General features: G+C 63.3%; 218 protein-coding genes, 6 tRNA genes, 3 pseudogenes and 1 CRISPR repeat array (1 of these 228 cut by a window edge). Of the genes and pseudogenes, 125 read left to right on the top strand and 102 right to left on the bottom strand.

The annotated features are described in order from the left end of the window. Together cas1e and cas2e are read left to right on the top strand one after the other, a co-directional pair. Positions 1-861, top strand: partial view of a type I-E CRISPR-associated endonuclease Cas1e gene (cas1e, locus tag OVA12_RS11545; protein ID WP_268137453.1) — the 3' portion only. 90 nt of this gene lie to the left of the window's left edge; 861 of the gene's 951 nt are visible here — the last part of the coding sequence; its start codon lies beyond the left edge, outside the window; its stop codon occupies positions 859-861. Then, on the top strand, positions 858-1160 hold the full coding sequence (gene cas2e / locus OVA12_RS11540; RefSeq protein WP_161677442.1) for a type I-E CRISPR-associated endoribonuclease Cas2e: 303 nt from the start codon (positions 858-860) through the stop codon (positions 1158-1160). The genes cas1e and cas2e overlap by 4 nt, the downstream gene beginning before the upstream one ends. A gap of 75 nt (positions 1161-1235) precedes the next feature. Next, positions 1236-2545: direct repeats of the CRISPR family, unit length 29 nt; unit sequence GTGTTCCCCGCACACGCGGGGATGAACCG. An 80-nt stretch (positions 2546-2625) separates the two neighbouring features. Here cas2e and OVA12_RS11535 read toward each other — a convergent pair. The 8 genes from OVA12_RS11535 to OVA12_RS11500 form a co-directional block, all read right to left on the bottom strand. Further along, the gene (locus tag OVA12_RS11535; protein WP_268137451.1) at positions 2626-3570 is read right to left on the bottom strand and encodes a helix-turn-helix transcriptional regulator; all 945 of its coding nucleotides are present in this window, start codon (positions 3568-3570) and stop codon (positions 2626-2628) included. A 136-nt stretch (positions 3571-3706) separates the two neighbouring features. Next, complete coding sequence (locus tag OVA12_RS11530) at positions 3707-4669, bottom strand: helix-turn-helix domain-containing protein (RefSeq protein ID WP_268137449.1); 963 nt, start codon at positions 4667-4669, stop codon at positions 3707-3709. Between the two features lie 139 nt (positions 4670-4808). Next, positions 4809-5687 (bottom strand): hypothetical protein, encoded by an 879-nt coding sequence (locus OVA12_RS11525; RefSeq protein ID WP_268137447.1) that lies wholly within the window; start codon positions 5685-5687, stop codon positions 4809-4811. Positions 5688-5718: 31 nt separating this feature from the next. Continuing rightward, a complete protein-coding gene (locus tag OVA12_RS11520; protein ID WP_268137445.1) occupies positions 5719-6147 on the bottom strand; it encodes a hypothetical protein in 429 nt (142 codons plus the stop codon). After that, positions 6144-7550: a hypothetical protein gene (locus tag OVA12_RS11515; RefSeq protein WP_268137443.1), complete on the bottom strand. Its 1407-nt coding sequence runs from the start codon at positions 7548-7550 to the stop codon at positions 6144-6146. Before OVA12_RS11515 ends, OVA12_RS11520 begins: the two co-directional genes overlap by 4 nt. Before the next feature lie 41 nt (positions 7551-7591). Then, positions 7592-9664, bottom strand: a complete 2073-nt coding sequence (locus OVA12_RS11510) for a VWA domain-containing protein (protein ID WP_268137441.1) — start codon at positions 9662-9664, stop codon at positions 7592-7594. Further along, entirely contained in the window at positions 9661-10149 is a 489-nt protein-coding gene (locus OVA12_RS11505; RefSeq protein ID WP_268137439.1) for a hypothetical protein, read from the bottom strand. Before OVA12_RS11505 ends, OVA12_RS11510 begins: the two co-directional genes overlap by 4 nt. Positions 10150-10549: 400 nt before the next feature. Next, positions 10550-11425, bottom strand: coding sequence for a LysR substrate-binding domain-containing protein (locus OVA12_RS11500; RefSeq protein WP_268137437.1), 876 nt, complete (start codon positions 11423-11425; stop codon positions 10550-10552). 96 nt (positions 11426-11521) lie between these two features. Between OVA12_RS11500 and OVA12_RS11495 the strand changes: the two genes are divergently transcribed. The 14 genes from OVA12_RS11495 to OVA12_RS11430 all read left to right on the top strand — a co-directional run bounded on the left by OVA12_RS11495 (position 11522) and on the right by OVA12_RS11430 (position 30089). Then, positions 11522-13180 (top strand): Na/Pi cotransporter family protein, encoded by a 1659-nt coding sequence (locus OVA12_RS11495; RefSeq protein WP_268137435.1) that lies wholly within the window; start codon positions 11522-11524, stop codon positions 13178-13180. Positions 13181-13283: 103 nt separating this feature from the next. Next, the gene (locus OVA12_RS11490; protein WP_268137433.1) at positions 13284-14471 is read left to right on the top strand and encodes a 2-aminoethylphosphonate--pyruvate transaminase; all 1188 of its coding nucleotides are present in this window, start codon (positions 13284-13286) and stop codon (positions 14469-14471) included. Between the two features lie 29 nt (positions 14472-14500). Beyond that, positions 14501-15757, top strand: a complete 1257-nt coding sequence (gene phnA, locus OVA12_RS11485) for a phosphonoacetate hydrolase (RefSeq protein WP_161707424.1) — start codon at positions 14501-14503, stop codon at positions 15755-15757. Beyond that, positions 15751-17208 carry a phosphonoacetaldehyde dehydrogenase gene (phnY, locus tag OVA12_RS11480; protein WP_268137430.1) on the top strand — a complete coding sequence of 486 codons (1458 nt, stop codon included), beginning with the start codon at positions 15751-15753 and terminating at the stop codon, positions 17206-17208. Before phnA ends, phnY begins: the two co-directional genes overlap by 7 nt. A 106-nt stretch (positions 17209-17314) precedes the next feature. Beyond that, a complete protein-coding gene (locus OVA12_RS11475; protein WP_268137428.1) occupies positions 17315-18145 on the top strand; it encodes an EamA family transporter in 831 nt (276 codons plus the stop codon). Between the two features lie 212 nt (positions 18146-18357). Beyond that, positions 18358-19374 carry a putative 2-aminoethylphosphonate ABC transporter substrate-binding protein gene (locus OVA12_RS11470; RefSeq protein ID WP_268137426.1) on the top strand — a complete coding sequence of 339 codons (1017 nt, stop codon included), beginning with the start codon at positions 18358-18360 and terminating at the stop codon, positions 19372-19374. A 74-nt stretch (positions 19375-19448) separates the two neighbouring features. Then, complete coding sequence (locus OVA12_RS11465; protein WP_268137424.1) at positions 19449-20570, top strand: putative 2-aminoethylphosphonate ABC transporter ATP-binding protein; 1122 nt, start codon at positions 19449-19451, stop codon at positions 20568-20570. After that, on the top strand, positions 20570-22582 hold the full coding sequence (locus OVA12_RS11460; protein WP_442793877.1) for a putative 2-aminoethylphosphonate ABC transporter permease subunit: 2013 nt from the start codon (positions 20570-20572) through the stop codon (positions 22580-22582). The genes OVA12_RS11465 and OVA12_RS11460 overlap by 1 nt, the downstream gene beginning before the upstream one ends. Positions 22583-22751: 169 nt before the next feature. Beyond that, positions 22752-24230, top strand: coding sequence for an MFS transporter (locus tag OVA12_RS11455; protein WP_442793859.1), 1479 nt, complete (start codon positions 22752-22754; stop codon positions 24228-24230). A 37-nt stretch (positions 24231-24267) separates the two neighbouring features. Further along, positions 24268-25050 carry a class I SAM-dependent methyltransferase gene (locus OVA12_RS11450; protein WP_268137420.1) on the top strand — a complete coding sequence of 261 codons (783 nt, stop codon included), beginning with the start codon at positions 24268-24270 and terminating at the stop codon, positions 25048-25050. Positions 25051-25140: 90 nt separating this feature from the next. Continuing rightward, entirely contained in the window at positions 25141-25728 is a 588-nt protein-coding gene (locus tag OVA12_RS11445; RefSeq protein WP_268137418.1) for a flavoprotein, read from the top strand. Between the two features lie 16 nt (positions 25729-25744). After that, positions 25745-26431 (top strand): gamma-glutamylcyclotransferase, encoded by a 687-nt coding sequence (locus OVA12_RS11440; RefSeq protein ID WP_268137416.1) that lies wholly within the window; start codon positions 25745-25747, stop codon positions 26429-26431. Positions 26432-26488: 57 nt separating this feature from the next. After that, complete coding sequence (locus OVA12_RS11435; protein ID WP_268137414.1) at positions 26489-27907, top strand: vanadium-dependent haloperoxidase; 1419 nt, start codon at positions 26489-26491, stop codon at positions 27905-27907. A gap of 289 nt (positions 27908-28196) precedes the next feature. After that, positions 28197-30089, top strand: a complete 1893-nt coding sequence (locus OVA12_RS11430) for an aldehyde dehydrogenase family protein (protein WP_268137412.1) — start codon at positions 28197-28199, stop codon at positions 30087-30089. 21 nt (positions 30090-30110) lie between these two features. On the opposite strand, the gene OVA12_RS11425 is transcribed toward OVA12_RS11430, so the two are convergent. Beyond that, complete coding sequence (locus OVA12_RS11425) at positions 30111-31001, bottom strand: LysR family transcriptional regulator (RefSeq protein ID WP_268137409.1); 891 nt, start codon at positions 30999-31001, stop codon at positions 30111-30113. A gap of 456 nt (positions 31002-31457) precedes the next feature. Between OVA12_RS11425 and OVA12_RS11420 the strand changes: the two genes are divergently transcribed. The 5 genes from OVA12_RS11420 to OVA12_RS11400 all read left to right on the top strand — a co-directional run bounded on the left by OVA12_RS11420 (position 31458) and on the right by OVA12_RS11400 (position 36033). After that, positions 31458-32126, top strand: coding sequence for a prephenate dehydratase (locus tag OVA12_RS11420; RefSeq protein WP_268137407.1), 669 nt, complete (start codon positions 31458-31460; stop codon positions 32124-32126). 9 nt (positions 32127-32135) lie between these two features. Then, on the top strand, positions 32136-32552 hold the full coding sequence (locus tag OVA12_RS11415) for an acyl-CoA thioesterase (RefSeq protein WP_268137405.1): 417 nt from the start codon (positions 32136-32138) through the stop codon (positions 32550-32552). A gap of 35 nt (positions 32553-32587) precedes the next feature. Next, the gene (locus OVA12_RS11410; protein WP_268137403.1) at positions 32588-33817 is read left to right on the top strand and encodes an acyl-CoA dehydrogenase family protein; all 1230 of its coding nucleotides are present in this window, start codon (positions 32588-32590) and stop codon (positions 33815-33817) included. A gap of 92 nt (positions 33818-33909) precedes the next feature. Beyond that, on the top strand, positions 33910-34614 hold the full coding sequence (locus tag OVA12_RS11405; RefSeq protein ID WP_268137401.1) for a glutathione S-transferase N-terminal domain-containing protein: 705 nt from the start codon (positions 33910-33912) through the stop codon (positions 34612-34614). Between the two features lie 45 nt (positions 34615-34659). Further along, positions 34660-36033: a glutamate--cysteine ligase gene (locus OVA12_RS11400; protein ID WP_268137399.1), complete on the top strand. Its 1374-nt coding sequence runs from the start codon at positions 34660-34662 to the stop codon at positions 36031-36033. A 167-nt stretch (positions 36034-36200) separates the two neighbouring features. On the opposite strand, the gene OVA12_RS11395 is transcribed toward OVA12_RS11400, so the two are convergent. Genes OVA12_RS11395 through OVA12_RS11380 form a run of 4 tightly spaced genes read right to left on the bottom strand, consistent with a single transcriptional unit; the run spans position 36201 to position 40998 of the window. Beyond that, complete coding sequence (locus OVA12_RS11395) at positions 36201-37715, bottom strand: ABC transporter ATP-binding protein (RefSeq protein WP_268137397.1); 1515 nt, start codon at positions 37713-37715, stop codon at positions 36201-36203. Further along, entirely contained in the window at positions 37712-38524 is an 813-nt protein-coding gene (locus OVA12_RS11390; RefSeq protein ID WP_268137395.1) for an ABC transporter permease, read from the bottom strand. Before OVA12_RS11390 ends, OVA12_RS11395 begins: the two co-directional genes overlap by 4 nt. 3 nt (positions 38525-38527) lie before the next feature. Further along, the gene (locus tag OVA12_RS11385) at positions 38528-39508 is read right to left on the bottom strand and encodes an ABC transporter permease (protein WP_268137393.1); all 981 of its coding nucleotides are present in this window, start codon (positions 39506-39508) and stop codon (positions 38528-38530) included. A gap of 29 nt (positions 39509-39537) precedes the next feature. Next, complete coding sequence (locus OVA12_RS11380; protein ID WP_268137391.1) at positions 39538-40998, bottom strand: ABC transporter substrate-binding protein; 1461 nt, start codon at positions 40996-40998, stop codon at positions 39538-39540. 471 nt (positions 40999-41469) lie between these two features. Between OVA12_RS11380 and OVA12_RS11375 the strand changes: the two genes are divergently transcribed. From OVA12_RS11375 to OVA12_RS11365, 3 genes are all read left to right on the top strand, one after another. After that, positions 41470-42393, top strand: a complete 924-nt coding sequence (locus OVA12_RS11375; protein WP_268137390.1) for a LysR family transcriptional regulator — start codon at positions 41470-41472, stop codon at positions 42391-42393. Positions 42394-42504: 111 nt separating this feature from the next. Continuing rightward, entirely contained in the window at positions 42505-44517 is a 2013-nt protein-coding gene (locus tag OVA12_RS11370; protein ID WP_268137389.1) for a TonB-dependent receptor domain-containing protein, read from the top strand. A gap of 88 nt (positions 44518-44605) precedes the next feature. Then, positions 44606-44693, top strand: a tRNA-Thr gene (locus tag OVA12_RS11365). 164 nt (positions 44694-44857) lie between these two features. Here OVA12_RS11365 and OVA12_RS23985 read toward each other — a convergent pair. After that, positions 44858-44998, bottom strand: a pseudogene (locus tag OVA12_RS23985) (Lrp/AsnC family transcriptional regulator); the annotation flags it as partial. Positions 44999-45128: 130 nt separating this feature from the next. Between OVA12_RS23985 and OVA12_RS11360 the strand changes: the two are divergent. Further along, the gene (locus OVA12_RS11360; protein ID WP_268137388.1) at positions 45129-46334 is read left to right on the top strand and encodes a methionine gamma-lyase; all 1206 of its coding nucleotides are present in this window, start codon (positions 45129-45131) and stop codon (positions 46332-46334) included. 178 nt (positions 46335-46512) lie between these two features. After that, a pseudogene (locus OVA12_RS11355) lies at positions 46513-48880 on the top strand (1-deoxy-D-xylulose-5-phosphate synthase N-terminal domain-containing protein). Between the two features lie 31 nt (positions 48881-48911). On the opposite strand, the gene OVA12_RS11350 reads toward OVA12_RS11355, so the two are convergent. From OVA12_RS11350 to OVA12_RS11340, 3 genes are all read right to left on the bottom strand, one after another. Further along, positions 48912-49775, bottom strand: coding sequence for a sterol desaturase family protein (locus tag OVA12_RS11350; protein WP_268137387.1), 864 nt, complete (start codon positions 49773-49775; stop codon positions 48912-48914). A gap of 113 nt (positions 49776-49888) precedes the next feature. Next, positions 49889-52264: a methyl-accepting chemotaxis protein gene (locus tag OVA12_RS11345; RefSeq protein WP_268137385.1), complete on the bottom strand. Its 2376-nt coding sequence runs from the start codon at positions 52262-52264 to the stop codon at positions 49889-49891. A 41-nt stretch (positions 52265-52305) separates the two neighbouring features. Continuing rightward, positions 52306-52878: a PDC sensor domain-containing protein gene (locus OVA12_RS11340; protein ID WP_268137383.1), complete on the bottom strand. Its 573-nt coding sequence runs from the start codon at positions 52876-52878 to the stop codon at positions 52306-52308. A 443-nt stretch (positions 52879-53321) separates the two neighbouring features. Between OVA12_RS11340 and purU the strand changes: the two genes are divergently transcribed. Further along, positions 53322-54173 (top strand): formyltetrahydrofolate deformylase, encoded by an 852-nt coding sequence (gene purU / locus OVA12_RS11335; protein WP_442793858.1) that lies wholly within the window; start codon positions 53322-53324, stop codon positions 54171-54173. A 57-nt stretch (positions 54174-54230) separates the two neighbouring features. On the opposite strand, the gene OVA12_RS11330 is transcribed toward purU, so the two are convergent. Continuing rightward, on the bottom strand, positions 54231-55910 hold the full coding sequence (locus OVA12_RS11330; RefSeq protein ID WP_268137378.1) for a methyl-accepting chemotaxis protein: 1680 nt from the start codon (positions 55908-55910) through the stop codon (positions 54231-54233). Between the two features lie 164 nt (positions 55911-56074). Beyond that, positions 56075-56869: an alpha/beta hydrolase gene (locus tag OVA12_RS11325; RefSeq protein WP_268137376.1), complete on the bottom strand. Its 795-nt coding sequence runs from the start codon at positions 56867-56869 to the stop codon at positions 56075-56077. A gap of 87 nt (positions 56870-56956) precedes the next feature. On the opposite strand from OVA12_RS11325, the gene OVA12_RS11320 reads away from it, so the two are divergent. From OVA12_RS11320 to OVA12_RS11300, 5 genes are all read left to right on the top strand, one after another. Next, entirely contained in the window at positions 56957-58150 is a 1194-nt protein-coding gene (locus OVA12_RS11320; protein WP_268137374.1) for a glycosyltransferase family 4 protein, read from the top strand. 170 nt (positions 58151-58320) lie between these two features. Next, a complete protein-coding gene (gene infC, locus OVA12_RS11315) occupies positions 58321-58863 on the top strand; it encodes a translation initiation factor IF-3 (protein ID WP_268138682.1) in 543 nt (180 codons plus the stop codon). Between the two features lie 327 nt (positions 58864-59190). Further along, entirely contained in the window at positions 59191-59388 is a 198-nt protein-coding gene (rpmI, locus tag OVA12_RS11310) for a 50S ribosomal protein L35 (protein WP_106753636.1), read from the top strand. A 26-nt stretch (positions 59389-59414) separates the two neighbouring features. Continuing rightward, positions 59415-59774, top strand: a complete 360-nt coding sequence (gene rplT, locus OVA12_RS11305; protein WP_268137371.1) for a 50S ribosomal protein L20 — start codon at positions 59415-59417, stop codon at positions 59772-59774. 276 nt (positions 59775-60050) lie between these two features. Then, on the top strand, positions 60051-60416 hold the full coding sequence (locus OVA12_RS11300; protein WP_268137369.1) for a hypothetical protein: 366 nt from the start codon (positions 60051-60053) through the stop codon (positions 60414-60416). 69 nt (positions 60417-60485) lie between these two features. On the opposite strand, the gene ggt is transcribed toward OVA12_RS11300, so the two are convergent. Next, the gene (ggt, locus tag OVA12_RS11295; protein WP_268137367.1) at positions 60486-62081 is read right to left on the bottom strand and encodes a gamma-glutamyltransferase; all 1596 of its coding nucleotides are present in this window, start codon (positions 62079-62081) and stop codon (positions 60486-60488) included. Positions 62082-62211: 130 nt separating this feature from the next. On the opposite strand from ggt, the gene OVA12_RS11290 reads away from it, so the two are divergent. After that, positions 62212-62643, top strand: a complete 432-nt coding sequence (locus OVA12_RS11290) for a GlcG/HbpS family heme-binding protein (protein ID WP_268137365.1) — start codon at positions 62212-62214, stop codon at positions 62641-62643. 54 nt (positions 62644-62697) lie between these two features. Here OVA12_RS11290 and phaR read toward each other — a convergent pair whose 3' ends face one another. Next, the gene (gene phaR / locus OVA12_RS11285; protein WP_268137363.1) at positions 62698-63300 is read right to left on the bottom strand and encodes a polyhydroxyalkanoate synthesis repressor PhaR; all 603 of its coding nucleotides are present in this window, start codon (positions 63298-63300) and stop codon (positions 62698-62700) included. Between the two features lie 323 nt (positions 63301-63623). Between phaR and OVA12_RS11280 the strand changes: the two genes are divergently transcribed. The 3 genes from OVA12_RS11280 to OVA12_RS11270 all read left to right on the top strand — a co-directional run bounded on the left by OVA12_RS11280 (position 63624) and on the right by OVA12_RS11270 (position 66603). Then, positions 63624-64808 (top strand): acetyl-CoA C-acetyltransferase, encoded by a 1185-nt coding sequence (locus OVA12_RS11280; RefSeq protein WP_268137361.1) that lies wholly within the window; start codon positions 63624-63626, stop codon positions 64806-64808. 219 nt (positions 64809-65027) lie between these two features. Next, positions 65028-65756: an acetoacetyl-CoA reductase gene (gene phbB, locus OVA12_RS11275; RefSeq protein WP_268137359.1), complete on the top strand. Its 729-nt coding sequence runs from the start codon at positions 65028-65030 to the stop codon at positions 65754-65756. A 172-nt stretch (positions 65757-65928) separates the two neighbouring features. Next, positions 65929-66603: a septation protein A gene (locus OVA12_RS11270; RefSeq protein ID WP_268137357.1), complete on the top strand. Its 675-nt coding sequence runs from the start codon at positions 65929-65931 to the stop codon at positions 66601-66603. Between the two features lie 42 nt (positions 66604-66645). Here OVA12_RS11270 and OVA12_RS11265 read toward each other — a convergent pair whose 3' ends face one another. From OVA12_RS11265 to mtgA, 3 genes are all read right to left on the bottom strand, one after another. Continuing rightward, entirely contained in the window at positions 66646-67068 is a 423-nt protein-coding gene (locus OVA12_RS11265; RefSeq protein ID WP_268137355.1) for a hypothetical protein, read from the bottom strand. A 188-nt stretch (positions 67069-67256) separates the two neighbouring features. After that, the gene (gene rpmF, locus OVA12_RS11260) at positions 67257-67442 is read right to left on the bottom strand and encodes a 50S ribosomal protein L32 (RefSeq protein ID WP_161677813.1); all 186 of its coding nucleotides are present in this window, start codon (positions 67440-67442) and stop codon (positions 67257-67259) included. Positions 67443-67587: 145 nt separating this feature from the next. Then, on the bottom strand, positions 67588-68370 hold the full coding sequence (gene mtgA / locus OVA12_RS11255) for a monofunctional biosynthetic peptidoglycan transglycosylase (protein ID WP_442793857.1): 783 nt from the start codon (positions 68368-68370) through the stop codon (positions 67588-67590). A gap of 226 nt (positions 68371-68596) precedes the next feature. Between mtgA and OVA12_RS11250 the strand changes: the two genes are divergently transcribed. Then, positions 68597-69517 carry a polyprenyl synthetase family protein gene (locus OVA12_RS11250; RefSeq protein ID WP_442793876.1) on the top strand — a complete coding sequence of 307 codons (921 nt, stop codon included), beginning with the start codon at positions 68597-68599 and terminating at the stop codon, positions 69515-69517. Positions 69518-69550: 33 nt separating this feature from the next. Here the strand turns inward: OVA12_RS11250 and OVA12_RS11245 are convergent, their stop codons facing one another. The 4 genes from OVA12_RS11245 to pheA all read right to left on the bottom strand — a co-directional run bounded on the left by OVA12_RS11245 (position 69551) and on the right by pheA (position 74710). After that, positions 69551-71554, bottom strand: coding sequence for a putative bifunctional diguanylate cyclase/phosphodiesterase (locus OVA12_RS11245; RefSeq protein ID WP_268137352.1), 2004 nt, complete (start codon positions 71552-71554; stop codon positions 69551-69553). 102 nt (positions 71555-71656) lie between these two features. Further along, complete coding sequence (locus OVA12_RS11240) at positions 71657-72574, bottom strand: prephenate/arogenate dehydrogenase family protein (RefSeq protein ID WP_268137350.1); 918 nt, start codon at positions 72572-72574, stop codon at positions 71657-71659. Positions 72575-72670: 96 nt separating this feature from the next. Further along, positions 72671-73777 (bottom strand): histidinol-phosphate transaminase, encoded by a 1107-nt coding sequence (hisC, locus tag OVA12_RS11235; RefSeq protein ID WP_268137348.1) that lies wholly within the window; start codon positions 73775-73777, stop codon positions 72671-72673. Positions 73778-73843: 66 nt separating this feature from the next. Continuing rightward, on the bottom strand, positions 73844-74710 hold the full coding sequence (gene pheA, locus OVA12_RS11230) for a chorismate mutase (RefSeq protein WP_268137346.1): 867 nt from the start codon (positions 74708-74710) through the stop codon (positions 73844-73846). Between the two features lie 319 nt (positions 74711-75029). On the opposite strand from pheA, the gene metX reads away from it, so the two are divergent. After that, positions 75030-76154, top strand: a complete 1125-nt coding sequence (gene metX / locus OVA12_RS11225) for a homoserine O-acetyltransferase MetX (RefSeq protein ID WP_268138676.1) — start codon at positions 75030-75032, stop codon at positions 76152-76154. Next, entirely contained in the window at positions 76154-76786 is a 633-nt protein-coding gene (metW, locus tag OVA12_RS11220) for a methionine biosynthesis protein MetW (RefSeq protein ID WP_268137344.1), read from the top strand. The genes metX and metW overlap by 1 nt, the downstream gene beginning before the upstream one ends. Positions 76787-76789: 3 nt before the next feature. Here the strand turns inward: metW and OVA12_RS11215 are convergent, their stop codons facing one another. Next, the gene (locus OVA12_RS11215) at positions 76790-77587 is read right to left on the bottom strand and encodes a class I SAM-dependent methyltransferase (RefSeq protein WP_268137342.1); all 798 of its coding nucleotides are present in this window, start codon (positions 77585-77587) and stop codon (positions 76790-76792) included. Between the two features lie 137 nt (positions 77588-77724). On the opposite strand from OVA12_RS11215, the gene gloB reads away from it, so the two are divergent. Together gloB and OVA12_RS11205 are read left to right on the top strand one after the other, a co-directional pair. Next, positions 77725-78498, top strand: coding sequence for a hydroxyacylglutathione hydrolase (gene gloB / locus OVA12_RS11210; protein WP_268137340.1), 774 nt, complete (start codon positions 77725-77727; stop codon positions 78496-78498). Positions 78499-78501: 3 nt separating this feature from the next. Further along, positions 78502-78945 carry a cupin domain-containing protein gene (locus OVA12_RS11205; protein WP_268137339.1) on the top strand — a complete coding sequence of 148 codons (444 nt, stop codon included), beginning with the start codon at positions 78502-78504 and terminating at the stop codon, positions 78943-78945. A gap of 135 nt (positions 78946-79080) precedes the next feature. Here the strand turns inward: OVA12_RS11205 and typA are convergent, their stop codons facing one another. Next, entirely contained in the window at positions 79081-80901 is a 1821-nt protein-coding gene (gene typA / locus OVA12_RS11200; RefSeq protein ID WP_268137337.1) for a translational GTPase TypA, read from the bottom strand. 244 nt (positions 80902-81145) lie between these two features. Here typA and OVA12_RS11195 point away from each other — a divergent pair, with 244 nt between their 5' ends. The 4 genes from OVA12_RS11195 (at position 81146) to folK (ending at position 84324) form a co-directional block, all read left to right on the top strand. Further along, the gene (locus tag OVA12_RS11195; RefSeq protein WP_268137334.1) at positions 81146-81604 is read left to right on the top strand and encodes a MarR family winged helix-turn-helix transcriptional regulator; all 459 of its coding nucleotides are present in this window, start codon (positions 81146-81148) and stop codon (positions 81602-81604) included. Positions 81605-81617: 13 nt separating this feature from the next. Further along, entirely contained in the window at positions 81618-82820 is a 1203-nt protein-coding gene (locus OVA12_RS11190; protein WP_268137332.1) for a multidrug effflux MFS transporter, read from the top strand. Between the two features lie 185 nt (positions 82821-83005). Next, positions 83006-83806: a dihydropteroate synthase gene (folP, locus tag OVA12_RS11185; RefSeq protein ID WP_442793875.1), complete on the top strand. Its 801-nt coding sequence runs from the start codon at positions 83006-83008 to the stop codon at positions 83804-83806. Continuing rightward, on the top strand, positions 83806-84324 hold the full coding sequence (gene folK, locus OVA12_RS11180) for a 2-amino-4-hydroxy-6-hydroxymethyldihydropteridine diphosphokinase (protein WP_268137328.1): 519 nt from the start codon (positions 83806-83808) through the stop codon (positions 84322-84324). The genes folP and folK overlap by 1 nt, the downstream gene beginning before the upstream one ends. Positions 84325-84470: 146 nt before the next feature. On the opposite strand, the gene OVA12_RS11175 is transcribed toward folK, so the two are convergent. After that, positions 84471-85205, bottom strand: a complete 735-nt coding sequence (locus tag OVA12_RS11175; RefSeq protein WP_268137326.1) for a glycoside hydrolase family 25 protein — start codon at positions 85203-85205, stop codon at positions 84471-84473. A 168-nt stretch (positions 85206-85373) separates the two neighbouring features. Here OVA12_RS11175 and OVA12_RS11170 point away from each other — a divergent pair, with 168 nt between their 5' ends. After that, positions 85374-85985 (top strand): glutathione S-transferase family protein, encoded by a 612-nt coding sequence (locus OVA12_RS11170; RefSeq protein WP_268137324.1) that lies wholly within the window; start codon positions 85374-85376, stop codon positions 85983-85985. Positions 85986-86103: 118 nt separating this feature from the next. After that, positions 86104-86913, top strand: a complete 810-nt coding sequence (gene xth, locus OVA12_RS11165; protein ID WP_268137322.1) for an exodeoxyribonuclease III — start codon at positions 86104-86106, stop codon at positions 86911-86913. 45 nt (positions 86914-86958) lie between these two features. Here the strand turns inward: xth and OVA12_RS11160 are convergent, their stop codons facing one another. Continuing rightward, entirely contained in the window at positions 86959-87933 is a 975-nt protein-coding gene (locus OVA12_RS11160) for an NADPH:quinone oxidoreductase family protein (protein WP_268137320.1), read from the bottom strand. Between the two features lie 204 nt (positions 87934-88137). Here OVA12_RS11160 and OVA12_RS11155 point away from each other — a divergent pair, with 204 nt between their 5' ends. Further along, a complete protein-coding gene (locus tag OVA12_RS11155; RefSeq protein WP_268138674.1) occupies positions 88138-88725 on the top strand; it encodes an RNA methyltransferase in 588 nt (195 codons plus the stop codon). Positions 88726-88749: 24 nt separating this feature from the next. Here the strand turns inward: OVA12_RS11155 and OVA12_RS11150 are convergent, their stop codons facing one another. Then, positions 88750-89478 carry a sigma-70 family RNA polymerase sigma factor gene (locus OVA12_RS11150; protein ID WP_326493908.1) on the bottom strand — a complete coding sequence of 243 codons (729 nt, stop codon included), beginning with the start codon at positions 89476-89478 and terminating at the stop codon, positions 88750-88752. Positions 89479-89581: 103 nt separating this feature from the next. Here OVA12_RS11150 and OVA12_RS11145 point away from each other — a divergent pair, with 103 nt between their 5' ends. Next, positions 89582-90094, top strand: coding sequence for an invasion associated locus B family protein (locus tag OVA12_RS11145; protein WP_326493907.1), 513 nt, complete (start codon positions 89582-89584; stop codon positions 90092-90094). A 248-nt stretch (positions 90095-90342) separates the two neighbouring features. Beyond that, positions 90343-91572: a 23S rRNA (adenine(2503)-C(2))-methyltransferase RlmN gene (gene rlmN, locus OVA12_RS11140; RefSeq protein WP_268137318.1), complete on the top strand. Its 1230-nt coding sequence runs from the start codon at positions 90343-90345 to the stop codon at positions 91570-91572. A 74-nt stretch (positions 91573-91646) separates the two neighbouring features. Here the strand turns inward: rlmN and OVA12_RS11135 are convergent, their stop codons facing one another. The 3 genes from OVA12_RS11135 to OVA12_RS11125 all read right to left on the bottom strand — a co-directional run bounded on the left by OVA12_RS11135 (position 91647) and on the right by OVA12_RS11125 (position 96817). Continuing rightward, complete coding sequence (locus OVA12_RS11135) at positions 91647-93725, bottom strand: methyl-accepting chemotaxis protein (RefSeq protein WP_268137316.1); 2079 nt, start codon at positions 93723-93725, stop codon at positions 91647-91649. A 438-nt stretch (positions 93726-94163) separates the two neighbouring features. After that, entirely contained in the window at positions 94164-96353 is a 2190-nt protein-coding gene (locus OVA12_RS11130) for a xanthine dehydrogenase family protein molybdopterin-binding subunit (protein ID WP_268137314.1), read from the bottom strand. A gap of 2 nt (positions 96354-96355) precedes the next feature. Further along, complete coding sequence (locus OVA12_RS11125) at positions 96356-96817, bottom strand: (2Fe-2S)-binding protein (protein ID WP_268137312.1); 462 nt, start codon at positions 96815-96817, stop codon at positions 96356-96358. 124 nt (positions 96818-96941) lie between these two features. On the opposite strand from OVA12_RS11125, the gene OVA12_RS11120 reads away from it, so the two are divergent. Then, positions 96942-97547 carry a TetR/AcrR family transcriptional regulator gene (locus OVA12_RS11120; RefSeq protein ID WP_268137310.1) on the top strand — a complete coding sequence of 202 codons (606 nt, stop codon included), beginning with the start codon at positions 96942-96944 and terminating at the stop codon, positions 97545-97547. A gap of 281 nt (positions 97548-97828) precedes the next feature. On the opposite strand, the gene OVA12_RS11115 is transcribed toward OVA12_RS11120, so the two are convergent. After that, positions 97829-99385: a glucan biosynthesis protein gene (locus OVA12_RS11115; RefSeq protein WP_268137308.1), complete on the bottom strand. Its 1557-nt coding sequence runs from the start codon at positions 99383-99385 to the stop codon at positions 97829-97831. A 270-nt stretch (positions 99386-99655) separates the two neighbouring features. On the opposite strand from OVA12_RS11115, the gene OVA12_RS11110 reads away from it, so the two are divergent. The 3 genes from OVA12_RS11110 to OVA12_RS11100 all read left to right on the top strand — a co-directional run bounded on the left by OVA12_RS11110 (position 99656) and on the right by OVA12_RS11100 (position 102171). Next, entirely contained in the window at positions 99656-100876 is a 1221-nt protein-coding gene (locus OVA12_RS11110; protein WP_268137306.1) for an argininosuccinate synthase, read from the top strand. 136 nt (positions 100877-101012) lie between these two features. Further along, positions 101013-101666: a trimeric intracellular cation channel family protein gene (locus OVA12_RS11105; RefSeq protein WP_268137304.1), complete on the top strand. Its 654-nt coding sequence runs from the start codon at positions 101013-101015 to the stop codon at positions 101664-101666. Positions 101667-101775: 109 nt separating this feature from the next. Then, positions 101776-102171: a VOC family protein gene (locus tag OVA12_RS11100; RefSeq protein WP_268137302.1), complete on the top strand. Its 396-nt coding sequence runs from the start codon at positions 101776-101778 to the stop codon at positions 102169-102171. Positions 102172-102205: 34 nt separating this feature from the next. Here the strand turns inward: OVA12_RS11100 and OVA12_RS11095 are convergent, their stop codons facing one another. From OVA12_RS11095 to OVA12_RS11080, 4 genes are all read right to left on the bottom strand, one after another. Continuing rightward, positions 102206-102571 carry a LapA family protein gene (locus OVA12_RS11095; RefSeq protein ID WP_268137300.1) on the bottom strand — a complete coding sequence of 122 codons (366 nt, stop codon included), beginning with the start codon at positions 102569-102571 and terminating at the stop codon, positions 102206-102208. 32 nt (positions 102572-102603) lie between these two features. Then, complete coding sequence (locus OVA12_RS11090) at positions 102604-102912, bottom strand: integration host factor subunit beta (protein WP_106753672.1); 309 nt, start codon at positions 102910-102912, stop codon at positions 102604-102606. Beyond that, complete coding sequence (gene sppA / locus OVA12_RS11085) at positions 102909-103913, bottom strand: signal peptide peptidase SppA (RefSeq protein WP_268137296.1); 1005 nt, start codon at positions 103911-103913, stop codon at positions 102909-102911. Before sppA ends, OVA12_RS11090 begins: the two co-directional genes overlap by 4 nt. A gap of 168 nt (positions 103914-104081) precedes the next feature. After that, positions 104082-104384 carry a hypothetical protein gene (locus OVA12_RS11080; RefSeq protein WP_268137294.1) on the bottom strand — a complete coding sequence of 101 codons (303 nt, stop codon included), beginning with the start codon at positions 104382-104384 and terminating at the stop codon, positions 104082-104084. A 247-nt stretch (positions 104385-104631) separates the two neighbouring features. On the opposite strand from OVA12_RS11080, the gene OVA12_RS11075 reads away from it, so the two are divergent. The 3 genes from OVA12_RS11075 (at position 104632) to OVA12_RS11065 (ending at position 107768) form a co-directional block, all read left to right on the top strand. After that, a complete protein-coding gene (locus tag OVA12_RS11075) occupies positions 104632-105459 on the top strand; it encodes a lytic murein transglycosylase (RefSeq protein WP_268137292.1) in 828 nt (275 codons plus the stop codon). Positions 105460-105572: 113 nt separating this feature from the next. After that, positions 105573-106031, top strand: coding sequence for a TspO/MBR family protein (locus OVA12_RS11070; protein WP_268137291.1), 459 nt, complete (start codon positions 105573-105575; stop codon positions 106029-106031). A gap of 99 nt (positions 106032-106130) precedes the next feature. Next, positions 106131-107768 (top strand): AMP-binding protein, encoded by a 1638-nt coding sequence (locus OVA12_RS11065; RefSeq protein WP_268137289.1) that lies wholly within the window; start codon positions 106131-106133, stop codon positions 107766-107768. On the opposite strand, the gene OVA12_RS11060 is transcribed toward OVA12_RS11065, so the two are convergent. The 5 genes and pseudogenes from OVA12_RS11060 to OVA12_RS11040 form a co-directional block, all read right to left on the bottom strand. Next, entirely contained in the window at positions 107765-108871 is a 1107-nt protein-coding gene (locus OVA12_RS11060; RefSeq protein ID WP_268137287.1) for a GNAT family N-acetyltransferase, read from the bottom strand. The two genes, OVA12_RS11065 and OVA12_RS11060, sit on opposite strands and share 4 nt — an antisense overlap. Continuing rightward, complete coding sequence (locus OVA12_RS11055) at positions 108868-110289, bottom strand: lipopolysaccharide biosynthesis protein (protein WP_268137286.1); 1422 nt, start codon at positions 110287-110289, stop codon at positions 108868-108870. The genes OVA12_RS11060 and OVA12_RS11055 overlap by 4 nt, the downstream gene beginning before the upstream one ends. Before the next feature lie 103 nt (positions 110290-110392). Further along, on the bottom strand, positions 110393-110749 hold the full coding sequence (locus OVA12_RS11050) for a YchJ family protein (protein ID WP_268138668.1): 357 nt from the start codon (positions 110747-110749) through the stop codon (positions 110393-110395). Further along, positions 110735-110785 (bottom strand): annotated as a pseudogene (locus OVA12_RS11045) (SEC-C metal-binding domain-containing protein); the annotation flags it as partial. The gene OVA12_RS11050 and the pseudogene OVA12_RS11045, both read right to left, overlap by 15 nt. 117 nt (positions 110786-110902) lie before the next feature. Then, positions 110903-110978 (bottom strand) — tRNA-Ala (locus OVA12_RS11040). 140 nt (positions 110979-111118) lie between these two features. On the opposite strand from OVA12_RS11040, the gene OVA12_RS11035 reads away from it, so the two are divergent. Both OVA12_RS11035 and OVA12_RS11030 read left to right on the top strand, forming a co-directional pair. After that, complete coding sequence (locus OVA12_RS11035) at positions 111119-111409, top strand: YggT family protein (protein ID WP_268137283.1); 291 nt, start codon at positions 111119-111121, stop codon at positions 111407-111409. Positions 111410-111419: 10 nt separating this feature from the next. After that, on the top strand, positions 111420-111788 hold the full coding sequence (locus OVA12_RS11030; RefSeq protein ID WP_268137281.1) for a DUF167 family protein: 369 nt from the start codon (positions 111420-111422) through the stop codon (positions 111786-111788). A gap of 5 nt (positions 111789-111793) precedes the next feature. Here the strand turns inward: OVA12_RS11030 and OVA12_RS11025 are convergent, their stop codons facing one another. The 4 genes from OVA12_RS11025 to OVA12_RS11010 all read right to left on the bottom strand — a co-directional run bounded on the left by OVA12_RS11025 (position 111794) and on the right by OVA12_RS11010 (position 114365). Further along, on the bottom strand, positions 111794-111997 hold the full coding sequence (locus tag OVA12_RS11025; RefSeq protein ID WP_268137279.1) for a Trm112 family protein: 204 nt from the start codon (positions 111995-111997) through the stop codon (positions 111794-111796). Between the two features lie 17 nt (positions 111998-112014). Next, positions 112015-112692: an LON peptidase substrate-binding domain-containing protein gene (locus tag OVA12_RS11020; RefSeq protein ID WP_268137277.1), complete on the bottom strand. Its 678-nt coding sequence runs from the start codon at positions 112690-112692 to the stop codon at positions 112015-112017. Positions 112693-112753: 61 nt separating this feature from the next. Then, positions 112754-113728 (bottom strand): thioredoxin, encoded by a 975-nt coding sequence (gene trxA / locus OVA12_RS11015; protein ID WP_268137275.1) that lies wholly within the window; start codon positions 113726-113728, stop codon positions 112754-112756. 118 nt (positions 113729-113846) lie between these two features. Continuing rightward, positions 113847-114365, bottom strand: a complete 519-nt coding sequence (locus OVA12_RS11010; protein WP_268137273.1) for a prolyl-tRNA synthetase associated domain-containing protein — start codon at positions 114363-114365, stop codon at positions 113847-113849. Between the two features lie 293 nt (positions 114366-114658). On the opposite strand from OVA12_RS11010, the gene OVA12_RS11005 reads away from it, so the two are divergent. Both OVA12_RS11005 and OVA12_RS11000 read left to right on the top strand, forming a co-directional pair. Further along, positions 114659-114733 (top strand) — tRNA-Gly (locus OVA12_RS11005). A gap of 90 nt (positions 114734-114823) precedes the next feature. Next, positions 114824-114898: transfer RNA gene (locus OVA12_RS11000), tRNA-Gly, on the top strand. 82 nt (positions 114899-114980) lie between these two features. Here the strand turns inward: OVA12_RS11000 and OVA12_RS10995 are convergent. After that, a complete protein-coding gene (locus tag OVA12_RS10995) occupies positions 114981-115598 on the bottom strand; it encodes a DUF2306 domain-containing protein (RefSeq protein WP_268137271.1) in 618 nt (205 codons plus the stop codon). 84 nt (positions 115599-115682) lie between these two features. Here OVA12_RS10995 and OVA12_RS10990 point away from each other — a divergent pair, with 84 nt between their 5' ends. The 3 genes from OVA12_RS10990 to OVA12_RS10980 all read left to right on the top strand — a co-directional run bounded on the left by OVA12_RS10990 (position 115683) and on the right by OVA12_RS10980 (position 117716). After that, a complete protein-coding gene (locus OVA12_RS10990) occupies positions 115683-116327 on the top strand; it encodes a TetR/AcrR family transcriptional regulator (RefSeq protein WP_268137269.1) in 645 nt (214 codons plus the stop codon). Positions 116328-116439: 112 nt separating this feature from the next. After that, a complete protein-coding gene (locus OVA12_RS10985; RefSeq protein ID WP_268137267.1) occupies positions 116440-116760 on the top strand; it encodes a c-type cytochrome in 321 nt (106 codons plus the stop codon). Positions 116761-116930: 170 nt separating this feature from the next. Further along, positions 116931-117716, top strand: coding sequence for a MipA/OmpV family protein (locus OVA12_RS10980; RefSeq protein WP_268137265.1), 786 nt, complete (start codon positions 116931-116933; stop codon positions 117714-117716). Positions 117717-117773: 57 nt separating this feature from the next. Here the strand turns inward: OVA12_RS10980 and OVA12_RS10975 are convergent, their stop codons facing one another. From OVA12_RS10975 to OVA12_RS10955, 5 genes are all read right to left on the bottom strand, one after another. Beyond that, the gene (locus tag OVA12_RS10975) at positions 117774-118619 is read right to left on the bottom strand and encodes a pentapeptide repeat-containing protein (RefSeq protein ID WP_268137263.1); all 846 of its coding nucleotides are present in this window, start codon (positions 118617-118619) and stop codon (positions 117774-117776) included. Between the two features lie 383 nt (positions 118620-119002). Continuing rightward, the gene (locus tag OVA12_RS10970; protein WP_268137261.1) at positions 119003-120055 is read right to left on the bottom strand and encodes a patatin-like phospholipase family protein; all 1053 of its coding nucleotides are present in this window, start codon (positions 120053-120055) and stop codon (positions 119003-119005) included. Positions 120056-120058: 3 nt separating this feature from the next. After that, the gene (locus OVA12_RS10965; protein WP_268137259.1) at positions 120059-120841 is read right to left on the bottom strand and encodes a 3-hydroxybutyrate dehydrogenase; all 783 of its coding nucleotides are present in this window, start codon (positions 120839-120841) and stop codon (positions 120059-120061) included. 106 nt (positions 120842-120947) lie between these two features. Continuing rightward, positions 120948-121817: a 4-hydroxy-3-methylbut-2-en-1-yl diphosphate synthase gene (locus OVA12_RS10960; protein WP_268137257.1), complete on the bottom strand. Its 870-nt coding sequence runs from the start codon at positions 121815-121817 to the stop codon at positions 120948-120950. A 42-nt stretch (positions 121818-121859) separates the two neighbouring features. Further along, positions 121860-122648 (bottom strand): hypothetical protein, encoded by a 789-nt coding sequence (locus OVA12_RS10955; protein WP_268137255.1) that lies wholly within the window; start codon positions 122646-122648, stop codon positions 121860-121862. 225 nt (positions 122649-122873) lie between these two features. On the opposite strand from OVA12_RS10955, the gene ispG reads away from it, so the two are divergent. From ispG to OVA12_RS10940, 3 genes are read left to right on the top strand one after another with little or no spacing between them, the layout of a single operon-like run. Further along, the gene (ispG, locus tag OVA12_RS10950; RefSeq protein WP_268137253.1) at positions 122874-124145 is read left to right on the top strand and encodes a flavodoxin-dependent (E)-4-hydroxy-3-methylbut-2-enyl-diphosphate synthase; all 1272 of its coding nucleotides are present in this window, start codon (positions 122874-122876) and stop codon (positions 124143-124145) included. A 20-nt stretch (positions 124146-124165) separates the two neighbouring features. Next, positions 124166-125053 (top strand): pyridoxal kinase, encoded by an 888-nt coding sequence (gene pdxY, locus OVA12_RS10945; RefSeq protein WP_268137251.1) that lies wholly within the window; start codon positions 124166-124168, stop codon positions 125051-125053. Between the two features lie 2 nt (positions 125054-125055). After that, positions 125056-125790, top strand: coding sequence for a DUF429 domain-containing protein (locus OVA12_RS10940; RefSeq protein ID WP_442793856.1), 735 nt, complete (start codon positions 125056-125058; stop codon positions 125788-125790). Between the two features lie 119 nt (positions 125791-125909). On the opposite strand, the gene OVA12_RS10935 is transcribed toward OVA12_RS10940, so the two are convergent. From OVA12_RS10935 to OVA12_RS10925, 3 genes are all read right to left on the bottom strand, one after another. Beyond that, the gene (locus OVA12_RS10935; RefSeq protein WP_268138664.1) at positions 125910-127388 is read right to left on the bottom strand and encodes a L,D-transpeptidase family protein; all 1479 of its coding nucleotides are present in this window, start codon (positions 127386-127388) and stop codon (positions 125910-125912) included. 471 nt (positions 127389-127859) lie between these two features. Beyond that, complete coding sequence (locus tag OVA12_RS10930; protein WP_268137249.1) at positions 127860-128813, bottom strand: acetyl-CoA carboxylase carboxyltransferase subunit alpha; 954 nt, start codon at positions 128811-128813, stop codon at positions 127860-127862. Positions 128814-129035: 222 nt separating this feature from the next. Further along, on the bottom strand, positions 129036-129848 hold the full coding sequence (locus OVA12_RS10925; protein WP_268137247.1) for a DUF3108 domain-containing protein: 813 nt from the start codon (positions 129846-129848) through the stop codon (positions 129036-129038). A 424-nt stretch (positions 129849-130272) separates the two neighbouring features. Between OVA12_RS10925 and rpmB the strand changes: the two genes are divergently transcribed. Together rpmB and OVA12_RS10915 are read left to right on the top strand one after the other, a co-directional pair. Beyond that, entirely contained in the window at positions 130273-130563 is a 291-nt protein-coding gene (gene rpmB, locus OVA12_RS10920; RefSeq protein ID WP_268137245.1) for a 50S ribosomal protein L28, read from the top strand. A 23-nt stretch (positions 130564-130586) separates the two neighbouring features. After that, a complete protein-coding gene (locus tag OVA12_RS10915; RefSeq protein WP_268138662.1) occupies positions 130587-131228 on the top strand; it encodes a queuosine precursor transporter in 642 nt (213 codons plus the stop codon). 316 nt (positions 131229-131544) lie between these two features. Here OVA12_RS10915 and OVA12_RS10910 read toward each other — a convergent pair whose 3' ends face one another. From OVA12_RS10910 to OVA12_RS10895, 4 genes are all read right to left on the bottom strand, one after another. Beyond that, entirely contained in the window at positions 131545-132591 is a 1047-nt protein-coding gene (locus OVA12_RS10910; RefSeq protein ID WP_268137243.1) for an esterase-like activity of phytase family protein, read from the bottom strand. Next, positions 132588-134504 carry a cobaltochelatase subunit CobT gene (gene cobT / locus OVA12_RS10905; protein ID WP_268137242.1) on the bottom strand — a complete coding sequence of 639 codons (1917 nt, stop codon included), beginning with the start codon at positions 134502-134504 and terminating at the stop codon, positions 132588-132590. Before cobT ends, OVA12_RS10910 begins: the two co-directional genes overlap by 4 nt. A gap of 5 nt (positions 134505-134509) precedes the next feature. After that, positions 134510-135496: a cobaltochelatase subunit CobS gene (gene cobS, locus OVA12_RS10900; protein WP_268137240.1), complete on the bottom strand. Its 987-nt coding sequence runs from the start codon at positions 135494-135496 to the stop codon at positions 134510-134512. A gap of 68 nt (positions 135497-135564) precedes the next feature. Further along, positions 135565-136155 carry a J domain-containing protein gene (locus OVA12_RS10895; RefSeq protein ID WP_268137238.1) on the bottom strand — a complete coding sequence of 197 codons (591 nt, stop codon included), beginning with the start codon at positions 136153-136155 and terminating at the stop codon, positions 135565-135567. A 130-nt stretch (positions 136156-136285) separates the two neighbouring features. Between OVA12_RS10895 and OVA12_RS10890 the strand changes: the two genes are divergently transcribed. After that, positions 136286-136588, top strand: a complete 303-nt coding sequence (locus OVA12_RS10890; RefSeq protein ID WP_268137236.1) for a BolA family protein — start codon at positions 136286-136288, stop codon at positions 136586-136588. A gap of 234 nt (positions 136589-136822) precedes the next feature. Here OVA12_RS10890 and OVA12_RS10885 read toward each other — a convergent pair whose 3' ends face one another. The 3 genes from OVA12_RS10885 to OVA12_RS10875 are packed head-to-tail and all read right to left on the bottom strand — an operon-like array spanning position 136823 to position 139904. After that, entirely contained in the window at positions 136823-138169 is a 1347-nt protein-coding gene (locus OVA12_RS10885; protein ID WP_268137234.1) for an HlyC/CorC family transporter, read from the bottom strand. Then, positions 138166-139296: a 3-dehydroquinate synthase gene (aroB, locus tag OVA12_RS10880; RefSeq protein ID WP_268138660.1), complete on the bottom strand. Its 1131-nt coding sequence runs from the start codon at positions 139294-139296 to the stop codon at positions 138166-138168. Before aroB ends, OVA12_RS10885 begins: the two co-directional genes overlap by 4 nt. A 2-nt stretch (positions 139297-139298) precedes the next feature. Continuing rightward, on the bottom strand, positions 139299-139904 hold the full coding sequence (locus OVA12_RS10875; RefSeq protein ID WP_268137232.1) for a shikimate kinase: 606 nt from the start codon (positions 139902-139904) through the stop codon (positions 139299-139301). 76 nt (positions 139905-139980) lie between these two features. Here OVA12_RS10875 and OVA12_RS10870 point away from each other — a divergent pair, with 76 nt between their 5' ends. Together OVA12_RS10870 and xerD are read left to right on the top strand one after the other, a co-directional pair. Then, positions 139981-140145 carry a hypothetical protein gene (locus tag OVA12_RS10870; protein WP_268138741.1) on the top strand — a complete coding sequence of 55 codons (165 nt, stop codon included), beginning with the start codon at positions 139981-139983 and terminating at the stop codon, positions 140143-140145. 24 nt (positions 140146-140169) lie between these two features. Further along, complete coding sequence (gene xerD / locus OVA12_RS10865) at positions 140170-141093, top strand: site-specific tyrosine recombinase XerD (protein WP_268137231.1); 924 nt, start codon at positions 140170-140172, stop codon at positions 141091-141093. Between the two features lie 3 nt (positions 141094-141096). On the opposite strand, the gene OVA12_RS10860 is transcribed toward xerD, so the two are convergent. The 3 genes from OVA12_RS10860 to OVA12_RS10855 all read right to left on the bottom strand — a co-directional run bounded on the left by OVA12_RS10860 (position 141097) and on the right by OVA12_RS10855 (position 143714). Next, complete coding sequence (locus tag OVA12_RS10860; protein ID WP_326493906.1) at positions 141097-142098, bottom strand: amidase family protein; 1002 nt, start codon at positions 142096-142098, stop codon at positions 141097-141099. Next, a complete protein-coding gene (locus OVA12_RS23905) occupies positions 142004-142510 on the bottom strand; it encodes an amidase family protein (RefSeq protein WP_326493905.1) in 507 nt (168 codons plus the stop codon). The genes OVA12_RS10860 and OVA12_RS23905 overlap by 95 nt, the downstream gene beginning before the upstream one ends. A gap of 151 nt (positions 142511-142661) precedes the next feature. Next, entirely contained in the window at positions 142662-143714 is a 1053-nt protein-coding gene (locus tag OVA12_RS10855) for a MaoC family dehydratase (protein WP_268137230.1), read from the bottom strand. A gap of 204 nt (positions 143715-143918) precedes the next feature. Here OVA12_RS10855 and OVA12_RS10850 point away from each other — a divergent pair, with 204 nt between their 5' ends. From OVA12_RS10850 to OVA12_RS10840, 3 genes are all read left to right on the top strand, one after another. Then, entirely contained in the window at positions 143919-144917 is a 999-nt protein-coding gene (locus tag OVA12_RS10850; RefSeq protein WP_268137228.1) for a sodium-dependent bicarbonate transport family permease, read from the top strand. A gap of 4 nt (positions 144918-144921) precedes the next feature. Beyond that, a complete protein-coding gene (locus OVA12_RS10845) occupies positions 144922-145233 on the top strand; it encodes a P-II family nitrogen regulator (protein WP_106753717.1) in 312 nt (103 codons plus the stop codon). A gap of 150 nt (positions 145234-145383) precedes the next feature. Next, positions 145384-146058: a carbonic anhydrase gene (locus OVA12_RS10840; protein ID WP_268137226.1), complete on the top strand. Its 675-nt coding sequence runs from the start codon at positions 145384-145386 to the stop codon at positions 146056-146058. 206 nt (positions 146059-146264) lie between these two features. Here OVA12_RS10840 and OVA12_RS10835 read toward each other — a convergent pair whose 3' ends face one another. Further along, positions 146265-146813: a CAP domain-containing protein gene (locus tag OVA12_RS10835; RefSeq protein WP_268137224.1), complete on the bottom strand. Its 549-nt coding sequence runs from the start codon at positions 146811-146813 to the stop codon at positions 146265-146267. 243 nt (positions 146814-147056) lie between these two features. Here OVA12_RS10835 and OVA12_RS10830 point away from each other — a divergent pair, with 243 nt between their 5' ends. Further along, complete coding sequence (locus OVA12_RS10830) at positions 147057-147860, top strand: response regulator (RefSeq protein ID WP_326493904.1); 804 nt, start codon at positions 147057-147059, stop codon at positions 147858-147860. Positions 147861-147923: 63 nt separating this feature from the next. On the opposite strand, the gene secD is transcribed toward OVA12_RS10830, so the two are convergent. The 3 genes from secD to ccrA form a co-directional block, all read right to left on the bottom strand. After that, positions 147924-150476: a protein translocase subunit SecD gene (secD, locus tag OVA12_RS10825; RefSeq protein ID WP_268137222.1), complete on the bottom strand. Its 2553-nt coding sequence runs from the start codon at positions 150474-150476 to the stop codon at positions 147924-147926. Positions 150477-150578: 102 nt separating this feature from the next. Then, complete coding sequence (locus OVA12_RS10820; protein WP_268137220.1) at positions 150579-151019, bottom strand: hypothetical protein; 441 nt, start codon at positions 151017-151019, stop codon at positions 150579-150581. 207 nt (positions 151020-151226) lie between these two features. Beyond that, complete coding sequence (gene ccrA / locus OVA12_RS10815) at positions 151227-152522, bottom strand: crotonyl-CoA carboxylase/reductase (RefSeq protein WP_268137218.1); 1296 nt, start codon at positions 152520-152522, stop codon at positions 151227-151229. A gap of 318 nt (positions 152523-152840) precedes the next feature. Between ccrA and OVA12_RS10810 the strand changes: the two genes are divergently transcribed. Continuing rightward, positions 152841-154853 (top strand): protein meaA, encoded by a 2013-nt coding sequence (locus OVA12_RS10810; protein ID WP_268137216.1) that lies wholly within the window; start codon positions 152841-152843, stop codon positions 154851-154853. Between the two features lie 243 nt (positions 154854-155096). Here the strand turns inward: OVA12_RS10810 and vapC are convergent, their stop codons facing one another. From vapC to OVA12_RS10765, 9 genes are all read right to left on the bottom strand, one after another. Further along, positions 155097-155489, bottom strand: coding sequence for a type II toxin-antitoxin system VapC family toxin (gene vapC, locus OVA12_RS10805; RefSeq protein WP_268137214.1), 393 nt, complete (start codon positions 155487-155489; stop codon positions 155097-155099). Continuing rightward, positions 155486-155740 (bottom strand): type II toxin-antitoxin system VapB family antitoxin, encoded by a 255-nt coding sequence (locus tag OVA12_RS10800; protein ID WP_268137212.1) that lies wholly within the window; start codon positions 155738-155740, stop codon positions 155486-155488. Before OVA12_RS10800 ends, vapC begins: the two co-directional genes overlap by 4 nt. Before the next feature lie 77 nt (positions 155741-155817). Further along, positions 155818-156234, bottom strand: coding sequence for a hypothetical protein (locus OVA12_RS10795; RefSeq protein ID WP_106753725.1), 417 nt, complete (start codon positions 156232-156234; stop codon positions 155818-155820). Positions 156235-156348: 114 nt separating this feature from the next. Then, on the bottom strand, positions 156349-157461 hold the full coding sequence (gene leuB, locus OVA12_RS10790; protein ID WP_268137209.1) for a 3-isopropylmalate dehydrogenase: 1113 nt from the start codon (positions 157459-157461) through the stop codon (positions 156349-156351). A 110-nt stretch (positions 157462-157571) separates the two neighbouring features. Then, complete coding sequence (locus tag OVA12_RS10785; RefSeq protein WP_268137207.1) at positions 157572-158525, bottom strand: threonine/serine dehydratase; 954 nt, start codon at positions 158523-158525, stop codon at positions 157572-157574. A 26-nt stretch (positions 158526-158551) separates the two neighbouring features. Continuing rightward, positions 158552-159322, bottom strand: a complete 771-nt coding sequence (locus OVA12_RS10780) for a sulfite exporter TauE/SafE family protein (RefSeq protein WP_268137205.1) — start codon at positions 159320-159322, stop codon at positions 158552-158554. Between the two features lie 105 nt (positions 159323-159427). Then, on the bottom strand, positions 159428-160321 hold the full coding sequence (locus OVA12_RS10775; RefSeq protein WP_268137203.1) for a DMT family transporter: 894 nt from the start codon (positions 160319-160321) through the stop codon (positions 159428-159430). A 68-nt stretch (positions 160322-160389) separates the two neighbouring features. After that, on the bottom strand, positions 160390-161106 hold the full coding sequence (locus OVA12_RS10770) for a TenA family protein (protein WP_268137201.1): 717 nt from the start codon (positions 161104-161106) through the stop codon (positions 160390-160392). A gap of 29 nt (positions 161107-161135) precedes the next feature. Beyond that, complete coding sequence (locus OVA12_RS10765) at positions 161136-161498, bottom strand: winged helix-turn-helix transcriptional regulator (RefSeq protein WP_268137198.1); 363 nt, start codon at positions 161496-161498, stop codon at positions 161136-161138. A 92-nt stretch (positions 161499-161590) separates the two neighbouring features. Here OVA12_RS10765 and OVA12_RS10760 point away from each other — a divergent pair, with 92 nt between their 5' ends. Further along, on the top strand, positions 161591-161911 hold the full coding sequence (locus OVA12_RS10760) for a YdhR family protein (RefSeq protein ID WP_268137196.1): 321 nt from the start codon (positions 161591-161593) through the stop codon (positions 161909-161911). 142 nt (positions 161912-162053) lie between these two features. Here the strand turns inward: OVA12_RS10760 and OVA12_RS10755 are convergent, their stop codons facing one another. Together OVA12_RS10755 and OVA12_RS10750 are read right to left on the bottom strand one after the other, a co-directional pair. Next, complete coding sequence (locus OVA12_RS10755; RefSeq protein ID WP_106753731.1) at positions 162054-163088, bottom strand: aspartate-semialdehyde dehydrogenase; 1035 nt, start codon at positions 163086-163088, stop codon at positions 162054-162056. A 107-nt stretch (positions 163089-163195) separates the two neighbouring features. Further along, positions 163196-163321: a hypothetical protein gene (locus OVA12_RS10750; RefSeq protein WP_268137194.1), complete on the bottom strand. Its 126-nt coding sequence runs from the start codon at positions 163319-163321 to the stop codon at positions 163196-163198. Between the two features lie 402 nt (positions 163322-163723). On the opposite strand from OVA12_RS10750, the gene OVA12_RS10745 reads away from it, so the two are divergent. After that, positions 163724-165703 carry a methyl-accepting chemotaxis protein gene (locus OVA12_RS10745; RefSeq protein WP_268137192.1) on the top strand — a complete coding sequence of 660 codons (1980 nt, stop codon included), beginning with the start codon at positions 163724-163726 and terminating at the stop codon, positions 165701-165703. A 244-nt stretch (positions 165704-165947) separates the two neighbouring features. Further along, positions 165948-167921, top strand: a complete 1974-nt coding sequence (locus OVA12_RS10740) for a methyl-accepting chemotaxis protein (protein WP_268137190.1) — start codon at positions 165948-165950, stop codon at positions 167919-167921. A gap of 56 nt (positions 167922-167977) precedes the next feature. Here OVA12_RS10740 and OVA12_RS10735 read toward each other — a convergent pair whose 3' ends face one another. Further along, positions 167978-169177 (bottom strand): multidrug effflux MFS transporter, encoded by a 1200-nt coding sequence (locus tag OVA12_RS10735; protein ID WP_268137188.1) that lies wholly within the window; start codon positions 169175-169177, stop codon positions 167978-167980. A gap of 5 nt (positions 169178-169182) precedes the next feature. Between OVA12_RS10735 and OVA12_RS10730 the strand changes: the two genes are divergently transcribed. From OVA12_RS10730 to OVA12_RS10720, 3 genes are all read left to right on the top strand, one after another. Further along, positions 169183-169365 (top strand): hypothetical protein, encoded by a 183-nt coding sequence (locus OVA12_RS10730; protein WP_268137186.1) that lies wholly within the window; start codon positions 169183-169185, stop codon positions 169363-169365. 165 nt (positions 169366-169530) lie between these two features. Then, a complete protein-coding gene (locus OVA12_RS10725; protein WP_268137184.1) occupies positions 169531-171513 on the top strand; it encodes a methyl-accepting chemotaxis protein in 1983 nt (660 codons plus the stop codon). Positions 171514-171694: 181 nt separating this feature from the next. Then, positions 171695-173911, top strand: coding sequence for an esterase-like activity of phytase family protein (locus OVA12_RS10720; RefSeq protein WP_268137182.1), 2217 nt, complete (start codon positions 171695-171697; stop codon positions 173909-173911). Positions 173912-174030: 119 nt separating this feature from the next. On the opposite strand, the gene OVA12_RS10715 is transcribed toward OVA12_RS10720, so the two are convergent. From OVA12_RS10715 to tsaD, 8 genes are all read right to left on the bottom strand, one after another. Further along, positions 174031-175203: a M20 aminoacylase family protein gene (locus tag OVA12_RS10715; RefSeq protein ID WP_268137180.1), complete on the bottom strand. Its 1173-nt coding sequence runs from the start codon at positions 175201-175203 to the stop codon at positions 174031-174033. A 119-nt stretch (positions 175204-175322) separates the two neighbouring features. Continuing rightward, positions 175323-176003 carry a class I SAM-dependent methyltransferase gene (locus OVA12_RS10710; RefSeq protein ID WP_268137178.1) on the bottom strand — a complete coding sequence of 227 codons (681 nt, stop codon included), beginning with the start codon at positions 176001-176003 and terminating at the stop codon, positions 175323-175325. 76 nt (positions 176004-176079) lie between these two features. Beyond that, positions 176080-176505 carry an EVE domain-containing protein gene (locus OVA12_RS10705; protein WP_268137176.1) on the bottom strand — a complete coding sequence of 142 codons (426 nt, stop codon included), beginning with the start codon at positions 176503-176505 and terminating at the stop codon, positions 176080-176082. A gap of 1 nt (position 176506) precedes the next feature. Next, positions 176507-176797, bottom strand: coding sequence for a YciI-like protein (locus OVA12_RS10700; RefSeq protein WP_268137174.1), 291 nt, complete (start codon positions 176795-176797; stop codon positions 176507-176509). Positions 176798-176853: 56 nt separating this feature from the next. Next, positions 176854-177861 (bottom strand): NAD(P)H-dependent glycerol-3-phosphate dehydrogenase, encoded by a 1008-nt coding sequence (locus tag OVA12_RS10695; protein WP_268137172.1) that lies wholly within the window; start codon positions 177859-177861, stop codon positions 176854-176856. A 2-nt stretch (positions 177862-177863) separates the two neighbouring features. After that, a complete protein-coding gene (locus tag OVA12_RS10690) occupies positions 177864-178313 on the bottom strand; it encodes an NUDIX hydrolase (protein WP_268137169.1) in 450 nt (149 codons plus the stop codon). Between the two features lie 153 nt (positions 178314-178466). After that, positions 178467-178709 (bottom strand): hypothetical protein, encoded by a 243-nt coding sequence (locus OVA12_RS10685; protein WP_268137167.1) that lies wholly within the window; start codon positions 178707-178709, stop codon positions 178467-178469. 248 nt (positions 178710-178957) lie between these two features. Then, a complete protein-coding gene (tsaD, locus tag OVA12_RS10680) occupies positions 178958-180076 on the bottom strand; it encodes a tRNA (adenosine(37)-N6)-threonylcarbamoyltransferase complex transferase subunit TsaD (RefSeq protein ID WP_268137165.1) in 1119 nt (372 codons plus the stop codon). Positions 180077-180258: 182 nt separating this feature from the next. On the opposite strand from tsaD, the gene hemC reads away from it, so the two are divergent. Beyond that, positions 180259-181182 carry a hydroxymethylbilane synthase gene (gene hemC, locus OVA12_RS10675; RefSeq protein WP_268137163.1) on the top strand — a complete coding sequence of 308 codons (924 nt, stop codon included), beginning with the start codon at positions 180259-180261 and terminating at the stop codon, positions 181180-181182. Between the two features lie 12 nt (positions 181183-181194). Further along, positions 181195-181893 (top strand): uroporphyrinogen-III synthase, encoded by a 699-nt coding sequence (locus OVA12_RS10670; protein WP_106753743.1) that lies wholly within the window; start codon positions 181195-181197, stop codon positions 181891-181893. Between the two features lie 467 nt (positions 181894-182360). Here OVA12_RS10670 and OVA12_RS10665 read toward each other — a convergent pair whose 3' ends face one another. Further along, positions 182361-182540: a hypothetical protein gene (locus OVA12_RS10665; RefSeq protein ID WP_268137161.1), complete on the bottom strand. Its 180-nt coding sequence runs from the start codon at positions 182538-182540 to the stop codon at positions 182361-182363. Between OVA12_RS10665 and OVA12_RS10660 the strand changes: the two genes are divergently transcribed. The 15 genes from OVA12_RS10660 to OVA12_RS10590 all read left to right on the top strand — a co-directional run bounded on the left by OVA12_RS10660 (position 182531) and on the right by OVA12_RS10590 (position 199851). Continuing rightward, positions 182531-183838, top strand: coding sequence for a COG4223 family protein (locus OVA12_RS10660; protein ID WP_268137159.1), 1308 nt, complete (start codon positions 182531-182533; stop codon positions 183836-183838). The genes OVA12_RS10665 and OVA12_RS10660 overlap by 10 nt on opposite strands. A gap of 22 nt (positions 183839-183860) precedes the next feature. Continuing rightward, positions 183861-185618: a heme biosynthesis protein HemY gene (locus OVA12_RS10655; RefSeq protein WP_268137157.1), complete on the top strand. Its 1758-nt coding sequence runs from the start codon at positions 183861-183863 to the stop codon at positions 185616-185618. Between the two features lie 212 nt (positions 185619-185830). Then, positions 185831-185906: transfer RNA gene (locus OVA12_RS10650), tRNA-Thr, on the top strand. A 139-nt stretch (positions 185907-186045) separates the two neighbouring features. Continuing rightward, a complete protein-coding gene (locus tag OVA12_RS10645) occupies positions 186046-186828 on the top strand; it encodes a hypothetical protein (protein WP_268137155.1) in 783 nt (260 codons plus the stop codon). A gap of 192 nt (positions 186829-187020) precedes the next feature. Further along, complete coding sequence (locus tag OVA12_RS10640; protein WP_268137153.1) at positions 187021-188796, top strand: SLC13 family permease; 1776 nt, start codon at positions 187021-187023, stop codon at positions 188794-188796. Positions 188797-188922: 126 nt separating this feature from the next. After that, on the top strand, positions 188923-189519 hold the full coding sequence (locus tag OVA12_RS10635; protein ID WP_268137151.1) for a TetR/AcrR family transcriptional regulator: 597 nt from the start codon (positions 188923-188925) through the stop codon (positions 189517-189519). A 23-nt stretch (positions 189520-189542) separates the two neighbouring features. Then, positions 189543-191150, top strand: a complete 1608-nt coding sequence (locus tag OVA12_RS10630; protein WP_268137149.1) for a carboxyl transferase domain-containing protein — start codon at positions 189543-189545, stop codon at positions 191148-191150. 4 nt (positions 191151-191154) lie between these two features. Then, a complete protein-coding gene (locus tag OVA12_RS10625; RefSeq protein WP_268137147.1) occupies positions 191155-191583 on the top strand; it encodes an ASCH domain-containing protein in 429 nt (142 codons plus the stop codon). Continuing rightward, positions 191583-193577 (top strand): acetyl-CoA carboxylase biotin carboxylase subunit, encoded by a 1995-nt coding sequence (locus OVA12_RS10620; protein ID WP_268137145.1) that lies wholly within the window; start codon positions 191583-191585, stop codon positions 193575-193577. The genes OVA12_RS10625 and OVA12_RS10620 overlap by 1 nt, the downstream gene beginning before the upstream one ends. Continuing rightward, the gene (locus tag OVA12_RS10615) at positions 193567-195225 is read left to right on the top strand and encodes an acyl-CoA synthetase (RefSeq protein ID WP_268137143.1); all 1659 of its coding nucleotides are present in this window, start codon (positions 193567-193569) and stop codon (positions 195223-195225) included. Before OVA12_RS10620 ends, OVA12_RS10615 begins: the two co-directional genes overlap by 11 nt. Next, complete coding sequence (locus tag OVA12_RS10610; RefSeq protein ID WP_268137141.1) at positions 195222-196079, top strand: hydroxymethylglutaryl-CoA lyase; 858 nt, start codon at positions 195222-195224, stop codon at positions 196077-196079. The genes OVA12_RS10615 and OVA12_RS10610 overlap by 4 nt, the downstream gene beginning before the upstream one ends. 1 nt (position 196080) lies before the next feature. Continuing rightward, positions 196081-196860 (top strand): crotonase/enoyl-CoA hydratase family protein, encoded by a 780-nt coding sequence (locus tag OVA12_RS10605; protein WP_268137140.1) that lies wholly within the window; start codon positions 196081-196083, stop codon positions 196858-196860. A 142-nt stretch (positions 196861-197002) separates the two neighbouring features. Then, on the top strand, positions 197003-197938 hold the full coding sequence (gene ppk2 / locus OVA12_RS10600) for a polyphosphate kinase 2 (RefSeq protein WP_268137139.1): 936 nt from the start codon (positions 197003-197005) through the stop codon (positions 197936-197938). Between the two features lie 179 nt (positions 197939-198117). Next, positions 198118-198675, top strand: coding sequence for a glyoxalase superfamily protein (locus OVA12_RS10595; RefSeq protein WP_268137137.1), 558 nt, complete (start codon positions 198118-198120; stop codon positions 198673-198675). 156 nt (positions 198676-198831) lie between these two features. Further along, positions 198832-199851 (top strand): Gfo/Idh/MocA family protein, encoded by a 1020-nt coding sequence (locus OVA12_RS10590; protein ID WP_268137135.1) that lies wholly within the window; start codon positions 198832-198834, stop codon positions 199849-199851. Between the two features lie 81 nt (positions 199852-199932). On the opposite strand, the gene OVA12_RS10585 is transcribed toward OVA12_RS10590, so the two are convergent. Then, positions 199933-201459, bottom strand: a complete 1527-nt coding sequence (locus OVA12_RS10585; RefSeq protein ID WP_268137133.1) for a DUF4214 domain-containing protein — start codon at positions 201457-201459, stop codon at positions 199933-199935. A 145-nt stretch (positions 201460-201604) separates the two neighbouring features. Next, complete coding sequence (locus OVA12_RS10580; protein ID WP_268137131.1) at positions 201605-202108, bottom strand: TetR/AcrR family transcriptional regulator; 504 nt, start codon at positions 202106-202108, stop codon at positions 201605-201607. Positions 202109-202215: 107 nt separating this feature from the next. Between OVA12_RS10580 and OVA12_RS10575 the strand changes: the two genes are divergently transcribed. From OVA12_RS10575 to OVA12_RS10565, 3 genes are all read left to right on the top strand, one after another. Further along, the gene (locus OVA12_RS10575; protein ID WP_268137129.1) at positions 202216-202983 is read left to right on the top strand and encodes an SDR family NAD(P)-dependent oxidoreductase; all 768 of its coding nucleotides are present in this window, start codon (positions 202216-202218) and stop codon (positions 202981-202983) included. Positions 202984-203202: 219 nt separating this feature from the next. Beyond that, on the top strand, positions 203203-203700 hold the full coding sequence (locus tag OVA12_RS10570; protein WP_268137127.1) for a hypothetical protein: 498 nt from the start codon (positions 203203-203205) through the stop codon (positions 203698-203700). An 80-nt stretch (positions 203701-203780) separates the two neighbouring features. Continuing rightward, entirely contained in the window at positions 203781-204053 is a 273-nt protein-coding gene (locus OVA12_RS10565; protein WP_161709686.1) for a hypothetical protein, read from the top strand. A gap of 70 nt (positions 204054-204123) precedes the next feature. Here OVA12_RS10565 and OVA12_RS10560 read toward each other — a convergent pair whose 3' ends face one another. Then, positions 204124-204681, bottom strand: a complete 558-nt coding sequence (locus tag OVA12_RS10560; protein ID WP_268137122.1) for an RNA 2'-phosphotransferase — start codon at positions 204679-204681, stop codon at positions 204124-204126. Positions 204682-204937: 256 nt separating this feature from the next. On the opposite strand from OVA12_RS10560, the gene OVA12_RS10555 reads away from it, so the two are divergent. Next, positions 204938-205888: a DUF4279 domain-containing protein gene (locus OVA12_RS10555; RefSeq protein ID WP_268137120.1), complete on the top strand. Its 951-nt coding sequence runs from the start codon at positions 204938-204940 to the stop codon at positions 205886-205888. 87 nt (positions 205889-205975) lie between these two features. Here OVA12_RS10555 and OVA12_RS10550 read toward each other — a convergent pair. Then, positions 205976-206052, bottom strand: a tRNA-Arg gene (locus OVA12_RS10550). A gap of 632 nt (positions 206053-206684) precedes the next feature. Further along, positions 206685-207212 carry a helix-turn-helix domain-containing protein gene (locus tag OVA12_RS10545; protein WP_268138656.1) on the bottom strand — a complete coding sequence of 176 codons (528 nt, stop codon included), beginning with the start codon at positions 207210-207212 and terminating at the stop codon, positions 206685-206687. A gap of 145 nt (positions 207213-207357) precedes the next feature. On the opposite strand from OVA12_RS10545, the gene OVA12_RS10540 reads away from it, so the two are divergent. After that, positions 207358-207672, top strand: a complete 315-nt coding sequence (locus OVA12_RS10540) for a helix-turn-helix domain-containing protein (protein WP_268137118.1) — start codon at positions 207358-207360, stop codon at positions 207670-207672. Beyond that, positions 207669-208001, top strand: coding sequence for a hypothetical protein (locus OVA12_RS10535; protein WP_268133601.1), 333 nt, complete (start codon positions 207669-207671; stop codon positions 207999-208001). The genes OVA12_RS10540 and OVA12_RS10535 overlap by 4 nt, the downstream gene beginning before the upstream one ends. Before the next feature lie 299 nt (positions 208002-208300). On the opposite strand, the gene OVA12_RS10530 is transcribed toward OVA12_RS10535, so the two are convergent. After that, the gene (locus tag OVA12_RS10530; protein WP_268133602.1) at positions 208301-208618 is read right to left on the bottom strand and encodes a hypothetical protein; all 318 of its coding nucleotides are present in this window, start codon (positions 208616-208618) and stop codon (positions 208301-208303) included. A gap of 160 nt (positions 208619-208778) precedes the next feature. Between OVA12_RS10530 and OVA12_RS10525 the strand changes: the two genes are divergently transcribed. Then, the gene (locus OVA12_RS10525; protein ID WP_268133603.1) at positions 208779-209237 is read left to right on the top strand and encodes a hypothetical protein; all 459 of its coding nucleotides are present in this window, start codon (positions 208779-208781) and stop codon (positions 209235-209237) included. A 3-nt stretch (positions 209238-209240) separates the two neighbouring features. On the opposite strand, the gene OVA12_RS10520 is transcribed toward OVA12_RS10525, so the two are convergent. Further along, positions 209241-209681, bottom strand: a complete 441-nt coding sequence (locus tag OVA12_RS10520; protein WP_268133604.1) for a hypothetical protein — start codon at positions 209679-209681, stop codon at positions 209241-209243. 103 nt (positions 209682-209784) lie between these two features. Between OVA12_RS10520 and OVA12_RS10515 the strand changes: the two genes are divergently transcribed. The 18 genes from OVA12_RS10515 to OVA12_RS10430 all read left to right on the top strand — a co-directional run bounded on the left by OVA12_RS10515 (position 209785) and on the right by OVA12_RS10430 (position 224237). Beyond that, the gene (locus tag OVA12_RS10515; RefSeq protein ID WP_268137116.1) at positions 209785-212007 is read left to right on the top strand and encodes a Mu transposase C-terminal domain-containing protein; all 2223 of its coding nucleotides are present in this window, start codon (positions 209785-209787) and stop codon (positions 212005-212007) included. 38 nt (positions 212008-212045) lie between these two features. Further along, positions 212046-212759, top strand: coding sequence for an AAA family ATPase (locus OVA12_RS10510; protein WP_268137114.1), 714 nt, complete (start codon positions 212046-212048; stop codon positions 212757-212759). 52 nt (positions 212760-212811) lie between these two features. After that, entirely contained in the window at positions 212812-213402 is a 591-nt protein-coding gene (locus OVA12_RS10505) for a hypothetical protein (protein ID WP_268137112.1), read from the top strand. Then, positions 213399-213746 (top strand): hypothetical protein, encoded by a 348-nt coding sequence (locus OVA12_RS10500; RefSeq protein ID WP_268133610.1) that lies wholly within the window; start codon positions 213399-213401, stop codon positions 213744-213746. Before OVA12_RS10505 ends, OVA12_RS10500 begins: the two co-directional genes overlap by 4 nt. After that, complete coding sequence (locus OVA12_RS10495; protein ID WP_268133611.1) at positions 213740-214012, top strand: hypothetical protein; 273 nt, start codon at positions 213740-213742, stop codon at positions 214010-214012. Before OVA12_RS10500 ends, OVA12_RS10495 begins: the two co-directional genes overlap by 7 nt. Then, positions 214009-214437: a hypothetical protein gene (locus OVA12_RS10490; RefSeq protein ID WP_268137110.1), complete on the top strand. Its 429-nt coding sequence runs from the start codon at positions 214009-214011 to the stop codon at positions 214435-214437. Before OVA12_RS10495 ends, OVA12_RS10490 begins: the two co-directional genes overlap by 4 nt. Next, a complete protein-coding gene (locus OVA12_RS10485; protein ID WP_268133613.1) occupies positions 214427-215047 on the top strand; it encodes a DUF3164 family protein in 621 nt (206 codons plus the stop codon). Before OVA12_RS10490 ends, OVA12_RS10485 begins: the two co-directional genes overlap by 11 nt. 9 nt (positions 215048-215056) lie before the next feature. Then, positions 215057-215290, top strand: coding sequence for a hypothetical protein (locus OVA12_RS10480; protein ID WP_268133614.1), 234 nt, complete (start codon positions 215057-215059; stop codon positions 215288-215290). 203 nt (positions 215291-215493) lie between these two features. Continuing rightward, a complete protein-coding gene (locus OVA12_RS10475) occupies positions 215494-215787 on the top strand; it encodes a hypothetical protein (protein WP_268133615.1) in 294 nt (97 codons plus the stop codon). Next, complete coding sequence (locus tag OVA12_RS10470) at positions 215784-216182, top strand: gp16 family protein (protein ID WP_268137108.1); 399 nt, start codon at positions 215784-215786, stop codon at positions 216180-216182. The genes OVA12_RS10475 and OVA12_RS10470 overlap by 4 nt, the downstream gene beginning before the upstream one ends. A gap of 44 nt (positions 216183-216226) precedes the next feature. After that, a complete protein-coding gene (locus tag OVA12_RS10465; protein WP_268133617.1) occupies positions 216227-216490 on the top strand; it encodes a hypothetical protein in 264 nt (87 codons plus the stop codon). Further along, positions 216483-216920: a hypothetical protein gene (locus OVA12_RS10460; RefSeq protein WP_268133618.1), complete on the top strand. Its 438-nt coding sequence runs from the start codon at positions 216483-216485 to the stop codon at positions 216918-216920. Before OVA12_RS10465 ends, OVA12_RS10460 begins: the two co-directional genes overlap by 8 nt. A 136-nt stretch (positions 216921-217056) precedes the next feature. Next, positions 217057-218274: an N-acetylmuramidase domain-containing protein gene (locus OVA12_RS10455; protein ID WP_268133619.1), complete on the top strand. Its 1218-nt coding sequence runs from the start codon at positions 217057-217059 to the stop codon at positions 218272-218274. After that, positions 218271-218696 carry a hypothetical protein gene (locus tag OVA12_RS10450; RefSeq protein WP_268137106.1) on the top strand — a complete coding sequence of 142 codons (426 nt, stop codon included), beginning with the start codon at positions 218271-218273 and terminating at the stop codon, positions 218694-218696. Before OVA12_RS10455 ends, OVA12_RS10450 begins: the two co-directional genes overlap by 4 nt. Positions 218697-218762: 66 nt before the next feature. Continuing rightward, positions 218763-218969 (top strand): hypothetical protein, encoded by a 207-nt coding sequence (locus OVA12_RS10445; RefSeq protein ID WP_268133621.1) that lies wholly within the window; start codon positions 218763-218765, stop codon positions 218967-218969. Between the two features lie 29 nt (positions 218970-218998). After that, a complete protein-coding gene (locus OVA12_RS10440; protein WP_268136932.1) occupies positions 218999-219499 on the top strand; it encodes a DUF1804 family protein in 501 nt (166 codons plus the stop codon). Continuing rightward, positions 219496-221193, top strand: a complete 1698-nt coding sequence (gene terL / locus OVA12_RS10435) for a phage terminase large subunit (RefSeq protein ID WP_268136930.1) — start codon at positions 219496-219498, stop codon at positions 221191-221193. Before OVA12_RS10440 ends, terL begins: the two co-directional genes overlap by 4 nt. A gap of 71 nt (positions 221194-221264) precedes the next feature. Continuing rightward, positions 221265-224237, top strand: a complete 2973-nt coding sequence (locus OVA12_RS10430; protein WP_268137104.1) for a phage portal protein family protein — start codon at positions 221265-221267, stop codon at positions 224235-224237. A 434-nt stretch (positions 224238-224671) separates the two neighbouring features. Here OVA12_RS10430 and OVA12_RS10425 read toward each other — a convergent pair. Beyond that, positions 224672-224854: hypothetical protein (locus OVA12_RS10425; RefSeq protein ID WP_268137103.1), on the bottom strand; the 183-nt coding region annotated here is incomplete at its 5' end.

Genomic DNA, 224854 nt, shown 5'->3' with positions numbered 1-224854 from the left:
CAGCTGGATGTCATCGACGGCGCCTTCGTGCTGGTCGATGCCAACGGAATCCGCATGCATATTCCGGTCGGCGGGCTGGCGGCGATCATGCTTGAACCAGGTGTGCGCATCAGCCATGCCGCCGTCTCCCTGGCCGCCCGGGCGGGGACCTTGCTGGTCTGGGTGGGCGAGGCAGGCGTTCGGGTTTATGCCTCGGGCCAGCCCGGCGGCGCCCGCTCCGACCGGCTGTTGTGGCAATGCCGGCTCGCCATGGACGAAGCGGCCCGGCTCAGGATTGTCCGGCGCATGTTCGAGCTGCGGTTCTCCGAGCCGGCCCCTGAGAAGCGGTCGGTGGACCAGTTGCGCGGCATCGAAGGCGCGCGCGTCCGGGCCCTGTATGAGGGCTTTGCCCGGCAGTTCGGCGTCTCCTGGACGCGGCGCAACTACAGTCCCGACAACTGGGACATATCCGACACGCCCAACCGCGCCCTGTCTGCGGCCACATCCTGCCTGTATGGCCTAACGGAAGCGGCGATCCTCGCCGCCGGCTATGCCCCGGCCGTCGGTTTTCTTCACACGGGCAAGCCTCTCTCCTTTGTCTATGACATCGCTGACATCTTCAAGTTCGAGACGGTTGTTCCCGAAGCCTTCCGCATTGCCGGACAGCACGCAAAGGGCAAGTTGTCCGGCCCGGTTGATCGTGAGGTGCGGCAAGCGTGCCGCGATGTGTTCCGGCGCAGCAATCTGCTGGGGCGCCTCATCCCGGCGATCGAGGACATCCTTCTCGCCGGCGATCTGCCGCCACCTGAACCGCCCGCTGATGCAGTCGGGCCGGCCTTCCCGGACCCCGCCGCGTCGGGCGATGCAGGACATCGATCATGATGGTGGTTGTGACCAATAACGCCCCGCCGCGCCTGCGCGGCCGGCTTGCGGTGTGGCTGCTGGAAGTCCGGGCCGGCGTCTACATCGGCACCTATTCCGCCCGCACTCGCGAGATGATCGCCGAACAGGTCACCCTGATGATCGAAGACGGTGATGCGGTCATCGCCTGGGCCGCACCGAATGACGCCGGCTTCGACTTCCAGACATGCGGCCGGAACCGCCGGATGCCAGTTGATTTCGACGGCCTGAAGCTAGTAGCGTTTCATCCGCCGGGCGAAAATGGATCCCGCTCGACCTGACCTGAAACACGCCAAAAAATCGGTAGCATTCTGCTCTTTGAAATTCTGCAGCATATTCAACGCTCTCCAGGAAGAGTGTTCCCCGCACACGCGGGGATGAACCGGCGTCACGGCTTCACATACTCCGGATTGCGTTGTGTTCCCCGCACACGCGGGGATGAACCGCTCGTTGGAGGCCGCTCCTGAAGCCGCCATCGGTGTTCCCCGCACACGCGGGGATGAACCGCCAATCGGCCGCGTGCGTCATAGGCAAGAACCGTGTTCCCCGCACACGCGGGGATGAACCGGTTCAGGACCGGATCGCCGTTCCCGACGCCATGTGTTCCCCGCACACGCGGGGATGAACCGCCCGGCCCATCGATGATGCAATTCGGCCTATCGTGTTCCCCGCACACGCGGGGATGAACCGGTTTCCACCCTGCTTTACAATCTGGCGTCCGGGTGTTCCCCGCACACGCGGGGATGAACCGGCGAGGGCTACGCCATCGGGGCGGTCGATACCGTGTTCCCCGCACACGCGGGGATGAACCGATGTCTATGAGCTGTGGCTTGAGGAGTTCCTGGTGTTCCCCGCACACGCGGGGATGAACCGTTGCACCGGTTGCCCGTCAGCTCAACATCCCTGTGTTCCCCGCACACGCGGGGATGAACCGGCGGTTGTCTGGGACGTACCCGCGCAAGAGTGGTGTTCCCCGCACACGCGGGGATGAACCGCTGGAAAACAAGGCTTATCGCATCGAGACAGCGTGTTCCCCGCACACGCGGGGATGAACCGTGACCGATCCGGAGCCGGATTTGTTGCCAAAGGTGTTCCCCGCACACGCGGGGATGAACCGCCATGACGCCGCAGAACGCTGGTGGCCATGCCGTGTTCCCCGCACACGCGGGGATGAACCGCTGGCCATCTGCGCGTCTCCGTGGTCTGCGCTGTGTTCCCCGCACACGCGGGGATGAACCGGCGGTGATGCGCCTCCGCGAGCTGCGTTCAAAGTGTTCCCCGCACACGCGGGGATGAACCGCACTTTCGCATATCCGGCAAAGGCAGCGACGGGTGTTCCCCGCACACGCGGGGATGAACCGCTTGGGCTTGGCCCGGCTGGCGGCGGCGCTGTGTGTTCCCCGCACACGCGGGGATGAACCGATCTGAACCGGATCGGCGAATATCAGCGGCAGGTGTTCCCCGCACACGCGGGGATGAACCGACCGCGCTTGAGATCGCCAACGAGATCGGCGGGTGTTCCCCGCACACGCGGGGATGAACCGGTCTTGCCGACGTTGCTTTCCCCGTACAGCACGTGTTCCCCGCACACGCGGGGATGAGCCGAGGCCAAACTCCTCGACATATTCAGCTGTGGTGTGTTCCCCGCACACGCGGGGATGAACCGGCGAGGCGGGCCTTGGTGCCCGGGCCATGCGTGTGCTCCCCGCAAACGCGGGGACAAAACCCAAAGGTATCGCTCAACAATCAATTCCGTACGGCCATGCGATAGGCGCGCAGTTCCTCCGGATGGTGGCGGACATAGCGGAGGATATGGCCGCGCTTTTCCGGGCCGCGGACACCGGTGACGCCGCTGATCGTGCCGCAGTCTTCAAACAGGTCCGGCAAGGCTTCGGCACACCGGGAAAATACCAGCCGCCAAAGACGCTTGAGCGTATGTGGCGACAGCGACAGCTCGGCTGCGATCTCGCCATCCGAAAGTCCGTCCAGCGCCAGCTCCAGCACACGCCGCTCCGAGGCAGAAAAGCCGATTAGCGGTGGCAGGAACTGGAACAGCATTGCAGCCGGGGAATGCGGGAAGAGCGGGGACGTATCTGACCGCTCCATCAGCGTTGCCACGCGTGATCCGTCCGCCGTCGTGAAACTGCCGATGCTGCGCATGCCCGAGCGCACAAACATTTCTGCGACCGGGGCAGGGTCCTCACGCATCAGCCGCTTCAGGTAGTAGCCCCGATGGCAGGATACAAAATGCTCGATCGCCCGCGTCAGCAGCGGCGGAACCAGCGGCGAACCCGGTGCAAAGGCACAGGCAAACCCAAGGACGAATAGATTGAGCCCGCCACCCGCATTGGCGCATCCGATGGCCGGCGGTGCCAGAAGGATAGATGATCCGGCGGCCTCCAGATCGAGAAGCTGTGCCGCGAAATGCGGCGAGGGCGCCTCTGCCCAGGCAGCAGCTTCGGCTTCGCCGATGAAGGCCGAAACCCCCGCCGCGCCCAGTGCCCAGCCGCCACCGGGCTGATGCAGTTCGATGCAGCCCGCCATGATCTTTCCGGCCTTGATCAGCCCGGCGAAGACACCCGGATTGCGCAAGGCATGGCCGCCAAGCGCGGCATCGGCTGTTGCCAGCAGGGACAGGATGGCGTCTGCGTCCTCTGGCTTGCCCATGCGCGCGCGGATGTGCACCTGCATGGCAGGATCTTTGCGGTTCAGTCCCAACTGGCCACCTCGTGCTGCTGCCCGCGTGCACTGTCGCGCGGCGGCATCGCAATGGCGTCCGGATTCCGTCAAGGACCTGTCCGTTATCTGACAATTTTGCTGAATAAGGTCAGAGGGAACCGCGAATATCCTTCGGGCTGCAGCCGTAGACGGCGCGGAAGCCGGCGTAGAACGCGGACATGCTGTTAAAGCCGCAGTCGGCAGCAATATCGACGATGCGCCGGTCATGGCCGTCCGCCCCGCTCAGCATTGCATGCGCGCGTGCCAGGCGCGCCTCGCGGATGAAACTGGCGACAGACAGCCCCCGCCGGGCGAAGACCTGACGGACGGTGCTGGGCGACACCAGCAAGGCACGGGCGATATGGGCTTCGTTCAGCTCTGGTTCCGAAAGGTGCCGCTTGATGATCTGCTCTGCCTGATGAAAGCGCGCGTCGGGCAAGGCCGTGCCTTCACGCAGGACGTCCTGCCCGTGCCGGCTGGCGCCGATAGCCAGCGCCAGCAGCTCCGCAAGCTGATCGCCGATCCGGTCTGCCAGGCGAAAGTCCGGGTCGTTCTCAAGCGTCAGCAATGAACTTGCGTAGGAGCGAAACAGCCGGAATGCGGGATTTTCGGCCGCAATACGGCCAATGGGACCACAGTCATCGAGCCGGGCCAGAGCGGCGAGCTTTCGACGGGGCAGGGCGACCGCCAGAATGCCTGCGACACGCTGCGTGTGCGAAATCAGCCGCTCGGAGGTGGCATGAAAGATGGCGTCGCCATTGCGCGCCACCACCGCCGAGCCGCGCTGTTCATAGATCAGCTCGGAGCCGCATTCGGGCATCGACACGATCACCAGATCAAGACCGTTCTGGTTGTCCGACATCGAGAACCGGGACAGGCCCTGATTGAAGGACGTGGCGCAGGCCTCGGGCAGGGAGATGTTCGAAAAACGGCGGACCTTGCCCTCGTCCTCCGCTGCGAGATCGGAATACCGGTGCCCGATCATCCGGCCATAGACATCGCACAGCTCGTGAAACCCGACACCGGTCTGTCCGGCATCCAGCGCTGTCTTGGCACGAAAGGGAAGAACCATGCCCCGTCTCCCGGCGGCGCGCTTATGCGGCACCGCCGGTCACTATAATTTGGCCATCTTGCATTGCAATGGGCTCAGAACGCTGGGTCAGCGCCAAAGCTTCAGACCTCCGGCGGCCCGGCCAGGCGGGCAGAGGGCATCAGTTTTCCATCACCAGCGCCCGGAACCGGCGCCGGTCCTCGTCTGAAAGCAACACATCATCGGCGCAGCGGTTGGCCTTGACGGCAGTCCAGACGCCATTCCGGCGCTCCAGCAAGGCTTCAAGCACAGCGTCCTCGGGCTCCTGTTCACAGGCGCCCCAATCCGCCGCGCTCACCGGCCCGCCGCCGTCGCGCAGGCGAACCTTGCCACGGAAATAGGCGTTGGTGCCGTCGGCGCGCAGGATATCGACGACGAAGACGATGGGTACGCGGTCATTGAGATCGGCGTTGGCGGCGCGCACCGCATCCAGGATCGCCCGGCGCTCCGGTCCGCGCGCGACCTCGTAGACCCGTCCGCGCTCGGCTGGCGGAAGGCTCGCGAAGCGCGGCTTGCGGATCAGGTCGGCGATCTCCTGATCGCTCCAGAGGATCTGCGTCTGGCACAGTGTCGCCGGATCCATGCTGCCGCGGCTGTCGAGGTCAAGCCAGCGCTGCTCGACGTCATCATAGACGAACTGCACCTGCATGTCGGCAGCCGCCGCCGGTTGCGGGCAGATCCGGCCATCCGGACCATAGCCCTGGCCGTTGGGCGCAATCAGACGGAATTCGACGATTGCCTGGTAGGACCCGTCATGGCTGCTCGTGAAGAGATGAGACCCGACGATTTCGAATTCATGTCCGAGGGGCGGGGTCTGGCGGGTAAAAAAGTTGAACAGCAGAGCGCTGGGGCAGGGACGCTCCTCGCGCAAGGGTTCGGGCGCAGCCGGGGGATACGCCGCCATGCGCGGCAGGCATTCCATGGCAGCCTTGGCTTGCGGCATTGGCAGTGCGACGGGCCCTGCAAGGCAGGCGGCGAGCAGAACCAGACTGATGCGCATCCCGATCTCCATATAAAAAAAGGGGCGGCCCTCAGGAGGCCGCCAGCCGGTGCCAGGCCAGCACGAGGACCAGGCAAAGGCTGGCGCTTGCCGACGTGACCAGCGGCAGCATCAGGGGATCGGCGCCATGGATCAGCCCGGCGCCATAAAGCGGCAGCAGCACCGCAAGTCCTGCGGCCGCGCCGGCGATTGCAACGCTGACCAGCCGTCGAAGGGCCGTAAAGCCGCCCCGCGCCAGTCGTTGATCCAGCACGCCAACCAGCAGGGCCGGTACCAGACCGATGGCATAGGCTGGCGGCAGCCCGGCCAGTAGCAGCGGCAGGGTCAATGGTCCCGCACCGAGCGCCCACAGCACCAGAATCTCGCCGAAAAGCGGGCCGGCCAGCACAAAGACCCAGAGGCTCGCATGGCCTTCCCGGCGCGATCTGACCGGTTCCCCACCGGGCTGATCCTCGCTCACTTGCCGACACCCATTCCGGGCATTCCGAGCCCCAGGCAGAAGGTGTTGCTGCGCTTGGCGCGCCAGACGCAGGCCTCGCCGCCGCCATCTTCGGCGGCAAAGCCGGCGGCAAAGATCCCTTCGCCGGCGGGGTTGCGGGCCACGACAGTGCCGCCTTCGCTCTTGTCGCTCTTGGAGATGGTTGCCACAGGGGCGCCGGCTGCATTGAAGGCGACGGCCGCCCGGTCAGCCCCGACAAGGCCGGCACCAACGGTGCCATCAGGCGCAAACGCATACACGAGGCCGCCCTGGGCCGTGTCAACGGCAAGCGCGGCCTTGTTGCTGGTCCCGTCGCCCACATACAGGATCCCGGTTCCGGCCCCGCCGGGGTTCTCGCCGCCGGCAACAATGGGCTGACCGGCGCTGTTGAAGATCCGCAGCGCCACGCCCTTGCCAGCGGAGGCACCAAGGCCGGCCGCGTTCTGTCCGCTCTTGCGGATCATCAGGCCGAGATCCTCTGCCTTGGAGGACAGGGTCAGCCCGCCGTCCTGGCCAGCCTGCAGCTGCATGAGAGCGGCGTTGCTGGGGTCTGCGTTGATGATGGCGTTCGAGGTGCCGCCGGCGACGCGCAGGAAGGCGTTGTCCCCCTGCCCGGCGTACAGCTTGACCACCGCGTCCGCGCCGTCGTTGAGTTGCAGGATCGAGGCATCGCCGCTGTCCGCGCCCAGCAGAATTTTCTTGGCGCCCGACGACAGCTGGATGAAGGCGCTGTCCGCGCCCGAGGCTTTCATTGCAATCGATGCGCCGGATTCGCTGCCGACGACGGTGCGCCCGTCGGCTGCGACGCTGAACAACACCGCGCCGCTGGCATTGACGACCTTGAACGGAGCCTTGAACACCCCGCGCTCGGCCTCCAGCTTTGCCACTCTGGCTTCCAGTTCGGTCAAACGCTTGTTGTGCGCCTCAAGGAGTTCCGTCAGCGCGGCGGTCGTCGAGACGAGCTTCTGGTCGAGGGCCGCCAGACTGGCCTTCGAATGCTCGATCTCGATCATCTTCTCCGTGTTTTCCTTTTCCAGGCGGTCAAGCCGGGCGCGCAGTTCCTGGCCGCTGCCCAGGATTTCGGCCATCACCCCGCCGAACTTGTCGAAGGCAGTGCCAACCGCATCAGCAATGATCTTGCCGTCGGCGACGTTGGCCAGTGTCTTGCCCAGTGTCGCGGCGGTGTCTGCGAGGGGGGCCAGTTCAGGTGGCAGGGCCTGCTTGGCCAGATCTGCAGCCTTGTCGGCGGCCTGATCGGGCAGGTTCTTGACCGCATCGATCACCTCTTTCGCCTGCCCGGGCGTTGGCGCTGTCTGGGCGGCGGCGGTCTGCAGCGAGAGCCCCAGCAGCAGGGCGGTGACCGGCAGGCGAAGCAACGGGTGCATCATCGGTTCCTTGTGCGTCGGGCGCAGGCGCTGCGCCGGTATCATTGCAGGACAAGCTTGAGTTCGAGGCTCTGGCCGCTGGCGAGGTCGACGGGGACTTCCGCCGCCCGGCCGGTCTCATCCAGCGCGGTCACGCGGTAACGGCCGGCTGGCAGGACCGAGCCGAAATCCCGCCGCGTGCCACCTTGCGCCAGGGGCTTTTCGTCGAAGCCGCCGTCGCCGGTGCCGGCGAAGATCGAAACGAGCACATTCATCGGCAGCGCCTGGCCAGCGTTTGGCTCAGCGATCACCGTCAGCCGTCCGGCGGACAGGTCCAGCCGCTCGGTGACCTTCGCCCCCGGTGCGATGTCGATGTCGCGCGTGGCCTTGGCCTGGCCGGAGCTGAGCGAAACGATCCAGGTGCCGGGCGTCAGCGTCAGAACCGGCCGGGCGACGAGGTTGTTTTCCAGCGCCGCCCCGGCCGCGATACCGCCGATGAGGGATTTCGGCACAACGCTCCAGATCGCGTCGCGCCAATCGTCAAAGGCGGGCGTGTTGGGGCTGAGTGCCGCTTCCAGGGTCAAGGTGGCGGAGGGCAGAGGCAGGCGGGCGGTGACGGTCTTTCCGGCCACCACTTCGACCGGTTGGTTGATCCGTGCCCCGGAAACCTGCAGGCTCGCGGTGTAGGGTCCGGCAGGTGCCAGGATGGTCGGCCGGGCCGTGGCCTTGGCCTCCAGGCGCAGGTCGGTGGCGGTGCCTGCGGCCTCGGGTTCAAGGCTCCAGTCGAGGCCCGACCCGCTTGCAACGGGCTCTTTCGCTCCCTCGACAGCGGCCTCCAGGGTGATGCGGCCGAGGCCGAGATCGATGACTTCCTCGCTCTGCTTGCCGGCTGCGACGGTGATGTCGCGGCTGGCGGCAAAAGACCCGAATGATCCGGTGATCCGGTAGCGGCCCGGCTTCAGCAGAGCCTCTGCCTTGTCCGCGTCGGCAACGGTTGCCGGTGGTTGCCCGTCCAGCGGCTCGATGCGATAGACCGGTACACCCTTGATATCCGCGGCCGAGATTTCTTCACTGTTCGAGGCGACCATCGAAAGCTGGATCAGACCAGCCTCGATCGGCACGCGGATTTCGGCCGGCTTTCCGTCCGTGGACGGCTTCACCACGATGTCTGCCGATCCCGTGGCATTGGAGCCAGCGATGGCGGCCCGGTACTGGCCGGGGTTCAGGTCCAGATCGACGGCACGGCTCTCGCCTTCGTACACTTCGGTTCCGTCCGCGGTGGTGAGCTGCCATCGCACGGCACCTGGTACAGGCTCATCGCCCACGACAGCGACGAGATGAACCGCTGCAGCAACAATCGGGGCAGGTGGCGTGGTTGGCGGCACCTCCTCGGTGGGCGCTGGCTCAGCGGCGGCAGGTTCGATCTTGATTTCAGTAGCAACTGGCTCTGCCGCGATCTGCTCACCAGCCTTTGACAGTGCCTCCGACAGCGTCTGCCGGTCGCCGGTCCCGATCGAAAGACCGCTCGAACCAGCGATGCAGGCGAGCGACTGCATGTCCTGTTCGGACAGGCCGAAGCCGATCACATGAATCACCAGGCCCGCCTTGGCCTTGCGCAGATCCTCGGCAACAGCGCAGGGGTCCTCGTTGCAGGTCTCCAGCCCGTCGCTGACCAGCAAGATGCTGCCGCCTTCAGGAGGCAACAGGCCAGCCGCCTGTCGCAGGGACGCCGAGAGCGGGGTCTTGCCACGCGCGCGCAGGCTGTCCAGCCCCTGTTTGACGGCACTCAGATTCACCGGACCAAGCGGGATAAGCGTCTCGATGTCACGGCAGTCGCGGGCTTTGCGGTGGCCGTAGGCGATCAGGCCGAGTTCACGGCCCTCCGGCCAGTTCTCCACTTCCTTGCGGATCACGGCCCTTGCTGCATCCAGTCGCGTCTCGGTGCCTTGCCGTTCGGACATGCTGCCGGAAGAATCGATGATCAGCACTGCCGCATCGCCTGCCGCAGCCACAGCTGGCAGCAACAGGAAGGTCGCGATCAGGACTGCGACACTGGCCAGCTGCCGAAAGCCGGCAACCGCGCTGAAGACCAGCTGCGGCACAAGCCGCAGTGCGGGATTCTGGCGTCCTGTCATGGTGTTGGGGCTGTCACATTGTCATAGAAGATCCGGACGTCCGTTTTGGGCTGTTCGGTGGTCATGCGCAGGGGCAATCCATTGCTGATCCAGACCCGTTGCAGGACAAGAACGCCAGCTCCAGCCATCGGCGGGGGGATATAGTCGAACATCACCGCGTCCACCCCATCAAGGGTGTCGGGGCCGACCTTGGTGCAATCCTTCAGGCTGTCCGCGCCGGGGATCGCCTGCTTCTGCATGGCGGCGCGTCCGCCGGGTCCAAGATCCATCGCACTCCAGCTGTCGCCATCCTTGCGGTACAGCTTGTCGCCAACTGCAATCGCCTCCAGCACCACCGCTCCGTTCAGCGATACTGTCTGGCGATAGGCTGCAACCTTGCCAAGCGCATCATAGGCATCAGCAACAGTCTGGCAGTCATTTGCCTGAGCTGCAGCCGTCAGTCCGAGGAAGAGGCCTGCGGCGGCGACAATCGGGATGCGGGACATGCGTTCGTCTCCACTGGAGGGGTCGAACGAAGCCTAGGGAGCGCCAAAAATGCCCGCAACACCTCTAAAAGAGGTCTAGACGCCCATAGTCGGGTCGAGAAACGCGCCGGGATGCTGCCCTGCAGCAATCAGCGCGGTTCCGCATCGCGCCAGATGCAGATCTTGCTGTCTTGATGCAGGGTCAAAAGATCCTGCGCTGGCTGGCCCAAGCAAGTTTATTTTCGCGCACTGAAGTTCCAGTTGGGTTCGGATGGATCAACGTTTCAGACCATCAGAAGGACACGGCAGCCGTGCGGATCAAATCCAGCAGGAAATCATGTGACCTTGTGCGCCCTGGTCAAATCTTGTGCCACCCAGCGTGGCCCATCGGGCCTGCAACCAAGATATGCAGCCTTGCGGTTCAATTGGCGTTGGCGCTCATCCGGGCGATATCGAAAAAGGCGCTGACCAGTTTTGCCTGGCGCCGTTCCTGCAGACAGATCAGTGCCTCGTCCATCATCATTTCTTCCTGCGGATACAGGGGGATGCGGACCAGGCGCTGGTCTTCGCCAAATTCGGCGAGCGAGACGAAGCCGACTCCGGCACCGGAAGCGACGATCTCGCGCACGGCCTCGCGGCCCTCCGCCTCGATCACCGGCTTCAGCTCGACCCCGGCCGCGCGGGCCGCGACCTCCAGCTTCATGCGGGTCTTCGAGCCTCTTTCGCGAAACACCAGCGGCAGTTTCGCCAGTTCGGCGAAGGTCACCTGCTTCGCGCCGGAAAGCGGATGATCCTTGGCGACAAACGCGATGATCGGTGAGGAACTGAGCAATTCGCAGTCGAAGTTCTTCAGCGTCGGCCGCTCGCCCAGAACGCCGATGTCGGCTTCATAGTTATGCAGGGAGGTGACGACCGTTTCGGTGTTGCCCGCGCGTACCGAGATATGCACGCCGGGATAGCGCTGCCGGAACGCGGCCAGGATATGCAGGAGGTGATGCGCGCTGTCGGCGACAATCCGCAGGTTGCCCGACTGCAGCGCCCGGCTTTCCGACAGGAATTCCAGTGCCTGCTGCTCGCAGTCGAACAGGCGCCGGGTGACCTGAAGCAGCTGTTCTCCGGCGGCCGTCAACGTCACCTGCTTGCGCATCCGGTTGAACAGCAGCACGTCATATTCCTCTTCAAGCTTTCGCACCTGATCGGAAATCGCCGGCTGTGTCAGAAGCAGTTCCTCGGCAGCCCGCGAGAACCCGCCGCAGATCGCGACATAATGAAACGCGCGCAGCTGAACGTAGCGCATCAAGCCCCCTCAAAACTGATGACAGCATCAAATCTAACGATTTGATTTATGGATGGCAACGGCGCTTGTTGAGAGATCATCATCTGGAGCGCCGCCATGCATCCCTTCCTCATCCTGTTGCATCTCGCCGCTGCCGTCATGCTGCTGCTCTGGGCGGTCAGGATGGTGCGCACGGGCATCGAGCGCGCCTATGGGCCCGCGCTACGCAATGCAATGCGCCATGCAAGGGGCGGCACCCCTGGTATGGCTGCGGCTGGCGTCGTTCTGGCCATCGTGCTGCAGAGCGCGACGGCCGTCGGCGTTCTGGCGGTCGGTTTCTGCGCCTCCAGCATCATCGGTGTCGGCACCGGAATTGCGGCGCTCCTGGGGGCCGATCTTGGCTCCGCCCTGGTCGTCAAGCTTCTGTCGTTCGACCTCAGTGAACTGATCCCGGGTCTGATGCTGGTCGGCGCCACCCTGTTCCTGAAGTTCGAAAGCCGGCAGGTGCGGCAGATCGGGCGCATCACGCTGGGCATTGCCTTCATCCTCCTGTCGCTGCAGCTGGTGGGGCAGGCAACCGCGCCGGCGAGGCAGAGCGAGGTGCTGCCTCAGATTGCCGGCTATCTGGCGGGAGACCCGCTGATGGCGTTGGCCGTTTCCGCCCTCATTGCCTGGGGTCTGCATTCATCGGTGGCAACACTGATCCTGTTTGCCAGCTTTGCGGCAAACGGGGTTCTGCCCGTTGAGGCCGCCGCGCCAATGGTGCTCGGCGCGAACGTCGGCGGCGGTCTCGTTGCGGTCTGGCTTACGCGCGGTGCAGCGCTGCCCGCCCGGCGGATCCCGCTTGGCAACCTCATCTTCCGCTGTGTCGCGGCGGCTATCGCATTGGTCGCGTTGCAGCTGTTTCCAGCGCTGCTTGGCGGGCTGGGGGGCAGTCCGGCCGTGCAACTGGTGAATTTCCATGTTGCATTCAACCTGTGCCTTGTGGTGGCCGCGCTGCCGTTCATCCGGCCCATGGAACGGCTGACGGCCCGCCTCTGGCCGGTTCCGGCCCAGGAGATGCAAGAAACGGCCACCTATCGCAGTGCTCTGGACCGCTCGACAACGGCCCGGCCCGTTCTGGCTCTGGCCAGCGCCCAGCGGGAGCTGTTGCGCATGGGGGAGGCCGTCGAAGCCATGCTGCGGCCGGTCCTCGACATGCTCGACGCCGGCGATCCGCTCCAGATCGGCCGCCTCAGGGCCATGGATCAGGAGGTCAACCGCCGGCATACGGACATCAAGCTGTTCATCGCTGATGTGAACCGGGGCAGCCTCAGTGCTGACGAGGCCCGCCGTAGCCTGGAGCTTGCAAGCCTTGCCATCGATTTCGAGGCGATGGGAGACATCATCGCCAAGAACCTCCTGACCCAGGCCGAGGAAATGTCCCGTCTGCGGCTGCGGTTCTCGCGGGAAGGCTGGGGTGAGATCCAGGCTCTGCATGCGCGCGTGCTGGTCAACATGCACATGGCGCTGAATGTCCTCGTGTCCTCCGACCTTGAGAGCGCGCGGCAACTGGCTGCGGAAAAATCCGTTCTGCGCCGGATGGAGCGGGAAAGCCATGACCGGCATCTGGCACGCCTGCGCGCCGGCGCTGCGGAAACGCTCGACACCAGCGACATCCACCTCGAGGTGGTGCGTGCCTTGAAGGAAGTGAACTCGCTGCTGGTGAAGGTCGCCTATCCCATCCTGTCGGAGCAGGGATACCTGCGTGACACGCGTCTGGTCGAGCACGTCTGATACATCGATTTTATCGATTATCTGATCTTAAATAACGATTTTACAGATGAATTGCTGCGTGTGACGATCAGTCATCGAAGGCCAATCCACAGGGAGGAACGCCATGACCAAAGCCGAAAACGCATTTCCGGATCCCCAGATGGGAGAGCCGTTCCTGCTCACGCCGGGCCCGCTGACGACCGCCTACAGCGTCAAGGAAGCCATGCTTCGCGACTGGGGCTCCTGGGATGGTGACTTCCGCGCCATGACAAAGTCGCTGTGCGATCAGCTGGTCGAAATGGCCGGGGATACGGCTGGCGACTATGCCTGCGTCCCCATGCAGGGCTCGGGCTCCTTCTCGGTCGAGGCGATGCTGGGCACGCTGGTACCGCGCGACGGCAAGGTGCTTGTTCTTGCCAACGGCGCCTATGGCCTGCGTGCCGCCGAAACGCTCCGCGTCATGGGCCGTGCCTTCACCCTGATCAACAAGGGCGACTACCTGCCGCCGCGCGGCGACGAGGTGGCTATGGCTCTTGATGCCGATCCGGCCATCACCCACGTCATCGCCATCCACTGCGAGACATCGTCAGGCATTCTCAACCCGGTTGCCGAAATCGCCGCTGCCGTCATCTCGCGGGGCCGCAAGCTGCTGATCGACTCCATGAGCGCCTTTGGCGCGGTCGAGCTCGATGTCCGCCAGATCCCTTACGAGGCGATGGTGTCCTCGGCCAACAAGTGCGTTGAAGGCGTGCCGGGCTTCGGGTTCGTCATCGCCCGCAAGTCGGCGCTGGAAGCTGCCAAGGGCAACGCCCACTCGCTCAGCCTCGATGTGGCGGCGCAGTGGACGGCGATGGTCAAGACCGGCCAGTGGCGCTTCACCCCGCCGACCCATGTGGTCGCCGCGTTCCTCGAGGCGCTGCGCCTGCATCGTCTGGAGGGCGGCGTCGCCGGCCGTGGCGCGCGCTACACCCGCAACCGCGACGTAATGGTCGCCGGCATGCGTGCGCTCGGCTTCGAGACCCTGCTCGCCGACCGCTGGCTGTCGCCGATTATCGTCACCTTCTTCAATCCGGCCCATCCGAACTTCGTCTTCGACCGGTTCTACGAGCTGATGAAGGCCAGGGGCTTCATCATCTACCCGGGCAAGCTCACCGCGGTCGACAGCTTCCGCATCGGCTGCATTGGCCGGATGGACGAACACGTCATGCGCCGTGTCGTTGCCGCCGCCGCCGAGGCGCTCACCGAAATGGGCGTCGACAGCGCCGCTCCGCCCGCCGCCGCCATTGCCGAGCGCGCCAAGCTCGCCGCCTGATCCTGATCCTGCCAATCGAAAGACCTGCCATGAACGCTCACGCCCGCACGCCCATCGTCGCCAACGACCGCACCTATCCCTGGCCGAAGGTGCCAGCCATCGCCATTTGCCTGGACGGCTGCGAACCGGCCTATCTGGATGTTGCCATCGCCAAGGGGCTGATGCCGACGCTGAAGCGGATGCGCGAGACCGGCACCGACCGTCTCGCCCATTCGGTGATCCCGTCCTTCACCAATCCGAACAACCTGTCCATCGCCACCGGTCGCCCGCCCATCGTCCATGGCATCTGCGGCAACTACCTCTACGAGCCGGAGACCGGCAAGGAAGTGATGATGAACGACGTGCGCTTCCTGCGTGCGCCGACCATCTTCAGCCAGTTCTATGCTGCCGGTGCCCGCGTCGCCGTGGTCACGGCCAAGGACAAGCTGCGCGCGCTGCTGGGCGCCGGTCTGAAGTTCGATGAAGGCCGGGCCATCTGCTTCTCGTCCGAGAAGTCCGATGCGACGACCATGGCCGAAAATGGCATCAACAACGCCAGCGCCTGGCTCGGGCGTCCGGTTCCGGAAGTCTATTCCGCGGACCTGTCCGAGTTCGTCTTTGCTGCCGGTGTGCGCCTGCTGAAGGAGTGGAAGCCGGACGTGATGTATCTCACCACGACCGACTACGTGCAGCACAAGTATGCCCCGGAAGATGCTGACGCGCAGAGCTTCTACAAGATGTTCGACCGCTACCTCACGGAGCTTGACGCGCTGGGCGCCGCGATCGTCGTCACGGCCGACCATGGCATGAAGCCGAAGCATCTGGCCGATGGCTCACCGGCCGTGATCTACGTGCAGGATCTCCTCGACGGCTGGCTCGGCAAGGATGCGGCCCGCGTGATCCTGCCGATCACCGACCCTTACGTCGTGCACCACGGCGCGCTGGGCTCGTTTGCAACTGCCTACCTGCCGGCCGGGGCCGACCGCGCCGATATCATTAGCCGGCTCAAGGCCGTGCCGGACATGCTGCTGGTGGTGGACAAGGATGAGGCCATCCGCCGCTTCGAGCTGCCGGGTGACCGCATCGGTGATCTCGTCATGATCTCCGGCGAGAACATGACCCTCGGCACCAGCGCCCACCGCCATGACCTTGCCGCCCTCAACGAGCCGCTGCGCAGCCATGGCGGCCTGACCGAGCAGGAAGTTCCCTTCATCGTCAACCGCGTGATTGATCTGCCGGCCGCCCCCGTGCTGCGCAACTTCGACGCCTTCTTCTATGCCTGCACGGCGGCGGTGCAACCATGCTGAAGAAAGCTCCTCCGATCGCGATGCGGCACGAGGCGATGCGGATCGCCGGCCGCAAGGTGGATACGGTGGACCGGGTTCCGGTCCACTATCCCTGGACCAACGAGGTCATCGGTTCGGTGCCGGCCGGCACCGCCGAACACGCCCGCGAGGCCTTTGCCATCGCCGCCGCCTACGAGCCGCGTCTCACCCGCTACGAGCGCCAGACGATCCTGCTCAACACCGCCCGGATCATTTCCGAGCGCAAGGCCGAACTGGCGCCGATCATCACGGCGGAGCTTGGCATCTCGCTGGCCGATGCGATGTATGAATGCGGCCGGGCCTATGATGTCTACACGCTCGCCGGCCAGATGTGCATTCATGACGACGGCGAGATCTTCTCCTGCGACCTGACCCCGCATGGTAAGGCGCGCAAGATCTTCACCACGCGGGAACCGCTGCGCGCCATCTCTGCCATCACCCCGTTCAACCATCCGCTGAACATGGTGAGCCACAAGATCGCGCCGGCCATCGCCACCAACAACTGCATCGTGGTGAAGCCGACCGAGCTGACGCCCCTGACGGCGCTGTGGCTGGCCGATGCGCTCTACGAGGCCGGGCTCCCGCCGCAGATGCTGTCGGTGGTCACCGGCTGGCCGAAGGACATCGGCGACGAGATGATCACGAACCCGGACTTCGACCTGATCACCTTCACCGGCGGCGTGCCGGTGGGCAAGATGATCGCGGCGAAGGCGGCCTACAAGCGCCAAGTTCTGGAGCTTGGCGGCAATGATCCGCTGATCATCTGCAATGATCTCAGTGATGCGGACCTGGCCAGGGCCGCCGACCTCGCCGTTGCTGGCGCCACCAAGAACTCCGGCCAGCGCTGCACGGCGGTGAAGCGCATTCTGGTCCAGGAAAGTGTGGCCGACCGGTTCGTGCCGATGGTTCTGGAGCGCGCCAGGGCCCTGCGCTTCGGCGATCCGATGGATCCGGCCACGGAACTGGGCTGCGTCGTGCATGAACGCGCTGCCGAGGTCTTCGAGGAGCGTGTCTTCAAGGCCGAGGCCCAGGGCGCGAAGATCCTCTATCACCCCGGCCGCCAGGGCGCGCTGCTGCCGCCCATCGTGGTCGACCATGTCCCGCATGAAAGCGAACTGGTGATGGAGGAGACCTTTGGCCCCGTGGTTCCCATCGTCCGGGTGCCGGACAGCGACGTGGAGACCATGCGGATCTCCAACTCGACGCCCTTCGGTCTCTCCTCCGGTGTCTGCACCAACGATTACCGGCGCATGCAGTCCTATATCCGTGGCCTTGTGGTTGGCACGGTCAACGTCTGGGAGGTTCCCGGATACCGGATCGAGATGTCCCCGTTCGGCGGCATCAAGGACAGCGGCAACGGCTACAAGGAAGGCGTGATCGAGGCCATGAAAAGCTTCACCAACGTCAAGACCTTCTCCTTGCCATGGGCATGAGGCCTCCCCTGACCCATCGCTGAACTGGAGGCGGGCTGCTGCAGCTCGCCTCTCTTTTTTCCGGGGCTTGGCTGCTTCCGGATCGCAGGATCAAGGAATTCGGTCGATGGGCCTTGGCGCGTTGGGTCTTGTACTCCTGGCAGCCCTGCTGCACGCGGGCTGGAATGCGCTGATCAAGGCTGTCGATGACAGGGCCGGGGTGCTTGCGGCAGTATCTGCCGCACATGCGGTGCTGGGGCTTTGCCTCGTGCTGGTCTCTCCCGTGCCGGCATCGGCAAGCTGGCCGGCCATCGCCACCTCGGCCCTGTTGCATTACGTCTACTACGCCTTGCTGTTCCGGGCTTACCGGCTTGGAGACCTCAGCCAGGTCTATCCGATCTCGCGCGGGCTCGCGCCGGCCGCCGTCGCGCTGGCTGCGGCGGCTCTTATCGGCGAGCAGCTGCCGCCGGCCGGCTGGGTCGGGCTTGCCTGTGTCTGTGCCGGGATTGGCCTTCTGGCCGTACGGCGCAACCCGTCATCGCCCGGGGCTATCGGCTTTGCTGTTGCCCTGGGTCTGCTCATCGCCGCCTATTCGGTTGCCGATGGTCTTGGGGTGCGGCAGTCGCAGTCCGTGTTCGGATACATGGGCTGGCTGTTCCTGCTCGAGTTTCCCGTGCCGCTCGTCATCGCGCTGAACCGGCGCCTGCGGGGCGGACATTTCAGGCCAAGGGTCATCCTGCTGGGCAGCCTTGGCGGCGTCTCTGCCGTCACGGCGTATGGAATTGTCTTGTACGTCAAGACGATAGCCCCGCTTGGCGCGGTCTCGGCCGTGCGCGAGTCCAGCGTCATCTTTGCGGCCCTCATCGGTATTGTCGCCTTTCGGGAACGCCCGATCCTGTCTCGCCTCTTTGCCTCGGCCGTCGTTGCGGCCGGCGTTGCAGCATTGGCTATGACATAGCGCAGGTTGATCCCAGTAAAATCTATGATTGGATAAAATTAATAGATTTTACTTATTCAACGCTCGTTCCCAAAGTCAGTCTTACGGTGAGCCGATCAGAACCCGACACAGGGTCATAAAGAAATCGGCCCCGCTTCCAGCACGTCCTGCGCGATCAAGGGAAATCGCGGCCAGGCACAGTCGAACGTAGTTTTGACCAACGGGGAACCAACATGTTCGGAAAGACCCTTCTCTTTTCTGCCGCTCTGCTGGCAGCCGGCTCAATGTCCGCTGCAGCAGAAACGGAACTGACCGTCTACACCGCTTTTGAAGCCGAGTTTCTTGACCGCTATGCTGCGGCCTTCAACAAGGATCACCCGGACATCAAGATCAACTGGGTGCGGGACTCCACCGGCGTTGTTACAGCCAAACTGCTGGCAGAAAAGAACAACCCCAAGGCGGATGTTGTCTGGAGCCTCGCAGCATCGTCGCTGCTGATGCTCAAGGCCGAAGGCATGCTCGAGCCCTACGCGCCCAAGGGCATCGAGGCGCTTGATCCGCGCTACGTCGACAGCGACACACCGCCAACCTGGGTCGGTCTGGACGCCTGGCTGGGCGCCATCTGCTACAACACCGTGGAAGGCAAGAAGCGCGGTGTGCCGCAGCCCACGAGCTGGGCTGACCTGACCAAGCCGGAATATGCCGGCCAAATCGTCATGCCAAACCCTGCCTCGTCCGGTACCGGTTTCCTGGACGTTTCAGCCTGGCTGCAGATGTTCGGCGGTGATGGCTGGGACTACATGGACAAGCTCCATGCCAACATTGCCTCTTACACCCATTCGGGTTCCAAACCCTGCAAGATGGCAGCAGCCGGCGAGACCGTTGTCGGCATTTCCTTTGCGTTCCGCGGCGCAAAATCCAAGACCGATGGCGCGCCGATCGAAGTGATCATTCCCTCGGAGGGCACCGGCTGGGATCTGGAAGCCGCTGCAATCATTGCAGGAACGCCAAATCTTGATGCTGCCAAGACGCTGATGGATTGGTCGATTAGCCTTGCAGCGATGGAACAATACAACGTTGGCTATGCGGTCCTCGCAATACCGGGCGTTGCCAAGCCGGTGCCGAACTATCCGGCCGATGCTGAAGCCAAGATGATCCGCAATGACTTCGAATGGGCCGCGACGAACCGCAAGTCCATCCTCGAGGAATGGTCGAAGCGCTACGACACCAAGAGCGAACCGAAGTCTTGATCTGATCTCCCGAGGGGTGCTGCCGCGCCCCTCGGTCTGCCGCCAGCCGACATCAGCAGTCCGGAGTGAGCGCCATGAACGCCATCATCCCCAACTCTCTGCAACCTGCCGCCCTCCGGACCAGCTATCTCGAGATCGAGAATGTCTGGAAGGCCTATGGCAATTTTGTCGCCTTGCGCGACATCTCGCTCTCCATTCAACAGGGTGAGTTCATCTGTTTTCTCGGGCCATCGGGATGCGGCAAGACGACCTTGCTGCGCGCGATTGCCGGGCTCGATCCGCAAAGCCGCGGCTCCATTCGTCAGGCTGGCCGCGACATCTCGAACCTTCCGGCCTCGCAGCGTGATTATGGCATTGTCTTCCAGTCCTACGCGCTGTTTCCCAATCTGACGGTCGCCGCCAACATCGCTTTTGGCCTTGAAAACACCGGCCGTCCCTGGGACGAGATCAAGTCCAGGGTCAAGGAACTGCTTGAGCTGGTTGGTCTGCCGGACAAGGCGTTAAGCTATCCGTCCCAGTTGTCGGGTGGGCAGCAGCAGCGCATTGCGCTTGCCCGTGCGATTGCCATCAATCCGGGCTTGCTGCTCCTTGATGAGCCGCTGTCTGCGCTCGACGCAAAGGTCCGCGTCCATCTGCGGCACGAGATCAAGGAACTTCAGCGCAAGCTTCAGGTCACTACCATCATGGTGACCCATGACCAGGAAGAAGCCCTGGCGATGGCAGACCGGATCGTCGTGATGAACCACGGCGTGATCGAGCAGGTCGGCACGCCAATTGACGTCTATCGCCATCCTGCCTCGCTGTTTGTCGCCAACTTCATCGGCGAGACAAACCGGATCAAGGCTCATTTCTCCAGGGGCATCGTGACGATTGGCCGAACTCTCCTGGAAACCACTGTGACCGGCTTTGCCGATGAGGCGGATGTCACCGTCGCCGTGCGCCCGGAAGATATCCTGCCGCATGCCCGAGGGCACGAGCAGCTGGCCCAGCCCAATCATCTGCCGGTGACAATCACCGCGATGGAGTTTCTCGGGTCCTTCTGGCGCGTGCATCTGCGCAGCACGGAACTGGGCGGAACGCCGTTGGTTGCCAATTTCTCGATGAATGCCGTGCGCCGGTTCTCGCTTGCGGAGGGGGAAGACCTGACCGTCGAACTGCCCGCTGACCGTGTTCTCGTCTTTCCGGCAGCGAGGTGATCATGGCTGTCACTGAATGGATCCCGAGCGGGCGTGAAACACGTCTGCGGATGGATGGCGACGGACTGATCAAGCGTGGCTTCATGCTGGTCATCGCGCTCTATCTCATCGTCACCCTTGCGCTGCCGCTCTACACGATGCTGTCGAAGTCATTCGTGACCTACAGTTTCGATCTCTCCGAATTCGAACTGCAGGTCAGCGATGCCACCGGCACGAACTTCGGTCCTGCTATCAGTCTCGTTGACCTCAATGCCCGGTCTGGCCGCTATACGCCGCAGGACATGAAGACGAACTCCGATGGCCGTCTGGCCGTTGCCGAGCTGCTGCCGGATTTCAGTTTCCGCAGCCCTGTGCGCTACCGGATTCGCGCCGTGGATGATCGCGGCACCTGGCTCGTCGGGCTTGACAGGGTGAGCAGCCGCGACTGGCTGGAATACGACAGCAACACGCTGCGCCGGATCACACTGCGTCCCGTTCCGTCCTACGGCATCCAGAACTACGTCTCGTATTTCTCCAATCCGGCGCTGTTCCAGTCGATCTGGAACTCCCTGTTCATTGCCGTGGTCAGCACCGCCTTGACGGTGCCCTTCGCCTTCGGCTTTGCCTATGCCCTGCACCGCAGCTGCATGCCGTTCAAGGGGGCGATGAAGCTGATCGCGACCATGCCGATCCTCGTGCCATCCCTGCTTCCGGGCATCGCGCTGATCTATCTGTTCGGCAATCAGGGCCTGCTCAAGGATCTGCTGATGGGGCAGTCGATCTATGGTCCGCTCGGGATCGTCATCGGCTCCGTGTTCTTCACCTTCCCCCACGCCCTCATCATCATCTCGACGGCGCTGGCCATCGCGGACCAGCGCCACTACGAGGCGGCCGAGAGCTTGCGTGCGTCGCGCTGGCGCACTTTCTGGACCGTGACGGTTCCCGGTGCGCGGTATGGTCTGATCTCCGCGATGTTCGTGACCTTCACCCTGGTCGTCACCGATTTTGGCTTGCCCAAGGTGATCGGTGGCCAGTTCAGTGTTTTGGCGATCGACATCTACAAGCAGGTGATTGGCCAGCAGAATTTCGAGATGGGTGCGGTGGTGTCCGTCGTGCTTCTGGTTCCGGCGATCCTCGCCTTCTTTGTCGACCGCCAGGTGCAGAGAAAGCAGGTGTCGTTGCTGTCGGCCCGCGCCGTGCCGTTCGAGCCGAAGCCCAACCGCCGGTTCGATGCGCTGTGCCTTGCCTGGTGCGGTCTCATTGCCGCGTTCATCCTGACGATGATGGGTGTCTGCCAGCTGGCGGCCGTGGTGAAGTTCTGGCCCTATGACATGAGCCTGACCCTTGGCAACTTCGCCTTCAACAAGATGGATGGCGGCGGATGGGCGGCCTACTGGAATTCGATCTGGCTGTCGGCTCTGACGGCAGTGGCCGGAACCGCCATCGTCTTCTGTGGTGCCTATATGGTCGAGAAGACCGACGGCTTCCGCCTCGGCCGCGGCCTGTTCCAGTTCCTGGCGATGCTGCCGATGGCGATCCCCGGCATGGTGCTGGGCCTGGCCTACATCTTCTTCTTCAACAATCCGGACAACCCGCTGCACGGGCTTTACGGGACGATGGCAATCCTCGTCATCTCCACGGTCACCCACTTCTACACCGTCGGGCACCTGACGGCACTGACCGCGTTGAAGCAGATCGATGCCGAGTTCGAGCCGGTTGCCGCGTCGATGCGTCAGCCGTTCTACCGGCTGTTTGCCCGGGTGACGGTGCCGATCTGCCTGCCCTCGATCCTCGACATCATGATCTATCTGTTCGTGAATGCGATGACGACGGTCTCGGCGGTGGTGTTCCTGTACTCGACCCACACCGCGCTCGCGTCCATCGCCGTGCTCAACATGGACGATGCGGGCGACATCGCGCCGGCTGCGGCGATGGGGATGATGATCTTCTACACCAACGTCGCCGCCCGCCTGCTTCATGCGCTTGTGTCGCGGCACCTCTTGGCGTCGACCCAGGCCTGGCGCACGCGCTAGCACAAGTCCGGCAGGCAAGCCTTCGACCCGGCCGTGCCTGCCCGATAGCGTTCGCCTGCCTGCGCCAGGCGTGCAGGAGGCGGTTGGCTCAGATGCATCCGACGCGCCTTCTGCCGCAGGGGGGCTGAGACTAGGCTGCAACCGATCGTTCCTCAGATGGACCAAGGTTGTGACCCAAGCCGCCGAAACGCCCGCCGCCCCCAGCACGTCCCCGGACGGCGAGGCATCCGTTCGGGATGCCGCAACCACCGGATTTGTCCTGCCACTGACTGCCTTGGCGTTGTCGATGCTGCTGTCGTCGCTCGGCATCAGCAGCCCGAACGTCGCCCTGCCAGAGCTGGCGACAGCCTTTTCCGCGCCGCTCCAGGCGGTTCAATGGGTCATCATCGCCTATCTTCTCGCGGTCACCGTGCTGATCGTCAGCGCCGGGCGGCTGGGCGATGTTTATGGTCACCGCCGGGTGCTGATTGGCGGTCTGGTGGTGCTTTCCCTGGCCTCGCTCCTCTGCGGCCTTGCTCCGAACCTTCCCGTCCTCATCGGGGCGCGGGCGCTGCAGGGGGCCGGAGCGTCCGTCCTGATGGCGCTGACCGTCGCGATGGTGCGCGACACCGTGCCAAAGGAAAAGACGGGCAGCGCCATGGGGCTGCTCGGCACCATGTCGGCCATCGGCACGGCGCTTGGCCCCTCGCTGGGTGGCCTGCTGGTCGCCGGTCCCGGCTGGCCTTCGATCTTCTACCTCATGGTGCCGCTGGGCGCGCTCGCGGCGCTGCTGGCATTGCGGTTCCTTCCCGCCGATCGTCCGCGCGGGGCAAGTGAGGGCTTTGATCCGCTTGGCACGCTGCTCCTCGCCCTGGCTCTGGGGGCCTATGCGCTGGCGGTGACGGGCGGCGGCGGTGAGCTGACCGGGCTGACGCCGGCGTTGATCCTCGCCGCCTTGATCGGCTTCGGCCTGTTTCTCTTTGCCGAAACGGCCGTGCGTTCGCCGCTGGTGTCGCTGCCGGCGCTGCGGGATCCGCGCCTCTCTGCCAGCCTGGTCATGAACATCCTCGTCTCCACCGTGATGATGGCAACGCTGGTCGTCGGTCCCTTCTTTCTCGCCATCGGCCTTGGCCTGTCGGTTACGGCAGTCGGGCTGGTGCTCGCCGTTGGTCCGCTCGTCTCGACGCTGAGCGGCATTCCCGCGGGGCGGATCGTCGACCGGTTCGGTGCAGGCGCCATCGTGGCCGCCGGTCTCCTCCAGATGATGGTCGGTGCGCTGGCCCTCGCCTTTGCTCCGGTCGCCTTCGGACTGCCTGGCTATGTCGTCGCCATCGCGCTGCTGACGCCGGGCTACCAGCTGTTCCAGGCCGCGAACAACACGGCCGTGATGATGGACGTTGACGCGGGCCGGCGCGGCGTCATCTCCGGCCTGCTCAGCCTGTCGCGGAACCTTGGCCTCATCACGGGGGCGGCCCTGATGGGCGCGATATTTGCCCGTGTGTCCGGGCCGCTGGACACGGCCGACGCGGCGCAGGCCGCCGGCTTTGGCCTCACCGTCACCTTCTGCATCGCCGCCGCGCTCGCCCTGCTTGCGCTTCTGGTCGCCTTTGCCAGCGGCATCGCGGCGCGTGCGAAACGTCCCCCCGCCAGCACCGGCGCAGAGGGATGAAGCCTACCTCCGATCTCACACAAAGCGGGAGCCAAGCATGACGAAACTGGTCCTTTCGGAAAAGCAGGGGCTGCATGAGCAGTTCGGCGAAGACGCAGAAATTGGCGGTGATCACTACCGGGCCTGGGTTGGCCCCCCGAACTACTACGACCTGATCGGCGTCACCCAGTTCAACCTTCTGACGCTGATGGGCATGCGCGAGACCAACACGCTGCTGGATATCGGCTGCGGCTCGCTGCGTGGCGGCCGTTTCGCGATCATGTACCTGCGCCCCGGCAAGTACTTCGGTATCGATCCGGAGGACTGGGCGGTTCAGGATGGCCTGCAGAGCCATTTCGGCGAGGAATTTGCCAATCGCAAGCGCCCGACCTTCATCAAGAACAGCGACTTCGAGTTCACCCGGTTCGAGCGCAAGTTCGACTTCCTGATGGCCCATTCCATCTTCACCCACGCGCCAACCTGGCAGATCAAGCTCTGCTTTGAGGAGGCGGCGAAGGTGATGGTGCCGCAGTCGATCTTCCTCGCCACGTTCTTCGAAAGCCTGGATGGAACCGACTACACCGGCAACGACTGGCTTTATCCGGATATCGTTCGCTACCGAAAGGAAACGATCAGCGCAATTGCTGATGAGGCGGGCGTCGAATGCCAGCATTTCGACTGGCCGCATCCGTTCAACCAGAAATGGATCGCGGTGACACAGAAGGGAAGCCGCCCGGATATCGCCAAGCTGCTCGGCGGCTGGATCTATTCCTACGAGGCAACGCTGGAACGCCGCGCAACCAACACGACCTGGCCGACCTCCGCCACCGACAAGGCCTGACCTTGTATTCGCGGGGCCGGCGGCTTGTCCTGCCGGCTCCCGTCCCCCCGATACCGCCCACTGCCATCTGCGACCCGAGGATCTGTCGTCATGGACAAGCTGAAACCTGCTGAACCTGCAAAGCCGCGCATTCTTGTCGGCGTCACCGGATCGGTCGATGCAATGCTGCTGCCGCATTACATCCGGCGTATCCGCCAGTTGATGGATTGCAGCATGAGCGTGATCCTGACCCCGGAAGCGCTCACCTTCGTCAACGCCGACAGCATCGGCCTGATCGTCGAGCGGGTAATCTGCGGTGAGGACCCGAAGGACTGGAACACGGACCGTCCGGGCAAGATCGCTGCCGATCATGATCTGATGATCGTTCTTCCGGCCACCGCCAACACATTGGCGGCAGCGGCACACGGCACGGCGCAGAACCGTCTCACCATGATGTTTCTGGTTGCGACGTTCCCGATCCTGTTCTTCCCGGTCATGGGGCCGACCATCTGGACCAAGCCGGTTGTTCGCCGCAACGTCGAGATGGTGCGCGCCGACGGCCATACGGTCATCGAGCCGGCCTGGAAGGAACAGTACGAGCCGGACTACGGTCGCATGTACGGCCACTACACGCTGCCGGAACCCGAAGACGTCGTTTCGGCCATTCGTGAACATCTGGCTTTGCGTCTGGCAGCCTGAACCGGCGGAGGTTGTCATGATCACCCGGGAACGGTTGCTGGATGGCTCGCTGCTCGCCGAGTGGAGGGCCGCTGCGCTGCCGGGAGCGCCCCTTCGCAGCGATGCCGAAATCGAGGCATCGCTTGCAGATGCGCTATCCCGGCGTCCTGGAAACCGCGGAGCGGATGTCTGGGTCTTCGGATATGGCTCGCTGATCTGGAACCCGACATTTCTTTTCGACGAGCAGCAAGCCGCCGTCACGAAGGGCTGGCATCGCCGGTTCTGCATCTGGACGCGGACCGGCCGGGGAACACCGGACCGGCCGGGTCTGACACTCGCGCTGGACCGGGGCGGCGCATGTCGCGGTGTCGCCTTCCGCATCCCGGCTGAACAGACCGGGCAGGAGTTGCTGCTCTTGTGGCGGCGGGAGATGGCAAGCGGCGTGTATGACGCGCGCTGGGCGAGTCTGCGCCTTGCCGATGGCCGGCGAACCGATGGACTGACATTCGTTGCCAATCGCTCGCACGAGCGATACGTCCGTGACCTGACCACGGCGCAGATCGCAAGCTGCCTTGCGACGGCCCGGGGACCGCTGGGCACTTGCGCCGAATATTTCCACAACACCGTCGAGCATCTCGACCACCTCGGTCTCCCCGACAACGGTCTTCACAGGATCCGGCGCGAGATGGGTGCACTGACCGCACAACCGACAGTCGCCGCCTGAACTTGAGCTTTTCCGTTCCGTCAGCCGTCTCCCGGCGCCGTCCCCCCGTGGGTGCGGTTGGGGCTTGCTCTTCAATCCTGGTTGCCCATCCGCAATCGTGAGGGCAGTCATCTGGAAAATCGAATTGTTTGGATTGAGTTTCTTTGCGTAAATTATCTCCAGTTGATAGGGGGTTTTGCGATGAAGCGTAATAGTTATTCTCTTTTTATCTGTCTTAAAACAACGGTTTGCGCCGCAGTTTTGATGAGTTTATTTTCATCTGATCCGGCCAAGGCTGATGTGGCAGCTGACTGGCAAGTTTTAGCGCTCAAGACCTTGAAGGAAGCAAAGTGGACCAATCAACGGCAGCAGCGCGGATTGACAATTCTGCATGTTGCGATGTTTGACGCTGCAAACGCTGTCACGGGGACTTATGCGCCCTACGCATTGGGCAATGTCGAGCCATCCAGCGCTTCAGAACGCGCTGCCGCCTCACAGGCTGCCTATCAGGTGCTGGTCACCTTCGTTCCCGAGAAGGAACCGGATCTGCGCAAGGCGAACGCCGAAGTTCTTGCCGGTATTTCCGATGCTGCTGCCCGCGATGCCGGGGTCGCTCTTGGGGACCGCGCGGCCAAGGCCATCCTCGCGCTGCGAGACAATGACGGCGCAGATTTTACACCGGATTACACTCAGGCCGCGGCTGGGCCGGGCGTTTATCAGCCCACTTCCGATGCACCGATGGTCAGCCCGCGCATGAAAAACCTGAAGCCATTTTCGCTGGCCTCTGCCGGGCAGTTCCAGGTTCCGCCACCCCCGCCTGTCGGCAGCGCGCAGCACCTGCGCGATATCGAGGAAACCAGGCTTCAGGGTGGTGTTCTGACCCAGACCGACCCGGAAAAGCTCGCCATCGCGAAATCGCATGCGGGCAACGGTCTTTTCCCGTGGAACAAGGTTGCCCGTCAGCGGCTGGCGGACTGCCAGGCTACGACGCTGGAGGAGGCAAGGGTGCTTGCCCTGCTCAATGTCGCCCTTCAGGACTCGGTGATTGCCGGGTTCAAGGCGAAGTATGACTACGCCTTCTGGCGCCCGTACACGGTGATCCGCGCCGGTGGGTCGGGCTTCGGTCAGCCGGAGCTTGCGGCAGATCCGCAATGGACGTCTGTCCTGCAGGCGCCGATGCATCCCGAGTATCCCTGCCAGCATTGCAGCAATGGCGCGGCAGCGCAGGCCGTTCTGGAAGCAGAGCTTGGATCTGGCCTGTACGCCTTCACGATCGAGAACGAACCCGGCAAGCCGCGCAGTTACGACAGCTTCCGTGCATATGCCGAGGAAGAGGCGCTCTCGCGCATCTATGCCGGAGTGCATTTCCGCTGGTCAAACATCACCGGCCAGGCGCTCGGGCGGCAGGTGGCTGCGCACACCCTGAGCACGGCGATGATGCCGCGGATTGCCCAGGCTGAAGCTGGAACGTCGCTGGCAGATCGTTGCGCGGACTGACCATGATTGAAAACCTGAGGGTGGGCCGGTGTTCCGGTCCACCTGCGGATTGCTGACAGGCAACGTCGTCCGGCGCGCCCATGACCCTCCAGAACCGGGAAGCAGATCGATGCAGGACAGGTTTCTGAGCAGCTCGCCTCCAAGCTATCTTGCCGGGGTCTGGCGTCCCGGTGAGGGCTTTCGATCCGGATCTGATCCCCAGGCTGTTCCTCAGGCTGGCCAGCACATCGCCATGGATGCCCGGTCATGCGCCCGCGATGTTCGGGGCCGCCATGAACTGCAATCTTCAGTGTTCGCTGATGCCATCCTGCCAGATGCCTTTAGCCAACCGGTGCCGGCAGACATCCAGACGGCTCTGACGCTGGCGCGGGGTGCCGGCGGGGCGGCGCTGCGGCGGCAGCCGTTCCATGCGCGTGCAGCGCTGCTGCAATCCCTGGCCGACCGGCTGGAGGAACGCCAGACCGCATATCTGTCCGTTGGCGTGCATCCCGCTCGCACGGTGTCCGCGCGCCGGCTGGATCTTGAGACAGCCGTCGCCACATTGCGGGCCATGGCGCGGGCCGCCCTGTCGGTCCTCCCCAATACCACGCATCTGGCAGACGGCGAGCCGGAACTGCTTGCAGCGGACGGAACGTTCCTTGGTCAGCATGTTCTGGTTTCACGGCGTGGCGTCGCCGTTCTTCTCTCCGGGCCAGATCTGCAGCTCTTTGATCTGCCACTTGCTGATTTGGCAGAGCGGATTGGCGCGTCGCTGCTTGCCGGTCTTCCGGTGCTGGTCCTGCCCGGGTTGCCAGGCGCAGCGCTTGCTGCGCGCTTTGTCCGTGATGCCCTCGCGACCGGCCTCTTGCCGGATGCGGTGCTGCAACTTTTCAGCGGTCCGCGTGAAAGCGTCTTCTGCCATCTCGGCAGTCAGGATGTCGTTGCCTTCCGAGGCTCGGCAGCGCAGGGACGCGCCCTGCGGGCCGATCCGCTCCTGGCTGCTGCCTCTATTCGTCTACTTGTCGAGGATTGCGGCACCAGCACGTTCGTTCTCGCGCAGGATATCTGCGCGACGGATCCCTTGTTTGCTGCCTGCGCGGATCGTTTGCGGCAGGTCCAGGTGTCCTCGGACCGGCAGGGGGTGATCTGTCAGGTTCTGGTGCCGGCAGAGCGAGTGGCTGTGCTGTGCGAGCACCTCATGAAGCCGCTTCCCGCCAGCGCGTCGGATCATCCGAGGTCGCGGGTGATTTGCCTTGAAACGGCTGTCGATGCATCCGTTCTGACCAGGATTGAAGCCGATGGGCCAGTCATCGCCCTGATGGCCTATGGGTCCCAGGTCAGCTTTGCCGACCGTCTGGCGAGCCTAGCGCCAGCACCGGTGGCACATGTCTTTGCTGGGGAAGTCGCGCTTGCTGACCGTCTGTGCCGGAGCTTGGCTCCAAGGCACCGCCGTGTGCTTTGTCACGACGCGTCCGGTGCCGGCATCCATCTGTTGCAACCGGCAGTGCGACTGCAGCCGACGTTGGCCTCGCAAGGCCCTGACTGCCTGCGCGATACCTCGCATCTTCGGCAGGATTCGTCTGTTCGGGCCGCACCGTTGCCGGACTATGCCCATGGAGACACCCTCGTGTCGCTGATGCGCGACTACATGCAACGGTCTGCTCTCCAGGGATCCCCGGAGATGTTGGCCTCGGTGCTCGGGCGATGGGTGCCCGGAGCAATGCGCCGTGACGCCCAGCCTCATGCGCTTGCCGGGGCTGGCTCCGGCATTCAACCGGGTGATACGATCGTGACACCAGCGCGCCGGATCACGGTGGCTGACATCGAGAACTTCGCCGCGCGCACAGGCGACCGGTTCTATGCGCACATGGACGAGGTTGCGGCCCGCTCCAATCCGTTCTTTGACGGCCGCGTGGCGCACGGGTTTCTTGTGCTCAGCATTTCGGCCGGCGTTCTTCTGGCAACGCGTCAGGAAGCCCGTCTGGAACGGTTCGAGGTCCAGTCACTCCGGTTCTCGTGTCCAGTGTATCCGGGCGATGACTTGCATGTCGTTCTGACGGCGCGCCAGGTGTCGCGCACAGTCGACGGAGCGCCCGACCAGGTCTGGTGGGACTGCGCCATCGTCCGGGGCGAGGGGGAGGTTGTCGCCCGCTATGACCTTCGCACGGCATGGGCAATCTCACCGGCTGATTGTCCGGAATGAGCGCAGCTCGCCGCGCTGTTCTTAGGTCGCGGCGCCGTTTGCGCACTCCTGAAGCAGCAGTCGCAGGGCTGCGATCACCGGGTCCTGCCTGCGGCTGCCAAGGGAAGCAAACAGCACGCGCACGGTCGACTGTACCTCGGCGATCAGCTCGACTTCGCCGCGCTCCTGAGCCTCCAGCGCGGTCGTCGCATGCAGCAGGCCAAGGCCGATACCGCCCGTGACAAGGGTCAGCGTGATACTCTCCCGATCGATGCTGATGATCCGGCGCGGCCGGAACTGGTAACGCCTGAACAGGTTCTCGGCAGCCACCCCGCAGCAGGTGCCTCCGGCAGGAAAGATCCAGGGAAGCTCCCCCAACGCTTGCCAGTCCGTCTTGTCACACTCAGGCACCAGATTGGGAGCGGCTGCCAGATAGATGCTGAACTCGGCGACGTCGTGGCAGTCGAGGTCCCCTTCGGGTTCGCCGGCCTCGTTGTAAAAGCCGGCATCCAGCGCCCCGCTGCGCAATCCCGCAAGGATTTCCGGCGACGTGCCATGCTGCAACGTCACCTCGACATCCGGAAAGCGCCGCGACAGGTTCATCAGCAGCTGGCCAACGGCTTCCATGCCCATGCTGCTGCCTGCGCCGATGCGCAGCCTTCCGGAGAGTTTTCCCTTGATGCGGGATGCCTCGTCGATGAGATCCCGATGGGCGACGAGCGTCTGTTCAGCCTTGAGCAGCAGTTTCTGTCCGTCGCTGGTCAGGGACATTCCGCGCGACGTCCGGTCGAACAGGGTCAGTCCGAACGTGTCCTCAATGGCCTTGATATGCGCGCTGACGGCGGGCTGGCTCAGATAGAGCCGCTCCGAAGCGCGCGTGATGCTGCCCTCGCGGGCAACGGCGACAAATGTCCTCAGCTGATGAAAATCCATCTTGACTTCCCGCTACGTCAGGTGTCGCGCCCGGTCAACCTTTGGCGCATCAAGCCAGCCCTGTCCACCACCCTCTTATGCAATCATGAGATGCGCCGCATGGCGTCACGGCAGCAAAACGCCCGGAAACCCTGCCGGTTCGTGCTGCATCGCAGCGAACGATATTTTGACGATGCAATTTCTTTGTGCAGTTTAGGACAGGTCTTTTTCAGCTGCTGCCTCATCTCAATCCGGAACTCTCGTTTTGCGTGTATCGTTATAATGCATGCCTCACATGTTCTGATGCCAGCGATCACGAAATGCGATTTGCAGGACGGTTCGGACGATGCGTAAGCTCATCGCGCATTGATCAAGAGGGGCTCGCGAGGAGCCTCGATAGCCGACGTTTTTTCACAGATTTCTAGGCTGGCGCCAAGTGCCGCGCGCTGTCGCCTAAACGATTCAAGGAGAACGGCGATGAGCAGCAGCTGGCCCGAACCTGCGGAGCCTTCCTATCCGGGCAGCGAGCGCCCGCCGTATGTTCCACAACTTGAAGATGTTATTTCGTCCTTCTCCTGGGTCCGTCAGGTCCATACGCTTGGCCCGAGCGGCACCAATTGCGAGCGCGCTGGCCAGCACTGGCTGCGCCGGAAATGCCCCGCCGCCGAGATTTGCCTGCATCTCTCCATTGAGGCGGCAGCCGAATGCGTTGCACTGCGGGAGGATGCGGTTTTCGTCGGCGTCGCTGCATATCCGCATCTGCATTCCGTCATCTACGGCCATATCCAGTTGCTGCGGATTCTCGATGTGTTCATCGCCAACACCGACGAAATGGTGCTGGCCTCGCGAACCGGAGCGATGCCCGAGATCTGCGCCACCCATCCGGCGCCGGAACGGCTGCTGCCGCCCGGCATGGCCCGGCATTTTTCATCCAGCAATGTTTCGGCGGCAGAGGACTGCATCAAGGGTCTTGCCGATGGATGCATCACCACCCGCCGCGCGGTCGACCGCTTCGACCTGAAGATCGTGCGCAGTTTCGGCTCCGTCCCGATGGCCTTCACCATCCACGGCCCCCATTCCGCCGCGGATGCGGACCGCGCAACCTGTGCCGCAGGCCAGGCTCTTTCGTGCAATCGCAGTGTATGAGGAAAGAACATGACCCGTCAGTCCTTTGAAACCGCCGTTGAGATCCGTTATCGCGACACCGATTCCATGGGTCACGTCAGCAGCCCGGTCTATTACGACTATCTGCAGTCGGCCTATCTCGAATACATGCACGAGATCCTTCAGACGCCGAAGCGTGAAAAGCTTCCGCACATCATGGTGAAGACAGCCTGCGAGTATGTCGCCCAGGCGAAATACGGCGAGAAGATCGTCATCTGCAGCCACATCACCAAGTTCGGCACCAAGAGCTTCGAGATGGAACACGTCATGCACCTCGATGACGAGGACCGGCCGGTCGTTGCCCGTGGCAGCTCCGTGCATGTCATGTTCGACTACGCCAAACAGGCCACCTATCCGGTTCCGGACGAGTTCAAGGACAAGATCCTGACCTTCCAGGGCTCGCTCTGACCGGTTTTCCCGAAAGATCCTCAGGGGAGGTGACGATGCAACTGCAATGGACGCCGGACCAGCTGCGCCTGCGTGGCCTGTACCGGGAGATCGGACGCGAGATGTCTGTCCGTCCGCGGGCAACCGACGCCTTTGACCAGTCGGCCTGGGACGCTGTCCGCGCGGCTGGCCTCTGGCGGCTGATCGTCCCGGCCGAGCTCGGCGGTGATGGCCGTGACTGGTGGGGCTTCACGTCTGCACTGGAGGGGCTTGCCTCCTCCCTGCGCGCGCCGGGCATCCTTCTGTCCATCATCGCCCAGGCCGGCATGGTGCGGGCGCTCGACCGTTTCGGCACCGAGGCGCAGAAGAAACACTATCTTCCGCGCATTCTCGCCGGGGAACTGACAGCCACGGCCATCGCCGATCCCGACACGGGCACCGATGTGCGCGCGACCTCGTCGATCCTGACGCCGCAGGCCAACGAAACCTTCGCGCTCAACGGGTCCAAGTACAACATCGCCCATGCTCCGGTGGCGGGCTTTATCCTCGTGATCTGCAAGCTCGATGATCACGAGCGCAGCGGCATCTCCCTGGCGCTGGTCGATGCTTCGATGCCCGGTGTCCATGCCGGCCCGCGGGATGACAAGCTCGGCAACCGGGATCTGCCCACCGGCTCCTTGCGTTTTGAAGATGTCCGGCTCGATTACGGCCATATGCTCGGCGTTCCGGGCGAAGGGCTGCGCAATCTGGTCGACATCGTCTCGCTCGGCCGGCTCTATTACGGCCTCGTTGCGGCAGCGATGCTGGAGCCGATGCTGGCGGAGGCGCTGGCCTATGCCCAGCAGCGCGAAACCTTTGGTGTTCCGATCCTTGAGCATCAGCATGTGCAGCGCCGCCTGACGGATATCTGCATCGGCATGGAGAGCGGCAAATGGGTCGCCTATGGCGCGCTCAGCCGGTTGCTCGCGGGCACGCCAGACTCGGTGATGCTCTGCTCCATCGCCAAGCTCGTCGGGGCGGATGCCGTGGTCGACAGCGCGCTGGATCTGCTGCGTCTTTACGGCAGCAAGGGCTACCATGAGGGCCCTGTCACTGATTTCCTGCGCAACGCGCTCGCCTTCTGCGCAGTTGGCGGCACTGACGAGATGCATCGGCGCAACATCATGAACCAGATGATCCGGCTGGCACCGAAAGCCGGCGCCGTGTCTGATCGTGCCGTGAAGCCGGCGCATCCTGATCGGGAGGCGAAGCCGTCCCCGGTGCCAGTTCAGGCCGCAGTCGCCTGAACGCAGCCCGCTCCGGCCTGAGATTGGCGTCCTGGCCGGGGCGGGAATAGCCAAGAAATCCACCGTTCGACCCGTCCATCAGGAGGTTCGCCATGCCGCGACGTCTCTACAGTCTTGCTTGCGCCGAACGCACCCGGCATTTCTCGCCGCATGTCTGGAAGATCATCCTCGCGCTTCGGCACAAGGGTCTCGATTTCGAGCTGGTTCCGCTGTCCTTTGGCGATATTCCCCGGATCGAGGACGGTTCATTCACCAGCGTGCCGGTGCTCAACGACAACGGCCATCTGGAAGGCGATAGTTTCAAGATCGCGGTCTACCTCGACGAGGCCTATCCCGATGCGCCGTCTCTCTTCGGCGGGACTGGAGGGATTGCCATGGCGCGCTTCTTCGAAGCCTATTGCCACACTGTTCTGCATCCGCCGGTCTCCACCGCGGCGGTGCGCAACATGCATGCAATGATGTCACCGGCGGATCAGGTGCATTTCACGGCCGTTCGCCAGAAGCGCTTCGGCAAGAGCATCGAGGAAATCTACGCCGGCCGCGATGCGGCGATGGCGGACTTCGAGGCGCGGCTTGCCCCGCTCAATCACGTTCTGGGCGAGCAGCCGTGGTTTGGCGGAGCTTCCCCCCTGTTTTGCGATCATGTGGTCTTCGGGGCCTTCCAGTGGGCCAGGGTTTGCCTTGAAACACCCGTCCTGCCGCAGGGCAGCCGGGTTGCAGACTGGTTCGAGCGTTGCCTCGACCTTTACGACGGCGCTGGTCGCAGCGCCGTGCCGGCCCGGCCGGTGGCGGCATGAGCGCATTTTGTCAGTGCAGCGTTTCAGCAGAAGGTCAGATCATCCATGGCTCGTGACACCACCAACGCCGCGCCGCTGGAGGATTTCGGCACGCTCGTCGCCTATCTGGCGGAGGGCTGCAAGCCCGCTGCCGCCTTTCGCATCGGTACGGAGCACGAGAAGTTCGCCTTCTTTGCCGAAGGCAATCGCCCCGTGCCCTACCATGGCCCGGCCAGCATCTCCGCACTTCTGGAGGGCATGCAGCAGCGGCTTGGCTGGGAACCGATCCTTGACGAAGGTCATGTGATTGGCCTTGCGTCAACCGACGGGCAGGGGGCGATTTCGATTGAACCTGGCGGACAGTTTGAGCTGTCCGGCGCGCCGCTGGAGGATCTGCATCAGACCTGCCGCGAGTCCCGCTTGCATCTCGTCCATCTCCAGGCCATCGCCGAACCGCTCGGGATCCGTTTTCTCGGCGCTGGCGGCAGCCCGGTGTGGCGCATCGACGAGACGCCGCGCATGCCGAAGTCGCGCTATGACATCATGACCCGCTACATGCCCAAGGTCGGACGCCAGGGGCTCGACATGATGTATCGCACCTGCACCATTCAGGTGAATCTCGACTTCTCCAGCGAGGCCGACATGCGCCGCAAGATGCAGGTCTCTATGAAACTGCAGCCCCTGGCGACAGCCCTGTTCGCCGCCTCGCCGTTCACCGAAGGCCGGCCCAATGGCCTGAAATCCTGGCGCGGCGATATCTGGCGGGACACCGACAATGCCCGCGCCGGGCTTCTGCCCTTCGTGTTCAGCGATACTTTCGGCTTTGCCGATTACGCCGAATGGGCCGTCGACATCCCGATGTATTTCGTCATCCGCGAGGGTCGGTACCATGATTGCACGCACCTGACCTTCCGCCAGTTCATGGCCGGGGGACTGAAAGGTCAGCTGCCCGACTGGCAGCCAACCGTGGGTGACTGGATCAACCACCTGTCGACGCTGTTTCCCGATGTGCGCCTGAAGCGGTTTCTGGAAATGCGCGGCGCAGACGCCGGCCCCTGGCGGCGCATCTGTGCACTGCCGGCCTTCTGGGTCGGGCTTCTTTATGATGACGAGGCGCTGGCGGCGGCGCATGACGCCACCGCTGACTGGACCGTCGCCGAGGTCGAATCCTTGCGAAACGCTGTGCCCGCACACGCGCTGCAGGCCTCATTCCGCGGCCGGCCACTGCTGGAGACAGCCCGGGAGATCATGGCCATTTCCCGCCTTGGCCTGAAGAACCGCGCCCGTCTCAATGATGATGATCGGGACGAGCGCATGTTCCTGGCTCCGCTGGATGACATGCTCGAGCGCGGTGCGACCCTCGCAGACGACATGCTCGCCCAGTTCCATGGCCCGTGGAATGGTACGGTTCAACCCCTGTTCCGTGACTACCAGTGCTGAGCCCTTGCTTGTCAGCCTAGGAACAGCGCCAGACCCACACTCCGGGTCATCCCCGCACTAGGCGGGGATGATCCAGAAGAAGGGGGCCAGCGGCTTGCAAGGCTGTGGGCCGGAACATCTGCAATTGTTTCACCCGAGGCAGTGTCCGCTGCTCACAGGCAGTTCCGTCAAACCTCCGCTACCAGCCGTCCGCCGGCAAGGCGATAGGTTCTGTCAGCCAGTCCTTCGGCCACCGACCGGTCATGGGTGAACAGGACCAGCGTCAGGCGCCGGTCAGCCTTGAGCCGGTTGAGCAGTGCGATGATCTGGGTCCGGGCTGACAGGTCCAGGGCGGAGGTCGGCTCATCGGCGACCAGGCAGCGCGATTGCATGGCCAGCCCTCGCGCAATGACGAGGCGCTGGGCCTCGCCACCCGACAGCATGGCCGTCTTGCGCCGCAGGAATGTTTCGTCAGCCGGAAGACCGACGTCAGACAGCAGTGCCGCGACCTGTTCCGTTTGATCGCCTTCCGCGCGCCAGACCCTCGGCCATCGTTGCGGGCGTGCCAGCAGCAGAGGTTCCATCAGGACGTCCCTGACGCTGAAATGCCGGGCCAGCGCGCGGTGCGGATGCTGCGAGATCAGGGACGGCGGATGCGCCAATGGCGTCCGCGTCCCCTCATGACCCCAGACCAGCTTCCCATGCTGCAGAGGTTCAAAACCGGCGAGAATTCGGGCCAATGTCGATTTTCCGCAGCCGCTCGGTCCCAGGATTGCAGCACAGGTTCCTTCGGCGACCCGCAGGCAAAGTCCATCCAGGATCTGGCAGGCGCCGAAGCCGTGGCTTAACTCAATGGCTTGCAAACCGGTGACGGCTGTCGCGCCTGCGGTATCCGGCCGGCCCTGTGGGTCGCCTTTGGCTGCAAACGCGGCAATGCCGGACGGCGAGGCCTTGTCGGTCGCTCCTGTGCTGCAGCCGATCAACAGTCGCCCGACAGGATGAACCGGCCGGGACAGGAGTTGTTCCGCCTGACCTGTTTCCACCAGCGTGCCGCCATCAAGAAAACCCGCTCGGTTGGCCAGGGCTCTGGCAAGGGCCAGATCATGCGTGATGAGCAGTTGTGCCCGCTCGCCTGCTCCGTTCTTGAACGCGGCCAGCGCCAGCGCGCGGCTTTCCGCATCCAGCGCCGCCGTCGGTTCATCCAGCACCAGATGATCTGGCCGGCCAGCAAGGGCTAGGGCGGTCAGCACGCGCTGGATCTCGCCGCCGCTCAGAAAGGCTGGCCGGCGATGATGCAGCCGGGCGGGTACGTTGAAGTCGAGATAGATCTGTTCTGCAGTCCCGGCGTCGGCCCCGCGCACCCGCAGCAGTTCCCGCATGTGGTCGAGCACGCTCATCTGCGGGTTCAGCGCGTCGGCCAGTGCCTGCATGATGAGGCCAATGCGATGACCGCGCAGGCGCCGCATTGTGCTTTCGGGAGCCGCGAGGATGTCGAAGCCGGCAACCTCAACCGTGCCGGCTGCGCGGAACGCCCTGCCTTTTCCAGGGCGGATCAAGCCGGTCAGCAGCCGGGCGAGGCTGGTCTTGCCGCTGCCCGATGCTCCAATGAGGGCGAAGGTCTCTCCGGGCCTGATTTCCAGCGAGAGATCAGCGAGGATTGTCTGGTCGCCGACCCACAGGCTGAGCTTGTCGATCCGGATCATGCCAGCCCCGTTGTCAGGGTCTGGCCACTGCGTTCCAGCCGTCCACCGGCCCGCAGCACGCCATGCAGGAACAGGGTCAGGCAGGCAGCAGGTGGCAACAGCAGCCAGATCCAGGCGCTCGTGTGCAGATGGTCCAGCGCGTCCTGCATCATGCTGCCCCAGGTCACAAGCCGTGGATCGGTGAGCCCAAGAAAGCCAAGTCCGGCCGTCTTCAGCGCCGCCTGGCGGACATGCTGCAGGAACAGCCCGAGGAGCACGGGTCCCATCGCCGGCAGCACATGCCGTCCGATGCAATAGGTCCAGGAGCCACCAAGCTGGCGCGCGACTGCAACGTTTTCCCGCGCGATTTCGCGGCGGAATGCAGTCCTGAGCACGCGGACATCGTCTGGCCAGATCGTCAGCGCCAGCAGCAGCGCGATCCCACCGAGGCCCGGCTGGACCCAGGCGGCAATGAGCAGGATGACCAGGACAGAGGGAACGATCTGCAACACATCGACCACGCGCATCAGCGTTCTTTGCAGCCAGCGAGGGCTGGTCACTGTCAGGCTGGCAAAGGGGATCGACAACGCCAGCGCCGCTGCGGCCGCCAGCAGAGCGATCAGCACCGTGTTGGGGGCCGCCCGCAGCAGGCCGGTCAGCACGTCCTGGCCTATGTCGTTGGTGCCGAGCCAATGCTCTGGTCCCGGCGGCTGCAGGACGTCCCGCGTTGTGACATAGGGTGGGAGCAGCTCCGGCAGCATGAGGCACAGGGCCAAGACGGCGGCTGTTGCAGTCGCGGCTCGAGAGGGATGCCAGGACAGGAGTCGCATCACTTACCCTCTGGCTGCAAGGTTGGCACTTGCCGCGTCCAGCACCCAGTTCACGGTCAGGAACAGGGCAGAAATCGTCAGGACGATGCCTTGCAGCAGCACATGGTCACGGCTCAGGATTGCCTCGTAGAGCAGAAGTCCGATGCCCGGGTAGGCAAAGACGATTTCGATGTAGATCACCGCGCCGAACAGGGCCGCCACCGAGTCGGTCATGCGCGCCAGCAGGGTGGCGAGGAGGTTGCGGCCAAAGTAGTTCACGCGCTCCCGCCAGCCTCCGATACCCCTCGCCCTGGCGTTGAGCACGAAGGGCCGGCCGGACAGACCGACGGCTTCGCCCCGGGTCAGGAAGTAGAAGCGGACAATCTCGTGCAGCGACAAGGCCAGCACAGGCAGGACCGCATGGCGCGCAATGGCAAGGCTGCGACTGAGTGGATCGGGCGAGGGAAACAGGGGTTCGGCGCCGCTCGCCGGAAACAGGGGCCATAGCACAGCGAAGCCGAGCAGCAGGAAGACCGCAGCCGAATAGGGCGGCACGCTGGCAAGCAGCGTCATCACCCCTGTGAACGCCCTGTCGGTCTTGCCGTGGGGCTCCCGCCCGGCCTCTATGCCGATCACGACGCTGATGCCGAGATAGACCGGAAGCGCGGCGAGGACGAGCAGGAGCGTCCAGGGCAGGGCGCGTCCAATGAGGTCGGAGACGAAAGCGGCATGCTGGATCGACCGGCCGAGATCGCCCTGCGCCAGATTGGTCACATAGGTCAGGAATTGGGTGGAAATTGTCGCATCAAGACCCATGCTTTGGCGCAAATTGTCGGTTTCGGCGCGGCTCATCGAGCGGGCCATGTCGGAGCTGAGCATCAGGTCCAGCGCATCCCCCGGCATGAGCCGCGGCAACACGAATGTCAGCACGACGAGCAGCAGGAAAACGACTATCCGGTCCAGCAGCCCCAAGCACATGTGCCGGGTGATCGATTGTCCAGTCATGCAAGGAATACCTCAGCCGATGCAGCAGGTTAGGGCAGAAGCACCGCCTTGTGCATCGCCATCGGAATGCCGATTGCCACGCCGTCGGGAAGGAATGTCGGGGTGACGCGGTCGTTGTGCGCGGTCGCCCAGATCGGGTTGACCAGCAGCAGCGAGGGCAACTCCTCCGCATAGATCGCCTGGACCTTCTCCAGGATGCGAAGCCGTTCGGTCGCGTCGGTCGATACAGCCTGCTTTATCAACAAGTTGCGAAGTTCGGCGTGATCCGGAAACCGGTCGCTGTTGAAGGCCGGACCAAAGACTTTCCGCATCAGGGATCCAGGATCACCCATGGTGCTGGAGGAGAACAGGGCCAGTTCGTATGCGCCGGATTCGATCTGCTCCTGTAGCTGCGCGGGCTCCATCAGCCGGAGTTCGATTGCCAGTCCGAATGCCTCCAGCTGATCCGTCAACGCTGTGGCGACCGCCTTTGCCTGCGGTGCTGCGACAAGGCGCAAGGTGACGGATTGCCCGCTCCGTGACCAGCGGCCCGCTTCGCCCTGGGACCAGCCCAAGCCTGTCAGAAGCGATTTTGCCTTTGCAATATCAGTTGGATAGCCGTCCAAAACCGTCGGGGCGCGCCATGGAGAGCCTTTCTGGAAGAACCCTGGCTCCGCTACGACAGCTGCACCGCGATAGGCCACATCGACGAGCCCCTGGCGATCGATCGCGTGGGCGAGCGCGTGACGTGCTGCCTTTGCACCAAAGGGACCTGCATGGTTGAACGTCAAGCGCATCGGATGATTGCTTGGCGCCTCGACGACCTTCAAGCCTGCTGACCGGATGATGTCAGCCCGGTCCAGCGGGACATCGGTGATGACATCAACTTCGCTGTTCTTCAGCGCAACGATGGCAGCATCGGTCGGCATCTTGACGATAGCTATGGACGGGAACTTCGGGGCGCCTCGATAGTAGGCATCATTGCGGCGCAGCAGGTAACGACCTTGCGCCTTGTCCTGGGTGTCGAGGATGTACGGCCCGCTGCCCGTCGCTGCGGCCTTTTGGGTGAATGTCTCGGGATCCGAAATAGTGCCGTAAATGTGCTGAGGCAGAATCGGCAGAGATGCCAAAGTGCCCGACACAAAGCCGGCATCACTCTGTTTCAATTGCAGTTTCAGGTGTGTAGCTGAAACAGCCTCGGCTCCCGCTATGCCGGCGGTGCTGGCAAAGACATATGGATGCTCCGCCATGTAGGAGACCGTGAAGGCAACATCCCCGGCCGTGACTGGCGTACCGTCGTGCCAGCGGGCCCGTTGGTCCAGTTCAATTCCCCAGCTCAGTCCATCCGCGCTTCTGCTCCATGACTTCGCGAGCGCAGGGACCAGATTTCCTTGAGCGTCCTGAGCGACCAGCGTGTCGAAAACATAGCTCGTGTAAAGATACGCGGGGCCGTTCTTCATATGGGCAAACGGGGCAAGAAGGCCGTAGTCGCCGCGACTGTCGGCGATCACCAGCGGGCGCGTATCCGCAGCAGTCTGTGCCCTCGTAGGAACTGCGTACAGAGCTGAATTCAAAAGCAAAATTGCGACCGAAATTCGGTTGAGGACGGAGCAGGACATGGGATCGATCCACAGCAGGACGAGCCAAATCAGTCAGCGAAGGGCTGTTGTTTGGGTGTCAGGTTCATGCGTCCCGCAACGCTAGGGCGATCCTGAAGCATCCTGCAAATCGTGATTCCTGAGGTGAGATCTCAAGAATTGCGAAGGGACATTTTCTAGGTGCAGTGCATAAAATCGATGGGCTCGGGGTTTGCCCGGGCACTGGTCCAGCTGCGCACGAAGATCGGTCATTGCTTCAGCTTGCCAAGCCTCATCTTCGAGCAACTTGACTGTACCGGGTGTCAACCAAGTCCGGAATGCGCGTTCCATGCAATCAGTCCTTGCATGTGGTGAGTGCGCCCGGCCAAGGCAGAAAGGAACGGCATGAGCTCGCCCGATTTCAATCTTCTGGTCGCACTGGATGTTCTGCTTGATGAGGCCAATGTCGCGCGTGCTGCTGACCGGCTCAACCTCAGTCCGTCCGCCATGAGCCGTGCGCTTTCCCGCCTGCGGTCAACGACAGGCGATCCGTTGCTGGTGCGGGCAGGGCGCGAGCTGGTGCCCACACCGCGAGCGCTGGAACTGCGCCAGCGGGTGGGAAACCTTGTACTTGAGGCGGAATCCATCCTGCGTCCCATGGACGTTCCAAACCTCGACAGCATAACGCGTTGCTTTACGCTGCAGACAAGTGACGGGTTTTTCGAGAATTTTGTGCCGCCGCTTCTGGACCGCATTGCCGAAGAGGCACCCGGCATTCAGTTGCGCTGTGTCCAGAAGCCCGATCGTGACGCGGGAGCCCTGAGAGATGGAACGGCCGACATCGAGATCGGCGTCATTCGAAAGTCGACCGGACCCGAATTGCGGGCACAGGCGCTGTTCAGGGACCGATTTGTTGGTGTCGTTCGGTCTGGTCACCCCTTGGCAGAAGGCGAGATTACTCTCGACCGATACCTCGGCGCACGCCATGTGCTTGTCACGCGGCGAGGGCAGGACAGGGGCCCGATTGACGAGGCGCTTGCCGGCCTTGGGTTCGAACGCCAGCCTGGCGTCATCGTCAGCAGCTTCACAACAGCCGTCTCCCTGGCGCGCACGACAGATCTCGTTGCTACCGTTCCCGAGCGCCATACCGGGTACCTGCGGGCAGGGCTTTTCAGCTTTGACCTGCCTCTGCCGCCACAGGAGCTGACTGTTTCGCTGCTTTGGCATCCAAGGCAGGATGCCGACCCGATCCACCGCTGGCTGCGCGCCTGCATTCGTGAGGTTTGCGGATCTGCACCAGCCCGCCATAGCGACCCGCGTCTGTCTTGAATGCTCATTTCGTAAAAGCTGAGTATAGATCTCAGATATTTCGATTGGTCCCGCTGCCCGGTCGCGGCCTATACCTGCCCCGCTCAATTTCTGACTGGCAAGTCATTGAAATTGGAACAGTTCTTGACTGTGTCGGGGGTGAAAATGGTCGGGTTTCGTTGTGTGTCCAGCCAGGGGTTGGCTTGGGTTTTGTTGCTGCTGCCTGTTGCAGTGCCATCTGTGTCGCGCGCGGATGACAAGCCGGTCACCACTCTGGAAAAGATCGTCGTTTCTTCTGGGAAGCAGAAGGGAACGACGGATGCCATCAACGCGGCGCAGATCAGGCAATTGCAACCCGTGACGCTCGGCGAATTATTTGCCGCGACGCCGGATGTTTTCGTTGCCGGCGGCAACCGGACGGCAGCCCAGAAAGTCTACGTCCGGGGTATTGAGGAGACCAACCTGAATGTGACCCTTGATGGGGCGAAGCAGGCCGGCAACCTTTATGCGCACATGGGCAACATGCTGATCGACCCGGGGATCCTGAAGCGGGTGGACATCGGAGCCGGGACCGGTGCAGCACTGGCCGGTCCTGGTGCCCTTGGCGGAACGATCCGCTATGAGACGAAGGACGCCGAGGATCTGCTGCTGCCGGATCGCAGGTTCGGCTCGATGGTCAAGATCTCCGCTGGCACCAATGGATCAAGGGTCCAGCCCTCCGTTGCCACCTATGGCATGCCGAATGAGTACTTCAGCTATCTGTTCTATGGCTCGAAGACTTGGGCGCGCGACTACAAGGATGGAGCAGGACGGGATGTCAGCGATTCCGACAACGAACCCCTGAACGGCCTAGCCAAGCTGACGGTTCGCCCGGCGGATGGGCATCAGATCAAGGTCATCGCCGACCATCAGGAAGACAACGGTTTTCGCGCCTATCGCTCGAACTTCGGCGTGCCGCCGAGCCATGTGGATTTCATTGCGGAGGATCAGGAGATGTCCCGCAGGACCACAAGTCTCCGCTACAGCTTCGATCCTTCGGACAATCCGCTGATCAACTTTGGACTGTTCGTCTATGACAACAAGAGCTCGTTGACCCGCCTGATCGCCGACCGGCAGACATCTTCTTGGCTGACACGCGGGGTTGATATTCGCAACCGGTCTGAGTTCGGCAGCCTCGCGCTGACTTACGGCTATGACTACACTTGGGAGCAGTCACGCGGCGAGCTGGCGTCAGGCCGCAAGGGGACCGAAACCGGCCAGACGCATGGGCTGTATGTCCAGGCCGACTACGCGGTAACCGACTACCTCTCGCTGCAGGGCGGGCTTCGGTATGACCGGGCGCATTTGACAGATCTGGCCGGCAATCACTATGGCAACGGACGCCTCAATCCGAGCGCCCGGATCGACTTCGAACCGATCGACGGTTTGACGTTCTTTGCGTCGTGGGCCGAGGCGTTTCGAGGCGTGCGGCCGATCGAGGGGCTGACACTGATCCATCGCCCGGGCATCGACCGGGTGAAGACGGATCGGACGCTCAAAGGCGAAGTTGCCCGCACGGCCGAAGCTGGTGTCGAGTTCGAGCGGGACGGTTGGCGCGCAGGCTTTACCGGCTACAAAACCTTGCTTGAGAACACGATCCTCAACTGGCAGGGTCGCAGCCTGCCCTTTGCCCGGCGCAATGCCGGAGATGTCGACGTCACTGGCTTCACCGCCCGCCTCGGCCGGGATTGGAACAACTGGTCGGCAGACCTCAGCTATGCCCATTCGGATGTGAAGCAGAACGGGCAATGGGTGAGCCCGAGTGACTGGTTGCGCAGTGTGGCGGTGCAAGGCGACAAGATTGTTGGACATCTTGGCTATACTTTCATAGACCAGAACCTGAGGGTCGACTGGACCAGCACAGTGGTCCTGCCAGAAAAGGACCTGCCCGCCAGCTTTACCGCCGGAAAACTGCCTGGTTACGACGTACATGATCTCGCGCTGGTCTGGACCCCGACGCCCGCACAGGAGTTCGGTCTCGCGATCACCAATATCTTCGATGAAACCTACCTCGATCATGCCACACCCTATTATGTCTCGGGTGGTACCTCGACACTGAATGAAATGGGGCGGAGCATCAGGCTCAGCGGCAGTCTGAAATTTTGAGGTGCCAGCTGCGGTTCGGTGGTCAAGGGAACACACTGGTTTCCTTGACCACGCCATAGACAAGGCTCGTGTTGATCGACGCGATGCCGGGGATGTGGTGCAGCTGGTCGCGCACGAAGGCCTCGTAGGCCTTGAGGTCTGCGACGACGACGCGCAGCAAGTAGTCGGCTTCACCAGTCATCAGATAGCAGGCGAGGATTTCCGGGATGCGGCGGATGCGGGCCTCGAAGTCCGAGACATTCGCGCCTTCGTGCCGCTGCAGGGAAATGCGGATGAAAGCCGTGATCTCCAGCCCGCAGGCCGCCGGATCAACCTTGGCCGCATAGCCGGTGATGACCCCGCGCTCCTCCAGCAAGCGGACCCGGCGCAGGCAGGGGGAGGGCGAAAGGTTCACCTTCTCGGCGAGGTCCTGGTTCGTGAGGCGGCCGTCCTCCTGCAAGGCACGGATGATCTGGCGATCCTTGGTATCCAGTTGTGGCATCAATGGTCGTGGCTCTGGCTGACTCTGGCAGTATCTGCTAATATGGTTCGCCAGCGTGGCATATCTTGAAAGCACATGCCAGCCCGTCAGCAGTACTCTCCTTGCATCATCTGATCTGGAGGAGTTGCCCATGACCCTGAAGTCCAACGCCGGCTTTGCAACGCGCGCCATCCATCACGGCTATGACCCGATGGAGAACGAGGGCGCGCTGACGCCGCCGATGCATCTCACCTCCACCTTTGCCTTCGATAGCGCCGAGCAGGGTGCTGCGATCTTCGCCGGCCGTGAGGGCGGCTATTTCTACTCGCGCATTTCCAACCCGACGCTCGACCTGCTGGAGCGGCGCTGCGCCGTGCTCGAGGGGGCGGAAGCTGGCCTTGCGCTGGCCTCCGGCATGGGCGCGATCACCTCGGTGCTGTGGACGTTCCTCTCGCCGGGCGATGAGGTCATCACCGACAAGACGCTCTATGGTTGCACCTTTGCCTTCCTGCGCCACGGCCTTGCCCGCTTCGGCATCACCATCACCCATGTGGACCTGACGAGCCCGTCCGATCTGGAAGCGGCGATCAGCGACAAGACGAAGATCGTCTATTTCGAGACGCCGGCGAACCCGAACATGCGGCTCGTCGACATCGCTGCCATCTCCGCCATTGCCCGCAAGGCGGGTGCGCGCACCGTAGTCGACAACACCTATGCAACGCCGGTGCTGACCCGCCCGATCGAGCTGGGTGCCGACATCGTCGTGCATTCGGCGACCAAGTACATGGGCGGCCATGGCGATCTGATCGGCGGCATTGCGGTGGGTCCGGGGGCCGACATCCAGCAGATCCGTCTGGTCGGGATGAAGGACATGACGGGGGCCGTGATGGCGCCGTTCAATGCCCATCTGGTGCTGCGTGGCCTCAAGACGCTGAAGCTGAGGATGGAACGCCACTGTGCGTCCGCGATGGAGGTGGCACGGTTCCTGGAGGCGCATCCGTCGGTGGCCAAGGTTTACTATCCGGGCCTCGAAAGCTTCGCGCAGCATGATCTGGCCCGCCGCCAGATGCCGGGCTTCGGCGGCATGATCGCCTTTGAACTGAAAGGTGGCTTTGCCGCCGGCTCCGCCCTCATGAACCGCCTGATGATGATCCGGCGTGCGGTGTCGCTCGGTGACTGCGAAAGCCTGATCCAGCATCCGGCCTCGATGACCCATTCCACCTACACGCCGGAAGAGCGGGCCGCGCATGGCATTGCGGAAGGTCTGATCCGCCTGTCTGTCGGACTTGAGGACGTCGCCGACATCCTCGGCGATCTGGACAGCGCTCTGGCGGCCCGGGACGCAGCGGCAGCCTGATTTCCTTGCCCCTCGCTGCAAGCGGTGAAGAAAAACCTCTCGGCAGCAGAATTGCGAAATGGTGTTCCGGTTCGGGCGTTGAAGAGCGCGCGATCCGGTAACATCTTGCTGTGAAATGCTGGCATGACTTGGGCTTGGAAGCGGTACCGAACGGTACGGTTCGTGGCGAGGAGACAGGATGATGGACCAGTTGAAGGTGATCGAGCAGCGGCTCTTGTGGCTGGCCTGCTGGATGGTGCACAACGCCAACCACCTGCGCGACAAGGGCGACGGCGATGTGAAGGTCGGCGGCCATCAGGCCAGCTCCGCCTCCATGGTGTCGCTGATGACCGCGCTGTATTTCCATGCGCTGAAGCCGGAAGACCGGGGGGCGGTGAAGCCGCATGCCTCGCCGGTGTTGCATGCGATCCAGTATCTCATGGGCAACCAGACGCTGGAGAAGCTGCAGGATTTCCGCGCCTATGGCGGGGCGCAGAGCTATCCCTCGCGCACCAAGGACGTGGATGACGTCGATTTCTCCACCGGCTCGGTCGGCCTCGGTGTGGCGTTGCCGATCTTCGCCTCGATGACGCAGGATTATCTCGAAGGCCACGGCTGGCTGAAGCAGCCGAAGGGCCGCATGGTGGCGCTGATCGGCGACGCCGAGCTGGATGAAGGCAACATCTACGAGGCGCTGCAGGAAGGCTGGAAGCACGAGGTCCGCAATGTCTGGTGGATCATCGACTACAACCGCCAGAGCCTTGACGGCGTCGTCCGCGAGGGCCTGTGGGCTCACATGGAGCAGATCTTCGACGCCTTCGGCTGGCGCGTGCTGCGCCTGAAGCACGGCGCGCTGCAGCGGGCCGCCTTCGCCGAGCCTGGCGGCGACAAGCTGCGTGCCTGGATCGACGCCTGCCCGAATGCGCTCTACTCCGCGCTGACCTTCCGCGGCGGGGCTGCCTGGCGCGAGCGGCTGATGGCGGATCTCGGCGATCAGGGGGTTGTCTCCGCGCTCATCGACCGCCGCTCGGATGCAGAGCTTGCCGCCTTGATGGAAAACCTCGGCGGCCACTGCCTCGACACGCTGAAGGACGCCTTCGACAGTGCGCAGGACGAGCGGCCGACCGTGTTCCTTGCCTACACGATCAAGGGCTGGGGCACGCCGCTGGCTGGGCACAAGGACAACCACGCCGGCCTGATGACGCCGACGCAGATGGAAGAATTCCGCGGCCGCATGGGCGTGCCGCACGGCGCGGAGTGGGAGCCCTTTGCCGCCGTCGAGGATGTAGCCGGGCTGAAGGCCTTCCTCGGCACGGTGCCGTTCTTTGCCCGGGGCCGCCGGCGTTACACCGCCGAGACCCTGCCGGCCCCGGGAGTCGTGGCGCTGTCCGACAAGATGCTGTCCACGCAAGCCGGCTTCGGCAAGATCATGGACGAGATCGCGCGCGCGGGTGGCCCGCTCGCCGACCGCATCGTCACCACCTCGCCGGACGTGACCGTCTCGACCAATCTCGGCGGCTGGGTCAACCGGCGCGGGCTGTTCGCCCGTGATCCACGTGGCGACACGTTCCGCGACGAGCGCATTCCGTCAGCGCAGAAGTGGGCCTTCTCGCCGCAGGGCCAGCACATCGAACTCGGCATTGCCGAGATGAACCTGATGCTGATGCTGGGGGCGGCGGGGCTGTCGCACAGTCTGTTCGGCGAGCGCCTGATCCCGGTTGGCACCGTCTACGATCCCTTCGTCGTGCGTGGTCTCGATGCCCTGAATTATGCCTGTTACCAGGATGCCCGCTTCCTGCTGGTCGGCACGCCGTCCGGTGTCACGCTGGCACCGGAGGGCGGGGCGCACCAGTCCATCGGCACACCGCTGATCGGCATGTCGCAGGATGGCCTTGCCAGTTTCGAGCCGGCCTATCTGGACGAACTTGCGATCATCATGGACTGGGCCTTCGACTACATGCAGCGCGAAGGCAAGGGCGATCTGGACGAGCGCACCTGGCTGCGCGAGGAGACCGGCGGTTCAGTCTACCTACGCCTGTCGACGCGTCCGGTCGAGCAGGTGCTGCGCCGGCCGGATCCGGGGTTCAAGCAGGGCGTCATCGACGGCGCCTACTGGCTGCGCGAGCCGGGCCCGAATGCCGAAGTCGTCATTGCCTATCAGGGCACGGTGGCAACCGAGGCCATCGAGGCGGCCGGCCGCATGATGGGCGCGCGGCGTGACATCGGCGTGCTGGCGGTCACCTCCGCCGACCGGCTCAACGCCCGGCTGGACGGCGGCGCGGCGGGCGCGGGCCCGGGGCCATGAGACGGCGACGAGCCTTGCCGAACGGCTGATGGGCCAGCTGCCGCCGCATTGCACGCTGATCACCGTGATCGACGGCCATCCGGCGACGCTGTCCTGGCTCGGCGCGGTGGCTGGTCACCGGACCATCCCGCTCGGGGTCGAGCATTTCGGCCAGACCGGCACGATTGCCGATCTCTACCGGCATTTCGGCATCGATGCGGATGCCATCGTGGCTGCTGCCGCACGGATCACGCAGGGGCGACCGATCCAGCTTCGCGCGTGATTTCCCGCTGATTGAAACCCGACCGGAGGCCTCAGGCCTCCGGTTTTGTCCTGGCCGTGCCCGTGTCGTCGGTGCCGCGGGGGGAGCCATAGGCGGGGCCACGCAGGGGCTGCCACAGCATCCGGTCCAGCCAGAGATCGCGGCGGGTGCGGAACTGCGGGATGCCGATGCGCATGCCCTCATGTCCCTCAGCCGGCTGCGCGATATAGGTGCCGAGCAACCGGTCCCACCACGACAGGGAGAAGCCGAAGTTCGAGTTCGTCTCGCGCGGGATCACGGAATGGTGGACCCGGTGCATGTCCGGCGTGACCAGGAACAGCCGCAGGACGCGATCGACGCTTGCGGGCAGCCGGATGTTCGAGTGGTTGAACATCGCGCAGGCGTTGAGCAGCACCTCGAACACCAGAACGGCTGCGGCAGGCGCTCCGAGCGCTGCCACGGCACCAAGTTTCAAGACCATCGACAACAGGATCTCGACCGGATGGAACCGCAGGCCAGTGGTCACATCAATGTCGAGGTCCGCATGATGCACCCGGTGCAGACGCCACAGGCCTGGCACGAAGTGAAACAGCACGTGCTGCAGATAGATCACCAGATCCAGCAACACGACGCTGAGGACAAAAGCAATCCAGCCCGGCACGTCGAGCGCGTTGAACAGGCCCCATCCGCCAGCCTCCGCCTTCAGGGCGAGACCAACTGCGAGAACCGGGAAAGCCAAGCGGACAATCACCGTGTCCAGACCGACGAGCAACAGGTTGTTGGACCAGCGCAGCACGCGAGGAGCCTCGAGCCGGCGGCGGGGGGACGCGAGCTCCCACAGTGCCATCGCGATCAGGACGCCCAGAAAGGCGGAGAGCCGCAAGGTCTGTTCGTGACCCAGCACCAGTTCCTGCATGTTCCAAGTCCTTTCGATCCCAGAACGGGATCGAATGACAAGACGAAACCGGCGGCCCGTCGTCAATGCGACAGGCCGCCCTTGGCGCGAAAGTGATCAGGGATTGCTCTTGCTCAGGCCAGATCAGCGAGATCGGAAATTCCGACGCCCTTGTCCGATGACCAGGCCACACGTCCCGTTTGCCGCCGCCCCGAAGCCCGGCGAATGGTGACTGTAAGCCCGGGAACCAGACCGGGAGCAGGGTAGAGACCAAGCCCGACGGGCGATTCATCGCGCACTTCGGCTTCGAACGTACCGCGCTGGCTGTCCACCGTCACCGTTTCCTCGCCGGCCTGCACCCGAAGCGCCTTGCGGCGTTCGGCCACGTCCTTCTGCATCTCGGTCAGGAAGTCATCGACGGCCTGCATAAGGTCGTTGGACACGTCCTTGACCTCGCCGCTGACCTTGTCGACGGATCCGGCCTCGCGAAGGGTCACCTGGATGGCTTCGGAAACCTGAGCCACGTTGGTGACCACTTCGCTTGACCCGCTTGCCGCGAGCGCAATGCTCTGGGTGATTTCCTGCGTCGCCTTGCGTTGCTCTCCCACGGCTGAGGTGATGGCTCCGGTGACCACGTGCACATTTTCGATTTGTTCCGAGATGCGGCGAATGGAGCCGATCGCGTTTTTTGTCAGGCGCTGCACACCGGTAATCTGCAGCGCAATCTGTTCCGTCGCTCGCGCGGTCTGATCCGACAGCGCCTTCACTTCCGCGGCGACGACGGCGAAGCCCTTTCCGGCCGATCCGGCCCGAGCGGCCTCGATGGTGGCATTGAGTGCCAGGAGATTGGTCTGTTCCGCGATCTCGCGGATCATGCCGACCACGGCGCCGATCTTCTCGGCGGCTTCGTCCAAGCTGGCGACTTCCTGGTTGGTGTCTTTCGCGACAGTGGTTGTCGTCGACACAATGTCCCCCGCGCGGGCGGACTGGTTGAGGATTTCGGAGATGGCCGTTGTCAGTTCCTCCGCTGCCGCTGCAACGGTCTGAACGTTCTCGGAAGAATGGGCGGACGCGTGGCTGGCTGAGTTCGCCTGCTGCGCGGCGTCCAGTGCAACGCGGTTCATGTTGCCTGCACTGATGGTCAGGCTTCCGGTCCGGCTCTCGACCTTGCGAACCATCTCGCCGATCAGTTCCCTGAATTTCAGGATGATCGATTCCACATGCGCCTGACGGTGCCGTTCCTTTTCCCGCTCCACCTTTGCGCCTTCTTCCAGCTCGGCGCGGCGGATCAGGTTGTCCTTGAAGACGATGACTGAACGGGTCATGTCGTCGATTTCGTCCGAGCGGCGATCCTCGGGCAATGTCACGTCCACCTTGCCGGAGGCGAGATCGGCCATGGAACTGGACAAACGGCGGATCCTGCGCGCCAGTCGGCCGGAGAACAGGACAGCGACGGCTGCCGTTGACAGGCCACCGATGACGCAGATGAGTATCGCCCAATTGCGCAGACCGACCAGCGGATGAAGCAACTCGTCGACATTCTGGACGATCATGATCGCGTAGCGTTTTCCGGCGATCTCGACTGGTTCGATGACCGCGTCACGGTCACCGTTTTCAGGATCCGAGATCTGATGCAGGGTCTCGCCGCCCGACAATGACTCGTTGATGTGCTCCGGGCTGATGACCGCGGTCATCCGCTCGCTTGCCGAAGGCGTGCGATTGCTGTCGTTCTGTGCCTCGCCCTTGTCGTTGACGAGGAAGATGTTGCCGGTGTCGCCCAGACCGTCGTAGTGCCCCAGCATGGCGTCCAGGCGGCCGAATGGCATTTCGACCGCCATCACGCCGATTGACTTGCGCCCGATCGAAATCGGCGTGGCGATGTACCCGGTCGGGTTCTGGCCCCGCGCCGGGTGAAGGGCTGCATCTTCGATAAAGGCTTCATCCGGCTTTCCCGCTGCTGCCAGTTCGAAGGCTCGGGCGAGCGGCGAAGCAGACCATGCGGGCGACCGCAAGTCAGCGGTAAAATCATCCCGTTTCTTGAGCGAATAGATGACCTTGCCCTCGGGCGAGATCAGGAAGATGTCGCCGAACCCTGAATTCTGCGCCAACCGGCGGAAAACAGGATGGAATGTCTTGTGGGCGATGTCGTAAGGCTTGTGCCCTGCTTTCACCAGCGCATCGCGCGCTTCGGCGGCATGGGGATTGGCGGCGACATATTTCGCTTGCAGCACGGATGGTGCCTCGGATCCGTATTTGGACCAGCCATCCCGCATGCCGCGGAAGGCGGCCAGAGCGGTGGAGCTGTCAGCAAACGCCGTCACCTCGGACGTGACACTGCTGTAGAACGCCTCGACTTCGGATGCCTCACCCTCAGCAAGGGCAGATAGCCGTTCCTCGCCTTCGGTCAGCATCATACTGGCAGCCGAGAAGTAACTGGCGACGCCGACGCCGGCCGAGCAGAGCAGGCCAAGCGCGATCATCATCGCTGGAAGCTTTCTGGAAATCCGCATGTGTTCCACCTTCCTGGAGGATCACGCCGGGCTGTGCCCGGTCAAAGTCGCTCGATGTTCACGCCAACCGTGACGGCCCCGATCGGCTTGCCTGTTCCCGGATCGATAACAGGCATGCTGATCTGGCTTTGTACGACCTGGGTCGATTCATCCTGAACGATGTCGCTGATGTGCAGGGAGCCCGGGCCTTTGGCGAAGGTCTCGGTCCATTTGTCTTCATCCCCCTGCCACAGGTCGGTTGTCAGTTCGCTCTGGCCGACATTCAGCCCTCTTGCGTCCATGACGATGATTTCCGTGAACAGACCGCCGCTGGCGTCTTGCTGGGCGATAAGAAATCTCGACAGCGGATTATCCATGACCGCGTCGATTGTCGGTTGATCGATCGAGGCGACTTCGGATCTCCAAGCCTTGTCCAGCTTGTCGATCCCGTCCTGGTCCAGGCCTGCATGTGCCTGGTTGTGCTCGATCAGGGCCGAAATGACCTCAGGCGCTGCAGCGAGCGAAAGGACGCGGCTGTTCGCCAGTGCTTCAAGTTCTGACTGAAACTCGTTTGCAGACAGGAATTTGGGGTACGCAATGCACAGGACAACGAAAGCGAAGGTCAGATACCTCATGGCGAATCGACTCCGTAATGCACTTAATAAGTGTTCCTCAAATGGTTAACGAAATCTTTCTGACGTTGCAGGATGCGGTAAATCGTCAGTTAACTTGCGCTATTCTGAGTGTTAATGAAGCAACTCGGAGTTAGCTTTTGCTTTGTTCGAAATAATCGGCGACGTCATGCAGGCGAATATCGAAAATTTGACTGGTGATGTTTTTAACAGGGGGGTGCGGCCGGCGAGGCAGACGCTCCACTCTGGTTGGCCATGTCGCAAATCAGGGGAACGGTGGCGGATTCCCTTGGGCGAGGAGGGATGGCCAAAGGCAAGACTATGTCTGGAAGCCATGACGCTCCTGGATTGGGCTGCGGCGCTCCGCCGCCAGACTTCGGCTTTTATCCGGTTGCCGCTGTGCTAAAAGACACGCCCCCACGAACCGAAAGGGACCCGCCTTGTCGATGAAATCCTTTGTATTCACCCTGTCCTGTGAGGATCGGCCGGGCATCGTTGCGGCGGTGACCACGGAGCTTGCCGACATGGGGGCCAACATTGCCGAGAGCGATCAGTTCTGGGATCAGGTCACCAACCGCTTCTTCATGCGCATTGCCTTTTTGGCGCCTGATACGCTGACGAAGGACGCGATCTCCAAGGCTCTGGCACCGGCCATCGCCCGGTTCGACATGAAGACCGAGCTGACGGACCAGTCGCAACGCAAGAAAATCATCATCATGGTGTCGAAGTTCGACCATGCCATGCTGCATATTCTCTACCAGATGCGCGTGGGCTGGATGGATGCAGACGTCGTTGCGATTGTTTCCAACCATGAAGACAGCCGCCGGACTGCCGATATCGAGGGCATTCCCTTCCACTACTGGCCGGTGAACAAGGAAAACAAGGCGCAGCAGGAAGAGAAGCTGCTGGCGCTGGTCAAGGAAACGGGAGCGGATCTTGTCGTTCTGGCCCGCTACATGCAGGTCCTGTCCGACAGCCTGTCAAAGCGCCTCTTCGGCAAGGTCATCAACATCCATCACTCGTTCCTGCCGAGCTTCAAGGGCGCGCGGCCCTATCACCAGGCACATGAGCGTGGGGTGAAGATGATTGGTGCGACAGCGCATTACGTCACCGCCGACCTCGACGAGGGTCCGATCATCGAGCAGGATGCCGAGCGCGTGAATCATTCGCTCTCAGCCAATGATTTCGTGGCGCGTGGCCGCGATATCGAGGCCCGCGTGCTGGCAAGGGCGGTCAAGTATCACCTGGAAAACCGGGTGATGATCGTTGGCAACAAGACCATCGTCTTCGCCCGCTGAAACGAAAAAGGCCGTGCCCATTGGGCACGGCCTTCCATGTTGCCTGGGGCCTTTGCCTCAGCCGTTGCGCAGGCTGTGAGCGAAGCCGCGAACTTCCTCGCGAAGGGCCGTGGACTGCGACGACAGGTTTCCTGACAGGCTCATCAGTTGTGTCGCCGCTTCGCCGGTCATTTCGGCTGCTGTGCCAACGCTGGCAATATTGCGGCTGACATCGCCCGCACCCATCGCAGCGCGCTGGGTGTTGATTGCGATCTCCGATGTGGCCGCCGTCTGCTGCTCGACAGCGCCCGCGATGCTTGAAGTCAGGGCACGGATATCTTCGATCGTCGCAACCATGCGGCGGATTGCGTCGACCGAGCCGGACGTCGCCGTCTGGATCTCGCCGATCTTGCGGCTGATCTCTTCCGTGGCGCCGGACGTCTGGGCTGCAAGCTGCTTCACTTCAGAAGCCACGACAGCAAAGCCGCGCCCGGCCTCGCCGGCACGCGCCGCTTCGATGGTGGCGTTCAGCGCAAGCAAGTTGGTCTGCGCCGCGATGTCGCTGATCAGCTCCACTACTTCGCCAATCTGCTGGGCCGAGCTATACAACGCGCTGATGTTGCTGCTGGCGGCGGCGCCATCCTGGGCGGCTGTTTCCGTGATCGAGCTTGAGCGGGAGACCTGCGAGCTGATCTCGCGGATGGACGCCGTCAGTTCTTCTGTCCCTGCGGCAACAGTCTGCACGTTGTCCGAAGCATTTTCGGCTGCGCCGGCGACGACCTGGGTCTGGCGGGCTGTTTCTTCCGCCGTGTCAGAGAGATTGCGTGCCGATCCTGCCAGCGCATCTGAAGCTGCCAGAAACTGTTCGGCCAGGGTTCCCATTTTCTGCTCGAAGGCGTCGGCAATGCGTTGACGCTCTTCTGCCATCCGCTTGGCTGCATGACGTTCGACTTCGGCCTGTTCCGCCTGAGCCTTGCGGCCGGCGCGCAGATCAGAGACGAAACCTTCCAGGCACAGGGCCATGTCCCCGATCTCGTTGCGCATGGCCGCATGCGGGATGCGAACATCGAGATTGCCACCTGCAACGGCCTGCATCGATTGGGTCAGTGCCTTGATCGGGCCGGTCAGGCGCATCAGCACATAGGCCATGGCCCCGACGACGATCAGAAGCACTGCGGATGCAGCCACGATGAGCGAGGTTTCGACGGACGCCTGGGTTGCTTCAGCGGACTTGCCGGCATCGGCCGCGCCATCGATGTTCAGCTTCACGATCACGTCGAGGGCTTCGTTTGCCCGCGCGAACAACTGCTTGCCGTCCGAGGCAAACAACGCGATTGCCTCCTGCTTGCTGCCGCTGCGAGACAGCGCGATCACCTTGGCGGCGGTTGCATCAAAGGCGGCCCATTTTGAAGTCAGGTCATTGAACAGCCCGCGCTCGCGTTCGCTGACGATCAGTTTTTCGTAGCTGGCAAAGAGGCCAGTCATCTCCTGCCGGATCGACGTCAGGTCCCGTTCGATGGCGGACTGTTCCGCATCGGTTGTGGCTGCCGCATGCATGAGAAGTTCGGCCTGAACCTTGAAACTCAGTGCTTCGATCGACTGGCTGATCGAAACGCTGGGGAGCCAGATATCGACGATTTCTGCCGTCATGTCGTTAACGGATACGACGCCGGAGCGCGCGGTCAGGCTGACGCCAGCCAGGGCCACAAGGATCAGCGCGAATATTCCCAGCATGACGCTCGATAGTTGCAGGCGCATGATTCGATTTCCTAACAATAACAACGCCTCTTCAATGCGCCTCAGCGTTAAATTTAATGTTAACCCATGTATACTTCCTTTATTGTGGAATAATATTCCATGAAGTAAATTGCCGCGTATACGTAGGAGAACTTATGTTTCTCGATGTTTCTACGTATTTACAATCATAGATTTTGTTCGACTATTTTCTCTACCGACTTTTGCAGCAGAGCGATGTCCTGCGCTCGCGACAGGCGATGGTCACCGTCGGGTACCAGGGTAAACGACACGTCGTCGTACGGGAGGCGCTCGACAAGGCGCTGGGCGTGCTGCCAGGGCACATCGGGATCCAGTCTCCCCTGCAGGATCGAAATCGGGCAGCCAAGGCGATGGCTGCGGTTCAACAGAAGGTGATTGCGACCGTCCTCGATCAGGGCTCTGGTGATGACATATGGGCCGTCACCGTAGGCTGAGGGGCGTTCATAGCGACCCTTCTCCATGATCTCCGCGCGGATCGTGTCATCGAACCGATGCTGCCACATCAGTGCTTCGGTGAAGTCGGCGGCAGGGGCAATCAGAACCAGTCCCTTGATCCGGCTCGCGCTGAGGCCGACCTCGGCAACATGGGCCAGCGTCAACAGCAGGGCCAGCCAACCGCCCATGGACGATCCGACGAGGATGCGGCTGCCCGGTGCCTGACTGTCGAAAACCGCCTTGGCTTCCTCGAGCCAACGGCTGATCGTACCATCCGTGAATGCGCCGCCCGATGCGCCATGGCCGGAGTAGTCCATCCGCGTGAGGGCGTGCCCGGATGTGTCTGCCCACTCTGCCAGTGCCTCGGCCTTGCTGCCGCGCATGTCTGACTTGAAACCCGACAGCCACATCAGGCCGGGCTGGCGTCCCTCCTGACGGAGATAGGCGATGTCACGGGCATCGCCCGCCTTGCCGACGGTGAGGAATTGCGGCGCAGACGGCGTCATTGTATGGCTCCAGACAACTCAATCATGCCCGCCGGTTTGGCACAGACCGGCGGCGGACTAAAGGCGCTGTTGCGTCCGGAGACGCTCTTGGCCACACGATCTCATTCCCCGCTCGTCCTGCAGGTCATTCCGGATCTTGAGACCGGCGGTGCCGAGCGCACGACGGTCGATGTGGCCGCCGCGATCGTTGCAAGGGGATGGCGCGCGCTTGTGGTCAGCGAGGGTGGCCGGCTTGTCCAGGAGCTGGAAGCGTGTGGCGCTGAGCACATCGTGCTGCCGGTCGCCTCAAAAAATCCGCTGACCATTCTGGCGAATGCGTGGCGGCTTCGGCGCCTTGCCCGGGTCAGAGGCGTCGCCCTGATCCATGCCCGCAGCCGTGCGCCCGCCTGGTCCGCGCTGTTAGCCGCGCGTTGGGCGGGCCTGCCCCTGGTCACGACCTATCACGGCATCTACAAGCAGACCAACGCGTTGAAAGCCTGGTACAATTCGGTCATGGCGCGCGGTGATCTCGTTATCGCCAACTCCCGGTACACGGCCTATCTGATTTCAGCACGGAATGCCTTTGCCCGTGACCGTCTGGTGGTCATCCATCGCGGATCGGACCTTCGGGCGCTGGATCCGGTTGCGGTGACGCCGCAGCGCCGGGCGGGGATGGCCGAGCAGTTTGGCAGCGCTGGCGACCGGCCGGTCCTGCTGCAGCTTGCCAGACTGACCGGCTGGAAGGGGCAACGGGTCGTGGTTGCGGCCATGGCGGAGCTGAAGCGGCGCGGGGCGGCACTGCCACTGGCCATCCTGGCGGGTGATGACCAGGGCCGCGAGGGCTATCGGGCGGAATTGCTGCGTGCGATTGCGGATCACGGCCTGGAGGATGATATCCGCCTTGTCGGACACTGCGCGGATGTGCCGGCCGCTCTGGCCGTGAGCACGCTCAGCGTCGTCGCCTCGACCGAGCCGGAGGCCTTTGGTCGGGCAGCCGTCGAGGCGCAGGCAGCGGGTGTGCCGGTCATCGTCTCTGATCTCGGGGCGGTGCCTGAAACCGTGCTTGCGCCGCCGGAGGTGACGGAGGCCGAGCGGACCGGCTGGCGCGTGCCGCCGGGGGACGCAAAGGCCCTCGCCGATGCGATTGAAACGGTACTGGCGCTGACGCCAGAGGCGCGCGCGGACCTGAACGCCCGCGCTGCCCGCCACGTCGCGGCGCATTTCACCGTCGAGGCGATGTGTGCAGCGACGCTTGAAACCTACGCCAGGCTGATCAACCACGCGCCGGCAAAGCGATCCTGAGGCTTTCCGCCGCTTCCGGTGTTGACTTTCCGGCAGGATGGGCGGATTTTGTAGGGGCTTCAGACCAACAGCGTGTGGTCATCGCCCTCGGCGTTCGCGTTCGGGGTTTTTGGTGCATTCGCGGCCTGAGGCAGAGCTGCCTGATTGCAACGACAGAGGAGATAGCGACCATTCGCCGTCCGTTCCGCGCCCCGCCTCCTACAAAGGATGGCCCGCGCACCAATGATGAAATTCGCGTTCGCGAAGTCCAGTTGATCGATCACGAGGGTCAGAACCGGGGCATCGTCCCGACGCAGGAGGCCCTTGATCTGGCTGTTGAAGCTGGAATGGATCTGGTCGAGATTCAGCCGAATGCGGAACCGCCGGTTTGCAAGATCCTGGACTACGGCAGGTTCAAGTACCAGTCGCAGAAGAAAGCGTCCGAGACGCGCAAGAAGCAGAAGACCGTCGAGATCAAGGAGATCAAGATGCGTCCGAACATCGACACCCATGACTATGAGGTGAAGATGAAGGCGATTCAGCGCTTCTTCTCGGAAGGCGACAAGGTCAAGGTAACCCTGCGATTCCGTGGTCGTGAAATGGCGCATCAGGATCTTGGCATGAAGCTGCTGATGCAGGTTCGTGACGAGACGGCTGACGTTGCCAAGATCGAATCTGCTCCGCGCCTCGAAGGCCGGCAGATGGTCATGGTCCTGGCACCAATCCAGCGCTGACGCGCCGGAGCGGATTCTCGCGAGCCTCAAGAACGGTAAAGCGGCCTCGGTCGCGCATGTGCAATCTGGCAGCCCGGGCCCAACGTCCGGGCTGTTTTGCATTCTGACGCCGGCGAGGGCGGATTCAGGTTGCTTTCAAGGCCGCCTGTCCCTATAAGCCACCGGTCCAGAGTCGTCCGGCTCTTTGCGGACACGTCATTCTGTTGTCTGAAGCCAGTCTTCATCCTTGATCGACATCCGCGAAACCAGGGCATGCCGTGGCGACCTCTCGATGCACCAACAAACGAGCGGGCGGTTCAACCTCCCGCACCAATGAAAGGATGCAAAATGCCCAAGCTGAAGACGAAGTCTGGAGCGAAGAAGCGCTTCAAGCTGACCGCGACCGGCAAGGTGAAGACCGGTCAGGCTGGCAAGCGTCATGGCATGATCAAGCGCACGGCCAAGTTCGTCCGCAACGCCCGTGGTTCGACCACGCTGGCACCGCAGGACGCCAAGATCGTGAAGCAGTATATGCCCAACGCATAACCACCTGACAATCAAGGAGTTTACCCATGGCGCGTGTCAAGCGGGGCGTAACGGCCCATGCCCGTCATAAGAAGGTTATCAAGGCTGCCAAGGGCTACTACGGCCGCCGCAAGAATACCATCCGCATTGCTAAGCAGGCCGTCGAGAAGGCCGCTCAGTATTCCTACCGCGACCGTAAGGTCAGGAAGCGGAACTTCCGCTCGCTGTGGATCCAGCGCATCAACGCTGCCACCCGTGAGCATGGCCTGACCTACGGCCGCTTCATCGACGGCCTGAACAAGGCTGGCATCGAAGTCGACCGCAAGGTTCTGTCGGACCTCGCCATCAACCAGCCGGCCGCTTTCAAGGTCCTGGTCGAAAAGGCACAGGGCGCTCTGGCTGCCTGAGTTCTTTTGACGGCTCGTCCGTTTGAAAAAGGCGTCTCCATCCGGAGGCGCCTTTTTTGTTTGCGCGGCCCAAGGTCGTGAGCGGCCGGCCGCGCTGACGGCATCTCCAGTGGCATTTGTTTAAAACAATCTGGCCCGCGTTAACCATTCTGGCTGAAAAGCAAATGAAATCAGAGACAAATCCTTAACGCGCCCTGCTGTCTGGCATGGTGATTGCGAAGCAGGGGGTGTGTTCATCCCCGGCGTCCCGATCCGGAACAGACAGAGGCAGATCCGTTGCGTATCGATCCATTCCGTCCGTTTGACCGATACTCTGACCGCCGTAAGGCGCAGGTGCGGGCACAGGTGCGTGCCAAGGCCCGCGCCCGCGCCGCCACTGCCGAGGATGTCGAGGAGGTTGCCCGCACGCCGATCGATCTGCCGGCTCCGATGGTGTCGGGTCCGGAGGAGCAGCAGCCGGGCTACGGCTTCTATCGTCCCGATGCGGCGTTCCTGGCGCATCTGATCGCCATGCGCGACCTTGACGTGCTGACGCTGAAGGCGCGACCGGAAGAGGCGCTGGATGGTGTGCTGAGCTACCGCAGCGTTGCCGCATCGCCGCGCCGCCGCGCGCCCGGACATGTCATTTCGACACAGCTCTGAGCCGTTGAACTCTGGCGTCAGCCAGAAAGAAGGTCGCCCGAACCGCGCGTGACGGTCCGGGCGAAGTGCTCAATACCCTGCGGCGTGGCCATCCTTGCGCGGATCGGAGCCGCCTGTAAGTGTGCCGCGCTTGCGGTCGATCTGGATTGCCTGCGCCCCGCCGATCGGTGCACTTGCGCGCACCACATCATGTCCGCGCGCGGCAAGGCCAGCGACAGCTGCCTCGGGAATCCCGCTTTCGACCTGAAGCTTGGTGAATGTGTCATCAAGGAACAGGCGCGGGGCGTCGATCGCCTCCTGCACATCCATTCCATGGTCGATCATGTTGGTCAGCACATGGACGTGCCCGCAGGGCTGGTAGTGGCCCCCCATGACGCCGAAGGACATCCAGGGCGCGCCATCCTTCAGGCCAAAGGCCGGCAGGATGGTATGCATCGGCCGCTTGCCGCCTTCGATGGTATTCGGATGGCCGGGTTCGACGCGGAAGCTGCAGCCACGATTGTGCAACAGCACGCCGGACTGCGGCGCGAGCACGCCGGATCCGAACTCCTTGAAGATCGAGTTGATGAAGGACACGGCAAGGCCGTCCTTGTCGACGACGCTGATGTAGACCGTGTCCGTCTGCGGCGCGAGGCTTGGCACTGCGATGGCATCATTGCGCTTGTCCGGCGAGATCTGCGCGGCCAGCTGGTCGAGCGCCTCCGGGCTGATCAGGGCCGAATGGCAGACATCCATATGGCCTGGATCTGCAATGAAGCGATTGCGCATCGCGTAGGCCAGCCGGGCGGCCTCCATCTGGAGATGCAGCCGCTCCGGGCTCATCGGATCAAGCGCAGCACCGTCAAAACGCTCCAGCAATCCGAGCATGATCAGGGCAACCAGCCCCTGACCATTGGGCGGCAGCTCGGCGATCGTGTGGCCTCGATAGTCCTTGAGAACAGGGGCTACGGCCGTCGTGTGGCAGGCGGCGAGATCATCCAGCGTCATGAAGCTGCCGCGCGCCCTGAGCGTCGCCACGATGTCCTGCGCGATGTCGCCGGTGTAGAACGCGTCGGCACCGCCACTGGCAATCGCGCTCAGCGTGTCGGCGAGGCGGGGCAGGCGCAGGATGTCGCCAGCCTTCGGCGCTTCGCCGTTGACGAGATAGGTGCTCGCGCTGGCCGGATCTGCCGCGAGCTTTCCGACGCTGTGCACCCAGTCATGGGCAACGCGAGGGGCGACGGGGAAGCCGTCGCGGGCGTAGGAGATGGCGCGGCGCAGCAGCTTCTTCAGCGGCTTGCTGCCATGGGCCTTGAGCAGGGTTTCCCAGGCACGAACGGCTCCGGGCACGGTGATGGCGTGCACGCTGTCCGGCGTGATCTCGCTCAGCCCCTGATCGCGGAGGGCAGCCGTGCTGATCGCGCGTGGGGCTGCACCCGAGCCGTTGAAACCGGCCATGTGGCCATCTGCTTCAGTCACGATGGCAAAGCAATCGCCGCCAAGCCCGGTCATGTGCGGCTCGACCACGCACTGAACAGCCACGGCCGCGATTGCTGCGTCGACGGCGTTGCCGCCATCTTGCAGGATCTCGATTGCTGCCGACGTTGACAGTGGATGAGACGTGGCGGCCATGCCGCGGGACGCGATGACCGGCGAGCGGCCGGGCAAGTCAAAGTTGCGAGCCAATTGGCTGTTCCCCCGAATGAATTTGTTCCGCTCCGGCGGAAGTGTTTTCCGCGTGGGCTTTCTGTGTTTTGCCGGAGCGTCGTGCTAGCCCATTGTTGTCGGATCCAAGTTCTAGCGGAGATTCCAGTCCATGGGAAAGATGACACTTGCGACAGCACAGACAATCATTTCTGCCGCTCTCGAAAAAGCGGACAGCTTGTCGCTGAAGCCGTTGACCGTGGTTGTCCTTGATGCTGGCGGACATATGGTCGCCATGGCACGGCAGGATGGCTCATCGATCCTGCGACCGCAGATCGCAAGCGGCAAGGCTTACGGGGCTCTGGCGGTCGGGACCGGATCACGCTGGCTGCATGAAGCGGCGGAGAAGCGACCGCACTTTGTCCAATCGCTCAATGGAGCATCTGGCGGCGCGATTGTGCCGGTGCCGGGCGGCGTACTCGTCAAGGATCAGGATGGAGAAGTCATCGGTGCGGTCGGGATCACCGGCGACACGTCGGACAATGACGAAGCCTGTGCCGTCGCTGGCGTCATGGCAGCCGGACTTTTGTCCGACTGCGGCTGACAAGGACGCGAAACAGACTGTCCCCGACGCAAGCTGCTTGCGTCGGGGGCGATATCAGGACTTGTCGGTGCCCAACGCGTCGATCTTTTTCTGCATTGCCGCGAGCTGCTTCTTCAGGTCATCCAGGTCCGAGCTGCTGGCCGGTGCCGCGCGCTGTGCGGCGGGTTGCGCGGCGTCTGCGCTCGTCTGCGTTCCGGTGCCGCCGATGCCAAACGGCATGAACATCTTCATGGCCCGTTCGAACATCTCTGTGTTGCGCTTGACTTGCTCCTCGATGGCTTCCAGTGCCGAGGAGCCGAAGGCTTCGGTCATGTGACCGCGCAGCTTTTCCTGTTCCTTGGTCAGCGATGAGATCGAGAATTCAAGGTAACTGGGTACAAGCCCCTGCATGCTGTCGCCATAGAAGCGGATCAACTGACGCAGGAACGTGATCGGCAGCAGGTTCTGGCCGCCCTTGCCCTCCTGCTCCACGATGATCTGGGTCAGGACAGCGCGGGTAATGTCTTCGCCAGTTTTCGCATCGAACACGACGAAGTCCTCTTCACCCTTCACCATGACCGCAAGGTCTTCAAGAGTGACGTAGGTGCTGGTGCCGGTGTTGTAGAGCCGACGGTTGGCGTATTTCTTGATGATCGTCGGCTCGCTGGTCTTTGCCATCTTGTCTTATTCTCCCGGCAGACCGCAGGCGGACCATGCTCTGGTCCACGCGCCGCGGCGGCAAGTTCCTGTTTGGTGCCAAGCCTTTCGACCCGCCACCGTTCCTCCGGAACCGAGACTATGCCAATCTTTGCGTGTCTGGCCACCCCTTTCATGTTGCTTGACGAAAGGATGACGGTTTGCACTGCAATAGCAGCGGCCAGACTGGTTGACTTGCGCCGGATGGCGGTTTCTAGTCGGGGTCGAGTAGGGGGCGCCGGATCCGAAAAAAACAGAGGGGGATCTGCCGTGTCCTTGGGGGAAATAGTCATCCGGAGGTCTTCATGAGCGCTTCAACCGACGTCGTCATCGTCAGTGCTACCCGTACCCCAGTGGGTTCCTTCAACGGTTCCTTCGCCAACGTTCCTGCCCATGAACTGGGCGCGACGGTGATCAAGGCCGCGCTCGCCAAGGCGGGTGTCGCGGCTGCTGAAGTCGATGAACTTGTCTTTGGCCAGGTGCTGACCGCAGGTCAGGGACAGAACCCGGCCCGTCAGGCGGCGATCGCAGCCGGCCTGTCCGAAGGCTCCACCGCCTGGTTGCTGAACCAGGTCTGCGGCTCCGGCCTGCGGACGGTGGCTGTCGCAGCGCAGCAGATCATGTGCGGCGACGCCACGATCATGATTGCCGGCGGTCAGGAAAACATGTCGCTCTCGCCGCACTGCGCCCCGATGCGCGCCGGCTACAAGATGGGCGACTACAAGATGATCGACACGATGATCAAGGATGGTCTCTGGGATGCCTTCAACGGCTACCACATGGGCCAGACCGCCGAGAACGTCGCGCTCAAGTGGCAGATCTCCCGCGACGAACAGGACGCCTTTGCCGTTGCGTCTCAGAACAAGGCCGAAGCCGCGCAGAAGGCTGGCAAGTTCAAGGACGAGATCACCCCGGTGACTGTTGCCGACCGCAAGGGCGACAAGGTGATCGAGGATGACGAGTACATCCGTCATGGCGCGACGCTGGACAGCATGGCCAAGCTGCGCCCGGCCTTCACCAAGGACGGTTCGGTGACCGCTGGCAACGCTTCGGGCATCAACGACGGTGCCGCGGCGCTGGTCGTCATGAGCGCTGCCGAGGCCGCGCGCCGTGGCCTGACGCCTCTCGCCCGCATCGCCTCCTGGGCAACCGTTGGCGTTGATCCGGCCGTCATGGGCTCCGGTCCGATCCCGGCTTCGCGCAAGGCGCTTGAAAAGGCTGGCTGGTCCGCTGCCGATCTGGATCTGGTCGAGGCCAACGAAGCCTTTGCCGCCCAGGCCTGTGCCGTGAACAAGGACCTCGGCTGGAACCCGGACATCGTCAACGTCAATGGTGGTGCGATTGCCATCGGCCATCCGATCGGCGCATCCGGTGCCCGCATCCTCGTGACGCTGCTGCACGAAATGGGCCGCCGCGACGCGAAGAAGGGCCTTGCCACGCTGTGCATCGGCGGCGGCATGGGCGTTGCCATGTGCCTCGAGCGCGCCTGACCGACGATCGATCCGTCAGATGTTCATCGCCCGTGCAGGCACTCGTGCCAGCACGGGCAGCGAGATCGTTTCCTGCGGGCAGCACGCCAGTTGCTTGCCCGCAGCCGAAATGACGGCAGGATCCCGGCCGAAAGGCGAATTGCGATCACCGTCTGGAATGGGGAATAGGAAGGGAACGGGGCCGCGTGTCACAAGGCCCGAAGCATTGGGGAGACGAGCATGAGCAAGGTCGCACTGGTTACCGGCGGAACGCGAGGCATTGGCGAGGCCATCTCCCTCGCACTGAAGGCAGCGGGCTACACTGTTGCCGCGACATACGCCGGCAACACCGAAAAGGCAGAAGCATTCAAGGCGGCCACCGGCATCCACGTCTACAAGTGGGACGTCGCCCACGAAGAGGAATGCGCCAAGGGCATTGCGCAGGTTGAAGCCGAACTCGGTCCGATCGAAATCCTGGTCAACAATGCGGGCATCACCCGCGACGGTATGTTCCACAAGATGAGCTTCGACCAGTGGCGCGCCGTGCTGTCGACCAACCTCGACAGCATGTTCACCATGACCCGTCCGGTCATCGAAGGCATGCGCAACCGTGGCTTCGGCCGCATCATCAACATCTCGTCGATCAACGGCCAGAAAGGCCAGATGGGCCAGGCGAACTACTCCGCCGCCAAGGCAGGCGTCATCGGCTTCACCAAGGCTCTGGCGCAGGAGAACGCGTTCAAGGGCATCACCGTCAACGCTATCTGCCCGGGCTACATCAACACCGACATGGTCGCGGCCATGCCGGAGAAGGTGCTGCAGCAGATCGTGGCTGGCATTCCGGTAGGCCGTCTCGGCCATCCGGAGGAAGTGGCTCAGGCGGTTGTGTACCTGGCAGCTGACAGCGCTGCCTTCATGACCGGCGCGGTGCTGACACTGAACGGCGGCCAGTACATCGCCAACGGCTGATCCGTTTCCGGGTCGGTGTTTCGGGGCGCCCATTACGGGCGCCCTTTTTGTTTCGGGCGCGCAAATGGTTCTTTGCCGGAAAATCCGGGCCTTTGCAGTTGACCCGGAGCACACGCTGTTCCTATCTGCGAATAAGCATCAAGCTCGCGGCCAAGCCGCCATTGGAGACCACATGGATCTGGAACGCGCCCCGAATGACCCGCAGCGGCTCAAGGAAATGGGCGGCAAGGACATGCCGCCATTGCTGAAGCTGGCACTGGAACTCGGTCCGCTCGGAGTGTTCTTCCTCTTCAACGCGCGTGGAGAGCAGATCCAGGCTGCATTTCCGGGGCTCGCCGTCGTTGGCGGACCGATCTTCCTTGCCACTGCGGCGTTCATGGTGGCGATTTCGATTTCGCTGGGCGTGTCCCTGTGGCTGACGCGGCGCCTGCCGATCATGCCGCTGGTGTCCGGCATCATCGTGCTGGTGTTTGGCGCGCTGACGCTCTGGCTGCACGATGAGCTTTTCATCAAGCTGAAGCCGACGATCATCAACACCCTGTTCGGCACGGTGCTGCTGGGCGGCCTCCTGTTCGGGCGCTCGCTGCTTGGCTATGTCTTCGACAGCGCGTTCCGCCTCACCGATGAAGGCTGGCGAGTGCTCACGCTGCGCTGGGGCCTGTTCTTCCTGTTCCTTGCCGGCGTCAACGAGGTGGTCTGGCGCAGCTTCTCGACCGACTTCTGGGTCAGCTTCAAGGTCTTCGGCATCATGCCGATGACGCTGGTGTTCACGCTGTTCCAGCTGCCTTTGATCCAGCGGCACTCGCTGCCGGATCCTTCCGACCAAGCGGCACAGAAGTCCGAGTGAGCTTGGAGACGCGGGCGGGCAATTGCGTCCGCCCGGCGTCGGTCAATCGCCGTTGCCGGTAAAGCTGACGTCGCGCCGCGCGCCGGTGATCGTGATCGTGAAACCGGCGATGACATCGATGGCGGCGATCACCATCAGCAGGAAGAATGTCGACGTGGCAGCCTGGCGCACGGTCAGAAACTCGATCAGGAAGACGACGAAGACCAGCATCGACAGGATGTGATCGGACAGCACGGCAACGCCGGTGCGGGTTGCCTTCAGGATCTCGATGAACAGCAGCCCGAGTGCGAGGCTCAGCATGATGTCGCCAAGAACCAGCGTGAACCGGGCTGATGAGACCATTTCCACCGTCAGGACCGGTGCGAACCATGGGTCGCCGGCAATCGGTCCGAACCAGCCGAAGGCGACGAGATTATACAGTGCCAGCGGCACCAGCGTCAGCGGAACAGAGAGAAGCATCGGCATGGGTGTGCTCCTGTAACAGGCGGCAGGATCAGGATGGAACCAGCGGTGTTGTGCGCGGTTCGCCCCAGCATAGCCAGGATCATATCCTGATCGCCGGACTGAAATGTCTCAAGCAAGCAGTAGATATGAAAAAGGCCGGCGTTGCCGCCGGCCTTGATCAGGATTTCAGTCGCCGCAGCGATCCTGGATCAGACGTCGTCTTTGACCTGCAGGATCTGACGGCCCCGGTACATGCCGGTCTTGAGGTCGACGTGATGCGGGCGGCGCAGTTCGCCCGAATCCTTGTCCTCGACGTAAGTCGGCTGCTTCAGGGCGTCCGCGGAACGGCGAAAACCGCGCTTCATGCGCGAGGTTTTTCTCTTCGGAACGGCCATGTTCTTGTTCTCCGTAGTCCATAGTTCACGCGGCCCGGACCGGGTTCGCCCGGGGCGTGGTACCACGCAGCGTGTCGGAATGTTGGGGCTTATACAGGCAAAGGCCGGGCTTTGCCAGAGGAAAGCAGAATTTTTCTTATCCCGCTTAAGGACGTGTCAGCACGCAGGAAAAAATGTCTCCTGCCTGACCGACACGGGTCTCGTTTGTCCGCGCAAGCCGGGCATGTCCACGGCCCGGCTTGGCGGGATTGCGCAGAAATGGATTGGGCAGTGCGGTCGCCAGACGTGCAGCTTCGGCCTGCGTCAGCTTGGCGGCCGGCTTGCCAAACCAGGCCTGGGCAGCGGCCTCCGCACCAAAGATTCCTTCGCCCCATTCAGCGATGTTGAGATAGAGCTCGATGATCCGCCGCTTGGTGAGCATCAGGTCCAGCATCATGGCGAGGGGCAGTTCCATGCCCTTGCGAATGAAACTGCGGTCGCCCCAGAGGAAAAGATTCTTGGCCAGCTGCATCGTGATGGTGCTGGCCCCGCGCGCGTCCTTGCCGGCGTTGAGGCGTTCGATCTGGCCTTCCAGCGCATCCCAGTCCACACCGTCGTGCGAACAGAACGCACTGTCTTCCGAGGTGATCACCGCGCGCACCAGATTGGGGGAGATCTCGTCCAGAGATCGCCACTGCCGGTCGACCCAGAGGCCCTGAACGTAGCGGCCAAGCATCAGGGTACTGACCGGAGGTACGACTGCGTAGATGAGCGTCAGCACCGGTGGTGCCAGGACGAGGACCAGCAAGCCGATCATCACAGCCCGGGCGAGACGGCGGCCAAGGCCCTTGCGCTGTCGGCGTTCCCCCATTGGCTGGACCGGCTCCAGTTCCGGTTCTGCGCCAGAGGGATCATCCCGCCGGCTGTCTCCTGCCACAGGTTCAAACATTTTGCAGCCAGCCGCCCCTTGTGCCGCAAGCCGGATCGTTTGCCGGATGTGGCGCTCTTGCAAGCGTTCTACATGCGCCGGGCGACTGCGTCAAAGTGGCCGGCCGTCCAAGTCGGGGCAAGAGCCTTGACGCAACGCGGAAAACCGGACACCCAAGGCCAAAGCAGCGCCTTGTGCCTCCAGCTGGATGAGACGGGGCAGGGACATCGAACGGGACGGGATCGGCATGGGCAACGGCATCGGCGTGACTTGGCTCGAAGACGCGCTTCGCGACATCGGCCGGCAAATGGAACAGGCCATCGGTCAGGCCCTGTCGGCGGAGCCGCGCCCCGGTGAACTGACAAGGCCTGAACGGCTTCTGGCCGCCATGCGCCACGGCACACTGAATGGTGGCAAGCGCCTGCGCCCGTTGCTGATGGTGGAATGCGCCCGCGCGTTTGGCCGTATGGATGACGGCGTGCTGGTCGCTGCTTCGGCACTCGAGTGCCTGCACAGCTACTCGCTTGTGCATGATGATCTTCCTGCCATGGACGACGATGACCTGCGCCGCGGCCTGCCGACCGTGCACAAGGCATTTGACGAGGCGACCGCCATTCTGGCCGGTGACAGCCTGCTGACGCTGGCCTTCGATCTGATTGCTGACCCGGCCGTCCATCCCGATCCTGCCGTACGGCTGACCCTGTCGCGGGATCTGGCCCGCGCGGCCGGTGTGGGCGGCATGGCGGGTGGGCAGATGCTCGATCTGCAGGCGGAGCACAAGACGCTCGGGGAGCAGGAGATACGCACGCTTCAGGCGATGAAAACCGGGGCGTTGCTGCGATATGCCTGCGAGGCCGGTGCCCGGCTCGGCGATGCCGGCGACGCTGATGTGATGCGGCTGCGGCGCTATGGCGAGGTGATTGGCCTTGCGTTCCAGCTCGCCGATGATCTGCTTGATCTTGAGGCGACGCCAGAAGCAATGGGCAAGGCCACCGGCAAAGACGCCGATGCCGGCAAGGCAACGCTCGTCAGTCTCTATGGCGCAGACAAGACGCGGGCAATCCTCCACCAGCTGGTCGATGAGGCCGCCAGCCTCGTAGGTGAACTCGGCGATGCCGGTCAACGCCTGTCAGACATCGCTGCCTTTGTTGCGTTCCGGGGCCATTGAGCCCGACAGGCCGGATGCCTCAGCGGAGGCCACTTACATGGCGACTGCCGGGTCCTGAGTTCTGGTTTCTGCCTGCTCGGCCAACTGGTTGATCGTGTGGAGGAACTCCCGCAACAGGCTTGCGGGAATTTCGATATCGGCCATGGGCTTGCCGAAGAGGTAGCCTTGCAACCGGTCGCAGGCGACGGTTTCCAGCGCCCGTGCCTGGAAGACGGTCTCCACGCCCTCGATCGTCACCTGCATGTTCAGTGCGTGGCCGAGGGCGACGGTCGCCGAGAGGATCTTCTGGATCGCTTCGGCGGAGTTGGTGTAGGCGGCCATGAAGCTGCGGTCGATCTTGATCTTGTCGAACGGGAAACGCCACAGGTAGCTGAGGCTTGAGTAGCCCGAACCGAAGTCGTCCATGACGATGCTGACGCCGAGCGCCTTGAGGTCAGCCAGCTGGGCCATCACCGAGGCGTCGTCGCGCAGCAGCAGGTTTTCGGTGATCTCCAGTTCCAGCCGGGCAGGTTCCAGGCCGGTTTCCGCAAGAACAGCCGCAACGCGCGCCGGCAATGTGCCCTCGGCGAACTGCGATGGCGACAGGTTGACGGCGATGGCGATGCCGTCCGGCCATTGCGTGGCTGCAGCGCAGGAGGTCGCCAGCACCCAGTCGCCGATTTGCGGCAGGAGGCCCAGCTTTTCGGCCAGCGGCAGAAATTCGTTCGGCATGATCAGGCCGCCGTTGCCGTCCGGCAGACGCAGCAGAGCCTCGAAGCCTGTTACGCGCGCGTTCGCGACGCCCATGATCGGCTGGAAGTACAAGACGAAGTCCTGTTCACGCGTCGCCTGGCGCAGGCGGCGCTCCAGCGTCCTCCGGCGCTGCATGTCGTCTTCCATCGTGTCGCGGAAGAAGCCGGAGTCCTGACCGCCGGCGTTCTTCACGAACATCAGGGCGAGTCCCGCCTTATGGACGAGGTCACGGCCGTTAGCAGCATCGTCTGGTGCCAGGGCAGAGCCGATGCTGAAGGACAGCCGAATGTCGCGGTCATCGAGTGCATAAGGCTCGCTCAGGCGCGCCTGAAGACGGCGGACCATCGCCTCGGCCTGATCCCGGGACTTGATGCCGCACTGAGCGACCAGCAATTCATCAGTGCCCAGCCGGCCGACGAAATCATGCGTACGCACCATGTCGCGCGCCCTGAGCGCGACCATCCGGACCAGAGCGTCCGTGAGATCCGGCCCGAGATCCTCGCTCAAGGCCTTGAAGCCATCGATATCGATATGGTGGATCGCAAGTGCATTTGCGCCGCCTGTCCCTGTGCCAATGCATTTGTCCAGCTTGTTCAGAAACGCCGGCCGGTTGAGCAGGCCCGTTACGCTGTCATGCTGAGCCAGAAAGGATGCACGCGCGTCACTGAGGGCGCGAGCACGGGCGAAATGGCGCAACGCTATGAACGGCAAGATCACGAGAACGACCAGCAAAAGGCTGATACCAATCCCGGCGGTTGTCAGCTCCCGGCGAAACAGCGCTGCGGTCTCGGACTCGTCGACATACGTCTCGATCACCGCAATCATTTGTCCATCGCGCATGATGGGCAAATATGTCGAGGCATAGGTTGCGGGGCGACCTTCCGGAGTTCCATCACGCACAATGGTAAAGGTCTGGCCGGTGGCGACCACTTGCGCTGCGGTCGGATTGTGGGTTGCCAGCATCTGTTCGGTTGCAACGCTTGTGCCCGTGGCGTCGGACACCAGCCGCGGGCGGCCGTCGCGATCGAAGACCTTGAAGCGGAACACCTTGCCCATGCCCTTGGCCATTTCGATCTGGTCAAGCGCCTTGGTCGACGGCGGAACGCCTTCCGCGATCTGCTGCAGGTCGGGGATATGGCTGGCGAGTGTTTCGGCCCACAACTTCGAGTGAGTCGCGGAATCCTTTTCGATCCAGTGATTGACGGCCAGGCCCGTAACAAAAAAGGCGCCGGCAAAAAACGCCAGCGCGCCAAATACGACACCCGCAATCAGCCTTAAATCAGTGTGCCCCGGAAATACCCGCATGGTTACCCTCTCTGCTCCAGAGGGAATTACGCACAGTCAGATGCTAAGATATTCTGATCATTTGCATGCCGCTTCGCGACATGCATAAGAAACCGTTACCGTTCAGGACTTCTGGCGACCAAAATCCGGCGCTGCCGTTTCCTGTCCAGCCTCGATGATCGAGCGACGAATGCCACGTGTGCGGGTGAAAAGGTCGAACAGCGCCTGACCATCCCCCCACCGGATCGCCCGCTGAAGCGCTGCGAGGTCCTCGGAGAACCGTGACAGCATCTCGAGGATCGCATCCTTGTTGTGCAGGCAGACATCGCGCCACATCGTCGGGTCAGAGGCGGCCAGACGGGTGAAATCACGGAAGCCCGACGCGGAATACTTGATCACTTCCGACTTGGTGACGGTTTCGAGATCGTCCGCCGTGCCGACGATGTTGTAGGCAATGATGTGCGGCAGATGGGAAACGATCGCCAGCACCAGGTCATGGTGCTGGGGGTCCATCACATCGACATTCGAGCCACAGGCCGTCCAGAAGGCCGCAAGGCGGTCGACAGCCGACGGATCGGTGCCCTCGATCGGGGTCAGAATGCACCAGCGGTTCTGGAACAGGCTGGCAAAGCCCGCGTCCGGGCCGGAGTGTTCCGTACCTGCAATCGGGTGCCCTGGAATGAAGTGAACGCCCTCGGGAACATGAGGGGCCATCTGGGATACGACCGAAGCCTTGGTGGACCCGACATCCGTCAGAATCGCGCCCGGCTTCAGGTGCGAAGCGATGGCGCGGGCAACTGCTTCGCTGGCGCCGACGGGGACGCTGACAATCACCAGATCCGCATCCACGACCGCTTCGCCGGCATCGGTGCAATATCGGTCGCCGAGCTTCAGCTCTTCCGCGCGGGCCAGCGTCTCCGGCGAGCGGGTCGAGATCACGATTTCACGGGCGAGGCCTTCTTGCCGGATGATCCGGGCAAGCGAGGATCCGATCAGGCCGATACCAATCAGGGCGATGCGGTCAAAATGGGCGCTGGACATGCTCTGGTCTTGCAAAGTTGCGGGGCCTGGCAGATGTCTGCCAGGCCAGATTCAAGGTGCTGCCCGCGATGAGAGGCGGTGCAGCCGGAAGCGGAGTTATGCGCGCAGGAAATCGCCAATGGCGGCGATCACGGCGCGGTTGGCTTCTTCCGTCCCGATCGTCAGGCGCAGGGCACCCGGGATGCCGTAGTTGGCAACCGCGCGCAGGATGAAGCCGTGTTCGGACAGATAGGCGTCAGCATCCTTGGCCCGCTTGCCGTCGGTATCGGGGAAATGCACCAGCACGAAGTTGCCGACGCTCGGCGTGACCTGCAGTCCGAGGGCTTCCAGCTGCGACGTGACCCAGGGCAGCCACTCTTCGTTATGGGCAATGGCCTTCTCGACAAAGGCCCGGTCCCGGATCGCGGCAATGCCGGCAGCCATGGCCGGACCGGAGACGTTGAACGGCCCGCGGATGCGGTTCATGGCGTCGATCATCTCGGCCGGACCGAAGCACCAGCCAAGCCGGAGGTTGGCGAGGCCATAGATCTTCGAGAAGGTGCGCGTCATGATCACGTTGTCGGACGTCGCCACCAGCTCCAGCCCGCTTTCGTAGTCATTGCGGCGGACATACTCGGCATAGGCCGCGTCGAGCACCAGCACGACATGTCCCGGCAGCCCGGCGTGCAGGCGGCGTACTTCGTCGAACGGCAGATAGGTGCCAGTCGGATTGTTCGGATTGGCCAGGAACACGATCTTGGTCTTGGCGTTGACGAGGGCAAGGATGCCATCCACGTCCGCCGTCATGTTCTTTTCCGGTGCGACCACGGGCGTTGCCCCGGCTGCCCGGATGGCGATCGGGTACACGAGGAAGCCGAATTCGGAGTAGATCGCTTCGTCGCCGGGGGCGAGGTAGGTGTTGGCGATCAGCGACAGGATCTCGTCCGATCCGGCGCCGCAGATGATGCGATCGGGGTTGATGCCGATCACTTCACCGATAGCCTCGCGCAGCGCGCTGGACGATCCGTCCGGGTAGAGTTCAAGCTTGCCGGCAACTTCGGCCAGAGCGGCCTTGGCAGCTTCGCTCGCGCCGATCGGCGACTCGTTCGACGACAGCTTGTAAACCTTTGCGCCGCCGCTGGCCTTCGACTTGCCGGGCACGTAGGGCGCGATGTCCAGGATGCCTGCGCGCGGTGTCGGGCGGCTCTTGGTGCTGTTGCTCATGTCAGGTCCTCAACTCAAATCCATGTCTGGCCGTCGGTCCGGCCCTGAAGCCAAGTCTGCGTCGGATCAGTCAGCATCCGGCGCGAAATCGTCATCGCTGTCAGTGCCAATCTCGATGTCGATCGGTGCAGCGTAGCCACCGACAAACCGGATGACATCCGGCTCGGCGCCCGCAGCCGTGCACAGCGCGCGGACATCGTCTTCGCTCATGTCGCCAGAGGCGGCCAGAAGTGCGTCGACGCCATCTGCCGTGCGGAAGAAGCTCAGAACCTCGATGCCGGTGTTCATGAGGCTGCCCGGCAGAACGCCGGTCCAGCGGGCGTCAAACACGGCGGTGTCGGGCACGCCGGCGTTCGGAACCGGCCGGCTGATCACAACGGCATCGAGATCGGCCGGTCGTTCGTGGGCGAGGAAGAACGGCAGGCGGGCGATGACCTGCGCACCGTCCACGCCGAGGCCGCGCCACCACGGCACTTCCGCCCGCTCGGCCAGCGAGATCAGGCCAAGGTCCGAATGCGAGGCCGCCACGGTGCCAACTACGTCGGCCGCGTCGCCGGGCGATTCCATGTCGACGGAGAAGCCGAAATAGTAGCGGGCCAGATCACGCATATCGGCGACATCCGCGCCGCCGTCGAGATGCACGGCAAACTCGCCCTGCAGGCGGGTGCAGGACGTGATGATCTCGCGCCAGATATGTTCGACGGTGGTGAGCGGAAGGGTGCCCGAATGTCGTTCGACGAGCCGGCGCATCATGTCAGCCTCGCGGTCGGGGCGGAACATGACGCCGTCGCTGCCACTGGCGCGTTTGGCGGCTACGATACCATCGATCACCCGCACGCGCTCCTGCAGCAGGCGGTGCAGCTCGGCATCAATGGTGTCGATCCGCTGGCGCAGGGCGTCGAGGGCCGATGAGGGGGCCTGGTCGTTGGTCATGACGGGATGGGCCTTCCTGAAACTGCTGTCGTCGCGGCGGATAGTCATAGGCAGGAGCAACCGGGAAAGCAAAAGAAAACATTGACACCACAGGGGGTGCAACCCTAGCTAACAACCCCTTGAAACGGGTGGTTTGGCCAGACCATCCCCTGTAAGACAGGCGCGGAACGGCTCCATTGATTGGAGCTCAAGAACAGGGACGTTGCTGCGGACCATGACCGACACACCAGTCCAGGACGGCCCGGTCACCGCCGGCCTTACTCCGGCGGATCTTGAACTGGCGCAACGGCGCGAAATCGACACGCCCAGCAGCAAGTGCATGCGTTGCGGTGCGGAGGAGGCGCTGCCGCTGGATTCCGGTGTCATCCTGTCCCCGTGGCAGATTGCCTATGAAACCTACGGCACGCTGAATGCCGACCGGTCCAACGCCATCCTGATCTGTCACGCCCTCACGGGGGACCAGTATGTCGCCTCGACCAATCCGGTGACGCGCAAGCCCGGCTGGTGGACGATGCTGGTCGGCCCGGGCAAGCCGGTCGATACGGACCGCTACTTCGTCATCTGCTCGAACGTGCTCGGTGGTTGCATGGGCACCACTGGCCCCGCGTCGACCGATCCGGCAACGGGCGCGCCCTATGCGCTGACCCTGCCGCTGGTCACGATCCGCGACATGGTCCGGGCGCAGGCGCGTCTCGTAGAGCATCTGGGCATCGACACGCTGTTTTCTGTCATTGGCGGCTCGATGGGCGGCATGCAGGTGCTGCAATGGGCCTCGCTGTTTCCGCAGAAAGTGTTCTCGGCCATCCCGATTGCGACCGGCGCGCGGCATTCGTCCCAGAACATCGCCTTCCATGAAGTGGGACGGCAGGCCGTCATGGCGGATCCGGACTGGTGCGGTGGCGCCTATCTGAAGGCCGGAAAGCGTCCGAGCAAGGGCCTTTCGGTCGCGCGCATGGCGGCCCACATCACCTACATGTCGGACACCTCCCTGCACCAGAAGTTCGGGCGCAACCTGCAGGACCGCGAAGCGCTGACCTTCGGCTTTGATGCCGATTTCCAGATCGAGAGCTATCTGCGGCATCAGGGCATGACCTTCGTCGACCGCTTTGATGCGAACTCGTATCTCTATGTCACGCGCGCCATGGATTACTTCGATCTTGCCGCCGAGCACGGCGGATCACTGGCCAAGGCATTCCTGCGGACCAACACGAGGTTCTGCGTCATTTCCTTCACCACGGACTGGCTGTTCCCGACTTCAGAGAGCAAGGCTGTCGTGCGCGCGCTGAATGCGGCCGCCGCCAACGTCTCCTTTGTCGAGGTGGTCAGTGACCGGGGCCATGACGCTTTCCTGCTGGATGAGCCGGAGATGTTCCGCACCGTGCGCGGCTTCCTGACCGGCGCGGCGCGTGCGCGCGGAATTCCTGCCCCTGGAGGAGCTGCCTGATGACCCCTGCAACCCCATCCAGCAGCATTGTGACCATTCGCGGCGATCACCTTGTCGTCTGCGATCTGGTGCCGGAGGGCGCGCGCGTTCTCGATGTCGGCTGCGAAGACGGTGCTTTGCTGCAGCTCCTGACCGAGCGGCGCCACATCGATGGCCGTGGCATCGAGCTGTCGCAGAGCGGCGTGAACAAGGCCGTGGCGCGAGGCCTGTCTGTGGTGCAGGGCGACGCCGACATGGATCTGTCCGACTACCCGGACAATGCCTTCGATGTTGTCATCCTCAGCCAGACCCTGCAGGCAACGCGGGACCCGAAGGGCGTGCTGGAGCAGCTCCTGCGCATCGGCGGCCAGGTTATCGTGTCCATCCCGAATTTCGCTCACTGGCGCAATCGGATGCAGCTGCTCTGGCGCGGACGCATGCCGGTGACGAAGTACCTGTCCTACCAGTGGTACGACACGCCAAACATCCACTTCTGCTCCATTCGCGATTTCGTCGCGCTGGTGGAGGAGATGGATGCCACCGTGGTCAAGGCAGTCGCGTTGAGTGGTCAGGGCGATCGTATCGGCTTTTCAGCGCCCTGGTGGCTGTGGAACCTGATTGGCGAACAGGCGGTGTTCCTGCTCAAGCGCTGAGCGTCAGCCGCGACGCCGTTTGCCTGACAAGGTGGTGCGACGGGCGGAGCCCGGGCCGGCCGGTTTCATGCCTGTGGTCACGCCCTCCGGCACGAACACCGGCCGCAGGATGCGCAGCATGCTCTTGCCGTTTTCCGTCTGAACACCGCGGTGGACGCGCTTTTCGGCTTCGATCACCAGGATACCCCCGAAGGCTGGCCAGAGCGCGCGTCCAAGCGCCTCCCAGGTTCGTGCGCTGCGCAGGATGAAGCGGGAGCGTGTCGGCGGCAGATACAACGCCTCCTCCTTTGCCACCACGTCGAACTGGCAGGTTTTCAGCAGGCTCTGGATCTGACCCTTGGAATAGGGTCGGCCGTAGCCGAAGGGCGATGTTTCCGACTGGGACCACAAGCCGCTGCGATTGGGCACGATGACGATCAGCTTGCCGCCGGGAACCAGCACCCGCCAGGCCTCACGCAGCATGGCTGCCGGATCGCCGGTAAAGTCCAGCGCATGCACGATGATGGCCCGGTCGAAGACGGCATCTGAGAACGGCAGGTCGTTCACACCGACAAGGACCGCGCCGTTGGCGCGCTCGCGCGGCCAGTGCACGCAGCCCTGTTGTGCCGGCATGGCAGCAACACAGCGCCCTGCTTCATCCATGTAGGGGCGAAGGAACGGACCGGCATAGCCGAGACCAAGCAGCGATTCGCCCCGCGCACTTGGCCAGAGCGCGCGGATGCGGGCACCAACCAGACTGCGCAAGAGGCGGCCAAGCGGGAGGTCGTAAAAGGTTCGAAGATCGCCGACGTCGAGATACATGGCCTATCCGCTTCAGGTCGGCGCGATTGAACCTTGCATCGCCGCTGAACGCAAGCTGTCTTGCGGTCGCGCTTTCGCTTGCTCTGACCGTGATTGCTTGCCACTCTCCGCCCAACCCAACGGCCGAGGAAACGCTCATGCCCCGCTTTGCCCAGCGGCAGTTCATCTGCCTGTCCGACAATTACGGCGTCCTGCTCAAGGACGAGGTCACCCAGACCGTTCTGGCCATCGATGTGCCGGATGCCGCGCCCTATCTGCAGGAGCTGCGCGAAACCGGTTGGCGTCTGACGCATATCCTGATCACCCACCACCATTGGGATCACGTGCAGGGCCTCAGCGCGCTCAAGGAAGCGACCGGGGCTCGCGTGATCGGTCCGGCCTTGTCGCGCGACAAGATCCAGGATCTCGATGATGTCGTCGAAGACGGCGATGTGCTCGATCTGGGTGGCACCCGCGTGGAGGCACTGGCAACGCCGGGGCACACGCTGGATCAGATCTCTTGGTATTTTCCCGAGGGGCGCATCGCGCATACGGGTGATACCCTGTTCTCGCTTGGCTGTGGCCGGGTGTTCGAAGGGGACATGGAAATGATGTGGGCGTCGCTGGCCCGTCTGCTGCGGCATCTTCCGGACGAAACCGTCATCTACTGCGGCCATGAATACACCCAGTCGAATGCCCGTTTCGCGCTCGCCATGGATCCGGACAATGCGGCCCTGCGCCAGCGGGCGCAGGAAGTGGACCGTCTGCGGGCGGAACATCTGCCTACCCTGCCCACCACCATGGCCCGGGAAAAGGCCGCCAACCCGTTTCTGCGTTCTGGTGACCCCGCGCTCGCGGCTCGCCTGGGACTGGCCGGGGCGTCGCCAGCCGAGGTTTTCGCCAAATTGCGCAGTGCAAAGGACACATTCTGAACCATGCATCTCACCGACCTTTCCCTCACCGAGATCATCGACCAGCTGGGCATGCAGCCGCATCCGGAGGGTGGGTTCTATGTCGAGGCGTTCCGTGACAGCGAGACCGACGAGACGGGCCGGCCTGTCTCGACATCAATCTATTTCCTGCTGCCGGAAGGTGTGGTGTCGCGCTGGCACCGGATCGATGCGGTCGAGGTCTGGCACTGGTATGGCGGCGCGCCGCTCGAGCTGTCGGTGAGCGAGGACGGCCAGACGACACAGCTGGTGACGTTGGGCGATGACCTGCCGGGTGGCCAGCATCCGCAGGCGATTGTTCCCCGCCATGCCTGGCAACAGGCGCAGAGCCTGGGCGACTACACGCTGGTCGGCTGCACTGTGGCGCCCGGCTTCATCTTTGACACGTTCGAGATGGCCCCCGAAGGCTGGCAGCCTTCGGCCAAGTGACGAGCCTTGATGGTCATCCCGGCTCGGCGCTGCGCTTGGCCGGGATGATGATGGTTAGGTCGAAGGTCATCAAACAAAAGGGCCGCCCGGTGAATGGGCGGCCCTTTGCGTTTTTGGTGCTGCAACAAGCAGTAATCAGGTGCCCTTGGCAGCAGCGCGTTCGGCGCGCTTGCGGTCGTTCGGGTCCAGAAGGGCCTTGCGCAGACGGATGTTCTTCGGCGTCACTTCCACCAGCTCGTCGTCGGCAATGTAGGCCAGCGCGGCCTCAAGGCTGTGGCGGATCGGGGTGGTCAGCTTCACGGCCTCATCCTTGCCGGCGGCGCGGATGTTGGTCAGCTGCTTGCCCTTCAGGACGTTGACTTCGAGGTCGTTGCCACGGGTGTGCTCGCCGATGATCATGCCCTGGTAAACCTTGACGCCCGGCTCGATCATCATCGGGCCGCGGTCTTCCAGGTTGAACATGGCGTAGGCCACCGCTTCACCGTCGCCGTTCGAGATCAGTACGCCGGTGTGACGGGTCGGAATGTCGCCCTTGTACGGGGCGTATTCATAGAACACGCGGTTGAAGATCGCCGTGCCGCGGGTGTCGGACAGCAGCTCGCCTTGATAGCCGATGAGGCCACGGGTCGGGGCGAGGAACTGCAGACGGGTGCGGCCACCGCCGGACGGGCGCATTTCGCGCAGCTCGGCCTTGCGCTCGGACAGCTTCTGCACGACGACGCCCGAGTGTTCCTCATCCACGTCGATGGTGACTTCTTCGATCGGCTCCAGGCGGTTGCCCTTGTCGTCGAACTTGTACACCACGCGCGGACGGCCGACGCAGAGCTCGAAGCCTTCGCGGCGCATGTTTTCGATGAGAATGGCGAGCTGGAGTTCACCGCGGCCCGACACGATGAAGGCGTCACCTTCTGCGGTGTCTTCGATCTTCAGTGCAACGTTGCCTTCGGCCTCATCCATCAGGCGCTTGCGGATAACGCGCGACTGCACCTTGTCGCCTTCGGTGCCGGCCAGCGGGCTGTCGTTGACGAAGAAGGTCATGGACAGGGTCGGCGGATCGATCGGCTGTGCGGTGATCGGGGTGTTGATGTCCATCGAGCACAGGGTATCGGCGACGGTCGCTTCCTGCAGGCCGGCGATGGCGATGATGTCGCCTGCTTCGCCCTTTTCGATCGGCTGGCGCTCAAGGCCGCGGAACGCGAGAACCTTGGAGATGCGGCCCGTTTCGACGACTTTGCCATCGCGCGACAGCGCCTTGATCGGCATGTTCGGGATCGCTTCGCCGGCAACGATGCGGCCAGTAAGGATGCGGCCCAGGAACGGGTTGCTTTCGATGGTGGTCGCCAGCATCCGGAACGAGCCTTCCTCGGCAGTCGGAGCCGGGACGTGGCTGATGATGAGGTCGAACAGCGGACCCATCGACTCGGCCGGGCCGGTTGGATCGTTGGCCATCCACTCCTGCTTGGCAGAACCGTAGACGACCGGGAAGTCGAGCTGCTCTTCGTTGGCGTCGAGGGCGGCGAAGAGGTCGAACACTTCGTCCAGCACTTCTTCGGCGCGCTGCTCGGGCTTGTCGATCTTGTTGATCGCGACGATCGGCTTGAGACCCAGCTTCAGGGCCTTGCCAAGCACGAACTTCGTCTGCGGCATCGGGCCTTCAGCGGCATCAACCAGCAGGACGACGCCGTCGACCATGTGCAGGATGCGCTCGACTTCACCGCCGAAGTCGGCGTGACCCGGGGTGTCCACGATGTTGATGCGGGTGTCGTTCCAGACCAGCGAAGTCACCTTCGCCAGAATGGTGATGCCGCGCTCACGCTCCAGGTCGTTGGAGTCCATCATGCGCTCTTCGGTGCGCTGGTTCTCGCGGAACGAGCCCGACTTCTTGAGCAGAACGTCGATCAGGGTGGTCTTGCCATGGTCGACGTGGGCGATGATGGCGATGTTGCGCAGCTTCATTAATGGCTCCAAAAGACACTGCGGGCGCTGGGCCCGCAGTCGCGTGTCTTTGCATAGTGGCAGCCCACCGGCGAGCGGCGGGACGGTAAGTTGCGCCCTGTATAGTGTGGAAGCCGGATTTGTGCAACGCGGCAGCTTCACTTGACGCAAGGTGGAGCTGAGTGTAGTTAATAAGGAAACCTTATTATATGCGCTCCTTATCAAAATGACCGAACCGGCTCTCTTCTCATCGATCCCAGAACCATTGCAGCCACCGCTCGGTCTGCTGCTCACCGATGTCGCGCGCCTGCTGCGCCGCAGGCTGGAAGCTGCCCTCGAGCAGGTCGACACAGGGCTGACATCGGCCGAGGCGCGGGCCGTTAACATCATTCGTCGCATGCCCGGCCGGCGGCAGGGGGTGCTGGCGGAACTGATGGGGATCGAGCCGATGACGCTTGTCGGTCATCTGGACCGTCTGGAACGGGCCGGCATCATTCGCCGTGTCGTGGATCCGGCAGACCGGCGCGCCAGGATCATCGAACTGACCGAGGCGGCAAGGCCTGTCCTGCTGCGCATCGACGAGGCGCTCGTTCAGGTGCGATCAGAACTGACTGCCGGCCTCGATGATACCCAGGCGGCGCAGCTGCATGGGCTGCTTCTGCATGTTCTGTCCAGCCTGTGCGACGCCGATGCACGGCCATCGTCTCTACGTACAAGCGTTTGATTGAAGGTCCGCAATGCGTGAATCCATCCCTTCCCTGATGAGCGAACGGCGCACGGCGGCCCTTGGCGCCGCGTTGGTCGCGATTGGTCCGGTTACCATGGCCCTGTACACACCGGCCATGCCGGTGCTGGCGGAGGCTTTCGATACCAGCCGCTCGATGATCAAGCTGACATTGACGGCCTACTTCGCCGGCTTCGCGCTGACCCAGCTGATCTGTGGTCCGTTGACGGATGCCTTTGGCCGCCGGCCGGTGACACTGGCTTTCCTGCTGCTCTATCTGGCGTCAACCCTGCTCGCCACCTTTGCGCCGACAGTCGAATGGATGATTGTTGCCCGCACGCTGCAAGGCATCGGGGCTGCTGTCGGCATCTCGGTGTCGCGCGCAATCGTGCGCGATCAGTTCACCGGACAGACGTCGGCGCGGATCATGAACACAATCGGCACCATGCTGGCGATTGGTCCCGCCATTTCGCCGACCATCGGCGGACTGACGCTGGAGCTTTTCGGCTGGCGCGAGATCTTCTGGTTCATGGTCGTCTATGGCGTGGTCCTGATGCTGGCCGTCGCGCTCTGGATGGCTGAAACCAACCGCTTCATTGACCGGGCGAACCTGCGTCCCGCGCGGCTGGTCAGCAACTACATCACCCTTCTGCGCGATCCCAGCTTCCTGCGGCCAAGCCTGCTGGTCGGCTTCGGCATCGGCTCGATCTATACGCTGGCGACGATCCTGCCATTCGTGCTGATCGATCAGCTGGGCCTGTCACCAAGCCAGTTCGGCTTCGGCATGATGGTCCAGTCCGGCAGTTTCATCAGCGGGACGCTGGTCACCGGACGTTTGCTGCGTCGCGTTGAAGCGGACCGCCTGATTCCCTATGGCCTCACAGGTCTTGTCCTCGCGTCGACCGCCATGGTGGCCACCCATCAGCTGCTGCCGATGTCGTTCCTCGCCGTGATGCTGCCCGTTGGCCTCTTTGCCTTCTCCCTCGCAACCGTGCTTCCGGCGGCCATGACCACGTCCCTGCAGGGGTTTCCGCAGATGGCCGGGGCGGCGGCCTCGATGACCGGCTTCCTGCAGTTCGGCACGGGCATTCTGGGCAGCGCTCTGGCGGCCTGGCTTGGCGATCCTTCCCTTGCCATGCTGATCGTGGCACCTGGCATGCCCATGCTGGCCGTCCTGTCCTATCTGGCGCTGACGCCGCTGGTACGGGCCAAATAGGGCAGGAAGGTCGGATTGCGGCTGCCATCTGCCGGGCAAGAGGCTTGACCTTGCCGGTGTGACACGCGATGACCCACGACTTGACCCGGCCGCCAGAGCTGCTGGTCTGTCGCTGAAGGGAAACCCGTCCGGCCATGGCTTCCACGCCTTACTCCTTGCCAGCTCCCGAGACCAACGGGGGCAGGATGCATGTCATGGGCATCCTCAATGTCACGCCGGACTCGTTTTCTGATGGCGGCCGTCATGCTGCTGCGGATGCGGCTCTCGCCCATGCCAAGTCCATGATCGCAGAGGACGCGGACATCATCGACATCGGCGCGGAAAGCACCCGTCCGGGCGCGGCGGCTGTTGATGCTGCCGAGGAATGGTCGCGGCTTGAACCGGTGCTGGCTCCCGTCATCGCGCTCGGGGTGCCGGTGTCGATCGACACCTACAAGGCGGATATCGCGCGGCGTGCCTGCGTGCTGGGCGCGGCAATCGTCAATGACGTCTGGGGCCTGCAGAAGGATCCGGGCATGGCAGACGTCGTGGCGGCTGCTGGCGTGCCGGTCGTGATGATGCACAACCGGGTCGAGGCCGACGCCTCCATCGATATCCTTGCCGACATGGATCGCTTCTTTGAACGGTCCATGCAGCTGGCGGATCAGGCTGGAATTGCCCGTGAGCGGCAGATCCTCGATCCCGGCTTCGGCTTTGGCAAGACGATGGACCAGAACTATCTGGTCCTGAACCGGCTTGACCACCTTGCCCGCCATGGCTTGCCCATTCTTGCGGGCGCATCGCGCAAGCGGATGATCGGCGCCGTTCTGGACGTTCCGACGGACGAGCGGCTGTTTGGCTCGCTGGCGGTGCATCTGCTGGCCGCCGAGCGTGGCGCGGTCATCCTGCGGGTGCATGACGTGAAGGCGCATGTCGAAGCGCTTGCGATCCAGGCAGCGATGCGGCGGGAGCGGGCTGCTTTGGTGCCGGCAGAGGCGGGACGTTGATGCTTCAGAATGACACGGGCCACGCAGCCCGGCCGCAGCGCGCAGCGCTGGGCCTTGGCTCGAACATGGGCGACCCCAAGGCCAATCTGGCACAGGCAATCGCCCTGCTGGATACCAGCCCCGGCATTCGTGTGCTGGAGATATCACCGGCCTACCGGACCCCGCCCTGGGGACCGGTGCCGCAGGATGATTATCGCAACATCTGCCTCGTCATCGAGACAACGCTTGCGCCCGTGGACCTGCTGCGCCGCTGCCTTGCAGTGGAGAAGCAGATGGGCCGGGTCCGAGATGTGCGTTGGGGGCCGAGGCTCATCGATATCGATGTGCTCTTGTATGAAGACACCGAGCTCGATCATCCCGAGCTGACTGTCCCGCATCCGCGCATGGCCGAACGGGCTTTCGTGCTGGTGCCGCTCGCGGATATCTGGCCAGAGGCCCGCATTGCTGGCGGGCTTACTGTCGCGCAGGCGCTTGCATCCTGCCCCGACCGCGACGGCGTTGTTCGCCTCGAGGACTAAGACCAACTCTCGGTGAGTTGAACTCACCGAGAGTTGGTCAAGCCCGTGCGGCGTCTGAGCGTTTTCAAGGCGTGATGCGTCAGCATCTTAGCGCCTTGGCAAAAGGAAGACCCAGCGCCCATAGATGCGGGCGCTGGTTGCGCGGTTTACGGGTTCGGCAACTCGCCGCGCAGCCACTGCTGCCACTGACGCTTGGTGCCGAAGAAAACGTTGCGGTCGACGTCGCCCTTGATGCCGGGGACGCGTCCTTCGGCGGTGTACTGCCAGAAGACCCAGTCATCGCGCTTGGAATACATGTGCATCGGATGGCGTGCGACCGAACGGATCCAGAAGTCATGCGCCGTGAAGTGACCCACCAGGATCTCGCGGTGGAAGTCGACCGTCGTGTAGACGACCGGGCGCTTGCCGTAATGGGCCTGCAGCGCATCGAGGAAGACATTCATGTCTGCAACGATCTTGCCCTGCGGAGGACGGGTCCGGCAGGTCTTGGACACGCCGTTCCACTCCATGTCCAGGACGGGTGGCAGGGCCGCGGGATCAACCGGAACGTTCTGGATGAACCAGGAGATCTGCTCTTCGACCGGCCGGCAGAAATAATAGAAGTGATAGGCGCCACGCGGTACGCCTGCGGCCTTGGCCGCGTTCCAGTTTTCCATGAACTTCGGATCGACGAAATCGCCGCCCTCGGTTGCCTTGATGTAGGCGAACTGGGTTCCGGCCTTGCGCACCGTGTTCCAGTCGATATCGCCCTGCCAGCGTGACACGTCGATGCCGTGGATCGGGAAATCCGTCGGGACGGGATCACGATCCTCGTAAGAGGCACAGGCGGTGAGCGAGAAGGTCAGCAGGAAGACGGCAAGACGGCGCGTGAACGCGATCACGGGAACCCCACAGGTTAACGAAATACAAAAACTGCACTTCAAAATGCGGCAAATTCCCTAACGGATCGTAGAGAAATCATGGCCGGATTGGGGCATTTGCACTCAACTGCGCTGTTGCCAGTCAGACCTTGTCAGAATAGCCATGGTGGTCTGGTCAGGAGCAACATGATGACTGATACGACGCTGTATGGCGCATTGAATTCGGGACACTCGTTCAAGGTCAGGCTTCTCTTGCTGATGGCAGGGGTCGAGCATCGCTATGTCGCCATCGACATTGGCCAGCCTCGCGCGGAGCGGCCGGCGGAATTTCGCGCTGTTTCCCCCTTTGGCGAGGTTCCGGTGCTGGTCGAGGCGGGCAGGGCGACGGCCCAGTCCAACGCCCTGCTTTTGCATCTGTCGCGAAAGACCGGAGTGCTTGGTGCCTCGGATGAGGCCGGATGGACGGCGATCACGTCCTGGCTGTTCTGGGAAGCCAACCGGATCGGCCGGTCCTATCCCAATCTGCGCTGGTATCGCCGGTTTGACGGTACAGGCGACCCGGCTCTCGTCCGCTGGTTCGAGGAGACGGCGATCACCGACCTCGACCGCATGGAGCAGGAGCTGGCCGACCGGCCATTCCTTCTTGGCAATGCCACCATCGCGGATCTCTCGCTTGCCGGTTATCTCCTCTACGGAGATGACGTTGGCCTCGACATGAGCCGCTGGCCGGCCGTGATGGCGTGGCTGGAGAGGATCCGCGCGTTGCCGGGATATCGCGCCCCGCTGGAGATCATGGGCTGATCCTCAATGCATCCCTCAGGCCCCGTGCTCTGGACCGTCACAGCCGGAAATCCCGCTAGGCTTGCCCGTCCGGGGCCCCTATGAATGCTTTCTCTGTCTGAACCTTGTGGATTCGCCGATGACTGATCGCCTGACCCTTGCCACTTGGAACATCAATTCGGTTCGGCTGCGCATGCCGATTGTCGAGAAGTTCCTCACCGAACAGGCGCCGGACGTCCTGTGCCTGCAGGAAACCAAGTGCCCGGATGCGAATTTTCCGGAAGGCGCGTTCCGCAAGCTTGGTTATGAGCATCTCGCGATCAACGGGCAGAAGGGCTACCACGGGGTTGCGATTGCCTCCAAGCGTCCGTTGTCCGATCTGGAACGCCGAGACTTCTGCGCCAAGGGCGATGCACGCCATATCGCTGTCAGCCTGCCTTTTGCCGGCGCTGCGCTCAGGCTGCACAATTTCTACGTTCCCGCAGGCGGGGATGAACCTGATCGCGAGATCAACGACAAGTTCGGCCACAAGCTCGACTTCATGGCGGAAATGAAGAGTTGGCTGGCCGATGGCGAGGCCAGTCGTCCGGCAGTCGTCGTCGGCGATCTCAATGTCGCGCCCTATGAGCACGATGTCTGGTCGCACAAGGCGCTGCTGAAGGTCGTCTCCCACACTCCGGTCGAGACGGAGCTGTTCGAGGCGATCCGGACCGGCGGCGACTGGGTCGACGCGATGCGCCAGACGGTTCCGGCCTCGGAAAAGCTCTACACCTGGTGGAGCTACCGCGCGAAGGACTGGGATGCTGCGGACAAGGGCCGCCGTCTGGACCATGTCTGGCTGTCACGCCCGCTTGCGGGCGCTCTCAAGGGAACGTCTGTGCTGCGCGCGGCACGCGGTTGGGACAAGCCGTCCGACCACGTGCCGGTCCTGGCCGTGCTCGAGGCTTGATGAGGGGCCGGCAGTCGCCTTGTGGCACCCTGGACTTCGCAGGTTTCAGGGCGTCACGATGATCTTGCCGCGCACCTTGCGGTCTGCGATTTCCTGTATCGCTTCCGCTGTCCTCTCCATCGGGTAGACCGCGTGAATGTGCGGCTTCAATTTGCCCTGCCGGACCCAGTCAAGGATCTGGGTCATGTTGGACCAGTGGCTCTCCGGATCGCGAATGATCGCTTCGCCCCAGAATACACCGCGGATGTCGCAGCCCTTCAGCATCACCAGGTTGAGCGGGATCTTCGGGATCTCGCCAGCAGCAAACCCGACCACAAGGTAGCGGCCTTCCCAGGCGGTGGCGCGAACGGCCTGTTCGGCTAGATCACCACCGACAGGGTCATAGACCACATCGGCGCCCATACCGCTTGTCAGCGCCTTGAGCCGGTCCTTGAGCGGCTCTGTGGCATAGTTGATGGTCTCTGTGGCGCCGAGGCTGCGGGCAAAGGCCAGCTTGTCGTCCGACGAGGCGCAGGCGATCACGCGAGCACCCATGATGGTCGCGATCTCAACCGCCGCCTGACCCACGCCGCCAGCGGCACCCAGTACGGCGACCGTTTCGCCTTCCTGCAAGCCTGCCCTGTCCCGGAAGGCATGCAGCGTCGTGCCATAGGTGACCGAAAGACCGGCGGCTGCCTCGAAGGAGATGCCGTCCGGCATCGGAATGAGGTCATCCTCGATCGCGATCACCACGTCACGCGCCGCGCCAAAGCGGATGTAGCCGATGACCGCATCGCCTGGCCGGAACCGGTCGACATCGTCTCCGATTGCTTCAACGATGCCGGAAAACTCGGCGGCAGGCGAAAAGGGCAATTCGGGGCGGATCTGGTACTTGCCCTCGATGATCAGCGTGTCGAAAAAGTTTAGCGCAAACGCCTTGACCCGAACTTTCACTTCGCCGGGGCCAGGATGAGGGTCGTCCAATGTCTCGAGGGTCAGGCTGGACGCGGGTCCAAGGCTGCGGCACAGAACGGCTTTCACGATCATTCTCCCCCGAGAATCCCCAATTACGCTGCGTATTGCCTAGCATGACATGGGCGCTGCGGAAAGTTTCTGCGTTGCGAAAGATAACAGGGTGACGCTTGAACCTGCTTGGAACGTGGGGCAAACAGGCGACCGGAATGGAACTGGGCGGACCGCCTCGAGCGGGGCCGTCAAACGAGAAGTCAGGAAAGCAGGCGAGTGATGCGCGGATACTTTGCAGTGGGGGCTGAAGGGCTGTCGAAACGGATGAACCTTGGCAGCCTGATGCGCTCGGCACACGCCTTTGGCGCCAGCTTCTTCTTCACTGTCGATGCTGGCCCAGCCATTCGCCGTGCACCGCGCTCCGACACGTCCAACAGTCCCGATCACCTGCCGGTCTTTGCCTGGGATACGGTCGAGACCATGGACCTGCCGGCGAAGTGCCAGCTGGTGGGCGTGGAGCTGACCGATGATGCGATTGACCTGCCCAGCTTCATGCATCCCTTGCAGGCTGCCTATGTGCTTGGACCGGAGCGGGGGTCGCTGTCGCAGGGAATGCTAGCCCGCTGTGACCATGTGATCCGGATTCCGACCAAGTTCTGCATCAATGTCGCGACTGCCGGGGCAATTGTTCTCTATGACCGCCACCGCGCGCTTGGCCGCTATGCTGATCGACCGGTAACCGCAGGCGGGCCCAAGGAGGATCGCGCTGCCCATGCCCATGGAGGGCCGATCTTCAGGACCGGACGTCAGGTGCCTGGGTGGGAACGGGCTGTGACCGGCGATGCAGCCGGTGACCCGGAGGCCTGACAAGGCAAGATGACCGGGACGCGGTCAGTCGATGTCGACGGCGCTGTCGGCTTCCAGAAGCTGGCGCAGGCGCGCGAACGCCAGACGAATGCGAGACTTCACGGTGCCCAGCGGGAGTCCCGTGCGCTCGGCGATTTCGCTGTGTGACAGGCCAAGGAAGAAAGCCTGCCTGACTACCTCGCGCTGGTTTTCCGGCAACTGGCTGATGGCGGCACGGACACGCTCCTCCCGCAGGCCCGAGTCCATCTGCACATCGATGTCCTCCGGGGCGGAAGGGTGCAGGGACGGGTCTTCGGGATCAAGCGCGCCGGACTTCTGGCGCCGCAGTGCATCGATCCGGCGATTGCGGGCAATGCGGAACAGCCAGGTGCTGGCCGAGGCTTTTGTCGGGTCGAACAGGGCGGCCTTGCGCCAGAGGATCACCATTGCCTCCTGCGCAATTTCCTCAGCCGAGGCGGCATCGCTGCCCTGTTGCATCAGGTAACCCTTGATGCGGGGCGCGAAATGATCGAACAGCTCCGCAAAAGCGGCTTGGTCCTGAGACTGCGCGACCCGTTCGATCAGACTTGAAAAATACTGCGCCTGAACCACCGCAGACTTCACTCCCAGACCTTGTGTCTTGCTTGCATGCCATACCGGTGTAGCCGGTTTTGGCGTCACACTCTCGCCCGATTTATGCAGCCAGCGTGCTGTCATCGCGAGCCGAAAATACCGACTGCGACGACAAGCGCCATCCGGGAGATTGGCTTTCAACCCTTTCGTAACCGTCTTTAAGCTAGGCTTAAGCCACTGTTTATAAGCCGGTAGGCGTTTGAATAAAATCGAAGCGAATAACGCGCAAGGAAACGGTGTGGAGATGATGCAAGCACGTACACTGGTTACCGCCGCTCTGTTCCTGGGCCTGTCCGGTGCTGCCGCCTTCGCCCAGGCCCCGACGCCACTGGGTGAACCGAGCAAAGACTGGGCTGCTTTCACGCATTCGAGCGGGGGCGGCAAGGTCTGCTTTGCCCTGACCCGGCCGAAGGTGATGGCACCGAGCGACCGCAATCACGGAGAAGTGTTCTTCTTCGTGTCGACCCGCAAGGCCGAAGGCGTTGCCAACGAGCCCAGCTTCCAGGTCGGCTACCCGCTGAAGGAAGGCACGCCGGTTGTCGTCGATATCGACGGCAAGACCTTCAACATGTTCACCAAGGGCGATGGCGCCTGGGTTGAGAATGCAGCGGCCGAACAGCAGCTCGTGGCTGCGATGAAGGCCGGCAAGAAGATGGCGGTCAAGGCGCAGTCTGCGCGCGGAACCGGAACGAGCTACGAGTTCTCGTTGGCTGGCGTTTCTGCCGCAGTCGACACTGCAGCCAAAGCCTGCCGCTGAACGATGTGTCCTGCGGGCCCCGAGGGGCCCGCGTGGACCAGAGGATGACCGCCGCTGGCTGCACGCTCCCGGTCGCGGTTGATTCTTTCCGGGTTTTGTGGTTCTTCGTCCACAACGGTCGTGGCTCCGCAAGGATGCCGCGCCATTTTTGTTGGAAGCGCGGAGCTTGTGAGCGAGCTGCTGCGCGGCGCTTGTGCCGAAGCGGCCGGATGCGCCCAACTGCTTGAACCAGGACAGTAGCGACCGACATGGCGATCACGCTTGACCTTGCGCAGCGCGCGGACACAACGAATTCAGTGCCTGCCTCCGTAGTCCCGACCATGGTGGCTGCTCCGGAAAAGCCGACCTTGGTCGGCCTTGACCGTGCAGGTCTCGCCGAAGCGATGGCCGGCATCGGTATCCCCGAGCGGCAGCGCAAGATGCGCGCCCAGCAGCTGTGGCATTGGCTTTATGTGCGCGGGGCCTCTGACTTCGGCCAGATGACGAATATCGCCAAGGATCTGCGGGCAACGCTCGATGAGCATTTCTCGATCGCCCGTCCGGAAATCGTGTCCGAGCAGATCTCCGTCGATGGAACCCGCAAGTGGTTGTTCCGCTTCCCGCCGCGCGGCGCAGGACGTCCCGTCGAGATTGAAACCGTCTATATTCCGGAAGAAGGACGCGGCACGCTCTGCGTTTCCTCCCAGGTCGGCTGCACGCTGACCTGCACCTTCTGCCACACCGGCACGCAGAAGATGGTCCGCAACCTGACGTCGGAAGAGATCCTGTCGCAGGTTCTGCTGGCGCGCGACCGCCTCGGCGATTTCCCGGATGCCGCGACACCGCAGGGTGCGATTGTTCCCTCCGAAGGCCGGCTCGTGACCAATGTGGTCATGATGGGCATGGGCGAGCCGCTCTACAACTTCGATAACGTGAAGCAGGCCCTGCTGATTGCATCGGACGGCGAAGGCCTGTCCCTGTCGAAGCGCCGCATTACCCTGTCGACATCCGGCGTGGTTCCCGAGATCGCGCGCACGGGCGACGAGATCGGCTGCATGCTCGCAATCTCGCTGCATGCCGTCCGTGACGACCTGCGCGATGTGCTTGTGCCGATCAACAAGAAGTGGCCGATCAAGGATCTGCTCGACGCCTGCCGCCGCTATCCGGGCCTGTCGAATGCCAAGCGCATCACGTTCGAATATGTGATGCTCAAGGGCGTCAATGACAGCGATGCGGATGCACGCGAACTGGTGCGCTTGTTGGCCGGCATTCCTGCCAAGATCAACCTGATCCCGTTCAACCCGTGGCCGGGCTCCGAATACGAGTGCTCGGACTGGGAGCGCATCGAGCACTTCGCCGACATCGTCAATCGTGCCGGCTATGCTTCGCCGATCCGTACGCCGCGCGGCCGCGACATCTTCGCAGCCTGTGGCCAGCTGAAGTCGGCATCCGAGCGGATGCGCAAGAAGGACCGGGACGCTCTCGAGGGCGCTGCCTGATCAGCTGCCGTTCCACCAAAACGAAAAGCCGGCGCAGTGCGCCGGCTTTTTTTGTTGGTGATGGGGCAAGTTTATCAAGCAGCTGCGACGTTGCGCAGGAACGAACTGACCAGTGATCCCAGTTCAGTTACGCGACCGGCCACAGAGCTGGAGGCCGTGTCGACTTCGTTGGCACAGGTTCTGGTTTCGGCAACGGAGCCCGTGACCTCACCCATGTTGCGGGCCGCTGCCACGGTGCTTGCTGAGGTGTCGCTGGCGCTGCGGCTGATTTCCCGCGTTGCTGCGTCCTGCTGCTGCACAGCGGCGGCAATCGAGTTCGTGTACTGATTGGCCTTGTCCATGATTTCGGCGATGCCGCTGATGGCGCGAACCGCGTCGCCGGTCCAGGGCTGGATCTCCGATACCTGGCCGCTGATCTCTTCAGTGGCCTTGGAGGTCTGGTTGGCAAGTTCCTTGACCTCTGCTGCCACCACGGCAAAGCCGCGTCCAGCTTCGCCTGCACGTGCGGCTTCGATGGTGGCGTTCAGCGCCAGGAGGTTGGTCTGCTCGGCGATCGCGCGGATGAGATCAACAACTTCACCAATCCGCTGTGCGGCCGTGGCGAGGTTGGTCATCTTCTCGTTGCTTTCGGTCGCCTGCTGCGTCGCGTCACGAATGACCATGGTTGTCTCGTTGACGCGGCCGCCGATCTCCGTGATCGATGCCGAAAGTTCCTCCGCAGCGGACGCGACCAGCTGGACGTTTTCGGACGCCGTCGTGGTTGCATGGGATGCGCTTCCGGCAGTTTCGGCGGCTGACGTCGAGATCCGGATCAGGTTCCGCGCCGTTGTCTGCATCTGCTCCATGTTTGCCGACACCGAGCCGAGGACCTCCTCGGACTGGAAACGGAACTGGTCGAGCAAATCTTCGATGCGCTTCTGGCGTGCCATCCGTTCTTCCTGCTCGCGGGCTTCGGCAGCGGCGAGGCGAGCCTGCTCCGCGACCGTATCCCGGAACCCGGCAATCGCTTGTGCGATGTCACCAATCTCGTCCTTGCGGCTTGCAGCGGTGAAGGCAACATCGACATTGCCTCCGGCAAGGTCCCTCGCATCTTGGACAAGGCCCTGGATCGGCCGAATGATGCCGCGTGCGATGAACAGGCCGACAAGTGTCACGACGACAGCGGCGCCGCAGAAGATCAGCAGGATGGCGTTGCGGAGTGCCCGGGCCGGCGCGGTGACTTCGTCATGATCCTGGATGGCCACTACCGTCCAGCGAGTTCCGAGGAATTCCATAGGCAGGACAGCAGCGACAAAGGTTGTATCGCGATAGCCGGTAACTTCGCCAGTCTCGTTCTTGCCTCCAATGCCTGCGGCTACGAGGTCTCCCTTGAGCTCAGTCGTCTGGATGTCATTCACATCAGGCGTCTTTGCCGAATCAGCCCGGAAGCGCCCGTCGTTCCCCAGCAGGACGGTCTCGCCGGTTTCGCCAAGGCCGCTAGTCTGTCCCATGATCGAGTTCAGGCGATCGACCGGCATCTGGAACGCAAGGACGCCGATGCGCTCGCCGTTCCGGAACACGGGCGTGGCAATGAAGCTCGCCTGAGCCCCATTGCTGGGTGCATAGGCCTGGAAATCGAAGAAACTTGCCGACCCGGCCGGAGCGCTCGACGCAGCCCGGAAGGCCTTGCCGAGATCACTGTCCTTCCACTGACCACCATTGAGGTTCGTGGCGAAGTCGAGTTCCTTGAAGACGGTGTAGACAAGGTCACCTGACTGGTTGAACAGGAAGATGTCGTAGTAGCCGCGGGTTTTCAGGAAGTCGCGGAGCCACGGATGATAGGTGCCATGCACAGTATCATACACGCTGCTGCCGGCGCTCATCAGAGCATCTTTTTGTCCGATCGGATTCGGATTTTCATGGATGTAGGCTTTTTGCAGGTCGGTACCGGCGTTCGGACCAATCTGTTGCCACGCGCCATCATAAGCCGTCAGGGCTTCTGCGATCATCGGGCTGCGGCCGATGACGGAAAGATCTTCAACGATGCTGCCAAGATATTGATCCAGCTCGGCCTTGCGGGCTTCTGCCAGTGCCTCAAGCTTGGTCTCCGCATCGTGGAGCAGCTCGTCGGAACTGCTCGTGTAAGACAGAAGCCCGATCAGGGCTCCGGTCATCAATGCACATCCGACGAGTGCCGCGGGGATGCGTACGCTTAGGCGAGCAAGGGACAATGCCATTTCAGTCCTCCAAGCCTACTCAACAGGTCGGCTAATGAGTCAACTAAGCGCCGGCTCGTTTAAAAAACATCTAAAGTCATTTTCCTTTTCTCGCGTTGGGGAAGATTCGATCCGTTCGTTTTTCTGTTTGGCTTTGAAAATGCAATTTAAGTAAACAAAAATTTTGCTTTCTGCTTGGTGCTTATTCCTTTGTAGCGTTACAGATGTGTCTGCTTGTTTCGCCAGCGTCACTTCCTTGGGTTGTGGTTGATATTCGTCAGCTGTTATTTCTTCGGACGCGATGTGGTTTCGCTCGGCGCCCGGTGCAGCGTGATCAAACAGAAAAAGGCCGCCAGATGGCGGCCTTCTAATGTCAGGCTGGCAGGATGCCGGATGTCAGGCGAGCCCGCTGCGAGACAACGGCAAGGTTGCAGCCCATTCTCCTTTGGCTGCCGCAATCGCATTTGCAACGGCCGGTCCGATGGGCGGCGTTCCTGGTTCACCGATACCGGTCGGGGCTTCTGCCGAGGCCACGATGTGAACCTCGATCAGCGGCATGTCGGTCATCCGCAGCGGCTGGTAGGTATCAAAGTTCGCCTGGTCGACCTCACCGTCGGTGAAGGTGATCTCGTTGCGCAGGATCGCCCCGAGGCCATAGCCGATCGCACCCTCGACCTGTGCTCGGATCGCGTCCGGATTGACGGGAATGCCGCAATCGACGGCGCAGACGACCTTTTCCACCTTCACGGTGCCGTCCTCGCGGAACGAGATTTCCGCAATTTCCGCAACGTGGCTGTTGAAGGACGTGTGTACGGCGACGCCGCGGTATCTGCCCTCCGGCAATGCAGCGCCCCATCCGGCCTTTTCTGCGGCGAGCTTGAGCACGCCGAGCTTGCGCGGATCGTCCTTCAGGAGTGTTTCGCGATAGGCAACGGGATCTTGTCCCGCCTCCTTGGCCAGCCGGTCGATCATCGTTTCCATCACATAGGCCGTGTGGGTATGGCCGACCGACCGCCACCAAAGAACCGGAATCGGCGTCTTGGTTGCGTGTACTTCCAGCGCAAAGGCCGGAAGGGCATAGGTGGTATTTGAAACCCCCTCGACCATGGTCTCGTCGATGCCGTTCTTGACGACGAAGGCCTCCATTGCCGTGCCGATCATGATCGACTTGCCGGCGATCCGGTGTTCCCAGGCCAGAAGGTTTCCGTTGGCATCAAGCCCTGCGCGAACCCTGTGCCGCATCATCGGGCGATAGTACCCGCCGCGGATGTCATCCTCGCGGGTCCACACAACCTTGATGTGCTGCGGCGCATGACCGGCGGCCAGGCGTGTCTTGGCGATCAGTGCCGCCTCGACGAAGTAGTGGCTGTCCGGCTGAGCGCGGCGGCCAAAGGATCCACCCGCCCACAGGGTGTTGATCGCAACCTTGTCCGGGGTGAGGCCCAGCACCTGGCCGGCAACCATCTGGTCGATGGTCTGGAACTGGGATCCGGTCCAGAACGTCGCGCTCGATCCGTCAAACAGGACGGTGATGTCGAGCGGTTCCATCGGAGCGTGCGCGAGGTAGGGGAACTGGTAGTCCGCCTCGATGACCCGGGCAGCCTTCGCCATGGCCGCGGCGGCATCGCCATGGCCGTGGGCCTTCAGGCCTGGCTTTGCGACGAGATCGGCCAGCTCGGCTTCCATGGCGTCGGTGGAGCGCATCTCGGCTGCGCTGTCGTCCCAGGTGATGGTCAGGGCATCGCGGCCCTGCATCGCCGCCCAGGTTCCGGTTGCCAGCACCGCTACGCCAGAGGGGACCGTGATGACATCGACCACACCGGGAAGGGCGCGCGCTGCCGCATCATCGACGGTGGCAACGGTCGAACCGAAGCGCGGCGGGCGGGCAAGGACGGCAACCAGCATGTTGTCGAAGCGCTGGTCCATGCCATATGCCCCGGCTGCCCCGCGGGTCTTGGCCTTGGTGTCGACCCGGGGGAACGACTTGCCGATGTAAACCCACTGGTCGGGGGTCTTCAGTGTCACGTCCTGCGGAATTGCCTCGGCTGCTGCCGCACCGGCCATCTCGCCGAATGTAGCTGTCTTGCCGGAGGCGTGCGACAGAGTACCCGCGGATACCTTGATTTCCGCGGCAGGGACGCTCCACGCCTTTGCTGCGGCTGAGACGAGCATCGCACGGGCGGTTGCACCGGCCTGCCGGTACTGCTGGAACGAATTGGCCATGGCCGTCGAGCCGCCGGTTCCCTGCATGCCGAAGAACAGGTTCTTGTAGAGTTCGGCATTCGCGGGGGCAAACTCGACGCTGACCTGTTCCCAGGCGGCATCCAGTTCCTCTGCGACCAGCGTCGCCAGACCCGTGGCGATGCCCTGCCCCTTGTCGAGGTGCTTGGACAGGACAAGAATCGTGTTGTCCGCGCGGATATGCACGAACGGCTGGGCGAAACTGTCGCCGGCAGCCGCCAGGGCCTGCTGGCCCGGAAGGCGCAGCGCCAGCAGCAGGCCGCCGGCCGCGCCTGCGGTCAGCTTGAGGAATGTGCGCCGGCTGGGAGCGGCTGCCGCAATCGGCTGGGTGAGATGATGCAGCATTGTCAGCCCTCCATCTTTTCGGCGGCAAGGTGGATGGCGGAGCGGATGCGGGCGTAGGTGGCGCAGCGGCAGACGTTTCCGTCCATGGCCGCGTCGATGTCTGCATCCGTCGGCTTCGGTGTTTCAGTCAGGAGCGCCGTCGCTGCCATGATCTGGCCCGACTGGCAATAACCGCATTGCGGTACGTCGAGTTCCGTCCAGGCCGCGCGAATGGCGGCCGCAGCCGGCGATTCAATGCCTTCGATGGTCGTGATGCTGGCGCCTTCCGCGTCACCGAGGACGGTCTGGCAGGAGCGGACCGGGGTGCCGTCGAGATGAACGGTGCAGGCACCGCACTGGGCAACGCCGCAGCCAAATTTTGTACCAGTGAGACCGAGCGTGTCGCGCAGAATCCAGAGAAGGGGCGTCTGAGGATCCGCGTCAATAACGCGCGCCTCCCCGTTCAAGGTGAGGGAAGTTGCCATGTCACGTCTCCCGTGGCTAAAACCTGGCTGAAGGAGTAAACTACACGGTGCAGTTTACATCCGCCTTGCGCGATCTGTAAACTCCCGAGTTTACATAGGGAGCGTTTTTTGAGATCAAAGCCCCATGAGCGAAAGTCAGGGCCTTTCTGTCAGCGACCAGAAGCGCAAACAGATCATTGAGGCAGCGATTGCTGAGTTTCAGGAACGGGGATTTGCCGGGGCCAGCATGGACCGCATCTCCGATCGTGCCGCCGTGTCCAAGCGCACGGTCTACAATCACTTCGCCAGCAAAGATGTGCTGTTCCGGGCCATTATCGACTGTCTGACGGACCGCATGCTGGCCGCGCTTGATGTGGTTTATGTTCCGGGTGAAGACTTCCGGACGCAGCTGTTGCGTCTCGGCTGGGCCGAAGGAAATCTCCTCATCGATCCCTGTTTCATGCGCATGGCGCGGATGCTGATGGGCGAAACCATCCGTCATCCGGCGCTCGCGGCCGAGTTTGCCCAGCAGGTCGACAAGATGCGCGCCTTTGGCGCGTTCATGGATGCCGCCTATGCCGAAGGCGCGCTCACACAGGGCACGCCAGAGCTTGCTGCGACCCAGTTCATGGGCCTGATCAAGGCGCGCGGGTTCTACCCCTACCTCATGACGGGCGGCGCGCCTGACCGCGAAACGATGCAAGCCATCGTCGATGACGCCGTATCCCTGTTGATCAAGGCATTTGCCTGAGACGCTCCGGAAACAAAAAAGGGCCGGCGTTGGCCGGCCCTCCAGACTGTTGGCAAACCCTTTATCGTCATCCCGGACGCAGCGAAGCGGAGATCCGGGACCGGAGAGCCTAGGTCTCTCCCGGGTTGGCTAATTGAAGTATAAAGACCTCGCCTCTCCGGTCCCGGCTCGGCGCTACGCTTGGCCGGGATGACTTCGGAGAGGTCGAGGCTTGCCATCAAGCTCAGGCCCGCCGTTTGGCCGACCCTCGTTTTGTTGTCTGGATCTGACAGGCTTGCAGCTTACTGCAGGCGCGCAACCAGTTCATGCGTGATCTGGCCAAGCCAGGTTTCGCTGACCACATCGTCGCCCTTCTTCAGGTAGACGCGGGCCTCGATCGGGTCGTGATCGGCAACCTTGGCGTCGAAGATCAGGCGCCAGCGGTCGGTGCCGACGACCGGCAGCAGGTACGGGTTGATGGCTTCGCCGCGCGACAGTTCCACAACCGGCTTCACGCCATCGCCCTGGCCGAGGCCCTTGAGAGCCGGACCTTCGAAGTCGATGGACACCTTGATCTGGTCTGCCGGGCGCGGCTGGCCCGGGACACCGCCCTGGCCGACGCGGGTTGCAACGGTGCGCGAACCCACGCCCGGAAGCGGATGGTGGTCCTTCCAGTACATGCGATAGGCAAAGCGCCGCTCTTCGCCGGCGACCGGCAGGGTCTTCGGCAGGAAGTAGGCAACGATGTTGTCGTAGATCTCGTCATCGGTCGGGATTTCGACCAGCTGGACAGCGCCTTCACCGAACGGAGCCTGCGGCTCGATCCAGACCGACGGACGCTTGTCGTAGAACACGCCATCGTCTTCATAGTTGACGAAAGCGCGGTCACGCTGTGCAAGGCCAAAGCCCTTCAGGTTGGACGCCTGGAAGGTCGAGGTGCGCAGGCCCTTCGGGTTGTTCAGCGGACGCCAGATCTGCTCGCCGTTTTCCATGACGATGGACAGGCCGTCGGTGTCATGCACCTCCGGACGCCAGTCGAGGCCCATCGAGCGGTTGGTCTCCGAGTACCAGTACATGCTGGTCAGCGGAGCGATGCCAAGACGTTCGACGGGGGCACGGAAGAACAGGCGGCTGTCGATGTCGATGGTCTGACCTTCGCCATCGGCATTGCGCATGGTCATCTTGTAGGCGCCAGCAACGCTCGGGCTGTCGAGCAGCGCGTAGAGGATCATGGTTTCGTCGGCATTCTCGCCCGGCGCCAGCCAGAACGAGGTGAAGCGCGGGAACTCTTCCGGCTGCGACATGCCGGTGTTCAGTGCCAGGCCGCGGGCAGACTGGCCGTACTGGTTGGACTGGCCGTCCGTGCGGAAGTAGGACGCGCCAAGGAAGGAGATCCAGTCGGTCTTCAGGTTGCCGCGCATGATGCGGAAGCCGGCGAAGCCGATGTCGGCCGGCAGATCACGCGCCGGGCTGTTGTCCGGGCTGGAAAAATAGGTCGGATCGTACAGGATCTCACGGGCAACACCGCTGTTGACCTCGTAGATCTTGACCGGCTGCTTGAAGTAGCGGCCGAGGTGGAAGAACTGGACCGGAGCCTTGTCCGAGATGTTCACGGTCTCGTCCGCATCGAAGCGGATCTTCCAGTGCGCATCAAAGTCGATCTTTTCCAGCGTCTCGGCTGCGCGGCTGCGCGGCTCGACATAGGGCTTGGACCCCAGTGCCTTTGCCTGATCGATCACGGCGTCGAAGCTGAACGGTTCGGCTGGGCCGCGCTTGGCGGACAGGTCGCCGGCGACCGCGGGGAGGGCGGGGGCGGCGAGAATTCCAAGGAGAAGAAGGCAGGAAGCGATGAAACGCATGGGTCACCCTTGTGGCAAAGGCGCCTGAAGCTGCAGGGGGGCACGTTCTGCCTCCCCACAAGGCGGCGGCGGAAAATACAACTGCGTCATGAACCCCGCAAGCGGCAGAATCGTTGCAGGACCTGCCATTTTTGAACAAGGTGAAGCCGTCTCACAAAAGGGACTTTCCAGCCCGCACCGTCCTGACTAGAGTGCCCCCGGTTTTTGAGGGCTTCCGGAGACTGCGCCGGACGCCAGGAACATCTCGCAGAACAGCATCGGACATTTCTCATGGCCCATGGCGACATCAAGAAGGTCGTGCTTGCCTATTCCGGCGGCCTCGACACCTCCATCATTCTGAAGTGGCTCCAGACGGAGCTGGGCGCCGAAGTGGTGACCTTTACCGCTGACCTCGGCCAGGGCGAAGAACTGGAACCGGCCCGCAAGAAGGCCGAGATGCTTGGCATCAAGGAAATCTTCATCGAAGACGTGCGCGAGGAATTCGTCCGCGACTTCGTGTTCCCGATGTTCCGCGCCAACGCCGTCTACGAAGGCGTTTACCTGCTGGGTACGTCGATCGCCCGTCCGTTGATTTCCAAGCATCTGATCGAGATTGCCAAGAAGACCGGCGCCGATGCCATCGCCCATGGTGCGACCGGCAAGGGCAACGACCAGGTTCGCTTCGAGCTGTCGGCCTATGCGCTCAACCCGGACATCAAGATCATCGCGCCATGGCGTGACTGGACCTTCAAGAGCCGCACTGACCTCCTGGACTTCGCCGAGAAGCATCAGATTCCGGTGGCCAAGGACAAGAAAGGCGAGGCTCCGTTCTCCGTGGATGCCAACCTGCTGCACTCGTCCTCTGAGGGCAAGGTGCTGGAAGATCCGGCCATGGAAGCCCCGGAATACGTGCACATGCGCACGATCTCTCCGGAAGCTGCCCCGGATAAGGCCACCGTCATCAAGATCGGCTTCGAGCGCGGCGACGCCGTGTCGATCAACGGCGAACGCCTGTCGCCGGCAACGCTGCTGGCCAAGCTCAACGACTATGGCCGTGACAACGGCATCGGCCGTCTTGATCTCGTCGAGAACCGTTTCGTTGGCATGAAGAGCCGTGGCGTCTACGAGACCCCGGGCGGCACCATCCTGCTCACCGCCCACCGGGCCATGGAATCGATCACGCTGGACCGTGGCGCCGCGCATCTCAAGGACGAGATCATGCCGCGCTATGCCGAGTTGATCTATTACGGCTTCTGGTTCTCGCCGGAGCGCGAGATGCTGCAGGCTCTCATCGACAAGAGCCAGGAGCATGTCGAGGGCGAAGTGACCCTGAAGCTCTACAAGGGCAACGTCATGGTCACCGGCCGCGAGAGCCCGAAGTCGCTCTACTCCGACAAGCTGGTGACGTTCGAGGACGACCAGGGCGCCTACGACCAGAAGGATGCAGCCGGCTTCATCAAGCTGAACGCTCTGCGTCTGCGTACGCTCGCCAAGCGCAACAAGCTCGGCTGATCGCCCGACTTTGTCTGACACGATCCCGGCGCGACGATGATCGCGCCGGGATTTTTGTTTGTTTCAGGTGCCCGGACAGCGCGGCGCTGCTGTGCTACCGTCCGGCCCATCCGGCCGCGCCAAATCGAGAGTGCCCATGGATCTGACTCTGGACCTGCCGATCGACCCCCTGCTGAATTTCCTGCGGGTGCTGGATTATCTCGGCGTCGCCGTGTTCGCCGTCACGGGCGCCATTGTTGCCTCGCGCAAAAACATGGATCTCATCGCGTTCCTGTTCTTCGCCACGATGACCGGCATCGGCGGCGGCACCTTGCGCGATCTTCTCCTTGGCGTTCCGGTGTTCTGGACGAAGTCGGAAGGCTATCTGCTCGTCTGTCTCTGTGTCAGCGTGCTGATGTGGTTCGGGGCGCATGTGGTGGAAGGCTGGGGCAAGCCCCTGCGCTGGGCGGACGCGGTCGGTCTGGCTGCCTATTGCGTGATGGGGTCGGCGAAAGCGCTGTCCGTCTCGGACATGCCAGTCGTGGCTGTCCTGATGGGGGTGCTGACAGCGACCTTCGGCGGTGTCCTGCGCGACGTCGTTGTCGGAGATCCTTCTGCAATCGTGAAGCCGGAGCTGTATATCTCGGCAGCAGTGATCGGGTCGACGGTCTTTGTCGTCCTTACAGTCGTCGGTCTCGCGCTCTGGCCAGCGGCGCTCCTCGGCGCGGCGGCAGCTTTCGTCCTTCGCGCGGGGGCCATTGCACGCGGCTGGACTTTGCCAGGTTATCGTCCGCCGGCGTCCCGCAAGTGACCTTGCCGCGTCCGACCGCGCAAAGGTTGGATGCTGGTCCGTAGATTTCACGGGACCATGCTGCCATTGTCAGACCAGCCGTTTGGCGTCGACAGCCGCGAGGGACAGCATGACAAAGCACGGGCATTTTCACTGGAACGAGCTGAACACCCGCGATCCGGACCTCGCGCGGGCCTTCTATGGCGCAACTCTCGGATGGACGTTCTCGGATATGCCAATGGAAGAAGGCGTCTACTGGGTCGCCATGATGGATGGCTGCCCTGTCGCCGGCATTTTCACCATGACCAGCCCGGACTTTGATGGCCTGCCGGAGCACTGGTTCTCCTACCTGGCGGTGGACGATGTCGATGCACGCGTGAGGCAGGCGGTGAAGGCCGGGGCTGATCTGATCCGTCCGCCCTTTGACGCGCCAGGTGCCGGACGCCTTGCGATTGTCCGTGATCCGTCAGGCGCAGTGCTTGGCTGGATTACCCCGGAAGCCGGCAGCGAACAAACCGGCAGCTGACCTTGCAAGATAAAGACGTCGCGTCTTGCCTGTTTCAGGCGGCGCGGCTGTCCTTGCCCGGGGCGGGCAGCGCCGGGCCATTGCTGGCTGCCTGGTCGGCAACGGCTGCCCGCAGCTGGTCGGCCTCGCGGTGCCATTTGTCGGCTTCATTGCGCTTCACGCGCGCTTCCCGGCGCCATTTGCCCTGCTTGGCCCAGGCACCGAGCCCGCCAATGGCGATGCCAGCGAGAATGGCGCAGAACATCACCCAGAACAGCGGCACATCGGTGATGGTGAGGCGCGGATCCTGCGGATCAAATGGATTGAGCGAAATATTGACGCCGTGGCGGTTGGCAACAGACAGCGGCAACAGCACGAGCGCAATGACGAACAGGATGATGTTCTTCAGGAACCGTGTCACTAATCTGACGCCTTTCGCTTGAAGACGAACGATCAGTCGTCGTCGTCTTCGCCGTGGTCAACGCCGTCGTTCAGGCGTTCCCGCATTTCCTTGCCCGTCTTGAAGAAGGGCACGTATTTTTCATCCACGTCAACCTTCTGGCCGGTGCGCGGGTTGCGGCCGACACGAGCCGGGCGGTTCTTGACGGAAAAGGCGCCGAAGCCGCGCAATTCAACGCGATCACCGCGCATCAGGGCTTCAGTCACTTCATCGAGGATGGCGTTGACGATGTTCTCGACGTCCCGCTGGTAGAGATGCGGGTTCTGTTCGGCGATGCGCTGAACCAGTTCGGACTTGATCATTCCCCGCCCCCTCGTCTTGCTTCTGTCTCGGCCGCGTTGGGAGCGTGCCAAACGGAGACCAGTCCGTCAAGCGTAAGGCTCGGGGAAATCAATCCTTTTGCGTTGCTGAGGTGGTTCAGGAGGGTGCTGGCGGCACCTTCTCCCAGGCTGCGCCCGATCTGCATGGAGAACGGCAGGTTTTCCTGCTCGGCCGGTACCTTCCACGTCACCACGGGCAGGTCGGCGGCGACGCCCTTTTCCGTGCGCAGCCAGGCGATGGCAGTGTCTTCGCCGCCGATGGCATCGATCAGGCCGGCCTCCTTTGCGCGGTATCCGCTCAGGATCGCGCCATTGGCCAGTTCGCGGGCGCGCGGCTCGTCCAGCTTGCGGCGCTCGGCGACAAGGCGGACGAACCAGTCATAGCTGTCGCCAACGAGCGTCTCCAGCACCTGCCGGGCTTCCGGGCTGGTGGTGGAGTAGAAATCGGGTTCGGCCTTCAGCGGCGAGCTTTTCACCGCGTCCATCTCGACGCCAAGTGTGGTCAGCAGCTTTTCGATGTTGCCATACTGGAACAGCACGCCAATAGAGCCGGTGATCGAATTGTAACGCGCCACCACATGGTCACTGGCGAGCGCGATCATGTATCCTGCCGAGGTTCCAACAGTGCGGATTTCGGCCACGAGTGGCTTCTTCTTGGCCAGTTCTGACAGCGCTTCATACAGGGCTTCGCCGCCCGTGGTGCTGCCACCGGGAGAGTTGATCGACAGGATCACGCCCTTCACAGCCGTCGATTCCGAGATGTCCCGGATCATCTTCAGCTGCTGCCGGTCATCGAGGATGACACCCTCGACTGAAATGCGGGCAATGTGGGCCGAGCGCCGCGAGGGCGCGTTCAGGCCTGTTACGGCCAGAATAGCCGCGCCAAGCGCGACGGCGAGGATCACGAAGGCGGCGATCCGCCAGAACGTCAACTTCCGGCGCAGGCGGCGACGGTCAACAATGGCATCGGCATCCAGGGACATGCTGGGATCTCTCCATGAGGTCTGATCCTCGTCAGCCTCATGGCTACACAGCCAGGACACCCTTGAAAAGGCCAAATCCGATCGAACGTGCCTGCGGCATAGTCGCCGGCAAGCTCCGCACCGGGTTGCACGGTCCGTTCAGGCGCTCCCCGGTGCAGATCTTCGGGCTCAGCTTGCCTGCACGATCTTGCTGTCCTGCGCATCGCGCTGGGCGCCGCGCATTGCAGTCAGGGTCGCACGCAGCGCACCGGCCTGGATGTCAGCCAGCTGGTCCATCGACAGCATGGCCGGCTGCCCGGCTTCGGCGGAAAAACCGCAGGAACTCAGGTGTCCGTCTGTGAACAGGTAGTGCATCGCCAGCATGCCGGGATGCGGCGCGGTGCCGGGCGTGTTGTCCCGAGGATCGCGGTGTTCGATGATGTAGCGTTCCAGCTCGAAGTCTGTCTGGATGTGCGGTTCAGTTTCGCGCATGCCTTCCTCCCGTGCCGTCCGTCCGCCGCACACCCTGGATGTGCGCGGGTTGATGCCCCTCACTGTGCGTTCAACTGGTTGCAGAAGGCTTGCGGTCTGCTTTTTGTTTGCCAGCAGGGTAAATCATTCGCAAATGCGCCATAATCTGCCGGCGTTGCCATATGAGTGCCGCTTTCCGGCGTTTGAAGTCGCGACATTGTTTTTCCGGTCGCCCAGGTGGCGATTCCCCGGTCTGGAGGCTGGTTCCATGCGCAAGGCTCTGCGCTCGTTCACTGCTGTTGCATGTTTTTCCGCGGTGACATTTGCCGCGACGGCGGCAATGGCCGCAGCCAAATGCGGCAGCGATTCAAGCGGGTTCAATGCCTGGCTGGAGGACTTCAAGCAGGAGGCGGTTTCGGCTCATGGCCTCAGCTCCTACACGGTTGCATCCGCCCTGACCGGGGTCACCTACGATGCGCAGGTCATCAAGCTCGACCGCGGCCAGAAATCGTTCAAGCTGAGCTTCGATGAATTCTACAAGCGCCGCGTCAACAACGCGCTGATCAAGCGCGGCCAGACGCTTTGGGCACAATACGGTGGTTTGTTCTCGCGGATCGAACGCGACTACGGCGTGCCGCCGCAGATCATCCTTGCGATCTGGGGCCTTGAGACAGGGTATGGCTCCGGCTCCGGCAAGATGCAGGTCGTACGTTCGCTCGCAACGCTGTCCTATGATTGCCGCCGCAGCGCGTTCTTCACCCGCGAACTGGTTGCGGCGCTGAAGATCATCGAAAATGGCGACAAGGCCCCCGAAGACATGCGCGGTGCCTGGGCCGGCGAACTGGGGCAGACCCAGTTCCTGCCCAGCTCCTATGTCAACTATGCCGTCGACTATGACGGCGATGGCAAGCGCGATCTGATCCGGTCTGTTCCCGATGTCCTGGCCTCAACGGCAAACTATCTGAAGCAGAAGGGCTGGCGCGCCGGTCAGCCTTGGGGTCCGGGCAGCGCCAATGAGGCTGTGCTGCGTGAATGGAACAAGGCCGAGGTCTATGTGAAGACCATCGGCGTCATGGCCGAAAAGCTCGAGGACTGACCCCGCCGTCCGTCATGTGACGGGCCGGGACAAGGGACGCGGATCCGCTGGCGTGAGGGCGCCGGCATCACTTGGTGGCGGCTTCAGCCGTACACGTCTTGCTGGAGACATGGATGTCGCGTTCCTCCTTCCTCGCACTCGGTGTGCTGCTGGTCGTCGTCGTAGGCGGCGGTTTGTTCATCGGGGCAACCAACCTTCCCGGTGACTGGTATGCCAGCCTTCAGAAGCCTGGCTTCACGCCGCCCAACTGGTTGTTCCCGCCGGTCTGGACGGTGCTTTATGTGGCGATTGCCGTAGCGGGCTGGCGCAGCCTTGCGCTCGGTGCGACGCGCGCGCCGTTCCGGCTCTGGGCCTTGCAGCTGGTGCTGAATTTCGCCTGGAGCCCTGTGGTCTTTACCCTGCATCGGCTCGACTTCGGTCTCGGCATCATCCTGGCCTTGCTGGCAACGATCCTTCTGTTCATCTGGGTGAGCTGGCCGCAGGATCGTGTCGCTGCCGGGCTTTTTGTGCCCTATGCCCTCTGGGTCGGTTACGCCTCGGCCCTGAATGCCAGCCTTGTTGCGCTGAACTGAGAAATTTCCCGGGTTCAGCCGGGAATTTTGCCGTCTATTGCGCTGCAGCACGCGGCTGATTAGGCTCTGCCACCTTGAAAACGGTGAAAGGGTCCAGCGATGCTCAGCCGGGCGGCAGACTTTGACAGCCTTAGCGCAGGGTTCGCGTGGACCCTGCCGCAGCGCTATAACATCGCCCGATCGGTCTGTGATGACTGGGCAGCGCGGGAGCCCGACCGGCTCGCGATCCGTCACGTGTCTGCCAATGGCAGCCATCATGACTGGAGTTACGCCGCGCTTGCTGCTGCCTCGAACCGGTTTGCCAACGCGCTTTCCGCACTGGGCATAAAGCCGGGCGACCGGGTGGCCCTGTTGCTGCCCCAGGCGCCTGAGACGGCAATCGTCCATCTGGCCGTCTACAAGCTTGGCGCCATCGCCGTGCCACTGGCCGCGCTGTTCGGGTCGGATGCGTTGCGCTACCGGCTGACCGATTCCGGTGCGCGGGCGCTGGTGACCAATGCCGCCGGCCTTGCCAAGGTCGCGCCCTTGCGCGCGGACCTGCCGCAACTGGCCGAAGTTGTCAGCATCGACGGGCCGGGCGAGGGAGCGCTAGGGTTTGCTGACCTGATGCAGAAGGCAAGCGACCGCTTCACATGCCGTGATACCGGGCTCAACGATCCCGCGCTGATGATCTACACCTCTGGCACCACCGGCCAGCCGAAGGGCGTGTTGCATGGCCACCGGGTGCTGCTGGGGCATCTGCCGGGCATCGAACTGTCGCAGGAATTTCTCGGCCAGCCGGGTGATCTGCTGTGGACGCCTGCGGACTGGGCCTGGGCGGGCGGCTTGCTCAATGCCTTGTTTCCCTCGCTGCATCAGGGCGTGCCGGTCATTGCCTTCTCGGCGCAGAAGTTTGATCCGGAACAGGCGTTCCACCTGATCGCCTCGCAGGGCGTGCGCAACGTGTTCGTGCCGCCCACCGCTTTGAAGATGATGCGCGCGGTCGAACATCCGGCACGGCGCTTTGACCTCAAGCTGCGCAGCATCGGCTCGGCCGGCGAGGCGCTCGGCCGCGAGGCCTTCGAGTGGACCCGGGCCGAACTGGGCCTGCCGGTGAACGAGTTCTACGGCCAGACAGAGTGCAACGCCGTCCTCGGCTCCTGTGCCGGTCTAGGCGTCTCGCGCGCGGGCGCCATCGGGCGCGCCATTCCCGGGCATGAGGTTGCGATCATCGGACCCGACGGCATTGTGTTGCCGCGTGGCACCCAGGGGCAGATCGCCGTTCGGCGGCCGGACCCGGTCATGTTCCTGGAGTACTGGAACAAGCCGGATGCGACCGCAGAAAAATTCATAGGTGACTGGATGACCACCGGTGACCAGGGTGTGATGGACGACGACGGCTATGTCGAGTTCATCGGCCGCGACGATGACGTGATCACCTCGGCCAGCTATCGCATCGGGCCGGGCGAGATCGAGGATTGCCTGCTCACCCATCCCGCGGTGAAGCTGGCCGCCGCCATCGGCAAGCCGGACAAGCTGCGGACTGAAATCGTCAAGGCTTACGTGGTTCTGGCGGACGGCTTCACAGCGAGCGATGCCCTGGCACAGGAGATCCGTGCCCATGTCCGCACCCGACTGTCGGCCCATGAATATCCGCGCGAAATCGACTTTCTTGCGGAGTTGCCGATGACAACCACCGGCAAGATCATCCGACGCGAACTGCGGGACCGGGCGAAGGCCGAAGGCCAGGCGACCTAACGCCGCCTCAGTCGATGGTACAGCCGCTTGGCACTGGCATATGCCATCCGGTCCATCCCCTGCAGCGCGCCAAGTGGTGCGGCAAACGGGCCGTGGCTCAGCCGCAGCGTCGTGTAGGCCATGCGTCCGCGCCAGAGCGGCTCGATCATCGGATGACCGGGTACGGCCAGGGAATCACCGCCGGCGGTCAGGCGCGGGTCCCCGATGTTTGTGCGCAGGGCCTGCAGGGTGACGCGCTGTCCCGGCGAGAACCGCGCCAGTGTCTCGTCAAAGGCGATCTTCCAGGCGTGGCTGCGTCCCTGATGCTCGACCAGCACGAGCGCCGCGATCGCGTCCCCTTTGAACCGGATCAGGTCGATGCGCAGCCGGTCCTGAGCCGCCATGGCGGCGATGAAGCTTCTTGAGAAGTTAGCCGTCTGCTCGGTCGAGAGAAGCGCCGTCCCGCCTTGTCCCTTCCAGCCGGAGGCCTCCAGCCGGAGAAACGCCTCGAACGCGTCCAGCGTATCAGGCCCGCGATGGCTCTCCTCGATGACATCACCCAGTTCGGCCAGCCGCCGGGCCAGCCGGTCAAACTCCTTGCGCCGCTTGGGTGTCCAGGCCTCGGCGAGCTGGGCCGCGCCCTCTACGCCTCCAGAGTGCGCAGCGCGGGCGGCAGTGCCGTCCTCTGCAATCGCCCAGCCCTTGGCTTCGGCCCGCAGCAGAGCTGCGGCGTGTCCGGTCAGCGGCAGATAGGGGATGTCGAGCCTGCTGGCTCCCGGCAGGGTCACGATCGAGCTTGCCGCGCGAAGAAACACCGGGACAGCTTCCGACGGGCAATCCGGATGAATGAGCGGCGTGCCGAGTGGGCCATATTCACTGGCCCAGAGGGTCGTTGTTGGTACAAGGAACCCCGCGCGCTTCCGTCCGACGGGCGCTGCCATCAACCACTGCCCGGTCGCGGCATCTTCGACAACGGCAAGCGCAAGCCGGCCCGGCACCATATTGCTGCTGTAGGGCAGGAGGAAGCCTGGGCCAAAGAAAGGGTTGGGCTCCGTCGCCGCGTCAAACAGGCGGTCCCAGGCTGCCTCGGGCTTGATTGCCCTCAGGGTTCCAACAAGGGTCATTGTGCTCCCGCCTTGCTGACCACTGACCGCTTGTTCGGCACGAGGGCGAAGGGAATGAAACCGAGTTTGCGGCGGCTGACCACCGCCAGCGCAATGGCTTCGGCGATCATCGCCAGCGTCGTGGCGACAGCGGCGCCGACAAGGCCGTAGGCGGGGATGAGCGCGGCATTGAAGGCGACATTCACGGCGAAGACACCGGCATAGACGAAGGCACAGCTTTTCTGATGGCCGGTCATGCCCAGCAGCGCGTCCGCGGGGCCAATGCTGGCGCGGGCCAGGACGCCGATCAGCAGGATCGCCATCAAGGGCACGCCTTCAACGAACTGTGGTCCGAACATCGCAAGCAGCAGCGGCGACAGAAGCAGCAGGGCCAGTCCACCGGCCAGAGATGGCCAGAAGGTCCAGCGGCTTGCCTGTCGCGCGTAGACGGCCAAATGCGTTTGGTCCCGGCCAGCGGCAAGACCCGCAAAGCGATGCGCCGAGGCAGACCGGACCGCGAAATGCACGAAATGCACCATCGCCAGGGTTTTCGAGGCCGCGAAATAGACGGCGACCTGCTCCGGTGGCTGCCAGAAGCTGACCATGATGACATCTGCGCTACTCAGCAGCTGCAGGAACCCCTCGACCATCAGCAAAGGCAGGGACACGCCGATCCAGAGCTTCAGCTCGTAGCGATGCGGACCGGCGGGAACGCGGGCGTTGAGCTGGCGCTGCAAACGCCAGGCTTGGTGCGCCGTTGTCAGAAAATGCGCCGCCACGGCCAGGATCGCAGCAATCGCTGCCGTGACGGGCTGTCCGGCCAGCACAAGCGGCAGGATCAGCGCCAGAAGCAACAGTGGCCGGTAGATGAAACTGGACAGCAGTCCCAGCGCGGGCAGGTCCTGACTGCGGGCGATCGCGTCCTGCACCCCGGTCAAGGCAAAGAATGGCACCGCCAGGAGGGCAATCGCCGCTGGCCAGACATAGACCGGGTCAATGACCGCGCGGCTCCACCACAGGATCTCGAGCCCGATCAGCGTCGCAAGACCGGCTGTGAACAGCGCAAGCAGCCTGCTGGCGCTGAGAAAGCCGCGCAGCCGGTCCATCTGGTTGGCCGCAAGATAGGTCGGTACGAACCGGCCCGGACTTGCAGAAAAGCCAAGGCTTGCCAGAAGGCCTAGCACCAGAGCCAGGGTCCAGACCACAGCGAACACGCCATAATCGTCCGCCCCCATCCAGCGCGCCAGAAGCACCTGTGACAGATAGGCCAGACCTGCTCCGGCGATCCGGATGCCCAGCACCGTCAGCGCCATGCGGCCGGCGCCAGTGGCCAGGCGTTGGCGGAGCTGGTCGTTCGCCACGGCCAGAAGACCAGCCAGCCGCGACGGCTGCTGTCCCGTGGTCGTTGCCTGACGGCCTGCCGTGCCTTGCTCGGCCACTCAATTCTCCATGCCTGATCGGCGGTTGCGCATGTTCTATGCCATGACTGGCTTTAAGGATTCGGCCAACAGATGACCAGCTTGCTCTGGCCTCCCGAGCCTGTCAGGTTTCGTCAAGCGCCTCGACGTAATACCAGCGTCCGCCGGACTTGCGGAACAGGCTGAGTTCGCGGTGGGTGTGAAGCTTCGCCCCGGCAAGATAGCGCGCCACAAACAGGACCTTGCCTTCGCGCGCAGCTCCGTCCCCTTTCTCGGTTGCCAGCACTGTCAGGCCAGTCCAGTTGCTCTCCCGGGACCAGCGGTCCACTGCGTCCGCGTCGAAGCCGGCCTGATACTTCGGCCAGAGTGTTTCCTTCAGATAGGCAATGTCCTTCAGGACATAAGCGCTGTAGCGCGACCGCATCAGGGCCTCGGCCGTCCCGGGCGGCGTCTTGCGCGCAAGCGCGGGTCCGCAGCACAGGTCAAGCGTCTGCCCGGATCCACAAGGGCAGGGCATGGTCGGGGAAGGGATGGTCATCGTGCTCATGCCTTATGGATAGCGCAACCTGCTGAGTGTTTGCAGCAGAATGGCAGCAGGCAGAGACGATCAGGCATGCGTTTTCGCGGGAAAGTCTGGTGGAGCCGAGGGGAATCGAACCCCTGACCTCTGCAGTGCGATTGCAGCGCTCTCCCATCTGAGCTACGGCCCCAGTCAGGTCGCGGAATTTAGGAGTGCCTCCGTAAACCTGTCAAGCACTTCGCTTAAGCCTACTTGCAGATCGCGTCTTGCGGCGGGGCAGGGCGGCCGCTACATCATGCGACACGGCCAACCGCGGACACGGACACAACGATGCGTGCTATTCTCGACGTCATTCTTCTGGTGCTTTCGCTTTACACCTATGTGCTGATCGGCAGCGCCATCTTTTCGTGGCTCTATGCCTTCAACGTCGTGAACCCGCGCAACCAGTTCATCGCGACGATTGGCCAGATCCTCTACAATCTCACCGAGCCTGCATTGCGTCCGATCCGTCGCTTCGTTCCGTCGTTGAACGGGCTGGACCTGTCGCCGATCGTGCTCCTGCTCGGCATCTTCCTGCTGCAGAACGTCATCATCCGCTACGTCTATCCGCACGTGTTCTGATCCGGCTTCGATGGCCGGCTTCGATGGAACGGCGCCTCAGCCCGATGCCAGTGCGGACATGCCTTTCCGCCTGGACCGGGAAGGGCTTGTTCTTGCCGTGCGCTTGACGCCGAAGTCAGCAAAGGATGCCGTTGACGGGCTGGGCACCCTGTCGGATGGGCGGTTGGTTGTGCTTGCCCGCGTGCGGGCGGTTCCGGAAAAAGGCGCGGCCAATGCCGCACTGGAGGCCTTGCTTGCCAAGGCACTGGGCGTTGGCAAGAGCCTCGTTTCGGTCGAGGGCGGGGCAACCGCCCGGTTGAAGCAGGTGCGCGTCAGCGGGGACGCTGCCGAGCTTGCCGAGCGCGTGCGGGCCCTGCTCGGCGCTGCGTCCAAAGGCTGATCAGGTCAGTCTTCCAGCTTGCGGGCTTCATCAACCAGCATGATCGGGATGCCATCCCGGATCGGATAGGCGAGCTTGGCAACGCGGGAGATCAGCTCCTGCCGGGCTGCGTCATATTCCAGCGTTGTCTTGGTCACCGGGCAAACCAGAAGCTCCAGCATCTTGCGGTCGATCCGGCGGTCCGTGTTGCGCGGGCTGTCCTCGGTCATGGTTCTGTCCTGTCGGGTTATTGCAGCGTGGAGCCGCCGTCATTGCCCGCATTGCGCGCCAGGTCAATCTCTGTGATGGCGACAAGCGTTTCCGCGCGGGTCTTCAGGTCAACAGCCTCCAGCATGGCCTGCTTTTCGGCGGCGCCATAGGGGCTCATCATGCAGAGCGCGTTGACCAGCACTTCCGTCTCTGCGTTGTCGACGCTGTCCCAGTCGGCCTCCATGCCATGGGCGTCGAGATAGGCTCGGAACGCCTTCAGCAGTCCGGGGCGATCAACGTCCGATTCGCCGGTTCCCTGTGTCAGGTCATTGGCAAAAGGCGCGAAATCCGTGGCGACCTGGCGGAACGGGGTGATGCTGTCCAGCTCGCTGGCCACGCCAAACCGCGTCACGCCCTGAAGCGTGATGAGATAGCGGCCGTCGCCGCTTTCCTGAAAGCTGGTGATCCGGCCGGCGCAGCCGACCCGTGCCAACGCGGGCTTGCGTGCCCCGTCAGCTTCACTGATCGCCGGCTGGATCATGCCGATCAGGCGATGGCTGGCGAGCGCTGCGTCCACCATGGCGATGTAACGCGGCTCGAAAATGTTCAATGGCAGCTGGGTGCGTGGCAACAGCAGGGCGCCCGTCAGCGGAAACACGGGCAACGTCGCCGGAAGGTCATCGATGGTGCGGTAGTGCGCATTCCCGGCCTGCATATCCTGATCCTTGAAAACGGGGCCTGCGGTCCGGCCAGTCCGGTCCGCAGGCCTTATACGCTCAGGAGAACAGAACGGACGACAGCTTGCGCCGGCCATAATTGGTTGCCGGCTCCTTCGGGCCCCAGGCCTCGAAGAACTGCAGCAGCTGCTTGCGTGCGCCGTCGTCGTTCCAGTCGCGGCCGCGGCGAACGATCTCGATCAGATGGTCGACCGCGCCCTGGTTGTCGCCCCTTGCGGCAAGGCCAAGTGCCAGATCGAATCTGGCCTGATGATCGGTCGGATCCGCGGCAATCCGCGCCTCCAGTTCAGCAAGATCGCCGAGCTGTTCGGCCTGTTCAGCCAGGGCCAGCGCTGCCTGTGCCGCGCCATAGGCTGCGTCCTTGCGGCCAGCTTCCGGCACCATGTCCAGCGCCTGTCGGGCCCGTTCAAGGTCGCCCGCGCCGAGGTAGCAACGGGACAAGCCGGCCAGCGCACGGGTGTTTTCCGGATCCATCTGCAGGGCGGCACCAAACATCTGCGCCGCGTGACCATAGTCCTTGGCGTCCAGCAGTGCCTCGCCCTCGGTGAGAAGGTCGTCTGGCCCAGCTGCCGGGGCCTGGCCGCCGAGCCGCTCGATGAAGGCCTTGACCTGGCTTTCCGGCTGCGCGCCCATGAAGCCATCGACCGGCTGGCCGTTCTTGAAGGCGATCACGGCCGGGATCGACTGGATGCCGAGCTGACCGGCGACTTCCGGATGCTCGTCGATGTTCATCTTGGCCAGCTTGACCGCGCCCTTGGCGGCCTTGACGGCGCCTTCGATGATCGGCGTCAGCTGGCGGCACGGGCCGCACCAGGGCGCCCAGAAGTCCACCAGAACCGGTTGATGTCGCGAGGCTTCCAGCACATCGCGGGCAAACGTTGCGGTGCTCACATCCTTGATCAGATCATCGCCGCCGGTGGGGGCTGGTGTCGCTGCCGGCTTTGCACCGCCGCCGAAACTGCCGCCAAAGCCGCCGCCAATCTGGCCGCCCATGGAATAGCTACCCGTGCTCATGATGTCCTGGCCCTTTTAAGTCCTGGCCGTGCAGCACGGCCAAATGCTATCGGAACGGCCGGCAGGATCCGCCAATGCCGCGTTGCGTTGTCCATAACATGGACGCGCCAGCTGCGAATTACAAACCCTGCGCTTTTGCCTCTTCAGTCACCGCAATCACCAGCGGCGTGTGGCCGCAACCGCGCGCAAATGTCAGCAGGCCGTCGCGGGAAATTGTCGTGGTGGCGTCGTTCGACAAGGGATGAAAGTTCAGCACCTCGTGCTGCATCATCGCTGCGTCGAACACCACGACGAGTTCCTGGCCCGTGTCGTTGATCAGCCCGAAGGGGGTGACGGATCCCGGGACAACGCCGAGGTACTGCATCATCTGATCCGGGGAGCCGAAGGACACACGGCCGGAACCGCCGATGAGCGTGTGAACCTGCTTCAGGTCAACGGTGGCATCGTGCAGGACGACGATCAGGAACAGTTTGCCCTTCTTGTCCTTGACGAACAGGTTGCGGGTATGGGCTCCAGGGATCATCGCGTGGATGTCAGCGCCCTCTGCCACGGTGAAGACCGGGCGGTGATCAACCGTCTTGGTTTCAATGCCGAGCCGGTCGAAAAAGGCCATCAGGTCGTCGCGGGTTGCCGGCATGCATGTCTCCAGATTTCGGCCGGGCATTGCCGGCATCCTTTGCTTGGCAGAGTTCTAGCCGAACGCCAGCGTCCCACTCAAGGCGGCAGGCGACGCGGATGCGCCTGGGTGCGGCTCGCCCCCGTTTGACCGCAACGGATAAGCCGGTGAGGTTCCCGGGCGCTGTCCACAGGTCGTCCACAGCAGGGGCAAAAGCCTGAAAAAGGCGCAAAAAACCCTGTTGCAATCTGAACCGGCTTGGTTCATATACACCCCACCTCGACGGCGGGCGGCAATGCCGGGCGCCGGAAAATGCGGGTGTAGCTCAGGGGTAGAGCACAACCTTGCCAAGGTTGGGGTCGAGGGTTCAAATCCCTTCGCCCGCTCCATTCTCCTCCCAGGACATGGTCTATGACCGGTCACAAAGGGCAGGATGTGGTTCGAGAGGTTGCTATCGGATACCCACCGGTAGTCAGGATGCGGGTGTAGCTCAGGGGTAGAGCACAACCTTGCCAAGGTTGGGGTCGAGGGTTCAAATCCCTTCGCCCGCTCCATTTTCTCGCAAGCGAGAGCAACAACAAAGCCACCGCAAGGTGGCTTTTTGCTTTTCAGGAGCTTGGTCCTCGCTGAGGCCGGTCACGCCATCCGCCAGCGACCGCGCCAGACCAGCCAGGCCTCGACAGCCACCAGATTGATCAGCCAGCTGCCCCATGCCGTGACATCATACGTCTCGAGCGGGGTTTGGCCTGCAATGATCAGCGGGACCATCATCACGCGCAGGGTCACGGACGCAAAGGTGAGCGCTGCCGAGCGGAGCATCCAGATCTGATGCTCGGCGAAACGTCCCTGCAGCGCACGGACGAGGCCCATGCCGGTCGTTCCGATCCAGAGCAGGGCGAGCGTGAAGAAACCGGCCGCCGTCCACGACGACCCCTGATAGCCCGGCAGCATGGCCAGAGATCCGAGAGAGGCTGCCAGGATGCTCAGGACATAAAGCCGGCCTGACCAGCGATGCAACACGGGCCGGTGGCGCGAGCCCTGCCAGAACTGGAAAGGCACGAGCGCCAAGGCGAGTGGCCCGAAGATGATATGCGCATAAAGGGGCAGGCTGTAATCCTGCAGATAATGCACAAGATGCGCCATGACGACCTCGAACGGCGCGACAAACCCGCGCCATGACGACAGCGCGATCAGGACGCAGGACAGGCTCATCACAAGGAACCACGGATTGCTTCGCTGGAAGAGACGCGACATCGGAAGAAGCTCCTTGACAGTGTAAAGTTCATGAAGGGTGAGGTATTTTCTTGACAGTGTCAAGATCCCTCGCATACTTCGGTCATGTCGACCTGCATTGACCCATCAGCCATTCCTGAAGAGGCGCCGCCCGACCCGGTGCGTCCGCACCACCACGGCAATCTCAAGTCTGCCTTGATCGATGCCTCGATCGATCTTCTGAATGCCGACGGGCCGTCCGGCCTGACATTGCGCAAGGCAGCGGCGCGGGCAGGCGTCTCGCACGCGGCGCCGGCACATCATTTTGCCGGACTGGCGGATCTTCTGACCGCGGTTGCCACCCGTGCGTTCGAGCTGTTCACCACGGCCATGCGCCACGCACGCCAGGATGCCGGCGAGAATGCCCGTGCCCGCCTGGAGGGGATCTGCACCGGCTACATCCGGTTCGCCAACGAGCACGCCGGCTTGTTCCACGTCATGTTCCTGTCGGCCGATGTTGATCGGAGCGACCCTCACTTTCTCCGGACGTCGGAAGCCGCCTATGCCGAGTTGCGCCTCGCCTGTCTGCCGTTTTCCCGCGTCGCGCCGGACCCGGATCAAACCCTCGAGATAGCGGTCTGGTCGCTGGTTCATGGCTATGCGGTCCTCGGCTTCGGTGCGCCCTGGCGCAAGGGCATAGGCCCGACACCGCCCTCGGATTTCCGCGATCTCCTGGACCGGATCCTTGCAAGTCACACGATGCCGGATTGATTCTGCGCAAGGCGCAGGTGACCGGCCCTGTCTACGGTCGGACGCGCGTTGATCGCGCAGGCCGCTGCCGGGTGATTCTGGGCAGGTTTGGCTGGTCGTGGAGGATTTTCAGATGCGCCTGACCCTGTTGTTCTGCCTTGCTGTCATGCTGCTGGCGCCTGCCGATGCCGCGCACGCTGGATCCGGAAACGTGGCTGCCGGCGAAAAGCTGGCGCGGCAATGGTGCGCGGCCTGTCACGTCGTGGCCGAGGCGCAGGACCGTGCGGCGACGATTGGCGTTCCCTCCTTCTTCGACATCGCCGCCAACCCTGACATGAGCGAGGCCAAGATCGCGACATTCCTCGCCGATCCGCACCCACGGATGCCGGACATGGGCCTGTCCAACCTGGAGATCCGGGACCTCGCGACCTACATCGGTTCGCTTCGGCGTTGAGGAAGCTGAATGCGCGTTACGTAGACGGAAGTGAACCGTCCGGCGCGGCCGACGTAGGTAAGCGTGTCGCCCGCGTCACAGTCCGGCAAAATTGACCAGATGGTAACCAGACGGTCGTTTTTCTCGTGTAATGTGCAATCAGTCCTCCCGTTTCAACCGGAACCGTCCAGATGCTCCCGTCTCGCTTGATTCTCCTCGGCTCCACCGCGGCACTCCTCCTCGCCGCAACTCCTGCGGTGGCGCAGGATGCCATGCCCCAGACCCAGTACGTGCTGGATCTCGGCGCTGGTGTCATGGCCAAGCCGCGCTATGACGGATCCGATTCCTATCTCTTCTCCCCGATGCCGATCATCGCTGTCGGTCGCTTCTACATCCCGGGCCTCGGCCAGGTTGCGGACGGCAAGAAGGAGATGGGTGTGTTCTTCTACCCGTCGTTCAACTTCGTTGGCGAGCGCAAGCCGTCGGACGACAAGGACCTGCGCGGCACCCGCAAGATCAACTGGGCGCTGGAAGCAGGCCTCGGCGCCGGGTTCCAGGGCGAGAACTTCCGCGTCTTCGCCGAAGTGCGTCAGGGCTTCAACGGCCACAAGGGCCAGGTCGGCCAGTTCGGTGCGGATCTGATCACCCGTCCGATGGACCGTCTGGAGTGGAGCATCGGCCCGCGCGTCGGCTTCGCCTCGTCCAAGTACATGAACACCTATTTCAGCGTCTCGGCGGCCGAATCGGCAGCCAGCGGCCTGGCCCGCTTCAAGGCCGGTGGCGGCTTCAAGAGCATCGGCGTTGAAACCCGCTTCACCTATGACCTCAACGATAAGGTCAAGCTGCACCTGCAGGGCGGATATGACCGGCTGATCGGCGATGCCGGCAAGAGCCCGCTGGTCGGCAAGGTCGGCAGCAAGGACCAGTTCAACATTGGCACTGGCCTGACTTACCGCTTCTCGTTCGACGTGTTCTGATCGACGCGGTTCTCAAGACTCTTTGCAAGGCCGGACACCTGTCCGGCCTTTTTGCATTCAGGAGCAGGGCTTCAGTGTGATGCCATCCGGCAGGCGGGTGCTTGCATCGCCGCAAGCGTTGATGATGCGGTCCTGCGACAGGCCGCGCGCCGTGCTGAGATCTGCCCCGGGCAAGCGCGTGTTGCGCAGCAGGGCATCGGTGAGATCGGCGTCGGTAAGGTTCGCGCCAGACAGGTCCGCGCTGCTCAGCCGTGCCCCCGTCATGTCTGCGCCGCGGAAGTCTGCCCCGCGCGCAATTACTCGGTCGAGATCCGCCTGCATCAGGCGCGCGCCGGAGAAGTTTGCGCCGCTGATATCGGCGCGCTCGAGGTCGACCCCATCCATCTTCGCTTCGGCAAACGAGGCACCCATCGCGGCAGCCCGGATCAGCGAGCCGTTTCGCAAATCCGTTGCCGACAGATCCGCACCCTCAAGACGTGTCTCGTTCAGATCCGCATCCCGCAGATCTGACTTGGCGAGCGTTGCCCCTGCGAGATTGGCCTTTTCCATATCGACCCCGCGCATAGAAGCACCGGTCAGATCCGCATTGGCCAGCGAAGCCCGCTCCAGTTCGGCGCGCCGCAGGTCAACACCTGCCAGTTTGGCGCCCGAGAGGTCCGCTTCCTTGATATCCGCTTCCCGCAGATTGGCGCGGGTCAGATCCACGCCGCCAAGCTGCAGGCCGCGCAGGGAGATCAGCCGCAGGTCGCATCCGGCGCAGGCGCGGGTCTTGAGCAGGTCAGCCGCGCCGTCCTGAGCCAGCGCAGGGCCAACTGCGATCGCGCCAAGAAGCACAGCGGTTGCTGTGATCCGCGACAGGGCAAAGGTGAACGTGAAGCGGGGCAATTGGGCGGTTGCTGCCATGTCGGCTCTCCTTGTGCTCTCGCATATCTAGACCTTTGCACGACATCTGCAAGGCGCAATCAGGCGCCAGCAAGGCAGTGGGTCTCAGAAGGCGTGGGAGCTTGCAGAGGGAGAGGAAAAGCGGCACGGAAGAAAGTGGCGGGGTCGCAGGTGCCACTTTCTTCCGTCCAAAAGCGCTGACGACGCACAACCTGACAATCAGCATGTTCAGACTAGGGCAAATGTATTGCCAAATGGTTTTCGATGTATTTTTTGTTTTGTTTCAGTTGCGCCGATCAGATTAATGTATTCGAAAGTATATGTTGTTGCGTGGTCGCGTTATGCATCGCATTCTGCGAAATCGAAGTTAATTGTTGTTAACCAAATGCTGTCGCGGAGATTGCTCAGAGAAATTCTGCGCGAAGATCAACGGTAGAGCGATTGCCAATGTGGTCAAAATTGCGCTCAACCCAGCTGGCAGCCGTTTCGCGGCCAATCCGATGCAGCTCTTTCAGAAAGGCCCATTCCGCATTCACTTTCGAGGAGGCTTGCAGCGGCTTGAGTGCTTCGCCGTCGATGCGGTGAAGTCGCACGTCCATGTATTTTTCAGCGCTCAGCTTGCCTTCCTGGATCAGCCTGCTGACAAAATCGATCGACCGCATTTCCCGCAGCAGCGTGGAATTAAAGGTGATCTCGTTCAGCCGGTTGAGGATCTCGCGTGCGGTGCGCGGGGTTTCCGCCCGCTCGATCGGATTGATCTGGATGAGAACAGTGTCCTGCGTTCCCGTTTCATAGAACAGCGGGTACAGCGGCGGATTGCCCATGTAGCCGCCGTCCCAGTAGGGCACACCGTCAATCTCGACGGCCTGGAACATGTGCGGCAGGCAGGCAGAGGCCATGACGGCATCCAGCGTGATTTCCTTGCCGGAGAACACCCGGATCTTGCCGGTCTGCACGTTGGTGGCCGCAAGAAACAGCCGCAGGCCATCGCATGCCCGCACGGCTTCGAAGTCGACCGTCTCCTCCACCACCTCGCGCAGGGGGTTGACGTTCAGCGGGTTGAATTCATAGGGCGAGGCGAAACGCGAGATCAGGTCGAAAGCAAGATAGCTCGGCGAGAAATCAAGGCTCCATTGACCGAGCGCCACGTCCAGCGGTGAACGCTTGATCGGGCTGAGAAACGCGTGTTCGCTGACCCGTCGCCAGAACCGCTCAAGCGCCTCCCTTGCTCCCTCGCTGCCACCGGCATGATATCCGCTGGCAAGCGCGACCGCATTCATGGCGCCCGCTGACGTGCCTGAAATCCCGTCGATGTCGATCCGGTCATCTTCAAGAAGCCAGTCGAGCACGCCCCAGGTGAAGGCGCCGTGGGCGCCTCCCCCTTGCAGGGCAAGATTGATCCGCTTGCGGTTGGGCTGCGATGAGTGGCCGGGCGCTGTGCTGGTCTTGTCTGTCATGCCTTACTGCGCGGTCCAGCCACCGTCCATCGGCAGGACAGTACCGGTCATCGAGGCAGCGGCATCCGAGCACAGGAACACGGCGAGGGCCGCAACCTGTTCGACGGTGACGAATTCCTTGGTCGGCTGCGCCTTGAGCAGGACTTCGCGCTTCACTTCCTCTTCGGTCATGTTGCGCGCCTTCATCGTGTCCGGGATCTGGGCTTCGACCAGCGGCGTCCAGACATAGCCCGGGCAGATCGCGTTCACGGTGATGCCCTGTTCGGCAACTTCCAGCGCCACCGTCTTGGTCAGGCCCGCAATGCCGTGCTTGGCTGCGACATAGGCCGACTTGAACGGCGAGGCGACGAGTGCATGAGCCGACGCGGTGTTGATGATCCGGCCCCAGCCGCGCTTCTTCATGCCCGGCAGGGCCGCGCGGATCGAATGAAATGCCGACGTCAGATTGATCGCAATGATCGCGTCCCACTTTTCGATCGGAAACTCGTCGATCGGCGAGACGTGCTGGATGCCGGCGTTGTTGATCAGGATATCGACCGAGCCGAATTCGTTCTCGGCATTGAGGATCATGGTGGCGATCTCTTCGCCATTCATCATGTTGGCGGCCGAGTACACGCACTGGACGCCGAAGTCCTTTTCGATGGAGCTGCGCTCGGCTTCGATCTTTGCGGCGTCGCCAAAGCCGTTGATGACGATGTTGGCACCTTGTGCCGCCAGCGCGCGGGCGTAGCCAAGGCCGATGCCAGAGGTCGATCCGGTGATGACGGCGGTCTTGTTCTTCAGCATGCAAAGGCACTCCTGTTCAGCAGTTGGCCGGAGCTTCCCATGGAATCACCTTGCACTGCAACACGGCAGAAGATGATGTTTCTGTAACGGTTCGTCGGGGCGGCCATCAGCGCCGGCCAAGGCTCTTGACCCTGGCAATGGCCTCCGCCGCATCATGGCGGGTGCGTGCTTCTTCCGTCTGGCTCGAGGTAAGCCCGACCCTTTCGGCATATCGCTCGCGCACCAGCCCATAGCAGGTCGCATGCAGGCTGGCGAAGAGCCAGACGCTGACGCCGACGCTGCCAAGCGGCAGCGCTGCCGAGATCGCAAGTGCGACGACCGGATCTGGGAAGGCGGCCTTCAGGAGGCTCAGGATCCAGGTCCAGGCCAGCGTCATGACAACCGACAGCAGCCCAACGACCAGCGCCGCGAACGCCATCGCCCAGCCGAGGCCTGCGCTCGCACTCCACGACTGGCGCAATGTCAGGTCATCCTCCAGCGCGGCGGCGGGCAGGATCAGCGACAGTTTCTGCATGAGCATGAGGGCAACGAAGGGCGCGGCGATGAAGGCGATGATGCCAAAGCCTGCGGTTACTGCCGTGATGATCCCGGCGATGGCGAACAAGGGCACCAGCATCAGCGCGCCCAGCAGCAGGAGCAGCAACAGCTTCACCATCACCTTCAGCACGCGCGGGGCAAACGAGAAGGGAAAGTCCCTCGCTCCGATCAGGATGCGCCGCATGTAGGCCGTGGCCGCAGCAAAGCCGAGCAGGATGTTTGCGAGGCCTGCGACCAGACGCAGCGCGCCATCGTCGGCGGCCACGACCGGTTCCGTCATGTAGGAAACTGTGGTGAAACCATCGCCGGGCAGCAGCTGGCCGCTGAGCGCAAGGTTCAGTCCGGCCATCAGCAGGATGTAACCCCAGCTGGCCGCCAGCAACGTTCCGATCCGCCCGAAGGCGAGCGCGAGAGCTCTTTCGAGCACGGACAGGATCATGACGGCCTCCAGTGATGCGGTATCGCCCCCAAGATAGGGATTTCAGCTCGCCGCAAAAACAGGGTCGTTCGGGTTTTCTGCCCAGAGCGTCTCGATTGCCCGGCGATAGGCAACAGTCACGGCGGCGAGTGTCACGCTGATGAAGAAGATCTCGAAGGCCGAAAGGACAATTGCCAACAGCACCAATCCGTCAGGTCCTGCCAGCAGTCCCAGAAGGTGAAGCAGACCGACCAGGAGGCCGCAAACGATGATCACAGGAACTTCAATGGTTAGGCCTGCCGCCAGTGCAGGCAAGAAGTAGCCTTTTGACAGACGAATTGACGTCTTCATACGCACACGGTGTCCAACGGCTGCACCAGGGATAATGAAAGAAATTCTAAAATAGAAGTACAGGTAAAGCAGTACTATCCCGAACGTTGCCAGGGCGCCCCAGAGCGGCAGCGGCGCTTCTTTGGACATTCCATTCGACATACTGGCGACGAAGATAATGGCCATCAGTCCGAGGATCACAACTGGCAGGGCGGCCAGTCCCGCCAGCAGCACCTTGCCGAGCACCCGGAGCTCGAGCCGTCCGAAGCGAAGATGAATGAGGTTCGGGCGTTCATTGAGGAGGCCGAACCGGTGCCATGCAGTTGCAATGCTGGCGGAGGAGAGCAGGCTGGCGATGGCTGATGCGATCCCGAACAGGTTGGACGTCGCGCTGCCCTCTGTCAGTTCTTCGCCAAGACTGAGGGCGACAACGACCGCCATCCATGTGCCAGCAATGCGGAACGTGGTCCCGATGTTGCCGACGACAAGCGTGTACATTTCAGAGAGAATGGAGCGATACATTCAAGGAGCCTTGCAATTGATGGCATTCGCTTCAGGGCGAGTTTGCGGTTTTGATACATCCCATAGGTGTATATTTTGACAATGCGTTGCCCTTTCCCTCGTGAGACTTTGTCCCAGTTTCTTTGCGTGCGCTTCTTGATTGCCCTTTTGCCAAAGGCAAATTAAGCAGACGCGGGGGCGTGAGGGGCGTTTTCCCGCGCGGATTAAGACAGGTTGGCCTGTGCAATGACCGAATACACACCCATGCGCCTGCCGCGCCGCAGGTCTGTTGCCGTTCAGGTGGGGCATATCCTGGTGGGCGGTAATGCCCCCGTCGTCGTGCAGTCGATGACCAACACCGATACGGCCGATGCCGATGCCACCGTTGCGCAGGTGGCGGCGCTGGCCCGGGCGGGGTCCGAGCTGGTGCGGATCACGGTGGACCGGGACGAGTCTGCGGCGGCGGTGCCGAGGATCCGCGAACGGCTGGAGCGGATTGGCGTGAATGTACCGCTGATCGGTGACTTCCATTACAATGGTCACAAGCTTCTGGTTGATTATCCGGCTTGCGCTGAAGCTCTTGCCAAGTATCGGATCAATCCCGGTAACGTTGGTTTCAAGGGAAAACGTGATACCCAGTTCTCGCAGATCATCGAGATTGCAATGCAATACGACAAGCCGGTGCGCATCGGCGTCAACTGGGGGTCGCTCGACCAGGACTTGCTGACGAAACTGATGGACGAGAATGCCGTCAGCGCCAATCCGATCTCGGCTGCAGCCGTGATGCGCGAGGCGATCATCCAGTCCGGCCTTCTGTCCGCTGCCCGCGCCGAGGAACTGGGCATGGGCCGGGACAAGATCATCCTGTCGGCCAAGGTCAGCCAGGTGCAGGACCTCATCGCCGTTTATGCTGATCTTGCAAGCCGTTGCGACTATGCGCTGCATCTCGGACTGACCGAGGCCGGCATGGGAACCAAGGGCATCGTTGCCTCGTCTGCCTCGATGGGCATCCTGTTGCAGCAGGGCATCGGCGATACGATCCGCGTGTCGCTGACACCGGAGCCGGGCGGGGATCGCTCGCGGGAAGTGCAGGTTGCCCAGGAATTGCTGCAGGTCATGGGTTTCCGCGCCTTCGTGCCGGTGGTGGCGGCCTGCCCGGGCTGCGGGCGGACAACTTCCACGGTATTTCAAGAGCTTGCGGGCGATATTCAGGATCACATCCGCGATTCCATGCCGGAATGGCGGGAGAAATATCCGGGTGTCGAGACCCTTAATGTTGCTGTCATGGGCTGTATTGTAAATGGCCCGGGCGAATCGAAGTTTGCCGACATCGGGATCTCCTTGCCGGGAACCGGCGAGACGCCGACGGCGCCGGTCTTTGTCGATGGCGAAAAGGTGACCACCTTGCGTGGGCCGAATATTGCCAGCGAATTCAAGGCGATGGTGCTGGATTACATTGAGCGGCGTTTCGGGCGCGGGGCGAAAGCCGTTCCGGAAATCGAGACGTCAGCCAGCTGAAGAAGGACTGCTCCGCGATCATGGCCCATGCCCCGAGCGAAGGTGAGGCCGACCGTCCGGCCATTCTGGTGATCACATCGCAGGTCGTGCGTGGCGGGATCGGTGGACGTGGCGTGGTGTTTGCGCTGGAGCGGCTTGGTTTCCCGGTCTGGTTCCTGCCAACCGTGCTGCTGCCCTGGCATCCGGGGCAGGGCCGGGGAACGCGGATCGTTTCGGAAACGGCGGATTTCAGCGCTATTTGTGCGGATCTTGCGGGCTCCGACAAGCTGCCGGAGATCGGTGGCATCCTGTCCGGATACCTCGGGCATCCGGCGCAAGCGGAGGCCGTCGCCGGGCTGGTCAAGGCCGTGAAGAAGGTTTCGCCGGAAGTTCCGTACCTTTGCGACCCTGTGATCGGCGACCTTGGCGGGCTCTATGTGCCTGAGGAGACTGCGCGGTCAATTCGCGACAATCTGCTGCCATTGGCAGACATTTCTACGCCCAATCGCTACGAACTCGCCTGGCTGACCGGGCGGGACATCGAGACCGAGCTGCAGGCCCTGTCGGCAGCCCGCAGGCTCGGCCCGGAGCGGGTCATCGTCACCTCCGCACCGGCGCTGCGCCGCAACTCGATCTCCAACCTCCTGGTCGGACCGCGCGGGGCGATCGCTGCCGAACATGGCACGATCGAAAACCCGCCGCATGGCACCGGCGACCTCCTGTCCGCCCTGTTCCTTGCCCGGCACCTGGAAGGGCTGGAGGACGAGGCAGCGCTGGTCAGGGCAGCAGGGTCCACATTCGAGATGGTGGCCCGCAGCGTGCGCAAGGGCTCGAGCGAGTTGCTCTATCCGTCGGAGCAGCAGGCGGTTGCCCGGCCGATGGCTCTGGTCAGCACCCGGCGGGTGCTGGAAACCGCGACGGCGCGCTGAAGATGATGGGCGCTCCGCGATGGATCGCCGGGGTGGACGGGTGTCCGGCCGGCTGGATCGCGGTGATGGCGCCCGAGAACGACCTGTCCCGGCCGCAGGTGCGGATCGTGCCGGCCCTGGCCGATCTCATGACCGCTGAGCCACGGCTCGATGTTCTGGCCGTCGACATGCCGATGGGACTGCCCGAGCTGACCCGTCCGGGAGGCCGAGGTCCGGAATCGGCCGTGCGGCCCCTGCTGGGCGAGCGACAGTCGTCCGTCTTCTCGATCCCCTCACGCCGGGCGGTCTATGCGCAGGAGTACCGGCAAGCCTGTGCCGAGGCGCTGGAAACATCAGAACCGCCGCGCAAGGTGTCGAAGCAGGCGTTCTATCTGTTTCCCAAGATCCGCGAACTGGATGCGCTGCTTCTGGCCGGTGAGGAAGCGCGGCTGTTTGAGGTGCACCCCGAAGTTGCCTTCTGGCGCCTGAATGGCGAAGCGGCGATGCGTCTGCCGAAGAAGATCAAGGGCAGGGTCAACCCGGACGGCATGGCCGAGCGCCGGGACGTGCTCCGCCGGTTCGGACTGCCGGGCAACTTTCTGGAACAACCGGCTCCACGCGGGGCGGCGGCGGATGATTTTCTGGATGCGAGTGTCAACCTGCTGATCGCCGGGCGGATCCTGCGCGGCGAGGCGCGGCCTTTTCCGGTCGAACCAGGCCGCGACGCGCGCGGCCTGAGGATGGCGATCTGGGCCTGAAGCCACTCTTACCAAGGCGCTGAGATGCTGACGCATCACGCCTTGAAAATGCTCAATCGCCACACGGGCTTGACCAACTCTCGGTGAGTCCAGCTCACCGAGAGTTGGTCTGAGGCGTTTCAGGGTTTGGCTGCGGGAACCTTGGAGACAGGCACGGCAGCAGGCTGGGCCTGGGCTGTCGCTGCGGCGGCAGCGGCTTCCGGGGTCAGCGGCGGCAGGTCGCCGGCGGCTTCTTCCTCGCCGCCGAAGGTGAACCAGCGTTTCAGGAAGCCCTTCTTTTCGCCGTTCGGTGCTTCGCCCTCTGCTGCAAAGGCGGTTGCAGCGACATCGGTGCCGGCAGGCGCGTTGGCCGGAGCACTGTCCGAAGCGCCTGTGAAGAGGCTGGCAAAGGCGCCATTAGGGCGCGGCGTTGCCTGATCCGCACCGGACCGCGGGGTCTGACCGGCAGCGTTGGCGCCGGATGCCGCAGCTGCAACAGCCTGTGTTGCCACCGGTGGCGTGATTGCACCCGGCTGAGCGCCAGACGGTGTGCTGGCCTGAGTGCCGGCCTGAGTGGGTGCTCCGGCGGGTGTGGCTGCGGCAACGGCAGTTGCGGCAGCCCCCTCCGTGGCCGGGGCCTCGCCTTCGGCGTTGAAATCCTTGTTGCCAACGAAAGAGGCGATCTGCGTCTGGGTTTCCTTCCAGCGCTTCTCGCGGGCTTCCTTTTCGTCGAGCGCGGCAACCTGGGTCTGGAAGACTGCCTCATCCTGCTTCTGCTTGGTCGCGACGGCGACCTCGACGGCGTCCGGGACATCGAACTTCGGGCACTGGGCCGAAGCGCGGAACGGAACGCCGGCAACAAGCGGAGTTGCATCGAAAACGTATTTCTTTTCGCAGACGTCGACCTTCGGCGGCACCTTGGTGATCTCGAAGTGGTCATAGCCGGTCTTCAGCATGCGCCAGAAGTCCATGTGCGGGCTCTTGCGATGGCGCGCCATGTTCTCGGCGGTCATGCGGAACGGAAAAGCCTGGACCTGGAACGACTTCTGGCCACCCTTGAAGCTGTCGCGAGCAAGGGCGTAGATGTCCTGGACCTGCTGGTCGGTCATCGCATAGCAACCGCGCGACGAGCAGGCACCATGGACCATCAGGTCCGAGCCCGTGCGATTGTGCGACTGGTCATAGGCATTGGGGAAGCCCATGTTGAATGCCAGATGATAGCTGGAGTTCGGGTTCATCAGGCCGGGCGTGATCTGATAGAAGCCTTCCGGCGCCTGCCGGTCCCCTTCCTTGATCTTTGGGCCGAGCTGTCCGGACCACTTGCAGATGTCGAAATCCTCAAGCAGCGCATAGCGCCCCGTCCGGGTCTGCTTCCAGACCTCGAGTTTGGATTCTTCCTTGAAGATACGGATCATGATGGGCGACTGAAGATCCATCTTCAGTTCGGCAAGCTTGGCCTTCACCTGCGGCGAGACCTCGCGCAGGTGCTTGGGGCCGGTGCCCATGTACATTTCGTCCGCCTGGCATCCAACAAGAACGCCAGCCAGCACGAGGGCCGCAAGACTGCGCCCCATGCGCCCGGTCATGAAGGACTTTCGCTCGGCCTTGCCCATTTCCACGACACCCAACTTGAGCATTTCCGGCGAAAACGGAGCCGCCGAACCTGCTCCAACCCGTTGTTCTCACGCAATTCCGGACGCAAACCGGCTCTCGCTTTAGCCTGAAATGCTCCAGATGCACTGCGCAGCAGCCATCTGGCACACCTCAGCCTAAGCCTACTGGCCCATGGTTTACGAGACCTTGACGCCCGCCGCATCGCTGACAGACCCGGTCCTTTCGGCCCGTCAGACTGCCAGTAAACCCTTGATCGTCGTCCCGGACGCAGTGAAACGCAGATCCGGGATCGGAGAGCCAAAGCTTTTCGGCTTCCAGCTCATCGAAACATAGATACCTCGGCTCTCCGGTCCCGGCTCGGCGCTTCGCTTGGCCGGGATGACGGCGGTGAGGTCAGGGTTTGCCATCGACCTGACGGACCTTTCGGCCCGAGCGGGATTGATCCCTGCAAATGCGGCAAAGCCACGGCAGTGGCGTTAAAGTGAGCGGCCGATTGCGAGGAACTTGTCGCGGCGCTGACGACGGATCTCGTCCGCCGACAGCGATGCCATGCTGGCCAGCGCGCGCTCGATGGCGGTTCCGGCCCGGTCGATGATGATCTCGCGTGCGCGATGGGCGCCGCCAACCGGTTCCTCGATGATGCCATCGATAACGCCGAGCTTCAGGAGATCCTGCGCCGTGATCTTCATGTTGGTGGCCGCTTCCTGCGCCCGGGCGCTGTCGCGCCACAGGATGGAGGCGGCACCTTCCGGCGAGATCACGCTGTAGACGGCATGTTCCAGCATCAGCACCTTGCTGGTGGCAGCAATGGCGATCGCGCCGCCGGAGCCGCCTTCGCCGATGACCACGGCAATGCTGGGCACACCAAGGCTGAGGCAGCGGTCGGTGGAGCGGGCGATGGCTTCCGCCTGGCCGCGCTCTTCAGCTCCGCTCCCCGGATAGGCGCCGGCCGTGTCGACCAGCGAAATGACCGGAATGCCGAAGCGTTCGGCCAGATCCATCACGCGAACCGACTTGCGGTAGCCTTCCGGACGGGCCATGCCGAAATTGTGACGCAGGCGGGTTTCGGTGTCCGAACCCTTTTCCTGGCCCAGGATTGCGACCGACTGACCGCGGAAGCGGCCGAAACCGGCGATGATCGCCTGATCTTCGCCGAAATGGCGGTCGCCCGCCAGCGGAGTGAAGTCCTCGATCAGGCCCGCGATGTAGTGGGCAGCGTGCGGCCGGTCCGGATGACGAGCGACCAGGGTCTTCTGCCAGGGTGTCAGCTTGGCATAGATGTCGGCGAGCGTCTGGCTTGCCTTGGCATCAAGCCGGGAGACCTCGGCATCGACGTCGACGGCTTCGCCGGAGGCGGCCAGAGCCTTGAGCTCCTGGGCTTTGCCTACGATGTCGGCGACGGGTTTTTCGAACTCGAGATAGCTGTGCATGAACCGGTTACCTGAAAGCCGCAGACGGATCGAGCATCGCTCATTCGCCTCGGCCGATCGTTTGGGACTGGCCTTATGTCGTGGCGCGACACTGGACAGCAAGGCCTTTCAAGTCAAGCGGGCGCTGTAACAGGTGACCTGTCGAGGTGCAAGGCAGGTGTTTCGTCAGGCGGGACCCCGGTCCCGGCTCAAGGCCGGGACAGCAAGGCACAGGCTGCGGCCTTAACGGGCGGCCTGATCCGTGCCGGAGCCATCGAGCTTCAGCTTGGCAGCTTCCACGATCATCTGACCGCTCTTGGTCGGGATCGAGATGCGGTAGGGGACCAGAACGTCATTGCGACCCATCGGAGCCAGCCAGGTCTCGATATCGGCGCTGGCCATCTGCTGGACCTGCTCACGGCCCGGGCGATGCCCGGCAACGGGGATCCACTTGGCGGAACAGACCACCACCGGGCCATCGTAGCCACGGCCGGAAACCTCACGCGTTTCCTTGTAGCTCAGCTGGATGTCAAAGCGCGTCCAGCCGTCAAAGACGGGGAGCTTGCGGTTGCAGGCTGCGGGCGAGAGCCCGGCCTTGCCGGACGACACCGGCATCAGGGCCGCGCTCAGCGGGTCCATCGCGTTCTGCCGATGCTTCTTGGTGACCTCGATGCGATCCGGCACCGGCTTGAACGCCGGCGTTGCCTCGTAGTCGCGGATGCTGCCCGAGCCCTGCAGCAGCGAGACGTAGAAGTCGCGGCTCGCGGCCTGGGAGGTCATCGTGTATTTCGACGGCACCACCTTGGTGCCCACCAGCCAGCCGGAGGCCTCAGCGCCGCCCTTGCCGGTGGAGAAGACACTGCCGATGCCTGCCGGCTCGATGCCGACCTTCGCCGAGTAGGCGTTGCCCTGCAGAACGAGCGACATGGTGCCCCGGCCGACCGTCAGGCCTGCGACCGTAATGTCGTAGAGGCCGCCGACCTTGGTGCTTTTGGCGAGCGCAGCCTCACCGGCCAGCGCGGCCGCAAGAAGGCCTGCGCCGGCAGAGATGGTCACGCGCCATCCGGCTTTCGTCATCCTCGACACAACATGTCCTCCTCGGTGTCCCGTCCATCCTGACGGGTCCGGTGCGATTTACTCAGGGCTGACCGGCATTGTCACTCAGGCGCGTGACGACAACCGGCGGAAACTTGGGTAGACCGGCGACACGGCAAAGGGCGCGGGCGCTGGCTCGACACGGTGATTTTCCGGGCAGCTTGGTAACTGCTTGGTTAAAATATCGCGTTTCGCCACCAAAAACCATTGTTTGGTACTCGTTCGTCGGCGAAGCCTTGACGTTGTCCGTCCAGGCCAGTATACGAACCCCGATTTTTCCGAAATTGGCCGGTGGTGACGTTGCCGGACCTCGCGGTCCGCCGCAAATCGGCTGTAACAATCCCGGGACCCTTGTGGCCCGGACAGAAGTATAAAGGGTGATCCCATGGCACGCCGCTGCGAGCTGACCGGCAAGGACGTGATGTCCGGCAACAACGTTTCTCACGCCAACAACAAGACCCGTCGCCGGTTCCTGCCGAACCTGTGCAACGTCTCGCTGATCAGCGACACGCTGGGTGCCAGCTTCAAGCTGCGCATTTCCGCGCACGCCCTGCGTTCGGTCGAGCATCGTGGCGGCCTCGATGCCTTCCTCGTCAAGGCTTCCGATGGTGAACTGTCCGACAAGGCCCGCCTGATCAAGGCAGAGGTCAAGCGTCGTCAGGCTGAAGCTGCGTGAGACCACACCCCAAGGGTGACATGATGAACAAGGCCGAGACTTTCTCTGCCGGACGGATCGCCATCGCAGTCACTGCGATGGCGATTGTCGTTCTGGCGTCCAACTATCTGGTGCAGTTCCCGGTTCAGGGCACGCTCGGCGGCATCGTGCTGGCCGATCTGCTGACCTGGGGTGCGTTCACCTATCCGGCGGCGTTTCTCGTCACCGATCTGACCAACCGCCGCTTTGGCCCGAAGGCCGCGCGCCAGGTGGTCTATGCCGGCTTCGTGCTGGCGGTGGCCCTGTCGATCTGGCTGGCGACGCCGCGCATTGCCATTGCCTCCGGCACGGCTTTCCTGGTGGCGCAGCTGCTGGATGTGACCGTGTTCAACCGGCTGCGTCAGGCAACCTGGTGGAAGGCGCCGTTCATTTCGTCGCTGCTGGGCTCGATCATCGACACGATCATCTTCTTCTCGATCGCTTTTTCGCCGCTGTTCGGTGGCGATGACGCCTTCGCGCTGGAGCTGGCCCCGCTGTTCGGCGTGTTTGCCACGGACGTGCCGCGCTGGATCTCCTGGGCGCTGGGTGACTTCTCGGTGAAGATGCTGGTGGCGATCGCGCTGCTTGCGCCGTACCGCGTGCTGATGGCGATCATCATGCCCGCGCCGCAGCAGAGCGCGGCCTGACAGCACGGCTTGCGATGAAACGAAAAAAGCCCCGGGCCGATGGTCCGGGGCTTTTTTTTACGTGTAGCTGGCGTCAACCCGGGCGCAGCGAAGCGGAGGCCCGGGGTCTACTCGTTTACAGAGCAGCAGGGTTCGCTCCAGCGCCAGGCACGCGGCTGCCGTTGCGCCTCGGCTCATCTCTTCGGCTCTGCAAACGAGTTGGCCCCGGCTCTCGCGGTGCTCGGCCGGGGTGACACGGAGCAAGATGCTCACCTTCGGCTGGGCCGGGATGACGCGGGTGGGATTGTCTGATCCGGGCCTTCTTGCTTCCGGCGGTCTAGTCGTTGAGGCGGAAGCGCAACAGCAGGGTGCGCTGGAGCAGGGAGCGGTTGTCGTCGGAGAGCAGCGTCAGGATCGTGCGGCCTGCAGCGTCCTGATGCACCGCCAGCCCTTCCATGTTGTCGATCTGGTGCGACGGGCCGGCTTCCATCAGGACCGTCCCCTTGAGCACGGCACCGGGCTTTACCTCGGCGGCGGCAAAGCGGCGCAGGCGCATGCCGACCCAGTCGCGCAGGTTGAAGCGGCGCTCCAGCAGCAGCAGATCGCCGCCGGGCAGGAAGGCGGCGTCGGTAGCGTCGTAATTGTCGGAGCGCTCGATCTCGAAGCTGCCGGCGCGCGGGCCGCCGATGATGAAACCGGGCAGGTTGTGCGCCTGGCTCTGGCCGCGCTCGCCGATGGCCACCAGCGCGCCGCCGAGCGGGCCGTCGTCAGGAGCGGCGGCGAGGGCCTCAATGCCCTTGTTGCCGCGCAGTTCGCGCAGGGCCTTGGGCGTCTCGACACCGGAGATCAGCCGGCTGGAACCACTGGTCAGCGGCCAGGCAAAGCGCAGGATGCGGTTGCTGCGCTCGGAGGCGACAAACAGCTCCTGCTTGCCGCGATTGCGGCCAAGCGTGACGGCCTCCGTGTCGCTGGAGCTGGTCTTGCGCAGCTCGACGCCCTTGGCATCGAGCATGGGGGCAAAGCGGGGATTGCGCAGGGCCATGGGCGCGCCGTCCGGCGACTGCTGGATGCCTGCTGCGAACCAGAGGCCGTTGTCGGTGACGGCCAGTATGTCCGAACCGCCGTCCAGGATGATCAGGCCGGAGAGGCCGCCGACATCGCGGTTCGACGAGGTGAGGTCGAGGCCGCCGAGGAACGTCAGGCTGCCGAAGCCGGTGGCATCGCTGCCCTGCTGGAACCGTTCGATGCGCGCGGCGGAAATGGCGACCGGCGTGCCATCGGCCAACAGCGGGCCGACGGCGAGCGTCGGCGTGGCAAGGCTCAGGACCAGCGCCAGACCGAGGCCTGGCGCTGACAGGCCGGCCCAGCGGAACCGGCCGGTCATGCGCGCCGTCTTGCTCTGCCGCGACCTGCGCCACGGCCACCGGTGGCCTGCTGCGAGGTGTCCTCGAACAGGTCGGCGAGCTGATCGGTCATGGCGCCCGCCAGTTCCTCCGCGTCAACGATGGTCACGGCGCGGCTGTAGTAGCGGGTGACGTCATGGCCGATGCCGATGGCGATGAGTTCCACCGGCGAGCGGTTCTCGATCTCGTCGATGACGAAACGCAGATGGCGCTCGAGATAGTTGCCCGGGTTGACCGACAGGGTGCAGTCGTCCACCGGCGCGCCGTCGGAGATCATCATCAGGATGCGCCGGTTTTCCGGGCGGGCGAGCAGGCGGCGGTGGGCCCAGTCAAGCGCCTCGCCGTCGATGTTCTCCTTCAGGAGCCCCTCGCGCATCATCAGGCCGAGATTGCGGCGCGAGCGGCGCCAGGGCGCGTCGGCGGCCTTGTAGATGATGTGGCGCAGGTCGTTGAGGCGGCCGGGCTGGGCCGGCTTGCCAGCGGCCAGCCAGGCCTCGCGCGACTGCCCGCCTTTCCAGGCCTTGGTGGTGAAGCCGAGGATCTCGACCTTGACGCCGCAGCGCTCCAGCGTGCGCGCAAGAATATCGGCGCAGGCGGCGGCGACGGTGATCGGGCGGCCGCGCATGGAGCCGGAATTGTCCAGCACCAGGGTCACCACGGTGTCGCGGAAGTTGGTGTCGCGCTCCTGCTTGAACGCCAGCGGCTGCATCGGGTCGATTACGGCGCGGGTGAGGCGGGCGGTGTCGAGGATGCCTTCCTCGAGATCGAAGTCCCAGGAGCGGTTCTGCTGCGCCATCAGCTTGCGCTGCAGACGGTTGGCAAGGCGGGCGACGGCGCTCTGCAGGTTGACGAGCTGCTTGTCGAGGAAAGCGCGCAGGCGCTCCAGCTCGGCGACGTCGCACAGATCCTCCGCCGAGACTTCCTCGTCGAAGCGGGTGGTGTAGACGCGGTAGTCGGTGACCGGCTTGTTCGACTGGGGCAGCTCGCGGCGCTGGCTTTCGCCCGGCTCCTCGGCCTCCATGTCGAGGTCCTGGTCCTCCATGTCGAAACTGTCGCTGTCAGCAGCTTCGGTCTCGCCGGCGGCCATTTCCTCGCCGGTGACTTCGGTTTCCTGCGGCGCGGTTTCTTCCTCGCCTTCCTGCTCCTGGTTGTCGGAGCCGGTTTCGGAATCCTCGTTGCGGCCGCTGTCGTCGCTTTCTTCCGGGTCTTCGGTCTTGTCGGGCTCGTCGCCGAAGTCCTCGCCCATGTCCAGGGCGGTCAGGACGCTGCGCATCTGGCCGGCGAAGGCGGCCTGATTGTCGAGGCGGGTGACCAGCCGGTCGAGATCCTTGCCGGCTTTCTGCTCGATCCAGTCGCGCCACAACGACACGAGCTTTGCGGCCGCCGGCGGGGGCGGCGCGCCGGTGAGGCGCTCGCGTACGATCAGCGACAGGGCATCAACCAGCGGCGCATCCTCGCGCCGGGACACGTCCATCGCGCCCTGACGTGTGTAGCGGTCGTCGAGCATGACCGAGAGATTATCGGCAACGCCCGGCATGCGGGACGCGCCGACGGACTCGCAGCGGGCCTGTTCGACGGCGTCAAAGATGACGCGCGCGTCGCCGCCCTTCGGCATGGATTTCTGGTGGACCTTTGCATCATGGCAGGCAAGGCGCAGCGCCATCGAATCCGACAGGCCACGGGTGATGGCGATGTCGCGCGACGATGGCTTGCGGGCCGGCTCGGGCAGACGGGCGGAACCGCCCGCCAGCGCCGGACGGTCGCCGGAGAAGATGACTTCAAGCTCGGACGTGCCGGCGATGGCGCGCATCGTGCCGGCAACGGCCTGCTTGAAGGGCTCGTTCGGCGCCTGTCCCTTGGTGCCGCCGCCGCTGTTGCTGCCTGGACCTGCCATGGTGCTCAGCTCATAACCAGTTTGATCGAGGACTCAGGCAGTTCCTCGCCAAAGCAGCGCTGGTAGAACTCCGCAACCAGCGACCGCTCGGTGTCGTCGCACTTGTTGAGGAAGGTCAGGCGGAACGCGAAGCCGACGTCACCGAAGATCTCGGCGTTTTCGGCCCAGGTGATCACGGTGCGCGGGCTCATGACCGTCGACAGGTCGCCGTTGACGAAAGCGGAACGGGTCATGTCGGCAAGCCGCACCATCTTCGAGACGGTCGCACGGCCCTCGGCACCCTGGAAGTGCTTTGCCTTGGCCATCACGATGCCGACTTCATTGTCATGCGGTAGATAGTTCAGCGCGGTGACGATCGACCAGCGGTCCATCTGCGCCTGGTTGATCTGCTGCGTGCCATGATAGAGGCCGGATGTGTCGCCGAGACCAATCGTGTTGGCGGTGGCGAACAGGCGGAAGCAGGGGTGCGGGCGGATGACGCGGCTCTGGTCGAGCAGGGTCAGGCGGCCGGAGGATTCCAGCACGCGTTGGATCACGAACATCACGTCCGGACGGCCGGCGTCATATTCGTCGAACACCAGCGCGATGTTGTGCTGGTAGGCCCAGGGCAGAATGCCATCGCGGAATTCGGTGACCTGCTTGCCATCCTTGAGGACGATCGCGTCCTTGCCGATCAGGTCGATACGGCTGATATGGCTGTCGAGGTTGACGCGGACGCAGGGCCAGTTGAGGCGCGCTGCAACCTGTTCGATGTGGGTGGACTTGCCCGTGCCGTGATAGCCGGTCACCATCACACGGCGATTGCGCGCAAAGCCGGCGAGAATGGCCAGCGTCGTCGGCCGGTCGAACAGGTAATCAGGATCCACGTCCGGCACATGCTCGGTCGGGGTCTTGTAGGCAGGCACTTTCAGGTCACTGCGGAAGCCGAACACCTCTTCGACGGAAACTTCGGTGTCGGGCATGCCTTCGGCCACGGTCATCTTGTCAGTCATCGGTCCTCCGCTGCCTCGGCCGGGCCGGGGTCAGGGTCATGTGGGGAAAGCCGGCGCGAACGCACCAGCTAGCAGAAACCGGCTTTCTTCAGGACGTTATAGGCCTGAATGATCTGCCGCAGGCGATCCTCGGACGACCGGTCACCACCATTGGCATCCGGATGATTGAGTTTCACCAATTCCTTATAGCGCGCCTTGATCTCGTCGCCACGCGCCTTCTCCGACAGATTGAGCACATCAAACGACCGCTTTTCAAGGGCGAGAAGCTTGCGATCCCGCGTGTGCGTCGTTCCGCCATGCCGGGCATACGCGCGGGGCCGGGCGTTCGTGCGTGGATCATGCCCATCAGGCCCCTGTGCGGCCTCCTTGTTGACGCCCATCTTCCAGGTCGGCCGGTGTCCGGTCAGCGCGTCCTTCTGGTAGATGCGGACCGCGTCGTCATCCATGCCGGTGAAGTAGTTGTACGTCTTGTTGTAGTCCCGCACGTGATCGATGCAGAAAAAGAAGTACTGCCCCTCGCGGTCGCGGCCCTGAGGCGCCTTGTGGGTGCCGGGGCGCGCGCAGCCGGGGTGCTGGCAGGGCGGGAAGATGTCTTCATCGACCCGGTCCTTGTCTGGTTTGACGCGGATCCGGTCGAACAGTTTGGAATCCAGTTTCATGGGCCCGATTATGGAGAGGGTGGCTCGAACGAACAAGGTTAGCGGGGGGAATAAAAGAAAGGGTTTCCGTCCGGCGGGCATCCTTGCAACAGGGTTGACGCGCGGGGGGCATATGGACAGAACATAGTGCATGACCATTCGCCAGCAGATGACCGACCTCCTGACCGATGCCTTCGCGCCGAGCGAACTCACGGTCATCGACGAATCCGACAAGCACAAGGGCCATGGTGGCTGGCGCGAGGGCGGGGAAACCCACTTCCGTGTCCGCATTGTTGCCGAGGCCTTCGCCGGCAAGGGACGGGTCGACCGTCACCGGGCGATCAACGGCGTGCTTGCCCCCTGCTTCGCCGCCGGTGTGCATGCGCTGGCCATCGAAGTTCGGTCCCCGGACGAGCCGGACCCGCGCGCTGCCCGGGTGAGCGGAGCGGTTTGAGGGGTAACACCCTCCGCGCTGTCCCGGCAGCCTCACCTTCGTCGCTCCTGCGCAGGCAGGAGCCTAGTAACCGAGGTGGTTGGCGGTGGGCACTGGCGGTGCCTCGTGCTGATGTTTGGCTTGGATTCCCGCTGAAAATCCCAAAGTGCACCGTGGGTACTGGGCTCCTGCCTTCGCAGGAGCGACGAGGGGAGGGGGCCGTGACCGGTTCTTGGCTCCCTGCCCCAAAACGGACTAACCCACTTTCGCTGGCGTGGCGGTCTGCTTCTCCGCCCTTGCGTCCTGGGCCTTGGCGGCGGATTTGATGTCCTTGGCGTTGAGCGGCATGATGCGCAGGCGGGTGATGCGGTTGCGTTCGCGGCGCAGGACGGTGAAGCGGAAGCCGTGGAAGGTGAAGATCTGCCGCTCGTCGGGGATCATCCGGGCCTCGTGGATGACGAGGCCGGCGATGGTGGTGGCCTCGTCGTCGGGCAGGTTCCAGTCGTTGGCGCGGTTGAGGTCGCGGATGGGAACCGAGCCATCGACAATGACCGAGCCATCGGCCTGCGGCCGCACGCCGGTCAGTTCGATGTCGTGCTCGTCGGCGATCTCACCGACGATTTCCTCGAGAATGTCTTCCAGCGTCACCAGCCCCTGCACCTCGCCGTATTCGTCAATGACAAAGGCGAAATGCGACTTGCGCTTGAGGAAGGCGTTGAGCTGGTCCTGCAGGCTGGTGGTGTCGGGCACGAACCAGGGCGGCGTAGCGATCTTCATCACGTCCAGCCGGCTGAAGTCGCCATCGGCGGCCTTCAGGGCGCGCAGCAGATCCTTGGCATGCAGGACGCCGACGAAATTGTCGCTTTCGCCTTTCCACAGCGGCATGCGGGTGTAGGGCGCAGCAAGGGCAGCATCGACAAGCTTTGACACGTCCTCATCGACATTGAGGGCCATCATGTTGGTGCGGTGGACCATCACGTCGGAGACTTCGAGCTCGGCGAGGTCGAGCAGGCCGCCGAGGCGGTCGCGGTCGGCCTTGACGAGGCCGCCTTCCAGATGCTGCAGGTCAACGGCGCCGCGCAGCTCGTCATGGGCGGAGAGCACTGCCGCGTTGTCGTCAACGCGCACGCCGAAGATGCGCAGGATCAAGCGCACGATCCATTCGATGGTGATCACCACCGGGCCGAAGACCGCGACGAGGATCCGAACCAGCGGCGCAACGGCGAGGGCAAAGCGGTCCGGGTTGGAAATGGCCCAGGTCTTGGGCATAACCTCCGACAGCACCACGACGAGCACCGTCATGACCAGCGTCGCGATGGCGACACCGGCCTCGCCGAACAGGCCGAGAAACAGGCTGGTGGCCAGCGACGAGGCGAGAATGTTGACGATGTTGTTGCCGAGCAGCAGCGCGCCGATGAGGCGCTCGCGCGTCATGATCAGCCGAGCAACCAGTGCGGCCCGCCCGTCCCCGGCCTTTTCCATCTGGTGCATGCGCGCGCGGGAGGCGGCTGTCAGGGCCGTCTCCGAGCCGGAGAAGAAGGCCGACATGACCAGGAGGCAGAGGATGGCGCCTGCCGTGACCCAAAGCGTCGTTTCGATCATGATCGCAGCTTCTCCTCCAGGAAGGTGAGCACGGCAGCAGGGTCAACGCCCTTTTCGACGAAGGCCTGTCCAATGCCACGGGTGAGAATGAAGGTAAGCGCGCCGCGGCTGACCTTCTTGTCCTGGGCGATGATGTCCAGCAGCGTTTGCGCCGGTGGCATCTGGCCCGGGATCTGGCCGATGCGCGTCGGCAGCCCGACCTCGGCGAGATGCGCGGTGACCCGGTCGACGACGGCATCGTCGATGAGGCCAAGGCGGGCAGAGAACTGATGCGCTAGGGTCATGCCGATGGACACGCCCTCGCCATGCACCAGGCGCTCGTTGGCGTAGTCGACGGCCGATTCCAGCGCGTGGCCAAAGGTGTGGCCGAGGTTGAGCAGGGCGCGCTGGCCGGCCTCGCGCTCGTCGGCGGACACGGTTGCCGCCTTGGCCAAGCAGGAGCGGGCGACGGCTTCCTCGCGGGCCGGTGCGCCCGAGACGATATCGCGCCAGTTGGTCTCAAGCCAGGCGAAGAACTCGGCATCGCCGAGGAGGCCGTATTTCACCACTTCCGCATAGCCGGCGCGGAATTCGCGTTCGCTCAGCGTGTCGAGCAGGGCGGTGTCGGCAAGGACGAGATCCGGCTGGTGGAAGGCACCGATGAGGTTCTTGCCATGACGGGAGTTGATGCCCGTCTTGCCGCCGACGGAGCTGTCGACCTGGGACAGGAGCGTGGTCGGGATCTGGATGAAGCTCATGCCCCGGCGCACGGAAGCGGCCACGAAGCCGGCCAGATCGCCGACGACGCCGCCGCCGAAGGCGAGCACCGCATCGCCGCGTTCCAGGCGGGCAGCCAGAACCTCGTCGCACAGGCGCTGGTATTCGGCAAAGCACTTGGTCTGCTCGCCCGGCGGGACGGTCATCACCGTGTAGCCGACGCCGGCGGCATCAAGGCTTGCGGTGAGCGTGGAGAGATGCAGCCGGGCGACGGTGGCATCGGTGATGATGGCGAGCCGGCCGCCCGGCATCAGCGCGGCAATGCGCTCGCCCGCAGAGGCGAGGAGGCCGCGGCCGATGAGGATGTCATAGGACCGGTCCCCCAGGTCAACGGGAACGGTGATGGGCGGCGTGTGCGTCGGCAGGGTCATGGTCACTCGGAGGTCTTGTCCGGCCCGAGGGACAGATGGTCCTCAAGGGCGAGCATGATGTCTTCCATCACGGTTTCATGGGGCACGTCCCGGGACCAGACCGCAAGATCGGCCAGGGCATAGACGGGTTCGCGTTTTTCCAGGAGGGCGCGCATGGTGCCTTCCGGGTCGGCATTCTGCAGCAGCGGCCGCGTCGGCCGCTTGCGCACGCGGCTCATGACCGTGTCGAAATCGGCGCGCAGCCAGACGGAGACCGCGGTGCGGGCGATTTCTTTGCGGGTGGCTTCGCTCATGTAGGCGCCGCCGCCGGTGGCCAGAACCATCGGCCCTTCCTGCAAGAGGCGGGCGATGACGCGTTCCTCGCCGCGGCGGAACTCCGGTTCGCCATGCACGGCGAAGATCTCGGAGATCGTCATGTTGGCAGCGGTCTCGATCTCGGTGTCGGCGTCGACAAAGGGCAGGCCGAGGCGCTGGGCAAGACGGCGGCCGACGCTGGACTTGCCGCAGCCCATGATGCCGACCAGCACCAGACAGCGGCTTCCAAGGGCCGCAACGAGCCGGGCTGCGCGTTCGTCGGTGATGAGTGTGCCCGATCCGGCTGCCCCCACGGCTGTCCTCCCTTGTGTCTGTTACCGGGCCTTTTATCATATTCCGACAAAATGCAAGCGCGTCGCAATTGAGTCGATGCAAGGAGTTGCCGAAGCCGTGCCCACGCTGACCCGTCTCATTGTCTCCGTGCTCGTGCTGGCGGGGCTCGGTTATGGCGCGGTGTTTGCGCTGGCGAACCTGGTCGAGCCGCGCGAGCGGGAAATCACGGTCCGGGTGCAGAAGGACGGGTTCGCGCGATAGCGCGGCGCGGCGGGGGCTGGAGCAATGGCGGGTGATTCCGGCATCGAGACCTTTCTGGAAATGCTGGCGGCGGAACGTGGCGCGGCGCTGAACACGCTGGAAAGCTACCGGCGGGATCTGGAGGACTTTGCCGAGTTTCTGGGGTCGACGCGCGTCTCGGACGCGGACCAGGACGATGTCAGCGCCTATCTTAGCGACCTGACGGCGCGTGGCTTTGCCGCGTCCTCGCAAGCCCGGCGGCTGTCGGCGCTCAGGCAGTTCTTCAAGTTCCTGTTTGCGGAAGGCCGGCGCAAGGACGAGCCGACGCGAATCCTGTCGGCGCCGAAGAAACGGCAGGCGCTGCCCAAGGTGCTGAGCGTGGCCGAGGTGGACCGCCTGATCGAGGCGGCTCGGTTCGATGCGGTGCAGGTGCACGAGACGCCTGGGCGGCAGCTCAGGGCCTCACGGCTCTACACGCTGCTGGAGGTGCTCTATGCCTCGGGGCTGCGCGTGTCCGAACTGGTGGCGCTGCCGGTGCGGGCGGCCTTGCGCGATGCGCGGCTGATCGAGATCCGCGGCAAGGGCGGCAAGGAGCGGCTGGTGCCGCTGAGCCCGCGCGCGCAAGAGGCGATGCGGGCCTATGTGGCGCTGCGCAAGGCCGAGGATGCCTTCGCCGAGAGCCCCTGGCTGTTCCCGTCCTATTCGGAAAGCGGGCATTTCACCCGGCAGGCCTTTGCCCGTGACCTGAAGGCGCTGGCGGTGGGCGTCGGGCTTCAGGCCGACCAGGTGTCGCCGCATGTGCTGCGGCACGCCTTTGCCTCGCATCTGCTGCAGAACGGCGCGGACCTGCGTGTGGTGCAGCAGCTTCTGGGGCATGCCGATATCTCGACGACGCAAATCTACACCCATGTGCTCGACGAGCGCTTGCGCGATCTCGTCGAGACACATCACCCGCTTGCGAAGGCCTGAGGCTCAGCGGGACCTGGCGAGGGCCGGCGGTGGCGTTGCCGGCAGCAGGGTCTCGAGGGTCCGGGCAACGGCGAGGAGATGCCGGTCGGAATGGGCCGGGCCGTCAATTTCGAGACCAACGGGCAGACCGTCCGCCGTTACGCCAGCCGGCAGCGAGATGCCCGGGATGGCGGCATTCGATCCCGGATCCGTGTTGCGGATGAAGGTCGGGAAGGTCGGAACCTCGACGCCATCGAGGCGGACCGTGCGGTCGGAGGTGGCGATCGGCGTGGCGGCCAGCGGCACGGTCGGGAAGACCAGCGCATCAAGCCGTTCGCGCGCGAAGACTTCTGCATAGGCGGCCTGAAGCCGGGGCCGCAGATCCTGCATCGCCTCCTGATAGACCGCATCGGGGATCGCGCCGGCGCCAGTCACATACTCGGAGAAGACATAGGCGACGTCCGGGCTGGCGATTGCGGCGGCAAGGCCCTCGAGCGTGACGCCAGTTTCATTGGCCGCGAGAAACTCCGCCATGTCGCGGCGGATCTCGTAGAGCGCGATGGCGATGCCGACCCGGTCGCTGAGGTCGCGGATGTCCGTCAGGTCGACAGGAACAAGGGTTACGCCGGCCTGGCGCAGCCTGTCGAGTGCAGTCTCGAACACGGCGGCTGTCGCCGGATCGAGGCCTTGCGTGAAGGGAGCGGCAAGGCCGAGGCGAATCGACTGCGGGGCGACGTCCGGCAGCTCGACGGTTGCGCCGGTGATGACCGCATCGAGAAGCGCAAGATCGGCGACGCTGCGGGCCATCGGGCCGGCGGTGTCACGGGTGCGGGCAATCGGGACGATGCCTGCCCCCGGATAGCGGCCGACGGTGGGGCGCAGAGCCGAGATGCCGTTGAGGGCTGCAGGAATGCGGACCGAACCGCCGGTGTCAGTGCCAAGACCGGCCGGGGCGAGGCGCGCGCCGATGGCGGCGCCGGTGCCGCCACTGGAGCCGCCGGGCGATCCGGTCCGGTGCATAGGCATTGGCGACGGCACCGAAGGCGGAATTGTTCGAGGTGATGCCGAAGGCCAGCTCGTGCATGTTGGTCTTGCCGAGAATGATCGCCCCGGCGGCGCGCAGCCGCGCGACCACGGGCGCATCCGTTGCCGGCACCCAGTCCTTCAACGCCGGCGTTCCGGCGGTATTGGGCAGGCCGGCGACGGCGATGTTGTCCTTGATCACCAGCGGCACGCCCTGCAGCGGGCCGGAAGGCGCAGCACCCGCCGCGTCAGACGCGGCTGCGGCCGCGCGTGCACCGGCTTCGTCGAGGGTGATGAAGATGTTGTCGCCTGCCCGCGCCTTCGCAGCCTCCAGCAAGGTGGCCACAAGAGCGGTGGTGGTCAGGCTGCCGGACGCACGGGCGGCCTGAAGGTCGGAAATGGTCATCTCGCGCATGGTGCCCTCTGGCCGTCGTTTCCGGGAGCAGACAAGCTCCACCCACGACAATGACGCAGTCAAGCACAAGCGCCGTGCAACGGCACGCAAAGCTCGTCTACCTGCACGTTCAGGCAAGCGAGTTTGCAGCTTACGCAAGGGGCAAGGTGGCTCACACCGGCATCAGCGCCCAGTAGTCGAAGTCGAGGATGACGTTTTCGGCATAGACGCCGTTGTCATCGGAATAGGGGAAATCGGCGCAGGGGCGGTTCTTGGTGGCGACGAGGCGCAGGCGCAGGGCACCGACGTCGTTGCGGCCTTCGATCCGGGCGGTGTCGATGACTTCCGACCAGGCATAGACCGTGTCACCGGCGAAGAGCGGGGCGACATGGCGGCCGGCGTTGATCGCTGCGATGTGGAAGGCCGAACCGAGGCCATTGAAGGACAGGGCGCGTGCCAGCGAGATGACGTGTCCGCCATAGATCAGCCGGCGGCCGAAGCGGCCCTGACCTTCGGTGTGCTGGTTGAAATGCACCTTCGCGGTGTTCTGGTAGAGGCGCGTGGCCAGCATGTGGTCGGTTTCCTCGACCGTCATGCCGTCCACATGGTCAATGCGCTCGCCGGCAACATAGTCGGCAAAGCGGAAGCGGCTGCCGGCGAGGGCAGCGTCCCAGGCATGGGCAGACAGCATCGGGCAGGCATCACCGAGTGCATCGGGATCAATGCTTTCCGGGAGGGTCGGAACAACGGGAGCCGGCGCAGGGCTGCCCGGCTCGCGCTTGTTGACCATGACCCAGCGCACATAGTCGAGCACTTCCGTGCCGTCGGACTTGTAGCCGGTGGAGCGGACATAGACGACGCCGGTCTTGCCGTTGGAGTTTTCCTTGAGGCCGATCACCTCCGACACGGCTGAGAGGGTGTCGCCCGGGTAGACCGGCGCGAGGAAGCGGCCGCCAGCGTAGCCGAGATTGGCCACGGCATTGAGCGAGATGTCCGGAACGGTCTTGCCGAAGACGATGTGGAAGGTCAGCAGGTCATCGATCGGCGCGCGCGGATAGCCCAGCTTGCGGGCGAAGGCATCCGACGACTGCACGGCAAAGCGCGGGCCGTAGATTGCGGTGTAAAGGGCGACGTCGCCCTCGGTGACGGTGCGCGGCGTGGCATGGCGGATCACCTGGCCGACGTAGAAATCCTCGAAGAAATTGCCCGGGTTCGTCTTGGTCACGCCTGAACTCCCACTGCCACCGACCTGTTTCTGCCCGCGACTTTGACCTGTTGCTGCAATGCGAAGCAAGTGGGACCTTTGTCGGAGGTGCGGCTTGTCATGCGCGATGGCACAACCTACATCGGCGGCTACGAACAAACACGTATATTGGGGCCTCGCAGTCGGGTCGCATCGTGCCGGTGTCGGCATGTCGGGGTAAAGCGAATGGAAAACCTACTCGCCCTGGCCGGGCAAAACCTGCTGTCGCCGATCATCCTGTCCTTCGCGCTTGGGCTGGCGGCAGCACTCGGGCGATCAGACCTGTCGGTGCCGGAGGCCGCAGCCAAGGCGCTGTCGATCTACCTGCTGTTCGCCATCGGCTTCAAGGGCGGTGTCAGCGTGTCGTCACACGGGCTCGACGCGCGTCTCGGCCTGTCGCTTGTCGCGGGCGTGCTTTTATCCTTTGTCCTGCCGTTCATAGCCTATGGGCTGGTGCGCAGCCTGACGCGCCTGTCGGCGCTGGATGCTGCGGCCGTGGCGGGTCACTACGGGTCGATTTCCATCGTCACCTTCGTGGCGGCAAGCTCCGTGCTGCAGGGCAGCGGCATTCCGGGAGAAGGCTACATGGTGGCGGTGGCCGCTGCCATGGAGGCTCCGGCGATCCTTTCCGCGCTCTGGCTGGCCAGCCGCTCGCGCAAGCCGCAACCCGGCGCCGCAGCCGATCAGCATGACGGCGGCCTGATGCGCGAAATCCTGCTCAACGGTTCCATCGTGCTGCTGGTGGGCTCGTTCTTCATCGGCATGATCACCGGGCAGAAGGGCTTGAGCGAGATTGAAAGCTTCATCGTTGCCCCGTTCAAGGGCGTGCTGTGCCTGTTCCTGCTGGACATGGGACTGGTTGCCGGACGTGGCCTGCGCGCGGCGCGGGGGATCCTGTCGCCGGGGCTGGTCGGGTTCGGCGTCCTCATGCCGTTGATCGGTGCGCTGGCGGGTCTTGGGACCGGCGCCGTGCTGGGCCTGTCCACCGGCGGCGTGGTGCTGATGATGACGCTGTGCGCCTCGGCCTCCTACATTGCCGTACCGGCGGCGATGCGTGTAGCGCTGCCAGAGGCCAATCCGTCCGTCTACCTGACGGTGTCGCTCGGGATCACGTTCCCGTTCAACCTGACTGTCGGAATTCCGCTTTACATCGCAATCGCCACCGGGCTGGGCATCGGAGGGTAAGGGCATGCAGACGACCAAGGCAAAGCGCGTCGAGATCATCATCGAGGCTCCGATGGAGCGGCGCCTGACGCAGGCCCTGACGGCGGCTGGCGTGACCGGCTTCACCATCCTTCCGGTGCTGGGCGGCAGCGGCCGCTCGGGGCTTTGGAGCCGAGAGGGTCAGGTGTCGCTGGCCGGTGGCATGGTGGCCTTCATCTGCATCGTGAAAGAGGAACGGCTCGAAAACCTGCTGCAGAAGGCGATGCCGCTGGTTCAGCAGCATATTGGCGTCGTCAGCATCACCGATTGCGAGGTGCTGCGGGCGGAGCGGTTCTGACGACTGGTCGGGTTGTCTGCCTTTTAGCCGGTCCGCTGTTCTGCCGGGTTGACCGCAGACGGCATTCCATGACTGTATCCGCCCCAGCACCGGGGCGGCTTTGTCTGCGCCCGCGAGACGAACCTTGAATGCTGGCGAGGACACACATACGTGGCACATGACTTCCCCAATCATCTGGTCGCCGGTTATGGCCGCTATCTCAGCAAGGGCTATGTCCGGCATCGCGAGACGCAGGAACAGCTTGCCATCTATGGCCAGCGACCGGATGTGATGGTGATCTCGTGCTGCGACAGCCGCGTCACGCCAGAAGGCGTGTTCCATGTGGGACCAGGCGAATTGTTCGTCGTGCGCAACGTCGCCAATCTCGTGCCGCCCTATGAGGAAACCGACGGTCAACACGGCACCAGCGCGGCCATTGAATATGCCGTGCGGGTGCTCAAGGTGAAGCACATCGTCGTCATGGGCCACGCCAAATGTGGCGGCGTCCATGCCTTCCGCGAAAACGCCAATGCACCGCTGGCCACCGGCGCCTTCATTGGCCGCTGGATCAAGCTGCTGGAACCGGCGGCGATCGCCATGGCCTGCATGCCGGTCGACAAGCTCGATGATCCGCAGCTGGCTATGGAATATGCCGGGGTGCGCCAGTCGCTGAAAAACCTTGCGACCTTTCCCTTTGTCGACGAGGCCATGCGCAACGAAGGCCTGAAGGTGCACGGCGCCTGGTTCGACATCGGTTCTGGCGATCTCAGGATCATGGATCCGGAGACGAGCAAGTTCGAAAGCTGCGCGCCGGAGAATTTCGTCAGCGAAGCTGAAGCCAGCTGAACAGTGAGGGGACGGTTTTCGTCCCTGACAGGTCCCGGCTCAAGGCCGGGACAGCGCGGAGAGGCGGAGGGACCCTTGGGTCCTTTGCCGATGTCCGGGGCTTTGTCAGGTAGAAGACGAACCGAGACCTCACAGCCGTCATCCCGGCTCGGCGCTTCGCTTGGCCGGGATGACGATCGAGGGTTTGTCGGGAGCCTCGCGTTATGTCACTGGCGCGGGGAGGCGAGCACGAGGCTCCAGAACACCTTGTACTTGGAGTTCGGCGCGTAGGTGGTTGCGATCGCCATGCGGGTGGCCTGCGGGTCGAGCATCACCTTGTTGTGGCCCGGCGACTCGCGCCAGCCGGAGAAGGCTTCGGCAAGAGTGCGATAGCCGGCGCTGACGTTCTCGACACCGTTGGTCTTGGTCTCGCCGATGGCGTTCAAGCGGGTCTTCAGCTGGTTCTGCGGCTCAAGGGCCGCGCGGATGCTGTCGGCACTGGCGACGGCCTGGGCCTGCGCCTGGGCGATGGAGCCGAGGACCGGATCCAGCATCAGCGGCCGCAGGCCGTTGTTCTGCCGGTACTGGTTGATCATCTGCAGGGCGGCCTGCTGGTCGACATGGGCGTTTACCCTCGCCAGATCCCGGTAGAACGGGGGCAATTCGACGGGCTTTTCCGTCTGGCAGCCGGCAAGCGCCAGAACGCCTGCGGCCATCACAACCGCGGCAAGGCGCCGGCCGTTGCGCATCAGGCGGCCTGTCATCTTCAGTGTCATGTCTCGAACTTTCCTGCTGAGCCCCACGCCGTCGCGAATCAGCGGCGAGATTAGGCCGCTTCGCTGCAATGCGCCATGTCGAGCGCTGCGGAACGAGGAGATGCCTGGCTGTCACGTCCTTGAAATCGTTTTCATCTTCCCTTGGGGGATATCGTTAAAACTACATGCTATTGAACTTATGTTTACCCTCCTGTCATATAAACCGGGCAAAGAGAGCTCAATAGTCGAGGGGAATGCTGGGTCGTGCAGGATGAATTGGCCGAAAAGACCATCAAGGTGATCATTGCGGATGATTCTGGCACTGTGCGGAAGTTCATAGAAAAAGCTTTGCTGGCGACGGGGCGAAGCTTTGACATTACAATGGCGGCCGACGGTAAGGATGCTGTCGAGAAGCTGAGCCGTCAGGCCTTCGACATTGCTTTCCTCGATATCAACATGCCGCAGCTCAACGGCGTCGAGGTGATGGCGGCCATCCATGTGATGGGCTCCAAGACATTTGCCGTGTCCATGTCGGATGGTCTGGCGGAAGAGGCCGAGAAGAAGCTCAAGTCTTTTGGCGCCTATGATTTCCTGACCAAGCCCTTCAGCGCCAGCCAGGTGCGGCATGTGATCGAGGTCTACGAGACCATCAACATGCCGTTCGACGTCCTGGTCGTGGATGACTCCACGACGGTGCGGCGCATCGTGCGCAAGGTGCTGGAGCGGTCGATCTTCAAGCTGAACATCGTCGAGGCGGAAGACGGACATACGGCGATCAAGCGGGTGAGCGAAAAATCGTATCGCGTCATCTTCACCGATTTCAACATGCCGAACATGACCGGTCTGGAACTGGCGGAGCGTCTGGCGGGCCTGACACGGGCCTCGGATGTGATCCTGATGTCGACGGAATACAACACGACGCTGGACCAGGCGGCGGAGCGCGTGCGGGCCCGTGCGTTCCTGCGCAAGCCGTTCTATCCGGATGATGTGGACAGCATCCTGCATCACCTGTTCGGTCTGCGGCATTCGCACTTCTCCAAACAGGTGCGCATGTTCGCGATGACCTGAAACAGTCTCGGACTGATCCACGAAGGCCCGCCGGTTCGAACCGGCGGGCCTTCGTGTTTGTGGTCAAGCCTTGTCTGCGGCAGCTGGCACAGGGAGTGCGGTGTCCGGTCGGCGGGCCTGGCGCCGCTTGCGCCAGTCGCCCAGGAACAGAAGGATCGGCGCGGCGATGAAGACCGAGGAACTTGCGGCGATGACGATGCCGAAGACCATCGGTACGGCGAAGCTTTCCACCGCGCTGCCGCCCCAGATGGCCATCGGCAGCATGGCGAGGAAGGCCGTTATCGAGGTGTAGAGACTGCGGCCGAGGGTTTCGTTGATTGACCTGTCAATCATGTCGCGCAGCGGCATCTGCTTGTAGAGCCGCATGTTCTCGCGCATCCGGTCATAGACCACGACCTTGTCATTCACCGAGTAGCCGACGAGGGTCAGCAGGGCGGCGATGGCGGTGAGGTTGAAGTCGATGCCCGTGAGCGCGAAGAAGCCGGCTGTCTTGGTCACATCCAGCACGAGAGTTGCAATCGCGCCGATGGCAAAGGGCCATTCGAAGCGCGCCCAGATGTAAAGCAGCATGGCAAGGCTGGCGAGCACCACCGCGAGAATGCCGGCGGTGGCGAGCTCGCCGCTGACCTTCGGGCCGACGACTTCCGTCCGCTCCACCGATGCGCCTGGCGCGATGTCGGCGAGGGTGGTGCGGATCGACTGCACCGCTGCCGTTTGCGCCTCCTCGCCGCCCGGCTGACGCTCGGCCCGGATCAGGACCGTTGCGTCATTGCCGAACTGCTGCAGCGTGATCTCGCCAAGGCCAAGCGCGCCGAGGTGGCTGCGCAGGGCCGCGAGATCGGCCGGCGCGTCTGTCGTCACCTCCATCTGGATGCCGCCCCTGAAATCGACGCCGAGGTTGAGGCCCGGCTTGATCAGGAGGCCGATGGAGGCAAGCGAGAGCAGGACGGACACGCCGATGCCGATGAAACGGCCACGCATGAAGCGGATGCTGGTGCCGTCAGGGATCAGTCTGATCCCGAACAGCGGTTCGATGACCAGAGTCTTCAACCGCCAGCGCCGGACGATGGCCGTCATGATGACGCGGACAATGGAGACGGCCGTGAACATGGAAATGGCGATGCCGAGCGCCATGGTGATTGCGAAGCCGCGTACCGGGCCGGTGCCGAACCAGAACAGCAGCAAGGTGGCGATGAGAGCCGTGACGTTGGAATCGACGATGGTGGCGTAGGCGCGCCTGAACCCGGCGTCGAGTGCGGCCGCAGCGCCGAGACCCTTGCGGGTTTCCTCGCGGATGCGCTCGTTGATGAGCACGTTGGCGTCCACCGCAAGGCCGATGCCGAGCACAATGCCGGCGATGCCCGGCAGGGTCAGCGTCGCCCCGAGGAGGCTGAGTGCGCCGAGCGTCAGCAGCACGTTGAGGGCCAGCGCGAAATTGGCGACCAGGCCCCAGCGGCCATAGAGCACCATCATGAAGCCGAAGACGAGGGCAAAGCCGGCAAGGCCGGTCTCGACGCCGCGTTCGATGGCGTCGGCGCCGAGATCCGCGCCGACCGTGCGTTCCTCGATGACGGTGAGCGGCGCGGGCAACGCGCCGGCGCGCAGCAAGGCGGCAAGGTCGGCGGCCTCGGCGACGGTGAAGGTACCGCTGATCTGGCCGGAGCCGCCCGTGATCGGCTGCTGGATGACCGGGGCGCTCAGCACCTTTCCATCCAGCACGATGGCAAAGGGCTTGCCGATGTTGGCCGAGGTGATCGCCGCGAACTGGCGTGCGCCGCTGCTGTCGAAACGGAACTGCACGATCGGCTCGCGCGTCTGCGGGTCAAAGCCTGCCTTCACGTCGGCCAAGCGCTCGCCGGACAGGGCGACGCGGGTTTCCACGGGATAGGACGTGGAGCCCTGGGCCGATGGGAGCATCCGTGCTCCGGCGGGAAGCTGTCCGTCTGACGTGACATTGGCCAGCATGTGGAACGACAGCTTGGCCGTGCTGCCGAGAAGTTCGCGGATACGGGCAGGGTCCTGGACGCCCGGCAGCTGAACCATGATCCGGTCGCCGCCGGCGCGCTGGATGACAGGCTCTGCAACACCTGCCTGATCGATCCGCATGCGGATGATCTCGAGGCTCTGGGCGACGGCGCCATTGATGCGGTCGCGGATGCCGTCTTCGGTCAGCTTGAGTTCCAGCGTCGCCGGACCGGTTGCGGTCAGCGTGAGATCCGGCGTGGTTGCCAGCCCCGGCATGAGCCCGGCGGCCGCGTTGATCAAGGGGCGCAGGGTCTTCTCCGCCTCGGCGCGCTGGGCCGGATCCTTCAGCTGGATCGTGAGGGCGCCCTCGGCCGGGCGGATCGCGCTTGTGGCGATGCGTGCGGCCGACAGGGATTGCCTTGCCTGCTGCTGCAGGTCATCGACCCGGTCCCGGAGAACGGCTTTGGTGTCTGTTTCCAGCACGAGATGCGAGCCGCCCCTCAGGTCGAGGCCGAGGGTGACGGGTTGATTGGGCAACCAGCGTGGCAGGCTGGCGAGCTGCGACGTGGACAAGAAATTCGGCAAGGCGGCCAGAAGGCCAAACAGGATGACGGCCAGATAGGCCGCAAGAACCCAGCGGGATTGACGCATGGTGTGACAGGTCCAGAAAACGGCGCGCCAGCGCGAGGCAGAGCCCGCGCGGCCGGCAGCCGGAGCAAAACGGAAGGTCGGATCAGAAGGGCTGGATGCCCGTCAGAGCGCTACGGGTGGCGCGCGCGCGTCGAAGCCCTGGCGCTGTGCTTGCAGCGCGACGGTCCCAACCGTTGCAACTGGTGCAGAGCCCGCAGGCGCAACAATGAAGGTGGCTGCGAGGGCAACAAGCGCATGCGGATCCCGGTCCAGCGGCGGAGGGGCGATGCTGCGATCCGGTGACAGGCGGTGCCATTCGGCAGAGGCTGCCCGCGCGCTTTCGCGCATCCGCTGGGCGTTCTGGACGGCTGCGCCAAGAACGACCGGGTGGCGTTCCAGATCTGACGCACTGGCCGGGACGGGAAGGCCCGTGATCTGCGGCTGGAGCGCGAGGGGAAGCTGGACGACGAAGGCAAGCAGCAACAGCTTGAGCAGAAGCGGCGCCAAACGCCAGGCGCTTGCCGCTTTGCGGTCTGTCTTGGGGCTGATGCTGTGCGTGGTCATTCCCGTTCCAGCCGGTCCGGAGGTATCCGGCCACTTTCAGCCAGAGCCACCGGATCGGCGTTTTGCTCTGACAATCGCCCTAACCTAGGCATGCGCAGGGCGGAATGCCAGGGGTATCGGTCCCGGTCTTGCGCGGCAGGCGTGGAACGGTTGGTTCCGGCGAGACTGGCAACGGCCGCCCTTGACGGGCGGCCGGCCTGGGTTTGGTCAGCGCTTGCTGGCTTCCAGAACGTCCTCGACGGTCCTGAGGCCTGGCATCGGCGAGTTCACCAGCACGGCCATGTTGCCGGGGGCGTGCTGGTTCTTCCACATCTTGGTGTGCGCCTTCGGGATCTGGTCCCAGGGGAACACTTCGGACATGCAAGGGTCGATGCGACGGTCGATCACCGCCTTGTTGGCTTCGGAGGCCTGCTTCAGGTGGGCGAAGTGCGAGCCCTGGATGCGCTTCTGCCGCATCCAGACATAGCGGGCGTCAAAGGTGATGTTGAAGCCGGTTGTGCCAGCGCAGAACACGACCATGCCGCCGCGCTTGACGACCAGACAGGAGACCGGGAAGGTCTGTTCGCCCGGATGCTCGAACACCATGTCGACGTCATTGCCCTTGCCGGTGATGTCCCAGATCGCCTTGCCGAACTTGCGCGCTTCCTGGGTCCAGGTGTTGAACTCGGGCGAGTTGACCTTTGGCAGCTGTCCCCAGCAGTTGAAGTCCTTGCGGTTGATGACGCCCTTGGCGCCAAGCGACATGACGTAGTCGCGCTTGTCCTCGTCCGAGATGATGCCGATGGCATTGGCGCCGGCTGCAGCCGCGAGCTGGATGCCGAACACGCCAAGACCGCCGGAGGCGCCCCAGACGAGCACGTTCTGGCCCGGACGCAGCTGGTGCGGCGCGTGGCCGAACAGCATGCGGTAGGCGGTGGCAAGCGTCAGGGTGTAGCAGGCGGCTTCTTCCCAGGTGAGGTGCTTGGGCCGCGGCATCAGCTGCTGCGACTGCACCCGGCAGAACTGCGAGAACGAACCGTCCGGCGTTTCGTAACCCCAGATGCGCTGGGTCGGCGAGAACATCGGATCGCCGCCATTGCACTCCTCGTCGTCGCCGTCATCCTGGTTGCAGTGGATGACGACTTCATCGCCGACCTTCCAGCGCTTCACCTTGGACCCGACGGCCCAGACGATGCCCGAGGCATCGGATCCGGCGATGTGGTAGGGGCTCTTGTGGCTGCCGAACACGGAAATCGGTTCACCAAGTGCCGCCCAGACGCCGTTGTAGTTGACGCCCGCGGCCATGACGAGCACGAGAACTTCGTGGCTGTCCAGCTCCCAGGTCGGCACGACCTCGATCTTCATCGCGTCTTCCGGCGCGCCATGGCGATCCTGACGGATCGTCCAGGCATACATGTTCTTCGGCACATGGCCGAGCGGCGGGATCTCGCCGATCTCGTAAAGGTCTTTCAAGGGAGTGTCTCCCGTCTGGCGGTTGTCATTTGCCTGCAGCGCCGCGCTCATTGCCGTGTCCTTCCCCTCCATGCGCCGAAAACTGACCGGACGCCCATCCCGCTGTCCGGCCTCACCAATTTCTCCCGGATTGACGCTGCTCCTGTCGCAGGCGCCGGTCCGGGCGGGACCCCGTGCGGGTCGTGGTGCTGCGTCGCAACACTCCTTGACGGTCGCACTCGTCCTTTTGCGCAACTATCAAACCAAAATCGCTTCCGATCTATACGACTATTGCGTAACTTGAATTTACCCGGCAGGTGCTTTTTGCATCGCACATAGGCGAGACCTGTGAGTGCCCTTGGCGGCGGGGCAGGCGTTAAGGAGTGAGACATGAGCCAGGCAGCAGAAACCGGATCGTCCAAGGCACCGCGCCGGCGCGACCAGCCCTGGATCTTCCGCACCTATGCGGGCCATTCCACAGCGGCGGATTCCAACCGGCTGTACCGGACGAACCTGGCCAAGGGGCAGACCGGCCTTTCCATCGCCTTCGACCTGCCGACGCAGACGGGCTATGACCCGGACCACATGCTGGCGCGCGGCGAAGTGGGCAAGGTGGGCGTGCCGGTGGCGCATCTGGGCGACATGCGGACGCTGTTCAACGAGATCCCGCTCGAGAAGATGAATACGTCGATGACGATCAACGCCACCGCGCCCTGGCTGCTGGCGCTGTATGTGGCGGCCGCCGATGAACAGGGCGCGGACCGCAAGCTTCTGGCCGGCACGACGCAGAACGACATCATCAAGGAATACCTGTCGCGCGGAACCTATGTGTTCCCGCCCGCGCCATCGCTGCGGCTGACCGGCGACGTGATCGCCTGGACCTACAGCGAAATGCCAAAATGGAACCCGATGAACGTGTGTTCCTATCACCTGCAGGAGGCCGGGGCGACGCCGGTGCAGGAGCTGTCCTTCGCACTGGCAACGGCGGTGGCGATCCTCGACGGCATGAAGGCCAGCGGGGCGATCCCCGAAGCTGAGTTTCCGCAGGCAGTCGGGCGCATCTCGTTCTTCGTCAATGCGGGGATGCGCTTCATCACCGAACTTTGCAAGATGCGCGCCTTCACCGAGCTGTGGGATGAGATCTGCCGTGACCGCTATGGCATCACCGACGAGCGCTATCGCCGCTTCCGCTATGGCGTGCAGGTCAACTCGCTGGGCCTGACGGAACCGCAGCCGGAGAACAACGTCTACCGCATCCTGATCGAGATGCTGGCGGTGGTCCTGTCCAAGAACGCCCGCGCCCGCGCCGTGCAGCTGCCGGCCTGGAACGAGGCGCTGGGCCTGCCGCGGCCCTTCGACCAGCAGTGGTCGCTGCGCATGCAGCAGATCCTGGCCTATGAGACGGACCTCCTGGACTTCGATGACATTTTCGATGGCTCGTCGGTGATCACCGCCAAGGTGGAGGAGCTGAAGGCCGAGGCACGCGAGGAGCTGGCGCGGATCGACGCCATGGGCGGTGCCGTGGCTGCGGTGGAATCCTCTTACATGAAGCAGAAACTGGTGGAGGCGAACACGCGCCGGCTGGCCGGAATTGAAACCGGCGAGCAGATCGTTGTCGGCGTCAACAGGTGGACCGAAAGCGAGCCATCACCGCTGGCCACCGGTGAGGATGGCGGCATTCTCACCGTGCCGGAGCATGTGGAAGACGAGGCAATCGAGCGGATCAAGGCCTGGCGCGCCGCGCGGGATGGGGCTGCTGTCGAGGCGGCTATTGCCGGGCTGAAGGCTGCCGCGCGCGAGGGGCGCAACATCATGGAGCCCTCGATCACGGCTGCCAAGGTGGGCGTGACCACCGGCGAATGGGGCGCGGCCTTGCGGGAAGTCTTCGGCGAGTACCGGGCCCCGACGGGTGTTGGCCGCGCGGCACGGGACGATGCCGGTGACCTCACCGCCGTTCGGGAGAGCGTGGAAGCCGTGTCGCGCAAGCTGGGCCGGCGGGTGAAGTTCCTGGTTGGCAAGCCGGGACTGGACGGTCACTCCAATGGCGCGGAGCAGATCGCCGTGCGGGCGCGCGATTGCGGCATGGAAGTGGTCTATGAAGGCATCCGCCTGACCCCGGCGCAGATCGTCAATGCCGCGCTGGAAGAAGGCGTGCATGTCATCGGCCTGTCGATCCTGTCCGGGTCGCATCTGGCGCTGGTGCGCGATGTGATGGAGCGCCTGCGCGCGGCCGGCATCGGCGACGTTCCGGTCGTCGTCGGCGGCATCATTCCGGACGAGGACGCTCGTGCGCTGAAGGCGATGGGTGTTGCGGCCGTCTACACGCCGAAGGACTTCCAGCTGACCGACATCATGGCCGATGTTGTCCGGATCGTCGGCGAACGCGGCGCGGAAGCGGCGTGAGGAGGCTGACTTAGCCTGCTGTCACTGGAGGCACGCTTGTAAGGCCCCTACGCTGCGCTGTGCCGGAGCGGGCGCGCTTTCGGGCCTATTCCTGTTCTGCAATTTTTGTCGCGCTGTCCCGGCCTTGTGCCGGGACCTGTTCATCGTCCCCCAGCCGTTGCCGGACAGTTGCACTGCGGCGCCATCCTGACGGGTCCCGGCACAAGGCCGGGACGGCGCGGGGGGGGGCGGGTTGGGGCAAGGCTACATCAAGCGCAGGCCGAAATGGGCGGCGAAGGGCTGAAAGTCGCGGTCGCGCGTCAGCAGCCGATGGTCATTTGCAAGACAGAATGCTGCAATCACGAGGTCCGGGAATTTTCGGATCGTGATGCCCTTGGCACGCAGGTCCCGGTAATATCGGGCCGCAATATAGGTCAGGTTCGGCGAGAGCATAGCCGTTACAGAGAAGCTCTCCAGTACGCTCGCCAAGGCTGCTGCATGCCGTTCGTTTCTTGCGCCCCGCAGCACCTCAAGCAGGATGATGTCGCCGACCAGAATCTGACGCGGTGCACGGATCGTGCGAAGGATCTGGACAGCAGGTTCCTGTGATCTGCCGGCGAAATGATCGATCCAGACCGAACTGTCGACTACGATCATGCTGCGTCGGGCTTCAGACGGTCATTGTCCAGCAGCTCAGGCAAATCTTCCGGTGGTCCCCAGCCATCGCGCATCTCGTCGAGATCGCCATCCCAGCCGATACCCGCGGAATTGCGGATCACGGACCGAAGCTCCTCGTCCTTGATGAGGCGGCGCAGGGCTTCCTCAACGACGGCCTTCTTGGTGGGCAGGCCTGTCGCAGCCATTGCCCTGGTCATGAGGTCGTCGTCGATATCGATGTTGGTGCGCATGCTGCGCTCCCTGCGATGTGTATGATCATCCAAATCTATACACATCGCGTCGCTTCCGCAAGGTGAGGTGCTGCGGCCTACTGCGCCTTGCGGTAGACCGAGGAGTTGATGAAGCTTTCGGTTTCCGTGATGTGCACGGTCTGGGTGACGGTCAGGGTGCGGCCGTCGGGGGAGATCTCGCGGTCGGCGGTCATGATCACGGCGCCGCCGCGCAGGGCTTCGCTGACGAGGTTGCTGTCACCGCGCAGGCCGTGACGCATGGCGTCGGCGAGACCGCTCTTGCCGAGCTTCGTTTCGGCCCCGTTGGGCAGGGCAGTGAAGCTGTCGGTCTGGCTGGTGCCATCGGCGGCAACGCTGGTCATGGTGAACTTCAGCGTGCCGAAGAAATCCTCGATCGTGAGCGTGGCGCTCTGGGGCAGCTCGCCGTGGTCGAATTCGCTCTCGTCCCGGTCGAAAATCCAGGTGCCGAAGAAGCGCTTGAGCGGGTCGGTCATGGGGGGGCTCCTGTGCCATCGTCAGCCTTGACGGCCTGTTCTGGCCGGAACGGATAAGGCCGCAGCCTGCGGGATGCAAGCTGCGGCCTTCGAGTTTTGCGGAGATGCCAGGGATCAGGCGCTCAGGGCGTTCAGTTCGGCCACGATGGCGTCGCCCATCTGGGTGGTGCCGATGACGGTCGAGCCTTCCGAGGCGATGTCCCGGGTGCGCAGGCCCTTGTCGAGGGTGGCCGAGATGGCGCGGTCGAGCAGGTCAGCCTCGGCGACCTTCTCGAAAGAGTAGCGCAGGCACATGGCGAAGGAGGCGATCATGGCGATCGGGTTGGCAGCACCCGTGCCGGCGATGTCCGGGGCCGAGCCATGCACTGGCTCGTACAGGGCCTTGCGCTTGCCCGTTGCAGCATCCGGTGCGCCGAGCGAGGCGGAGGGCAGCATGCCGAGCGAGCCGGTCAGCATCGCCGCGACGTCCGACAGCATGTCGCCGAACAGGTTGTCAGTGACGATGACGTCGAACTGCTTCGGCCAGCGAACCAGCTGCATGCCGCCAGCGTCGGCCAGCATGTGGCTGAGCTTGACGTCAGAGAAGCGGGCGGCGTGGGTGGCGGTGACAACGTCGTTCCAGAGCACGCCGGACTTCATGACGTTGCGCTTTTCCATCGAGCAGACTTCGTTGCGGCGGGTGCGGGCCAGCTCGAAGGCGACGGCGGCGATGCGCTCGATCTCGTAGGTGTCATAGACCTGGGTGTCGATGCCGCGCTTCTGGCCATTCGGCAGATCGATGATTTCCTTCGGCTCGCCGAAATAGACGCCGCCGGTCAGCTCGCGCACGATCAGGATGTCGAGGCCTTCGATGATCTCGCGCTTCAGCGACGAGGCATCGGCCAGGGCCGGGTAGCAGATCGCCGGGCGCAGGTTGGCGAAGAGCTGCATGTCCTTGCGCAGGCGCAGGAGGCCAGCTTCCGGGCGCACGTCATAGGGCACCTTGTCCCACTTCGGGCCGCCGACGGCGCCGAAGATGACGGCATCGGCCGCCATTGCCTTGGCCATGTCGGCCTCGGAGATCGACTTGCCATGGGCGTCATAGGCCGAGCCGCCAACCAGGCCCTGGTCTGTCTCGAAGGTGTCGCCGCCGCGTGCGTTGAACCAGGCGATGATCTTCGTCACCTCGGGCATGATTTCCGGACCGATGCCGTCGCCCGGCAGAAGAAGCAGCTTGTGGGTGGCCATGGTGTTCCCGTCCCGATCTTGTGTGGAATGCTGATCATGCGGTAGCCGCTTGGCGCGGGGTTTTCAAGCCGCGCCGAAGGGCGTTTGCTCAAGCGAGCCGCGCAGAAACGTCAAGTGAGGCTGGTGAGGACCGGTGCCGACAAGCTGGCCAGATCGGCATTGCCGCCGCAGACGAGGATGCCGATGCGTTCACCGCGCTGGGGCGTGTAGTGGCCGCCGGTGAGAGCGGCAAGGGCGGCCGCTCCGCCAGGTTCTGCCACGATCTGCGCCTCGCGCCAGAGACGGCGCTGGGCGTCGCGGATGTTGTCGTCCGAGACGATGATGACGTCGTCCACGCCAGCACGGCAGATGTCATAGACCAGTTCGCCGCAGCGGCGCGCACCCAGGCTGTCGGCGGCCACGCCGCTCACATCCACATCGACTGGCGAACCGGCGGCAAGGGCGGCAGACAGGGAGCGGCAGTTCGATGGTTCGACGCCGATGACCCGGGTCTTGCCGGCAAACCAGGTGGCGATGCCGGAAATGAGGCCGCCGCCGCCGACCGCGACAAAGAGCGTATCGAGGCCGCGGCTCTGGCCCTCCCACTCGAGGCCGAGGGTACCCTGGCCGATGATTGTCGGCTCGGCGTCATAGGCGTGGATGTCGAGGGCGCCGGTTTCGGCTTGCCAGTCCTCGCAGGCCTTGCGTGCCTCGGCATAGGTCGCGCCCGTGATCTCGACGTCTGCGCCGTAGGAGCGGATGCGCGCGATCTTTGCCGGGGTCGCGAGTTCCGGCACGAAAATGCGGGCGGGGATATCCAGCACACGCGCCGCGTAGGCAACGGCGGCGCCATGATTGCCGCCAGAGGCCGCAGTGACCCCGGACAGCGGCACATTGAGGCTGAGGAGCGAGTTGAACGCGCCGCGTGCCTTGAAGGAGCCGCTGTGCTGAAGGCATTCCAGCTTCAGCGAGGCAGCAAAGGGAAGGCCCAGATCGCCCTTGCGCAGTTGCAAGAGGGGGGTAACGCGGATGTGCGGCGTGATGCGGTCATAAGCGGCCTCGATGGCCGCAGCTGTAATTGGCATATTCCTGTCCAGTCAGACAAACTGCCTTATATGCTAAGGAGTTCGCTGACCGGCCGCCACAGGAGATTTATAGCCAAAAGTGTCATGACCAAACGGAATGCAAAGCGAAATCTTGCTTCCGGCATGCGGCCGAGGAGACGAGTTCCGGCAAGCGTGCCAAGGAATCCACTTGCAATCATCGCGAGTATCAAGCTGATCCACGGCGCGAAGGCAAAGCCGAGCAGGCCGAAGACAGCGATTTTCAACACATGCATGGTCAATGCGGTTGCGGCCTGGGTTGCAACGAAGCTCTGGCGCGGAATGTCGAGGCCCGACAGAACCGCTCCGCCGATGGGCCCGGCAGCGCCGAAGAACATGCTGAGCACGGTGGACACGAAGCCCGCGACAGCGATGGCCGGCTTCGGCGTGTGGCGGTAGCGCGGGGCCTTGCCCCAGACAGTCCAGAGCAGGAACAGCCCGATGCCGATGTTGAGCCAGACCTCGGGCAGGGTGATGGCGATCTGGCCGCCGACCAGGGCGCCCAGAACGGCGCCAGCGGCAAACCAGGCCATGAGGTCCCAGGCGATGTGCCGGACGAGCACGATGGCGCGGCCGGCATTGGAGCCGAGCTGCACCAGCCCATGCACCGGAACGAGGGCGGCCAGCGGCATGAGGTTTGCCATCAGCGCCAGCAGGGCCACGCCGCCGCCAAGGCCCACTGCAGCCGTCAGGGCCGAGGTGAAGAAGCTGGCGAGGATGAGCACAAGCGAGGACCAGACCGGGAGCTGATCCGGCAGAAGAAGGGCAAGCAGGTCCATGCGCTGGGCTCCTTGTCAGGATGACCTGTTATCGCACGCCTCATTTTTGTATGCAAGTGTATGCAATATTGGCTGTGGTCGGTGTGAGCCATGCCGTCGGCAGGATCACACGCCGAAAATCAGGGCGCAGCCGATGACCACCAGGGCGGCACCGATCCATGCACCGAGCGCGGGGCATTCCCGGGTGCGGGCCCACAGAAGCGGCAGCTGGATTGCGGGTGTGGTTGCCGAAAGGGTGGAAATGATGCCGACCTCGCCGCCGGACAGGGCGAAGAGGATGAGCGTCATGCCGATGCCCATGCCCATGATGCCGGTCATGGCAACGCCAATGCCGACACCGAGCGTCATAGGCTTCTGGGCTTTCACCATGGGCGTCGGCAGGGCGGCGATCAGCGTCAGGCCGAAGGCCGCCACGCCGATGCGCAACGCGGAGGCTGCCACCGGATCGACACCGGCTTCCATGATGGGGCGGGCAATGAGCGAGCCGACGGACTGCGACAGGGCAGCGGCCAGACCCAGGACGAGACCGATCCAGAGCGGTCCCTTGATCGCCTCCCACTGGTGCAGCTGTGACCGCCTCTTGCCGAAGCCGATGGCGAGGATGACGCCGGCAAAGGCAACGAGCACACCGGCCAGCGCCTGACCGGACAGCGTCTCACCCAGGATGATCCAGCCGAGGAGGGCCGAAATCGGCGCATTGAGCGAGAACAGCATCGCCGTGCGGCGCGGGCCGAGCCGGTTGAGCGAAAGAAACAGCGCCGTATCGCCGAGGAATATCCCGATGAACCCGGAGAGGATCAGAGGCAGCAGATGCGCGCTGCCAATGGAGCCCCAACCGGGAACGACGGTGACATAGGCGGCAAGCACCGCAAACACCATGAGCATCCGGTAGCGGTTGAACGCAATGGCACCGAGGTGCTGGGACGGGGTGGTGGCAATGAGGCCAGTGACGGCCCACAGGGCAGCTGCGGCCAGGGCCGCGATTTCATAGACGTACATGAACACACACTGTGGAGCGTGGCGAATGAGGTCCAGGCAGTGCTGGGCCTCACCCGACTGGCGCGGAATCAGGCAGGGAGCACAGGCTTACCAGTCCAGGCGGCCTCAAAGAAAGCGAATTCCAGTTCGCACATGCGGGAGAAAATGGCGGAAACACGCGCCTGATCGGCTTGCGACAGCGCCGGGCCGACCCGGTCCATTTCCTCGCGCAGCCAGCCGACAAAGCCTGAAAAGCCCGGTCCGGCATGGAGATCGATCCATTCCGCCAGCCAGAAGGCATCGGGCCGCGGGTGGGCCGCTTCCCGTTCGTCCCAGGTGAGATAGACCCATTCGGCGCAGAGCAGGCAGGCAAGGCCCTCGGCGTAGGTGCCCGCCCCGGCGCTGTCGAGCAACAGCTGCGCAAAGGCGCGGGTGACCGGACCCTGGGCTGCGGCCACATAGGTCTCCGATGGCACGTTCAATGCTGCAAAAGACCGCAGGAAATAGTCATTTTCTTCGGAGGTCAGCAGGGCAAGGAAGCCGGCGAGCCGCCGCTTTGCCGCCATGTCCGGTGCCTTGGCGACGAGATAGCCGAGGACCGAGGCGAGATCGGTGATGAACGTGTAGTCCTCGATCAGGTAACGGACATAGGCCGCCTCCGGCATCGAGCCGTTGCCGATCGCGACGGTGAAAGGATGGCCGCAGGCCTGGTTCCATCTGTCGTCCGCTTGCGCAACCAGCCAGTCAGAGAAGCGGGCATCGGGATGAGCGGCTGCAAAGCCAGCAAAGGTGCGGGGCGATGTCATGACAGGACCTGGCGTCAGGAAGGATGAGGTCAAGCGGAAGGCGTTGTCTTTTGCCGGTGCTCGAGGATTGCCTCATAGTGTGCGACGACCCACTGTTCCATGGTCCGGGCGAGGTCGCTCAAGGACCGGCCCAGATCGGTCAACCGGTATTCGACGCGAGGAGGAACTTCAGGGTAACTGATGCGCTCGATGAAGCCATCGCTTTCAAGATCTCGCAAGGTCTGAGTCAGCATCTTCTGCGAGATGCCACCGATCTGCCGCATCAGCGATCCGGTGCGGAGGGGGCCTTGCTGCAGGCAGCACAGGATCAGGATCGCCCATTTGCCACCGATCAAGTCCAGCATATCCCGCGATGGGCAGTTCATGTCGTAAGGGTTGGCTGGAAGGAACATTCTCAATTATTACCAAAAGGTGCGTACTTTTCGTTTGGAAATATTTACGCCATATCGGCCCTGGCAGCAAGCCATGCTTTCAGGAGAACATCATGTCCAATCCGAGCCGCGTCTACCTTTATGCCGAGTTCCAAACGTCGATGCCGTTTACGGAAGCAGTTTGGAAAGAGGCCAATCCCATGATGCAGACCGTCCCGGGCCTTATCAGCAAAACCTGGCTCAGCGGGATCAATACGCACTCGGTCGGCGGCTTCTACGCCTTTGACAGTGTTGAGAATGCACGCACTTACGCGACAGGAATGCTGTCCGAGTTTGCCAAGGGCGCCAATGCCAGCCTGACGGTCAAGCTCTTCGATGGTGATGTGGTCGAAGCGGCGAGCCGCGGGATGGCCTCGCCCTACTACCCGGCTTGAGCGCTCACCCGTTTGAGCTGCCGGACCGCCTCACGAGGCAGAGACGACGTCTGCAGTGGCCTTGAGGCTCTGACAGCTCAGCAACAAAAATCCCGGGGCACTGGGCCCCGGGATGATAGTCAGATGTTCAGATCGCGCGGGATCAGGCGGCCTGCTTCTTCGGGGTGAGCAGGCGGCGGTTGACCAGCACTTCGGCGATCTGGATCGCGTTGAGGGCGGCACCCTTGCGCAGGTTGTCGGCGACCACCCAGATGTTGAGGCCGTTCTCGACGGTCGCGTCTTCGCGGATGCGCGAGATGTAGGTGGCGTCTTCACCGGCGGTTTCGTAAGGCGTGATGTAGCCACCGTCCTCGTGCTTGTCGATGACCAGGCAGCCCGGAGCCTCGCGCAGGATGTCGCGGGCTTCATCGGCCGTGATCGGACGCTCGAACTCGATGTTGACGCTTTCCGAGTGGCTGATGAACACCGGCACGCGGACGGCGGTGCAGGTCAGCTTGATCTTCGGGTCGAGGATCTTCTTGGTCTCGGCCATCACCTTCCACTCTTCCTTGGTGTAGCCGTCTTCCATGAAGACGTCGATGTGCGGAATGAGGTTGAAGGCGATGCGCTTGGTGAACTTCTGGTTCTCGACCGGGTCGTTGACGAAGATGGCGCGGGTCTGGTTGAACAGCTCTTCCATCGCCTCCTTGCCGGCGCCGGACACCGACTGGTAGGTGGAAACGACAACGCGCTTGATGCCGGCCGCTTCGTGCAGCGGCTTGAGCGCGACAACGAGCTGGGCCGTCGAGCAGTTCGGGTTGGCGATGATGTTCTTCTTGGTGAAGCCGGTGATGGCGTCAGCGTTCACTTCCGGAACGATCAGCGGCACTTCCGCGTCGTAGCGCCAGGCGGAGGAGTTGTCGATAACAACGCAGCCCTGCGCACCGATCTTCGGCGCCCATTCCTTGGCGACGTTGCCGCCTGCGGACATGAGGCAGATGTCGGTGTCGGAGAAGTCGTAGTTCTCGAGGGCCTGGACCTTCAGCGTCCTGTCGCCAAAGGACACTTCCGTGCCAAGCGACCGGCGCGAGGCCAGCGCGACGACTTCGTCCGCCGGGAAACCGCGCTCGGCCAGAATGTCCAGCATTTCGCGGCCCACATTGCCCGTGGCGCCAACAATCGCAACCTTGTAACCCATGATCGTGTTCCTCATCCGTCTCCCCGAGACCCGGCGCCGCGACACATCACGACTGCCTGGCTCTCTGGCGCTCCCCATCCCGGGGGAGAGCGGGACGAGAGGCACCATTAACGGGTAGTTTTGGTAGTCGTTTTGGTGAGTTTGGTGGCGGTGACGAGCGTGCCAGCGCGAGCGGCGACGGCGGTTGCCATCGTCATCATGCCCATCATGTCGGCGTTGCGCCGAATGCTCATAACTCGTCTTTCCTGTCCGAGACGGGCAAGGTTGTGACCGGGAACACCCGTCTTGTCAACATTTCATTGCGCGGTGCGGGAAGTGGCACTGCGTTCGATCAGCCGTGTGTTGCGCCCGCAGATGGCAAGAGGCACATGCCGCTCAATCCGGGATTGTCGATGTAATCGATATGAGCAGTTGCCATAAAGAAAAATTACTCATTCGGATGACTTTATTTAATGTAAAGTCATGCAAAATATCGTCAGAAATTACAGTGAAAAACGCAGTGATTAACATGGTAATTTAAATTTTATTGCTGATGTCTTGCTTTCTCTGATCTCGATTATCGATCTGAGTTAACGATTTATCAGAGAAGTTAAACGAATATACTTTAAAAATTCAATCCCTAATGAGGGTCGGTGATGCAGCGCGACGTTCGTGCAACAACAAATTCGGTTTCGGTCAGGCTCCGGGTGCTGGGCCTTGCTGCCTTGTCCGTCGCCGTCGCCGTGGTGCTTGGCGGTGTCTACCTGCTGGGTGACCGGGAGTCCTCCGCTTCCCTTGCCCGCCGAGATGCATTTGAAGTGATTGCGGACAAGGCGGACGCCCTGAAGGTCGGCACGCTGGAGATGCGACGCCGCGAAAAGGATTTTCTGCTGCGCAAGGATCTGTCTTACGCAAAGGCATATCAGGCCGAGGCGGAGCAGGTCAGCGCCGCATTGGCCGATCTCCAGTCGCTGCCGAGCGCTGCGCCAATCGGACAGGCGCTCACCAAGCTGGCGCAGGACCTTGGCGAGACCCGCAAGCAATTTGATCGCGTTGTCGAAATGAACACGACGCTTGGTCTGACGGAGACAGAAGGCCTTGAGGGGCAGCTCCGCAAGGCGGTGCATGCGGTCGAAAAGGAAATCAACGCCGCCGGTCTGGATGCCCTGACCGTCAAGATGCTGATGATGCGCCGTCATGAAAAGGACTTCATGATGCGGGGCGGCGACAAGTACATCAAAAGCGTCGATGAACGACGTGCCGAATTTGACGCATTGCTGGCGCAGACGTCGCTTGACGCGGCAACAAAGGCCAAGCTCTCATCGGAAATGGACGCTTATCAGTCCAGCTTCCGCGACTATGCCAAGACGGCCGAGGTCCTGGGCAGTGAAGCCGGCCGGTTGAGCGAGTTGTTCTCCGGCATGGAGCCAACGCTTGAGGCCGTATTCCAGTTTGCAGCTGAAGGAATGGTGGCTGCCGAAAAGCAGTTCGCCAAGAGCCGGTCTGCGGTCTGGAGCTTCTTCATGGGGGCTCTGGGCGTCAGTCTGGCGCTTGCCCTGCTGCTCGGTTTCCTCATCTCGCGCAGCATCACCGGTCCGCTTGGGCGCATGACCGGGACGATGTCCGGCCTTGCCGAAGGCGACACTTCTGCTGAGGTGCCTTACACCAGTTCCAGCAATGAACTGGGGCGCATGGCGCGGGCGATCGAGGTTTTCCGGGTCAACGCAATCCGAAATCGCGAGCTGGAAGCCGAACAGGCGCGCCGCGATCAGCTGGCCGCCGCCGAGCGCCGGCAACTCATGCAGAGCATCGCGGACGAGTTTGATGCCAATGTCGGCGAGATTGTCGAGACCGTGTCGGCGGCTTCAACGGAACTCTCGGCAACCGCGGGAGCGATGGCCGAAGTGTCGTCGGCAACGAATGAGCGGGCCATGACCGTTTCGGCAGCCGCCGAGCAGGCCAGCGCAAACGTCCAGATGGTGGCCTCGGCGACCGAGGAAATGTCGGCTTCGGTGAACGAGATCAATGCCCAGGTCGAGCGGGCATCGGTCGTGGCCAAGCGCGCATCCGGGGATGTCGCGCGGACTGCCGAGCAGATGGAAGCCTTGGCAAGGATGGCGGATCGCATCGGAGAGGTGATCTCCCTGATCTCCGATATCGCGGCCCAGACCAACCTGCTGGCGCTGAACGCGACCATCGAATCTGCGCGCGCCGGTGAGGCTGGCAAGGGCTTTGCCGTTGTTGCTTCCGAAGTGAAGCAGCTGGCCAATCAGACGGCCAGCGCCACGGATGATATCTCCAAGTTGATTGCCGAAATCCAGGGCCAGACCCGCACCTCAGTGCAGGCGATCGGAAGCGTCGGCCAGGTCATCCGCGATCTGGACGAAATGGCGGCAGCCATTGCAGCGGCCGTCAACGAGCAGGGGGCAACCACGCGGGAGGTTGCGCGGAACGTGAGTGAAGCTGCGGGCGGGACGCGGCATGTTTCGGCGAACATCAATGCCGTTTCCGATGCGGCGCAAGAGACGATGGCCGCCTCGACGCAGATGCGCAGTTCGGCTGAATCCCTGTCCGATCAGGCGTTGCGCATGAAGCTCGAAGTCAGCCGTTTCCTGGCGAACATCCGCGCGGCTTAACTGAGCGGCCTACATCCGAGCAAGTCTGGCGCCCTGGTTCTGACGGTCTGCGGACCTCAGGCCGGGGCGTTGTTCTTTAGGTCGGGCCCTAACAAGACTGGGCTCCTGCCAGTTTTGACGGGAGATGTATTTACGCGCTGCTGCCACTTTTGGGTGTTTTCCTGCGAATGAATTAATGCGCCATTAACCATCCGGGCAAATCCTTTTCGCCAGGGTTCTGACGTTGGCCTGGAGGGGAATGGCGATGACTAGCGTGCTTGGACGACTGCGCGTTCGCGCAAGGGTTCTGCTTCTGGTGGCGATCACGATGGTGTCGGCAGGGGTGCTCGCATCCGCTCATTTCGTCAGTGAAGCCGAACAGGCGCGGATTCTGGAGGACAAGGCGCAGTTCGACGAGTTGGCGGCGCAGACGCAGCTGCTGCAGTCTGCTTCACTGCAGATGCGCCGGCGCGAGAAGGATTTCCTGCTGCGCAAGGATATGAAGTACTCCGAGCAGTATCGGCAGAAAGTCACGGAGGTGCTCAAGACGGCTGATGCCATCATGGCGATCCGGTTTGCCGCGCCCATGTCGAATGACTTGGCAAAGCTGAAGGCCGGTGTGCAGGAAGCTGCCAACCAGTTCCAGAGCGTGGTTGCGTTGCAGCAGGCACTTGGCCTCAACGAAACGGATGGACTGCAAGGCGCCTTGCGGGCAGCCGTCCATGAGGCCGAGAAATCGATCGCGGATCTCGGCGAGGACGCGCTGATCGCGAAGATGCTGATGATGCGGCGGCACGGGAAGGACTTCATGCTGCGGGGCGGCGAGAAATACGTCTCAAGCCTGGTAGAACGCAAAGCCGAGTTCGACGTTCTGCTGAAGGCGTCTGCGCTGCCTGAGGATCTGCAGGCCAAGGTTGGCGAGCGGATCGCTGCCTATCATGCCGGCTTCCTCGCCTACGCCGAGCAGGCCTCGGCCTTCGGGGCGGCTGTATCCCGGCTGAGCGAGATCTATGGGACGGTCGAACCCATGTTCGATCAGGTGCTGGCCTTTGCGGCCGCTGGGCGGGCCGGCCTGGATGAGCAGATGTTGCTGCGGCAGAAGGAGATCAGTCTCCTCTTCGCTGCCGTGACAGGCACAACCGTGGTGTTTGCGCTGGTGCTCGGTCTTGTGATTTCGGCAAGCGTCTCTCGTCCGCTGAACGTCCTGACATCGCTCATGGGACGTCTGGCGAAGGGCGAGACCAATGACGCGGTGCCGGATTATCCCCTGAGAACGGAACTGGGCATGATGGCCGCAACCCTGCGCATTTTCCGCGAGAACCTGATCCGCAACCGGGAGCTGGAAGCAGAACAGAAGCGGGCGGAAGCGGCGGCAAACACGGCCGCTGCCCGCAAGGAACTGATGCAGCGCCTGGCCAGGGAATTCGAGACGAGCGTTGGGGAAATCGTCGGCATCGTGTCAGCTGCCTCGACCGAGCTGTCTGCGACAGCTGGCGCCATGTCGACCGTTTCGGCCAATGCCAACGAACGCGCGGTGACGGTTTCGGCCGCAGCCGAGCAGGCCAGCTCCAATGTCCAGATGGTGGCAAGTGCAACCGAGGAAATGGCGGCCTCCGTTGCGGAGATCAACGTGCAGGTGGAGCGCGCGTCCAACGTTGCGCGCAAGGCTTCGACGAACATCGCCCAATCAGCAACGGAAATGTCGACGCTGGCCGAGCGTGCTGACCGGATCGGGCAGGTGGTGTCGATGATCTCAGCCATTGCGCAGCAGACCAACCTGCTGGCGCTGAACGCGACCATCGAAAGCGCAAGGGCGGGAGAGGCTGGCCGGGGCTTCGCCGTGGTTGCTTCCGAAGTGAAGCAACTGGCCAACCAGACCGGCGAGGCGACCAAGGACATCGTTCAGCTGGTGGAGGCCATCCAGGGCGGGACCCGCAATGCGGTGGATTCGATCAACGGCATTGGCGGCGTGATCCGGGAGCTGGATGAAATGGCCTCGGCGATCGCCGCGGCGGTCAGCGAGCAGGGGGCAACCACCCGCGAAGTGGCCCGAAACATCGCCGAAGCGGCGACGGGCGCGCAAAGCGTGTCGCAGAACATGGTGGCAGTCACCAGTGCGTCACAGGAAGCCCAGGCTGCCTCCTCCCAGCTCTACAGCTCGGCGGAAAGTCTGTCCGCCCAGTCCGCGCGGCTGCGCAGCGAAGTCAGCCGCTTCCTCGAAACGATCCGCGCGGCGTAACCGCGCGGACTATATCTGCGCAACTCAGGTGCCCTGGTTCTGACGGTCTGCGGACCTCAGGCCGGGGTGCTGTTCTTGAGGTCTGGCCCAAGCGTCAGGGCCGCGAAGACCAGCGACAGGACCGAGCACAGCGCGATGGCGCCGACCATCGGCAGCACCGTGCCATCAAAGAACGGGCTGCTGGCGACGATCATCAGGCCTCCGGCAACCATCTGCAGCGTGCCGCCGAGCGACGAGGCAAGGCCGGCATTCTCGCCGTGATCGTCAAGCGCCATCACCATGGTGGGTGCGATCACCAGGCCCATGAAGGCGTTGCCGAGGAACAGCAGCGCCATGACCAGCCAGAGGCTGTCGTTGCCAAGGGCAACCAGCACCAGCAGCAGGCAGGACGTGACGGCAAAGCCAAGCACGGCGAAGAAGGCCGCGCGGGCCATGCCGAAGCGCTGACCCATGCCGGCGGCCATCTGCGAGGTGGCGAAGAAGCCGATGGCATTGAGTGCGAAGGCGAGGCTGAAGCCGGTGGGCGACAGGCCGTAGTGCGTCATGTAGACGAAGGCGGCCGAGGCGATGAAGACGAAGAAGCTGGCCATGCCGAAGCCGCCGATGAAGGTGAGGCCGAGGAAGCGGCCGTCCTTCAGGAGGTCGATACATCCGCGCAGCATCGCACCGCCGCGCATGGGCACGCGCTTGTCATGTGCCAGGGTCTCGGGCAACTGGAATGCGGTGAGTGCCATCGCGATGATGGCTGCGCCAGCCAGCGCCACGAAGATCAGCCGCCAGCTGCCCACGGCGATAATCGCGGACCCTGTCAACGGGGCGAGCATTGGCGAGATGCTGATCACGAGCATGATCAGGGCCATCAGCCGCGTCGCGTCAGTGCCGGTGTGCAGGTCGCGGATGACTGCACGCGGTATGACCATGACCGAGGCCGCGCCAAGAGCCTGAATGAACCGGCCAACCGTGAGCCAGAGGATATCCGGCGCGAAGGCGCAGACAGCCGAGCCGGCAATGAAGATGATCAGTCCGGCATAGATCGGCGGCTTGCGGCCAACCCAGTCCGCCAGCGGACCATAGACGAGCTGGGCGACGCCAAAGGCCAGAAAGTAGGCGGTAAACGTGAACTGGGCCGCAGCGATCGTCGTGCCGAGGTCGTCAGCGATCTGTGGCAGGGCCGGCAGATAGAGATCCACCGCGAAGGGGCCGACGCATGCCAAAAGGCCAAGCACGACGGCCGAGCGAACGAAGCCGATTTGCATCTGGGATGTCCATTGAAAAGGGGGCACGCAAGGCGCGCGACAGGAGTGATTTTCAGGAAACCCTGAAAATCTCTGCCTGTCGACCGCAAATCCAGCGGGTCTTCCCCATTCTGCGACGGGTGTTGCAGCGCGGCGACTGCCGTACCGGTCAGCACGGCGAGTTCTTCCAACATACCGTCACTGTTTGAATGTTCGACTTTTTGACGAGGGCAGGAGTCGGTGATGTTGTTGCGGGTTTCAGGATTCATCCGAAAAATCAGATGTTTACGACTTAAAATCTTTCCTAGCGTTAGATGATCTTTAACGCATTCAATATTTTTATCCTTGTTACATTTACGAATGGAGAAGCCATTGTGGCCAGGATCGTTGCACGTGCATCGGCCGGATTGAATGTCTGGGCCCGCCTGTTTCTTCTGACAGCAATCGCCGTCGGCGCGGTGCTGTTGCTGGTTGCGGTGTACTTTTACGGTGACTGGGTTGATCGGCAGGCGGCGCAGCGGCAAGTCGAATATGCGGCCCTGGTCAGCAAGGTTCAGGAGCTGAAGGCCCGTACCATGCAGCTGCGTCTGGATGAGAAAGCCTATCTGCTGAAGCCGCAGAAGGAGATCGCCGAGCAGTACCTGACGGACGTCCGGGAGGCGACTGACCTTATCGACCAGACGATGGCGATGCCGGCGGCGGAAGCCCTTCTGCCGCAACTCGAAAGTCTGGAAGAGCGGCTGCAGATGGGGACGGACCAGTTCTCCGAGATCGTCACCTTGCAGGAAAAGCTTGGAATGACAGAAAAGGAAGGGCTTCAGGGTGCCCTGCGGAGCGCGGTTCACGCAGTGGAAGAGGAAATCAATGCCGCCGGCCTGGATGACCTGACCATCCTCATGCTGATGATGCGCCGGCACGAAAAGGATTTCCTCCTGCGTGCAAGCGACAAGTATGTCGCCAGTCTGGACGAGCGCCGGGCCGAGTTTGATGCAGCCCTCAATGCTGCCAGCATCGAGGAGGCGCGGAAGGCTTCCCTGACAAGCAACATGAATGCCTATCACCAGAGCTTTCGCGACTACGCCAAGACGGCAACAAAAATGCGCAAGCTGATCGCGCAGCAGGACGCGTTCTTCAAGGCGCTCGAACCGCGCTTTGCCGGTGTTTACACGCTGGTTGATGCTCGCCAGGATGAAATCGGCCAGGAGCTGGCTGCTACGCGCCTGCAGATGCAGCACCTGTTTATCGCGATTTCGGTCGTCTCCACACTGGCTGCGGGAATTGCTGGATATGCCGTGTCGCGCAGCATCACCAGTCCGCTGAAGCAACTGACGACTGCGCTTGACCGCATGGCGCAAGGCCAGACGGATATTGCTCTTCCCAGCCTTGGTGCGCGCAGCGAGCTTGGACAGATCAGCCGTGCGGTGTCGCTGCTGCAGGACAATGCCGAGCGCGACAAGCGACTTGCCGAAGAGCATGCAAGGGCGGAGGAAGAACAGCTGCAAGCCAGGCGCCGCGAACTGATGGCGGATGTGGCCAGCCAGTTCGACGCAAGCGTCGGGGCTGTCGTCAATGCCCTGCAATCTGCCTCGCAGGAGCTTTCCCAGACGGCGGGCCACATGTCGGACGTTTCCGCCAAAACGTCGGATCGCGCGCTCGGTGTTTCGGCGACAGTTGCCCAGACCACTTCGAATGTCGAGATGGTCGCTGCTGCCACGGAAGAAATCTCAGCTTCGGTGGAGGAAATCGGACGACGTGTGTCGCAGGCGTCCGAAGTGTCGAAGCGCGCGGCCGGCGATGTCGAGACAACATCGCGCCAGATCCTGTCCCTGGCTGACATGGCGGACCGTATCGGGGAAGTCATCTCGATGATTTCGGACATCGCAGCGCAGACAAACCTGCTGGCGCTCAATGCGACCATCGAGTCCGCCCGGGCCGGAGAGGCTGGACGGGGATTTGCCGTGGTCGCGTCGGAGGTAAAGCAACTGGCAAGCCAGACCGCACAGGCCACGGATGACATTTCGCGGCTGGTCGGTGAAATCCAGGGGCAGACGCGCCTGGCTGTCACGGCCATCGGCGACGTGGGAGAGGTCATTCGTGATCTTGACCAGATGTCATCGGCCATTGCTGCTGCTGTGAGCGAGCAGGGGGCCACAACCCGGGATGTGGCCCGCAATATCGCGGAAGCCGCCGCTGGATCGCGCGCTGTCTCGCAGGACATGAGCCTGGTGACGGGGGCAACACAGGAAACCGTTGCCGCCTCGAACCAGATGCGCAGCTCGGCCGAGGGCTTGTCGACCGAGGCGCTCCGGTTGAAGCAGGAAGTCGCCAATTTCCTTGCTCATGTTCGTGCAGCGTGAGCTGAACTGACGCCTCACCTGACGCCTTGCCGCTGTTGACAGTGGCAAGGCAGGGTCAACAGCCTGCTGGAAACGCGGCGACGTCATCAAAACTTCATCAATCCGTCACCTCAAGTGCATCCAACCTCAACTAGCGTCCCAGCGCATTTCAATCGCCCTGTTCATCCCCTGGGAGGCATTCATGGGTTCTCTGCGCAGCCAGCTTCTGGCGAGCCTCAGCATCCTCGTCGCGACCACCGGCACGTCCCACGCCGCTGACGCCTATTTCAACCGCATCGCGACGCTGCCCGTCTACAAGACGCTCGCCGAAGGCGTCGATCCGGCGACGCAGACGTCGGCCGAGATCATCACTGCCACGAAGGATGGCATGATGCTGGTCTTCACCGACAGCCCGTCGAAGGCGCTGGGCTTCGTTGACATCGCCACCCCGTCGGCGCCGAAGTCGGCTGGCCGTCTGGAGCTGGGCGGTGAGCCGACCTCGGTCACCACCTCGGCCAAGTTTGCCCTGGCTGGCGTGAACACCAGCGAAAGCAAGGTGAAGCCGTCGGGTCATGTCGCTGTCGTCGATCTGGCGACCAAGGCTGTCGCCGCCACCTGCGACGTCAAGGGACAGCCGGACTCGGTCGCCATCTCTGCCGACGGCAAGTTCCTCGTCATTGCGATCGAGAACGAGCGCGACGAAGAGCTGAACAAGGGCGTCATTCCGCAGATGCCGGCCGGCCATGTCGCGATCTTCGATCTCGACGCCGATGGCAAGCCGGTGAACTGCGACGCTGCCCGCATCGTCGAGATGACCGGTCTGGCCGGTGTCGCCGGTGAGGATCCGGAGCCGGAATTCGTTTCCGTCAACGCTGCCAATGTGGCTGTCGTGACGCTGCAGGAAAACAACCACATCGCCCTGGTTGATCTGGCATCCGGCAAGGTCACCAATCACTTCTCCGCTGGTGCCGCCAGTGCAGAGGCCATTCCGGTGGCCAAGGGCGTCAGCTCCGACGCTTCCGGCAGCACCGAGAACGTCCTGCGTGAGCCGGATGCGGTTGCCTGGCTTGACGCTGACCGTTTTGTCACCGCCAACGAGGGTGACTACGAGGGTGGCTCGCGCGGCTTCACCATCTTCAACACCAAGGGCGAAGTGCTGTTCGACAGCGGCAACCAGCTGGAACATATCGCCATGGCCAATGGCCACTACCCGGCCAAGCGCGCCTCCAAGAAGGGCACCGAGCCGGAAGGCGTGACGGTTGGCACCTTTGGCGGCCAGAAGTACATCTTCGTCAACTCCGAGCGCGCCAACATGGTGTCGGTCTACAAGGACACCGGCGCTCAGCCGGAATTCGTCCAGGTGCTGCCGACCCACGTCGGTCCGGAAGGCGTTCTGGTGATCCCGTCGCGCAACCTGTTCGTGGTTGCCAACGAGGTGGATGACGCGGAAGCCCCGGTGCGCGCCCAGATCGGTCTCTATGAGTTCGGTGCGGCCAAGCCGGCCTATCCGATGATCGTGTCGAAGACCGATCCGGAAACCAAGGCTCCGATTGGCTGGGGCGCCCTGTCTGCACTGGCTGCCGACAAGACCGACCCGAACAAGGTCTATGCCGTTTCCGACAGCTTCTACGACAAGGCCCGCATCTTCACGCTGGACGTGTCCAAGCAGCCGGTCGAGATCGTCTCCTATGTCAACGTCACTGGCGGTACGCCGAAGAAGTTCGACATGGAAGGCATCGCGCTTGCCAAGGACGGCGGCTTCTGGCTGGCCAGCGAAGGCAACCCGGAAAAGGAAGGCATTCCGCACCTGCTGGTGAAGACGGATGCCAATGGCAAGGTGCTCGAAGAGATCGCCCTGCCGGAAGCGGTTGTCGCCCAGTCCAAGCGCTTTGCCTTTGAAGGCGTTGCCGAATTCGAACGCGATGGCAAGACGATGGTGATCGTCGCCGTGCAGCGCGAATGGGGTGATGACCCGAAGGGCATGGTCAAGCTGGCGCTCTACAACCCGGCTGACAAGTCCTGGGGCTTCGTCCACTACCCGCTCGACAAGGCCAAGAGCCCGGCTGGCGGCTGGGTCGGCCTGTCGGAAATCACGCATCTGGGTGGCGAGCGCTTCGCCGTGCTGGAGCGCGACAACCAGGGTGGCGAGATGGCTGCCATCAAGCAGATCACGGTTATTGACCTGGCCGGCGTGACCCCGGCCAAGGCGGGCGAGACCCTGCCGGTGGTGACCAAGGCTGTGAAGCTCGACGTGCTGCCGGCCCTGGCCGAAGGCAATGGCTGGCTGCTCGACAAGCCGGAAGGCTTCACCGTGACCGCCGATGGCAAGATGATCCTCGTCACCGACAACGACGGCGTCGATGACGCCCCGGGCGAGACCAAGATCCTCATGCTCGGCGATGCTGCCAAGCTGAACTGATCGGGTTCATCGTTGAATGAGAAAAGCCCGGGTGCGTGAGCGCCCGGGCTTTTTGTTTGGCCGGTGGGTTAGCTTTCGCTGCTCCTACCTGTCAGCCCTCACAGCGCTGTCCCGGTATCTCAGCCTGCCCGTTCCAACGCGCGTTCGGCGAGGCGGACCCAGAAGGAGCTGCCGACGGGGATGAGGGTGTCGTTGAAGTCGTAGCGCGGGTGGTGAAGCCCGGCGCTGTCGCCGTTGCCGGCGAAGATGTAGGCACCGGGACGCTCCAGCAGCATGTAGGAGAAGTCCTCGCCGCCCATCATCGGCTCGACCTTGCGATTGACGCGGCCGGGACCGGCGATCTCGTCGGCGATGCTGGCGGCAAATTCGGTCTCGGCTTCGTGGTTGAAGGTGACCGGATAGCCGCGGCGGAACTGGATCTCGGCCGTGGCGCCAAAGGCAGCGCAGACGGAGCCGGTGATCAGGCGCAGGCGTTCTTCGGCAAGCGCGCGGGTTTCCGGCGTCAGGCTGCGGATGGTGCCACGCAGGGTCGCGGTTTCCGGAATGACGTTGAAGGCACTTCCGGCCTCGAAGACAGTGACCGAGACGACGACCGACTGCAGCGGATTGACGGTGCGGCTGGCAATGGTCTGCAGGGCGCTGACGAGCTGGCTGCCGATGACGATGGGATCAATGGTTTCCTGCGGCTTTGCGGCATGGCCGCCGCGGCCGGAAATCTCGATCTTGAACTCGTCGGTGGCGGCCATGATCGGGCCGGTGCGGATGGCGAACTCGCCGACCGGAAGGCCGGGCATGTTGTGCATGCCGTAGACTTCGTCGATGGCCCAGCGGGTCATCAGGCCATCGTCGATCATGGCCTTGGCTCCGGCCCCGCCTTCCTCGGCAGGCTGGAAGATGACGACGACAGTGCCATCGAAATTGCGCGTTTCGGCGAGGTACTTGGCCGCGCCCAGCAGCATCGAGGTGTGGCCGTCGTGGCCGCAGGCGTGCATCTTGCCGGGAACCTTGGAGGCATAGGGAAGGCCGGTTGCTTCCTCGATCGGCAGCGCGTCCATGTCGGCGCGCAGGCCGATGACTTTACCAGCGCCGCCGTTGCGGCCCTTGATGACGCCGACGACGCCGGTCTTGCCGATGCCGGTCGTCACCTCGTCGAGGCCGAAGCTCGTCAGCAGTTCGGCGACACGGGCGCCGGTGCGGACGGTTTCGTAGAGCACTTCCGGGTTCTCGTGGAAATCGCGGCGCCAGGTGGCAATTTCATCGGTGAGATCGGCAAGGCGGTTGACGATCGGCATTCACAACTCCCGAACGGTTGGCCGGGCCTTCAGGCGCGCCGGCGGAACAGGTCTTCATTGGACGGGTTTGGCCAGCAAAGTGCAAGCCGGATTGGTGCATCAGCTGGTTGTCGGAGGCGTCAAGCTGGCGGCTTTTGCTCCACAGGGGCGCGGTAGCGATAGACGCTGGTCTTTTTCACCTCAGAATCCTCCAGGCTGCGGATCACCGGCACGGTGTAGGTGGCCAGATGATCGAGGCGGTCCTTCGGCAGATAGGAGCGGCCGGGATCGCCAACGAGAATGATGCTCCTCGCCGGATCCATGCGGCCGAGCCATTCAAGGATGCGCTTCGTCATCGGCAACTCGTAGAAGACATCGCCGCAGACGAGAACCTCGACCTCGGGCGGGGCCTCGCCGGTGATGTCACCCAGGCGGGTCGCGACCTCGACACCATTCAGGGCGGCGTTCAGCTCGATGGACGCAATGGCGAAGGCGTCGATTTCGACGGCCAGAACCTCACGGGCGCCGGCAAGTCTGGCTGCAATGGCAACCACGCCGGAACCGGCGGCGAAATCCAGCACGCGCTTGCCGGCGACCAGGTCCGGATTGTCGAGGATGTAGCGGGCAAGGGCCTGGCCACCGGCCCAGGCAAAGGCCCAGAACGGCGGCGGCAGGCCGATCTCGCCGAGCTCATCCTCCGTCTTCTGCCACAGGTCCATGGCCTCGGAGGCCAGATGCAGCCGGATCTCGGACGCATGGGGAACCGGCAGCACCTCGGTGTTGCTGCGGATGAAGTCCTTCGGATCGGATATGCCAGCCACCAGGGGAGGCCTTTCGGGTTCGAGGCAGAGGGCCGGCGCTGAGGGCTTCACCGCAGACCAGTCGCAGGCACGGTGGTCAGACGTCCGGATCCAGCCCGCCCATTTCGCAGACGACTTTCCACTCCTCCTCGGTCACCGGCTGTACCGACAGGCGTATGGAGGTGACGAGGGCCATCTGGGCAAGGCGTGGCTCGGCCTTCACGGCCGCCAGGCTGACGGGCAGCGGAACGTCGCAGACGGCACGGAAATGCACGCAGTCCCAGCGGGGATCCTCCGAGGTGCTGTCGGGCGCGATGCCGCTGCAGACCTCGGCGACGCCGACGACTTCCTTGCCGATGTTGGAATGGTAGAAGAAGGCACGGTCGCCGAGCTGCATCGCCCGCATGTTGTTGCGGGCGAGATAGTTGCGAACGCCGGTCCATTCCTCGCCGGCGGCACCCTTGGCCTTCTGCTGCTCCCAGGACCAGACATCAGGCTCGGACTTGATCAGCCAGTAGCGCAAGTTACTTGGCCTCCGGGTTCTTGATGACCCAGTTCCAGGCCTTGATCTCGACGCTCTCGAACAGGCCGGCGTGGGCATAGGGGTCCTGCTGCGACACGGCCAGAGCCTCGTCGCGGTCGGCCGCCTCGATGATGACGAGGCTGCCGGTCATGGCGCCCGAATCGTCGAGGAAGGGGCCGGCGGCCTTCAGGCGGTCGCCCAGGCCTTTCAGGAAGTCCACATGTGCAGGGCGGGTGTCGAGGCGGACTTGCAGGGAATTCGGCTTGTCCTTGCAGATCAGGGCATACAGCATGCGGGGGTCTCCGGCGTTGGCAGGTCGAGGCAACCTATGCGGCCTTGGCCGCGAACTCAATCGCTGCTCGCCTCGCGCTTCAAGGGGCGGTTCATCAGCGCGGTCAGGGCCTCGTCGATGGTCATCTGGCCGTCCAGCACGCCGGCAACGGCCTCGCACACCGGAAGCGCCACCTTGTGGCGGCGGCCAAGTTCAACGGCGATGCGGGCGGAGTGGGCGCCTTCGGCAAGTTTCTCGCCTGCGGCGATCAGATCTCCCGGCGTGCGGCCTTCGCCCAGCTTCTGGCCGAAGGCGAAGTTGCGTGACTGGGCCGAGGAGCAGGTGAGAACGAGATCGCCAAGGCCCGACAGGCCCGTCAGCGTCTCGGGCCTTGCGCCCATGGCACTGCCCAGCCGCGACAGTTCGGCAAAGCCGCGTGCGGTGAGCGCTGCCTGGGCGCTGGCCCCCAGTTTTCGGCCGACGACGGCACCGCAGGCAATCGCCAGCACATTCTTCAGAGCACCGCCGATCTGGGCGCCGATGATGTCGGTCGAGGCGTAGGGGCGGAAGCTGGCGGAGGCAAGCGCGCGTGCCAGCGCATCGGCGACATCGCCATCGCCGGCGGCAATTGTTACTGCCGTGGGCAGCCCACGCGCGACGTCCATGGCAAAGCTCGGGCCGGACAGAACGGCCGGATGAGCCTCAGGCGCTTCTTCGGCAAGGATTTCTGACAGGAGATGTCCGGTGCCGCGCTCGATGCCCTTGGCGCAGAGGACGACCGGGGTGCCGGGCTTCAGATGCGGTTTCAGGCTGGCGGCGAGGCTGCGGGTGGTCTGGGCCGGGGTGACCAGCAGCAGGGCGTCAACGTCAGCGGCCTCACCGAGATCGGTGGTGGCGGTGAGGCGTTCGTCGAAGGTGATGCCGGGCAGATAGGCGCTGTTGCTCTGGCGGCTGCGCAATTCACTGACAAGCGCGGTGTCGCGGGCCCACAGGGTGACGGACCGGCCGGCGCGGGCGGCGGAGAGCGCAAGGGCCGTGCCCCAGGCACCGCCACCGATCACACCGATGCTGTCGTAGTTTGGCATGGTCAGCCTCCGGTCACGCGCTGGCGCAGCAGGGGCAGCTGCGCGTCAAAGCCCTCGTAGAACGCCGCAGGATCGATCTCTCCATCAAGATCAAGCCAGAACAGACGGAAACGGATCGGATCGCCGCCGTCATTCGGCGTCATCTCGAAATGCTCCCACTCGTCTCGACCGATCCGGGCCACGCGGGCATGGAAATGCCGCCGGCGATGCAGGTCGCGGCCACGGCCGTTGTCGAACAGGTGGTCCTGGTCGGCGAGGTGGTCAAGCGCACCATCGAGGACAAGACCGGTTTCCTCGTGAAACTCGCGCCGCGCGCCGATGAGATGGCTTTCGCCCGGATCCAGCGTGCCGCCGGGGACCTGAAGCCCGACATCCGGCTGATCAGGCTGGCTGAACACGAGGAGCTTGCGGCCGCAGGTCAGATAGACATAGGCCTTGTGAAGCACGCGCATGAAAGGGCATCCGGAACGACGAGGGCCCCCTGCCTAGCAAGTTCGCGGGCAGCTGTGAACCGGGCATGTGGCGTCTGGCGGTTATAGGAAGGCGTTCCGGCCTGCATCGGTTCATCTTGCAGGATAAATTGCCTTGGTGAGAACCCGCTGCGCTCAGGCAAATGCGCCGGAGGCGACAGCAATGACGTAATTGCGGACTGCTTCTTCCTCTCCAGCTTTTACCAGAGATTCTGCAGTGCGGTCTCCGAAAGCAGGGATCGGATAGGCACGGTACCAGTTTTGCGCTTCATGGTGGCTTCTAACCCATTTTTCCACGCGCGCGATGATCTCTGCGCCTTGTGCGGTGATAGAGGAATGGTGCGTTTCGCAGGTGGTGTCATTGGGCGTGTGGACCATGGTGCTTCTGCCTGATCCCGTTGAGAAAGTTGCCTGCGTCATCCCGGCCAAGCGAAGCGCAGAGCCGGGACCGGAGGGTCGAGGCCTCGATATTTCAACGAAGTACACGCAGAGAGACTTTGGCTCTCCGGTCCCGGCTCTCGCGTTGCTGGGCCGGGATGACGAAGGAGAGGTCGAGCCTGTCTGCAGTTTGTCTCAGCCCTGAGTGTACGGCGAATGTCGCCCGATTGCACGGGTGACTGTGCTTCTCACACCTTCGCGCCTTTCTTGCCGGCGCCGAGGAGGCTGGCGGAGGTTTCGTCGAGGGGCCAGCGGGGGCGGGGGGCGACGGACTGGTCGTCCAGGATCTCTCCCGCACGGGCGGCAATATCGAGCCGTTCGATGCCGGCCCAGGCGATCATCGCGGCGTTGTCGGTGCACAGGCGGTGCGGCGGGGCGACGAAGCGGGCGCCAGCAGTGCGGCAGGCGTCATCCAGCGCGGCGCGGATCTCTGAATTGGCCGCGACGCCGCCAGCGACAACGATAACCTTTTCGGCATCCGGAAAGCGCTCGGCGAAGAGGCTGAGGGCCGCGCGGGTGCGATGGGCGAGCACATCCGAGACGGCGCGCTGGAAGCCGGCGCAGAGGTCCCGCGCGGTCTGTTCGTCAACCGGCTGGGCCTTTTCGGCCGCATTGCGCAGGGCCGTCTTGAGGCCGGCGAAGGACATGTCGAGGCCGGGCCGGTCAAGCAGCGGGCGCGGCAGGGCGAAGCGCTTCGGATCGCCTTCGCGGGCCATGCGTTCGACGGCGGGGCCGCCGGGATAGGGCAGGCCGAGAAGCTTGGCCGTCTTGTCGAAGGCCTCGCCGATGGCATCGTCGATGGTGGAGCCGAGGCGCTCGTAGTCGCCGACGCCCTTTACCAGCAGGAACTGGGTGTGGCCGCCGGAGACGAGCAGCAGCAGATAGGGAAACGCCAGGTCATCCGTCAGGCGCGCGGTCAGGGCGTGGCCTTCGAGATGGTTGATCGCCAGAAGCGGCTTGCCGGCGGCCATGGCGATGGCCTTGGCCGTCATCAGGCCGACAATGACGCCGCCGATAAGTCCGGGGCCGGCGGTGGCTGCAACGGCGTCGATCTCGTCAAAGCTGACGCCGGCCTCGGCCATGGCCTCGGCGACGATGCGGTCGAGCACGGCGATGTGGGCCCGGGCGGCAATTTCCGGCACCACGCCGCCAAACTCGGTGTGTTCGTCGATCTGCGAGCGGATGACGTTGGACAGGATGCGCGACCCGGTGCCGGACCCATTGCCACTGCGCACGACAGAGGCCGCCGTTTCGTCGCAGCTGGTCTCGATTCCCAGGACAGTGAAATCGCGCAAGTCTGGCAGCATTGGCTCATCCAGTGGTGGTTTTGCAGATCGACGCAAGATCAGGCGGGGCCATGGCGAGGAGCAAGCCGATCGCACGGGCTTGCCGATCAACATCCGGGATAGTGCCGCATTGGCCTGTGGCGCGTGACCGCCTATTGTGCTTCAAACCGTTAAAACTGCCCCTAACACCCGGATCGTTTGTCTTGCAATCAAAACCTTTGCGTATCGGAACCCGCGGCAGCGCGCTTGCTCTGGCTCAGGCCCATGAAACCCGCAGCCGGCTGATGGCTGCCCATGGTCTGGCAGAACAGGATTTCGACATCGTCGTCATCAAGACCTCCGGCGACCAGATCCAGGACCGGCCCCTGTCGGAAGCGGGCGGCAAGGGGCTTTTCACCAAGGAAATCGAGGAAGCGCTGCTCGACGGACGTATCGATATCGCGGTGCATTCATCCAAGGACATGCCGACGCATCTGCCTGACGGACTGGCGCTGACCGCCTTCCTGCCGCGCGAAGACGTGCGCGATGCCTTCATTTCGCCAAAGGCCAAGCGACTGGAAGACCTGCCGCAGGGCGCTGTGGTCGGGTCGTCCTCGCTGCGCCGGCAGGCGATGATCAAGCGCCTGCGCCCGGACATCCAGGTGGTGATGTACCGGGGCAACGTGCAGACGCGGCTGAAGAAACTGGAAGAGGGGCAGGTGGATGCCACGCTGCTGGCCTATGCCGGATTGCGGCGTCTTGGCCTTGCAGACGTGGTCACGAGCCTGCTGGAGACGGACACGTTCCTGCCGGCGGTCGGTCAGGGGGCGATCTGCATCGAGAGCCGGGCGGCTGACCAGCCAGTTCTGGATATGCTGGCCGCCATCCATCACCGCGAAACCGAGCTGCGCCTCACCTGCGAACGCGCGTTCCTGGCCGAGCTGGACGGCTCCTGTCGTACGCCGATCGGCGGTCTGGCGCTGATTGACGGCGAACGCCTGTCGTTCCGCGGGCTGATCCTGAAGCCGGATGGCAGCGAGCTGCATGAGCTGATGCGCGAAGGCTCGGTCGATGACGCCGAGGCCATTGGCCGTGAGGCGGGCCGCAGCCTGAAGGCGCTGGGCGGTCCCGGTTTCTTTGCGGTCTGACGGGGAGGGGGCATGCGCGTACTCGTCACCCGTCCGGAACCTTTTTGTGCTGCAACGGCGCGCCGGCTGCGCTTGATGGGGCATGTGGCGCTGGAAGCGCCGCTGCTGACAATCGTGCAGACGCCGCCCGACGAGATGGATCTTGATGTCGTAACGGCAGTGGCCGTCACCAGTGGCCAGGCGGTCGAAGTGCTGGCGCGCCATCCGCAGCTTCCCAAGCTTGCGGGACTTCCGTTCTACGCCGTTGGTGCGCGCACGGCTGCCGCCGCACGGCAGGCCGGTTTCCGGCAGGTGCTTTCGGCAGACGGCGATTCCAGCGATCTGGCGGCCCTGATCCGTATCAGTCACGGCAGCGGCGTCGTGCTTTATGGTGCAGGACGCGACCGGGCGGGGGATCTGGAGGGGCACCTGCGCCGCTCGGGCATCTTCTGCCAGGTCGTGGAACTTTATCGCACCGATCCGGTTGTGGACTGGCCCGTGGGCGTTGACGAGATGCTGCGCCGGCAGGAGATCGACGCGATCCTGGTCTATTCGGCGCGGACAGCCGAAGTCTGCGCCACATTGCTGCAACAGACGGCGCCGAAGGTGCTTCCGCGCATCGTGGCGCTTTCGGCCAAGGCCGGGGCACCCTTGTCGGCGCTCGGCCCGGTGGAATGGGCCGCAACGCCGGATGAACCGGCCCTGTTCGCGCGCGCCTTCACCGGCTGTTAACTGCGGCAGGCGAGTCCTTGGTGCGGCCTCGACCTTTGGTCGCGGTGCCGCCCGAGCGATCAGTGTGTATAGTCGCAAGCGGTCACCCGCTTTTCGGCAAGAGGAGGAAACGCGATGGTCTCCGACGAGGACAAGTCCGGCAAGGACAAGCCCAGTGCCGGTGCCGGGTCTGGTGCCGGGTCTGGGCCAGGTGCCGAGGCAGGCAAGACCGGCGGCCGCCGTCCGGTGACCATTGATCTCGTGCCGGAAAAAGTCGAGGCAAAGGCCGAAGCCGCGTCCCAGCCGAAAGCGCAGCCTGCGGCGGCACAGGCGAAACCGGCAGCGCCGGCCACGTCCGCAGCTGGGGCTTCGTCTGCGGCCAGCAGTCAGCCGAAGGCCGCCGAGACGTCTGCCGCCAAGCCCGCAGGCGCGCCGGACAGCGGCGCAGCGCGCGCGCCTTTGCCTGAGCGATCGAACCCCTTCAGCCCTCAAGGCGCCGCCTCGTCGGCCTCATCATCTTCGGCCGCATCCTCCTCGGCTGGCGCGGCGTCGGCGGGGCCCAGTTCCGCCGGACCGGCATCGGCGGGGGCAACATCTTCGGGAGCGGCCTCCGCGACAGGTTCGCCGACGGCCTCTGCACCGACAGGCGCACAGCCGCATGGCCGCATCGGCCACATCCTCCACGGCCAAGCCCGCATCGAGCTTCGCCGGCTCGCCGTCAGCTTCCGACAAACAGACGCCGCCGCAGGGCGTCAGCTTTGGCGGCGCGATGGCTGCCGCGTTGCTGGTCGGTGTGGCGCTGCTCGGCGGCTTTTACACACTCAACCAGACCGGCGTGCTGCCGCTGAAGGGCAATGGCCCGCTGGTCACCGAGGACATGCTGGCCGATCGGGCCCGGCTGGAGACGCTGGAGCGGCGGTTTGCCGAACTGGCGGCTGCGGAAGCCACAGTCGCGGCCAATGCCGCGCCGGGTTCGCCCGAAGGCTTGCGCGAGCTTGAAACCCGGCTGACGGCCATGGTGGATTCGCTGCGCGGTGACAATCAGTCGAAACTGGCAGATCTGGCAGCGCAGCTTGATGCTGTCCGGCAGGGTGTGCCGCAGCCGGGACCCGTTGCAGGCGCGGCAGCTCCCGCAGCGACTGCACCGGCGGATGCCGGCGCGGCGAGGGGCCTTGCCGCCCGTGTGGACGGCTTGCAGGGCAGTGTCGAGGCGATGACCTCTGCGCTGGCAAGCGTGCAGGCGGCCTCGGCGGCCTCGGATGCGGCTCTCAAGAGCCTTGCCGATGGTCAGGTGCGCGATGCGGATGCGGTGGCGCAGCTGAGCGAGCTGACACAACGCGGCGACGCCGCTGTTGCCGAGCTGAAAACGGCTGCCGGCGAAATGGCCGCGCGGCTTGCTGCGGTCGAAGAGATGATGGGTGATGCCTCTGCCCGTGAAATGGCGGCAAGGGCCCTGTCGGTTTCCGCGCTGCGGGCCGCGGTGGATGCCGGGCGCCCGTTTGTGACCGAACTGGCGGCCGTGAAGGCCGCGCTGGGTGACACGGCAGCCGGCGACATGGCCGCCCTTGAGGCGGAAGCGGCAGAGGGCATTGCGCCGACGGCAACGCTGATGGCGCAGTTCCCTCCGATTGCCCGGGCGATCCATGCCACCCTGGTGCAGCCGGACCCGGAGGCCGGCGTGCTCGACAGCCTGTTGAGCAGTGCGGCCTCGCTCGTCGCGGTGCGCGGGCCGGGAGACGCCAGTGGCACAGGGCCGGAGGCGGCGCTGCGGCAGATGGAAAACGCGGTCAAGGCGGGGGATCTGGCGGCGGCACTGGTGGCGTATGACGCCTTGCCAGAGGCCGCGCGCGGGCTTGCCCGATGGCTGGGCCAAGGCCGCCCGGGCACGCCTCGCGGTGGACCGGCTGACCAGCGAGACGGCCAGCGCGGTTCTCTCCGCGATCGCCCGCAAGGGCAACTGAGGTGACCTCGAACCGGGAGCAAGCGGCATGATCCGTGCGTTCGTCTTTTTCGCCCTGCTGTTCGTTGTCGCCCTCGGGCTTGCCTGGATGGCGGATCTGCCCGGTGTGATTTCCATCGGCTGGGAGGGCTATGCCTGGGAGCAGCCGCCGATCGTGGCGGCGCTGCTGCTGGGTGTGTTTCTGGCGCTGTTCCTCGGGGCCGTCTGGCTGGTGCTGACGATCCTGCGCTCGCCGAAGATTGCCGGCCGGTTCTTCCGGCGCCGGCGGCGGGACCGGGGCTATCAGGCGCTGTCCTCGGGCCTCATCGCGCTGGGCACCGGCAATGCGCGCCTTGCCCGAAAGCTCGGGCTGGAGGCGGACAAGCTGTTGACGCATGAGCCGGCAGCCAAGCTTCTCCTGGCGCAGGCAGCACAGCTGTCCGGCCAGCATTCGGAGGCGCGGCAGCGCTTCGAGGCGATGCTGGACAATCCGCAGACGCGGGCGCTTGGCCTGCATGGCCTGTTTGTCGAGGCTGAGCGGCAGGGCGAGCCCGTCGCCGCACGCCATTATGCCGAAGAAGCGCTGAAGGCGCAGCCGGGCCTGGACTGGGCCGGGCGCGCGGTGCTCGGGTATCAGGCGGTGGCCAATGATTTCGAGGCGGCTGTTGCCACGCTGGAGCGCAACTTTTCCGCCAAGCTGATCGACAAGCCGACCTATCGCCGCCACCGCGCCGTGCTGTTGACCGCAAGGGCGCTGGAGATGGAAGACCGGGATCCGGATCAGGCGATGACGCTGGCCAAGGAAGCGCACGGACTTGCCGTCGATCTGGTGCCGGCGGCCGTTGTCGGCGCCCGGCTAGCGACGCGCAAGGGCGATGTGCGCAAGGCGGTGAAGCTGATCGAGGCGACCTGGCGTCTGTCGCCGCATCCTGATCTGGCCGAGGCCTATGCCCATGCCCGCATTGGCGATTCCGCGCAGGACCGGCTGAAGCGCGTCAAGGCGCTGGCCCTGATGCGTGCCCATTCGGCAACCGGCGCCCTGGCCGTTGCCCGTGCCGCGATGGAGGCGCGTGACTTTGCCGAAGCGCGCGAGCAGCTGAAATTCGCCCTGACCAGCGAACCCAGCCGTGGCGCCTTCGTCATGATGGCCGAGCTGGAAGAGGCCGAGCATGGCGACAAGGGCCGCATGCGCGAATGGCTGGCCCGCGCCGTCCAGGCACCGGCCGACGTGGCCTGGGTGGCCGATGGCATCGTGTCTGCGGACTGGAAGCCGGTCTCACCGCTCACCGGACGGCTTGATGCATTTGAATGGATCCGGCCGCAGGGGCCAGAAGCCGACGCGGCGCTGATCACCGATGCGCTGTTCGATGCGCCCCGGCTGGAGGCGGCAGCCGAGGCAGCATCAACAACCGCGGGCGTGCTGGCAGCCGCGGCCAAGGCCAGCGAGACCAAGCCCACCCGGCCCGAAAAGCCGCAGGCAACGGATGTGGTCGACGCGGAAGTGGTGACGACGGTGACAAAGCCGGCAGGCAACGCGGGCACCGCCACGACCGTCTTTCCGGCAGCTCCCGGCGCAGCGACCCCCGCAAAGCCCACTGTGAAGCCGGCTGCGGCCGGTGTGGCGAGCCCGCCGCCAGCGCCACCGGCACCGCCGGCACCGCCCGCGACTGCGTCTCAGGCCGCCGCCCGGACAGTTGCGCCGGCGTCACCGGATTTTCCGCTCAAGCGCATGCCGGATGATCCGGGGCCGGACGCGGCGGATGAGAAGGAAAAGCAGCGGGAACCGGGGGCGGCGTTCTTCGGCTGAAGCGGCGGCACGGCGCGGGCATAGCCCGCCCGGACAGCAACATCACAGCTATGGGCCGGGCATATGCCTGTCCATGGCTGTGACAAATGCAGCAAGGGGCTTGCATCCCCCGCGTCTCTCCGTTATCACCCCCACCATCCAAGCACGACGGACACCGTCCCTTGGCCAGCCTGCCTTACCCGCAGGCCCGTTCCGGCCACCGGAACCGGATTGCCGCTGTAGCTCAGTTGGTAGAGCACGTCATTCGTAATGATGGGGTCGGGGGTTCGAGTCCCTTCAGCGGCACCACTTCCCAACGTTCCAGATATTCATCAGCCACAGCAGGCTTGTGCCTCGTTCGTGCAAAGGCTTGACCGTGGCTTTGTGCTCGGCGCAATCATCCTTGATCGGCATCAAGGGGTGATTCGCGGGGGGATTTCGCAGGCAAATGGGTGAGACCGGTCTGATCGAGCTGATGCGGCGATTGGCGGCGCTGGCGCTGGCCGTCTTGGGCCTTGCCGGTGGTCTCACCGTGTTCTCGCCGCTGACCGGGCTGGTTTGCCTTGCGGCAGCTGTCGGCGTCTATGTCGGGCTGCCCTACCAGGCGCCACCAGCAGGGTCCGTGCAGCCGGAGTGGTCGCCATCGATTGCCATGTCGGACGCGATCGGTTTCGCGGTCGGCATCCCGTTCTTCAGCCTGCCCCTGGTGGCCGCAGCCTATGTGCCGGGTTCGGTTGCGGCCGTGTCGATGCTGTTCTTCATTCCGGCGGCGCTCAGCATCCCGATCTTCTATCTTTCGGCGCGGCAGGCGACGTCCCATGCCCGGTTCTTCGGCAATGGCTTTGAAGTGACCGAGTTTGGCCTCACCATGCGCCAGCGCTACACCGACCTTGCGCGTGTGGAGATCCGCATCTGGCAGCTGCCACGCGGATTGTCCCTGTTGTCGCCTTTTCTCGACCGGCGGCATGGTGTGACGCTGGTGGCCGGATCAGCGCCGTCGAAGGCGTTGCGCCTGACGACCAAGGCGGGCGCGGTGTTCGTGATCGCGACGGAAGCGATCCCGGATCTGGAGCGCGTGTTTGTCGACATGGACCGGGCCGGCGTGGAGCTGCCGCGCGGCCTGTCTGATCTCGGCCGCCGACGCATCCGCCGCGTCCGCGAAAAGCGCTGGGGCAAGGTCGAGGAAGCCCCTGCGGCGGCTGGTCAGGACCGGATGCGGCGTCCGCGCTGAGCGGGGCGCGGGATCGCGGCAGCCGTCTGTTTCGACATCGCCGTTGGCGGATTGTTTCCGTGCCGAGGTCGGACGGGGCATCCGTTTGCGCAATTGCGACGAATGGTGGGCGCGGATTGCTTCATCTTGCCTTTCAGTCAATGCTACTGTCCTGTCTGGGTGAGGGCGAACGAACGAGGCGGCGCACAAGACATGACCTTTGATCAAATTCTTGTCTTTGCACTGCTTGGCCTCGTCTTTTTCGGATTCATCAAGGAAATTTATCCCCCGGAGCTGACTGCGCTGGCTGCCTCGGCCGTGCTGATTGCGGTGGGCATTGTCGACACCAAGGAGTTCCTCGGTGTCTTTTCCAACAGCGCACCGATCACCATTGCGATGATGTTCATCATCAGTGCCGCGCTGGAGCGAACGGGGGTGCTGCAGATCATCGGGGACGTGCTGGAGCGGTACTCGAAGGGGTCCTATCTGCGGGCGGTGTTCATCATGATGGCCTTTGCGGTCACTGCGTCGGCCTTCATGAACAACACCCCTGTCGTCATCCTGCTGGCGCCGATCATGATTGCCGTTGCCGGAAGCCTCGGGACGACGCCGTCCAAGTTCTTGATTCCCTTGTCTTATGCGGCGATCCTTGGGGGAACCCTGACGCTGGTTGGCACCTCTACCAACATTCTGATGAGTGGCATCGCCCTTAAGGCCGGACTTGCGCCAATCGGCATGTTCGAGATGACCGGGCCAGGGCTGATCTTTGCCGCTGTGGGGCTGGTCTACATGCTGTTCGCCGTGCGCTATCTCTTGCCCGAACGGCAGTCGATGGCTGGGCTGCTCAGTCAGGGCGGGACACGGCGGTTCATGGCGCGGTTGCTGATTCCGGCAGGCTCCCGCTATGTCGGCAAGTCGTTGGCTGATCTGCCGTTCAACGGCGCGGGCACGCGGATCCTCGATGTGCTGCGCGGCGAGCTTTCCATGCGGCACCGGCTGGACGATCTGACCTTGATCGCCGGTGACCGCATCGTTGTGAAGACTGGCACGGGCGAGATTCTTGCGCTGAAGGAAAACGGTCAGGTCGAGTTCCGCGATGTGTCGGATCAGGGCTTCGAGCCGGTCGCGGCGGACCAGACCTTAATGCTGGAGGCCAGCGTCGGGCCGAACTCGCATCTGATTGGCCGGTCGCTCAGCGCGCTGAACCTGCGCCGCACCTATGGCGTCTATGTCATGGCCGTGCACCGGCAGGACCGGAACATCTCGGACGAGATTGATCATCTGCGCCTGCAGTTCGCCGACACGCTGTTGCTGGAAGGGCCGGCGGACGGGCTGCAGCGGCTGGCGGAAGACGAGGGCCTGATCAACCTGTCCGCGCCGCAGGAGCGTGCGATCCGCCGGCACAAGGCGCCGATTGCCGTGGCGGTGATCATTGGCGTGATGGTTCTGGCCGCGCTCGGCGTCATGCCGATCGAAGGGCTGGCTGTGATCGGTGCTGTGGTGGTGATGATGACGCGCTGCATCGATCCGGTCGACGCGTTTGAATCCGTCGACTGGCGCATCCTGTTCCTGATCTATGGCATGCTCGGATTTGGCATCGGCCTTGAGAAGACCGGTGCTGTGGAACTGATCGTCGACAGCGCCATGAGCCTGATCGGGCAGGCCAATCCGATCCTGATCCTCGCGGTCGTCTATGTGCTGACGTCGGCCCTGACGGAAATCGTCAGCAACAACGCCGTGGCCGTGCTGGTCGGGCCGATTGCCATTGCGCTGGCGCAGCAGCTGGGGCTGGATCCGAGACCCTTCATCATGGCGGTGATGTTTGCCGCGAGCGCGAGCTTTGCGACGCCGATCGGGTATCAGACCAACACCTTCGTCTACACGGCAGGTGGCTACAAGTTCCGCGACTTCCTCATCGTCGGTGTGCCGCTGAACATTCTGTTCGCGGTGATTGCGGTGCTGGTAATCCCGATCTTCTTTCCGTTCTGACTGCGGCCGGGCTGCAGCTTCAGCGCCCGCTGCCGGAGACGGCGGCGGGCGTTGCTGTTTCGGGACCTGAGGGTGTTGACTCTCTCTAAAAAATGAATGATCGTTCATTTAATTTGGGGAGGGGATATGGCGCGACCGAGCGGAGCGAAGGGCGAGGAGACGGCGGAGCGCGTGCGCGCGGCTGCGCTCAGCCTGTTTGCCCGTCAGGGCTATGCGGCCGTGTCCATGCGCCAGATCGCGACTGACGTCGGTGTCCAGCCCGGCGCGCTCTACAATCACTTCCCCACGAAGCAGGATCTCCTGAAGGACCTGATGTCCGGCCATATGGCCGCGCTGCTGGCCGCCTGGGAGCAGGAAGCGGCGACGGCCCCGGCGGACGAGGCGCCGAAGCGCGCGCTGGAGCGGTTCACCCGCTTTCACATCCGCTATCACCTCGCCCGCACTGACGCGGTGTTCATCTCCTACATGGAGCTGCGCAACCTGGAGCCGGAGAATTTTGCCGGTATCGAGGCGCAGCGCCGCGCCTATGAGGACGTGCTGACCCGCATCCTGGAACGAGGGGCGGCGGCGGGCGAGTTCAAGGTCAGCGAGCCGCGCGTCGTGACCCGTGCCCTCATTGCCATGCTGACGGGTCTGGGCACCTGGTACCGGCCCGGTGGCCGCCTCAGCGAAACCGACATCGAGACCATCTATCTGAATATGGTGACGGGCAGCGTCACCTGAGACCGCAAGGGAGCGAACCGCCCATGGGCATTCTGAAATCGAACGTCGCCACGCGCGGCGAGACCTTCGAGAAGAACCGCGCCGCCCATGAGGCCGCGCTGGCCGAGGTGCGCCGCGCGGCCGAGGCCGCCTTTGATGGCGGCGGGGCCGTCGCCCGCGAGCGCCACACCGCCCGGGGCAAGATCCTGCCGCGCGAGCGGGTGTCGCGCCTGCTCGATCCGGGCTCGCCCTTTCTTGAGGTCGGGTTGTTTGCCGCGCATGAGATGTATGACAATGCCTCGCCATCGGCCGGTGTCATCGCCGGCATCGGCCGGGTCGAAGGCCGCGAGGTGATGATCGTCGCCAATGACGCGACGGTGAAGGGCGGCACCTACTATCCGATGACGGTGAAGAAGCACCTGCGCGCGCAGGAGATCGCTGCCGAGAACAACCTGCCTTGCGTCTATCTTGTTGACTCAGGTGGCGCCAACCTGCCGAACCAGGACGAGGTGTTCCCCGACCGCGACCACTTCGGGCGCATCTTCTTCAACCAGGCCAACATGTCGGCGCGGGGCATTGCCCAGATCGCCGTGGTGATGGGTTCCTGCACCGCCGGTGGCGCCTATGTGCCGGCGATGAGCGACGAGACCATCATCGTCAAGAACCAGGGCACCATCTTCCTCGCCGGCCCCCCGCTGGTGAAGGCGGCGACAGGCGAGGAAGTGACCGCCGAGGATCTGGGCGGCGGCGACGTGCACACGCGCCTGTCCGGCGTGGCCGATCATCTGGCCCGTGACGACGCCCATGCGCTGGCGCTGGCGCGCCGCGCGGTCGCCAATCTGAACCGGCTGAAGCCGGCGCAGCTCGATTTGGTGAGCCCGGAAGATCCGCTCTACGACCCGGAGGAAATCCTCGGCGTGGTGCCGGCGGACCTGAAGACGCCCTATGACATCCGCGAGGTCATCGCCCGCGTGGTCGACGGCTCGCGCTTCGACGAGTTCAAGGCGCGCTACGGCACGACGCTGGTCTGCGGCTTTGCCCATATCTACGGCATGCCGGTCGGCATCATTGCCAACAACGGCGTGCTGTTCTCCGAGAGCGCGGTCAAGGGCGCGCATTTCGTGGAGCTGTGCTCGCAGCGCAAGATCCCGCTGGTGTTCCTGCAGAACATCACCGGTTTCATGGTCGGGCGCAAATACGAGAGCGGCGGCATCGCCAAGGACGGCGCCAAGCTGGTGACGGCGGTCGCCACCACCTCCGTTCCGAAGATCACCATGCTGGTCGGCGGATCGTTCGGGGCGGGCAATTACGGCATGTGCGGCCGCGCCTATTCCCCGCGCTTCCTGTGGACCTGGCCGAACTCGCGCATTTCGGTGATGGGCGGCGAACAGGCCGCCGGCGTGCTGGCCACCGTCCGGCGTGAGGGCATCGAGCGCAAGGGCGGCAGCTGGTCGGCGGAGGAAGAGAAGGCCTTCAAGCAGCCGGTCATCGGCCAGTTCGAGGCGCAGGGCCATCCGCTCTATGCCTCGGCACGGCTGTGGGACGACGGCATCATTGACCCGCGCAAGACGCGCGACTGCCTCGCCCTGTCCCTGTCGGCCGCGCTCAATGCGCCGATCGACGACACCCGCTTCGGCCTGTTCCGGATGTGATGCCATGGACAAGACACTTGATGAACTGAAAGCCAAGTATCCTGGCGCCGTTACCTTCAAGTTCGGCGACAGCGAGCGCTTGTCGGCAGAGCTGATTGCCCTGGTGCGCAGTGGCCGCAAGACCGGCACCTGCGGAGCGCTGCGAGACTTCACCGAGGGGGGAGAGGCGCTGCCGGTGGCCGGACGCCGGGACATCGTTCTCAACTGGGACGGCACGCCTGCCCTCGTCATCGAAACCAGCTCCGTGGCGATCCGCCGTTTCTGCGATGTCGATGCCGAGTTTGCCCTGAGCGAGGGGGAGAACGAGGATCTCGCCGGCTGGCAGCGGGACCACGGTGCCTATTTTGAACGCAACGGCGGCTTTTCGCCGGACATGGAACTGGTCTGCGAACGGTTCCGCGTCGTGGAAGATCTGGCCGGGGAGGCACAGTGATGTTCAAGAAAATCCTCATCGCCAACCGGGGCGAGATTGCGTGCCGGGTCATTGAAACCGCGCGGCGGCTGGGCATCCGGACGGTTGCGGTCTATTCCGACGCCGATGCCAATTCCAAGCACGTTGCGCTGGCCGACGAGGCCTGGCGGCTGGGCCCCGCGCCCGTGGCCGAGAGCTATCTGAAGGTCGAACGGATCATCGAGATCTGCCGTCTCAGCAAGGCGGAAGCGGTGCATCCGGGCTACGGGTTCCTGTCGGAGAACCCCGGCTTCGTCGATGCGCTGACGGCTGCCGGCATCACCTTCATCGGCCCCAGCGCCGACGCGATCCGCGCCATGGGCCTGAAGGACGCGGCCAAGGCGCTGATGCAGAAGGCCGGCGTGCCGGTGGTGCCGGGTTATCACGGCGAAAGCCAGGACCCTGCCTTCCTGAAGGCCCGGGCCGACGAGATCGGCTATCCGGTGCTGATCAAGGCCCGGGCCGGCGGCGGCGGCAAGGGCATGCGGCGGGTGGATGATCCGATCGACTTCCTCGCTGCGCTGGAAGGCGCGCAGCGCGAGGGGCAGGCGAGCTTCGGCGACCCTTGCGTCCTGATCGAGAAGTACCTGACCAAGCCGCGCCACATCGAGATCCAGGTCTTCGGCGACAACCACGGCAATGCCGTGCATCTGTTCGAGCGCGACTGCTCGCTGCAGCGCCGCCACCAGAAGGTGATCGAGGAGGCCCCGGCCCCCGGCATGCCGGAAGCAATGCGCGCCGCGATGGGCGCTGCCGCCGTGCGGGCGGCCAAGGCGATCAACTATTCGGGCGCCGGCACCATCGAGTTCATTGCCGACGTGTCGGACGGGCTGTCGGAAGACCGCTTCTACTTCATGGAAATGAACACCCGCCTGCAGGTGGAGCATCCGGTAACCGAAGCGATCACCGGGCAGGATCTCGTCGAATGGCAGCTGAAGGTGGCGAGCGGCGAGAAGCTGCCGCTGAGCCAGGACCAGCTGTCGATCAACGGATGGGCCTTCGAGGCGCGGCTCTATGCCGAGGACGCCGCAAAGGGCTTCCTGCCGGCGACGGGCACGCTTGATCATCTGCGTCTGCCCGGACACATCGCCCGGGTGGATTCCGGCGTGCGCCAGGGCGACACCATCACCCCCTACTATGACCCGATGATCGCCAAGATCATCGTGCATGGCCCGGACCGCAAGACAGCGCTCGCCCGCATGCTGGCCGCGCTGGAGGCAACGGAAGTGGCGGGATCCGTCACCAACGCCACCTTCCTGGCGGCACTGTGCCGGCACGAGGGCTTTGCCGCAGGCGACGTGGACACGGGCCTCATCGGCCGCGACCAGGACGCGCTCATCGCCCAGGGCGAGACGCCGCCGACCGTGATGGCACTGGCGGCGCTGGCGAGCCTCGGGCTGCTGCGCCCGGCGGAAGGGACGGATCCCTGGGACCGTCTCGTCGGCTGGCGCGGCTGGAGCGCCTCGCGCCAGTTCGCCGTGCTGGACCACAAGGGCGCGCGGCACGAGATCGAGGCGCGCAGCCTTGGCCGCAGCCGCTTTGCCGTGCATCTTGCCGGCGAGGTGCTGGAACTGGAGCTGACCCATGTGGGCGATGGCGAAATCCGCTTCGACACGGGCGGCCACCGCGACAAGGCACGGCTGGCCGAGACGGGCCAGGGCCTTTCCGTGTTCTACGCCGGCGAGGCCTTCGAGTTTGTCCGGGCGGATGTCCTGTCCGGAGACGACGAGGGGGATGCGGCCGGCGACAAGCTGGTTGCGCCGATGCCGGGCCTCGTCAAGGTGCTGACGGCGGAGAAGGGCATGGCTGTGACCAAGGGCCAGCCGCTCGTCATCCTCGAGGCGATGAAGATGGAACACACGCTGACCGCCCCGCGCGATGGCGTGATTGCCGATGTCTTCGTTGCCGCTGGCGAGCAGGTGACCGACGGCACACTGCTGCTGGCCCTTGCCGAGGAGACGGCCGATGCAGCCTGACCCGGCGCTGCCTTCCGCCGACAGCTACGAGGCGCTGCGGGACGGGTTCCGCTGGCGCGTGCCCGAGCGCTTCAACATCGGCGTTGCCATCTGCGACCGCTGGGCCGATGTGGAGCCGGACCGCGAGGCGATCACCTATGTGGCCGAGGATGGTGTGGCGACGCGCGTCAGCTTCGGCGAGCTGAAGGCGCTGTCGAACCGCCTCGCCAACCTGTTCCGGGCCCGTGGGCTGGAGCGGGGCGACCGGGTCGGCGTGTTGCTGCCGCAAAGCATCGAGACGGCCGCCGCCCATATCGCCGCGCTGAAATGCGGGGCGATCACGATCCCGCTGTTCACGCTGTTCGGCGAGGAAGCGCTGGAGTACCGGCTCGGCAATGCCGGGGTGAAGGTCGTCGTTACGGATGCCTCGGGGGCGGCCAAACTCTCCCGCCTGCGCGAGGCACTGCCGGCGCTCACGACCGTGCTTTGCATCGACGGAGCCATGCATGGCGCCGAGGATCTGGCGCGGGCCATGACCGGCCACGAGACGCAGTTCACGCCCGTCGACACGGGCGCAGACGATCCGGCGATCATCATCTACACCTCGGGCACCACAGGTCAGCCGAAGGGGGCCCTGCACGGCCACCGGGTGCTGATCGGCCATCTGCCCGGTGTGGAGATGAGCCATGATTTCCTGCCGTGTCCCGGCGACCGCTTCTGGACCCCGGCCGACTGGGCCTGGATCGGCGGCCTGCTCGATGTGCTGATGCCGGCGCTTTATCACGGCATTCCGGTCGTGGCCTGCCGCTTCCGCAAGTTCACCGGCGAGGCGGCCTTCGAGCTGATGCAGGCTCAGGGCATCCGCAACGCCTTCCTGCCGCCCACCGCGCTGAAGATGATGCGCCAGGTGGAGAGCCCCGAGAGCCGCTACAGCCTGTCGCTGCGCTCCGTCGCCTCGGGCGGTGAAACGCTCGGGGCCGAGCTGATCGCTTGGGGCCGCAAGGTGTTTGGGCTCACCATCAACGAGTTCTACGGCCAGACCGAATGCAACATGATCGTCTCCAGCTGCGCCGCCGTGATGGACGCAAGGCCCGGGATCATGGGCCGCGCGGTGCCCGGCCATGATGTGAACGTGGTGACGGAGGCAGGCGAAATTGCCGCTGACGGCGAGCAGGGGCTCATTGCCGTGCGGCGGCCCGATCCGGTGATGTTCCTCGGCTACTGGAACAACGAGGCGGCGACCAGGGCCAAGTTCCTCGGCGACTGGCTGCTGACCGGCGACACCGGCGTGCGCGACGCCGACGGCTGGCTGCGCTTTGTCGGCCGCGACGATGATGTCATCACCTCGTCGGGCTACCGCATCGGCCCGGGCGAGATCGAGGATTGCCTGCTGCGCCACCCTTCCGTCGCCATGGCCGGCGTGGTCGGCAAGCCGGACCCGCAGCGCACCGAGATCGTGAAGGCTTATGTGGTGCTGAAGGCCGGGGTCGAGCCCAGCGACGTGCTGGCCGATGACATCGCCCTGTTCGTCAAGACCCGCCTCGCCGCGCATGAATATCCGCGCGAGGTCGATTTCGTCGATGCCCTGCCGATGACGACCACCGGCAAGGTCATCCGCCGCGAGCTGCGCCAGCGCGCCAGCGAGGAAAGCAAGGAAATCCACCCATGACCGGCTTCGTCACCCTGTTCGAGATGGGCCCGCGCGACGGGCTGCAGAACGAGAAGCGCATGATCGCGACCGGGGACAAGATCCGCCTGGTCGACATGCTTACCGACTGCGGCTTCGTCAAGATCGAGGTGACCAGCTTCGTCAGCCCGCAGTGGGTGCCGCAGATGGCCGATGCGGCGGAGGTGCTGGCCGGCATCCGCCGCAAGCCGTCGGTGCATTACACGGCGCTGACGCCGAACGTGAAGGGCTACACCGCCGCGCGCAACGCCCACGCCGACGAGGTGGCGGTGTTCGGCTCGGCCTCCGAGGGCTTCTCGAAGAAGAACATCAACTGCTCCATCGCCGAGAGCCTGGAGCGTTTCCGCCCGCTGCTGGACAAGGCATTGGACGACGGCATTCCGGTGCGTGGCTATGTCTCCTGCGTCACCGATTGCCCCTATGACGGGCCGACGCCGCCCGAAAGCGTCGCCCATGTGGCGGCCGAGCTGATTGCCATGGGCTGCTACGAGGTCTCGCTCGGTGACACGATTGGCGCCGGCACGCCGGAGAGCATCGGCCGCATGCTGGACGCGGTGCTCGCAAAGGTTCCGGCCCATCGCCTCGCCGGGCACTATCACGACACGCGCGGCAATGCGCTCGCCAACATCGAGGTCAGCCTCGAGAAGGGGCTGCGGACCTTCGATGCTGCCGTGGGCGGCCTCGGCGGCTGCCCCTATGCCCCCGGCGCGAAGGGGAATGTCGCGACCGAGGCCGTGGCAAGACTACTGGCCGACCACGGCTATGAGACGGGGCTGGATCTCGAGAAGCTGGCAGAGGCGGCGACCTTTGCCCGGTCCCTGCGTGAGGAGGCGTGAGATGTTTGAGACCATTCGCATCGAAACGGACCCGCGCGGGGTCGCCACGCTGACGCTGGCCCGGGCCGAGAAGCACAATTCCCTGTCTGCGACCATGATCGCCGAGCTGACGGCGGCGGCGGAGCAACTTGGTGCTGATCCAGCCGTGCGCGTGGTCATCCTGACCGGCGAGGGGGCAAGCTTCTGCGCCGGCGGGGACCTTGACTGGATGCGGGCGCAGTTCACCGCCGACCGGGCGACGCGCATCGCCGAGGCGCGCAAGCTGGCCTTGATGCTGCAGGCGCTGAACGAGCTGCCCAAGCCGCTGATTGGCCGGGTGCAGGGCCAGGCCTTCGGCGGCGGCATCGGCATGATGAGCGTCTGCGATGTCTGCATTGCCGTGGACGGCGCGAAGTTCGGCCTGACCGAGACGCGCCTTGGCCTGATCCCGGCCACCATCAGCCCCTATGTCGTCGCCCGCATGGGCGAGGGCAAGGCACGGCGTGTGTTCATGTCGGCGCGCCTGTTCGATGCGGCGGAAGCCCGCGACCTTGATCTCGTCGCCCGGGTTGTGGCGGCCGAGGAGCTGGATGCGGCGGTCGAGCGCGAGGTGAAGCCCTATCTGGCGGCGGCCCCCGGCGCGGTCGCCCGCGCCAAGGCGCTCGCCCGCTCGCTTGGCACGCCGATCACCGAGGCAGTGATTGCCGCCACCATCGAGCGGCTGGCCGATTGCTGGGAAGACCCGGAAGCGCACGAGGGCATTTCCGCCTTCTTCGACAAGCGCAAGCCTGCGTGGAGCTGACAGGCCGCGAAGGTCCGTCTTGCGCGGTTTGTCCGTGATCGCCACATCTTGCCAGGGCTTCGGCAAGCTGTCGCAATCGCCGTGTAATTTGCCGGTGGCAAATTCCGGGTGGTGCATTGCCGCCCGATGAAAGGACGTGATCATGGACGGCAACGAGCAGAAGAACAGACGCGAGCAGAGCTGGGTCGAGGCGGAGTGGCTGGACAGCCTCGACGAAGAGCTGGAAATGGAAATCGACGACCAGATGATGTCGCCGGAACTGGCGCGCGAGCTGGCCTTCATTTCCGACATGAAGCACAAGTCGACTGTCGACCGTCAGGTGTATTTCCACGAACTGCTGCGGCTGCAGGCCGAGCTGGTGAAGATGCAGGACTGGATCCAGCACACCGGCTACAAGCTTGTTGTTCTGTTCGAGGGCCGCGATGCCGCCGGCAAGGGCGGCGTGATCAAACGCATCACCCAGCGCCTCAACCCGCGTGCGGCCCGCGTTGTCGCTCTGCCCGCTCCGACCGAACGCGAAAAGAGCCAGTGGTACTTCCAGCGCTATGTGCCGCATCTGCCGGCGGCTGGCGAAATGGTGCTGTTTGACCGCTCCTGGTACAACCGCTCCGGCGTCGAGCGCGTGATGGGCTTTGCCTCGCACGAGCAGGTGGAAGAATTCTACCATGACGTTCCCGAATTCGAGCGCATGCTGGCCCGCTCCGGCATCAAGCTGGTCAAGTACTGGTTCTCGATCACGGACCAGGAGCAGCAGCTGCGCTTCCTGATGCGCATCCATGATCCGCTGAAGCAGTGGAAACTGTCGCCGATGGACCTGCAGTCGCGCATCCGCTGGGAGGCCTACACCAAGGCCAAGGAAGAAACCTTCGCGCGTACCAACATTCCGGAAGCGCCCTGGTTCATCGTCGAGGGCAACGACAAGAAGGCGGCGCGCCTCAACTGCATCTCGCATCTCCTGTCGCAGGTTCCTTACGAGGAAATCCCGCATGATCCGATCAAGCTGCCGGATCGCGTGTTCAACCCGGACTACGAGCGCATGACGCTGCCGGAAGAACTGTACGTGCCGAAGCGCTACTGAAACAGACGTGACCTGGCCGTGGCTCTGTGCGACAAAGGAGCCACGGCAGGAGCTGCCGGCAGTCCGCGCCCTCAAGGGTATGGCGAAAGCTTCGCAGATGTCTCTGTCATGGTTCCGAACCGGACGGGGCAGTCAGTAACGCGGACACTGACGACTGGACCGTCCTTGCGGAGCATGACATGCGCGACTTCATGAATGCCAAGGCCATGGCCAAGGCCTTGCGCGAGCAACTGGCTGAACGCGGCCATACACTTCCCCAATCTGACGCTCTTGAGATCGTGGCCAGACAGCTTGGTCTGGCGACGTGGAATGTTCTGTCTGCAAAGATCGAGGATGCGACGCAGACCGCACTGGCAAGCCAGAAGGCAACAGACGGCTTTCTTGAAACAGTTCCGATTGTGCGCATTTTCGATGTGACGAAGGCCCATGAATTCTATCTTGGCTTTCTCGGTATGTCGGTCGATTGGGAGCATCGCTACGGGCCGGAGTTTCCGCTTTACACGCAAGTGTCGCGTGGCCAGCTCAAGCTGCATTTGTCCGAACATGCCGGAGATGCCACGCCCGGAGGCAACATGTGCGTCTACATGGCGGGGATCAGGGCTTTTCACGTCGAGCTGACAGCGAAGAACTACCGCTACATGCGCCCTAGTCTGGAGCAGACTGACGGACGTACCGAAATGCAGGTTATCGATCCATTCAACAACCGCATCCGCTTCATGGAGCTGGACCCGGACTGATCCGGGGTGTTCAGGCCGTTCCAGTCCCTCACGAGGGACTGGAACGGAGCGAAAAAGCCTGCCAATGTGCACTCCCTTCCTGACGGTCGCACCATCGCCGCACCGGCTGACCATGTGCCACCGTTCTCCTGTTGCCTGTTCTGAGGAGCGCACATCATGACTGAAACTGCGAAGCCGGTTCGCTGGGGCGTGCTGTCGACGGCCCGCATCGCGCGGGAAAAGGTGATCCCGGGGATCCAGCGTTCGAAGACCGGGACGGTCGCGGCGATTGCCTCGCGCAGCCAGGACAGCGCCGATGCGGCCGCCCGCGCGCTGGGCATTCCGGTGGCCCATGGCAGCTATGAGGCGTTGCTGGCCGATCCGTCCATCGACGCGATCTACAATCCGCTGCCCAACCACCTGCATGTGCCGATGACGATTGCCGCCGTGAAGGCCGGCAAGCATGTCTTGTGCGAAAAGCCGATCGCGCTGACGGCGGCCGAGGCGCGTCAGTTGCTTGACCTGCCCAAGGACAAGCTGGTTGCCGAGGGCTTCATGGTGCGCTGGCATCCGCAGTGGCTGAAGGCCCGCGAGATCGTTCGCTCGGGCGAGCTGGGGGAGCTGAAGGCCGTGCAGGCGTTCTTCAGCTATTTCAACGATGACCCGGGCAACATCCGCAACCAGGCCGACATCGGCGGCGGCGCGCTGATGGACATCGGCTGCTATCCGATGGTGGCCGGGCGCTTTTTCTTCGATGCCGAGCCGCTGCGGGTGGTCTCGCTGATCGACCGCGACCCGGCCTTCGGCACGGATCGTCTGGCGAGCGGGCTGATGGATTTCGGCGACGGACGGCGGCTGGAGTTCACCGTGTCCACCCAGCTGGCGCCGTTCCAGCGGCTGCAGCTGGTGGGCACAAAGCGCCGGCTCGAGATCACCATTCCTTTCAATGCGCCGCAGGGCGAGGGCGTCAGCCTGAAGCTGGACAGTGGCGCGAAGCTTGGCGATGCAGCCGCCGAGGTGCTCGAGATCGCGCCTTCGGACCAGTATGCCGAACTGGCAGACGCCTTTGGCCGCGCCGTTCTGGGCGAGGTGCCGGCGCCCTATGCTGCCGAGGACGCAGTGCGCAACATGGAAATCCTCGACGCGCTGTTCCGCTCCGAGCGCGACGGCGGCTGGGCGAACGTGTCGCCGCTCTGAAGCAGTGTTCAGATGCAAAAAAGGCCCGGGCGGATCGCCCGGGCCTTTTTGTTTTCGTTGAGAGATCCGTCGATCTGCCGATCAGGCGACCAGATCGAGCCAGATGCCGTCCTTGATCGCGTTGGCGACCAGGGTCTTGTTCTCGCCGCTCTCGGAGAAGCCGAAGAGCACGTCGGCGCGGTTCCAGGAGCCATCCGCCAGGCGCTGCTGCCAGCCGGCGAGACCGGCCGAATCCGCATTGCGGCCAAGCACGTTCTGGTACAGGGCGTTGATGAAGGTGGTGTCGGACGTGTTCTGACCATAGCGGTTGACGAACTCGGCCGAGCCGATGAAGGCCGACGACATGGTTTTGATGCCAAGGCCGTTGTCGACAAGGTTCAGGTTGTGCGTCAGGCCGACCTTGTCCGGGGTGCGGGCAAAGGCTGCCTGATACAGGCGATAGACCTGACCAGCGGAACCGCCATCGGTGTCGAAGGCCAGCACGCCGTTGGTGAAATGCACACGCTCGACATTGGTCAGCGTGTCCGTGCCGAGGCCCGCATTGTTGGCATTCACGACGATGGCGCTCGGGCCACGTTCGATCTGGACGTTTTCGCGGGTGGTCAGGAACTGGGCGATATCGAGGCCGCCCATGCCGTCGATGCTGTCATTGCCCCCGTTGCCGAGGAACACGTTGTGCGCTTCGTTGCCGATCAGGCGGTCGTTGCCGCTGCCGCCGATGGCCTTTTCGACCGTGACGCCGTTTGCGATGGTGTAGCCGCCCTTGACGCCCTTGACCCAGGACACGTAGCCGCCGGCGTTCTCACCGGTCAGCGGAGCCGCGCGCAGGTCGATCGTGGCATCCGCCGTGGCGCCATTGGCGGAAATGGTGTCGGAGCCGGCGGTGTCCCAGATGGAGCGCCAGCTGACGCCCGTGCCATTGGCCGTGTGCAGCAGGTATTCATTGTTGCCGGTTTCGGCCGCGCGCACGCCATAAAGAAACTGGGCTGCCGCGATGTCGAAGGCCATGGCGGACGAGGCGGTGCCGAAGGTCGGGCTGGTGACCGGCTCGCCGGTCCAGCCGGACACATAGGACATCACGGTGAAGATGACCTGGTTCTGGCCGTTGGTGCCGGTGTTGTCATCCGCGCCGTTCGGCACGCCCGGGAACAGGGTGCCGTCATGCGGATGATAGATGCCAAGGGTGTGGCCAATCTCGTGCACGACGGTGTGGTAGCTGTCGCCACCCAGCGCCAGATTGTCGAAATTGGCGCCGCGCACCGAATATTCGATGGTGATCGGGTTGAGGCCGCCCGACGGGGCGGTGGTCTGGCCGAGCAGGTTGTCCTTGCCATCAATCGTCGTGCGCAGGATCGAGATGATCTGCGCTTCGGCCTTGTTGTTGGTCAGGACGAAGTCGATGTTGGCAACGCGCGACCACTCGTTGAAGCCAGCCATGTTGCGCTGGATCTCGGCCTGCGACCAGGCGCGGATGCCGGAATCATCAAAAAAGACCTTGAGCGGTGCGGAATTGTCCCAGCGAACCGGATTGGGGTTCTCCGGCTCGGTCAGCAGGCCGGCGATGTAAGGATTGGTCGGGATCTGCCCAACAGTAACAAAGGTCGTCATACGTGGTCTCCACAAGGGCACATATGAGGAATCTCATGGCGGCGCTGTGTTCGCAAGGAGGGGGGCGTGGCAATAAATGGGTGGTTCTTTTGACGCCTTGCGCCAGGCAGTGACGCAAAGTGGCGTAGCCGAATGCCGGGCCGCCTCAGCCCAGTGCGGTTGTCCCGCTGTCGAAGGCCGACCGGTCATCGAGCACGGTGGCTGTCAGCATCGCGCCTTCGAGCGTCGCAAGAATGCGGATCGCCGCGTCGCGCGAGCAGCCTGTGGCCATCAGGCGGTCGATCCCCAGAACGAAGAACCGCTTGACCTCCTGGCGCACCTCATCCGCCAGATCATGGGCCGTCGCGGCCAGCGCGCCGCACAGGCACATCCGCCCATCCCGGTCCAGCGCCTCGCCAAAGGCGCGCCGCCAGGCGGACGTGACATCATCGCCTGCGGTGATGTGATCCTCGACGGCGGCCATGAAGCGATCCGTATAGCGGCGAGCAACGGCGGCCGCCAGCTTCTCCTTGGTGGGGAAGTGGTAGTGGACGCTGGAGCTTTTCACGCCCGTGTCAGCCGCAATGTCGCGGAAGCTGAAGCCATTGTAGCCAGCCTGCCGGATGCGCTCTTCGGCAGCGTTCAGGATTGCCTGTGCGGTGTCACTCATCGTGCGCCCTCTCTATCAATCGATAGATAGGCCTTGCGCTCAGTGAAGGCAATCACTATATCGGCATCGTCTACCTATCAGTAGATAGATAACGACAGGAGATGACGATGCGATTTGCAGGCAAGGTTGTTGCGATCACTGGCGGTGGCTCGGGGATCGGCAAGGAAACGGCGCGGCGGTTCCTCGCCGAAGGGGCAAAGGTGGCGCTCAATGGCCGCGATGCGGGCAAGCTGGACCAGGCGGCACGGGACATCGACCCGTCCGGCCAGTCCGTCGCCCTGTTGGCGGGTGACATTGCCGACCCGGCCACGGGCGCGCGGCTGGTCGAGACTGCCGTGTCGCGCTTCGGCGGGCTGGATGTGCTCGTCAACAACGCCGGCGTGTTCAACCCCAAGCCGTTCCTCGAACTGACCGAGGCGGACTATGACTGGTATCTGGACACGATCCTCAAGGGCAAGTTCTTCACTGCGCAGGCGGCGGCCAAGGCCATGAAGGACAAGGGCGGCGCCATCGTGCAGACCGGGTCGATGTGGGCGATCCAGGCCATCGGCGCCACGCCGTCAGCGGCCTATTCGGCGGCCAACGCCGGCGTTCACGCCATGGTCCGCAATCTGGCGATCGAGCTTGCCCCGCATCGCATCCGCATCAACGCGGTCGCGCCCGCCGTGGTCGAAACCCCGGTCTACAACACCTTCCTGTCGGACGAGCAGGTACGCGAGGTGCTGCCAACCTTCAACGCCTTCCACCCGCTTGGCCGCAACGGCCAGCCGCAGGACGTCGCCGAAGCAATCCTGTTCCTCGCCTCCGACCAGGCGTCCTGGATCACCGGAACCGTCCTGCCCGTCGACGGCGGCGTCACCGCCGGCCGGACCTGACCTAAGAGCAAAAGATTCCCCCTCGCCCCGGCGCTGCTTTGGTGCCGGAGTGGGGGCTGAGGCTGTTCTGTGCGGGAAACAAGCTCGTAATAGCTGACATGATCAATTTCTTAAGTATTTTGCGAGCTGGATCGAGTGAATTTGTCAGATTGATACAGTTATCCTTTTCTGACGAATATAAATTTTGATTGGTGGCGGTTGTCGCAAGGATTTTTCAAGATGCCCAGAGCAGAAAGATTGGAAGAGTGGGTCAATGGATTTTTAAGTTCGGATAAGGAATTTGATTCGATCCATTTCGACGAGTTGATTGAGACCTCGTCCTTGCGCGTGACCGGCGAAGCTCTCGTGAGCCATGCACTGACAATGTTGAATGCAGTGGCGCTGCAGTTAGAGAGAGCGTTCGATGAGCAGCGTGCAAAACGAATCTTCGTCAGTATCCCTCTCGACATAACAGATGAGATACTGACCTGGAGTCCTGAGCTTTGGCAGAAGGCAGGGACAACTTTTGAGCCTCCGTCCTTGTATTTGTGTCGGGATCCGCAGATTTTTCATGAGGACTGGGAGGAATACCGCAGGCCAGTTGCAATCCCTGTTCCTCATCAAAACCGGTTTGTTGCGGTGTTCCGGTCATGCCGGAGCGAGCAAGAAATGAGAGAAAATTGGGAGTTCTACTCAAGAGTTTATCTGTTCCTTAATGTAGTTAGAGATGAAAAATGACTTTTCAAATTTCATCTAAATATTGAGGCATTGATCGCATTGATCATCTGAGTGTGCAATCAGTTTCGAGTGGTAATGCAATGTTCGATGATCTCCGTTTGGGTGTTTACTGCTGCGGTCATGTCTTCCGGCGTGAGCGTGCAGTGCTGCTCGTGGTGCGGGACGGGACGGACTGGCAGTTTCTTTGCGGCGGTGTTGATCATTCGGATCCGGACGAGCCGTATCACGTGTGCATTGCCGGGCTGCTGGACGAAGATGGGACGCTGGCGGAGGTGTCGGACCTTGCTCCTGACGCGGAAGCAGAACGGCAGCGGCCCGGCGCGGACTGGCTTCGCACCCTTGGTTGCCATTAAACGCGGTGTGGCGACACTGTCCGGACATCGCACAGGCGCCATCTTCCGCATTCGGTTGAGTGCGTCGATATCAGCCGGTGCCGTTTTCGGCGATTGTGAGGAAGGCTGGCGGAACGTGATCGGTCAGCCAGACACCATTGTCGGCAACATGGAAGGTGAAGCCCGCAGACTGCATCGCAGCCGCATCGACACTCAGGATGACCGGTTTGCCATGGCGTTGTCCGACCGCATGCGCGGTCGCGCGGTCACGTGACAGATGCACCTGATGCCGCCCCTGTGGCGTCAACCCTTGCGACAGGATCGACGGCAGGAAACGGTCGGCCGTGCCATGGTAGAGGATGTCTGGCGGCGTCTGCGGGGGAAGATCGAGCTCCACTGTGACCGAATGCCCCTGAGCCGCCCGAATCCGTTTGCCATCGTCCGAAAGGGTGAAGCGCTTCTGGTCGTTCGTTTCGACGACGGCCTCAAGATCGGCAAGTTCAAACCGTGTGCCTGCCGCATTGGCCCGTTCGATCAGATCGGCAACGTCCGCCCAGCCCTGCGCGTCCAGCCTGAGACCAATAGCATCCGGCTTGTGCCGGAGAACAAAGCTCAGGAACTTGCTGAGCTCGGTGGATGTCTTTGCCATTATTCCCGCCTTCGTGAGCTCGGTAGCCTGGCCGGGAAGTTCCGGCATATCACAAACCGATTATCGCAGATGGGTTTCCATCATTGCGGGTATGGCTATCATGAAACATGCCTATGGTCGATTTGTTGCTGCGGCTTAATGTAAGGGAAGCAGTCCATCGGACCCAGCAAACGGACAGATCGCATCGGTTGGCTGCCCAAAGGTGACAATTCTGGGTTCGACAAAATGATGCCGAAAGATCGCTAAGCGAGGTGCCTTGATCGCCATTGAAGAAGACGAAAATGGATTGCATCGCGTGCTGGCCGAGCTGCGCATCGATCTTGGACCATTGAGCCTCGAAGAGGCAACGACTGTCCTTGGGATTCGGCCCACTCGATCGGGTGACGCTCACGACGCGCATCTCCAAGCAGATGACGCTGGCGAGAGGCCTGCAAGACAGGATATCTGGTTCCTGTCATCCGAGGAGGCCGTTTCCGGCAGAGACATGGCGCAGCATATCGACTGGCTGATAGAGGCGCTTTGCCCGGTGCAAGGGGCGTTGCGGCAACTGAGGCAGGCCGGTGCGCGGGCGACGACGATAACATGCGCGATCTGGTCGGCAGACGGCGGCGCCTTTGTTGACCTGACATCGCAACAGATATCAAAACTGAAGGAACTGGGTGTTGGGCTGGAGTTTGATATCATCTGCTCGGCGCCCGGTCGTGATCCCGTGATGACAGCTCTTGCGGCTCGCTGCTGGCCATATCAGCCTCCCGCGCCTTTGCCCCGCGGCGCTGATGATCCTCGGTGTGAGCGAGCGGACGTGCACCTCTGCATCTATCTGGACGCATTCGATCCTTCGTATGTGACGGAGGTTCTCGGCACTGTGCCGACATCCACTTGCCAAAAAGGCCGGACCGTAACCAACAGTCTGGGATTGGTGAGAACGAACCCGCTGAACGCCTGGTTCCTGTCTTCCGAGCCGGTTGTCCTGTCGAAAGAATTCCGCTTGCACATGGACTGGATGCTGGACCAGATCCATCCCCTGCAGGGCAAGATCCAAGCTCTGCGAGATGACGGCGTGCAGAATTTTAAATTGAACTGCTACTGGTGGTCGGCTTCGGGATATGGCGGACCAATCCTTGAGCCGGACCAGATCAGCCGGCTGGCTGATCTTGCTCTAGATTGCTTTTTCTCGTTTTCCTACTATGGCCTTGATGACGATTGAAGAGCGTCAGGATCATTTGACGATTCGGACTGAAGACTGTCCGGATGCTCGGCCGCCGCTCAACATCACCGTCCTGAACCAGAAAAATGGTGATCCCGGCGCGATTCGAACGCGCGACCCTCAGATTAGGAATCTGATGCTCTATCCTGCTGAGCTACGGGACCAGCCGAAATCGCCTGTAGCATGTTTTGCCGGTCAGGGCGAGACTGTGCTTTGCGTTGGGTGCTGCGCCCGTGTGTGGGGGGACCTGTCATATTGCACAAATCAAGGCACCCTCAAATCCGACCTAAAACACTGATTTCACAATTGATTTCTTGACTTGCGGCTTTTAGGGGTTTTTGCACACGGAGCGGCGAAAACCGCGCAATTGGGCGCCAGTTTTTGCGCATTTTCGCGCAGTAGACGTGCACATCAAACATCTCTTGGGTCGCACTCGGAGGCGCGAAAAGCGCTGAATTCCGCCGCCTTTCCCACCCGAAGCGGTGCGTCATCTGGTCACAAGTGCATTGTTCATTAAATGGAAACGGTTCAAAATGACGCAAGAACTCGGAAATCGACTTCCGAGTTTGTTTCAGCGTTCCGAGTTCAATTAAGCTATTGAAGAAAATAGGATTTTCAAAGACGCAATCGCGCGATCCGCTGCTTAACTCGGAACGCGCATCGCATCCTGTGTGACAATCGAAGACTGCTCGCAATCGTAGCAGCTGTACCGGCCACCTAAATTCAAAAGGGCAATGAAAGACGGCCTTAACCAGTAATTGCGCATCAAGAAGTAGCGTTGCGAGGCCGATTACAATCAGGCCTGCCGTTTACCGGTGCCGGGTTCAGCGACAGCCGCCTTGAGAGCCTTGCGCAGGCGCGCCTCCAACCAGGGCAACAAAGCGGTCAGTTCGGCGGTGTCGCGCGGATCCTCGGCGCGGGCAAGCAGGTCGTTGTAAGCATTCGACTGTGCTTCCAGGACAGCGTCCGGCGGCAGCCTGATCCCCTCCTCTTTATGAAGCTGCAGCACAAGGCGTCCAACATGCTTGAAGACGTCCTTATTGATTTGTGCAGGCGCAGCGTTCGCTTTAGCCATACTGGCATCAGAGAACACATCTCCTTGCCCGGTCAGTAGCCAATCTACATTGGCGTTGAAGTTCAGCCTATACCGCAACAAGACGTCTGCATCAGGCGTTCGGTCACCCCGTTCGTAGTAGGCAAGCGCGCCGAGGCTTATACCGAGCGTTTCAGCGAAATCCGCCCGATCCATGTCGTTTATCAGGCGCCTGATCTCGCGCAGTCGGCGCGCTAGTGGGGTTTTGGGTTCGTTCTCAGGTCTAGCCACGTTCAAAAGCGACGTTTGGTATTTACAAAACACCAAACGTCGTTTATCTCCTATTCATCGGGACGCAAGATCGCGCCGAAAAGTCACACACAGTACCCAGAAAACGGCGCGTTGCAGCGCGCCGTTTTCAAATCGAGAGGCATCAATGGCCAAGCCGCACAATCCCCCGCCGGAGGGCTGGGACCGCCATTCTATTCTCGGCGAAATCAGGCGTCAGAACATGACCCTGACAGAGCTGGCAAGCCGCGCTGACATGCGCCCCAACTCGTTCGGGCATGTCTGGACGCGGACTGTCCGCAAAGCCGAAGCCGTCATTGCCGATTTCCTGGAAACCGATCCAGCCGAACTCTGGCCGGACCGGTATCCGATCACCTCGCATCGAATCTACGATATCCGTAAACACGGACCCGGCGCCAGTCAGAAGCGTGTTGCTCCGGCTGACAGGGCGGAGGCGGCATGATGGGCCAGCTGTCAGTCACTCCTTCCATCGCTGACAAGCATTGCGCCGTGATGATGCCGCTTTGCCAGACAGAGGTCCGGGCCTGCTTCCGCCTTGTCAAGGTGAGCCAACAGGGGCGGCGCTACTACTTTTCCGGTGCCGTGGACCAAATCGAAGCTGTGGATGTCCAGACGGGGCAGACCTGCCAACGCGTGGTTTCGCGCGGCGGGCTGCTGCCAGGCGATGCGCAGATTTTCGACAGCCTGGAAGACGCCCGCGATACCGGGCGAGGCCTCAATCTCTGGGGTATCGGCGGTGCCCAATGGACCGTGGAGCGCGCAGATGTCTGACATCACCAAAGCCCTTGCCTTCGTGAGGAGGCATATCGAGATCTCTGACGGACTGGGTATCCGGACGAGCGCCGACTGGCGGCGGGTCGAGGTCCTCTTGATGAAGCTGGAGCGCCTCGAAGCCGGTTCGATCAATGCCGCGCCTGACCGTGCTCCTGAAGGAACTCATTCAGAGCTTCAGACATGGTTTGGGTTAGGGTGGGGATCTGATCAGGGCGCAGGGTCATGCCAGTCCGAAGCCGGTCGAGGGTGCAACACCGATGAGATCATGAGGATGCTATCGCGCCTTCAGCTCCAGGTCACCCAAATCTCTGCGAGGCTGTCTTCGGCCGCAGAAGCCCGGAGGCTGGACTTTTAATGATCGTTTCGCCCGCCTTGATCATGTGCTGCGCCGCGACTTCCATTGCGTTCCTTTCCGCATCGACTACTGGCATTGCGTCGTCGATATGCATCCGGAACTCGATTGTCAGCGTCCCATCGTTCTTCTGCGGATCGGCATCGTCGATCAGCTGGACGCGGACACGGACGTTTCTGAACTGCCGTTCATCAGGATATGGCCGACCGGGAAAGTCGACGGACACACCAAACAGTTTCATGTGGCTTTCGAACGTCTTCATCGGAATTCACTCCGCGTATGTCGGTTGCGTGGATGTGACAGGTCACGGGGCCGGCTGTCACTGGCCCCGCGACCGAGCCCGATTAGCTGACTGCGATTCGCGAGACATGGCTAACGGAAATGTTCCGCAGTTTAGCAACAAGCGGAGGCGCGGCTGAGCCATGGCCAAAGCACGGAGAGACACGCTGACAGTGGATCTTCTGTCCTGGGAGCCGCCGCAGGTCGAGGCCCGGTTTGACGCACAGCGTGTGCGGGCTGCGACACTGGCAGGCAAGGTCTGCCGGGTGCTTGCCGAGGCGATGAAGGAAGACGGGCGGAGCCGCGACGAGATCGCGGCAGAGCTTTCGGCCTATCTCGGCGAAGACATCAGCCGGGACAGTCTGGATGCCTGGGCCTCGGAGGCCCGGGACAAGAGCAACATCGGCGCCTACCGCCTGATTGCGCTGGTGAAGCTCCTGAACAGTCCGGAAATGCTCAACGAGCTGCTCAGCGATACGCCGTTCCTCGTTGTCGACCGCAAGTACCGGTCGCTGATCGAACGGGAGCTGGCGATCGAGACACGCGAGCGGCTGGACCGGTTCATATCGGCAAGCGATGCGGAATGGAGATCACGGAAATGACCTTCACTCATCTTCCCCCGGCAAGGGGCACGGGAACGGCCACATGTAATGCCTGCGGCGCAACGGCGCTGTCATCACATCATATGCCGCTGCAATCAGGTCCGCGCGCGGTTTCAGCGGATGACAGATCTCTGTCCGGTGCAGTGTCTCCAGGACATCTGCAGCCTGAAACGCCATTTCAGCCGCGGCCGCAATCACCCAGAACCGCTGTTCAAGGGGCAGCCGGGCAAGACGCTTCGTTCGACCGGGCGGCGGAGCACCCAGAACCTCTTTCAGAAGAGGGGCTTGTGATCGAAAGGTGGCGTAAAGACTACCTTGCGCGGCGGCGGCTGAACCTGCTGCCCCTAGAGGGGCCAGGAAGGGTTGAAACTCTTCTCTGGCAAGCAGGTCTTGCAGTTCATGTGCAACGCCTGCGGCGGCATTTGCGGACGCTGATACATACATGGGATGACCTCGAAGCGGCGTTGAAGGGCGACCTGCCGCCGAGTGCCATTCCGTATCATCCTTTCGTGCTGTGGGTCTACCGTCTGCGCCGTGGAGGCCGGTCATGAGCTGGTACACCGCGCGGGAACTGGCGGAGCTGGCGTTGCCGGGATTGCCAAGTACGAAACAAAAAATCAACGACCTCGCCGCACGGGAGAATTGGGCGGCGCTGGACGGCTGCGCAAGACAGCGCGAAGGCCGGGGTGGCGGTTTCGAGTACAGCGTCGCCGTGTTGCCCGAGCCCGCAAGGGCAGAGCTGGAGCGGCGCCAGGCAAGCCGGGCGCTGGAGGCACTGGCTGTGCAAAATCAAGGGGCACTGACCGGGGAGCCGGCGGGCGCCCTGGTCGCACCTAACGCACGGCAGATCCTGATGATGCAGGCGCGGGCCAGCCTGCTCATGGAAATCGAGCGCCGTATGATTGCGCATGACCTGACACAACGGCAGGCGTCACTGCAGTTGCTGTCGGACCTGGACCTTGCCCGCAAGGGTATGGCGACGAGTGACGCCGGCGACCGGCATGAGGCTGATTATCCTGCCCTGATCACCGCTTGCGGCCTTGCGCTTGACCGCAAGAGCGGCCTGTCGCTCAGAACGCTGTATCTGTGGTTCTCGGCGAGGCAGGACGGCATTCGCGCGCTTGCGCCCAAGCAGAAGAAGGCGGCGGTGCCGATCCAGGACCTGCCCTGGTTTCCAGGGTTCTTGAAGTTCTATGCGCGTCCGGCGAAGCCAACAGTTGCAGAGGCTCTTGCTGACTATACCCGGACCCTTGCCGATCCGTCACTGGCGCCGAGCGCAAAGCAGGTAAGGACAGCACTTGCGAAACTTGGTGCCGTAGATCGTCATCGCGGGCGAGAGGGTGCGCAGGCGCTTAAAGCCCGGCTCGCCTATGTCAGCCGCAGCACCGATGATCTGATGCCGACGTCCGTCTACACGGCGGATGGAAAGACCTTTGATGCCGAGATCGCGCATCTTCTGACAGGACAGCCTTTCCGCCCGGAGCTGACTTCGGTGCTGGATGTGGCCACGCGCAAATGCGTCGGGTTTTCCGTGTCCTTGAAGGAGAACTGCATTGCCGTTGCCGATGCACTGCGCATGGCGTCCTGCGCGCACGGCATTCCGGCGATCTTCTACGTCGACAATGGGCCGGGCTACAAGAACAAGACATTGGACGGCGATGTGACCGGGATGCTGGGGCAGCTCGGGATCACCAAGATGCACTCACGCGCCTACAATAGCCAGGCGCGCGGCATCATCGAACGGTTCAACGGGTCCGTGTGGAACCCGCTGGCCCGTAAGCTGCCTACTTATGTGGGCCGGGACATGGACCGGGAGGCGCGCAAACGCGTCTTCACGTCGACACGCCGCGACGTGGCCACGTCCGGTTCAAGTCCTGACCTGATGGGATGGGAGCGTTTCCTGGAGGTCTGCCAAGCGGTCATTGATGCCTACAACGAGCAGCCCCATACCGGATTGCCCAAGATCCGCGACGCGGAGACAGGCCGTGAACGGCACATGTCGCCGAACGAATGCTGGCAGCGCCATATCGAGCAAGGGTTTGAACCGGTCCATGTGGCGCATGGTGAGGCTGATGAACTGTTCCGGCCCCATGTCGTGCGGACGGTCCGCCGCTGCCTGATCGAGTGGAACACAAACACGTATTTCCACCTGGATCTCACCCCTTATCACGGGATGAAGGTCGCTGTCGGCATCGACATCAAGGACGGTTCCAAGGTCTGGGTCCGGGAAATCGACAAGGTCGACGGCACTGAATTGCCGGGCCGCTTGATCTGCGTCGCGGCGTTTGCCGGCAATGAAGCGCGCTATGTGCCCAAGTCCTTTGAGGATGCGGCCATCGAGCGGCGTGCCAACGCCCAGCTGCGCCTGGTTGGCCAGAAAGCAGACCGCATCGAACAACAGCTCCGGTCGACGCTCCTTCTTGAAGCCTCCGATGATCAGTCCTCCCGGACACTGCCCTGCACAGCAGCAGGCAGTGAATGGCGCGAACCGCTAGTCGATGGTCAGGCCAACAAGCGGGAAGATGATCGCGGTCTGGTGTTGATCGAAGGCGCGCCGGAGGTTGAGCAACCTGCCGGGCCGGCAAAACGACGGGTCTTTGCAAGCGACGTCGACCTGGCTGCGTTTGCCGTCGAGAGCCCCGAGTGCCTTACCGAAAACCAGAAAAAAGTCCTGCGGGGATGCCTCTCCCGCAGGACTGATCTGGACCTGTTCCGCCTGTCAGGTGTCGACGTGGACGCATTGAGGGATGTGCTGCGCGCCGCTGCCTGACAGGTAAACCTGAACACTTACAACAAGGAAGTTAGCAGATGCGGAATGTCTTTGTCGAGACCGACAACGTGAAGCGGTTTCTGTCTGCCCTGACAGCACTCAACCAGCGCGGCGCTGATGAGGCCTGTCTGGTGGTCGTCGATGGTCTGCCAGGGCTGGGCAAGACAACAACCCTGAAACACTGGGTTGCGCGAACGGGCAGCGTGTATCTGAGGGCCAAGAAGGAATGGACGCCAAGCTGGTTCATGAACGAGCTTCTGGATACGCTGCGGGTCAACCCTCCCCATGCGTTTCAGAAGAAATACGCCAAGGCGCTGGAAGAACTCGCCGGACGGCAAGCGTCGGCTGCGCTTGAGAACATGAGCTTCGGCCTCGTCATCGACGAGGCGGATCATGTGTCGTCGAAGTCCGCCATCCTGGAGACCATCCGCGACATCTCGGACATGATCGAGCTGCCGACAATCCTTGTTGGCATGGGCAAGGTCAATGACAATCTGGCCCGCTTCCCCCAGGTCGCCAGCCGCGTGTCTCAGAAAGTCCGTTTCGAGAAGGCCAGCCGCGATGATGTCCGCGCGCTGATCCAGTTGCGCTGTGAAGTGGCGGTCGCTGATGACTTGCTGGACTTCGTGCTCAAGGCGTCCTCGGGGTTCAACCGGGAAATACTTGAAGCCATCGCCAACATCGAGCGGTTCGGCCTGCGCAATGATCCAGGTCCCGGGGGCTGGGGATCGCAGACATGGCCGGGCAAGTGATCCTGAATGACCGTGCCTCCAACCGGCCGATCCGTGTTCCGGGAGGTCTGTGATGGTCCCAGGAACAGTTCCAACGACCTTGCTGCACGCTCTTGGCGATGGTGCCTGCCGGACGATCGACGACCTTGATGCGCGGCTGCCCCTCTCCCGGCGCCAGATCTCGGATGGGGCTGGCATGCTGATCATGCGCGGCCTGATGGAGCGTATCGAAGTCGGTTGTTATCAGCTGACGGCCGATGGGCGCGCGGCTGCTGCCAGCGGCCGCGTCATCAGTTCCGGTCCGATCCGGCCGGATCGAGGGAGATGCCGGGCCCCACAAACGGGCACGCTGCGGCAACGCGCCTGGAATGCCATGCGAATGGGCGGAGCCTTCACAATCGGCGACCTCGTAATGGCCGGTTGCGACGGCTCGGAGAAAAACGCCGCTAGCAACCTGCAAAGATATCTGAAGTCGCTGGTCCGGGCGGGCTATGTCGCGGAACTGCCTGTCCGCGCACGCGGCACGAAGCAGACATCCAACGGGTTCAAGCGATACCGGCTCTTGCGGGATACCGGTCCGGTTGCTCCTGTCTGGCGACCTTCGAAGCACGATCTCTTTGACCATAATCTTGGAGATGCCGGCGAGGTTGTGCCATGCCGATGAGCCTGACTGTCAGAGACCTTGTTGCTGAACAGGTCGAACGGCTTGGGTCGAAAAAGGCCGTTGCGGAGCTTCTTGGCGTCAGCCGAACGATGGTGAGCCTCTATCTTTCGGGCCGCTATGCGGCGGTCGGAGGCCGTGTCGACAGGTTCGAGGACCGCGCCCTTTCGGTGTTCTCAGACCGCGTCCGCTGTCCGCATCTGAAGCTGGATATCAGCCGCAACATCTGCAGGTCGCATGCAGAGCTGGCCATGCCGATGTCAGACGCCAAAGCCCTGAAGCACTGGATCGCCTGCAAGGGCTGCCCACTCAATCCCAATCACGCAAAGGAGGATGAGGCATGCTGAGCCATCACCTGCTGATCGTACGCAATAGCGTGGCTTTCGTCCGCTCCAGCGACGGCTCCTTGTCTATGCACGCAACCCTCGCAGATCTGCTCGATCGGGCGCTGGCGAGCTGCATCATCGCAGCTCAGGACCTGGAGGCGGAACAGGCAGCAAGGCTTGCGCAACTTACCGCTGAGCAGCTCGCAGGATCGAACGTGGTGCTGTTCACCCCGCGCGCTCGAGCGAGCCTTGCGGGAGAGGTCGACGGACCGGGAGGTATGGCATGAACCATTTCAACCGCGCTTGGGTACTCGACGATCTTGCCCGTGCCATCGGTTTGCGTGTCATCGGCGAGAGCATCATGGACATCGCCGTCGCGCTCGATCGCCGGCATGACGATGTGGCGGCGACGCTACGCCGTGCGCGCAATCTGTGCCGCAACGAATACTGGGTGGGGCCGCTGCTGGCGCCCCCACAACCGGCCAAGGCAGTCGAAAAGCGTGTCCCGAAGGCACGGGTGCTGCGGCGCTACACAATCCGCCGGGACATCGACCTCGACGATCTGGCCGCACCGGCCTGCCGCGACACGACCGCCCTGTTGATGGGCGATCCGCCGCCGGAGCGACGTCAGCTGATCGATGCCGAGCGCTGCCTGAGGACCATCTCACTCCCGAAAATCTCAGCACAAAAGGACATTTCAAATGAGCACTGAATCCAACCTGCCCGATGGCTACTGGCAGGACGCCAAAGGCGCGCTGATCCCGATCGGCAACATCAAACCGGAGCATCAGGAAGAAGACGCTCTGGTCAAATCGCTGGTGACAGAGGCCAAGGAGCTGAACCGGCGGCTTGCCGCATTCAAATCCCGCGCATTTGGCGATGTGCAGGCATTCCGGGACCTGATCGCGGAAAAATATGGCGTCTCGCGCGGAGGCAAAAAGGGCAATGTCACCCTCAGCACATTCGACGGGTCGATGCAGGTCGTGGTTGCTGTCGCTGATCATGTTTCGTTCGGCAGCGAGCTTGAAGCCGCGAAGGAACTGATTGACCGCTGTATTCACCGCTGGTCCGAAGGTGCAAATGCCAATCTGCGTGCGCTTGTTGACCAAGCCTTCCAGGTCGACAAGGCCGGTGAGATTTCGACAGGACGGGTTCTCGGATTGCGGCGGCTTGCGATCGAGGATGCTGACTGGCATCGGGCCATGGATGCGATCGCGGATGCGGTACGGGTGACCGGCACCAAGGCATATGTGCGTGTCTATGAGCGCGATCCGGTTCGTGAAGACCGCCTGCCCGTCTCCCTCGACATCGCAAGCGTGTGAGGTGACGTCATGCCCATGATCTACGTCGGCGAAAAGAGCCGGCTCAAAAGTCACAGCGCAGTGGTCAAAGGTAGCAAGTCGATTGTCCGTGTAGAGATCGAATGCTTGGACGCTCTCGATCTCTACAGCTTGCTCCGCGAGCTTGATGACATGGCGGTCAGGCAGGCCACCGTGACCGACAAGTCCGAAAAAGGCAAACGTGCGAAGCCCTTGATGATCGAAGATTTGCGTGGTCGGAACTGACATGGCCCGCCTCGACGATCCGCGCGAGCTGAGCGACGAGGCGGACCGCCTGAGGCAAGAGCGATGTGACCTGCTGGCAATCGTTTACCGCCGGCGCTGGCGGGCGCACCGGATGCCGGACCTGCAGCAACAACTGACTGCGATCACCACACGTCTGATGCGGCTTGAGCTTGAGGCTCGCCAGGTAGCAAAGGATAACACCCATGGATGCAATCACGGTTCAGGCCAGCACACCGATTGTCCAAGCGATGGATCATACAGTGGATCGCGCTACTGGTGGCGCGAGGACGCTGACTGAGGGCAACACAGTCGCCATGGCCATCAGCGCGCTCGAAAGCCCTGTCGACGGGCTCGGGCTGCTGACCGTTGTTCTTGGAATGCGAATGGCCAATGCAGCCGCCCGGCTTGATGACGCCGGGCGTGAGCAGGTCGCCGACGCAGCCTGCCAGTTGCTACTGCGCGACTTCCGCGCCGCACTCCGGAGGTTGATGGCATGAGCATCGCTGCCATTCATGTTGCCAAAGCGCAATTGGGTCTTGATGACGAGACGTATCGTGCGCTGCTTGTTCGGATCACTGGCAAAGCGTCGTCCAAAGACATGAACGGCCGCGAGCTGCTAGCGATCCTTGCAGAAATGCGCGGGCTTGGGTTCAAGGACCAAGCGGGCAAGTCCTGGCGCGCCGGATCCCAGAAGCCTTTCGTGCGCCGTCTGTTTGCCCTCGCCAAATCGATCGACGAGCTGGGCTACTGGCGGCACCCCTACAAAAAGGCGCTGCAGTTGTTCGTTGCCGAGAAAACTGGCGTCGAAAACCCCGAATGGCTGACATCCGAACAAGCCGCGCCTTTGATCGAGGCTCTGAAACAGATCGAGCGGAGGCTGAAATGCGGATGACGTCTCGCCCCAGTGTGCCTGAAGCCGCAGTTTCGGATCACGCGGTGCTGCGCTATCTGGAGCGCGTCCTTGATCTGGATGTTGAGGCCGTGCGCGGACTGATCCTCAGCGAAACGAAACGCGCGATCGCGGCCGGAGCAAGCGCCGTCGTTCGAGATGGTGTTCGTTATGTGATCCTGAACCGCACCGTCGTCACTGTCCTTCTGTCCAGCAAAAGAATGGCGCTGAAAGAAAGGACGAGTTCTGGTCAGGACATCGCTTTGCTGCCACCTCAGACACCGTTCATGAGGGGCGACTGCCATGGCTAGATCGTTCTTTTCCGAGGACATGGCGGACATTGCCGACATCTGCGGTCAGGCAGTTGCGCTTGAGTTGCTGTCCGTCCTGCCAGGTGTCGAGATCAAGGTGCCCCTGACATTCAGCCCTGACAATCCGCTGTCCAGGCTCAAGCGGGAAACGGCGGATCTTCTCATCAAAGAACTTGCCGGGAACAAGTTCTATGTGCCGACGCGCCGGGAGCGGATCGATACGAAAGCGGCGGCCCGGCGGCTCAACCGCGAAGGCCAGAGCAGCCTCGAAATTGCCCTGGCCCTGCATGTCTCCGAACGCTATGTCCGGATCCTTCTTGCCGATCGGAAACGGCCTGCCAAGCGTGTGAAGGTTGACGAACGCCAGATCGATCTGGAAGATTGGTTGTCAAATGCTGACCCCAAGACAGGGGCCCAGCACCAGTTGTGATCGTGGAAGGCTCGTTGCCGAAAATCCGCGCAGGGTTCCCGGCAACCTAAGTCCCGATCCGCAGGAACTGTTCCGGCGCATTCCCCTATTCCGACATCCAAAGTGGTTTCCGACACGCATTCCGTGAGGAGCCACTATGTCGATTGTGCAGCACCTGCGCCAAGCCCAGGGCAAGCGGACAGATCGCGCGACCCAGATCAAGTCGGCGGCGGCCCGGATTGGCTGTGAGGTCAATGTCCTTCACGCAATCCTCGACGTCGAAAGCGGCGGAGAGCCATTCGATGCCCAGGGGCGGCTGATCATTCTGCCAGAACGTCACGTCTTCTGGCGCGAACTGCCGAAATCCAAACGCGCCAGGGCGATGACCATGGGGCTCGCCTCACCGAAATGGTCGAAGGCGAACTATGCAGGACTTGGAGGCGCTGGTTCTGACCAGCGCTGGGACCGCCTGGAGCAGATGGCCGCGCTCGATGAGCGAGCCGCGCTGATGTCGGTCAGCTTCGGATCAGCCCAGATCATGGGCTTCAATCACAAGATCTGTGGCTTTGATTCAGTGATTGCCTTCGTCCAGGCAATGGCTGCGAGCGAAGCTTCCCAGATCGATGCCTTTCTGACTTTCCTGCTTCGCAGCGGGCTTGCCGAGGCGCTGCGAACCAAAGACTTTCGTGCGGTCGCACGGCGCTACAACGGTCCAGGACAGGTGGATTACTATGCCGGGCGAATGGTGGCAGCCTACAATGAGCTGTGCGCTGCAGCCGGCGCGAGCGAACCCGCAAGTGAGGCCCCCTCGTCGCTCAGCCTTGGCGCAGACGGTTACCGCGTGAAGGCCCTGCAATCCCGCCTTTCAGAACTGGGGTTCGTGGTCAGGGCCGATGGCGACTTCGGGCCAGCGACACGTCGTGCGGTGGTCTCGTTCCAGGTCGAGCATGGCCTCAAGGCTGATGGCATTGTCGGTCCAAAGACGGAAGAAATGCTCGCCAAGGCATCCGGCCTTGTCGAACCGAATGCTGAACGCCAGGGGCTTACTGTCCAGGACCTTCGCCGCCAGGGATCACAGACGGTTCGCAAGGCGGACTGGCTGTCGCGCATCGGCATGGCACTGACCGGCACGGGAGCGGCAGCCGGCGGACTTGAGAGTGGCGAGCGCGGCTTTCTTTCTGACCTGGCGGGTCAGGTCTCCGGCGGCATCGATCTCATCCGTTCAATTCGCGCAGACGTGCAACCGCTTCTCGACTTGGTGACCGGCAACACATGGACCGTGTTTGCGCTGACCGGCCTCGCCGTCATTGTTATCGCCTGGCAAATCAAGCGCCGGCGGCTTGAGGACGCAAAGACCTGGAGGCATGTCGGATGACGCTCCTGTTCCGTTTTGGCATCTGGCTCGTTGGCAGCCTTGGTGGTGGCGTTGCCGATCGCATCCTCAGCCATCTTGAACGCAAAGCCGATATCGAGAACGGCCGCGACAAGCTGCGCGCCGAAGTGACCGTAGAAACCGTCCGGTCGGAACTGGCGGTCCGGCAGGCAGCACGCGACATAGTCCTGGCCGAACAGGGCTGGTGGGTCACCGCCCTGATCCGGCCAGCCTTCGCCTGGCCCATTGCTATCTGGTCGGGCGCTGTTGTCGCAGATAGCCTGTTTCACTTCACCTGGAACGTCGCAGCTCTGCCCGCCCCCTCGACGAATGGGCAGGCTGGATTGTCGCTGCGTATTTCCTCACCCGTCCCATGGAAAAGGTTGCGCGCGGCTTCTTTCACAGCCGGCGCTAGCGCCTCTTAACAACGATCAGCTTTGGGCCGTTAGACCGGCTCCGGCTTAACGCCCGCTGATCCAGGAGCCCTGATGATGAGCGATGATATCAGCCAGCGCCTCGGCAAGATCGAAGGCCTCCTGATCGGGATCGACAAGAAGGTCGACGGTCTTGAGGGGCAGATTACGCGCCAGGACGAACGCTTGCGCACCGTTGAACGGCGCACATTTGCCAATTCGGTTGTCGCCTCCGGTGTGATCTCGATCGGCATTGCCTTCGTCAAGGACAAGATCGGTGTGTGACAGGCCTGATACCACGGGATTGGCATTTGATGGCACGGGATGAAGACAAGAAACGGCAGGCTCGCAAACGCTTCATCTTCGAGCGCCAGTCTGTGCCGACCATCTGCCTGGCGCTTGGCATTTCTGACAGCACATTGCGGCGCTGGAAGAAGGATGCCCGACAGCATGGGGATGACTGGGACGTTGCCCGTTCCGCAACCATGCTCGCCGGCGAGGGCCTTGAGACAGTGGTCGCATCCGTTGTCGAGGATTTCGTCATCCTGTTCCAAGCGACCGTCGAAGACGTCAAGTCTTCCGAAACGCTCCAGGCCGCAGACCGCGTCAAGCTGATGGCATCGCTATCTGACGCCTTCAACAAGATGGTCTCGTCAGCCGGCCGCGTTGCGCCGAAGCTGTCCGAGCTGGGCGTTGCCAATGACGTGCTTTCCCGTCTGGCGGAGTTTGTCCGGATCGAGTTTCCGCAGCATTCGTCGGCGTTCGTCGAAATCCTCGAACCCTTTGGAGACCGGCTTGCGGAGGTTTACGGATGATCTCGCCACGGCATGGCCCCGGCGCGCCGCTCAAGGCAAACGAGTTCCGGAAAAGCATCGCCGAGATTGCGGATCTGTTCCGGCAAAAGATCGAACTTGAGGTCGAAGCTTTTCCCGCAGATCCGGAACGACGGCGTGAACGGCTGGCCAAAGTTCAGGCGGACGGAACCGGCTACAGGTTTTTTGCCGAAACCTATTTCCCGCACTATCTGTCGAAACCTGCCAGCCGCTTGCACGATCATCTTTATGCCGACCTGCCGTCAATGGTCGAAACCGCTCATGGTCAACGCAAGCTGGTCATCGCACCGCGCGGCTCAGCCAAGTCGACCCATATTTCCCTGATCTTCCCGCTCTGGTGCGTCGTGCGCGGCCTGAAGCATTACATTGTCCTGATCATGGATGCCTTCGAACAGGCTGCCGTCATGCTCGAAGCGCTGAAGGCCGAACTGGAGGTCAATCCCAGGCTGAAATACGATTTTCCCGACGTCTTCGGCCAGGGTCGTGTCTGGCGCGAGGGCGACATCGTCACGCGCAACAACGTCAAGATCGAAGGGTTCGGGACAGGCAAAAAGATCCGTGGCCGTCGTCATGGCCCGTTTCGCCCGGATCTTGCGATCCTGGACGATGTCGAGAACGACGAGAATGTCGCCAATCCCAAGCAGCGCGACAAGCTGGAAGGATGGATCTCCAAGGCTGTTCTGAAACTTGGGCCCCCTGACGGTTCCATGGACGTGCTCTATGCCGGAACCGTCCTGCACCATGATGCCGTCATCGTCCGGTTTTCCCGAAAGCCACAATGGCAGGCCACAGAGTTTCGAGCCATCCTTACATGGCCGGATCGCATGGACCTCTGGGACCGTTGGGAAGAGTTGTATCTCACCGATGAGCCAGCTGCAGACGAATGGTACCAGGCGAACGCCAAGGACATGGAGCGTGGCGCCGAACTGAACTGGCCCGACAATCACACGCTGCTCTACCTGATGCGCGAGCGGGCCGGCGAACATTCCGCGTTCGAAAGCGAATATCAGAACAAACCCGTGTCCCGGGACAATCCGTTCCAGGATCTGACATGGTGGGTGCAAAAGAAGCGGGACTGGCTGTTCTTCGGTGCAATCGACCCTTCGCTTGGCAAAAACAACCGGCATCGTGATCCCTCGGCAATCCTGATCGGCGGCTATGACCGTGAAACACAGGTGCTGGATGTGGTCGAGGCTTCGATCCGCCGCCGCTTGCCGGACGTCATCATTGCCGATGCCATTGCGTTGCAGCGGGATTATGCCTGTCAGTTGTGGTTTGTCGAAAGTGTCCAGTTCCAGGAACTGTTGCGCACCGACCTGATGAAGGCTGCAGCGCGTGCCGGGCTTGCCATGCCTTGCGTTCCCATTGTTCCGCTTGCGGACAAGGCGCTGCGGATCGAACGGCTGCAACCGCCGGTCCATGCGGGTCTCATCCGTTTCAATGCAGCGCACAAGGTTCTGGTCGATCAGCTGCAACAGTGGCCGGACGCCGATCACGACGACGGTCCGGACTGTCTGGAAATGCTCTGGAGCAATGCGGTCGCAAAAGCCGCCAGCGCATTGACTGCCAACACATTTAGAACGGCTCCAGGAAGCTCCAGGTCGGCATCGGCCTTTGGAGGGGCGGGCTCGATATCAGGACCGGCGTCCGGACGCTTCGGGGGGTACCGGCTGTGAAGTGCCGCAAAGTGACCGGCCGCAAGGAGCCAATTTCGCCCGCACTGTTCCTGCAACAGGAGTAAAAAGACATGGCTCGAGGTAAGTCTGCCGGGATCCCCGCTGGCGCGCGTGCTGTGCCGCCGCAGGGCGGACAGTTCATCGCAACGCCCGCAAATGATGTCACCATTCCGTTCTTTTCCAATGTGCTGGAGCCTCAGGACCCAACTATCCGGGAAAAGGGCGCAGCCAAGGGTTTGAAGCTCTATGATGAGGTCTTGCGGGATGGCCGTGTCCGCACGGTCCTGGGCAAGCGCTTTACCAAAGTGACGCGCCGGAGCTGGACTGTCACGCCGGCGGATCCAGATAAACCTCTCGACTTGGAGATTGCCGAGGCGATCACCAGGATGCTCAAGCGGATCGGTTTCGACGGGATCAGCAAGCATCTGCTCAAGGCCATCCTGAAGGGCTATGCGGTGGCGGAAGTGATCTGGCACCTGGACCAGGACGGACTGATCGCGCCGAAGGCCATCAAGGCGCATGACCAGGCTCGTTTCCGCTTTGCCCCGGACTGGCGTCCACGGCTCCTGACCCGGGAAAGCGGACTTGAAGGGATCGAGCTGCCGGAACGCAAGTTCATCGTTCACCGGTATGATGCCGAGGGAAACAATCCCTACGGCCTCGGGCTTGGCTCCACATTGTTCTGGCATGTGCTGTTCAAGCGTGAGGGTGTCGCCTCCTGGATGGTTCTGCTTGAGAAGTTCGCTGCCCCCACGCCTTTCGGACGTTTTCCGGCCGGAACGGCCGCAAGTGAGCAGGATCGTCTACTTCTGCTGCTGCGCGATCTCGTTTCCAATGGCGCGCTGGCAGCACCGATCGGCACTGAAGTCGAGTTTCTGGAAGCAAAACGAAGCGGTGACGCCGGCTATGAAGCCTGGGTGCGCTACTGGGACGAACAGACCTCGGAAGTCGTGCTTGGCAGCACGCTCTCCACAAGCGTCAAGGGTGAAGGCGCCCGGGCCGCGTCGGAAACCCATGCGGACGAAACCGAAGCCATCATTGACGATGACGCCGATGCCTTGTCGGAAACCTTCAATGACACCCTGATCCGTTGGATCACCGAACTGAACTGGCCAGGCGCCACGCCCCCGTCTGTCTGGCGGCCACGTCCGAGCAATGAAAAGGACGAGGAAGCCCTCAAAAAGTCGCGGCACGAGCGCCAGCGGGGTGCGGTCGGTCTGCTCAACGAGTTGCGCCGTGAGGGCTTTGAGCCCGATGATGTCGAAGCCTGGCTGGCAGATGTGATGGAAACGCCGGTGACCGGCTTTTCCCGCCAGGACCTTGCGGCCAGCCCTGGCGCGGATGCGTTGACGACTGCCTTTGCCGACGCTGCGGCCGCACGTGAGGGTGACCCTACATCCTATCTTGTCGACCAGGTCGCCGATCTCGCCGGACCGGCCCTGACCGGGTGGATCGGCACATTGCGCGAGACCCTTTCGGGGGTAAAGGACTACAGTCACGCATCGCAAGCCTTGCTGGAGGCATATGGCCGGCTTCAGCCGGATCCACTGGGCAACATCCTCGGCGATGCACTTGCCCTGGCAGAGCTGAACGGCCGGGCCGATGTGCAGGACGAGACCGGCGTTCTCCCGTCGTTTACCGCCGCCGGCAAAGGCTCAAAAAAAAAACTTCTGACGTCCTCACCTGCGGGTGCTGCGGAGGCGCGAAGCACCAGCTTTGCCGATGACGGCAACAGCGATCATGGCCCGCTTGCTGATGCCATCGCTTTCCATCGGCAGAAGATCAGGTTGCCGACCAACCACTGGCATGATCTTTTGCACCATGCCCACGACCGTGCCTTCGTTGTTGCCGGTGCGACGCGGGACGCCCTGATCGAGGACTTTCAGGCCGCGATCGATGACGCCCTTGCCAAAGGCCTGCCGTTCAATGGCTGGCTCGACAAGACGGGCGTTCACCAGCCAGGCTTCATTGACCGGTTCGACGAGATCGTCCGCCGGCACGGATGGGATCACAAGGGCGGGCGTGAATGGCGGGCACGGGTGATCTATGAGACGAACCTGAAATCTGCCCATGCCGCCGGCCGCTATCGTCAGATGACCGATCCGGATGTGCTGAAGGTTTATCCTTACTGGGAGTATGTCCATGGCCTGGCGCGGGTCCCCGATACGCCGCGCGAAGATCACGAAGCCTGGAGCGGACTTGTCCTGCCGGCAGATGATCCATGGTGGCAGACCTACTATCCGCCCAATGGCTGGAAATGCGGCTGCGGGGTGCGGCCTGTCTCGCGGGCAAAGCTGAAGACGCTCGGCAAGGACGGGCCCGACCCCTCGCCGCCAATCGAGACCGAACGCCGACCGGATCCGGCAACCGGGCAGATCCTGGACTATCCAAAGGGCGTCGACATGGGCTGGGCCTATGCGCCTGGACGATCCTGGGCGAGCGGCCTGGTGCCGCGTGAACTGCAACAGCCCCTCGGCACACAGATGCAGCTGCCAGGGATTGTCCAGCTGCCAGAGATGGCTTCGATCGCCCGGCCTCTCAAGACGCGCAAGCTTGCTTCCGGACTTCCCGAAGAGGCTTATGTGGAAGCCTTCCTTGCCGAGTTTGACACCGGTCCCGACACACCGGAACTGTTCCGGGACAAGGCAGGGCATGCGGTTGTGATCTCTGACGATCTGTTCCGCCGGCCAGATGGGACAAGCAAGCTCGTCAATCCGCGTGGCTTGCCAAGTTCGAGCCGGGCCACAGCCCTCGTTCAACTGGCGGAAGCCCTAAAAGATCCGGACGAGATCTGGATTGATTGGGAATGGCATGCCGCCCGCAACGCCTGGATCCTGAAACGCCGCTACCTTCGGGCCGCGCCAGATCTTGCCGGTCTGATCATTTTCGAATGGAGCCGCTTCGGATGGCGGGGCACCACAGCCTACAACGCGGAGTCTGGCAAGTCAGGCAAACGCCGGCCGAACTTCAACCAGATCGAAACCTGGCGGCATGGCGTGCTTCTGTACCGAAGGGAAACAGACAAGAGCAACACCGGGGAATGAGAAAGGGCGGTCGACGCAGACCGCCCGGCGCAGGAACGGAAAGGAGGCCTGCGCCGGCCCACGTTCCTGTCGCAAAACCAAGTTTACAGGCTCTTTGCTTCAGCCGCAATCAGCCAGGTACTGCGGAGGAAAACTCAAGTGCTGACCTTCCGTTTCGAGACAAGCCGGATCGGGCCAGAGATTGAGGCCCTGATCGGCAAGGCTGGTAACCGCGGCCGCGGCGCATCGGATCATCGGACTGACGCTCTATGATCAGACTGTCGACCGGTTTCAGAGTGGGCCAGCGCCGGATGGCACGCTCCTGGGCCCCGCTCTCCCTTTTACCGGGTCCAGCCGCCGCAACAAGCGCGGCATCCTTCGGGACCGAGGCGAGCTGTTCGGCTCGATCTCATCAGGTCCGCACGCGAGGCGGCCGAAGTCGGTACCCGCCTCAATCATCCGAAGGTGATGGTGATGCAGTCTGGTGCCAGATCCGGCCGCGCCGGGCGTCCGTGCTTGCCGTTCCCATGGGACGCGTCGGAAACAGGCCGGCATTCATTCGCAAAGCCGACAATCCGCCCCGGCCCTATATCGGGATTCGCCGGGGCGATGAGGAAAGCCGTCAGAGATGCATTGCT

The organism is Pannonibacter sp. SL95 (assembly GCF_026672425.1).
Classification (GTDB): domain Bacteria; phylum Pseudomonadota; class Alphaproteobacteria; order Rhizobiales; family Stappiaceae; genus Pannonibacter.
This window is presented reverse-complemented; position numbering and strand designations above follow the sequence as displayed.

Bases quoted from the DNA above. Each gene is read 5' to 3' on its own strand.
- OVA12_RS11500 (WP_268137437.1), bottom strand. From the start codon at position 11,425: ATGCGCTACGTTCAGCTGCGCGCGTTTCATTATGTCGCGATCTGCGGC.
- OVA12_RS10665 (WP_268137161.1), bottom strand. From the start codon at position 182,540: ATGCGGCCATGCGGCTGTGCGCCTGTCGGTGCAGAGGCCGTCGGCGAA.
- OVA12_RS11115 (WP_268137308.1), bottom strand. From the start codon at position 99,385: ATGCGTTTCATCGCTTCCTGCCTTCTTCTCCTTGGAATTCTCGCCGCC.
- OVA12_RS11030 (WP_268137281.1), top strand. From the start codon at position 111,420: ATGGCCGGCTTCGATGGAACGGCGCCTCAGCCCGATGCCAGTGCGGAC.
- OVA12_RS10630 (WP_268137149.1), top strand. From the start codon at position 189,543: ATGGGCATTCTGAAATCGAACGTCGCCACGCGCGGCGAGACCTTCGAG.
- OVA12_RS10615 (WP_268137143.1), top strand. From the start codon at position 193,567: ATGCAGCCTGACCCGGCGCTGCCTTCCGCCGACAGCTACGAGGCGCTG.
- OVA12_RS11080 (WP_268137294.1), bottom strand. From the start codon at position 104,384: ATGCGCGAAACTGAACCGCACATCCAGACAGACTTCGAGCTGGAACGC.
- OVA12_RS11240 (WP_268137350.1), bottom strand. From the start codon at position 72,574: ATGTCCAGCGCCCATTTTGACCGCATCGCCCTGATTGGTATCGGCCTG.
- OVA12_RS11440 (WP_268137416.1), top strand. From the start codon at position 25,745: ATGATCACCCGGGAACGGTTGCTGGATGGCTCGCTGCTCGCCGAGTGG.
- OVA12_RS10655 (WP_268137157.1), top strand. From the start codon at position 183,861: ATGATCCGTGCGTTCGTCTTTTTCGCCCTGCTGTTCGTTGTCGCCCTC.
- sppA (WP_268137296.1), bottom strand. From the start codon at position 103,913: ATGTCCCTGGATGCCGATGCCATTGTTGACCGTCGCCGCCTGCGCCGG.
- OVA12_RS11385 (WP_268137393.1), bottom strand. From the start codon at position 39,508: ATGACTGGACAATCGATCACCCGGCACATGTGCTTGGGGCTGCTGGAC.
- OVA12_RS10515 (WP_268137116.1), top strand. From the start codon at position 209,785: ATGAGCTGGTACACCGCGCGGGAACTGGCGGAGCTGGCGTTGCCGGGA.
- OVA12_RS11445 (WP_268137418.1), top strand. From the start codon at position 25,141: ATGGACAAGCTGAAACCTGCTGAACCTGCAAAGCCGCGCATTCTTGTC.
- OVA12_RS11505 (WP_268137439.1), bottom strand. From the start codon at position 10,149: ATGTCCCGCATCCCGATTGTCGCCGCCGCAGGCCTCTTCCTCGGACTG.
- OVA12_RS10800 (WP_268137212.1), bottom strand. From the start codon at position 155,740: ATGCGCACCAACATCGATATCGACGACGACCTCATGACCAGGGCAATG.
- OVA12_RS10755 (WP_106753731.1), bottom strand. From the start codon at position 163,088: ATGGGTTACAAGGTTGCGATTGTTGGCGCCACGGGCAATGTGGGCCGC.
- OVA12_RS10440 (WP_268136932.1), top strand. From the start codon at position 218,999: ATGGCACGGGATGAAGACAAGAAACGGCAGGCTCGCAAACGCTTCATC.
- OVA12_RS10590 (WP_268137135.1), top strand. From the start codon at position 198,832: ATGACTGAAACTGCGAAGCCGGTTCGCTGGGGCGTGCTGTCGACGGCC.
- OVA12_RS11010 (WP_268137273.1), bottom strand. From the start codon at position 114,365: ATGCCGGCAACCCGCGACGACCTGATGGCCTTTTTCGACCGGCTCGGC.
- OVA12_RS11025 (WP_268137279.1), bottom strand. From the start codon at position 111,997: ATGACCGAGGACAGCCCGCGCAACACGGACCGCCGGATCGACCGCAAG.
- ppk2 (WP_268137139.1), top strand. From the start codon at position 197,003: ATGGACGGCAACGAGCAGAAGAACAGACGCGAGCAGAGCTGGGTCGAG.
- OVA12_RS10720 (WP_268137182.1), top strand. From the start codon at position 171,695: ATGGGTTCTCTGCGCAGCCAGCTTCTGGCGAGCCTCAGCATCCTCGTC.
- OVA12_RS11090 (WP_106753672.1), bottom strand. From the start codon at position 102,912: ATGATCAAGTCCGAACTGGTTCAGCGCATCGCCGAACAGAACCCGCAT.
- OVA12_RS10580 (WP_268137131.1), bottom strand. From the start codon at position 202,108: ATGAGTGACACCGCACAGGCAATCCTGAACGCTGCCGAAGAGCGCATC.
- gloB (WP_268137340.1), top strand. From the start codon at position 77,725: ATGCCCCGCTTTGCCCAGCGGCAGTTCATCTGCCTGTCCGACAATTAC.
- ispG (WP_268137253.1), top strand. From the start codon at position 122,874: ATGACCGAATACACACCCATGCGCCTGCCGCGCCGCAGGTCTGTTGCC.
- typA (WP_268137337.1), bottom strand. From the start codon at position 80,901: ATGAAGCTGCGCAACATCGCCATCATCGCCCACGTCGACCATGGCAAG.
- OVA12_RS11135 (WP_268137316.1), bottom strand. From the start codon at position 93,725: ATGACCGGAGCCCTGATCGGGCTTCTGTCTTACACGAGCAGTTCCGAC.
- OVA12_RS11190 (WP_268137332.1), top strand. From the start codon at position 81,618: ATGCGTGAATCCATCCCTTCCCTGATGAGCGAACGGCGCACGGCGGCC.
- OVA12_RS10835 (WP_268137224.1), bottom strand. From the start codon at position 146,813: ATGACACTGAAGATGACAGGCCGCCTGATGCGCAACGGCCGGCGCCTT.
- OVA12_RS10845 (WP_106753717.1), top strand. From the start codon at position 144,922: ATGCAGACGACCAAGGCAAAGCGCGTCGAGATCATCATCGAGGCTCCG.
- OVA12_RS10890 (WP_268137236.1), top strand. From the start codon at position 136,286: ATGACCATTCGCCAGCAGATGACCGACCTCCTGACCGATGCCTTCGCG.
- OVA12_RS11110 (WP_268137306.1), top strand. From the start codon at position 99,656: ATGGCCCATGGCGACATCAAGAAGGTCGTGCTTGCCTATTCCGGCGGC.
- rlmN (WP_268137318.1), top strand. From the start codon at position 90,343: ATGGCGATCACGCTTGACCTTGCGCAGCGCGCGGACACAACGAATTCA.
- OVA12_RS10955 (WP_268137255.1), bottom strand. From the start codon at position 122,648: ATGTATCGCTCCATTCTCTCTGAAATGTACACGCTTGTCGTCGGCAAC.
- OVA12_RS10640 (WP_268137153.1), top strand. From the start codon at position 187,021: ATGACCTTTGATCAAATTCTTGTCTTTGCACTGCTTGGCCTCGTCTTT.
- OVA12_RS11495 (WP_268137435.1), top strand. From the start codon at position 11,522: ATGCATCCCTTCCTCATCCTGTTGCATCTCGCCGCTGCCGTCATGCTG.
- OVA12_RS10695 (WP_268137172.1), bottom strand. From the start codon at position 177,861: ATGCCAAACTACGACAGCATCGGTGTGATCGGTGGCGGTGCCTGGGGC.
- OVA12_RS11290 (WP_268137365.1), top strand. From the start codon at position 62,212: ATGGGAAAGATGACACTTGCGACAGCACAGACAATCATTTCTGCCGCT.
- OVA12_RS10605 (WP_268137140.1), top strand. From the start codon at position 196,081: ATGTTTGAGACCATTCGCATCGAAACGGACCCGCGCGGGGTCGCCACG.
- OVA12_RS10850 (WP_268137228.1), top strand. From the start codon at position 143,919: ATGGAAAACCTACTCGCCCTGGCCGGGCAAAACCTGCTGTCGCCGATC.
- cobT (WP_268137242.1), bottom strand. From the start codon at position 134,504: ATGGCAGGTCCAGGCAGCAACAGCGGCGGCGGCACCAAGGGACAGGCG.
- OVA12_RS10510 (WP_268137114.1), top strand. From the start codon at position 212,046: ATGCGGAATGTCTTTGTCGAGACCGACAACGTGAAGCGGTTTCTGTCT.
- OVA12_RS10765 (WP_268137198.1), bottom strand. From the start codon at position 161,498: ATGTTCCTTCCAGCCAACCCTTACGACATGAACTGCCCATCGCGGGAT.
- metW (WP_268137344.1), top strand. From the start codon at position 76,154: ATGACCCCTGCAACCCCATCCAGCAGCATTGTGACCATTCGCGGCGAT.
- OVA12_RS10975 (WP_268137263.1), bottom strand. From the start codon at position 118,619: ATGGCAGCAACCGCCCAATTGCCCCGCTTCACGTTCACCTTTGCCCTG.
- OVA12_RS10895 (WP_268137238.1), bottom strand. From the start codon at position 136,155: ATGAAACTGGATTCCAAACTGTTCGACCGGATCCGCGTCAAACCAGAC.
- xth (WP_268137322.1), top strand. From the start codon at position 86,104: ATGACTGATCGCCTGACCCTTGCCACTTGGAACATCAATTCGGTTCGG.
- OVA12_RS11265 (WP_268137355.1), bottom strand. From the start codon at position 67,068: ATGCCGATGCTTCTCTCTGTTCCGCTGACGCTGGTGCCGCTGGCACTG.
- mtgA (WP_442793857.1), bottom strand. From the start codon at position 68,370: ATGTTTGAACCTGTGGCAGGAGACAGCCGGCGGGATGATCCCTCTGGC.
- OVA12_RS10940 (WP_442793856.1), top strand. From the start codon at position 125,056: ATGATGGGCGCTCCGCGATGGATCGCCGGGGTGGACGGGTGTCCGGCC.
- OVA12_RS11120 (WP_268137310.1), top strand. From the start codon at position 96,942: ATGAGCGAAAGTCAGGGCCTTTCTGTCAGCGACCAGAAGCGCAAACAG.
- OVA12_RS11470 (WP_268137426.1), top strand. From the start codon at position 18,358: ATGTTCGGAAAGACCCTTCTCTTTTCTGCCGCTCTGCTGGCAGCCGGC.
- OVA12_RS23905 (WP_326493905.1), bottom strand. From the start codon at position 142,510: ATGCGCGAGATGACCATTTCCGACCTTCAGGCCGCCCGTGCGTCCGGC.
- OVA12_RS11465 (WP_268137424.1), top strand. From the start codon at position 19,449: ATGAACGCCATCATCCCCAACTCTCTGCAACCTGCCGCCCTCCGGACC.
- OVA12_RS10995 (WP_268137271.1), bottom strand. From the start codon at position 115,598: ATGTCGCGTCTCTTCCAGCGAAGCAATCCGTGGTTCCTTGTGATGAGC.
- terL (WP_268136930.1), top strand. From the start codon at position 219,496: ATGATCTCGCCACGGCATGGCCCCGGCGCGCCGCTCAAGGCAAACGAG.
- OVA12_RS11245 (WP_268137352.1), bottom strand. From the start codon at position 71,554: ATGCGGGTATTTCCGGGGCACACTGATTTAAGGCTGATTGCGGGTGTC.
- phnY (WP_268137430.1), top strand. From the start codon at position 15,751: ATGCTGAAGAAAGCTCCTCCGATCGCGATGCGGCACGAGGCGATGCGG.
- OVA12_RS11425 (WP_268137409.1), bottom strand. From the start codon at position 31,001: ATGGATTTTCATCAGCTGAGGACATTTGTCGCCGTTGCCCGCGAGGGC.
- phnA (WP_161707424.1), top strand. From the start codon at position 14,501: ATGAACGCTCACGCCCGCACGCCCATCGTCGCCAACGACCGCACCTAT.
- OVA12_RS11270 (WP_268137357.1), top strand. From the start codon at position 65,929: ATGGATCTGGAACGCGCCCCGAATGACCCGCAGCGGCTCAAGGAAATG.
- hisC (WP_268137348.1), bottom strand. From the start codon at position 73,777: ATGAGCAACAGCACCAAGAGCCGCCCGACACCGCGCGCAGGCATCCTG.
- rplT (WP_268137371.1), top strand. From the start codon at position 59,415: ATGGCGCGTGTCAAGCGGGGCGTAACGGCCCATGCCCGTCATAAGAAG.
- OVA12_RS10645 (WP_268137155.1), top strand. From the start codon at position 186,046: ATGGGTGAGACCGGTCTGATCGAGCTGATGCGGCGATTGGCGGCGCTG.
- OVA12_RS10490 (WP_268137110.1), top strand. From the start codon at position 214,009: ATGAACCATTTCAACCGCGCTTGGGTACTCGACGATCTTGCCCGTGCC.
- OVA12_RS11525 (WP_268137447.1), bottom strand. From the start codon at position 5,687: ATGCGCATCAGTCTGGTTCTGCTCGCCGCCTGCCTTGCAGGGCCCGTC.
- rpmB (WP_268137245.1), top strand. From the start codon at position 130,273: ATGGCACGCCGCTGCGAGCTGACCGGCAAGGACGTGATGTCCGGCAAC.
- OVA12_RS10660 (WP_268137159.1), top strand. From the start codon at position 182,531: ATGGCCGCATCGGCCACATCCTCCACGGCCAAGCCCGCATCGAGCTTC.
- OVA12_RS10450 (WP_268137106.1), top strand. From the start codon at position 218,271: ATGACGCTCCTGTTCCGTTTTGGCATCTGGCTCGTTGGCAGCCTTGGT.
- OVA12_RS10745 (WP_268137192.1), top strand. From the start codon at position 163,724: ATGCAGCGCGACGTTCGTGCAACAACAAATTCGGTTTCGGTCAGGCTC.
- OVA12_RS11100 (WP_268137302.1), top strand. From the start codon at position 101,776: ATGACAAAGCACGGGCATTTTCACTGGAACGAGCTGAACACCCGCGAT.
- cas2e (WP_161677442.1), top strand. From the start codon at position 858: ATGATGGTGGTTGTGACCAATAACGCCCCGCCGCGCCTGCGCGGCCGG.
- OVA12_RS10670 (WP_106753743.1), top strand. From the start codon at position 181,195: ATGCGCGTACTCGTCACCCGTCCGGAACCTTTTTGTGCTGCAACGGCG.
- OVA12_RS10775 (WP_268137203.1), bottom strand. From the start codon at position 160,321: ATGTACGTCTATGAAATCGCGGCCCTGGCCGCAGCTGCCCTGTGGGCC.
- OVA12_RS11345 (WP_268137385.1), bottom strand. From the start codon at position 52,264: ATGCGGATTTCCAGAAAGCTTCCAGCGATGATGATCGCGCTTGGCCTG.
- OVA12_RS10470 (WP_268137108.1), top strand. From the start codon at position 215,784: ATGAGCATCGCTGCCATTCATGTTGCCAAAGCGCAATTGGGTCTTGAT.
- vapC (WP_268137214.1), bottom strand. From the start codon at position 155,489: ATGATCGTAGTCGACAGTTCGGTCTGGATCGATCATTTCGCCGGCAGA.
- rpmF (WP_161677813.1), bottom strand. From the start codon at position 67,442: ATGGCCGTTCCGAAGAGAAAAACCTCGCGCATGAAGCGCGGTTTTCGC.
- OVA12_RS11145 (WP_326493907.1), top strand. From the start codon at position 89,582: ATGATGCAAGCACGTACACTGGTTACCGCCGCTCTGTTCCTGGGCCTG.
- OVA12_RS11535 (WP_268137451.1), bottom strand. From the start codon at position 3,570: ATGCAGGTGCACATCCGCGCGCGCATGGGCAAGCCAGAGGACGCAGAC.
- OVA12_RS10980 (WP_268137265.1), top strand. From the start codon at position 116,931: ATGCTCCCGTCTCGCTTGATTCTCCTCGGCTCCACCGCGGCACTCCTC.
- OVA12_RS10735 (WP_268137188.1), bottom strand. From the start codon at position 169,177: ATGCAAATCGGCTTCGTTCGCTCGGCCGTCGTGCTTGGCCTTTTGGCA.
- OVA12_RS11325 (WP_268137376.1), bottom strand. From the start codon at position 56,869: ATGACGCCGTCTGCGCCGCAATTCCTCACCGTCGGCAAGGCGGGCGAT.
- OVA12_RS10860 (WP_326493906.1), bottom strand. From the start codon at position 142,098: ATGCCTATGCACCGGACCGGATCGCCCGGCGGCTCCAGTGGCGGCACC.
- folK (WP_268137328.1), top strand. From the start codon at position 83,806: ATGCTTCAGAATGACACGGGCCACGCAGCCCGGCCGCAGCGCGCAGCG.
- OVA12_RS11035 (WP_268137283.1), top strand. From the start codon at position 111,119: ATGCGTGCTATTCTCGACGTCATTCTTCTGGTGCTTTCGCTTTACACC.
- OVA12_RS11280 (WP_268137361.1), top strand. From the start codon at position 63,624: ATGAGCGCTTCAACCGACGTCGTCATCGTCAGTGCTACCCGTACCCCA.
- ccrA (WP_268137218.1), bottom strand. From the start codon at position 152,522: ATGAGCGCGGCGCTGCAGGCAAATGACAACCGCCAGACGGGAGACACT.
- OVA12_RS11340 (WP_268137383.1), bottom strand. From the start codon at position 52,878: ATGAGGTATCTGACCTTCGCTTTCGTTGTCCTGTGCATTGCGTACCCC.
- OVA12_RS10485 (WP_268133613.1), top strand. From the start codon at position 214,427: ATGAGCACTGAATCCAACCTGCCCGATGGCTACTGGCAGGACGCCAAA.
- rpmI (WP_106753636.1), top strand. From the start codon at position 59,191: ATGCCCAAGCTGAAGACGAAGTCTGGAGCGAAGAAGCGCTTCAAGCTG.
- phbB (WP_268137359.1), top strand. From the start codon at position 65,028: ATGAGCAAGGTCGCACTGGTTACCGGCGGAACGCGAGGCATTGGCGAG.
- folP (WP_442793875.1), top strand. From the start codon at position 83,006: ATGCATGTCATGGGCATCCTCAATGTCACGCCGGACTCGTTTTCTGAT.
- OVA12_RS11490 (WP_268137433.1), top strand. From the start codon at position 13,284: ATGACCAAAGCCGAAAACGCATTTCCGGATCCCCAGATGGGAGAGCCG.
- OVA12_RS10965 (WP_268137259.1), bottom strand. From the start codon at position 120,841: ATGCTGAAGAACAAGACCGCCGTCATCACCGGATCGACCTCTGGCATC.
- OVA12_RS10785 (WP_268137207.1), bottom strand. From the start codon at position 158,525: ATGCCAATTACAGCTGCGGCCATCGAGGCCGCTTATGACCGCATCACG.
- OVA12_RS11450 (WP_268137420.1), top strand. From the start codon at position 24,268: ATGACGAAACTGGTCCTTTCGGAAAAGCAGGGGCTGCATGAGCAGTTC.
- OVA12_RS10685 (WP_268137167.1), bottom strand. From the start codon at position 178,709: ATGGTCCACACGCCCAATGACACCACCTGCGAAACGCACCATTCCTCT.
- OVA12_RS11105 (WP_268137304.1), top strand. From the start codon at position 101,013: ATGGATCTGACTCTGGACCTGCCGATCGACCCCCTGCTGAATTTCCTG.
- aroB (WP_268138660.1), bottom strand. From the start codon at position 139,296: ATGACCCTGCCGACGCACACGCCGCCCATCACCGTTCCCGTTGACCTG.
- OVA12_RS10540 (WP_268137118.1), top strand. From the start codon at position 207,358: ATGGCCAAGCCGCACAATCCCCCGCCGGAGGGCTGGGACCGCCATTCT.
- OVA12_RS11390 (WP_268137395.1), bottom strand. From the start codon at position 38,524: ATGCGACTCCTGTCCTGGCATCCCTCTCGAGCCGCGACTGCAACAGCC.
- pheA (WP_268137346.1), bottom strand. From the start codon at position 74,710: ATGACCAACGACCAGGCCCCCTCATCGGCCCTCGACGCCCTGCGCCAG.
- OVA12_RS10530 (WP_268133602.1), bottom strand. From the start codon at position 208,618: ATGAAGACGTTCGAAAGCCACATGAAACTGTTTGGTGTGTCCGTCGAC.
- OVA12_RS10770 (WP_268137201.1), bottom strand. From the start codon at position 161,106: ATGACATCGCCCCGCACCTTTGCTGGCTTTGCAGCCGCTCATCCCGAT.
- OVA12_RS10820 (WP_268137220.1), bottom strand. From the start codon at position 151,019: ATGACCACGCACAGCATCAGCCCCAAGACAGACCGCAAAGCGGCAAGC.
- OVA12_RS11530 (WP_268137449.1), bottom strand. From the start codon at position 4,669: ATGGTTCTTCCCTTTCGTGCCAAGACAGCGCTGGATGCCGGACAGACC.
- OVA12_RS10430 (WP_268137104.1), top strand. From the start codon at position 221,265: ATGGCTCGAGGTAAGTCTGCCGGGATCCCCGCTGGCGCGCGTGCTGTG.
- purU (WP_442793858.1), top strand. From the start codon at position 53,322: ATGAAATCCTTTGTATTCACCCTGTCCTGTGAGGATCGGCCGGGCATC.
- OVA12_RS10500 (WP_268133610.1), top strand. From the start codon at position 213,399: ATGAGCCTGACTGTCAGAGACCTTGTTGCTGAACAGGTCGAACGGCTT.
- OVA12_RS11065 (WP_268137289.1), top strand. From the start codon at position 106,131: ATGCTCAGCCGGGCGGCAGACTTTGACAGCCTTAGCGCAGGGTTCGCG.
- OVA12_RS10885 (WP_268137234.1), bottom strand. From the start codon at position 138,169: ATGATCGAAACGACGCTTTGGGTCACGGCAGGCGCCATCCTCTGCCTC.
- OVA12_RS11205 (WP_268137339.1), top strand. From the start codon at position 78,502: ATGCATCTCACCGACCTTTCCCTCACCGAGATCATCGACCAGCTGGGC.
- OVA12_RS11375 (WP_268137390.1), top strand. From the start codon at position 41,470: ATGAGCTCGCCCGATTTCAATCTTCTGGTCGCACTGGATGTTCTGCTT.
- OVA12_RS10565 (WP_161709686.1), top strand. From the start codon at position 203,781: ATGTTCGATGATCTCCGTTTGGGTGTTTACTGCTGCGGTCATGTCTTC.
- OVA12_RS11330 (WP_268137378.1), bottom strand. From the start codon at position 55,910: ATGCGCCTGCAACTATCGAGCGTCATGCTGGGAATATTCGCGCTGATC.
- OVA12_RS10740 (WP_268137190.1), top strand. From the start codon at position 165,948: ATGACTAGCGTGCTTGGACGACTGCGCGTTCGCGCAAGGGTTCTGCTT.
- OVA12_RS10930 (WP_268137249.1), bottom strand. From the start codon at position 128,813: ATGCACAGCTATCTCGAGTTCGAAAAACCCGTCGCCGACATCGTAGGC.
- phaR (WP_268137363.1), bottom strand. From the start codon at position 63,300: ATGGCAAAGACCAGCGAGCCGACGATCATCAAGAAATACGCCAACCGT.
- OVA12_RS11215 (WP_268137342.1), bottom strand. From the start codon at position 77,587: ATGTATCTCGACGTCGGCGATCTTCGAACCTTTTACGACCTCCCGCTT.
- OVA12_RS11360 (WP_268137388.1), top strand. From the start codon at position 45,129: ATGACCCTGAAGTCCAACGCCGGCTTTGCAACGCGCGCCATCCATCAC.
- OVA12_RS10750 (WP_268137194.1), bottom strand. From the start codon at position 163,321: ATGAGCATTCGGCGCAACGCCGACATGATGGGCATGATGACGATGGCA.
- OVA12_RS10520 (WP_268133604.1), bottom strand. From the start codon at position 209,681: ATGTATGTATCAGCGTCCGCAAATGCCGCCGCAGGCGTTGCACATGAA.
- cobS (WP_268137240.1), bottom strand. From the start codon at position 135,496: ATGACTGACAAGATGACCGTGGCCGAAGGCATGCCCGACACCGAAGTT.
- OVA12_RS10625 (WP_268137147.1), top strand. From the start codon at position 191,155: ATGGACAAGACACTTGATGAACTGAAAGCCAAGTATCCTGGCGCCGTT.
- OVA12_RS10730 (WP_268137186.1), top strand. From the start codon at position 169,183: ATGTCCATTGAAAAGGGGGCACGCAAGGCGCGCGACAGGAGTGATTTT.
- OVA12_RS11400 (WP_268137399.1), top strand. From the start codon at position 34,660: ATGGCTCGTGACACCACCAACGCCGCGCCGCTGGAGGATTTCGGCACG.
- OVA12_RS10700 (WP_268137174.1), bottom strand. From the start codon at position 176,797: ATGCTGTATGCCCTGATCTGCAAGGACAAGCCGAATTCCCTGCAAGTC.
- OVA12_RS11510 (WP_268137441.1), bottom strand. From the start codon at position 9,664: ATGACAGGACGCCAGAATCCCGCACTGCGGCTTGTGCCGCAGCTGGTC.
- pdxY (WP_268137251.1), top strand. From the start codon at position 124,166: ATGGCCCATGCCCCGAGCGAAGGTGAGGCCGACCGTCCGGCCATTCTG.
- OVA12_RS10495 (WP_268133611.1), top strand. From the start codon at position 213,740: ATGCTGAGCCATCACCTGCTGATCGTACGCAATAGCGTGGCTTTCGTC.
- OVA12_RS10455 (WP_268133619.1), top strand. From the start codon at position 217,057: ATGTCGATTGTGCAGCACCTGCGCCAAGCCCAGGGCAAGCGGACAGAT.
- OVA12_RS10960 (WP_268137257.1), bottom strand. From the start codon at position 121,817: ATGATCCTGTCCGTGCTCGAAAGAGCTCTCGCGCTCGCCTTCGGGCGG.
- OVA12_RS10505 (WP_268137112.1), top strand. From the start codon at position 212,812: ATGGTCCCAGGAACAGTTCCAACGACCTTGCTGCACGCTCTTGGCGAT.
- OVA12_RS10985 (WP_268137267.1), top strand. From the start codon at position 116,440: ATGCGCCTGACCCTGTTGTTCTGCCTTGCTGTCATGCTGCTGGCGCCT.
- metX (WP_268138676.1), top strand. From the start codon at position 75,030: ATGCGTTGCGGTGCGGAGGAGGCGCTGCCGCTGGATTCCGGTGTCATC.
- OVA12_RS11075 (WP_268137292.1), top strand. From the start codon at position 104,632: ATGCGCAAGGCTCTGCGCTCGTTCACTGCTGTTGCATGTTTTTCCGCG.
- OVA12_RS10780 (WP_268137205.1), bottom strand. From the start codon at position 159,322: ATGGACCTGCTTGCCCTTCTTCTGCCGGATCAGCTCCCGGTCTGGTCC.
- OVA12_RS10575 (WP_268137129.1), top strand. From the start codon at position 202,216: ATGCGATTTGCAGGCAAGGTTGTTGCGATCACTGGCGGTGGCTCGGGG.
- OVA12_RS10910 (WP_268137243.1), bottom strand. From the start codon at position 132,591: ATGACCGGCCGGTTCCGCTGGGCCGGCCTGTCAGCGCCAGGCCTCGGT.
- OVA12_RS10525 (WP_268133603.1), top strand. From the start codon at position 208,779: ATGGCCAAAGCACGGAGAGACACGCTGACAGTGGATCTTCTGTCCTGG.
- OVA12_RS10480 (WP_268133614.1), top strand. From the start codon at position 215,057: ATGCCCATGATCTACGTCGGCGAAAAGAGCCGGCTCAAAAGTCACAGC.
- OVA12_RS10535 (WP_268133601.1), top strand. From the start codon at position 207,669: ATGATGGGCCAGCTGTCAGTCACTCCTTCCATCGCTGACAAGCATTGC.
- OVA12_RS11415 (WP_268137405.1), top strand. From the start codon at position 32,136: ATGACCCGTCAGTCCTTTGAAACCGCCGTTGAGATCCGTTATCGCGAC.
- OVA12_RS10795 (WP_106753725.1), bottom strand. From the start codon at position 156,234: ATGACCGACCCGCTCAAGCGCTTCTTCGGCACCTGGATTTTCGACCGG.
- OVA12_RS10570 (WP_268137127.1), top strand. From the start codon at position 203,203: ATGCCCAGAGCAGAAAGATTGGAAGAGTGGGTCAATGGATTTTTAAGT.
- OVA12_RS10635 (WP_268137151.1), top strand. From the start codon at position 188,923: ATGGCGCGACCGAGCGGAGCGAAGGGCGAGGAGACGGCGGAGCGCGTG.
- OVA12_RS10585 (WP_268137133.1), bottom strand. From the start codon at position 201,459: ATGACGACCTTTGTTACTGTTGGGCAGATCCCGACCAATCCTTACATC.
- xerD (WP_268137231.1), top strand. From the start codon at position 140,170: ATGGCGGGTGATTCCGGCATCGAGACCTTTCTGGAAATGCTGGCGGCG.
- OVA12_RS11070 (WP_268137291.1), top strand. From the start codon at position 105,573: ATGTCGCGTTCCTCCTTCCTCGCACTCGGTGTGCTGCTGGTCGTCGTC.
- OVA12_RS10970 (WP_268137261.1), bottom strand. From the start codon at position 120,055: ATGACAGACAAGACCAGCACAGCGCCCGGCCACTCATCGCAGCCCAAC.
- OVA12_RS11515 (WP_268137443.1), bottom strand. From the start codon at position 7,550: ATGCACCCGTTGCTTCGCCTGCCGGTCACCGCCCTGCTGCTGGGGCTC.
- secD (WP_268137222.1), bottom strand. From the start codon at position 150,476: ATGCGTCAATCCCGCTGGGTTCTTGCGGCCTATCTGGCCGTCATCCTG.
- OVA12_RS10460 (WP_268133618.1), top strand. From the start codon at position 216,483: ATGGCTAGATCGTTCTTTTCCGAGGACATGGCGGACATTGCCGACATC.
- OVA12_RS11420 (WP_268137407.1), top strand. From the start codon at position 31,458: ATGAGCAGCAGCTGGCCCGAACCTGCGGAGCCTTCCTATCCGGGCAGC.
- OVA12_RS11475 (WP_268137428.1), top strand. From the start codon at position 17,315: ATGGGCCTTGGCGCGTTGGGTCTTGTACTCCTGGCAGCCCTGCTGCAC.
- OVA12_RS10990 (WP_268137269.1), top strand. From the start codon at position 115,683: ATGTCGACCTGCATTGACCCATCAGCCATTCCTGAAGAGGCGCCGCCC.
- OVA12_RS10915 (WP_268138662.1), top strand. From the start codon at position 130,587: ATGAACAAGGCCGAGACTTTCTCTGCCGGACGGATCGCCATCGCAGTC.
- OVA12_RS10475 (WP_268133615.1), top strand. From the start codon at position 215,494: ATGGATGCAATCACGGTTCAGGCCAGCACACCGATTGTCCAAGCGATG.
- OVA12_RS11170 (WP_268137324.1), top strand. From the start codon at position 85,374: ATGACTGATACGACGCTGTATGGCGCATTGAATTCGGGACACTCGTTC.
- OVA12_RS10715 (WP_268137180.1), bottom strand. From the start codon at position 175,203: ATGCCGATCGTCAACCGCCTTGCCGATCTCACCGATGAAATTGCCACC.
- OVA12_RS10760 (WP_268137196.1), top strand. From the start codon at position 161,591: ATGTCCAATCCGAGCCGCGTCTACCTTTATGCCGAGTTCCAAACGTCG.
- OVA12_RS11250 (WP_442793876.1), top strand. From the start codon at position 68,597: ATGGGCAACGGCATCGGCGTGACTTGGCTCGAAGACGCGCTTCGCGAC.
- OVA12_RS10690 (WP_268137169.1), bottom strand. From the start codon at position 178,313: ATGCGCGTGCTTCACAAGGCCTATGTCTATCTGACCTGCGGCCGCAAG.
- leuB (WP_268137209.1), bottom strand. From the start codon at position 157,461: ATGGCCACCCACAAGCTGCTTCTTCTGCCGGGCGACGGCATCGGTCCG.
- OVA12_RS10870 (WP_268138741.1), top strand. From the start codon at position 139,981: ATGCAAGGAGTTGCCGAAGCCGTGCCCACGCTGACCCGTCTCATTGTC.
- OVA12_RS11395 (WP_268137397.1), bottom strand. From the start codon at position 37,715: ATGATCCGGATCGACAAGCTCAGCCTGTGGGTCGGCGACCAGACAATC.
- OVA12_RS11405 (WP_268137401.1), top strand. From the start codon at position 33,910: ATGCCGCGACGTCTCTACAGTCTTGCTTGCGCCGAACGCACCCGGCAT.
- trxA (WP_268137275.1), bottom strand. From the start codon at position 113,728: ATGAGCACGGGTAGCTATTCCATGGGCGGCCAGATTGGCGGCGGCTTT.
- OVA12_RS11130 (WP_268137314.1), bottom strand. From the start codon at position 96,353: ATGCTGCATCATCTCACCCAGCCGATTGCGGCAGCCGCTCCCAGCCGG.
- OVA12_RS11060 (WP_268137287.1), bottom strand. From the start codon at position 108,871: ATGACCCTTGTTGGAACCCTGAGGGCAATCAAGCCCGAGGCAGCCTGG.
- OVA12_RS11125 (WP_268137312.1), bottom strand. From the start codon at position 96,817: ATGGCAACTTCCCTCACCTTGAACGGGGAGGCGCGCGTTATTGACGCG.
- OVA12_RS10595 (WP_268137137.1), top strand. From the start codon at position 198,118: ATGCGCGACTTCATGAATGCCAAGGCCATGGCCAAGGCCTTGCGCGAG.
- OVA12_RS11350 (WP_268137387.1), bottom strand. From the start codon at position 49,775: ATGCAGGAACTGGTGCTGGGTCACGAACAGACCTTGCGGCTCTCCGCC.
- OVA12_RS10620 (WP_268137145.1), top strand. From the start codon at position 191,583: ATGTTCAAGAAAATCCTCATCGCCAACCGGGGCGAGATTGCGTGCCGG.
- OVA12_RS10560 (WP_268137122.1), bottom strand. From the start codon at position 204,681: ATGGCAAAGACATCCACCGAGCTCAGCAAGTTCCTGAGCTTTGTTCTC.
- OVA12_RS11155 (WP_268138674.1), top strand. From the start codon at position 88,138: ATGCGCGGATACTTTGCAGTGGGGGCTGAAGGGCTGTCGAAACGGATG.
- OVA12_RS10810 (WP_268137216.1), top strand. From the start codon at position 152,841: ATGAGCCAGGCAGCAGAAACCGGATCGTCCAAGGCACCGCGCCGGCGC.
- OVA12_RS11410 (WP_268137403.1), top strand. From the start codon at position 32,588: ATGCAACTGCAATGGACGCCGGACCAGCTGCGCCTGCGTGGCCTGTAC.
- OVA12_RS10445 (WP_268133621.1), top strand. From the start codon at position 218,763: ATGAGCGATGATATCAGCCAGCGCCTCGGCAAGATCGAAGGCCTCCTG.
- OVA12_RS11020 (WP_268137277.1), bottom strand. From the start codon at position 112,692: ATGCAGGCCGGGAATGCGCACTACCGCACCATCGATGACCTTCCGGCG.
- tsaD (WP_268137165.1), bottom strand. From the start codon at position 180,076: ATGCTGCCAGACTTGCGCGATTTCACTGTCCTGGGAATCGAGACCAGC.
- OVA12_RS10610 (WP_268137141.1), top strand. From the start codon at position 195,222: ATGACCGGCTTCGTCACCCTGTTCGAGATGGGCCCGCGCGACGGGCTG.